227 protein-coding genes, 3 tRNA genes and 1 pseudogene (2 of these 231 only partly in view) are annotated in these 225,471 nt (G+C 63.9%); 113 read left to right on the plus strand and 118 right to left on the minus strand.

Features of this window, described 5'->3' with window-relative positions; all coding sequences use genetic code 11:
• The 5 genes from J7347_RS09925 to J7347_RS09945 all read left to right on the plus strand — a co-directional run.
• A protein-coding gene (locus tag J7347_RS09925) for a peptide MFS transporter (protein ID WP_209161900.1) crosses the window boundary here: on the plus strand, positions 1–1,542 show its 3' portion. 330 nt of this gene lie to the left of the window's left edge; only the last 1,542 of its 1,872 coding nucleotides appear in the window; its start codon lies beyond the left edge, outside the window; the stop codon is at positions 1,540–1,542.
• Positions 1,543–1,664: 122 nt separating this feature from the next.
• The gene (locus tag J7347_RS09930; RefSeq protein WP_209161901.1) at positions 1,665–3,047 is read left to right on the plus strand and encodes an amidohydrolase; all 1,383 of its coding nucleotides are present in this window, start codon (positions 1,665–1,667) and stop codon (positions 3,045–3,047) included.
• Positions 3,044–4,417 carry an amidohydrolase family protein gene (locus J7347_RS09935; protein WP_209161902.1) on the plus strand — a complete coding sequence of 458 codons (1,374 nt, stop codon included), beginning with the start codon at positions 3,044–3,046 and terminating at the stop codon, positions 4,415–4,417. The genes J7347_RS09930 and J7347_RS09935 overlap by 4 nt, the downstream gene beginning before the upstream one ends.
• A gap of 5 nt (positions 4,418–4,422) precedes the next feature.
• Entirely contained in the window at positions 4,423–4,923 is a 501-nt protein-coding gene (locus J7347_RS09940) for an FKBP-type peptidyl-prolyl cis-trans isomerase (RefSeq protein WP_209162091.1), read from the plus strand.
• A gap of 40 nt (positions 4,924–4,963) precedes the next feature.
• Positions 4,964–5,638 carry an NnrU family protein gene (locus J7347_RS09945; RefSeq protein ID WP_209161903.1) on the plus strand — a complete coding sequence of 225 codons (675 nt, stop codon included), beginning with the start codon at positions 4,964–4,966 and terminating at the stop codon, positions 5,636–5,638.
• A gap of 1 nt (position 5,639) precedes the next feature.
• On the opposite strand, the gene J7347_RS09950 is transcribed toward J7347_RS09945, so the two are convergent.
• The 7 genes from J7347_RS09950 to rpe all read right to left on the minus strand — a co-directional run bounded on the left by J7347_RS09950 (position 5,640) and on the right by rpe (position 14,096).
• A complete protein-coding gene (locus J7347_RS09950; protein ID WP_209161904.1) occupies positions 5,640–6,440 on the minus strand; it encodes a crotonase/enoyl-CoA hydratase family protein in 801 nt (266 codons plus the stop codon).
• A complete protein-coding gene (gene dxs / locus J7347_RS09955; protein ID WP_209161905.1) occupies positions 6,437–8,359 on the minus strand; it encodes a 1-deoxy-D-xylulose-5-phosphate synthase in 1,923 nt (640 codons plus the stop codon). The genes J7347_RS09950 and dxs overlap by 4 nt, the downstream gene beginning before the upstream one ends.
• A 104-nt stretch (positions 8,360–8,463) precedes the next feature.
• Positions 8,464–8,931 carry a transcriptional repressor gene (locus tag J7347_RS09960; protein ID WP_067683050.1) on the minus strand — a complete coding sequence of 156 codons (468 nt, stop codon included), beginning with the start codon at positions 8,929–8,931 and terminating at the stop codon, positions 8,464–8,466.
• A 61-nt stretch (positions 8,932–8,992) separates the two neighbouring features.
• A complete protein-coding gene (gene msrA / locus J7347_RS09965) occupies positions 8,993–9,661 on the minus strand; it encodes a peptide-methionine (S)-S-oxide reductase MsrA (RefSeq protein WP_209161906.1) in 669 nt (222 codons plus the stop codon).
• A gap of 241 nt (positions 9,662–9,902) precedes the next feature.
• The gene (purH, locus tag J7347_RS09970; protein ID WP_209161907.1) at positions 9,903–11,492 is read right to left on the minus strand and encodes a bifunctional phosphoribosylaminoimidazolecarboxamide formyltransferase/IMP cyclohydrolase; all 1,590 of its coding nucleotides are present in this window, start codon (positions 11,490–11,492) and stop codon (positions 9,903–9,905) included.
• Between the two features lie 4 nt (positions 11,493–11,496).
• On the minus strand, positions 11,497–13,344 hold the full coding sequence (locus tag J7347_RS09975) for a heparinase II/III family protein (RefSeq protein WP_209162092.1): 1,848 nt from the start codon (positions 13,342–13,344) through the stop codon (positions 11,497–11,499).
• A 77-nt stretch (positions 13,345–13,421) separates the two neighbouring features.
• Positions 13,422–14,096 (minus strand): ribulose-phosphate 3-epimerase, encoded by a 675-nt coding sequence (gene rpe / locus J7347_RS09980; protein WP_067683038.1) that lies wholly within the window; start codon positions 14,094–14,096, stop codon positions 13,422–13,424.
• A gap of 349 nt (positions 14,097–14,445) precedes the next feature.
• Here rpe and J7347_RS09985 point away from each other — a divergent pair, with 349 nt between their 5' ends.
• The gene (locus J7347_RS09985) at positions 14,446–14,889 is read left to right on the plus strand and encodes a DUF2141 domain-containing protein (protein ID WP_245173993.1); all 444 of its coding nucleotides are present in this window, start codon (positions 14,446–14,448) and stop codon (positions 14,887–14,889) included.
• Between the two features lie 9 nt (positions 14,890–14,898).
• Here the strand turns inward: J7347_RS09985 and J7347_RS09990 are convergent, their stop codons facing one another.
• The 3 genes from J7347_RS09990 to J7347_RS10000 all read right to left on the minus strand — a co-directional run bounded on the left by J7347_RS09990 (position 14,899) and on the right by J7347_RS10000 (position 18,131).
• Positions 14,899–15,801, minus strand: a complete 903-nt coding sequence (locus tag J7347_RS09990) for a hypothetical protein (RefSeq protein ID WP_209161908.1) — start codon at positions 15,799–15,801, stop codon at positions 14,899–14,901.
• The gene (locus J7347_RS09995; RefSeq protein ID WP_209161909.1) at positions 15,798–16,847 is read right to left on the minus strand and encodes an acylglycerol kinase family protein; all 1,050 of its coding nucleotides are present in this window, start codon (positions 16,845–16,847) and stop codon (positions 15,798–15,800) included. The genes J7347_RS09990 and J7347_RS09995 overlap by 4 nt, the downstream gene beginning before the upstream one ends.
• Positions 16,848–16,961: 114 nt before the next feature.
• A complete protein-coding gene (locus J7347_RS10000; RefSeq protein WP_209161910.1) occupies positions 16,962–18,131 on the minus strand; it encodes an alpha-hydroxy-acid oxidizing protein in 1,170 nt (389 codons plus the stop codon).
• Between the two features lie 171 nt (positions 18,132–18,302).
• Here J7347_RS10000 and J7347_RS10005 point away from each other — a divergent pair, with 171 nt between their 5' ends.
• The 3 genes from J7347_RS10005 to J7347_RS10015 are packed head-to-tail and all read left to right on the plus strand — an operon-like array spanning position 18,303 to position 22,320.
• Entirely contained in the window at positions 18,303–20,417 is a 2,115-nt protein-coding gene (locus J7347_RS10005; RefSeq protein WP_209161911.1) for a TonB-dependent siderophore receptor, read from the plus strand.
• Positions 20,417–21,010, plus strand: coding sequence for a hypothetical protein (locus J7347_RS10010; RefSeq protein ID WP_209161912.1), 594 nt, complete (start codon positions 20,417–20,419; stop codon positions 21,008–21,010). Before J7347_RS10005 ends, J7347_RS10010 begins: the two co-directional genes overlap by 1 nt.
• Positions 21,007–22,320, plus strand: coding sequence for a PepSY-associated TM helix domain-containing protein (locus J7347_RS10015; RefSeq protein ID WP_209161913.1), 1,314 nt, complete (start codon positions 21,007–21,009; stop codon positions 22,318–22,320). The genes J7347_RS10010 and J7347_RS10015 overlap by 4 nt, the downstream gene beginning before the upstream one ends.
• Before the next feature lie 37 nt (positions 22,321–22,357).
• On the opposite strand, the gene J7347_RS10020 is transcribed toward J7347_RS10015, so the two are convergent.
• Positions 22,358–22,434: transfer RNA gene (locus J7347_RS10020), tRNA-Arg, on the minus strand.
• Positions 22,435–22,559: 125 nt separating this feature from the next.
• Between J7347_RS10020 and J7347_RS10025 the strand changes: the two genes are divergently transcribed.
• From J7347_RS10025 to J7347_RS10100, 16 genes are all read left to right on the plus strand, one after another.
• Positions 22,560–22,979: a hypothetical protein gene (locus J7347_RS10025; RefSeq protein ID WP_209161914.1), complete on the plus strand. Its 420-nt coding sequence runs from the start codon at positions 22,560–22,562 to the stop codon at positions 22,977–22,979.
• 48 nt (positions 22,980–23,027) lie between these two features.
• Positions 23,028–23,561, plus strand: a complete 534-nt coding sequence (locus J7347_RS10030; protein WP_209161915.1) for an MmcB family DNA repair protein — start codon at positions 23,028–23,030, stop codon at positions 23,559–23,561.
• Positions 23,562–23,649: 88 nt separating this feature from the next.
• Complete coding sequence (locus J7347_RS10035; protein WP_209162093.1) at positions 23,650–24,333, plus strand: sterol desaturase family protein; 684 nt, start codon at positions 23,650–23,652, stop codon at positions 24,331–24,333.
• On the plus strand, positions 24,330–24,797 hold the full coding sequence (locus tag J7347_RS10040; RefSeq protein WP_209161916.1) for a DUF2141 domain-containing protein: 468 nt from the start codon (positions 24,330–24,332) through the stop codon (positions 24,795–24,797). Before J7347_RS10035 ends, J7347_RS10040 begins: the two co-directional genes overlap by 4 nt.
• Positions 24,798–24,905: 108 nt before the next feature.
• Positions 24,906–26,717, plus strand: a complete 1,812-nt coding sequence (locus tag J7347_RS10045) for a hypothetical protein (protein ID WP_209161917.1) — start codon at positions 24,906–24,908, stop codon at positions 26,715–26,717.
• 69 nt (positions 26,718–26,786) lie between these two features.
• Entirely contained in the window at positions 26,787–27,932 is a 1,146-nt protein-coding gene (locus J7347_RS10050) for a phosphatase domain-containing protein (RefSeq protein WP_209161918.1), read from the plus strand.
• Between the two features lie 26 nt (positions 27,933–27,958).
• Positions 27,959–28,903, plus strand: a complete 945-nt coding sequence (locus tag J7347_RS10055) for an alpha/beta hydrolase (protein ID WP_209161919.1) — start codon at positions 27,959–27,961, stop codon at positions 28,901–28,903.
• A 10-nt stretch (positions 28,904–28,913) separates the two neighbouring features.
• Complete coding sequence (locus tag J7347_RS10060; RefSeq protein WP_067683010.1) at positions 28,914–30,269, plus strand: M48 family metalloprotease; 1,356 nt, start codon at positions 28,914–28,916, stop codon at positions 30,267–30,269.
• 14 nt (positions 30,270–30,283) lie between these two features.
• Positions 30,284–30,988, plus strand: a complete 705-nt coding sequence (locus J7347_RS10065) for a DsbA family protein (RefSeq protein WP_209161920.1) — start codon at positions 30,284–30,286, stop codon at positions 30,986–30,988.
• Positions 30,988–31,950: a hypothetical protein gene (locus tag J7347_RS10070; protein WP_209161921.1), complete on the plus strand. Its 963-nt coding sequence runs from the start codon at positions 30,988–30,990 to the stop codon at positions 31,948–31,950. Before J7347_RS10065 ends, J7347_RS10070 begins: the two co-directional genes overlap by 1 nt.
• A 179-nt stretch (positions 31,951–32,129) precedes the next feature.
• Positions 32,130–33,365, plus strand: a complete 1,236-nt coding sequence (locus tag J7347_RS10075; RefSeq protein WP_209161922.1) for a histidine kinase — start codon at positions 32,130–32,132, stop codon at positions 33,363–33,365.
• Positions 33,362–34,159, plus strand: coding sequence for a LytTR family DNA-binding domain-containing protein (locus J7347_RS10080; RefSeq protein ID WP_067683002.1), 798 nt, complete (start codon positions 33,362–33,364; stop codon positions 34,157–34,159). The genes J7347_RS10075 and J7347_RS10080 overlap by 4 nt, the downstream gene beginning before the upstream one ends.
• A 28-nt stretch (positions 34,160–34,187) precedes the next feature.
• The gene (locus J7347_RS10085) at positions 34,188–35,303 is read left to right on the plus strand and encodes an AI-2E family transporter (RefSeq protein WP_245173994.1); all 1,116 of its coding nucleotides are present in this window, start codon (positions 34,188–34,190) and stop codon (positions 35,301–35,303) included.
• Entirely contained in the window at positions 35,300–36,169 is an 870-nt protein-coding gene (nadC, locus tag J7347_RS10090) for a carboxylating nicotinate-nucleotide diphosphorylase (RefSeq protein ID WP_209161923.1), read from the plus strand. Before J7347_RS10085 ends, nadC begins: the two co-directional genes overlap by 4 nt.
• Before the next feature lie 41 nt (positions 36,170–36,210).
• On the plus strand, positions 36,211–36,648 hold the full coding sequence (locus J7347_RS10095; protein ID WP_209161924.1) for a hypothetical protein: 438 nt from the start codon (positions 36,211–36,213) through the stop codon (positions 36,646–36,648).
• A gap of 16 nt (positions 36,649–36,664) precedes the next feature.
• Positions 36,665–37,360 (plus strand): ribonuclease T, encoded by a 696-nt coding sequence (locus J7347_RS10100; protein WP_245173995.1) that lies wholly within the window; start codon positions 36,665–36,667, stop codon positions 37,358–37,360.
• A gap of 13 nt (positions 37,361–37,373) precedes the next feature.
• On the opposite strand, the gene tadA is transcribed toward J7347_RS10100, so the two are convergent.
• Entirely contained in the window at positions 37,374–37,829 is a 456-nt protein-coding gene (gene tadA, locus J7347_RS10105) for a tRNA adenosine(34) deaminase TadA (protein ID WP_067682992.1), read from the minus strand.
• Between the two features lie 154 nt (positions 37,830–37,983).
• Between tadA and rpmB the strand changes: the two genes are divergently transcribed.
• Complete coding sequence (rpmB, locus tag J7347_RS10110) at positions 37,984–38,274, plus strand: 50S ribosomal protein L28 (RefSeq protein ID WP_067682990.1); 291 nt, start codon at positions 37,984–37,986, stop codon at positions 38,272–38,274.
• Between the two features lie 21 nt (positions 38,275–38,295).
• Here rpmB and J7347_RS10115 read toward each other — a convergent pair whose 3' ends face one another.
• The 4 genes from J7347_RS10115 to xseA are packed head-to-tail and all read right to left on the minus strand — an operon-like array spanning position 38,296 to position 42,004.
• Positions 38,296–39,333, minus strand: coding sequence for an esterase-like activity of phytase family protein (locus J7347_RS10115; protein ID WP_209161926.1), 1,038 nt, complete (start codon positions 39,331–39,333; stop codon positions 38,296–38,298).
• 9 nt (positions 39,334–39,342) lie between these two features.
• Positions 39,343–40,281 carry a M23 family metallopeptidase gene (locus J7347_RS10120; RefSeq protein WP_348521603.1) on the minus strand — a complete coding sequence of 313 codons (939 nt, stop codon included), beginning with the start codon at positions 40,279–40,281 and terminating at the stop codon, positions 39,343–39,345.
• Between the two features lie 16 nt (positions 40,282–40,297).
• The gene (locus tag J7347_RS10125) at positions 40,298–40,510 is read right to left on the minus strand and encodes a DUF2093 domain-containing protein (protein ID WP_067682986.1); all 213 of its coding nucleotides are present in this window, start codon (positions 40,508–40,510) and stop codon (positions 40,298–40,300) included.
• Between the two features lie 24 nt (positions 40,511–40,534).
• Positions 40,535–42,004, minus strand: coding sequence for an exodeoxyribonuclease VII large subunit (gene xseA, locus J7347_RS10130; RefSeq protein ID WP_209161928.1), 1,470 nt, complete (start codon positions 42,002–42,004; stop codon positions 40,535–40,537).
• Between xseA and purD the strand changes: the two genes are divergently transcribed.
• Positions 42,003–43,301 carry a phosphoribosylamine--glycine ligase gene (purD, locus tag J7347_RS10135; protein ID WP_209161929.1) on the plus strand — a complete coding sequence of 433 codons (1,299 nt, stop codon included), beginning with the start codon at positions 42,003–42,005 and terminating at the stop codon, positions 43,299–43,301. The genes xseA and purD overlap by 2 nt on opposite strands.
• A gap of 15 nt (positions 43,302–43,316) precedes the next feature.
• Here purD and J7347_RS10140 read toward each other — a convergent pair whose 3' ends face one another.
• Together J7347_RS10140 and J7347_RS10145 are read right to left on the minus strand one after the other, a co-directional pair.
• Positions 43,317–44,462 (minus strand): GGDEF domain-containing protein, encoded by a 1,146-nt coding sequence (locus J7347_RS10140; protein ID WP_209161930.1) that lies wholly within the window; start codon positions 44,460–44,462, stop codon positions 43,317–43,319.
• A 37-nt stretch (positions 44,463–44,499) separates the two neighbouring features.
• A complete protein-coding gene (locus J7347_RS10145; protein WP_209161931.1) occupies positions 44,500–45,522 on the minus strand; it encodes an adenosine kinase in 1,023 nt (340 codons plus the stop codon).
• A gap of 124 nt (positions 45,523–45,646) precedes the next feature.
• Here J7347_RS10145 and J7347_RS10150 point away from each other — a divergent pair, with 124 nt between their 5' ends.
• Both J7347_RS10150 and J7347_RS10155 read left to right on the plus strand, forming a co-directional pair.
• The gene (locus J7347_RS10150) at positions 45,647–46,354 is read left to right on the plus strand and encodes an EI24 domain-containing protein (protein ID WP_209161932.1); all 708 of its coding nucleotides are present in this window, start codon (positions 45,647–45,649) and stop codon (positions 46,352–46,354) included.
• Between the two features lie 10 nt (positions 46,355–46,364).
• Positions 46,365–46,802: a hypothetical protein gene (locus J7347_RS10155; RefSeq protein ID WP_067683141.1), complete on the plus strand. Its 438-nt coding sequence runs from the start codon at positions 46,365–46,367 to the stop codon at positions 46,800–46,802.
• A 15-nt stretch (positions 46,803–46,817) separates the two neighbouring features.
• On the opposite strand, the gene J7347_RS10160 is transcribed toward J7347_RS10155, so the two are convergent.
• From J7347_RS10160 to J7347_RS10205, 10 genes are all read right to left on the minus strand, one after another.
• Positions 46,818–47,177 carry an iron-sulfur cluster assembly accessory protein gene (locus tag J7347_RS10160; protein WP_067682978.1) on the minus strand — a complete coding sequence of 120 codons (360 nt, stop codon included), beginning with the start codon at positions 47,175–47,177 and terminating at the stop codon, positions 46,818–46,820.
• Positions 47,174–47,716, minus strand: a complete 543-nt coding sequence (locus J7347_RS10165; protein WP_209161933.1) for an SUF system Fe-S cluster assembly protein — start codon at positions 47,714–47,716, stop codon at positions 47,174–47,176. Before J7347_RS10165 ends, J7347_RS10160 begins: the two co-directional genes overlap by 4 nt.
• Before the next feature lie 8 nt (positions 47,717–47,724).
• Complete coding sequence (locus tag J7347_RS10170; RefSeq protein ID WP_348521611.1) at positions 47,725–48,918, minus strand: cysteine desulfurase; 1,194 nt, start codon at positions 48,916–48,918, stop codon at positions 47,725–47,727.
• An 86-nt stretch (positions 48,919–49,004) separates the two neighbouring features.
• Positions 49,005–49,778: a SufD family Fe-S cluster assembly protein gene (locus tag J7347_RS10175; RefSeq protein WP_209161934.1), complete on the minus strand. Its 774-nt coding sequence runs from the start codon at positions 49,776–49,778 to the stop codon at positions 49,005–49,007.
• Positions 49,775–50,527 carry a Fe-S cluster assembly ATPase SufC gene (sufC, locus tag J7347_RS10180; protein WP_209161935.1) on the minus strand — a complete coding sequence of 251 codons (753 nt, stop codon included), beginning with the start codon at positions 50,525–50,527 and terminating at the stop codon, positions 49,775–49,777. The genes J7347_RS10175 and sufC overlap by 4 nt, the downstream gene beginning before the upstream one ends.
• A gap of 5 nt (positions 50,528–50,532) precedes the next feature.
• Positions 50,533–51,078, minus strand: a complete 546-nt coding sequence (locus J7347_RS10185; protein WP_209161936.1) for a DUF559 domain-containing protein — start codon at positions 51,076–51,078, stop codon at positions 50,533–50,535.
• A complete protein-coding gene (locus tag J7347_RS10190; protein WP_209161937.1) occupies positions 51,078–51,488 on the minus strand; it encodes a hypothetical protein in 411 nt (136 codons plus the stop codon). The genes J7347_RS10185 and J7347_RS10190 overlap by 1 nt, the downstream gene beginning before the upstream one ends.
• On the minus strand, positions 51,485–52,978 hold the full coding sequence (gene sufB, locus J7347_RS10195; RefSeq protein ID WP_209161938.1) for a Fe-S cluster assembly protein SufB: 1,494 nt from the start codon (positions 52,976–52,978) through the stop codon (positions 51,485–51,487). Before sufB ends, J7347_RS10190 begins: the two co-directional genes overlap by 4 nt.
• Positions 52,975–53,418, minus strand: a complete 444-nt coding sequence (locus J7347_RS10200; protein WP_209161939.1) for an SUF system Fe-S cluster assembly regulator — start codon at positions 53,416–53,418, stop codon at positions 52,975–52,977. The genes sufB and J7347_RS10200 overlap by 4 nt, the downstream gene beginning before the upstream one ends.
• Before the next feature lie 342 nt (positions 53,419–53,760).
• Positions 53,761–55,506, minus strand: coding sequence for a DUF885 domain-containing protein (locus J7347_RS10205; RefSeq protein ID WP_209162096.1), 1,746 nt, complete (start codon positions 55,504–55,506; stop codon positions 53,761–53,763).
• A gap of 418 nt (positions 55,507–55,924) precedes the next feature.
• On the opposite strand from J7347_RS10205, the gene J7347_RS10210 reads away from it, so the two are divergent.
• From J7347_RS10210 to J7347_RS10220, 3 genes are all read left to right on the plus strand, one after another.
• Positions 55,925–56,977, plus strand: a complete 1,053-nt coding sequence (locus J7347_RS10210) for a quinone-dependent dihydroorotate dehydrogenase (protein WP_209161940.1) — start codon at positions 55,925–55,927, stop codon at positions 56,975–56,977.
• 10 nt (positions 56,978–56,987) lie between these two features.
• Positions 56,988–58,721: a gamma-glutamyltransferase gene (gene ggt / locus J7347_RS10215; RefSeq protein ID WP_209161941.1), complete on the plus strand. Its 1,734-nt coding sequence runs from the start codon at positions 56,988–56,990 to the stop codon at positions 58,719–58,721.
• Positions 58,722–58,858: 137 nt separating this feature from the next.
• Positions 58,859–60,658 (plus strand): long-chain fatty acid--CoA ligase, encoded by a 1,800-nt coding sequence (locus J7347_RS10220; RefSeq protein WP_209161942.1) that lies wholly within the window; start codon positions 58,859–58,861, stop codon positions 60,656–60,658.
• Positions 60,659–60,688: 30 nt separating this feature from the next.
• On the opposite strand, the gene J7347_RS10225 is transcribed toward J7347_RS10220, so the two are convergent.
• The 6 genes from J7347_RS10225 to J7347_RS10250 form a co-directional block, all read right to left on the minus strand.
• Positions 60,689–61,216: a hypothetical protein gene (locus tag J7347_RS10225; RefSeq protein ID WP_209161943.1), complete on the minus strand. Its 528-nt coding sequence runs from the start codon at positions 61,214–61,216 to the stop codon at positions 60,689–60,691.
• Positions 61,217–61,295: 79 nt separating this feature from the next.
• Positions 61,296–61,703 carry a (2Fe-2S) ferredoxin domain-containing protein gene (locus J7347_RS10230; protein WP_209161944.1) on the minus strand — a complete coding sequence of 136 codons (408 nt, stop codon included), beginning with the start codon at positions 61,701–61,703 and terminating at the stop codon, positions 61,296–61,298.
• Positions 61,700–63,865 carry a S9 family peptidase gene (locus J7347_RS10235; protein WP_245173997.1) on the minus strand — a complete coding sequence of 722 codons (2,166 nt, stop codon included), beginning with the start codon at positions 63,863–63,865 and terminating at the stop codon, positions 61,700–61,702. Before J7347_RS10235 ends, J7347_RS10230 begins: the two co-directional genes overlap by 4 nt.
• A gap of 48 nt (positions 63,866–63,913) precedes the next feature.
• Complete coding sequence (locus J7347_RS10240) at positions 63,914–64,420, minus strand: DUF2497 domain-containing protein (protein ID WP_067682951.1); 507 nt, start codon at positions 64,418–64,420, stop codon at positions 63,914–63,916.
• A gap of 77 nt (positions 64,421–64,497) precedes the next feature.
• Positions 64,498–66,027, minus strand: a complete 1,530-nt coding sequence (locus tag J7347_RS10245; protein WP_209161945.1) for a TolC family outer membrane protein — start codon at positions 66,025–66,027, stop codon at positions 64,498–64,500.
• Between the two features lie 2 nt (positions 66,028–66,029).
• A complete protein-coding gene (locus J7347_RS10250) occupies positions 66,030–66,674 on the minus strand; it encodes a protein-L-isoaspartate O-methyltransferase (protein WP_209161946.1) in 645 nt (214 codons plus the stop codon).
• Positions 66,675–66,880: 206 nt separating this feature from the next.
• Between J7347_RS10250 and J7347_RS10255 the strand changes: the two genes are divergently transcribed.
• The 3 genes from J7347_RS10255 to J7347_RS10265 all read left to right on the plus strand — a co-directional run bounded on the left by J7347_RS10255 (position 66,881) and on the right by J7347_RS10265 (position 70,514).
• On the plus strand, positions 66,881–68,398 hold the full coding sequence (locus J7347_RS10255; protein WP_209162098.1) for a fumarate hydratase: 1,518 nt from the start codon (positions 66,881–66,883) through the stop codon (positions 68,396–68,398).
• Positions 68,399–68,484: 86 nt separating this feature from the next.
• A complete protein-coding gene (locus J7347_RS10260) occupies positions 68,485–69,744 on the plus strand; it encodes a histidine kinase (RefSeq protein ID WP_245173998.1) in 1,260 nt (419 codons plus the stop codon).
• Positions 69,745–69,776: 32 nt separating this feature from the next.
• Positions 69,777–70,514 carry a LytTR family DNA-binding domain-containing protein gene (locus J7347_RS10265; protein ID WP_067685157.1) on the plus strand — a complete coding sequence of 246 codons (738 nt, stop codon included), beginning with the start codon at positions 69,777–69,779 and terminating at the stop codon, positions 70,512–70,514.
• A gap of 59 nt (positions 70,515–70,573) precedes the next feature.
• Here J7347_RS10265 and J7347_RS10270 read toward each other — a convergent pair whose 3' ends face one another.
• From J7347_RS10270 to J7347_RS13320, 4 genes are all read right to left on the minus strand, one after another.
• Positions 70,574–71,524 carry a GDP-L-fucose synthase gene (locus J7347_RS10270; protein WP_067685144.1) on the minus strand — a complete coding sequence of 317 codons (951 nt, stop codon included), beginning with the start codon at positions 71,522–71,524 and terminating at the stop codon, positions 70,574–70,576.
• A complete protein-coding gene (gmd, locus tag J7347_RS10275) occupies positions 71,524–72,585 on the minus strand; it encodes a GDP-mannose 4,6-dehydratase (protein ID WP_209161947.1) in 1,062 nt (353 codons plus the stop codon). Before gmd ends, J7347_RS10270 begins: the two co-directional genes overlap by 1 nt.
• 174 nt (positions 72,586–72,759) lie before the next feature.
• Positions 72,760–73,320, minus strand: coding sequence for a sugar transferase (locus J7347_RS10280; protein WP_209161948.1), 561 nt, complete (start codon positions 73,318–73,320; stop codon positions 72,760–72,762).
• 84 nt (positions 73,321–73,404) lie between these two features.
• Positions 73,405–73,722, minus strand: coding sequence for a hypothetical protein (locus tag J7347_RS13320; protein ID WP_245174049.1), 318 nt, complete (start codon positions 73,720–73,722; stop codon positions 73,405–73,407).
• On the opposite strand from J7347_RS13320, the gene J7347_RS10285 reads away from it, so the two are divergent.
• Together J7347_RS10285 and J7347_RS13490 are read left to right on the plus strand one after the other, a co-directional pair.
• Positions 73,606–74,295 carry an NAD-dependent epimerase/dehydratase family protein gene (locus J7347_RS10285; protein WP_348521612.1) on the plus strand — a complete coding sequence of 230 codons (690 nt, stop codon included), beginning with the start codon at positions 73,606–73,608 and terminating at the stop codon, positions 74,293–74,295. The genes J7347_RS13320 and J7347_RS10285 overlap by 117 nt on opposite strands.
• 49 nt (positions 74,296–74,344) lie before the next feature.
• Positions 74,345–75,556 carry a glycosyltransferase family 4 protein gene (locus J7347_RS13490; RefSeq protein WP_209161950.1) on the plus strand — a complete coding sequence of 404 codons (1,212 nt, stop codon included), beginning with the start codon at positions 74,345–74,347 and terminating at the stop codon, positions 75,554–75,556.
• A 23-nt stretch (positions 75,557–75,579) separates the two neighbouring features.
• Here the strand turns inward: J7347_RS13490 and rfbB are convergent, their stop codons facing one another.
• The gene (gene rfbB / locus J7347_RS10295) at positions 75,580–76,641 is read right to left on the minus strand and encodes a dTDP-glucose 4,6-dehydratase (RefSeq protein WP_209161951.1); all 1,062 of its coding nucleotides are present in this window, start codon (positions 76,639–76,641) and stop codon (positions 75,580–75,582) included.
• 150 nt (positions 76,642–76,791) lie between these two features.
• Here rfbB and J7347_RS10300 point away from each other — a divergent pair, with 150 nt between their 5' ends.
• The 6 genes from J7347_RS10300 to J7347_RS10325 all read left to right on the plus strand — a co-directional run bounded on the left by J7347_RS10300 (position 76,792) and on the right by J7347_RS10325 (position 82,993).
• Positions 76,792–77,826, plus strand: coding sequence for a glycosyltransferase (locus J7347_RS10300; RefSeq protein ID WP_209161952.1), 1,035 nt, complete (start codon positions 76,792–76,794; stop codon positions 77,824–77,826).
• 63 nt (positions 77,827–77,889) lie between these two features.
• On the plus strand, positions 77,890–79,176 hold the full coding sequence (locus J7347_RS10305) for a glycosyltransferase (RefSeq protein WP_209161953.1): 1,287 nt from the start codon (positions 77,890–77,892) through the stop codon (positions 79,174–79,176).
• Positions 79,173–80,093 carry a formyltransferase family protein gene (locus tag J7347_RS10310; RefSeq protein ID WP_209161954.1) on the plus strand — a complete coding sequence of 307 codons (921 nt, stop codon included), beginning with the start codon at positions 79,173–79,175 and terminating at the stop codon, positions 80,091–80,093. The genes J7347_RS10305 and J7347_RS10310 overlap by 4 nt, the downstream gene beginning before the upstream one ends.
• Positions 80,094–80,109: 16 nt before the next feature.
• Positions 80,110–81,234 (plus strand): dTDP-4-amino-4,6-dideoxygalactose transaminase, encoded by a 1,125-nt coding sequence (gene rffA / locus J7347_RS10315; protein WP_209161955.1) that lies wholly within the window; start codon positions 80,110–80,112, stop codon positions 81,232–81,234.
• 16 nt (positions 81,235–81,250) lie between these two features.
• The gene (rfbA, locus tag J7347_RS10320) at positions 81,251–82,126 is read left to right on the plus strand and encodes a glucose-1-phosphate thymidylyltransferase RfbA (protein ID WP_209162100.1); all 876 of its coding nucleotides are present in this window, start codon (positions 81,251–81,253) and stop codon (positions 82,124–82,126) included.
• A 60-nt stretch (positions 82,127–82,186) separates the two neighbouring features.
• Positions 82,187–82,993, plus strand: coding sequence for a hypothetical protein (locus J7347_RS10325; protein ID WP_209161956.1), 807 nt, complete (start codon positions 82,187–82,189; stop codon positions 82,991–82,993).
• A 25-nt stretch (positions 82,994–83,018) separates the two neighbouring features.
• Here J7347_RS10325 and J7347_RS10330 read toward each other — a convergent pair whose 3' ends face one another.
• The 10 genes from J7347_RS10330 to J7347_RS10375 all read right to left on the minus strand — a co-directional run bounded on the left by J7347_RS10330 (position 83,019) and on the right by J7347_RS10375 (position 92,412).
• A complete protein-coding gene (locus J7347_RS10330; protein WP_209161957.1) occupies positions 83,019–84,371 on the minus strand; it encodes a hypothetical protein in 1,353 nt (450 codons plus the stop codon).
• Positions 84,368–85,552, minus strand: a complete 1,185-nt coding sequence (locus tag J7347_RS10335; protein WP_209161958.1) for an N-acetyl sugar amidotransferase — start codon at positions 85,550–85,552, stop codon at positions 84,368–84,370. The genes J7347_RS10330 and J7347_RS10335 overlap by 4 nt, the downstream gene beginning before the upstream one ends.
• The gene (locus J7347_RS10340; protein WP_209161959.1) at positions 85,549–86,304 is read right to left on the minus strand and encodes a HisA/HisF-related TIM barrel protein; all 756 of its coding nucleotides are present in this window, start codon (positions 86,302–86,304) and stop codon (positions 85,549–85,551) included. Before J7347_RS10340 ends, J7347_RS10335 begins: the two co-directional genes overlap by 4 nt.
• The gene (gene hisH, locus J7347_RS10345; protein ID WP_209161960.1) at positions 86,301–86,918 is read right to left on the minus strand and encodes an imidazole glycerol phosphate synthase subunit HisH; all 618 of its coding nucleotides are present in this window, start codon (positions 86,916–86,918) and stop codon (positions 86,301–86,303) included. Before hisH ends, J7347_RS10340 begins: the two co-directional genes overlap by 4 nt.
• Complete coding sequence (locus J7347_RS10350; RefSeq protein WP_209161961.1) at positions 86,915–88,192, minus strand: oligosaccharide flippase family protein; 1,278 nt, start codon at positions 88,190–88,192, stop codon at positions 86,915–86,917. The genes hisH and J7347_RS10350 overlap by 4 nt, the downstream gene beginning before the upstream one ends.
• Entirely contained in the window at positions 88,189–89,118 is a 930-nt protein-coding gene (locus J7347_RS10355; RefSeq protein ID WP_209161962.1) for a hypothetical protein, read from the minus strand. Before J7347_RS10355 ends, J7347_RS10350 begins: the two co-directional genes overlap by 4 nt.
• Positions 89,115–90,227 carry a DegT/DnrJ/EryC1/StrS family aminotransferase gene (locus J7347_RS10360; protein WP_209161963.1) on the minus strand — a complete coding sequence of 371 codons (1,113 nt, stop codon included), beginning with the start codon at positions 90,225–90,227 and terminating at the stop codon, positions 89,115–89,117. Before J7347_RS10360 ends, J7347_RS10355 begins: the two co-directional genes overlap by 4 nt.
• A 23-nt stretch (positions 90,228–90,250) precedes the next feature.
• On the minus strand, positions 90,251–90,718 hold the full coding sequence (locus tag J7347_RS10365) for an acyltransferase (protein WP_209161964.1): 468 nt from the start codon (positions 90,716–90,718) through the stop codon (positions 90,251–90,253).
• Between the two features lie 3 nt (positions 90,719–90,721).
• On the minus strand, positions 90,722–91,777 hold the full coding sequence (locus tag J7347_RS10370) for a Gfo/Idh/MocA family oxidoreductase (protein ID WP_209161965.1): 1,056 nt from the start codon (positions 91,775–91,777) through the stop codon (positions 90,722–90,724).
• Between the two features lie 314 nt (positions 91,778–92,091).
• A complete protein-coding gene (locus J7347_RS10375; protein ID WP_209161966.1) occupies positions 92,092–92,412 on the minus strand; it encodes a UrcA family protein in 321 nt (106 codons plus the stop codon).
• A gap of 189 nt (positions 92,413–92,601) precedes the next feature.
• Between J7347_RS10375 and J7347_RS10380 the strand changes: the two genes are divergently transcribed.
• The 4 genes from J7347_RS10380 to J7347_RS10395 all read left to right on the plus strand — a co-directional run bounded on the left by J7347_RS10380 (position 92,602) and on the right by J7347_RS10395 (position 94,944).
• Positions 92,602–92,868, plus strand: coding sequence for a hypothetical protein (locus J7347_RS10380; protein WP_209161967.1), 267 nt, complete (start codon positions 92,602–92,604; stop codon positions 92,866–92,868).
• 76 nt (positions 92,869–92,944) lie between these two features.
• On the plus strand, positions 92,945–93,799 hold the full coding sequence (locus tag J7347_RS10385; protein WP_209161968.1) for an acylglycerol kinase family protein: 855 nt from the start codon (positions 92,945–92,947) through the stop codon (positions 93,797–93,799).
• Complete coding sequence (locus J7347_RS10390) at positions 93,789–94,673, plus strand: metallophosphoesterase (protein WP_209161969.1); 885 nt, start codon at positions 93,789–93,791, stop codon at positions 94,671–94,673. The genes J7347_RS10385 and J7347_RS10390 overlap by 11 nt, the downstream gene beginning before the upstream one ends.
• A gap of 70 nt (positions 94,674–94,743) precedes the next feature.
• Positions 94,744–94,944, plus strand: a complete 201-nt coding sequence (locus J7347_RS10395) for a hypothetical protein (protein WP_067684946.1) — start codon at positions 94,744–94,746, stop codon at positions 94,942–94,944.
• Positions 94,945–95,045: 101 nt separating this feature from the next.
• Here J7347_RS10395 and rpsI read toward each other — a convergent pair whose 3' ends face one another.
• The 3 genes from rpsI to J7347_RS10410 all read right to left on the minus strand — a co-directional run bounded on the left by rpsI (position 95,046) and on the right by J7347_RS10410 (position 97,351).
• Entirely contained in the window at positions 95,046–95,663 is a 618-nt protein-coding gene (gene rpsI / locus J7347_RS13330; protein WP_245173999.1) for a 30S ribosomal protein S9, read from the minus strand.
• A complete protein-coding gene (gene rplM / locus J7347_RS10405) occupies positions 95,663–96,142 on the minus strand; it encodes a 50S ribosomal protein L13 (RefSeq protein ID WP_067684944.1) in 480 nt (159 codons plus the stop codon). The genes rpsI and rplM overlap by 1 nt, the downstream gene beginning before the upstream one ends.
• A gap of 174 nt (positions 96,143–96,316) precedes the next feature.
• Positions 96,317–97,351: a COX15/CtaA family protein gene (locus tag J7347_RS10410; RefSeq protein ID WP_209161970.1), complete on the minus strand. Its 1,035-nt coding sequence runs from the start codon at positions 97,349–97,351 to the stop codon at positions 96,317–96,319.
• A gap of 147 nt (positions 97,352–97,498) precedes the next feature.
• Between J7347_RS10410 and J7347_RS10415 the strand changes: the two genes are divergently transcribed.
• A complete protein-coding gene (locus tag J7347_RS10415) occupies positions 97,499–97,885 on the plus strand; it encodes a MerC domain-containing protein (RefSeq protein ID WP_209161971.1) in 387 nt (128 codons plus the stop codon).
• A 19-nt stretch (positions 97,886–97,904) separates the two neighbouring features.
• Positions 97,905–98,894, plus strand: coding sequence for a sulfur carrier protein ThiS (gene thiS / locus J7347_RS10420; RefSeq protein WP_209161972.1), 990 nt, complete (start codon positions 97,905–97,907; stop codon positions 98,892–98,894).
• Positions 98,895–98,900: 6 nt separating this feature from the next.
• Here thiS and J7347_RS10425 read toward each other — a convergent pair whose 3' ends face one another.
• Positions 98,901–99,170: a hypothetical protein gene (locus tag J7347_RS10425; RefSeq protein WP_067684938.1), complete on the minus strand. Its 270-nt coding sequence runs from the start codon at positions 99,168–99,170 to the stop codon at positions 98,901–98,903.
• 116 nt (positions 99,171–99,286) lie between these two features.
• On the opposite strand from J7347_RS10425, the gene J7347_RS10430 reads away from it, so the two are divergent.
• Genes J7347_RS10430 through xth form a run of 3 tightly spaced genes read left to right on the plus strand, consistent with a single transcriptional unit; the run spans position 99,287 to position 100,919 of the window.
• Entirely contained in the window at positions 99,287–99,718 is a 432-nt protein-coding gene (locus tag J7347_RS10430; RefSeq protein WP_209161973.1) for a CBS domain-containing protein, read from the plus strand.
• A gap of 42 nt (positions 99,719–99,760) precedes the next feature.
• Positions 99,761–100,090, plus strand: a complete 330-nt coding sequence (locus tag J7347_RS10435; protein WP_209161974.1) for an iron-sulfur cluster assembly accessory protein — start codon at positions 99,761–99,763, stop codon at positions 100,088–100,090.
• 37 nt (positions 100,091–100,127) lie between these two features.
• On the plus strand, positions 100,128–100,919 hold the full coding sequence (gene xth, locus J7347_RS10440; RefSeq protein ID WP_209161975.1) for an exodeoxyribonuclease III: 792 nt from the start codon (positions 100,128–100,130) through the stop codon (positions 100,917–100,919).
• 85 nt (positions 100,920–101,004) lie between these two features.
• On the opposite strand, the gene J7347_RS10445 is transcribed toward xth, so the two are convergent.
• From J7347_RS10445 to J7347_RS10485, 9 genes are all read right to left on the minus strand, one after another.
• A complete protein-coding gene (locus tag J7347_RS10445; protein ID WP_209161976.1) occupies positions 101,005–101,682 on the minus strand; it encodes a cell wall hydrolase in 678 nt (225 codons plus the stop codon).
• A 213-nt stretch (positions 101,683–101,895) separates the two neighbouring features.
• Positions 101,896–102,225 (minus strand): DUF1491 family protein, encoded by a 330-nt coding sequence (locus J7347_RS10450; RefSeq protein ID WP_209161977.1) that lies wholly within the window; start codon positions 102,223–102,225, stop codon positions 101,896–101,898.
• 4 nt (positions 102,226–102,229) lie between these two features.
• The gene (locus J7347_RS10455; protein ID WP_209161978.1) at positions 102,230–102,712 is read right to left on the minus strand and encodes a PaaI family thioesterase; all 483 of its coding nucleotides are present in this window, start codon (positions 102,710–102,712) and stop codon (positions 102,230–102,232) included.
• Between the two features lie 52 nt (positions 102,713–102,764).
• Positions 102,765–103,346 carry a ribosome-associated translation inhibitor RaiA gene (gene raiA, locus J7347_RS10460; protein WP_209161979.1) on the minus strand — a complete coding sequence of 194 codons (582 nt, stop codon included), beginning with the start codon at positions 103,344–103,346 and terminating at the stop codon, positions 102,765–102,767.
• Between the two features lie 96 nt (positions 103,347–103,442).
• Complete coding sequence (gene dnaQ / locus J7347_RS10465; protein WP_209161980.1) at positions 103,443–104,147, minus strand: DNA polymerase III subunit epsilon; 705 nt, start codon at positions 104,145–104,147, stop codon at positions 103,443–103,445.
• Positions 104,148–104,177: 30 nt separating this feature from the next.
• Positions 104,178–104,783: a dephospho-CoA kinase gene (gene coaE, locus J7347_RS10470; RefSeq protein WP_209161981.1), complete on the minus strand. Its 606-nt coding sequence runs from the start codon at positions 104,781–104,783 to the stop codon at positions 104,178–104,180.
• On the minus strand, positions 104,780–105,646 hold the full coding sequence (locus tag J7347_RS10475; RefSeq protein ID WP_209161982.1) for a shikimate dehydrogenase: 867 nt from the start codon (positions 105,644–105,646) through the stop codon (positions 104,780–104,782). Before J7347_RS10475 ends, coaE begins: the two co-directional genes overlap by 4 nt.
• Positions 105,643–106,272: a Maf family nucleotide pyrophosphatase gene (locus J7347_RS10480; RefSeq protein ID WP_209161983.1), complete on the minus strand. Its 630-nt coding sequence runs from the start codon at positions 106,270–106,272 to the stop codon at positions 105,643–105,645. Before J7347_RS10480 ends, J7347_RS10475 begins: the two co-directional genes overlap by 4 nt.
• On the minus strand, positions 106,269–107,117 hold the full coding sequence (locus tag J7347_RS10485; protein ID WP_067684912.1) for a pyruvate, water dikinase regulatory protein: 849 nt from the start codon (positions 107,115–107,117) through the stop codon (positions 106,269–106,271). Before J7347_RS10485 ends, J7347_RS10480 begins: the two co-directional genes overlap by 4 nt.
• A 344-nt stretch (positions 107,118–107,461) precedes the next feature.
• On the opposite strand from J7347_RS10485, the gene hemE reads away from it, so the two are divergent.
• From hemE to J7347_RS10505, 4 genes are all read left to right on the plus strand, one after another.
• Positions 107,462–108,478 carry a uroporphyrinogen decarboxylase gene (gene hemE, locus J7347_RS10490; protein WP_209161984.1) on the plus strand — a complete coding sequence of 339 codons (1,017 nt, stop codon included), beginning with the start codon at positions 107,462–107,464 and terminating at the stop codon, positions 108,476–108,478.
• A 52-nt stretch (positions 108,479–108,530) separates the two neighbouring features.
• Positions 108,531–108,974 carry a CopD family protein gene (locus J7347_RS10495; RefSeq protein WP_209161985.1) on the plus strand — a complete coding sequence of 148 codons (444 nt, stop codon included), beginning with the start codon at positions 108,531–108,533 and terminating at the stop codon, positions 108,972–108,974.
• A gap of 182 nt (positions 108,975–109,156) precedes the next feature.
• Positions 109,157–110,422 carry a transcription termination factor Rho gene (gene rho, locus J7347_RS10500; RefSeq protein WP_067684904.1) on the plus strand — a complete coding sequence of 422 codons (1,266 nt, stop codon included), beginning with the start codon at positions 109,157–109,159 and terminating at the stop codon, positions 110,420–110,422.
• A gap of 45 nt (positions 110,423–110,467) precedes the next feature.
• Entirely contained in the window at positions 110,468–110,902 is a 435-nt protein-coding gene (locus tag J7347_RS10505; RefSeq protein ID WP_348521613.1) for a BLUF domain-containing protein, read from the plus strand.
• Here J7347_RS10505 and J7347_RS10510 read toward each other — a convergent pair whose 3' ends face one another.
• Together J7347_RS10510 and J7347_RS10515 are read right to left on the minus strand one after the other, a co-directional pair.
• Positions 110,903–111,304 carry a nuclear transport factor 2 family protein gene (locus J7347_RS10510; RefSeq protein ID WP_209161987.1) on the minus strand — a complete coding sequence of 134 codons (402 nt, stop codon included), beginning with the start codon at positions 111,302–111,304 and terminating at the stop codon, positions 110,903–110,905.
• A 128-nt stretch (positions 111,305–111,432) separates the two neighbouring features.
• Positions 111,433–112,131, minus strand: coding sequence for a dienelactone hydrolase family protein (locus J7347_RS10515; protein WP_209161988.1), 699 nt, complete (start codon positions 112,129–112,131; stop codon positions 111,433–111,435).
• 106 nt (positions 112,132–112,237) lie between these two features.
• On the opposite strand from J7347_RS10515, the gene J7347_RS10520 reads away from it, so the two are divergent.
• The 6 genes from J7347_RS10520 (at position 112,238) to J7347_RS10545 (ending at position 118,117) form a co-directional block, all read left to right on the plus strand.
• Entirely contained in the window at positions 112,238–112,507 is a 270-nt protein-coding gene (locus J7347_RS10520) for a DUF6489 family protein (protein WP_067684897.1), read from the plus strand.
• Positions 112,508–112,536: 29 nt separating this feature from the next.
• Positions 112,537–113,814, plus strand: coding sequence for a tRNA uridine-5-carboxymethylaminomethyl(34) synthesis GTPase MnmE (mnmE, locus tag J7347_RS10525; RefSeq protein WP_209161989.1), 1,278 nt, complete (start codon positions 112,537–112,539; stop codon positions 113,812–113,814).
• A 70-nt stretch (positions 113,815–113,884) separates the two neighbouring features.
• Complete coding sequence (gene mnmG / locus J7347_RS10530; protein ID WP_209161990.1) at positions 113,885–115,741, plus strand: tRNA uridine-5-carboxymethylaminomethyl(34) synthesis enzyme MnmG; 1,857 nt, start codon at positions 113,885–113,887, stop codon at positions 115,739–115,741.
• On the plus strand, positions 115,738–116,367 hold the full coding sequence (gene rsmG / locus J7347_RS10535) for a 16S rRNA (guanine(527)-N(7))-methyltransferase RsmG (protein WP_209161991.1): 630 nt from the start codon (positions 115,738–115,740) through the stop codon (positions 116,365–116,367). The genes mnmG and rsmG overlap by 4 nt, the downstream gene beginning before the upstream one ends.
• The gene (locus tag J7347_RS10540; RefSeq protein ID WP_209161992.1) at positions 116,364–117,140 is read left to right on the plus strand and encodes an AAA family ATPase; all 777 of its coding nucleotides are present in this window, start codon (positions 116,364–116,366) and stop codon (positions 117,138–117,140) included. Before rsmG ends, J7347_RS10540 begins: the two co-directional genes overlap by 4 nt.
• Complete coding sequence (locus tag J7347_RS10545; protein WP_209161993.1) at positions 117,137–118,117, plus strand: ParB/RepB/Spo0J family partition protein; 981 nt, start codon at positions 117,137–117,139, stop codon at positions 118,115–118,117. The genes J7347_RS10540 and J7347_RS10545 overlap by 4 nt, the downstream gene beginning before the upstream one ends.
• Positions 118,118–118,140: 23 nt before the next feature.
• Here J7347_RS10545 and J7347_RS10550 read toward each other — a convergent pair whose 3' ends face one another.
• The gene (locus J7347_RS10550) at positions 118,141–118,995 is read right to left on the minus strand and encodes a glycine zipper 2TM domain-containing protein (RefSeq protein WP_245174001.1); all 855 of its coding nucleotides are present in this window, start codon (positions 118,993–118,995) and stop codon (positions 118,141–118,143) included.
• Between the two features lie 135 nt (positions 118,996–119,130).
• Positions 119,131–119,625 carry a GAF domain-containing protein gene (locus J7347_RS10555; RefSeq protein ID WP_209161994.1) on the minus strand — a complete coding sequence of 165 codons (495 nt, stop codon included), beginning with the start codon at positions 119,623–119,625 and terminating at the stop codon, positions 119,131–119,133.
• 64 nt (positions 119,626–119,689) lie between these two features.
• Here J7347_RS10555 and J7347_RS10560 point away from each other — a divergent pair, with 64 nt between their 5' ends.
• The gene (locus J7347_RS10560; protein ID WP_209161995.1) at positions 119,690–121,150 is read left to right on the plus strand and encodes a PQQ-dependent sugar dehydrogenase; all 1,461 of its coding nucleotides are present in this window, start codon (positions 119,690–119,692) and stop codon (positions 121,148–121,150) included.
• 1 nt (position 121,151) lies between these two features.
• On the opposite strand, the gene J7347_RS10565 is transcribed toward J7347_RS10560, so the two are convergent.
• The gene (locus tag J7347_RS10565; RefSeq protein ID WP_209161996.1) at positions 121,152–122,891 is read right to left on the minus strand and encodes an acyl-CoA dehydrogenase; all 1,740 of its coding nucleotides are present in this window, start codon (positions 122,889–122,891) and stop codon (positions 121,152–121,154) included.
• 48 nt (positions 122,892–122,939) lie between these two features.
• On the opposite strand from J7347_RS10565, the gene J7347_RS10570 reads away from it, so the two are divergent.
• Positions 122,940–123,905, plus strand: coding sequence for an L-threonylcarbamoyladenylate synthase (locus J7347_RS10570; protein WP_209161997.1), 966 nt, complete (start codon positions 122,940–122,942; stop codon positions 123,903–123,905).
• Here the strand turns inward: J7347_RS10570 and J7347_RS10575 are convergent.
• The 7 genes from J7347_RS10575 to J7347_RS10605 all read right to left on the minus strand — a co-directional run bounded on the left by J7347_RS10575 (position 123,902) and on the right by J7347_RS10605 (position 130,019).
• On the minus strand, positions 123,902–124,240 hold the full coding sequence (locus tag J7347_RS10575; RefSeq protein ID WP_209161998.1) for a hypothetical protein: 339 nt from the start codon (positions 124,238–124,240) through the stop codon (positions 123,902–123,904). The two genes, J7347_RS10570 and J7347_RS10575, sit on opposite strands and share 4 nt — an antisense overlap.
• Positions 124,241–124,289: 49 nt before the next feature.
• Entirely contained in the window at positions 124,290–125,090 is an 801-nt protein-coding gene (locus J7347_RS10580) for a head GIN domain-containing protein (RefSeq protein WP_209161999.1), read from the minus strand.
• Positions 125,091–125,255: 165 nt separating this feature from the next.
• Positions 125,256–125,792 carry a CarD family transcriptional regulator gene (locus tag J7347_RS10585; RefSeq protein ID WP_067684874.1) on the minus strand — a complete coding sequence of 179 codons (537 nt, stop codon included), beginning with the start codon at positions 125,790–125,792 and terminating at the stop codon, positions 125,256–125,258.
• A 207-nt stretch (positions 125,793–125,999) separates the two neighbouring features.
• The gene (locus tag J7347_RS10590) at positions 126,000–126,815 is read right to left on the minus strand and encodes a YihY/virulence factor BrkB family protein (protein WP_348521614.1); all 816 of its coding nucleotides are present in this window, start codon (positions 126,813–126,815) and stop codon (positions 126,000–126,002) included.
• Positions 126,811–127,149 carry a ferredoxin FdxA gene (fdxA, locus tag J7347_RS10595; RefSeq protein ID WP_067684869.1) on the minus strand — a complete coding sequence of 113 codons (339 nt, stop codon included), beginning with the start codon at positions 127,147–127,149 and terminating at the stop codon, positions 126,811–126,813. The genes J7347_RS10590 and fdxA overlap by 5 nt, the downstream gene beginning before the upstream one ends.
• Positions 127,150–127,163: 14 nt before the next feature.
• Positions 127,164–127,466 (minus strand): S4 domain-containing protein, encoded by a 303-nt coding sequence (locus tag J7347_RS10600; protein WP_209162103.1) that lies wholly within the window; start codon positions 127,464–127,466, stop codon positions 127,164–127,166.
• Positions 127,467–127,487: 21 nt separating this feature from the next.
• Positions 127,488–130,019 (minus strand): helicase-related protein, encoded by a 2,532-nt coding sequence (locus J7347_RS10605; RefSeq protein WP_348521606.1) that lies wholly within the window; start codon positions 130,017–130,019, stop codon positions 127,488–127,490.
• A gap of 194 nt (positions 130,020–130,213) precedes the next feature.
• Between J7347_RS10605 and J7347_RS10610 the strand changes: the two genes are divergently transcribed.
• The 5 genes from J7347_RS10610 to J7347_RS10630 all read left to right on the plus strand — a co-directional run bounded on the left by J7347_RS10610 (position 130,214) and on the right by J7347_RS10630 (position 136,258).
• Entirely contained in the window at positions 130,214–131,821 is a 1,608-nt protein-coding gene (locus J7347_RS10610) for a M23 family metallopeptidase (protein WP_348521607.1), read from the plus strand.
• 94 nt (positions 131,822–131,915) lie between these two features.
• Entirely contained in the window at positions 131,916–132,911 is a 996-nt protein-coding gene (gene hemB, locus J7347_RS10615) for a porphobilinogen synthase (protein ID WP_209162001.1), read from the plus strand.
• Positions 132,904–133,470, plus strand: coding sequence for a GNAT family N-acetyltransferase (locus J7347_RS10620; RefSeq protein ID WP_209162002.1), 567 nt, complete (start codon positions 132,904–132,906; stop codon positions 133,468–133,470). The genes hemB and J7347_RS10620 overlap by 8 nt, the downstream gene beginning before the upstream one ends.
• Complete coding sequence (locus J7347_RS10625; protein WP_245174002.1) at positions 133,467–135,692, plus strand: fused MFS/spermidine synthase; 2,226 nt, start codon at positions 133,467–133,469, stop codon at positions 135,690–135,692. Before J7347_RS10620 ends, J7347_RS10625 begins: the two co-directional genes overlap by 4 nt.
• A complete protein-coding gene (locus tag J7347_RS10630; RefSeq protein WP_209162004.1) occupies positions 135,689–136,258 on the plus strand; it encodes a gamma carbonic anhydrase family protein in 570 nt (189 codons plus the stop codon). The genes J7347_RS10625 and J7347_RS10630 overlap by 4 nt, the downstream gene beginning before the upstream one ends.
• 21 nt (positions 136,259–136,279) lie before the next feature.
• Here the strand turns inward: J7347_RS10630 and J7347_RS10635 are convergent, their stop codons facing one another.
• The 7 genes from J7347_RS10635 to J7347_RS10665 form a co-directional block, all read right to left on the minus strand.
• Positions 136,280–136,930 (minus strand): YoaK family protein, encoded by a 651-nt coding sequence (locus J7347_RS10635; RefSeq protein ID WP_209162005.1) that lies wholly within the window; start codon positions 136,928–136,930, stop codon positions 136,280–136,282.
• A gap of 52 nt (positions 136,931–136,982) precedes the next feature.
• Complete coding sequence (locus tag J7347_RS10640) at positions 136,983–138,590, minus strand: cisplatin damage response ATP-dependent DNA ligase (protein ID WP_209162006.1); 1,608 nt, start codon at positions 138,588–138,590, stop codon at positions 136,983–136,985.
• 4 nt (positions 138,591–138,594) lie between these two features.
• Complete coding sequence (locus J7347_RS10645; protein WP_209162007.1) at positions 138,595–139,626, minus strand: ligase-associated DNA damage response exonuclease; 1,032 nt, start codon at positions 139,624–139,626, stop codon at positions 138,595–138,597.
• Positions 139,627–139,704: 78 nt separating this feature from the next.
• Positions 139,705–141,207 (minus strand): ABC transporter permease, encoded by a 1,503-nt coding sequence (locus tag J7347_RS10650; RefSeq protein WP_209162008.1) that lies wholly within the window; start codon positions 141,205–141,207, stop codon positions 139,705–139,707.
• Positions 141,204–142,148, minus strand: a complete 945-nt coding sequence (locus tag J7347_RS10655) for an ATP-binding cassette domain-containing protein (RefSeq protein WP_209162009.1) — start codon at positions 142,146–142,148, stop codon at positions 141,204–141,206. Before J7347_RS10655 ends, J7347_RS10650 begins: the two co-directional genes overlap by 4 nt.
• Positions 142,149–142,320: 172 nt before the next feature.
• A complete protein-coding gene (gene clpA / locus J7347_RS10660) occupies positions 142,321–144,708 on the minus strand; it encodes an ATP-dependent Clp protease ATP-binding subunit ClpA (RefSeq protein ID WP_209162010.1) in 2,388 nt (795 codons plus the stop codon).
• Between the two features lie 136 nt (positions 144,709–144,844).
• Positions 144,845–145,045: a DUF1192 family protein gene (locus J7347_RS10665; protein ID WP_067684839.1), complete on the minus strand. Its 201-nt coding sequence runs from the start codon at positions 145,043–145,045 to the stop codon at positions 144,845–144,847.
• 86 nt (positions 145,046–145,131) lie between these two features.
• Between J7347_RS10665 and J7347_RS10670 the strand changes: the two genes are divergently transcribed.
• The 5 genes from J7347_RS10670 to J7347_RS10690 all read left to right on the plus strand — a co-directional run bounded on the left by J7347_RS10670 (position 145,132) and on the right by J7347_RS10690 (position 150,909).
• Positions 145,132–146,154, plus strand: coding sequence for an NAD(P)H-quinone oxidoreductase (locus tag J7347_RS10670; protein WP_245174003.1), 1,023 nt, complete (start codon positions 145,132–145,134; stop codon positions 146,152–146,154).
• A 152-nt stretch (positions 146,155–146,306) separates the two neighbouring features.
• Positions 146,307–147,182, plus strand: a complete 876-nt coding sequence (locus J7347_RS10675; RefSeq protein ID WP_233999453.1) for a UDP-2,3-diacylglucosamine diphosphatase — start codon at positions 146,307–146,309, stop codon at positions 147,180–147,182.
• 50 nt (positions 147,183–147,232) lie between these two features.
• Complete coding sequence (locus J7347_RS10680) at positions 147,233–148,282, plus strand: glycosyltransferase family 1 protein (RefSeq protein ID WP_209162107.1); 1,050 nt, start codon at positions 147,233–147,235, stop codon at positions 148,280–148,282.
• A gap of 122 nt (positions 148,283–148,404) precedes the next feature.
• On the plus strand, positions 148,405–149,127 hold the full coding sequence (locus J7347_RS10685) for a DUF1013 domain-containing protein (protein ID WP_209162011.1): 723 nt from the start codon (positions 148,405–148,407) through the stop codon (positions 149,125–149,127).
• 96 nt (positions 149,128–149,223) lie between these two features.
• Positions 149,224–150,909, plus strand: a complete 1,686-nt coding sequence (locus J7347_RS10690) for a long-chain fatty acid--CoA ligase (protein ID WP_209162012.1) — start codon at positions 149,224–149,226, stop codon at positions 150,907–150,909.
• Positions 150,910–150,955: 46 nt separating this feature from the next.
• Here the strand turns inward: J7347_RS10690 and J7347_RS10695 are convergent, their stop codons facing one another.
• Both J7347_RS10695 and J7347_RS10700 read right to left on the minus strand, forming a co-directional pair.
• Positions 150,956–151,351, minus strand: a complete 396-nt coding sequence (locus tag J7347_RS10695) for a polymer-forming cytoskeletal protein (protein WP_082851550.1) — start codon at positions 151,349–151,351, stop codon at positions 150,956–150,958.
• A gap of 10 nt (positions 151,352–151,361) precedes the next feature.
• Entirely contained in the window at positions 151,362–152,498 is a 1,137-nt protein-coding gene (locus tag J7347_RS10700; protein WP_209162013.1) for a M23 family metallopeptidase, read from the minus strand.
• A 273-nt stretch (positions 152,499–152,771) separates the two neighbouring features.
• Between J7347_RS10700 and J7347_RS10705 the strand changes: the two genes are divergently transcribed.
• The 9 genes from J7347_RS10705 to wecB all read left to right on the plus strand — a co-directional run bounded on the left by J7347_RS10705 (position 152,772) and on the right by wecB (position 160,354).
• The gene (locus tag J7347_RS10705) at positions 152,772–153,467 is read left to right on the plus strand and encodes a nicotinate-nucleotide adenylyltransferase (protein WP_209162109.1); all 696 of its coding nucleotides are present in this window, start codon (positions 152,772–152,774) and stop codon (positions 153,465–153,467) included.
• A gap of 103 nt (positions 153,468–153,570) precedes the next feature.
• Positions 153,571–153,930 (plus strand): ribosome silencing factor, encoded by a 360-nt coding sequence (gene rsfS / locus J7347_RS10710; protein WP_209162014.1) that lies wholly within the window; start codon positions 153,571–153,573, stop codon positions 153,928–153,930.
• 241 nt (positions 153,931–154,171) lie between these two features.
• The gene (locus J7347_RS10715) at positions 154,172–154,591 is read left to right on the plus strand and encodes a 23S rRNA (pseudouridine(1915)-N(3))-methyltransferase RlmH (RefSeq protein ID WP_209162015.1); all 420 of its coding nucleotides are present in this window, start codon (positions 154,172–154,174) and stop codon (positions 154,589–154,591) included.
• Positions 154,592–154,630: 39 nt separating this feature from the next.
• A complete protein-coding gene (locus J7347_RS10720; RefSeq protein ID WP_245174004.1) occupies positions 154,631–155,890 on the plus strand; it encodes a peptidoglycan DD-metalloendopeptidase family protein in 1,260 nt (419 codons plus the stop codon).
• Positions 155,891–155,990: 100 nt separating this feature from the next.
• Positions 155,991–157,352 (plus strand): S41 family peptidase, encoded by a 1,362-nt coding sequence (locus J7347_RS10725; protein WP_209162016.1) that lies wholly within the window; start codon positions 155,991–155,993, stop codon positions 157,350–157,352.
• Positions 157,353–157,356: 4 nt separating this feature from the next.
• Complete coding sequence (locus tag J7347_RS10730) at positions 157,357–157,869, plus strand: disulfide bond formation protein B (RefSeq protein ID WP_348521608.1); 513 nt, start codon at positions 157,357–157,359, stop codon at positions 157,867–157,869.
• A complete protein-coding gene (locus J7347_RS10735) occupies positions 157,856–158,404 on the plus strand; it encodes a demethoxyubiquinone hydroxylase family protein (RefSeq protein WP_209162018.1) in 549 nt (182 codons plus the stop codon). The genes J7347_RS10730 and J7347_RS10735 overlap by 14 nt, the downstream gene beginning before the upstream one ends.
• A gap of 92 nt (positions 158,405–158,496) precedes the next feature.
• The gene (locus tag J7347_RS10740) at positions 158,497–159,168 is read left to right on the plus strand and encodes a hypothetical protein (RefSeq protein ID WP_245174005.1); all 672 of its coding nucleotides are present in this window, start codon (positions 158,497–158,499) and stop codon (positions 159,166–159,168) included.
• A gap of 70 nt (positions 159,169–159,238) precedes the next feature.
• Entirely contained in the window at positions 159,239–160,354 is a 1,116-nt protein-coding gene (wecB, locus tag J7347_RS10745; protein ID WP_209162019.1) for a UDP-N-acetylglucosamine 2-epimerase (non-hydrolyzing), read from the plus strand.
• Between the two features lie 9 nt (positions 160,355–160,363).
• Here wecB and J7347_RS10750 read toward each other — a convergent pair whose 3' ends face one another.
• Entirely contained in the window at positions 160,364–161,365 is a 1,002-nt protein-coding gene (locus J7347_RS10750) for a GDP-mannose 4,6-dehydratase (RefSeq protein ID WP_209162020.1), read from the minus strand.
• Between the two features lie 110 nt (positions 161,366–161,475).
• Here J7347_RS10750 and wecC point away from each other — a divergent pair, with 110 nt between their 5' ends.
• Positions 161,476–162,735 carry a UDP-N-acetyl-D-mannosamine dehydrogenase gene (gene wecC, locus J7347_RS10755; RefSeq protein ID WP_209162021.1) on the plus strand — a complete coding sequence of 420 codons (1,260 nt, stop codon included), beginning with the start codon at positions 161,476–161,478 and terminating at the stop codon, positions 162,733–162,735.
• Between the two features lie 41 nt (positions 162,736–162,776).
• Here the strand turns inward: wecC and J7347_RS10760 are convergent, their stop codons facing one another.
• From J7347_RS10760 to J7347_RS10775, 4 genes are all read right to left on the minus strand, one after another.
• Positions 162,777–164,534: a nucleoside-diphosphate sugar epimerase/dehydratase gene (locus tag J7347_RS10760; protein ID WP_348521610.1), complete on the minus strand. Its 1,758-nt coding sequence runs from the start codon at positions 164,532–164,534 to the stop codon at positions 162,777–162,779.
• Between the two features lie 282 nt (positions 164,535–164,816).
• Entirely contained in the window at positions 164,817–165,620 is an 804-nt protein-coding gene (gene fabI / locus J7347_RS10765) for an enoyl-ACP reductase FabI (RefSeq protein ID WP_209162023.1), read from the minus strand.
• The gene (locus J7347_RS10770; protein WP_067684813.1) at positions 165,617–166,651 is read right to left on the minus strand and encodes a YihY/virulence factor BrkB family protein; all 1,035 of its coding nucleotides are present in this window, start codon (positions 166,649–166,651) and stop codon (positions 165,617–165,619) included. The genes fabI and J7347_RS10770 overlap by 4 nt, the downstream gene beginning before the upstream one ends.
• A gap of 3 nt (positions 166,652–166,654) precedes the next feature.
• The gene (locus J7347_RS10775) at positions 166,655–167,632 is read right to left on the minus strand and encodes a DnaJ C-terminal domain-containing protein (protein ID WP_209162024.1); all 978 of its coding nucleotides are present in this window, start codon (positions 167,630–167,632) and stop codon (positions 166,655–166,657) included.
• A 105-nt stretch (positions 167,633–167,737) separates the two neighbouring features.
• On the opposite strand from J7347_RS10775, the gene pdxH reads away from it, so the two are divergent.
• The 3 genes from pdxH to J7347_RS10790 are packed head-to-tail and all read left to right on the plus strand — an operon-like array spanning position 167,738 to position 170,081.
• Positions 167,738–168,346 (plus strand): pyridoxamine 5'-phosphate oxidase, encoded by a 609-nt coding sequence (pdxH, locus tag J7347_RS10780; protein WP_209162025.1) that lies wholly within the window; start codon positions 167,738–167,740, stop codon positions 168,344–168,346.
• Entirely contained in the window at positions 168,343–169,290 is a 948-nt protein-coding gene (locus J7347_RS10785; RefSeq protein WP_209162026.1) for a cation diffusion facilitator family transporter, read from the plus strand. Before pdxH ends, J7347_RS10785 begins: the two co-directional genes overlap by 4 nt.
• Positions 169,287–170,081 (plus strand): PhzF family phenazine biosynthesis protein, encoded by a 795-nt coding sequence (locus J7347_RS10790; protein ID WP_209162027.1) that lies wholly within the window; start codon positions 169,287–169,289, stop codon positions 170,079–170,081. Before J7347_RS10785 ends, J7347_RS10790 begins: the two co-directional genes overlap by 4 nt.
• A 10-nt stretch (positions 170,082–170,091) precedes the next feature.
• Here J7347_RS10790 and J7347_RS10795 read toward each other — a convergent pair whose 3' ends face one another.
• Complete coding sequence (locus J7347_RS10795; protein WP_209162028.1) at positions 170,092–171,240, minus strand: serine hydrolase; 1,149 nt, start codon at positions 171,238–171,240, stop codon at positions 170,092–170,094.
• A 29-nt stretch (positions 171,241–171,269) separates the two neighbouring features.
• Here J7347_RS10795 and J7347_RS10800 point away from each other — a divergent pair, with 29 nt between their 5' ends.
• The gene (locus J7347_RS10800; RefSeq protein WP_209162029.1) at positions 171,270–171,617 is read left to right on the plus strand and encodes a hypothetical protein; all 348 of its coding nucleotides are present in this window, start codon (positions 171,270–171,272) and stop codon (positions 171,615–171,617) included.
• On the opposite strand, the gene J7347_RS10805 is transcribed toward J7347_RS10800, so the two are convergent.
• Positions 171,584–172,498, minus strand: coding sequence for a hypothetical protein (locus J7347_RS10805; RefSeq protein WP_209162030.1), 915 nt, complete (start codon positions 172,496–172,498; stop codon positions 171,584–171,586). The genes J7347_RS10800 and J7347_RS10805 overlap by 34 nt on opposite strands.
• Positions 172,495–173,658 (minus strand): tRNA 2-thiouridine(34) synthase MnmA, encoded by a 1,164-nt coding sequence (mnmA, locus tag J7347_RS10810; protein WP_209162031.1) that lies wholly within the window; start codon positions 173,656–173,658, stop codon positions 172,495–172,497. Before mnmA ends, J7347_RS10805 begins: the two co-directional genes overlap by 4 nt.
• A gap of 115 nt (positions 173,659–173,773) precedes the next feature.
• On the opposite strand from mnmA, the gene J7347_RS10815 reads away from it, so the two are divergent.
• The 6 genes from J7347_RS10815 to J7347_RS10840 all read left to right on the plus strand — a co-directional run bounded on the left by J7347_RS10815 (position 173,774) and on the right by J7347_RS10840 (position 181,095).
• A complete protein-coding gene (locus J7347_RS10815) occupies positions 173,774–174,109 on the plus strand; it encodes a hypothetical protein (protein ID WP_209162032.1) in 336 nt (111 codons plus the stop codon).
• Positions 174,106–174,405 carry a DUF1153 domain-containing protein gene (locus J7347_RS10820; protein WP_067684792.1) on the plus strand — a complete coding sequence of 100 codons (300 nt, stop codon included), beginning with the start codon at positions 174,106–174,108 and terminating at the stop codon, positions 174,403–174,405. Before J7347_RS10815 ends, J7347_RS10820 begins: the two co-directional genes overlap by 4 nt.
• Positions 174,406–174,577: 172 nt before the next feature.
• Positions 174,578–174,844, plus strand: a complete 267-nt coding sequence (locus tag J7347_RS10825) for a GlsB/YeaQ/YmgE family stress response membrane protein (RefSeq protein WP_067684790.1) — start codon at positions 174,578–174,580, stop codon at positions 174,842–174,844.
• Between the two features lie 246 nt (positions 174,845–175,090).
• Positions 175,091–176,323: an efflux RND transporter periplasmic adaptor subunit gene (locus J7347_RS10830; protein ID WP_245174007.1), complete on the plus strand. Its 1,233-nt coding sequence runs from the start codon at positions 175,091–175,093 to the stop codon at positions 176,321–176,323.
• A gap of 34 nt (positions 176,324–176,357) precedes the next feature.
• Positions 176,358–179,807: an efflux RND transporter permease subunit gene (locus tag J7347_RS10835; RefSeq protein WP_209162033.1), complete on the plus strand. Its 3,450-nt coding sequence runs from the start codon at positions 176,358–176,360 to the stop codon at positions 179,805–179,807.
• Positions 179,808–179,889: 82 nt separating this feature from the next.
• Positions 179,890–181,095, plus strand: coding sequence for a DUF445 domain-containing protein (locus tag J7347_RS10840; RefSeq protein WP_209162121.1), 1,206 nt, complete (start codon positions 179,890–179,892; stop codon positions 181,093–181,095).
• Positions 181,096–181,113: 18 nt separating this feature from the next.
• Here J7347_RS10840 and J7347_RS10845 read toward each other — a convergent pair whose 3' ends face one another.
• The 6 genes from J7347_RS10845 to sucC all read right to left on the minus strand — a co-directional run bounded on the left by J7347_RS10845 (position 181,114) and on the right by sucC (position 186,261).
• Entirely contained in the window at positions 181,114–182,031 is a 918-nt protein-coding gene (locus tag J7347_RS10845; protein ID WP_209162034.1) for a TonB family protein, read from the minus strand.
• Positions 182,032–182,063: 32 nt separating this feature from the next.
• Entirely contained in the window at positions 182,064–182,759 is a 696-nt protein-coding gene (locus tag J7347_RS10850; RefSeq protein WP_209162035.1) for an energy transducer TonB, read from the minus strand.
• Positions 182,760–182,762: 3 nt separating this feature from the next.
• A complete protein-coding gene (locus J7347_RS10855; protein ID WP_209162036.1) occupies positions 182,763–182,993 on the minus strand; it encodes a hypothetical protein in 231 nt (76 codons plus the stop codon).
• Positions 182,994–183,137: 144 nt separating this feature from the next.
• Positions 183,138–184,067: an electron transfer flavoprotein subunit alpha/FixB family protein gene (locus tag J7347_RS10860; protein ID WP_209162037.1), complete on the minus strand. Its 930-nt coding sequence runs from the start codon at positions 184,065–184,067 to the stop codon at positions 183,138–183,140.
• A gap of 28 nt (positions 184,068–184,095) precedes the next feature.
• Complete coding sequence (locus tag J7347_RS10865; protein ID WP_067683135.1) at positions 184,096–184,842, minus strand: electron transfer flavoprotein subunit beta/FixA family protein; 747 nt, start codon at positions 184,840–184,842, stop codon at positions 184,096–184,098.
• A 219-nt stretch (positions 184,843–185,061) separates the two neighbouring features.
• Complete coding sequence (gene sucC, locus J7347_RS10870; RefSeq protein WP_209162038.1) at positions 185,062–186,261, minus strand: ADP-forming succinate--CoA ligase subunit beta; 1,200 nt, start codon at positions 186,259–186,261, stop codon at positions 185,062–185,064.
• 127 nt (positions 186,262–186,388) lie between these two features.
• Here sucC and J7347_RS10875 point away from each other — a divergent pair, with 127 nt between their 5' ends.
• Positions 186,389–187,180 carry a 3'(2'),5'-bisphosphate nucleotidase CysQ gene (locus tag J7347_RS10875; protein WP_209162039.1) on the plus strand — a complete coding sequence of 264 codons (792 nt, stop codon included), beginning with the start codon at positions 186,389–186,391 and terminating at the stop codon, positions 187,178–187,180.
• Positions 187,181–187,281: 101 nt separating this feature from the next.
• On the opposite strand, the gene J7347_RS10880 is transcribed toward J7347_RS10875, so the two are convergent.
• Positions 187,282–187,977 (minus strand): OmpA family protein, encoded by a 696-nt coding sequence (locus tag J7347_RS10880; protein WP_209162040.1) that lies wholly within the window; start codon positions 187,975–187,977, stop codon positions 187,282–187,284.
• Between the two features lie 190 nt (positions 187,978–188,167).
• Between J7347_RS10880 and J7347_RS10885 the strand changes: the two genes are divergently transcribed.
• Positions 188,168–189,496, plus strand: coding sequence for a hemolysin family protein (locus tag J7347_RS10885; protein WP_209162041.1), 1,329 nt, complete (start codon positions 188,168–188,170; stop codon positions 189,494–189,496).
• A 258-nt stretch (positions 189,497–189,754) separates the two neighbouring features.
• Here J7347_RS10885 and J7347_RS10890 read toward each other — a convergent pair whose 3' ends face one another.
• The 9 genes from J7347_RS10890 to J7347_RS10930 are packed head-to-tail and all read right to left on the minus strand — an operon-like array spanning position 189,755 to position 197,618.
• Complete coding sequence (locus J7347_RS10890; RefSeq protein WP_067683125.1) at positions 189,755–190,165, minus strand: DUF3035 domain-containing protein; 411 nt, start codon at positions 190,163–190,165, stop codon at positions 189,755–189,757.
• Positions 190,162–190,722 carry a signal peptidase II gene (gene lspA, locus J7347_RS10895; protein WP_067683124.1) on the minus strand — a complete coding sequence of 187 codons (561 nt, stop codon included), beginning with the start codon at positions 190,720–190,722 and terminating at the stop codon, positions 190,162–190,164. Before lspA ends, J7347_RS10890 begins: the two co-directional genes overlap by 4 nt.
• Positions 190,719–193,691: an isoleucine--tRNA ligase gene (gene ileS, locus J7347_RS10900; protein WP_209162042.1), complete on the minus strand. Its 2,973-nt coding sequence runs from the start codon at positions 193,689–193,691 to the stop codon at positions 190,719–190,721. The genes lspA and ileS overlap by 4 nt, the downstream gene beginning before the upstream one ends.
• A 55-nt stretch (positions 193,692–193,746) precedes the next feature.
• Positions 193,747–194,673 (minus strand): bifunctional riboflavin kinase/FAD synthetase, encoded by a 927-nt coding sequence (locus tag J7347_RS10905; RefSeq protein WP_209162043.1) that lies wholly within the window; start codon positions 194,671–194,673, stop codon positions 193,747–193,749.
• Entirely contained in the window at positions 194,670–195,170 is a 501-nt protein-coding gene (locus J7347_RS10910; protein ID WP_209162044.1) for a dihydrofolate reductase, read from the minus strand. Before J7347_RS10910 ends, J7347_RS10905 begins: the two co-directional genes overlap by 4 nt.
• A complete protein-coding gene (locus tag J7347_RS10915; RefSeq protein ID WP_209162045.1) occupies positions 195,167–196,225 on the minus strand; it encodes a 5-(carboxyamino)imidazole ribonucleotide synthase in 1,059 nt (352 codons plus the stop codon). Before J7347_RS10915 ends, J7347_RS10910 begins: the two co-directional genes overlap by 4 nt.
• A gap of 4 nt (positions 196,226–196,229) precedes the next feature.
• Positions 196,230–196,718: a 5-(carboxyamino)imidazole ribonucleotide mutase gene (purE, locus tag J7347_RS10920; protein WP_067683114.1), complete on the minus strand. Its 489-nt coding sequence runs from the start codon at positions 196,716–196,718 to the stop codon at positions 196,230–196,232.
• Between the two features lies 1 nt (position 196,719).
• Positions 196,720–197,409, minus strand: a complete 690-nt coding sequence (gene gpmA, locus J7347_RS10925; RefSeq protein ID WP_209162046.1) for a 2,3-diphosphoglycerate-dependent phosphoglycerate mutase — start codon at positions 197,407–197,409, stop codon at positions 196,720–196,722.
• Positions 197,410–197,453: 44 nt separating this feature from the next.
• A complete protein-coding gene (locus J7347_RS10930; RefSeq protein WP_209162047.1) occupies positions 197,454–197,618 on the minus strand; it encodes a hypothetical protein in 165 nt (54 codons plus the stop codon).
• 112 nt (positions 197,619–197,730) lie between these two features.
• Here J7347_RS10930 and J7347_RS10935 point away from each other — a divergent pair.
• A tRNA-Thr gene (locus tag J7347_RS10935) sits at positions 197,731–197,805 on the plus strand.
• A 110-nt stretch (positions 197,806–197,915) separates the two neighbouring features.
• Positions 197,916–198,338: a hypothetical protein gene (locus J7347_RS10940; protein WP_209162048.1), complete on the plus strand. Its 423-nt coding sequence runs from the start codon at positions 197,916–197,918 to the stop codon at positions 198,336–198,338.
• 39 nt (positions 198,339–198,377) lie between these two features.
• Here the strand turns inward: J7347_RS10940 and J7347_RS10945 are convergent, their stop codons facing one another.
• The 6 genes and pseudogenes from J7347_RS10945 to J7347_RS10965 all read right to left on the minus strand — a co-directional run bounded on the left by J7347_RS10945 (position 198,378) and on the right by J7347_RS10965 (position 204,405).
• Entirely contained in the window at positions 198,378–198,746 is a 369-nt protein-coding gene (locus tag J7347_RS10945) for a hypothetical protein (RefSeq protein WP_209162049.1), read from the minus strand.
• Entirely contained in the window at positions 198,743–200,005 is a 1,263-nt protein-coding gene (locus J7347_RS10950; RefSeq protein WP_209162050.1) for a hypothetical protein, read from the minus strand. Before J7347_RS10950 ends, J7347_RS10945 begins: the two co-directional genes overlap by 4 nt.
• The gene (locus J7347_RS13495; protein WP_348521615.1) at positions 200,005–201,414 is read right to left on the minus strand and encodes a polysaccharide biosynthesis tyrosine autokinase; all 1,410 of its coding nucleotides are present in this window, start codon (positions 201,412–201,414) and stop codon (positions 200,005–200,007) included. Before J7347_RS13495 ends, J7347_RS10950 begins: the two co-directional genes overlap by 1 nt.
• A 504-nt stretch (positions 201,415–201,918) precedes the next feature.
• Positions 201,919–202,227 (minus strand): annotated as a pseudogene (locus J7347_RS13500) (Wzz/FepE/Etk N-terminal domain-containing protein); the annotation flags it as partial.
• 13 nt (positions 202,228–202,240) lie between these two features.
• Complete coding sequence (locus tag J7347_RS10960; protein ID WP_233999343.1) at positions 202,241–202,861, minus strand: polysaccharide biosynthesis/export family protein; 621 nt, start codon at positions 202,859–202,861, stop codon at positions 202,241–202,243.
• A 158-nt stretch (positions 202,862–203,019) separates the two neighbouring features.
• Positions 203,020–204,405: an O-antigen ligase family protein gene (locus J7347_RS10965; protein ID WP_209162052.1), complete on the minus strand. Its 1,386-nt coding sequence runs from the start codon at positions 204,403–204,405 to the stop codon at positions 203,020–203,022.
• 178 nt (positions 204,406–204,583) lie between these two features.
• Between J7347_RS10965 and J7347_RS10970 the strand changes: the two genes are divergently transcribed.
• The 3 genes from J7347_RS10970 to J7347_RS10980 are packed head-to-tail and all read left to right on the plus strand — an operon-like array spanning position 204,584 to position 207,779.
• Positions 204,584–205,753 carry an acyl-CoA dehydrogenase family protein gene (locus J7347_RS10970; protein WP_067682376.1) on the plus strand — a complete coding sequence of 390 codons (1,170 nt, stop codon included), beginning with the start codon at positions 204,584–204,586 and terminating at the stop codon, positions 205,751–205,753.
• A 44-nt stretch (positions 205,754–205,797) separates the two neighbouring features.
• Complete coding sequence (locus J7347_RS10975; RefSeq protein ID WP_067682373.1) at positions 205,798–206,280, plus strand: PH domain-containing protein; 483 nt, start codon at positions 205,798–205,800, stop codon at positions 206,278–206,280.
• Positions 206,277–207,779 (plus strand): PH domain-containing protein, encoded by a 1,503-nt coding sequence (locus J7347_RS10980; RefSeq protein ID WP_209162053.1) that lies wholly within the window; start codon positions 206,277–206,279, stop codon positions 207,777–207,779. The genes J7347_RS10975 and J7347_RS10980 overlap by 4 nt, the downstream gene beginning before the upstream one ends.
• A gap of 3 nt (positions 207,780–207,782) precedes the next feature.
• Here J7347_RS10980 and J7347_RS10985 read toward each other — a convergent pair whose 3' ends face one another.
• Entirely contained in the window at positions 207,783–208,088 is a 306-nt protein-coding gene (locus J7347_RS10985; protein WP_209162054.1) for a GNAT family N-acetyltransferase, read from the minus strand.
• A gap of 84 nt (positions 208,089–208,172) precedes the next feature.
• On the opposite strand from J7347_RS10985, the gene J7347_RS10990 reads away from it, so the two are divergent.
• Both J7347_RS10990 and J7347_RS10995 read left to right on the plus strand, forming a co-directional pair.
• Entirely contained in the window at positions 208,173–209,168 is a 996-nt protein-coding gene (locus J7347_RS10990) for a beta-eliminating lyase-related protein (RefSeq protein ID WP_209162055.1), read from the plus strand.
• Complete coding sequence (locus J7347_RS10995; RefSeq protein ID WP_209162056.1) at positions 209,165–210,109, plus strand: EamA family transporter; 945 nt, start codon at positions 209,165–209,167, stop codon at positions 210,107–210,109. The genes J7347_RS10990 and J7347_RS10995 overlap by 4 nt, the downstream gene beginning before the upstream one ends.
• Here J7347_RS10995 and J7347_RS11000 read toward each other — a convergent pair.
• A complete protein-coding gene (locus J7347_RS11000) occupies positions 210,106–210,894 on the minus strand; it encodes an SDR family NAD(P)-dependent oxidoreductase (RefSeq protein WP_209162057.1) in 789 nt (262 codons plus the stop codon). The two genes, J7347_RS10995 and J7347_RS11000, sit on opposite strands and share 4 nt — an antisense overlap.
• Before the next feature lie 66 nt (positions 210,895–210,960).
• Between J7347_RS11000 and pepN the strand changes: the two genes are divergently transcribed.
• The 8 genes from pepN (at position 210,961) to J7347_RS11040 (ending at position 220,532) form a co-directional block, all read left to right on the plus strand.
• On the plus strand, positions 210,961–213,615 hold the full coding sequence (pepN, locus tag J7347_RS11005; protein WP_209162123.1) for an aminopeptidase N: 2,655 nt from the start codon (positions 210,961–210,963) through the stop codon (positions 213,613–213,615).
• Positions 213,608–214,282, plus strand: coding sequence for a peptidoglycan editing factor PgeF (gene pgeF / locus J7347_RS11010; protein ID WP_209162058.1), 675 nt, complete (start codon positions 213,608–213,610; stop codon positions 214,280–214,282). The genes pepN and pgeF overlap by 8 nt, the downstream gene beginning before the upstream one ends.
• Before the next feature lie 246 nt (positions 214,283–214,528).
• Positions 214,529–215,110, plus strand: coding sequence for a ubiquinol-cytochrome c reductase iron-sulfur subunit (gene petA / locus J7347_RS11015; RefSeq protein ID WP_209162059.1), 582 nt, complete (start codon positions 214,529–214,531; stop codon positions 215,108–215,110).
• A gap of 27 nt (positions 215,111–215,137) precedes the next feature.
• Complete coding sequence (locus J7347_RS11020; protein ID WP_067683631.1) at positions 215,138–216,430, plus strand: cytochrome b/b6; 1,293 nt, start codon at positions 215,138–215,140, stop codon at positions 216,428–216,430.
• 34 nt (positions 216,431–216,464) lie between these two features.
• Positions 216,465–217,310 carry a cytochrome c1 gene (locus J7347_RS11025; protein ID WP_067683634.1) on the plus strand — a complete coding sequence of 282 codons (846 nt, stop codon included), beginning with the start codon at positions 216,465–216,467 and terminating at the stop codon, positions 217,308–217,310.
• A gap of 78 nt (positions 217,311–217,388) precedes the next feature.
• Positions 217,389–217,925, plus strand: coding sequence for an adenine phosphoribosyltransferase (locus J7347_RS11030; RefSeq protein ID WP_209162129.1), 537 nt, complete (start codon positions 217,389–217,391; stop codon positions 217,923–217,925).
• A 112-nt stretch (positions 217,926–218,037) separates the two neighbouring features.
• Complete coding sequence (locus J7347_RS11035; protein ID WP_067683637.1) at positions 218,038–219,900, plus strand: sodium:proton antiporter; 1,863 nt, start codon at positions 218,038–218,040, stop codon at positions 219,898–219,900.
• A complete protein-coding gene (locus J7347_RS11040; RefSeq protein ID WP_209162060.1) occupies positions 219,897–220,532 on the plus strand; it encodes an OmpA family protein in 636 nt (211 codons plus the stop codon). Before J7347_RS11035 ends, J7347_RS11040 begins: the two co-directional genes overlap by 4 nt.
• Positions 220,533–220,587: 55 nt before the next feature.
• Here J7347_RS11040 and J7347_RS11045 read toward each other — a convergent pair whose 3' ends face one another.
• From J7347_RS11045 to cysD, 3 genes are read right to left on the minus strand one after another with little or no spacing between them, the layout of a single operon-like run.
• Positions 220,588–221,328, minus strand: coding sequence for a 3'(2'),5'-bisphosphate nucleotidase CysQ (locus J7347_RS11045; RefSeq protein WP_209162061.1), 741 nt, complete (start codon positions 221,326–221,328; stop codon positions 220,588–220,590).
• An 8-nt stretch (positions 221,329–221,336) separates the two neighbouring features.
• Positions 221,337–223,253: a sulfate adenylyltransferase subunit CysN gene (gene cysN / locus J7347_RS11050; protein WP_209162062.1), complete on the minus strand. Its 1,917-nt coding sequence runs from the start codon at positions 223,251–223,253 to the stop codon at positions 221,337–221,339.
• Positions 223,253–224,155, minus strand: coding sequence for a sulfate adenylyltransferase subunit CysD (cysD, locus tag J7347_RS11055; RefSeq protein WP_209162063.1), 903 nt, complete (start codon positions 224,153–224,155; stop codon positions 223,253–223,255). Before cysD ends, cysN begins: the two co-directional genes overlap by 1 nt.
• A 188-nt stretch (positions 224,156–224,343) precedes the next feature.
• Here cysD and J7347_RS11060 point away from each other — a divergent pair.
• Both J7347_RS11060 and J7347_RS11065 read left to right on the plus strand, forming a co-directional pair.
• Positions 224,344–224,417, plus strand: a tRNA-Gly gene (locus J7347_RS11060).
• Between the two features lie 118 nt (positions 224,418–224,535).
• On the plus strand, positions 224,536–225,471 hold the 5' portion of the coding sequence (locus J7347_RS11065) for a mannose-1-phosphate guanylyltransferase (protein WP_067683649.1). 114 nt of this gene lie beyond the right edge of the window; only the first 936 of its 1,050 coding nucleotides appear in the window; the start codon lies at positions 224,536–224,538; the stop codon falls past the right edge of the window.

Here is a 225,471-nt window from a genome sequence, read left to right on the forward strand (position 1 = left end):
TATGTCGGCCAGCGCAAGGCCGTGCTGTTCGGCGCCGTGCTGCTGACTTTCGGCCACTTCTTCATGGCCTTTGAAGGTGATGGAACGTTGGGCCAGGACAACCCGATGCTCAACGTCTTCTGGCTGGCTCTGGCACTGATCATCGTCGGCTCGGGCTTCTTGAAGGCGAATATCTCGGTGCTCGTCGGCCAGCTCTATTCGCGCACCGATATTCGCCGCGACCCGGCTTATACGATCTTCTACATGGGCATTAACGTCGGCGCGGCGACCGCATCGATCATCTGCGGCTATCTCGGTCAGACGGTCGGATGGGAATACGGCTTCGGCCTTGCCGGTTTCGGCATGTTGATCGGCCTCGTCTTCTTCGTGATCGGCAAACCCCTGCTGCTCGGCAAGGGTGAACCGCAGCACCCGGAACGTATCGCTGGCGGCAAGGAATATCTGATCTACGCGGCGGGCCTGGGAATGGTCGCACTCTGCTGGCTGGCCATCCAGTATCAGGAACTCGTCGGCGTCCTTCTCGGCGGCTTCGGCGGCGCGCTGGTGGCTTACGTTCTCGCCATCGTGACCTTCCAGATGGCCTATGGCTCGTGGAAGCAGGCGCCGACGGTGCCGTTCTTCGTCTATATCTCGAGTGCGGTCGGTCTGATCGTTTCGTTGATCGCAGCATCGCAGGGTGGCGCTGCCGCGCCCTACGCCGCTGGCGCTTCGCTTGTGGTTCTGATCGGCGTCCTCATCCAGCAATCGCTGGTGAAGACCTTCCACGAACGCGACCGCATTTTCGCGGCGATGTTCCTGATCCTGACCTCGATCGTGTTCTGGGCGCTGTTCGAACAGGCGGGCTCCAGCCTCAACCTGTTCACCGACCGCCATGTCGATACGCAGGGCGTCAGCGCCTCGATCTTCCAGTCGGTCAACGCAATCTACATCGTGCTGCTGGCCCCGCTGTTCGCCATTCTGTGGCAGAAGCTCGCCGCGAAGGGCGCGGAGCCCAGCACGCCCATGAAGTTCGGCCTCGCCGTCGTCCAGGTCGGTCTCGGCTTCCTGGTCCTGGTTTGGGGCGCGAAGAGTGTCGGCGTGAACGTGCCGACGCCCGTGATCTTCATCTTCCTTATCTACCTGCTGCACACGACCGGCGAATTGTGCCTCAGCCCAGTCGGTCTGTCGGCGATGAACCGATTGAGCCCGGCGCACATCGCGTCGCTTGTTATGGGCACGTGGTTCTTCGCGTCCGCGACGGGTAACTTCGCCGCTGGCCTGATCGCTTCGGCGACCGGCGCGGAAGGCGTCGGGGAAGAGGCGGGCAAGCAATTGGTGCTCGACGTCTACGGGACCGTCGGCTGGTGGGCAGTCGGCATCGGTGTCGGCGTCATGGTCCTCAGCCCGTTCGTCAAGAAGCTGCTGCACCTCGACACGATCCGCGACGACGATGTCGGCGACGATCTCGAAGGTCAGGCGGGCGCCGGTCTCGAAGCGCAGGAAGGTGGCCTTCACCCGTCGACCAATCCGCAGGCGCCGGGCGTTCACGAGCAGAACCGCTGATCCGAGCTGTCGCAATTCGTCGCATATCGGACGAACGGACTTGACCAATATGGGGCCGGGGCGCGATGCTCCGGCCCTATTGATTCAGGCCCCGAGAAAGGGGCTCAGGGGAATGGGGTTTCATGGCCAGATATCTGAAGACGCCGCTCACCGCGCTGGGGCTGATCGCCGCCGCCGCGCTTGCCGGGTGCAGCACGACCGGTGAAGGGGGCGAGACGGCATCGACCCGCGCGCCCACCACTGCGAACGGCGAAGCGCCCTACGCTTCGACCTACAAGCCCTATCCCGGTCGCCCGACCGCGCTGGTCGGCGCGACGATCTATGACGGGCGCGGCCAGCGGATCGACAACGGCACCGTGCTTTTCCGCGATGGCAAGGTGGTCGCCGTGGGCGATGCCTCGCTGGCGACGACAGGCTATGACCGGATCGACGGGGCGGGCAAATTCGTCACTCCCGGCGTGATCGACATCCATTCGCATCTCGGCGACTACCCCACGCCCAGCGTGGACGCGCATTCGGACGGGAACGAGGCGACCAGCCCGATGACGCCCGAAGTCTGGGCCGAACATTCGGTCTGGCCGCAGGATCCGGGTTTCACCCGCGCGCTCGCCAATGGCGGCGTGACGGCGCTCCAGATTCTGCCCGGTTCCGCCAACCTCACCGGCGGGCGCTCGGTCACGCTCAAGAACGTGTCCTCGCGCACCGTGCAGGGCATGAAGTTCCCCGGCGCGCCCTACGGCATGAAGATGGCGTGCGGCGAAAATCCCAAGCGCGTCTATGGCGGCAGGGGCCGGATGCCGTCGACCCGCATGGGTAATTTCGCGGTCAACCGCCAGATGTGGCTCGATGCTCAGGCCTATGACGGCAAGAAGCGCGATCTCGGCAAGGAGACGCTGAAGGGCGTGCTCGACGGCGAGATCCTGATCCACAACCACTGCTACCGCGCCGACGAAATGGCGCTGGTCATGGATATGGCCAAGGAGATGGGCTACAAGGTTACCGCCTTCCACCACGCGGTCGAAGCCTACAAGATCGGCGATCTGCTGCGCGAAAACGACGTGTGCAGCGCGATCTGGGCCGATTGGTACGGCTTCAAGATGGAAGCCTATGACGGCATTCTCGAAAACGCGGCCTTCCTGCGCCAGGCGGGCGCCTGCGTCGTGATCCACTCCGACGATGCGAACGGCATCCAGCGCCTCAATCAGGAAGCCGCCAAGGCACAGGCCGCCGGGCGGCGCGCCGGGATCGATATTCCCGATGCCGAAGTGGTCGGCTGGTTCACCTACAACGCCGCCAAGGCGATGGGGATCGAGGGCATGACCGGCAGCCTAGAGGCGGGCAAGATGGCCGATGTCGTGCTGTGGAACGGCGATCCGCTGTCGGTCTATTCGCGGCCCGAAAAGGTCTGGGTCGACGGCGCACTGTTGTTCGACGCGATGGACAGGAAGCGCAGGCCGGTGAGCGATTTCGAGCTCGGCCAGCCGGGTGAAGGAGACGTGAAATGAAGAAGTTTGCGCTTCTCCTCGCCAGCGCTGCCGCTGCTCTCGCCGGCCCTCTCGCCGCGCAGGATTTCGCCATCACCAATGCCACTGTCGCGACCGGCGACGGCAGCGATCCGGTCGAGAATGCGACCGTCGTCGTGCGCGGCAGCAAGGTGGTCGCGGCAGGCACCGGCGTGGCCGTGCCCGCTGGCGTCCAGACGATCGACGGCGCCGGCAGCTGGGTGACGCCCGGCCTCGTCGCCAGCGTCACCTCGCTCGGCCTGTGGGATGTCGGCGCGGTCAGCGAATCGAACGATACCAGCGCGGGCAATTCGCCTTTCAGCGCCGCGCTCGATGCCGCACCCGCGATCAATCCCAATTCGCAGCACATCCTGGTCCACCGCGCCGCGGGCGTGACCCGCGCGGCGAGCGTGACCATGCCCGCAAGCTCGATCTTCGGCGGGCAGGGATCGATCATCGATCTGGGCGCGGATATGAACCCGATCACGCGGGCGCGCGCCTTTCAGGTCGTGACGCTCGGCGAAAGCGGCGCGCGGCTCGCGGGCGGCAGCCGGGCGAGCACGCATGCCCTGTTCCGCAACGCCCTTCGCGAAGCGAACCAGTTCGGAGAGGACGGACAGATCCCTGGCGTCGCCTCGCGCCCGGCGGAACAGAGCACGGGTGACGATCTGCCGATCGATCCGCGCCTCGCCGACAACCAGACGCAGCGCGGCGACGATTCGCTCCTGACCCGCTTCGATGCCGCTGCGCTGGTCCCGGTGGTGCGGGGCGAGCAGCAGCTTTACGTCATGGTGGAGCGCGCCTCCGATATCCTCGCCACGCTGGCGCTGAAACGCGATTTCCCGCGCCTCGACATGGTGCTGGTGGGCGCAAGCGAAGGCTGGCTGGTCGCGCGCGAGATCGCGGCGGCCAATGTCCCGGTGATCGCCGACGGGCTGGACGATCTGCCCACCAATTTCGAGGAGCTGGCCTCCACTCAGTCAAATATCGGCCGCATGGTCAAAGCGGGCGTGCGCGTGGCGATCAACGCTGCCGCGATGGAGAATCCGCGCAATCTCAACCAGTATGCGGGCAATCTGGTCGCCTTGTCGCGCGTGCCGGGTGCCGATGGCCTCAGCTGGGGCCAGGCCTTTGCCACCATCACATCGGTCCCGGCGCAGATCAGCGGATTGTCCGGCCGAGCCGGGATGCTGACGCCCGGCGGCATGGGCGACGTCGTGATGTGGGACGGCGATCCTCTGGAAGTCGGTTCCATGCCCACGCGGGTCTTCATCGACGGGGTCGAACAGCCGCTCGAAAACCACCAGAGCCGCCTCAAGGATCGCTATCGCGATCTCGACACCAGCGACCTGCCCAAGGGTTACGATTGGTGAGCGAGATGCGATCGACGATCCTGACGCTCGCCGCGGCCTTCGTGGCGGTAGGGGGCTATGCCGCCATCGCCCAGACTGCGCCCGAAGCCGGGCCGGACCGGTCGCAGGACATCGCCTGGATGAACGGCCAGCAGGCCTATCTGGCCGGGCTGGATGCGGCGGATGGCTGGCGCTTCCTCGATGGCGGGCTGCGCTGGCGCCGCACGGAAGGCGACGGCAGTGGCGCGCATCCCAGCGTCGCCGACACGGTGACAGTGCATTACGAAGGCACTTTCACCGATGGCGAAGTGTTCGACAGCTCCTTTGCACGGGGTGAGCCCGCAACCTTTCCGCTCGGTCGCCTGATCCCCGCCTGGCAGAGAACGATCCCGCTGATGGGCGTGGGCGACACGATCGAAATCGCCGTGCCCGCCGATCTCGGCTACGGTCCGACCGGCAAGGGGCCGATCCCCGGCGGCGCGACGCTGTTGTTCAAGGTCCAGCTGATCGACATACCGGGCGACTAGATCGGATCACGGGTCGCGGAAACCTTGGGGAGACCACACCATGGACCCGCTGACCTCGCTCGCCGCCGCCTCGATCGCGTTGGTGGGCACGCATTTCGCCCTCTCGCACTCCTTGCGCGCGCCGCTGGTCGCCATGATGGGCGAAGGCGCGTTTCGCGGGATCTACAGCCTCGTTGCGGCGGGATGCATGGCCTGGATGTATCTGGCTTTCAAGCAAGCGCCCAGCGCCGATTTGGGCGGCAGCGGCACAGTGGGCTGGATCGTCGCCACCATCCTGACTCTGCCGGCGCTGGTGCTCTTCCTCGGCTCGCTAAAAGGCAATCCCGCCCTCCCCGCACCCGGCGCACGTAAAGCGGCGGCGCGCAATCCCGCAGGCGTGTTCGCAGTCACCCGTCATCCCATGATGTGGGGTTTTGCCCTGTGGGCGATATCGCACATCGTGTTGTGGTGGAGCTGGCGCACGGTGATCGTCGCGCTCGCTATCCTGATCCTGGCCCTGATCGGCGCGCGCCTGCAGGATCATAAGAAGGAAGCGCTGATGGGTGCCGATTGGGCGGGGTGGGAGCAGCGGACCAGCTATTGGCCGCGCTGGACGCGCCTTGCCGGAGTGAGTTCGCTCCTGTGGCTGGTGGGGATTGCCGGGTGGCTCGGCGTCACCTGGCTCCACATCGGGGCTGGCGGCATCCCTGCCGGTATCTGGCGCTGGATCGGGTGAGCTAGGCGCCGGTAAAGCGCGGAGGCCGCTTCTCGAGCAGCGCGTCGACCCCTTCCGCATGGTCGGCAGTGGTGTGCATCAGCGCCTGCGCATTCGCGGCCATTTCCAGCGCCGTATCGTAGCTGGTTCCGCGCCCCTGCCGCATCAGATTCTTCGCCTGTCGCAAGGCATGCGGCGGCATGGCGGTGATTTTCGCGGCCAGCGCACGCGCTTCGTCGGTCAGCGTATCGGCTTCGACCACCCGGCTGACGAGGCCCCAGTCGAGCGCCGTATCGGCATCGATCACATCGCCGGTATAGAAAAGCTCCGCCGCCCGCGCCTCGCCGATGATGCGCGGCAGGATCCAGGTGCCGCCATCGCCGGGAATGATGCCCAGTTTGAGGAAAGTGACGCCGAACTTCGCGCGCTCGCTGGCGATGCGCATGTCCGCAAGGCAGGCGAGATCGCATCCCAGCCCGATGGCCGGGCCATTGACCGCCGCAATCAGCGGCACGCGCAATCCGTAGAGCGCGCGCAGGAGCTTGTGGATGTTGTTGCGATAGCCGTCCGCGATTTCCGGCGCAGTGCCGCCGAAATTACCGGTCTTTTCCTTCATCGCCTTGATGTCGCCGCCCGCGCTGAAGGCCCGCCCAGCTCCGGTGAGGATCACGCAGCGCACGTCGATATCGCCGTTGATCGCATCGCAGGCCGCAGCGAAGGCGTCCCCGTCGCCCGATGCTCCGAGCGGGTTCATGTTGTCGGGACGGTTGAGCGTTAGGGTGGTGACGTGCCCTTCGCGCTTGATCCGCAGCAGATCCGTCAAGCCCGCGCTTCCTCGACGCCAGTGCTGTTGTGTCGCAGCGCCGCCAGAACCGTATCGACGATCTGCGGCGCGTTGAGGCCCGCCTCGTCATACTGCTTCATCGGATCGTCCTGATCCTGGAACACGTCCGGCAGGCGCATGGTGCGCACTTTGAGGCCATTGTCCGTCAGCCCGGTATCGCTTGCGAAGGTGAGGACATGCGCGCCCAGACCGCCGACCGCGCCTTCCTCGACCGTGACCACGACCTCGTGGCTGCGCATGAGTTTCTCGATCAGATCGGTGTCGAGCGGCTTGGCGAAGCGCATGTCGGCGACCGTGGTCGACAACCCCTTGGCCTCCAGCTGGTCGGCGGCTTTCTTCGCTTCTTCGAGGCGCGCGCCGAGCGACAGGATCGCGACCTTGGAGCCTTCGCGGATCATCCGCCCCTTGCCGATTTTCAGCTTCTGCGGCGTTTCGGGCATTTCCACGCCCACGCCATTGCCGCGCGGATAGCGGAAGGCGATCGGGCCTTCGTCGTATTCGGCGGCGGTATAGGTCATGTGGACTAATTCCGCTTCGTCCGCTGCGGCCATCACCACGAAGTTGGGCAGGGTTGCCAGATAGGTCACGTCGAACGATCCGGCATGGGTGCTGCCGTCCGCGCCGACCAGCCCTGCGCGGTCGATCGCGAAGCGCACGGGCAGGTTCTGGATCGCCACGTCATGCACCACCTGGTCGTAGGCGCGCTGGAGAAAGGTCGAATAGATCGCGGCGAAGGGGCGCATGCCCTGCGCGGCGAGCCCTGCGGCGAAGGTGACGCCATGCTGTTCGGCAATGCCGACATCGAAGGCGCGGTCCGGATGCGCCTGCGCGAAGCGATCGACGCCCGTTCCCGAAGGCATGGCAGCCGTAATGGCGCAGATGCGATCGTCGGTTTCGGCGAGCTTTGCCAGCGTATCGCCGAACACGTTCTGATAGGCGGGCGGCCCGGCCTTGGATTTGGCCTTCTCGCCCGTGACGACATCGAATTTCGGCACGCCGTGATATTTGTCGGCGCTGTTTTCGGCAGGGGCGTACCCTTTGCCCTTGGTCGTCACGACATGGATCAGCACCGGACCCTGCTCGCTGTCGCGCACGTTTTCGAGCACCGGGATGAGATGTTCGAGATTGTGGCCGTCGATCGGGCCGACATAATAGAAGCCCAGCTCTTCGAACAAAGTGCCGCCCGTCGCCATGCCGCGCGCATATTCCTCGGCCTTTTCGAGCCCGCCCCAGACGCGGCGGCCGAGCTTCTTGGCGATCTTCGAGGCCATGGTGCGCAAGCCCAGATATTCGCTGCTCGACACCATGCGCGCGAGATAGGCGGAGAGGCCGCCCACCGGCGGCGCGATCGACATGTCGTTATCGTTGAGGATCACGACCAGGCGATTGCCCGCCTGTTCGGCATTGTTCATCGCTTCGTAGGCCATGCCCGCGCTCATCGCGCCGTCGCCGATCACCGCGATGCCGCGCCCGGGCTTGTCCTGCATCTTGTTCGCCATGGCGAAGCCCAGAGCCGCGCTGATCGAGGTGCTGGAATGCGCCGCGCCGAAGGGATCATAATCGCTCTCGCTGCGCTTGGTGAAGCCACTGAGGCCCCCGCCCTGGCGGAGGGTGCGGATGCGATCCCGCCGTCCGGTCAGGATCTTGTGCGGATAGCACTGGTGGCCGACATCCCAGACGAGCTTGTCGTTGGGCGTATCGAACACGTAATGGATAGCCACGGTCAATTCGACCACGCCGAGACCCGAGCCGAGATGCCCGCCGCTGGTGCTGACCGCGTCGATCATCTCGCTGCGTAATTCATCGGACAGCTGGCGCAGCTGGTCCTTCTTGAGCTGGCGAAGGTCGGAGGGAAGATCGACAGTGTCGAGCAGGGGGGTCTTGGGCGGTGAATTCATAACACCCACCCTTATACCCGCCATTCGGCCCTGTCGATAAGGGGTGCTAACGGCGCGGCATGAGCATTTCGTGAGCGGGAAATGAAGCGACGCTCAGCCTTTCGTCACGCAGCGCAATTGTCGCATAACCCACGCAATTCCACCACCGGGCGGACATCGGCGAAGCCCGCATCATGGCCTGCCTCGCGCAGAGCCCCGGTGACGCGCCCGTCATCCAGATGCCTGGCGCGCCCGCAATCGTCGCAGATCAGAAAGATGCAGTCGTGGCGGCAACCGGGATGGGTGTTGACGAGATAGGCGTTGGCGCTTTCGATGCGATTGGCGAGATTGGTACGCACGAACAGGTCGAGGATGCGATAGACGCTGTTGGGCGCCACGCGCTTGCCGCGCGTTTTCGAAAGATTGTCCGCGATATCGTATGCGGAGGCAGGAATTTCGTGCCGGGCGAGCTCTTCGAACACGGCCTGGCGCATGCCGGTCCATTGTTCGCCCGCTTCGGTCAGCGAACCGCGCGCGGCTTCGGTCAGCGCTTCGCCGGAGTGCTCTTCATGTCCGTGGTTGTGATGCGTCATGCAGGGAAGGTAGGCCGCGCGGCTCCCGCCTGCAAGCGGGACCGGCGGCTTGCGGCCCGCCTCAGTCGCGCTGGAAGCTGGCGCTGTAGACGCCGGGATAGAGACGCTTGAGCGCCGCGATCTTGGGTGCATCCCAGCGCTGGATATAGCCGTGGTTCGGATTCTTCGCCGCGAAATCCTGATGATAGGTTTCCGCCGGATAGAAGGCTTGTGCGCGTACGACGTCCGTCACGATCGGCTTCGACCATTTCCCGCTTTTTTTCATCTGCGCGAGGTAGGACTTTGCCACGGCAGCCTGCTCGTCGGACATCGGAACCAGCTTGGCATCGTAATGCGCGCCGCGATCGGGGCCCTGGCGGTTCTTCAGCGTCGGATCGGCGATCACCGAGAAGAAGATGCGCAGCAATTGATCGTAGCGGATAACCGAAGGATCGTAGGTGACCTTCACTGCTTCGACATGATCGGTGATGCCCGAAGAGACGAGATCGTAATTCGCCTGACGCTTGGTCCCACCGTGATAGCCGGACACCGCGCTTTTCACGCCCTTCACATGGCTGAACACGCCTTCGACACCCCAGAAGCATCCGCCCGCGAAGATCGCGGTCTTGAGGCCGCTTTCCTTGGCGGTGCGCTCGGCCTGAGGCGCGGCGACCACTTCGGCGGCGTTGGCGGTTCCGCAGGCGGCGAGAGCCAGAGTCGCGGCGGCGAGGAGCGAGGAGCGAATCTTCATGCGAACAGCGTGGTGACGGCCTGGCCGAGGCCGGGATTGGTCAGCGCCACGGCAATCCCGCCGAGCAGGAAGCCGATGCCGAAATTGCGATAGAGGTCGGAGGTGAAGAGGGGCATGATTCTTATCTTTCTTGCGTCTTGCCCATGTGGATACGCGACCGGCGATTTCCACCGGCTTAATAAAATCTGCAAGTTTGATGAACGCGCGGCGAGGCGAGCGTCCGGCCCGCCAAAGCGAGCCGTCAGTGCCGGAAGTGGCGCATCCCGGTGAAGACCATCGCCAGATCGTGCTCGTCGGCAGCGGCGATCACTTCCTCGTCGCGGATCGATCCGCCCGGCTGGATGATCGCGGTCGCGCCCGCTTCCGCTGCCGCCAGCAAGCCATCGGCGAAGGGGAAGAACGCGTCCGAAGCGACCGCGCTGCCCTTGGTGCGCGGTTCGGCCCAGTCGTAGGTCTCGGCGGCTTCCTTCGCCTTCATCGCGGCTATGCGGCTGGAATCGCGGCGGTTCATCTGGCCTGCGCCGATACCGGCGGTCGCGCCGTCCTTGGCATAGACGATGGCGTTCGACTTGACGTGGCGCGCCACGGTCCAGGCGAACAGGCAGTCCTTCAGCTCCTGCTCGCTCGGCTGGCGCTTGGTGACGATCTTGAGATCCTCTTCCGAAATCGCGCCATTGTCACGCGTCTGCACCAGCAGCCCGCCCGCGATCACCACCTGCGTCACACCGGGGCGGCGCGGATCGGGGAGGCCATCGGTGATGAGGAGGCGCAGATTCTTCTTTTTCGCAAAGGCTGCGCGCGCCGCATCGTCCGCGCCGGGCGCGACCACGACTTCGGTGAAGATCTGGCAGATCGCTTCGGCGGTCGGGCCATCCAAAGGCACGTTGGTCGCCACGATCCCGCCGAACGCCGAAACGCTGTCGCAATGGAGCGCGTCGGTCCACGCATCGATCAAATTCTTGCGCTGCGCCACGCCGCAGGGGTTGGCGTGCTTGACGATCACGACGGCCGGATCGCCGCCCGCAAACTCGGCCGCCAGCTCCAGCGCCGCATTGGCGTCGTTGTAATTGTTGTAGCTAAGCTCCTTGCCCTGGACCTGTTCGGCCTGGGGCAGACCCTTGGCGACGACGCGCTGGGGAACATACAGCGCGGCCTTCTGGTGCGGGTTCTCGCCATAACGCAATTCGCCCGCGAGACTGCTCGCCATGGCGCGCCTGGCCGGGAACATCTCGCCCTGATCGGCATAGGCGAACCATTGCGAAATCGCCGCGTCGTAGGCGGCGGTCGCGGCAAAGGCCTTGGCCGCCATGCGCTTGCGGAAATCGGTGCCGGTCGCGCCGTCCTGCGTTTCCAGCTCTTCGATCAGCGTGTCGTAATCGGCGGGATCGGTCAGGATGGTCACATAGCGGTGGTTCTTCGCGGCGGAGCGCACCATGCTCGGCCCGCCGATGTCGATGTTCTCGATCACCTCGTCCCGCTCCGCGCCCTTCGCCACGGTCGCTTCGAAGGGGTAGAGATTGACCACGACGAGATCGATCGCACCGATCCCGTGCTCGTCCATCGCAGCGGCATGATCGGCATCGTCGCGCACGGCGAGGAGGCCGCCATGCACCTTGGGATGCAGCGTCTTCACGCGCCCGTCCATCATCTCGGGAAAGCCGGTGAGTTCGGACACGTCCTTCACCTCGAGCCCCGCATCGCGCAGCGTCTTCGCCGTGCCACCGGTCGACACCAGTTCGACGCCGCGCGCCGCGAGCGCCTTGCCCAGTTCCGCCAATCCGCTCTTGTCGGACACCGAAAGCAGCGCCCGTTTGATCGTCACGTCCGTCACAAAATTATCCCATTTTCTTGAGCAGCCAGGGGAACGACCCCCCGCCGCGCGAGGTCAGACCCTCGATCACCAATTGCTGGATCGGCTGCGGGCGGCCTTCGCCATCGACCCACAGGCTCTCCTCTATGCCCAGCTCGCCTTCGACACCGCCGAGGCGCAATTGCCAATAGCTGCCATCGGGCAGAGCGAGCCCGGCGCCGCGTCGGTCCTCCGCCAGCCGCAATTCGATATGCGGGCCGATATGGAAGCGGATCGCGAAGCCGATCTTGCCCCGCTGGCCGCGTTTCTTCGCGGGTTCGAGTATATCCTCGCCGCGCAATTCGCCGCCATCGCTCGACAGCATCAGGATGCGACGATGGATCAGGCCGAAGCGTGAGGCATAGCCGTCATGGCTCGCCTCCAGCCGTTCGGCCTTGCGCTTGCCGCTTTCGACCATGCTGCGCGTGACATCGACTTCTTCCACGCCCTTGCCGATCTGGCCCTTGATCAGGATCGCGGTACTGTTGGCATCGTCCAGCACCAGCGTCGAATGGGCAGCGGTGGCGCGCAGGCCCTGTTCGATCCGCACCGGCACTTGCCCGCCCGCCAGCTCCGCCCCGCCGCAATTGACCACGATGCGCTGGTCGCCGTGCGAGAATTCGAACGCGAGCGTGGAGGCGCAGCCGAACCGGGCGTGGCGCGGGCGCGGCGGCGGCGCGGCATCGAACTGGAGCACGCTGCGGCCCGCGCTGGCCATCTGATAGCCCCAATGGCTGGTATCCCTGGCGGGTCGGGCGCGCACGCCGCTCGCCGCGAGCAGCGCCTCAATGGTGGCGGCAGGCGTTGCCGCCGCGCCCTGCCACGATCCCAGCCCGCCATCCCCATGCCGCAGCGTGAGGAGCGGCGGCACCAGCAGGCCGAGCATCGTCTCGATAGCGCGCGGCGGCGCACGGCCGACCGCATTATAACAGGCAGCCAAATCGACAAGCAGCGCGATCGCGTCCATCTGCGCCAGCGGGCTGCGCGACAACACGCCGCCATCGTCACTCACCGCCTCGCCCAGTGCGCGCAGCATGCCCGCCTCGCCATAGACGCGCCGCGCCCGCCCATCGGGCAGCAGCAGACCGGCGGCCACGATCGCGCACCAGCCGGTCAGCGCGCCGAAGCGATCCTCCGCCGATTCGACATGACGATCCAGCCAGCGTGCGGTCTGTGCCATCGCTTCGAGCAATCGGGGGCGCAGCGCGGGTCGATCGCCCACCAGCACGTTCGGCGCGTGGATCAGCCACGCCATCAAACGCTGGCCCGCACGCTCCACCGTCCAGGCCGGGCCCTTGGTGCCTTCGGGATTGGCATCGAGCCAGGCGCCGAGCACACGCTCCGCCACGGCAACGCAATGCTCGCGCGGAGCGCAGGTGGACAGGTCGCGCAGCCAGGAAAAGCCGTGAACGCTGCGCGCGAAAGGCGGCGTCAGGCGCGCACCGGGGCCAAAATCCATCTGCGCGATCGGAGCGCGCACGCCGTTGACGAGGAAATGCCCCGCCCTGAGCGCCATACCCGCCCCGCGATCGCCGAGCCCGCCCTCGCCCGAAAGCGGGCTGTCTACTGTCGCCAGGAGGCGCGGCTTCGATGGCTTGCGCAAGGGGGAGGCGAGAAGCGAGGGCGACATGCCCACGCGGTAAGCCCACCGCAGGATCGCATCGAGCGGCCCGGTGCGCGGCACGGAGAAATCAGCCAGCGCAAGCGCCCGGCTCGATTCGAGCGGAGCGGTATCGGCGACGGGTTCGCGCCCCACAGGATCGGCACCGGCCAGCGCATGCGGCTCGTCATCGGCGGCATCGTCGAAGGGAAAGGCGCTCTGTTCGCGCTCCATTGCGGGAGCCTTCTCGCGCAACGAGTCGGATGCCGCATCGTCCGGCCCGGCTCGCCGCATTTTCAGCGAGCCGTCACTCACGCCGCCTCGCCCCCGGCGGCCTTCAGCGCGGCGATATTCTCGGCATAGCACTCGGCCCCGCCCTTGAACGTTGCCGATCCGGCGACGAGCACATCCGCCCCCGCCTCGACGCACAGCCGCGCGGTCTCGGCGTTGACGCCTCCATCGACCTCCAGCCGGATATCCCGCCCGGTCCTGTCGATGCGATCGCGAATCGCGGAAATCTTGGCCAGCTGCGAATGGATGAAGCTTTGCCCGCCGAAGCCGGGATTGACGCTCATCACCAGAACCAGGTCGACGAGGTCCATCAGATTGTCGAGCACTTCGACCGGCGTGCCCGGATTGAGCACGACGCCCGCTTTCTTCCCCAGCCCGCGAATCGCCTGGAGCGTGCGGTGGATATGGGGCCCCGCCTCCGGGTGGACGGTGATGATATCCGCCCCGGCCTCGGCAAACGCTTCCAGATACGGATCGATCGGCGCGATCATCAGATGGACGTCGAACGGCTTGTCGGTGTGCGACCGCAAGGCTTTGACCACTGCCGGGCCGATCGTGATATTGGGGACGTAATGCCCGTCCATCACGTCGACATGGATCCAGTCCGCGCCCGCAGCGTCGATCGCGCGCACCTCCTCGCCCAGCCGTGCGAAATCGGCGGAAAGGATGGAGGGGGAAATGAGCGGCGCGGCCATGGCGAACTCGGACAGACGGTGTTTGATCGATCCGGCGACCCGGCCAAGGGGCCGATTACGCCGGATACGCGGGCGTGCGCGCTCGATAGGGGGGCGAGACGGCAAACGACAAGCGTTAGGCCTCACCTTATCCACCGAACAGCACCCCCCGCAAGAAGGGTGTTCGCGGGCAAATTCAGCCCTAATTCAGCGCCGGAAGACTATTGCCGGGCCATATCCAGCGCATAACCGGTCTCGTACCGCTCTTCCGAGCGACCGGCGCGCGCGACATGAACGGACAGAAAATATCATGGCTTTACCCAAATCGACCAAGCTTTCGGCCCTCTGTGGCGCCGGCGCTGTCGCGCTGATGGCGCTCGGTTCGGCAACGCCCGCGATGGCGCAATACGCGCAGGAATTGCGCCACGATCCGGCGCGCTGCAATGCGGGCTCCGCCGTGTGGGTCAACATAACCGGCATCAAGCCCGGCGGCGGCACGATGCGCATCCAGTCCTATCGCGCGACGAAGGACGACTGGCTCGAATCGGGCCGCTGGCTGAACCGGATCGAATTGCCTGCGCGCGCCGGTTCGATGCGCGTCTGCATGCCGCTGCCCGCATCGGGCCATTACGGCATCGCCGTGCGGCACGACGTCAACAATAACGGCAAGACCGACCTGTCGACCGATGGTGGAGCGATGTCGAACAACCCTTCGCTCAACATCTGGAATCTCGGCAAGCCGAGCTACAAGAAGGTCGGCTTCGATGTAGGGCGCGGTGTCGAATCGATTTCGATCACCATGCGCTACCGCTGAGGCGCGCCGCTATCCGGTGCGTTTTTTGCGCCGCGCACGCCACAATTCGTAAGCCGCGCCGGGCATCGCCAGTAAAGGGTGACGCGCGCGGAAGGGCGTGACTTCGAGCGCGATGCCGGTGTGCCGCTCCAGCTTCCACGCGCCATAGGCCGCCGCATTGTCGAAAGTGGTGGTGGCCTTGGCGAGCCGAAGAATGTTGAGCGGCTTGCCGAGCCGCCTGCGCGTGGTCCACCAGCGGAGAATGCGGCGCCGTTCCCCGGCCTCGACATACGAGACGAGCTCATCGCCCGAACGCTCGAACGCAATGCCCGCAGCCTCCCAGGCGAGCGGCAGAAGTCCGTGGAAATGCGCTTCGTTCGCAGCGAGGATCGAATCCTCCCGGCCCGGCGGCTCGACCCGGAATTCGGCCGCATAGGTCTCGCGGAACAGCGCTCTCCAATAAGTGTTCGCTGGACCTCTTGCTGGACCGAGCGCCGCCGCGAGCGCTCCTGCAGTCACGGCGGCACTCGCTACCGCCTCGACGACTTTCCTGCGCACGCCGTCATCCCTGGCCCAGACCAGCGCGCTCGGCTGGACGAATCGCGCCCAGATCGTGGTGTCGCGGGATCGGCCTGCGGCGGCTTTCGCAAACTGTTCGAGCGACAGCGTCGCCGTCTTCGCGCGCAGAACCATGCCTTCGATCTCGCGCTCGTGATAGCCGACGCGCGGCCAGATCCTTTCCTGCTGTCGACCCGGCAGAAGCAGATAGAAATCGAGCACTCCGTCGAGCGATCCGGTCCGCAGGTTCGACCCGTAGAACAGCACGGCATCGGCCCCGGCTTCGCGGGCGAGCGCTTTGGCGAACGCAGCCACCCCCTCGCGCACTTGCGCCGCAAGGCTCAAAGCGACCCGATCGTGCAGCGTTCCGCTCACGCGCTTACGAAGGTCAGTTCGGGCCCTTGCGCGACTCTGTAGCGCCCAGCGGGAAAGGCCTCTCCGTCGAGAATGAACTGATCGCCGATCTCGAATTCGAACGCCTCGACATCGCGCTGGTGATAGCCGCCGCGCTCCAGCCAGCCGGGCCGCCAGCCCGCCAGGATCAACGGAAGGCTGGCCATCATCCGCCGCCGCGCCCGGTCCAGCACGGCGAGTTTAAGCCCGCTGCGCTTCGTACCGAACATCTTCAGGCCCAGCGGCATGCGGTGCAGAGTCGATGCCATCAGGATCATCCGCCGCGAGGGATCGCCATGGCCCGAATGCGCCAATTTCTCGCCTCCGGGGAATAGCCGGACCGTCATCTCGACGCCGCGCCGCCAGGGATTGTCGTTCGCTCCGAACATCCCCTGCACCACGCCCCAGGCGCTTGTCATGCCGACGGCGAGACTGTCGAACAGGCCCATCGAATGCGCTTCCTGCCCCGCGCGTACGCCCAGCGTGAAGGCGCCTGCGCCCAGAATGAACCCGCGCACCGGCAGGCGCTCGCTCTCACCCGTCAGCGCGCTGATGTCGAGCGGGCGGCGCGTGACCCGGCTGCCGGTCTCGAAGGCGTCGATAGCTTCGGCCAGCGACCAGTTTGCCGGAGCGCCGATATCGACATTGAGCGCATTGGTCTTGCCCTTGGGCAGCACGGCGAGCACCGGCCAATCGTCGCCGAACACTTCCGCACCGCATGTCAGCACGTCGCGGACCGTGCCGTCGCCGCCGCTGATGATCAGGTAATCGATGCCGTTTGTCGCGAAATCTTCGAGGACGGAGGATATCTGGCCGCGCTTTTCCGGCGTCGCCAGCATCACGCGCTCGCGATCGCCCAGCGCCAGATCCTGCCCCTTGTTGCGGTGGCTGCGCGGATTGTAGATCACGCCGACACGCGGGGCGCTCGCGTTCGCCTCGTCCGGTCCACGCGGAGCACGCCCGATCGCAGCCGCGCCTGGCCGATCTGCGTCCGGCCTGTCGCCGAATTCGTGGATGGAGCTGCTCATCGAACCGTTCGTGCCTGAAACCCGCCGCGACAGACCCGATTTCGCGCCCAATTGCAATGCCGCGCCCGCATCCGGCCCCCGAGATCGCCCCCGAGATCGGCTGCCGATGACGATCTACCGGGCTAGGCTCAGAGACGCTCCGGCGGATCGCACCGCTGCAAGATCGGGATAACCGTTCACGGCCATCAGGAGGTCGGCCTCCGCCAGGATGGAATTCAGCACATGCGCCGCGCCCGCATCTCCGCCGATCGCCAGGCCGTATGTGTAGGGGCGACCGATGCCGACCGCCGTCGCTCCAAGCGCGATGGCCTTGACCACATCGGTTCCGGAGCGGATGCCGCTATCGAACAGCACCGGCGTATCGCCTGCGCCCTCGACCACGTCGGGAAGCATGTCGATCGCGGCGATACCGCCATTCGCCTGCCTGCCACCGTGATTGGAGCAATAGATCGCATCGACCCCGTGATCGGCGGCCTTCCTCGCATCCTCCCCATGGCAGATACCCTTCAGCACGATCGGCAGATCGGTCAGGCCTCTGAACCATGCGATGTCGTCCCAGGTCAGCACCTTGCCGAACACCTTCGTCCACATCGCGATGGCGGCCGCAGGATCGTCTTCGGGCGGGCGGTCGAGAAGGCTGCGAAAGACCGGATCGCTGAAATAGTTTTCCAGAACCTTGCCGCGCAGCTGAGGGAAACTGGCCGAATTGAGATCGCGGGGGCGCCAGCCGGTCACCCATGTATCGAGTGTGACGACGATCGCGCGATAGCCTGCGTCCTTCGCACGCGTGAGCAGGCTGGCCGTCAGATCCTCGCTCTTGGGGGTGTAGAGCTGGAAGAAGCCAGGCACGTCGCCGGCTGCTGCGCAAACCTCTTCCATCGGGCTGTTCGAAAGGGTCGAGGCGCAGAATGGCACGCCGGTAGCGGCCGAAGCGCGGGCGGCGGCCAGATCGCCTCTGCGATCCTGCGTCACTTCGCCGTTCAAACCGATCGGAGCCATGAAGATCGGCGATGGCAGCTTCAGGCCGAACAGGTCGATCGACAGATCGCGTTCGGAACAATCGACCAGCATGCGCGGCACCATTCCCCAATGGCGAAACGCCTCCGCATTGCGATCCTGCGTGTATTCGTCGCCGCAGCCGCCCTGCACGTAATTCAGCAACGAAGGGGAAAGCGCCTTTTGCGCGCGAGCCTCCAGCGTAGCGAAATCGACCGGATAATCGGGTAGAACACCTCTGAGGCCGGCATTGTAGATGGCATTTTGCATATCGCCGTAGTGGGCCATGAGCCTCCCCTTCCTCGCTGCAAGCTTTTGTCCGCCCGCCTTTCTTCAAGGCTAGCGGGAACCAGCAGCCTTACCAAGCCCCGACAAAATCGATGGCCGTAGGATCACTGCAGTTGCAAATGAGAATGACTCGCACTAGCAGGCGGTCAGATTTCATTCAGGGAGCTCATTTTGAAACCGCTTTTCCTCGTATCGACGGCAATTTTCGCGCTTGCCTCCGCATCGTCCGTTGCAGCCCAGGATCAATCTGCCCAGACTGGCGATCCCGACGACGGTGCCGATCAGCAAACGATCATCGTTACGGGTAGGCTGACCGACTTCGGGGCCACCAAATCGGATACTCCAATCGTCGAGACGGCCCGGTCCATTTCGATCGAGACGGAACAGGATTTCGAAGAAAAAGGAGCCCAGTCGCTGGACGATGCGCTGACCTATTCGGCCGGGGTAACGGCCGAACCGTTCGGCTTTTCCACCCGTGGCGATTTTGCGCAGGTGCGCGGGCTCGATGCGCCCGAATATCGCGACAATCTGCAATACCTGTTCGGCTTCTACAACACGACCCGGCAGGACATCTACACGCTGGAGCAGGTGGAAGTGCTGAAAGGCCCCGCCTCGGTTCTCTACGGCGCGGGTTCGCCCGGCGGTATCATCAATGTGGTCACCAAGCGCCCGCATGGCGTAACCAAGGGCGAGCTACGCCTCGATTACGGCAGCTTCGATCGCAAGCAGATCGCGACCGATATCAATATTGCGGTGCCCGGCGCTGAGGATCAGGCGCAGTTCCGGTTCGTGGGTATCCTGCGCGATGCCGATACCCAGATCGATGAGGTCAATGACGACAAGCTCGTCATCGCGCCTGCGCTCACCCTGCGCCCCGGATCCGGTACCGAAGTGACGGTACTCGCCAATTATTCCGAACAGCGGTCCGACACCGCGCATCAGTTCCTGCCGGTGACGGGCACGCTTTTCGCCGCTACCAGCGGACGGGAAATCGATCCTTACGAATATCACGGTGCGCCGGGCTTCAACGCCTACGATACGGACAGCTTCGCGCTGACACTTCTTCTCGAACAGCGCCTGAGCGATGCGTTCTCTTTCGAGGCCGTCGGTCGCTTCGTCGATTCGCAGGCGGATTATCGGCAAGCCTGGATAGCCTTCCAGGGCAATGGCGTCCCTCGCATAGACGCGAATGGCGACGGCGCCTGGACCTATTACCTCGCGGACAATCGCAGCGAACAGCTCGCGGTGGATGCCCGCCTGCGCGGCGAGTTCTCCACCGGCCCGATCCGGCATGAAATGCTTGTCGGCGTCCAGCGCCAGGACGTGTTCACCGATTCCGACACTGCCTATATCTTCAATGGCGGCACGCTGAACGCCTTCGACCCGCAGTACCGCAATGTGCTCAGCGTGGACGAGGTCCGCCAATTCCAGCGCAACAGGCCCCGCAATTACGTCGATTCGACCGGTTTCTACATTTCGGATCAGCTGAACTGGGGCTCGCTCGTCGCCAATGCGGGCGTCAGGTTCGACAGCGTCGAAAATCGGGTGGAGAACGGCACCACGCAAGAGGACGACGCCACCAGCCTCAGCTTCGGCCTGCTGTGGCGCGGCCCCGCGGGCATTTCTCCCTATGTGAGCTATGCCGAAAGCTTCGAACCGGTCGTCGGCATCGATACCTTTACGAACCGGCAATTGCTGCCGCAGGAAGGGCGCCAATACGAAGCGGGTATCAAATGGCAGCCCCCCGGCATCAACACCCTCGTCACGCTGTCGGGTTTCGATATCGAAGTGTCCAACCTGCCGAACCCTGCTTCGCTGGTGGGCGGCAACAGCCAGCAGGAAGGGATATCCAAGGTTCGCGGAATCGAGTTCGAAGGCAATGCGCTGATCGGCGGGCTCAGGCTTGATGCCAATGCGAGCTATCTCGACGCAGAGGATCCGAACGGTTTCGCCCTGACTTCGATTGCAGATTGGCAGGCCTCGCTATTCGCCCTTTATAATTTCGATGGCGCGCTGGACGGCCTCAGCCTGGGCGGCGGTATCCGCTATGTCGCCGGAAACGAGAGCAACGGCATTTCGGCGCTCGACGGCACTCTGCTGACGTATCGGACGGATGGGCGGACAGTGGGCGATCTGTCGCTCGGCTACGAATTCGACCGGTTCGCGTTTCGTCTGACTGCGCGCAATGTCACCAATGAAGAGTATTTCGCGGTCTGCCTCGTGCGGGGGGACTGCTTTCCCGGCGAGAAGCGCAGCATAAACGGCTCGCTGAGCGTCAGCTTCTGATGGGAAGCGATGCCCTGCTCTGGATGGCGGCTGCGCTGGCAATCGCCGGCGTAGCCGTCCTGCGCCTGTCCTGGGAACGGCCCGCCCGTTCGAGAGCGTGGAACATCGCCGGTTGGGGCGCACTGTTGGCCGCGGTTCTCGCAGGCGACGCCGTTGCGGGAGAGTGGGGGATCGCCGCCACCGTGCTCGTCATCATGTTCGCCGCATTCGTCGTGCTCGCTTTTGCGGCGGCCAAGCCGGCACGCAAAGGGCGGGCGACAAAGGGGCGGGCGAAAATCGCCAGGACCAGCCCCCGGACTATCGAAGAGACCGCCCCCGAACGGCGATCGGGCTTGGTCACCTTCGCGCTTGCCGGGCCGATTTCATTGGCCGCGAGCGTGCTGCTGGCGCTCGCCGTGAGAGCCATGGTCCTGATGGCCGGAGGCGCGGAGGCGGATGGCAATGTCGCCGTCCTCGCAACCGTTCCGATCGCCTGGCCCATCCTCTCCTTCGCGCTGCTGATGATGTCGCGGCGCATAAGGCAATGCGCCTTGGTGATGGGCGTTGCCGCCGTTTCGGCACCCTTCCTCCTGCTCCAGAACGGTACGGTATGACCATCGCACTATCCAAACAGACCGTTCGCAAGGCGATCTCGGCGCATTCGGCGCTGGGCCTGATCTGCTGCGCACTGCTCTATCTGATCTGCGCCACCGGCACCGCGATCGTCCTGTACGAAGAGTGGCAAAGGCTCGAACAGCACGACGCGCCTGAAATGACCGCCATCGCACCTGCCAGCGTTCAGCGCGGTATCGAGAACGTGCTCGCCGCCGAAAGCGATCGCCCGACCACCACGCATCTCTACGTCCATCTGCCAACCCGGGATCTGCCGCGCGCCACGATCACCACCGATACGCAAGCGGTGCATATCGACCGGAGCGGCGCCATCGCGATGCCGGAAGAAAACGCCTGGGCCGAGTTTCTGTTGGCACTGCATTATCGCCTCAATCTGCCCGCAGTGATCGGAATGTCGCTCGTGGGACTTTTCGGCGCCATGCTGGTCGCGCTCACCATCTCCGGTATTGTCGCCCACCCGCGCATCTTCCGCGACGCCTTCCGGCTTCGTGCGCGCAGGGCGGACGCTGTCGCCACGCTCGACTGGCACAACCGGCTGGCAGTGTGGACCATTCCCTTCGCTCTGGCGATTGCGCTCACAGGAGCGATGATCGGACTGTTCTACATTTCGGGGGTCGGTCTTGCGTCGAGCGGCTATGGTGGCGACAGCGAAGCGGCGCTTGCTCCGGTATTCGGCGCCGAGCCCGAAGGCGATCCTGCGCCCGCGCCGATCGCGGAGGTCACGCCTGCACTCGCCTTCATGGAGCGCGAATTCCCGCAGACCATTCCCTATTACGTGATCCTGCACGATCCGGGCACTGCGGGCCAGCACGTCCAGATTATCGCCGAACATCCCCGGCGCCTGATCTTCGGCGAATACTATGCCTTTTCCGGCAAGGGCGAGTTTCGCGGCACCGTCGGCCTGGCGGATGGGACGGTGGGGCAACAATTGGCCGCGTCCACCTATAATCTCCATTTCGGCAATTACGGCGGGCTGCCGGTCAAGATCGCTTACATTCTCTTCGGCCTGGCGATGACGGTGGTGGTCGCGACCGGCACGTTCATCTGGCTCGACAAGCGAGAACGGGCCGCAAGGCCATCGGAACTTCTTCGCGCGGCATGGTGGGGCTTTATAGTCGGAGTACCCGCCGGAGTCGCTGCGACGCTGTTGGCACGCCTGGCCATGGGAAATGGAGCGCCGTTCGTCGCGATCTTCTGGGCAGTTTGCCTGCTCGCACTTGCGCTGAACCTGCTGCGCTTCAAACGAAGGGGAGGCGTCCTGAAAGGATATATCAGGGTTCCGACTGCATGAACAATCAGCCGCAAACGTCCAAACCATCGAATGAAGCTGGCGCACCCGACAGGATTCGAACCTGTGGCCTCTGCCTTCGGAGGGCAGCGCTCTATCCAGCTGAGCTACGGGTGCCGAGCGGCGGGCCTCTAGCAAAGGCGGGGGCTGGGCGCCAGAGGCTTCGTGCGCTGGCCGCCGATCGGCCCCGGCAGATCGGCTCTTAGGAATTCGGTAAGCCTGTTCGCGCTACTCTTTCGTTCATGTCCGCGATCAATCACGAATTCGATCTGGCCGGAGCGACCATGCTTCCGCCGCTTGGCGCCGCTCCCGATGGCGGAGCCGACACCGCGCGTGCCGAATTGCTCGCCGCGCGGTGGGAAGCGGTGCATGCGGCGGCCGATGCCGTTGCCGAACTCGCGCAGCTTGGCCACGAAAGCTTCGATCCCGCCATCGCGCAATTCCCGGCGCGGGCATCGCAATTGGCGGGATGGCGCGGCGAAGAGATCGCGACCGGGATCGAGGATCTGGGCTACGTCATGCAGACCGGCCTGCGCGCGCTGATCGTGGCGGCAGGAACCGGGGCCGACACAACGCCTGCGGCCCTGACCCTGTGGCGCGAATTCCATGGCGCGCGCGCTGCGATCCTGGCCGTGCTGGAGCCCGAACGGCTGGCGGCATAGCCCCACGCGCGCTTGACCTGGTTCGCATTTTGTTCCAGCCAAAGCGCCATGCCCGAATCAGCCGCCCTCGCCCGATCGCCGGAGCGATCGAACCCCCCGCTCGACGATTCAGCCGATGCTCCGATCGCGCGCGATGTGTGCCGCGGGATCATGCGGCTGTTTGCGCGCAACGGCATCTGGTGCCTGCCGGAAATGCCGCTGCGCAACGGGCGGCGCGCCGATCTGATGGGTGTCGATGCGAAAGGCCGGGTCGTGATCGTGGAGGTCAAGGTGCAGCGCGGCGATCTGCTCGGCGATGGGAAATGGCCCGACTATCTCGACCATTGCGACCGGTTCTTCTGGGGTGTCCCGCCGGGCCTCGATCGCAGCCCGCTCGACAGCGAGGATTATCGACCCGATTGCTGCGGCGTGATCGTGGCGGATGGCTACGATGCGGAAATCCTGCGGCCCGCGCCGCTCAATCCGCTGGCCGCAGCGCGGCGCAAGGTGGAGATCGAGCGCTTGTCGCGCACGGCGCTGCGGCGCCTCACCGTTGCCGCCGATCCCGAATGCGCACCGTGGGGAACCGGCGACATCGCCTGACGAATCGGCGCAAGCCCTTCTCGTTACGGCAGGATTGCGGCATAGCGGCGCCGTGACGTCGCTCGCCATCCTCCTCTCCGTCCTTTCGATGACCGCGATCGTCGCTGTGCGCTATTTCGCGTCGAGCGGCCTGTTCGCCTGGATCAGCGCGCGGCGGGTGCCGGGCATCCACGACCGGCTCGGCCCGCAGATGCGGCGCGAGATCGGCTGGTCGCTGGTATCGGCGGCCGTTTTCGGCATACCAGCGGGCCTGGTCGCCTGGGGCTGGCAGGAGCGGGGATGGACGCGCATCTACGAAGACTGGAGCGCTTATCCGCTTTGGTATGCGCCCGTTTCGGTTCTGCTTTACCTCTTCGCGCACGACACCTGGTTCTATTGGACCCACCGCTGGATGCACCGCCCCAAGGTGTTTCGAAAGATGCACGCGGTCCACCATGCGAGCCGCCCGCCCACCGCCTGGGCGGCGATGAGCTTCCACCCTTACGAGGCGTTGACCGGGGCCGTGGTCATCCCGACGCTGGTCTTCCTCATCCCGATCCACGTCGCGATGCTGGGCGTGGTGCTCGGCGTGATGACGGTGATGGGCGTGACGAACCACATGGGGTGGGAGATGTTTCCGCGCCGTCTGGTTCATTCGAAATTAGGCGGGTGGCTGATAACGGCGAGCCATCACCAGCGTCATCATGAAGAGTATCGATGCAATTACGGACTGTATTTTCGCTTCTGGGATCGCTTGTGCGGGACCGATCGGGGCCTGAGTCCCAACGCATGACGGCGCGGAGCGGCCTTAGACTGGCGGCGCTTCCGCTGGCGGCATGTCTCGTGGCGGGTGCGGCGCCGCAGGCGACACCCGACACGGGCACCACCGTCACGCTTGCGATCAGCGATCTGCGCAATGCGAAGGGCGTGGTGAGAGCCTGCATGACTCGCGATCCGGCGCGCTTTCCCAAATGCCGCGGCGATGCGCATGCCTACAGCGCGATCGTGGACGCGCATGGCGGCACGGTCACCATGCGTTTCGCCGATGTGGCTCCCGGCCGCTACGCCGTGGCGCTACTCCATGACGAGAACGCGAACGGCAAGGCGGATCGGGCGCTGGGCATGATGCCCAAGGAGGGATTCGGCTTCTCGCGCGATGCGAAAGTGCAGATGGGCCCGCCGGTGTTCGACGATGCGGCGGTCCAGATCGATCGCGCGCCGCGCACTCTGCCGATCAAGATGCGGTATATGCTCTGAAGCGAAACGGGCCGGCGGTTTCGCGCCCCGGCATGTTTAATCGTATCTTTACCACGCACGCGCCACAAGCGGACCCTGATTTGCAATGGAATTGGGGCGGTACCGGCGATGGACAGGCTTGGCGGCGAATTCGGCGCGCATGACGGGGGCTTCGAACCCGATCGGCACAGCGATCCGCTCGCCGATCCCTTCGATCTCGACGACGAGAGCGCTTACGAAGACGACGACAGCGACGATTTCGGGCCGCCCAGCCCGGTCGGACAGGACGAGCGCCGCATGCAGGTGCGCGCCTACAATCTCTGGGCGAGCCAGCTTGGCGACAATGCCTTTCCCTCGATCGACACGCTCGACCCCGAATCGATCGAGGATTTCGGCCCCTATTCGGTGCTGCTCGATTTCTCCGACGGGCTGGACGATCCGGTGCTGCGCCATATCGGCGCGGAACTAGCCAAGGAATGTAGCGCAGATGACGCAATGGCGCGCCTGTCGGACGTTCCCAGCCGATCGCTGTTGAGCCGGATTACCGACCATTACATGCAGATCCTCGCCAATCAGGCCCCCATCGGGTTCGAGGCGGAGTTTCTGAACGAGCGTGGCAACACCGCGCTTTATCGCGGTATCCTGCTTCCCTATTCGAGCGAGCCGGACGAAAATAGCGCCACGGGCGAGCCTGCGAAGATCGACTTCATCTATGGCGTCATCAATTGGAAGGAACTCGCCGACCAGGCGATGGCCGACGAATTGCTGCTGGAGATCGGCCAGGCCCTGGAAGGGGTTTCTCTGGCGAGCGAAGCGCAGGAGGACGTGCTCGAACTGGGCACTTTTGCCCCGAGCGAAGACGAGAGCGAAGACGAACCCGACGCCAAGGTGGATATCCTTCCCCGCCCATCGTTCGGCACCGCTTCGCCAGATCGGCCCGCCCGCACCAAGCGCCCTGCTCTGCCCACACCCGATTACGCGGCAGAAGCGGAAAGCGAGCCGGATCCGTCTGGCGAAGAGGCTGAAAGCGACGACAGTGAAAGCTGGGCGATAGGCGAGCGCGCAAGCGATTACGGCTTGGCCGAGGAATGGGACGAGCCCGATTACGAGGATGTGGACGATGTCGTCGATCCGCTGGCCGACGATGGCGTCGGTCTAGGCCTCGCCTCGCTGGTGTCGCGCGGCACGCGGCGCGCGAGCGAAGTGATCATGCCGTCCCAGAACACCATGGGCGACTTCCCCGAGCCTTCCGCGGCGCCGATCCCCCAGGCCTACGAGCCCGAACCGGTGGTCCAGCCGTTCGAAGAGGCGGCGCCCGTCGAGCTGGACCACAGCGAACCTGAAGGCCTTTACGACTGCCTCGCCGAAGCGCGCGACCTGGCCCATGCCGCACAGTCGAGCGAAGACCGCAGCCGGACCGCCCTCTACAACGCTGTCGGGCGCGCCTACGATTTCAGCCTGGAAGCGCAATCGGATCCCGAAGGCTTTGCCGAAATCATCGCCGATAACGGCCTGACCGTGCAGGATCGCGCGCCGATGACTCCGGTGGTCAAACTGGTCTTCGGCGCCGATTACGACAAGACCCGCCTGACCGAATATGCCGCAGTGCTGTCGCATGCCCATCGCACCAAGCTTGCACGCGGCTCGCTCGCCCGATTCCTCATGGAAGCTGAAGGCGGGCTCAAGGGCGTGGTGCGCGAAGAACGCCGCCTGCGCCGCGAAGAAGCGGGCAAGCCCGCGCTGGACGCGCCTGCGGTGCGCGCGGAGCTGGCGGAAATCCTCCGCCGGATGGACCCGATCGATCTGGCCGACCTCGCGCCCGACGGCCCGGAATTCGCGCTCGTCGTGATCCGCAGGGACGAGACCGGGACGCTCGATGTGATCGGGGAAGTGCCCGAGGATATCGCGCTGATCGAGCGCGCTGCGCGCAAGCTCGCCTGACCGCGCTTGCCGCGAAGCGCGAGGGCGCAGAGACTTAACAGCGCGGGCGCAGGCCGCTAGCGCCGCCTCATGCCCATCGCCCCCTTTCGCGCGCCTCCGATCCGCATCCAGCCCTATTTCGGCTTTCGCAATCGCGACCGCCTGACGATTTCATGCCGCGCCCTTCGTTCGGGCAAGCGCGATGCAAGTGCGCGGTTCCGGGCCAGCGGGCGCTGGCAGGCCTTTCGCACCATGATCTCCCAATTCGCCTCGCGCGAGGTGGCGGACGTGACGGTCGAGCTGGAACTGCGCCACGCCGACGGAAGATCACACCGCCATAGCGCCCTCACCGACGATGAGGGCTACGCCCAATTCGACATCGCGCTCGATCCGCCCGCCGACCTCTCTGAAACCACGGTGTGGGAAGTGGTCACTTTCCACTGGGACAATCGCGAGGGCGGACAGGCGGTGGACGGCCATGTCCTCGTCCCCGGACGCGATGCGGCCTTGGGCGTCATCAGCGATATCGACGATACGGTGATCGAAACCGGCATAACCGGCAATCTGCGCGCCATCGCCCGAAATTGGCGGCGAGTCCTGATGCAGATGCCCGACGAGCGCCTGCTCGTGCCGCAAGCGGACGTCTTCTACACCGCGCTGGGCGGCGGCGCGGTTCTGATGGAAGGGGACGGTTCGGCGGGCGAGCGCCTGCCCGCGACGCACCATCCCTTCTTCTATGTCAGCTCCAGCCCCTGGAACCTGTTTTCCTATCTCGTCGCCTTCATGAAGAGCCGCAAATTGCCGCTCGGCCCGCTGATGCTGCGCGATTGGGGGCTGAACCGCGAAACCTTCGGATCGGGCAGCCATGGCGCGCATAAGACGGAAGCGATCCACCGGATCATCGAAACCTATCCCGATATGCGCTTCGCTCTGATCGGTGACGATACGCAGGGCGATCTCGTGGCTTTCGCCAAGGTCGTGGCCGACCATCCCGGTCGCATTCGCGCGGTCTTCATCCGCCGCGCGGGCGATCCCTTCACGCCCGAAGAGCGCGAGGCGAAGGCGACGATCGAATCGGCGAACGTGCCGTTGTGGCTCGGCGACGATTACGAGACCGGCCACCAGTTTCTCGGCTCGATCGGGCTGTCGCAGGACGGCGAGGCGGAAGAGATCGTTCGCATGGTGGACCGGACCGGAAAAGGCGATACGGTCGCGGCGGAAGAGGGGGCGATATGAGCGCAACACGGCGGAGACCGGGAAAGATGGGCTGGACCCTGATCGTGATCGCGCTGCTGGCGCTGGCGGGCTTTGCCCTGTGGCGTTGGGCCTTGGCGGCGGGATCGGCAGGTACGCTCGATTGGATCGACGCGCGCTTTCCTCGCGATCGCAATGTCGAACTGGCGGCACGGGGCAGCTACGGTCCCGCCGAAGCGCAGCGGGCCGAAATCTGGGTGCCGGAAGGCGAAGCGCCCGCGGGCGGCTTCCCACTCGCCGTGTTCATCCATGGCGGCGGCTGGAATTCGGGCGCGCCGGAGGATTATCGCTTCGTCGCGCGCAGTCTGGGAGAGCGGGGAATTGCCACCGCGGTGGTCGGCTATCGGCTGGTGCCGGAAGGGCGCTATCCCGCCATGCTGGAGGACAGCGCGAACGGCCTTGCCTGGGTGCGCAGCCATGCGGGCGAGACGAATGTCGATGCCGGGCGCGCGGTCCTGATCGGCCATTCCGCAGGCGCGTATAATGTCCTTATGCTCGGCCTCGATCCGCAATTCCTGCGCGCGGCGGGCGTCCCGCGCGACAGCGTTGCAGGCATCGTCAGCCTGGCGGGTCCGGCGGATTTCTATCCCTTCGACACCGAATCCTCGAAGAACGCCTTCGGCCATGTCGCCGACGGACGCATCACTCAGCCGATCGCCTATGCCACACGCGAAACGCTCGCCGGTGCGCCCCCGCTCCTGCTGATGCACGGAACCGCCGACGAGACCGTGCGCCCCTATAATGCGCGCAATCTGGCCGCCGCCATCGAAGCGGTTGGCGGCGCGGTCGAGCTGATCGAATTCGACGTGATGAGCCATGCCGGGATCGTGATGGGCCTCTCCAAACCCTTCGCGCAGGGCCACAAGGTGCTCGATCCGATTCTCGCCTTCGTGGCGAACCGCACGGGGCCGCAAGGGCAGGCTTCAGTTCCGGTTCAGGGCAAAACCCGCTAGCACGCTCGCCATGCGCGCTCTCTCCTTCCTGCTCGCCTTCGTCGCGCTCACGCTCGCGAGCGCGCAGCCCGTCGCCGCCCAGTCGATCCTGCGCGATGCGGAGACCGAAGCGTTCCTGCGCGACATTTCGGAACCGCTGGTGGAAGCCGCCGGGCTCGAACCCGGCAATGTCGATATCGTCCTGATCAACGATCCCAGTATCAACGCCTTCGTGGCGGGCGGGCAGGCGGTCTATATCCATTCCGGCCTGATCGATGCGGCGGACACCGCCAATGAAGTCCAGGGCGTTATCGCGCACGAATTGGGCCATATCACCGGCGGCCACATCGTGCGCTACGGCGAGGGCATGAAGGCGGCGAGCGGGATAACCCTGCTCTCCCTTCTCGCCGGGATCGGTGCCGCGCTGGCCGGGGCGGGGGAAGCCGCAATGGCGGCGATGATGATGGGGCAGCGGGCGGCGCTGGGCCAGTTCCTAGCCTTCACTCGCGTGCAGGAAAGCAGCGCCGACATGGCGGGCGCCCAATATCTGTCCGATGCCGGGATTTCCGGGCGCGGATCGCTGAGCTTCTTCGGCAAATTGCAGAACCGCGAATACCGCTATGGCTACAGCCAGTCCGACGATGCGGCGTTCACGCGCACGCACCCGCTTTCGGGCGATCGCATCGCGACTTTGCGCGGCGTGTATGAAAAAGACCCGGCCTGGGATGCGCCGCTCAATTCCGAATGGGAGAGCGAGTTCGCGCGGGTGAAGGCCAAGCTGAAAGGCTATATCGCGGAGCCGCGCTACACCTTGCGCGATTATCCGCAGACCGACCAGACCCTGCCCGCGCGCTATGCCCGCGCCTATGCCTATCATAAGTCCGCGCAGGTCGATCGCGCTCTGTCCGAAACCGAATCGCTGCTCGCAAGTGCGCCGGACGATCCCTATTTCCTCGAACTGAAGGGGCAGGTGCTGCTCGAATCGGGGCGCCCGGAAGAAGCGCTCGAACCGCTGCGCAAGGCGACCGAACTGACGCTGGCCGATCCGCTGATCTCTTCGATGTTCGGCCACGCTTTGATCGCGACCGAGGATAAAGACCATTTCGAAGAGGCGGAGCAGGTGCTGCGCGCTTCGGTGGCGCGGGATCGGTACAATCCGTTCGCCTGGTATCAGCTCGGCATGGTCTATGCGGCGCGCGGCGATCTGCCCCGCGCGCGCCTCGCCAGCGCGGAACAACAGGTGATGAGCCGCCAGTACGCGATGGCGCTGCGCAGCGCGCAGGCGGCGGAGGCGGGCCTGCCGAACGGATCGCCGGACTGGCTGCGCGCGCAGGATGTCGGCATGCAGGCGCGCGCGCTGCTGGAACAGCAGATGGACAAGCGCTGAGGGGCCAAGAATTTATGCGGCAATATTTCCTGACGGCGCTGATCGCGCTGGTGGCCGGTTTTGCCGGGGCGGCGCTCTGGTCCGTTACCGGGCTGGGCCATTCGCAGACGCGCAGCTATCTCGTCGCCAATCCGGACATTCTGCCGGAAATGGCCGAAGCCTTCCAGGCGCAGCAGGCCCAGGATCGGCTGGCTAGCGTGGCGGACGAAGTCACCGAACCCTTCCCCGGCGCAGTGCTCGGCAATCCCGAAGGCACGCGCACGCTGGTCAAGTTCACCGATTACGGCTGCACTTATTGCAAGGCGAGCGAGCCGGACATCGCCCGGCTGATCGCCGAGGATCCACAAGTGAAGGTGGTGGTGCGCGAATGGCCGATCTTCGAGGGCAGCGAAGAGGCCGCGCGCATGGCCCTCGCCGCAGCGATGCAGGGCAAATATCCAGCTTTCTACAAGGCCATGTTCGCGCTCGGCCCACCGACTCCCGAGACGGTAGAGCAGGCCGCGCGACAGGCGGGACTGGACCTGCAACGCGCTCGCACCGACGCTGCAAGCGATGCAGTAACCGCCGAACTCGCCCGCACGATGGGTTTTGCTCGCCAGCTGGGCTTTTCCGGCACGCCGAGCTGGGTCGCGGGCGGGCGCGTGCTGGAAGGCGCGGTGGGGTATGACGCACTGGCCGATGCGCTGGCGCAGGACACCGGCACGGCGGACAAGAGCTGATGCGGTTTGCCGCAGCGATCGTTTTGGCTCTCGGACTGGTCGGGGCGGCACCCGCTCGCGCGCAAGCCGACAAGCTGACCGAGATCGAGGCGTTGCAGGCGCGCGATATCCAGCTCTTCCGCATCGGCTGGAAGCTCGTGACGGCGAACGCCCCTTATTGCGCCGATGCCCGGCCCGCGATCGGCGCGCTGTTCCACGATGCCGCTGCCTACGGAAAGCCCGATCGGGTGCGGGCCGAACTGGATCTGGCCGGCGATATCGCGGTCCAGGCGCTGGCGCCGGAATCGCCCGCAGTCGCAGCGGGCCTTACGCGCAATGCCGGCTTGCTCCATCTGAACGGCGCTCTCCTCGCCGAGACATATCCGCCGAGCGATCCGCGCTGGGAGCGGATGGTGGACATCAACGCCTCGCTGGACGAGGCGCTGGCGCAAGGCCCGATCCGGATCGGCTGGGTCGCCAAGGGCGAGTTGCCGAGAGAAGCGACCGTGACCGGCGTGCCCGCCTGCCCCAGCCGCTTCGAAGTGCTGGACGGAGGCAAGCGCGCCGTCGCGGATGGCAGCCGCGTCATCTTCGGTCGCGGTTTCGCCGGATTCTCCTATCCCGAAGACCAGTTCGCCGCCGCAGTCGCGCACGAACTGGCGCACAATCTTCTCGGCCATCGAAAGATGTTCGACAGGGTTGGACGCAGCCAGGGCCTCGTCCGCCTGACCGAGCGCGATGCCGACCGGATGATGCCGTGGTTGCTTTACAATGCCGGTTACGATCCGCGCGCCGCAGCTCGCTTCATGACGCGCTGGGGTCCGAAATATGGCGGCGGCCTGCTGCGCGATCGCAGCCATGACGGTTGGGACGAACGCGTCGAATTCATCGAAGCGGAGATCGCGACGCTGGAAGCCGCGCTGGCCGAGGATGGCGAGGCGGACTGGTCGCGGCGGTTCGTGCGGATGGCGATACCGGACTAGGGGGAATTCGGCTGTCGCCTTATGCGTCCGGCTGGCCGCCACTGTGTTTCGGATCGGTTCCGGCACGGCAAGAAGCGCCCTTTCGACCGCTTCCGCCGCATCTCTCGCTCGCTCCGGCTGGAAAGGCGCAGGCTTGCGGCTGGTCAGCCTTGCGGCAAATGGTCTAAAGCGAGGGCATAATGGCCGTCCTGCCCATCCAGCCGACCCCGTTCTTCGCGGACAAGAACCGCGCGTTCTGGACGCTCCAGAGCGCGGGCTGGGGCGGTGCGTTTCTCTTGCGCGCGATCACGGGTCTGGTGGGCGGGCAGGATTGGAGCTTCCTGGTCAATGTCGCGATCGAGGCGGTAACGGGCTTTTCGATCAGCCTCGTCCTTTCGGTCATCTACCAGCGGCTGATCTCGGTCCGTCCGCTCGTCACCTGGGCGTCGACCGTGCTGGTCCTGTTCGTGGGCGTGGGCATCTTCACTTTCATCATCGCATGGGTCACCAGCCTTACCCGCGCCAGTTTCGATGGCGATTTCGTCGCGCTCTATATCGGCTTTCTGATCTGGCCGCTGACGCTGCTGGGCGCGTGGTCGGCGCTGTATTTCGCGATCAATTACTTCCTCCAGGTCGAGGAACAGGCCGATCGGCTGGAGCGGCTGGAAATGCAGGCCACCAGCGCGCAGCTCGCCATGCTGCGCTATCAGCTGAACCCCCATTTTCTGTTCAACACGCTGAATTCGATCAGCACACTGGTGCTGCTGAAACAGACCGCGCCCGCCAATGCGATGCTGACGCGCCTGTCCAGCTTCCTGCGTCATACGCTCGTCAGCGAACCGGGCGGCAAGGTGACGGTGGAGCAGGAGGTGGAGATGCTGAAACTCTATCTCGATATCGAACGGATGCGGTTCGAGGATCGGTTGCAGACCGATTTTCGCATCGAACCGGGCGCGAGCGATGCCTGCATCCCGTCGATGCTGCTGCAACCGCTGGTCGAAAACGCAATCAAATACGGCGTATCGCCGCAGGAAGAAGGCGCGACGATATCGCTGGTCGCCCAGATCGCGGGCAGCCGCCTGCGCGTAACGGTCACCGATACAGGGCCGGGCATCCATCACACCGTGCGCCCGGAAACCGGTAGTCCCGGCGGCATTCCCGATGGAATGCTCGAACGCTCGCGCCGCACCACCTCGACCGGAGTGGGCCTTGCCAATATCCGCGACCGGCTGGCCCAGGCCTATGGCGAGGACCATCGCTTCGAAATCCGCTCTCCCGACAGCGGCGGTTTCACCGTCATGATCGAGATTCCCTACGAAGCCGCGGAAGACTCCGCGCCCTCCGCTTCCAAATCCACTTCCACACCGCAGGCGCGGCAACCGATACCCCCCTCATCGGTTTCTGCCCTGCCCCCTGAGAAAGCCTCCCCAGCATGACCATCCGCACGCTCATCGTCGACGACGAGAAACTCGCCATTCAAGGCCTCCAGGTTCGCCTGGAACCGTTCGAGGACGTCGAGGTGATCGACACCTGCCAGAACGGGCGCGAAGCGATCCGCGCGATCAAGACGCAGAAGCCCGATCTCGTCTTCCTCGACATCCAGATGCCCGGTTTCGACGGGTTTTCGGTGGTGCAGGGGGTGATGGAAATCGATCCGCCGCTGTTCGTGTTCGTCACCGCCTTTCAGGAACACGCCATCCGAGCGTTCGAGGCCAATGCGGTCAATTACCTGATGAAGCCGGTGGACGAGGACAAACTGGCCGACACGATCGAGCGCGTCCGCGTGCGCCTGTCGGAGAAGAAATCCTCCGAAGAGGCCGAAAAGCTGATGAACGTGCTATCGGAGGTCGCGCCAGAAGCGGCCGAGGAATTCACCGGCGAGGACGCGGATGCCGCCGGGCGGTATGAAAAGCTTATCAACGTCAAGGATCGCGGCCAGATCTTCCGCGTCGAAGTCGGCACGATCGAGCATATCGAGGCCGCGGGCGATTACATGTGCATCTATACCGGCGACAATTCGCTGATCCTGCGCGAAACGATGAAGGATCTCGAACGCCGCCTCGACCCGCGCAAGTTCCAGCGCGTCCACCGTTCGACCATCGTCAATCTGGACCAGGTCCGGCAGGTGAAGCCGCACACCAATGGCGAATGCTTCCTCGTCCTCGAATCGGGCGCCGAAGTGAAGGTCAGCCGCAGCTATCGCGATGTCGTCGCGCGTTTCGTCCATTGATAACCGCGCGATTCGGGGGGCAGACCGCATGAGCGACGACATGGCGCGGCGCAGTCATGCGCATCGTCCGCGCATAGAGCGCGGCGGATTTATCCTCTTCCTCGCGCTCGTGACCGTCGGCCTGATCTGGGTATCCTGGCCGTTTGCCTCCGCGATCCTGTGGGCCGCGCTCGCCGCGATCATCTTCCAGCCGCTGTTCCTGACCCTGCAGCGCAATCTGGGCGGGAGCAATCGCGCGGCGATCCTTACTCTTCTGATCATCTTTGCCGTGGTGATCGTGCCGGCAATCTGGATCGGCAATATCGTGATCGAGCAGGCGACGCGGCTTTATCTGGCGATACAGAGCCAGCAGATCGACCCCGCCGCCGCCTTCGACCGGGTCCACGATGCGCTCCCCTTCAGCTGGCAGCGCATGATCGACGGCGCCGGTTACGGCGATTTCCGCGTGTTGCAGCAGCGCGTGTCCGAATTCACCGAGGAAGCGCTGGTGATCGCCGGACGATCGGCACTGTCCATCGGGGGCAGCGCGTTCTCGTTCGTGCTGTCGCTCGGCGTCGGGCTCTACGTCCTCTATTTCCTCCTGCGCGACGGGCAGCGGATCGGCCCGGCGATCCGCGATGCGCTCCCCCTCGAACCCAAGACGGCGCATGCGCTGGCAGAGCGGTTCGCAGTCGTCGTGCGCGCCACGATCAAGGGTTCGGTCGTCGTCGGAATGGTCCAAGGCGCGCTCGGCGCGATCACCTTCGCGATCGTCGGCATGCCCGCCGCTGCGCTGTTCGGCGTGCTGATGGCGATCTTCTCGCTGCTGCCTGCGCTCGGTCCGGCCATCGTATGGATTCCGGTCGCCGTCTATCTCGCCGCGATCGGCGAATACTGGCAGACGGCAGTCGTGATCGGATCGGGCGTCGGCGTGATCGGAATGGCGGACAATATCCTTCGTCCGATTCTGGTGGGCCGCGACACGGGCATTCCCGATTGGGTCGTGTTGCTGACCACGCTGGGCGGCATCGCCACGCTGGGCCTCAGCGGGATCGTCGTCGGTCCGCTGCTGGCAGGCCTGTTCCTGACCGGCTGGGCGATCATGAGCGAACAGCGCGGCGTGGTGAAACATCCCGATCCGGTCCCCGAAGGAGAAACCGAATGAGCCTTCCCGACTGGAGCCTGCCCGGTTTCGACCTCGACCGTTTCGTGCGCGAGACGCTGGCGGAAGATCTGGGCGAATGCCTGCCCGATGGCGGGCGCGACGTTACCAGTGAAAGCGTGATTCCCGCCGAGGCGCGCTTTTCGGGCGTGATGGACAGTCGCGATCCGATCCGCGTGGCGGGCTTGCCGGTGGCCGCCGCGTTCTTCCGTGCGCTCGACCCCGAAATGGAGATCGCGATCCTTGTCGAAGAAGGCGCGGCGGTCGCGCCCGGCACCGATCTGATGCGGCTGACCGGCAATGCCCGCGCCATGCTGACGGCGGAGCGCAGCGCTCTCAATACCGTCCAGCACCTTTCCGGCATCGCCACGATGGTGGCCGAATACGTCGCGGCGATGGACAATCCCGACTGCACTCTGCTCGACACGCGCAAGACCATTCCGGGCCTGCGCCTGCTCGAAAAATACGCGGTTCGGATGGGCGGCGGGTCCAATCACCGCATGGGGCTGTGGGATGCGGCCATGATCAAGGACAACCACGTCCTCGTCGCAGGCAGCGTGGGCGAGGCGGTGCGCCGCGCGGTCGATGCGGGCGTTTCCGAGATCATCTGCGAGGTCGACCGGATCGACCAGATCGAACCTGCGCTGGAGGCTGGCGCGACCCGGCTGCTGCTCGACAATATGGAGCCGCCCACGCTGCGCGAAGCGGTCTCGCTCGTGGCGGGTCGCGTTCCCACCGAAGCGAGCGGCGGCATCGCGCTCGACACGATCCGCGCCAAAGCGGCGACGGGCGTCGATTACGTCTCTGTCGGCCGCCTCACCCAAAGCGCACCCGCCGCCGATATCGGTCTCGACTTTACGCCCCTGTAAAATCGCGCCATCACTGCGGTCCGAAGGGGAGGGCAAAACGCATGAAACCGGCAGCAATCAAAAAATTCGACTGGCTTTATCTCGGCTCGGTGGCCGTTGGCCTGCTGGGCTTTGCGCTGAATTACGGAGCGATCGCCGACCAGGCCAATGCGGAGCTTGCCGCGGGCGGACTGGAAGGCGCTGCGAACGGATTGCTGATCGGTAGTATGCTGGTCGGCGTGGCGATCAATGTCGCGTTGTGGTTTCTGGTGTCCGTTTTGCGGATCGGCTTCGTCAAATGGATCATCGTGCTGTTCGTCGCATGGGGCCTGCTGTCGCTGGGGACGGCGCTGGCCAGTGGGGAGATCGCCTCGCTGAATCTGATCTTCGGAATAATCAGCTCCTTGATGGTAATCGCCTCGCTCTATTTCCTGTTTCAGCCCGAGGCGACCGCGTGGCTGGCTGCGAAGAGCGACGATGACGGATCTCGCACGGAGTAGGTCCGGCTCGCGATTCTTGCGCGCTGTCTGCCTCGCCGGTTCGCTGCTGCTTGCCGCGCCGCTATCGGCTCAGGCCTATCAGTGTTCCCTGCCGCGCACGGCGAGCGTTCCCGCGATCGAACGCGACGGGCCGGCACGTAGCGCGCCCGTCACCGGCTATACGCTGGCGCTGAGCTGGTCGCCCGAATTCTGCCGCATGCGCGAGAACGATCGCGGGCAGGCGCGGCAATGTTCGGGCCACGCGGGGCGATTCGGCTTCGTCCTTCACGGCCTGTGGCCCGATGGTGCGCGCAGCTGGCCGCAATGGTGCGCCACACGCGCACGCCCTTCGGCGCAGACCGTCGCACGCCAGCTCTGCCGCAGTCCGTCCACGCGCCTCGTCGCCCGGCAATGGGCCAAGCACGGCGCCTGCATGACGCGCCAGCCGCAAACCTATTACCGCGTCAGCAACATCCTGTTCGATTCGCTGCGCTGGCCCGATTTCGACCGCCTCTCGCGCAAACCCGATCTCAGCGCGGGCGATGTGCGCGACTGGTTCGTCGCCGCCAATCGCGGTTGGCGTACCGATGCGGTGGGCATCAAGCTGAACGAACGCGGATGGCTGGAAGAATTGCGGCTCTGCTACGACCGGCGCTTCTTGCCGACGCCCTGCGATCGCCAGCGGCTCGGCCCGGCGGACGATTCGGAGGTCAAAATTTGGCGCGGGCTCTAGCCGTCGGCGCTGCTCAGCGCCGCGCGCGAAAGAATTCCCGCAACATCGCGCCTGCCTCGCTCTCGCCGATCCCCGCATAGACTTCGGGCCGATGGAGGCATTGCGGCTGGTCGAACACGCGCGCGCCATGTTCGACCGCGCCGCCCTTGGGATCGCTGGCTGCGTAGTAGAGCTTCGCGATCCGGGCATGGGCTATCGCGCCCGCGCACATCGCGCACGGTTCCAGCGTGACCCACAGATCGCAATCGGTGAGCCGCTCGTTGCCGAGCTTCTGCGCCGCCGCGCGGATGGCGACGATCTCCGCATGGGCGGTCGGATCGTGATCGCGGCGCGGCGCATTGCGACCTTCGCCGATCACCTGCCCGCGATGGATCACCACCGCGCCGACCGGGACTTCACCCGCCCGTGCCGCCTCGCGCGCGAGCGCCAGGGCCCTTGCCATCGGTTCGGGGGTCGGCCATTCGCTCATCGTGACCGGTGCCTAGCTCGTCGGCCCGCGCCCGGCAAACGCTTGACGATTCGCCATGCGCTGGCTATGCGCGCGGCTTTCCGGGGATACCGGTGTTATTTGATCGCCTGCGGGCCAGTTTCCGCACGCATCCATTCGAACGAGAGATTTGATCATGTCGCGCATCTGCGAACTGACGGGCAAGGGCCGCCAGGTCGGCCACAATGTGAGCCACGCCAACAACAAGACCAAGAAGGTCTTCCTGCCGAATCTGCAGAACGTCACGCTGATGAGCGAGAAGCTGGATCGCAGCTTCAAGTTCCGCGTTTCGACGCACGGCCTGCGCTCGGTCGAGCACAATGGCGGGCTCGACAACTGGCTGATGAAGACCAGCGACACCAAGCTGTCGGATCGCGCGCTCAAGGTGAAGCGCGAGCTCAAGAAGGCGACCGCCGCGGCCGCCTGAGGCGCCGTTCGCTTTTCTGACTTAGCGACTGCGTAAAGGGCGCTCGGAGCTTCCGGGCGCCTTTTCGCGTGTCTGCGCCGGGCCGGAATAGACAATGCGCACCAGCAGCGAACGCTGGAATGCGGAGAAATTGTCGTCCGAAATCAGCCAGAGGATGGACTCTCCCCCAGCCTTGCCATCAGCCGGTCCGGTCGCTGCAATCCCTTCGAAATTGTCGTTCGGCATACCACGCGGCAGAGACAGCATCTCTTCGGGCCGCCAGACGGTGCCCGGTTCGAGACCTGCCGGATCGAGCCGCACGATAGCGTTGACGAAACGCGGGGGGATGGCCCATTCGATCCGGCGGAGCAGAACCATTACCTCGCCCGACGGCACTTGCGTCATATCGACGGGACGAAACCCTTCGGGCGCAGCGAAGCGGAACTCCTCGCCCTTCGCGCCTGCGGTGGGATCGTCGGGGAAAACGACACCACGATTAAACGTCTCGCCCGCGCGCACGACCTCGGCGATCGCGACGAAGCGCCCGTCCGCCAGCCGCGCAAAGGATTCGGGGCCGGAGTTCGAGCGCCAATCGGCCATGGCTGCGGGTTCGACACGGCTGATCGGCGCCAGATCGGGCGTGAGCGCCTCGATCGCATTGCTGCCCTCATAGGCTGCCCAGATCCGCCCGCTTGCCGGATCGTGGGCCATGGCCTCCGCATCCGCGTCGCGCTTGTCCCTTTCGGCACTGCCGGTAATAGCGAGGAAGCGTGCCTCCATCGCCCGCGTCCCCGGACGCTCGATCGCCAGCAACCCGCCCGCATCGCTGGCCGCCAACAACGAGCCGTCGCTGCGCGCGATCAGCGCCGAATACCCGCCGAGGCCGCGACTCATGCTCGACAGCGCCCACGCCCCGGTCAGCAGCAGAGGCCCCTGCCGCCGTGCGTCCGGTGCGATATCCGCGGGCGTGAACACGATGGCCGCGCCCGGATCGATCGGGCGCACGTCGCTGCGCCACACCGTTCCCGGTGCCAGACCGAGCGCCACGGCCACGGCGAGGAAGGCGCGCAGGGGGCGCAACCGGCTTCCCTAGCGGTCGACGAAGAGCAGCGGATCGAGCCGTGCGCCGTGCCAGGTGAGCCCCCAATGGAGATGCGGCCCGGTGGCGCGCCCGGACGCGCCGACATCGCCGATATGCTGGCCTTGCGTGACCCGCTCGCCCTCACGCACCAGAATGCGCGAACAGTGCAGGAAGGCGCTGTTGAGCCCCTGCCCGTGGTCGATGATGAGCAATTGCCCTTCGAGCGAGTAATCCTCGACCGCCAGCACCACCACGCCATCTGCCGGCGCGACGAAGGGCGTGCCGGTCGGCTGCGCGATGTCGAGGCCGGAATGGTAGCTGCCCGGCTCCCCGCGATAGATGCGCTGCGATCCGAAGCGACCGGAAATCCGCCCCTTGACCGGCCAGACGAAATTCTGTCGCCACCCTTCTGCCCCCGTACGCTTCTGGCGCGAGAGATAGATGGCTTCCAATTCGGGATTGCGCCGCGCCATGAAGGCTTGCGAAGCGCCGCCGGGCGTGCGCGCGACATTCACGCGCTCGATATTCCAGTCGCGCGGGGAGACCGTGACCGGGCTGGCGATCACGCGCCCGTCGGCCAGAGTGGCAGTGAGCTTCGCCTGCGTTCCCGCATCGCGATCGAAAGCGGCGAAGAAGCGCCCCTCCTCGTCGAGGATCAGCTCCTGATCGTCGAGCTTGGCCGACACCGTATTGCCCGGAGCGGTGCCGCGAATCCAGCCGCCTTGCGTCAGTTCGCCGTCGAAGGTGAAGACCGGAGCGCGGGTGGGCTTCGGCGCAGGCGTTGGAGATGGAGGCGGCGAAGGTGTAGGAGACGGCGTGGGCGTGACCCGCACCGGCTGGACCGTTTCCGTAACGGGCGGAGCGTTCTCGCTTGCCACGCACCCGGCCAGCGCAATCGCAGTAACAGCAGCCGCAAGCGACCCGCGCCCACGCCTCGTGATGGTCACGATCCGCACCGCCTTTTCATTCACCCGCCATCCGCTTGGTCGCCATTTCGGCGCTGGCATAGGCTTCCTGGTGGTGGACGCTCCAATAGCGCAGCTCTTCCAGCGGGATCGCCTGTCCGCTGACCGCGCAGAACACGTGGGTGCCCGCGCGCAGGACGCGAAAGCCGTTGGGGCCGTAATGCAGCCGGGCTTCGCCGCCGCCGCTTCGATCTCGGGATGACATCAACATGGACCGCTCCCTAGCAAGCCGCGCTCATCCGAACAAATCCTCCTGCCCGGGCGGAGCGGCGGTTCGGCGCTTGGGACGCCTGGCGGGCGCCGCGGAAGGGGCGGAGGCGGGCGATCCTGCGGGAACGGCCGCCAGATCGCCGTCGCGGAATTTCAGCGTCAGCACGGCTTCCTTCGCCGCATCCGAGCGGTCCGTCAGCGTTTTGCCGTCCGCGCCCGTTACCCGGACATAGCCGCGCGCCAGCACGGCATCGGGATCGAGCGAACGCATCACGCGCACCGTGCCCGCCAGTCTCTCGCGCGAATCGCTTATACGGCGCTCGACCAGCGCGGGCGCCAACCGCGGCGCGGCAAGATCGCGTTCCGCATCGCGCAGGTTTCTCTGCAACACCGACGGAGTCAGCCGCAATTCGCCTAGCCGCTGTCGCCCCGCCGCCGCGCGGTCGAGCAGGCCGCGCCGCAAACGCTCGCCTGCCTCATCCAGCCTTTGCGCCTTGGGCTGCAGCAGCGCTTCCAGCTTCGGCATGCGCTGTACGCGCGCCTCGAGCCGCTCACGTCCCAACGAGACCGGACGCGCAGCGCATTGTCGTTGGCGATGGCCGAGATCGGCGAGCATGGCGGCAAGGTCCGCCTTTACCGGCACGGCGCGTTCCGCAGCCGCGGTCGGCGTCGGCGCGCGGACATCGGCGGCGAAATCGGCGAGCGTGGTGTCGGTCTCGTGCCCGACCGCGCTGATCGTGGGGATTGTCGATTCGGCGATGGCGCGGACCACGATCTCCTCGTTGAAGCTCCACAGATCCTCGATCGAGCCTCCCCCGCGCGCCACGATGACGAGATCGGGCCGGTTCGGATCGCCTGCATCCATGCCGGAAAAGCCCTGCACCGCCCTTGCAACCTGTTCGGCAGCGCCCTGCCCCTGCACCAGCACCGGCCAGACGATCACGCGGCTGGGAAACCGGTCCGCCAGCCGGTGCAGAATGTCGCGAATCACCGCGCCGGTGGGCGATGTCACCACGCCGATCGTGCGCGGGAGGAAGGGAAGCGGGCGCTTGCGTCGCTCGTCGAACAGACCCTCCGCCGCCAATCGCGCGCGCGTTTTTTCGAGCAGCGCCAGCAGCGCACCCTCGCCCGCCAGTTCCATCCGCTCGATCACGATCTGGTATTTCGAGCGTCCGGGATAGGTCGTCAGCTTGCCCGTCGCGACGACTTCCAGCCCGTCTTCCGGCTTGAAGGGGAGGCGCTGGGTATTGCCCCGCCACATCACGCCGTCGATCACGGCTTTCTCGTCCTTCAGCGCGCAATAGAGATGGCCGGAAGCCGCGCGCTTCACGCCCGACAATTCGCCGCGCAGCCGCACGAAGCCGAACCGATCCTCCACGGTCCGCTTCAACAGATTCGATATCTCGCTGATCGAATAGGCCTGGGCGTTGTCGCCGTCCGCCTGCCGCGCTACCAGCCCGCCGTCAGTTTTATCGTCTGAGAGGTAATCGGCCATGAATATCCTGTTGCTTGGCTCGGGCGGGCGCGAACATGCGCTGGCATGGAAGCTGGCGCAATCCCGGCTGCTGGCTGGCGAAGGCGACACGCTGTTCGCCGCGCCGGGCAATCCGGGGATAGCGGATCATGCGCAGCTCGTCGCCCTCGACATAGGCGACCAGGAAGCGGTGAAGACCTTCTGCGCCGAGAATGGGATCGGCCTCGTGGTCGTCGGCCCGGAAGTTCCGCTGGTCGAAGGGCTTGCCGATACCTTGCGCGATGCCGGCGTTCCGGTGTTCGGCCCGTCGAAAGCCGCCGCGCAGCTCGAAGGGAGCAAGGGTTTCACCAAGGATCTGTGCGAGCGGGCCGATATTCCCACCGCGCGCTATATCCGCGCGACCTCGCTGGAGGCGGCCTGGGGCGCGCTCAAACGCTTCGATCCGCCCTTCGTCCTGAAGGCCGACGGGCTGGCCGCGGGCAAGGGCGTGGTGATCGCGGAAACGCGCGAGGATGCGCAGCACGCGCTGTCGGACATGTTCGAGGGCAAGTTCGGCCACAATGCGCTTGGGGCGGGCGCGGAAGTCGTGATCGAACAATTCCTGACGGGCGAGGAAGCGAGCTTCTTCGCGCTGACCGATGGCACTCACATCGTCCCCTTCGGCACCGCGCAGGATCACAAGCGCGTGGGCGAAGGCGATCTGGGGCCGAACACCGGCGGGATGGGCGCGTATTCGCCCGCCCCGGTGCTGAGCGCCGATCTGCAGGAGCAGGCCATGCGCACCATCATCGAGCCGACCGTGACAGCGATGCGCGAGGCGGGCACCCCGTTTTCGGGCGTGCTCTATGCCGGGCTGATGCTGACGAGCGAAGGCCCGCAGCTGATCGAATACAATGTCCGTTTCGGCGATCCCGAATGTCAGGTGCTGATGATGCGGCTGGACAGCGATCTCGGCGAGATCATGCTCGCCTGCGCCGAAGGGCGGCTGGGGGAGATCGAACCGCCGCGCTTCAGCAAGGATTTCGCGCTGACGGTGGTGATGGCGGCCGAAGGCTATCCCGGCACACCCAAAAAGGGCGGCACGATCGACCTTGGCGAATCGGAAGCGCATGAGGCCAAGGTGTTTCACGCAGGCACGGCCCGCGACGGCGAAACCCTGACCGCCAATGGCGGCCGCGTCCTCAACGTGACCGCCCTCGGAGGGACCGCCAGCGAGGCTCAGGCCGCGGCCTATCGCGCGGTCGACGCGGTGGATTTCCCCGAAGGTTTCTGCCGCCGCGATATCGGCCAGCGCGAGGTGCGGCGCGAACGCGGCTGACCGGGCGCCGCAGCGTCAGGCCGCCAACCGTTCCGCCAGTTCGACACGGTTGCGCCCTTTTTCCTTGGCGCGATACAGCGCTTCGTCGGCGCGCTGCATGATCGCGGACAGATCCTCGCCCGCCGCATGTTCGGCGCAGCCCATGCTCGCGCTCAGATCCTCTTCGACCGAAAGGCTTTCGCGGCAGGCTTGGGCGAAGCTCCCGCGCAGCCGCTCTGCGATGTCGGCCGCATCCTGCAGCGTCGCCAGCGGCAGGTGCAGCGCGAATTCTTCTCCGCCGATCCGCCCGCACACGCTGCGCCGCTCGGTCGCCTTTTCCAGCACGTCTGCGAAGACGCAGATCGCCCCATCGCCCATATCGTGGCCGTAGCGGTCGTTGATGCGCTTGAAATGGTCGAGATCGGCGAGGATCAGCACGCCCGGTTCGCGCCGGATCGAATCGAGCGCGAGATATTCGAACGTCCCGCGATTGTAGAGCCCGGTGAGGTAATCGCGCTCAGCCCGGAAGCGGATATCCGCCAGCGCCCAGGCCGCCACGCGCACGATTATCAGCACGATGGCCAGCAGTTCGAGCGCGCCCAATACGACGAGATAGGTGCGATCGACATCCGAAGTGCGCAGCTCGGCAAAGCCCATGTCGAGGCCAAGAATCGACGGGACCACGACAAGTCGGCTCGCTTCCACCGCCACCACGCCCATCAGAACGGCGAGGAGGGCCCAATCCAGCCAACGTTTGCGGCTCACCTTCCATACGCGATAGGCAAGCTCGCATTCGATCATCGCGAAACCGCTCACCATCGCGGCGTAAGCGAGCACATACGGGACTTCGAGAACGGTCCCGGCAAAAGCGGCGATCAGCAGGCCGAAAGCCGCGCTGCGCCAGCGCCAATAGCCGTAGGGCTGGCGATAGACCTGGCGCAGCGCCTGGGCGAAGCCGATCAGCGCCAGCGGGACCAGCAGCGTGGCGCTCGCCATGTCGAACAGGGGCCCGCGCGACAGGCCGATCGTCCAGACCTGGAGCGTCCCGATCGCGATCGACCCGAACAGCCAGGCAAGCGCGCGCTTGCGCCGCATCCCGGCGAGCAGGGCCGCCACGCACATGACAGCCGTCCCGAACAGCACCACGTAGAGGGTGTTTATCGTGACGGTGAAGTCGGTCATGGTGAGGGTGTGCCGGTCAAGGTCTGCGAGCGAGAGCTTACCCGAGCCGCTTCGCCACCAGCGCCTTCAGATCGGCTTCGCTGCGCGCGCCGTAATGCGAGATGATTTCCGCCGCGCAGACCGCGCCCATGGTGAGGCAGGTTTCAAGGCTCTCGCCGCGCGCATGGCCGGTGAGGAAGCCTGCCGCGAAGAGGTCGCCCGCACCCGTGGTGTCGACCACCTTGTCGACCGGTTCGGCAGGGACTTCCGCGCGGGTTTCCCCCTGCACGGCGACTGCGCCTTTGGCGCTGCGCGTCGCGACGACGGTGGGGATCTTGCCGCTGAGACTGGCGAGGCCTGCGTCGAAATCAGCCTCGCCCGTCAGCGTGGCCAGCTCGGTTTCATTGACGAACAGGATGTCGATCTGTCCTTCGTCGATCAGCGCGCGGAAATCGTCGCCGTGGCGATCGATCACGAAGCTTTCGCTGGCCGTGAAGGCGACCTTGCGGCCCGCTTTGCGCGCAACCTCGATGGCGCGGCGCATGGCGCGGCGCGGCTCTTCCGGATCCCAGAGATAACCTTCGAGATAGAGGATGCCCGCGCTGGCGATCAGATCGTCGTCGAGCGCTTCGGCGGGCAGGTACTGAGTCGCGCCCAGAAACGTGTTCATCGTCCGCTCCCCATCGGGCGTCACGAAGATGAGGCAGCGCGCGGTGGGCAGGCTGTCCTCGCTGCCCTCGGCAGGGCGAGAGGGCGTCTCGTAATCGACGCCGATGGCGCGGATGTCGTGCGTGAAGACTTCGCCCAGCTGATCGTCCGCCACCTGGCCCACGAAAGCGCATTTCGCGCCCAAGGCCGCCATGCCCGCCAGCGTGTTCGCCGCCGATCCGCCGGAGATTTCCTTTGCAGGGCCCATCGCGCCATACAATTCGTCGGCCCGTTCGGTATCGACCAGCGTCATCCCGCCCTTGTTGAGGCCGAGTTCGCCGATCAGCGCGTCTTCGCACGGGGCCATTACGTCGACGATGGCGTTGCCAATGGCGATGACGTCGTATTGGGTCGGGGTGGCGGTATCGGTCATGGATGCTCCAGCGAGAAAATTCATCGTATCGCGCGCGGTTAGCGGTTCGGCGGATCGAGGCCAAGGGCGCGATTGACTTGGCGCTACGCCTCTTCCACTCCGCGCCGCTGATGACGAGCCTGCAATGACGAGCCTACCCCGGGCCCTCGCCCTGTCGATCGCCCAGCTCGGCGACCGCGCGATCCTGCGCGTGCTCGCGAAGTCCGCAGGCCTGACGCTGGCGATTTTCGCAGGGCTCGGCGCGGCCCTGTGGTGGGCGCTCGATGCGGTGATCGAGGACTGGATCGTCGCTAATCTCCCTGCCGATTACAGCGATGGATTGGCAGGTTTGGTCGCTCTGGTGCTCGGCCTGCTGGCGGCGTGGTTCCTGTTTCGCGTGGTCGCGCTGGCCGTGATCCAGCTTTTCGCGGACGAGATCGTCCAGGCGGTCGAGGCGCGCCATTATCCGCAAGCCGCGGCAGCCGCGCGGACGCTGCCCTTGCGCGAAGACATCGCCAATGGCGTACGCGGCGCAGGGCGCGCGATCCTGTTCAACCTGATCGCCCTGCCCTTCGCGCTGGTGCTGCTGGTAACGGGCATCGGCACCGCGCTGTTGTTCTGGTTCGTCAACGCGCTGCTTCTGGGACGCGAACTGACCGAAATGGTGGCGCTGCGTCATTCTCCGCGCGGAAGCGATAGCGGCCCGGCCATCGGCGCGATCACGCGCTTTGTCCTGGGCGGTATCGTGGCGGCGCTACTCGCCATTCCGTTTCTCAACCTGCTCGCCCCGGTTGTCGGCGCGGCGAGCGCCACGCATCTGATCCATGGGAGGCCGCGCCATGCGCCGGTTTGAATTTTCTCATATGGCGATGCCCGCCGTCTTTTTGGGCCTCGCCCTTTCGGGCTGCGTCGCGACCCCGCCTGCGGGCACGACCGGAACGCCATCCGAGACACAGCGTCCCCGGCCCACCAGCCCGCCGCCGATGACAGTGCCGCAGCCGACACCTGGCACCCAGCCCGGCGCTTTCATCCCCCCGCGGGTGATGAATATGCCCGGCCTCGAAGGCGTGATCGGAAGCAATGCGAGCGCACTCGCCAATCTGTTCGGTCCGCCCCGCCTGCAAGTGCGCGAAGGCGATGCTGTGAAGCTGCAATTCACCGGACAGGCCTGCGTCCTCGACGTCTATCTCTATCCGCTGACCCAGGGCGCGGAGCCGACCGCCACCTATATCGATGCCCGCCGGGCAAGCGACGGGCTGGACGTGGACCGCGCCGCTTGCGTGACCGCGCTCAGGCGTTGAAGCGCTGTTGCGCGCTTACACCATGAAGCTTTCGCCGCAGCCGCAGGCACCCTTGGCGTTGGGATTTTCGAACACGAAACCGGCGGTGAAATCGTCCTCGCGCCAGTCCATCGTGCTACCGACGAGATAGAGCACGCTCGCCCCGTCGATGTAAAAGGTGCCGCCGGGGGTTTCGATCTTCTCGTCGAACTTCGCTTCCTCGCTGACGTAATCGACCGAATAGGCGAGGCCCGAACAGCCCCGGCGCGGGGTCGACAGCTTGACGCCGATCGCGTCGTCGGGCGCGCGCGCCATCAGATCGGCGACGCGCTGTTCGGCCGCTTCGGTGAGGATGACGGCGGCCTTGGGCATCGGGCGGGTTTTCGTCTCGGTCATAGCATTCCCAGTTCGAGGCGCGCTTCGTCGGTCATCTTTTCCGGGCTCCACGGCGGATCCCAGACCAAATTCACTTCGGCATCGCGCACGCCGGGCACGCTGGCGGCGCGCAGTTCGACTTCGCCCGGCATGCTTTCGGCCACCGGGCAGTGCGGCGTCGTCAGCGTCATGGTGACGATCACGTCGCTTTCGGGCCCCACCTCGACTCCGTAGATCAGGCCGAGATCGTAGATATTGACCGGGATTTCCGGATCGTAGATTTCCTTCAACGCCGCGATCACCTTCTCATACAGCTCGCCGCCCGGTTCGCCCGCATTCGCGCCTTCGGGCTTCTTCTGGAGAAAGCCTTCGAGATAGTCGCGCTTGCGCTCCAGCTTGGCGCCGGCGCTTTCCTCGGGATCTACGGCGTCCGAAACACGTGCGCGCGGCGGTTTCGAAGGCGCGACGACCTGCTCCGTCGGCGAGGGCGCCACAATCTGTTCGGTCGGCGAGGGGGCCGCAATGAAATCCTGGTCCTGATCGGTGTCGGTGGTGCTCATATCTGGTCTCACGCGAAAATCTTGAGAGTGCGATCGATACCGCGAAGAAGTGCGGCAATGTCGCTATCGTCGGAATAGAGGCCGAAACTCGCCCGCGCGGTGGCGGGTACGCCCAGATGCTCCATCAGGGGCTGCGCGCAGTGATGCCCGGCCCGGATCGCGACGTCTTCTTCGTCCAATATGGTGCCGAGATCGTGCGGATGAACCCCTTCGATGGCAAAAGAGACAATTCCCGCGCTTTCCTCAGGCCCGAACAGAGTGACCGAATTGAGTGTGCGCAATTCCTCGCGCAGCGTCTTCGCCAGCGCGGCTTCGTGCGCGAACAGTCTGTCCGGCCCCTGTTCGGCGACATAGTCGATGGCGGCATGCAGCGCGATCGCTTCGGTGATCATCGGCGTGCCCGCCTCGAAACGCTGCGGCGGCGGGGCATAGGTGCTGCGCGCGAATTCGACCTTTTCGATCATCGCGCCGCCACCCTGCCAGGGCGGCATAGCTTCGAGCAGGTCCTTGCGGCCCCACAACACGCCGATCCCGGTCGGCCCGTAAAGCTTGTGGCCGGAGAAAACATAGAAATCGCAGCCCAGCGCTGTCATGTCGAGCGCCATGCGCGGCGCGCTCTGGCACCCGTCGAGCAGCAGTTTCGCACCCACGGAATGCGCCAGATCGGCGGCGGCGCGCGCGTCCAGCACCGATCCGAGCACGTTCGAGACATGCGCCAGCGAGACGATCTTCGTGCGCGGAGTCAGGATATCCTCCAGCGCGCCGAGATCGATCCGCCCATCCTCAGTCAGCGGGCAGACGTCGATGACGGCACCGGTCCGCTCCGCGATCATCTGCCATGGCACGATATTGGAATGATGTTCCAGCATGGAGAGGACGATCCGGTCGCCCTCGCGCAGGTTTGCCATTCCCCAGCTCTGGGCGACAAGGTTGATCCCCTCGGTCGCACCGCGCACGAAGACCACTTCGTCCTCGCTATCCGCGCCGATGAAATCCGCCACGCGCCGCCGCGCCGCTTCGTAACCCAGCGTCATCTGCGCACTGCGGCCATAGACGCCGCGATGCACGGTCGCGTAATCCGCACCTAGCGCGCGCGACATCGCGTCGATCACCTTTTGCGGCTTTTGCGACGACGCGGCGGTATCGAGATAATGCCATGGCTTGCCATTGGCGGTGAAGAGGCCCGGAAAATCGGCCCGCACACCGTTCGCCTCGAGCGCAGTCGAGAGGCCCTTGTCTGGACGTGTCTCGACTTCGCTCGACACGAGCGGAGAAGTTTGGCTGGCGCTCACAGATGCTTGTCCAGCTTGCCCAGCGCGACATCCATCAGGCGCTCGCTCTCTTCCTCATCCTCCAGAGCCACGAAGGCATCGCCGAGAAAGGCGCGGACCAGCAGCTTGCGCGCGGTTTCGGGCGGCAGGCCGCGCGCCGCCATGTAATAGCGCGCCTGTTCGTCCAATTGGCCGACCGTGGCGCCGTGGGCGCATTTCACATCGTCGGCATAAATTTCGAGCTGGGGGACCGAGTTCACGCTCGCGCCCTTCTCCAAGAGCAGGCCCTTGAAGTCCTGCTTGGCATCGACCTTCTGCGCATCGCGCGCGACGTCGATCCGGCCGAGAAAATTGCCGGTGCCTTGCCCCCAATGGACGCCGCGCACCACCTGGTTGCTGGTGGCGTTCGGGTGATCGTGCGCGATGCGGGTGACGAATTCGCGCGTCGTGTCGCGCCCGCCGAGCGTGACGCCGCCGAATTCGAAGTGCCCGCCTTCTTCGACCAACACGACCATTTCGACCCGGCCCAACCGGCCCGAGGCGATCACGCCGAATATCTCGCAGGTGGCATTCTTGCGCACGTTGATGCGCAGGCGGCGCAGTTCGGTGGCGTCGCTGACCGCATCGCCTTCATCGGCGATAACGATGGTGTCGCGAAAGGTCTCGCCTTCGGCCACGTCGATATCGCGCCATTGGTCGAACGTGCCGAGGTCCATGCCTGCAAGCGCGTCCGTGTTCGAATAGCGCCAGGCTTCGTCTTTCCGCGTCGGGAGGATGATCGCTTCGCTCACGCCGCCTCCGCCATCACCGCGTCATAGCCTTCGGCCTCAAGCCGCTGCGACAGGTCGGCATCGCCCGTCTTCACGATCCGCCCCTGCGACAGGATATGGACGAAGTCCGGCTTCACGTAATCGAGCAGGCGCTGGTAATGCGTGATCAGCAGCACGCCCTTGTCGGGCTTGCGCATGATCGCGTTGATCCCGTTCCCCACGGTCTTCAGCGCATCGATGTCGAGCCCGCTATCGGTCTCGTCCAGAACGGCCAGTTTCGGGTCGAGAATGCCCATCTGGACCATTTCGGCGCGCTTCTTCTCGCCGCCCGAAAAGCCGACATTCACCTGCCGCTTGAGCATTTCCATGTCGAGCTTGAGCAGAGCCGCCTGTTCCTTGGCATGCTTCAGGAATTCGCCGCCCGACAGCGGCTCTTCCTCGCGCGCCTGACGCTGGGCGTTGAGCGCCTCGCGCAGGAACTGGACATTGGAGACGCCGGGGATTTCGACCGGATACTGGAAGCCGATGAAGAGTCCCGCCGCCGCGCGCTCGTGCGGATCCAGATCGAGCAGGTCTTCGCCCGCGAATGTCACGCTGCCGCCGGTCACTTCGTATCCCGGCCTTCCGCCGAGCACATAGGCGAGCGTCGACTTGCCCGCGCCATTGGGGCCCATGATGGCATGGACCTCGCCCGCATTCACGCTGAGCGAGAGGCCGTTGAGGATTTGCTTGCCGTCTATTTCGGCGTGGAGGTCTTTGATTTCGAGCATGTCTGTTATCTCGTCTGGTCGCGATGCGGGCCCGGTTTGCGGGGCCGCGAATAATGCTGGTTGGGATTGGCCGCGGCATGGGCGCGCGCGGCCTCTTTCTTGTCGGCAATGCGGCTGCGCATGCCGAGCGTGATGCGCTGGAGCACGCTGTCGATATCCGTCAGGATGTCGGAGGCGGCGATCCGCATGACGCGGATGCCGACCGATTCGAGGCTCTTGTCGCGACGTTTCGCCAGCGCTTCATCCGCGCCCTCCTCGTCGATCATGATCGCCATGCCGAGATTGTGGCAGTTGAAGTCCACGATCGCGCTGCCGACCACGGCGAAGCGCTTGAAGGTATAGCGGCCCATATCCGCCTTGGCGAACTTCTCGGCGAGCGCCTTGTGCGCTTCGGAGGAATGGCGCCGCAGCTCGCGCGCCTGTTCGTGCAGGACGTCGAGCCGCTTGTCCGAAATCTCCCACCCACGGCCCTTCTTCTTGAGCGCGGGAGCGGTGTCGTCGGTTTCCGACGGTTCGCGAAGCTGGAGGGTTTTGCGGTCGGTCTCCGGCATCAGTCCTGTTCCGTCACCGGTTCAGCCATCGGAGCTATGTAAGGAGCCTGGAAATCGTCGAACTCATCCAAAAATGCTAAAACGCGATTCCTTCTGTTCTCTTCATTGTCGCCGACGCCATGCTTTCGATACAAATCGGCTCCGTACTCGACGGCATCGGTCCGCAATTGATCGCAGTTTTCCGGCTGATCAGTAAGATCGACGGGCTCGCCGTCGGATTGTACCGTATCGTACTGCTTGGCAGTGACACACATCATATACGGCATCACCGCGGGCACGATCTCGTCGGGAACGTCCAGCGAGCGCGAGACGGTGACGATGCTGCTCTCCGTCTCTTCTATTTCCTCTACCGTCGAAACGGTGGCGGCTTGGGCCATACCCAGGACACTCATAAGCAAAAGAAACATCACCCCACACTCCCCTCGAGCGAAATCGCCAGCAGCTTCTGCGCTTCCACCGCGAATTCCATCGGCAACTGCTTCATCACTTCCTTGGCGAAGCCGTTGACGATCAGCGCGATCGCCTCTTCCTCGCCCAAGCCGCGTTGCTGGGCGTAGAACAGCTGGTCGTCCGAAATCTTCGACGTGGTCGCCTCGTGCTCGATCTGGGCGCTGGGATTCTTGACCTCGATATAGGGCACGGTGTGCGCGCCGCATTGGTCGCCCAGCAGCAGGCTGTCGCATTCGGTGCGGTTGCGGACATTGTCGGCATTGGCGGCCACGCGCACGAGGCCGCGATAGGTGTTGTTCGACTTGCCCGCCGAAATCCCCTTGGAGATGATGGTCGAGCGCGAACCGCGCCCGTTGTGGATCATCTTGGTGCCGGTGTCGGCCTGCTGGTGATTGTTCGTCACCGCGACCGAGTAGAATTCGCCCACGCTGTCCTCGCCATTGAGGACGCAGCTGGGATATTTCCACGTGACGGCGGAACCGGTTTCGACCTGGGTCCAGCTGATCTTGGACCGCGCACCTTGGCAGAGGCCCCGCTTGGTGACGAAATTGTAGATCCCGCCCTTGCCTTCCGCATTGCCGGGATACCAGTTCTGGACGGTCGAATACTTGATCTCCGCATCGTCCAGCGCGACCAGTTCCACGACGGCGGCGTGCAGCTGGTTCTCGTCGCGCATCGGCGCGGTGCAGCCTTCGAGATAGCTGACATAGCTACCCTTCTCCGCCACGATCAGCGTGCGCTCGAACTGGCCGGTGTTTTCCGCATTGATGCGGAAATAGGTGCTGAGCTCCATCGGGCAGCGCACGCCTTCGGGGATGTAGACGAAGGTGCCGTCCGAAAAGACCGCGCTGTTCAAGGTCGCGAAGTAATTGTCGCGCTGCGGCACCACCTTGCCGAGCCACTTCTTCACCAGCTCGGGATATTCGCGGATCGCTTCGCTGATGGAGCGGAAGATGACGCCTGCCGCTTCCAGCTCCTTGCGGAAGGTGGTGGCGACGCTGACGCTGTCGAAAACGGCGTCCACCGCGACCTTGCGCGCGCCTTCGACGCCCGCCAGCACTTCCTGCTCCGCGATCGGGATGCCGAGCTTGTCGTAGACCGCTTTGATGTCGGGATCGAGCTCGTCGAGCGATTCCAACTTCGGCTTGGCCTTGGGCTCGGCGTAATAATAGGCGTCCTGATAGTCGATCTCGGGATAGCCGAGCTTCGCCCAGTCCGGCTCTTCCATGTCCTTCCACAGCCGGAAGGCCTTAAGCCGCCAGTCGAGCATCCATTCGGGCTCTTTCTTCTTGGCGGAGATATATTTGACGGTGTCTTCGTTCAGGCCCTTGGGCGCGAATTCGGTGTCGATATCCGAATGCCAGCCGAATTCGTATTCGGCGGCGCGCGCCGCGGCATCGCGGGCGTCCTGATCCTGAACGGGTTCCTGAAGGTCTACGGTATCGGTCATGCCAGTTCTTTCGGAGCGTGTGTCTTGGGCGCGTGGGGAGCGGGCGCGTCGGCCAATTGGGTGAGCGGTATTCCGGCGAGCGCGCCGCGCAGGGCGCCGTTGATGACGGGCCAGTGGGGGCGCAGGCTACAATCCTGGCCGATCGTGCAATCCTGCCCTTCGACGCAGGCGGTCAGAGCGATCGGGCCTTCCACCGCCTCGACGATGTCGGCAACACTGATCGCGGCGGCCGGTCGCGCGAGCTGCAATCCGCCACCCGCCCCGCGCACCGAACGCAGCAAACCCGCCGCGCTCAATTTGCTGACGAGCTTCTGCACGGTGGGGACCGGAAGCCCGGTTTCCGTCGCCAATTCCGCCGCACTCGTCCGCCCGCCACCGCAATGACGCGCGGCGGCGTGCATGGTGACGACGGCATAGTCGGCGAGATTGCTGAGGCGCATGCTGGCCAAATCGGAGCAATGCGGTCCGATTTCAACCGAAAACGGTTTGTTGCGAGTCGTTATTATGTTTGTGTTCCGCATCCCCGCCGGGATGCGAAATCCTCGCGCCTATCGGCGCTGCGGACGCGCGGTCGCGCTTGCGGGCCTACGGCCCGTGCTCCGCGACCAAGCCTTTGGGCCTGGAATGGTCCGGTCCGCGACCAGCGGACCGCAAGGGCACGCGCCCGCCCGGCAGGTGCCCGACCGAAGGGAGTAACAGCACCGAGGACGAAGCCACGGAGGTGGCTTCGAAACACAAAAACTCGCCCCAGCGGAGGCGGGTTCGCAAAACAAAGCTTCCGCCTATTTTTCTTCAGCGATCCAGGCGTCGACATTCTCTTCCATGATCGCCAGCGGCACCGGGCCGGTTTTGAGGATCACGTCATGGAAGGCGCGGATGTCGAAATCGTCGCCCAGCGCGGTCTGCGCCCGGTCGCGCAGTTCCATGATCTTGAGCTTGCCGATCATGTAGGCGGTCGCCTGCCCCGGATAGACGATATAGCGTTCGATCGCCTTCTCGATATCGCCGGGCGGGTTGGGCGTGTTGTCCGTGAGGTACTGGATCGCCCGCTCGCGGCTCCAGCGCTTGTGGTGGATGCCGGTATCGACCACCAAGCGCGCCGCCCGCCATAGTTCCATCCCGAGCCGTCCGAAATCGGAATAGGGATCGGTATAGAAGCCCATATCCTTGCCCAATTCCTCCGAATAGAGCCCCCAGCCCTCGCTATAGGCAGTGACTCCGCCGAAGCGGCGGAAGGGCGGCACATCGCCCAATTGGGTCTGGATCGAGAGCTGGAGGTGGTGGCCCGGAAGCCCCTCGTGATAGGCGAGCGCTTCGAGCTCGTTCTTGCTCATGTCCTTGAGATTGTAGAGATTGACGTAATAGGTCCCCGGCCGCGATCCGTCGGGCGCGGGGCGCTGGTAGAAGGCCTTGCCCGCGCTTTTTTCGCGGAACGCTTCGACCGGCTTGATCACCAGCGGATCGCTCGGCAGCGTATTGAAGAAGTCCGGCAGGCGGGCCTCCATCGCGTCCAGCTTGGCCTCCGCATCCGCCAGATAGGCTTCGCGCGTATCGTAGAAGAAGCGATCGTCGGTGCGGGTGTATTCGAAGAAATCCTGGAGATCGCCTTCGAACCCGACCTGATCCATGATCGTGCGCATCTCGTTATGAATGCGCTCGACCTCGCGCAGGCCGATCGCGTGGATCTGGTCGGCGGTGAGATCGGTGGTGGTATAGTTCTTCAGGAGCGCCGAATAATAGGCCGCCCCGTCGTCGAAGCGCCAGATACCGTCATCGGTCGGCGCCATCGTCTGCTGGCGCTGCATTTCGGCGAGCAGGCGCTGGTAGGCGGGGCGAGCGCTCTCGCTCCAGGCCGTTACGGCGCGCGCGATCAGCGCCCCGCTCTGCGCTTCACCCAGCTCGAGCTTTTCCACCTTGCCGCGGAAATCTTCCAGAATGGCGTTCTCGCGTCCGTCTTCCAGCAGGTTCTCGATATCCGAGATGACATAGGGATAGACCCAATCGGGCGGCATAACGCCCGCTTCCGCCCGTTCGCGCGATTCGGCAGTGAGCGTATCGAGCACTGCACCGAGCCCTTCGATCCGGCTGACGTAATCCGCCGCCTGATCCGCATTGGCGATCGAATGGATGTTGATGAGGAAAGCGGGCAGCTGGCTCTGCGCGCCGTTCATCTGGTCGAAGACGTATCCGTTCTCGCGGAAGGGAAACAGCATCGCGCTGTTTTCAGCCTGATAGTCGAACAGGCGATAGGACAGCGTGTCCTGCGGCGAGAGATTTGCAGGCGCGTATTCGGCGCGCATGGTCGCGGCCGTCGTCTGCTGAAGCCGCTCCTCGGCGATCGTCGCAGCATCGGAGAAATCGCCCCAGCGCCCGTAATCCTCGTCGCGAATACCGCGATAGGCCTTAGACAGAGGCGACAGAGCGAGCTGCGCCTCGTCGTAATTTTCGAAAAAGGTTCCGATATCGGCGCTCGCGCTCGGGGCGGCAGGAGAGGCGACCGCGCCGTTTGCGGCGGGCGGTTCGTTCATCGCCGTCGCGCATCCGCCAAGCGCCAGCGCGCACACACCGGCCAGATATCCCTGCAGCGACCGTTTCGTTCCGATGGCCATCGTCAAGCTCTCCCAAAAACTGCGTTGCCAAAGGCGCTAGCGCGTCGGAACGGGTCTTGGCCAGCCGAAAGCGGACGGTAATTGTTTGAGCGAACGGGAAAAAAAGGGCGGCCCTGCCGAAATGGAAAGGCCGCCCCTCAAAAGGTGAGAACCCGCCGCAGAAAGCGCCGAGCCCTTCGGGTCGCATTTCCGGTTTACGCGTAAGTGTGTCGCTCGAATAGGACAGATGCGACAAGTTGCAGCGCGTCAAGGTATCAAATGATATCGTTTGGCGGTTTTTTGATGTTCGAATCGCATCGTCTCGACACGATTCGGTGAACGCGCCATAGCGCCAGAGATGCTGTTCGATCTCCTGCGCCCCGCGATCTTCGCGCTCGATCCAGAGCGTGCCCACACCCTGACGGTGGCGGCGCTGAAACATCTGCCGCCGGGTCGCAAGCCCGCCCCCGGGCCGCTGACGACAAAGGTCGCCGGGCTAACCTTTCCCAATCCGGTTGGTCTGGCTGCCGGTTTCGACAAGAATGGCGAAGTGCCCGACGCCATGCTGGGAATGGGGTTCGGTTTCGTGGAGGTCGGATCGATCACGCCGCGCCCGCAGGAGGGTAATCCGAAGCCCCGCCTGTTTCGCCTGGCCGAAGATCGCGCGGTCATCAACCGGATGGGATTCAACAATCGCGGCGGGGCCGAAGCGGCACAGCGTCTGTCTGCGCGGCGGACACGCGGCGGGATCGTCGGCATCAATGTCGGCGCCAATAAGGACAGCGCCGATCGCGTCGGCGATTACGCGGCGATGACGCGGCTGCTGGCCCCGCTGGCAAGCTATCTGGCGATCAATATCTCCAGCCCCAACACGCCCGGCCTGCGCGCATTGCAGGACGAAAGCGCGCTGACCGGCCTGATCGATGGCGTGATGGATGCTCGGGCGCAGGTCTGCCGCCCCGGATCGGACACGCCGCCCCCGCCGGTCTTCCTGAAAGTCGCGCCGGATCTGGAACCTGCCGATATTGACGCCATCGCGCGAATCGCCATCGACACGGGCCTCGGCGCGCTGATCGTATCGAACACCACCATCTCGCGCCCCGATCTCGCCTCGCGGCACCGCGAAGAAACCGGCGGCCTGTCCGGTGCGCCGTTGCGCAACCTCGCTCTCCAGCGCGTGCGCGATTTCCGAAAGGCGACGGGCGGAGCGATTCCGCTCGTCGGCGTCGGCGGCATTGCAGATGCCGAAGACGCCTGGGCCCGCATCCGCGCAGGTGCGAGCCTGGTGCAGCTCTATTCCGCCCTCGTCTACGAAGGGCCGGGCCTTGCGCGCAAAATGGTACGCGGCCTGGAAAAGCTCATGCGCCGCGACGGATTCGCCTCGATTGCCGAAGCGGTCGGAAGCGAATAGCAAAGCAGACATGATCAAACCCGCCACTCGCAGCCTCGCCGCCATCCTGTTTCTGGTCGGCGCCGCCGCCGTAAACGCACAGGAGGCGGCCAGTCCCGCTGACCTACCCTTCATCGGCAGCGTGAGCGCCGCCGATCCGCGCGCCGAAGCCGCAGGCATGGCGATGCTGAAACGCGGCGGCAGCGCCACCGACGCCGCGATCGCCACCATGCTCGCCCTCACCGTGGTCGAACCGCAAAGCAGCGGGATCGGCGGTGGCGGCTTTCTGGTGCGCGGCGCGGCGGATGGCTCGGTCGAGACCGTGGACGGTCGCGAGACTGCCCCGATGGGGGTGACGCCCGACTGGTTCCTGAACGCCGACGGATCGGTCCCGCCCTTCATGGACAGTGTCCTCAGCGGCCTCAGCGTCGGCGTGCCGGGCAATATCGCGCTCGCCGCCGAAGCGCATGCGCGCCATGGGACACTGCCCTGGGCGGTGCTGTTCGAACCCGCGATCGAACTCGCGCGGGACGGATTTTCGATCAATGTCCGCCTCGCGCAATCGCTGACCCAGTCGCGCGATCGCGCTGCGGCGAGCGAAGGCGGACGAGCTCTGTTCTACGACGATCAGGGCCGCCCGCTCCCGGCGGGAACGCTGGTGCGCAACCCGCAGCTCGCCCGCACCTTCGAAGCGATCGCCAAGGGTGGGCGCGAGGTCTTCTATCGCGGGCCGATCGCACGCACGATCGCCGAGACCGTGGCCAGCGAAACGCCTCGCCCCGATCCGATGACGGAAGCGGACATCGCCGCGTATCAGGCGAAAGTGCGCGACGGCGTATGCGGTTCGTATCGCGGCTATCGAGTCTGCGGGATGGGGCCGCCATCGTCGGGCGGCGTGGCGGTTCTGCAAATCCTCGGCCAGCTCGAACGGTTCGATCTTGCCGCGCTCGGTCTCGGCAATCCGGTGACTTGGCACCTGTTCCTCGAATCCCAGCGCCTCGCTTATGCCGATCGCGAACTGTATATCGCCGACAGCGATTTCGTCTCCGTCCCGGTCGCGGGCCTGCTCGATCGCGCCTATCTGGCCGAGCGCAGCATGCTGATTTCCCCCGACACGACCATGGCCGAAGCGCGGCCCGGCATGCCGCGCGGGGCGCAGAGCGCGCTGGCCGATGGGGACGAGCCCGAAGAACGCGGCACATCGCATATCGCGGCGGTCGATGCGGCAGGCACGATGATCAGCTACACCTCCACCGTTGAAGGCGCGTTCGGTTCGGGGCTGACCGCGAACGGCTTCTATCTCAACAACGAACTCACCGATTTCAGCCGCTCGCCCACCATCGACGGCAAGCCGGTCGCCAATCGTGTCGAGCCGGGCAAGCGCCCGCGCAGCTCGATGGCGCCCACCGTCGTGTTCGATCCCGAAGGACGCCCGGTGCTGGCCGTCGGAGCGGCAGGCGGATCGACCATCCCGGTGACGACCGTGCGCGCCATCATCGGCGTGATCGATTTCGGCCTGTCCTCGCGCCAGGCGCTGGCCCTCCCCTTCACCATGGCATTCGGCGAAAGCGTCCTTGTCGAAGAGGGCAGCTGGCTCGAACGGCGCATTCCCGCACTCCAGGCGCTCGGCCATACCGACATTTCGGTGCGCGAGGCGCCGATCAAGGCCGGCGCCATCAAGCGCGAAGGCACGATCTGGGAAGCGGCGCGCGATCCGCGGCTGGAAGACGTCCTGCTGATACCGCGCGTGTCGCCGCTGCCGTAAGGGCGTGCCCCAGGAACCCTTGCCGTCGCACAGCCTTCTTCGTAAACCCGCCGCCGCTGGGGGGATCGCGCGAACGGGTAACAGGCCCGGGCCGAGCCGCTTCGACACTGTACGCGAGTGAGAGGGACAAGCCTTTGGTGCTGGACGATATCGATGCCGCCAACAATCTGGTCGAGCTGTTTCTGAAACGTGCCGACGAGAAGGGCGATCAACCTTTCCTCGGCGCGAAAAGGCAAGGCACATGGCAGACGATCAGCTGGCGCGAGGCGGCCGAGCGTGTGTGCCTTCTCGCCGAAAACTTGCGGGGACTGGGCCTGGAAAGTGGCGACCGGGTCGCGCTGGTCAGCGAAAACAGGCCCGAATGGTGCATCGCCGATCTCGGCATCATGGCGGCGGGCTGCATCACCGTTCCCGCCTACACCACAAACACCGAACGCGATCACCAGCACATCCTCGACAATTCGGGCGCGAAGGCGGTCATCGTTTCTACCGATAAGCTGGCCCAGCCGCTGATCCCCGCGATCTTCCGCACCGGCATCGCTAACCACATCATCCCGATCGATTCTGTGCGCGGCTATCAAGGCGGCAATCTCGACTGCCACGGATGGAGCACCATGACCGAAGGGGACGCGGCGAAGGCGCGCGCGGCGGTCGATGCGCGGCTCCGGCAGATCGGGCGCGGCGACACGGCCTGCATTATCTACACCAGCGGCACCGGCGGCGCGCCGCGCGGCGTCCTCCAGCATCACGGCGCGATCCTGTGCAATGCGGCTGGCGCAGGCGCGATCCTGCTTGAGGATTTCGGCATTACCGAAGACGAACGTTTCCTCAGCTTCCTGCCTCTCAGCCACGCCTACGAGCATACGGGTGGCCAGTATCTCCCGATCGCGGTCGGCGCGCAGATCTATTACGCCGAAGGTCTCGACAAGCTCGCCAGCAATATCGAGGAGACGCGGCCGACGATCATGGTCGTCGTCCCCCGCCTGTTCGAAGTCTTGCGCACGCGGATCATGAAGCAGATCGCGAAACAGGGGGGCGCGGCGCAGCGTCTGATGGAAGGCGCGCTCGCGCTCGGCCAGCGCCGGGCGGACGGCAAGCGCAAGCTTGGCGATGGCGCGCGCAATCTGGTCTACGAGAAGCTGTTGCGACCCAAGATCCGCCAGAAATTCGGCGGTCGATTGAAAGCGATGGTCTCGGGCGGCGCGCCGCTCAATCCCGAAGTCGGCGTGTTCTTCGATTCCATGGGGCTGACCCTGCTTCAGGGTTACGGCCAGACCGAGGCCGGGCCGGTCATCAGCTGCAATCGCCCGCGTGCCGGAATCGCGATGGAAAGCGTCGGCCCGCCCATGCGCGGCGTCGAAGTCCGCATTGCCGAGGACGGAGAGATTCTGGTGCGCGGCGAGCTGGTGATGCACGGATACTGGCATAACGATGCCGAGACCGAGCGGGCGATCAAGGATGGCTGGCTGCACACCGGCGATATCGGCCATCTCGACGATAAGGGCCGCATCGTCATCACCGATCGCAAGAAGGACATGATCGTCAACGACAAGGGCGACAATGTCGCGCCGCAAAAGGTCGAAGGCATGCTCACGCTCCAGCCCGAGATCGGCCAGGCGATGGTGGTGGGCGACAAGCGGCCCTATATCGTCGGCCTGATCGTTCCCGACGCGGAATGGATGCTCGAATGGTGCCATTCGCAGGGCAAGAAGTTCGACTGCAAGCAGGTGGCCGACCTGCCCGAATTCAAGGCCGCGATCCGCGCGGCGGTGGACCGGGTGAACAAGGATCTCTCGGTGGTCGAAAAGGTTCGCCAGATCGTCTTGGCGGACGAACCCTTCACGATCGAGAACGAGGAAATGACACCCTCGATGAAGATCCGCCGCCACAAGATCAAGGAGCGCTACGGCGAGCGGCTGGACGCCCTTTATCGCTGAGGCGCCGTTCTTAGCTGAGGCGCCCGGCCTTCAGGCGGCAGCCTCCGCGATATATTCGGGGTAGAAACCCGGCGCGCGGTCGGACCAGCCGGGCGCAGTCGCGGCGGCTTCGCTCAACGACTGGAGCAGCAGTTTGCGGCGCTGGGGCTGGATCTGCGGCAGCGCGGCGGCGGCGCAGAAGGCGCTGGGCAGCCAGGGCCGCGCCTCTGCGCCGAGCAGGCGTTCATACAGGAAACGGAAGCTCGAAAAGCAGTCGATCCGCTCCTGCGCCAGGTCGAAGGCGGCGACGCGCGTCAGCTTGCCGATAAAGCCCTCGATCGCATCGAAGCCGGTCTCGCACGGGATTGCGTGCCGCAGCGCTTTCAATTCCTGATAGGCGACGTACTGGCTTCTGATCGCGGCATTCTCGCGCGCATTCCTTCCCCAGACGCGAAAGGCGTCGCACCGTCCCAGCCCGATATCGAGACTGCGGCGGATGTAACGCTGTTCGGCCGCGGTGAAGCTGGCGAATTCGCGCATTTCGGCGATGGTGACGGACGCTGTCTTCGCAATGGCCATATCCCGGCCCTCCCTGTTTGCGAGAAACAGGTTTCGCCCATGATGGTTAATTTCGCGTTAGCCTTGCGAAAGGTTCGAATCAGTCCCGCCCGCGCAGGCGAAATTCCTCCACCGGAACGCCGCCGATCAGATGCTCCTGAATGATCCGTTCGAGCGTGCTGGGCGTGCAGGAGTGATACCAGACCCGGTCCGGCCAGACGACCGCGATCGGCCCCATGGCACAGACCTGGAGGCAGTCCGCCTTGGTGCGCTGGACCCCGCCTTTCGCGTCCGGGCCTTCGCCCTTCTTCGGGCCAGCCAGCTTCAATTGCTTGAGCCGGGTCTTCAGGAAGCTCCAGGCGGCCTTGCCCTCTTCGCGCGAGCAGCATTTCTGCTTTTCGGCGAGTGCGCACAGGAAGATATGGCGTTCCACCGCCTCCCCGCCGATCTTGGACAGGGCGCGCTCCGCCTTGCGCAGCTGCTTGTCGCTTTTGTCGTCGCGACTCATTCGGAAACCGTGGCCTCAGGCTTCAGCCAGCGATCGAGCCAGGCGAACACGGTGTTATGCCATTGCAGCGAGTTCTTCGCGTTCAGCACCCAATGGTTCTCGTTCGGAAAGACGAGGAGCTGGCTGGGAATATTGCGTTCCTGCAAGGCGGTGAAGCTCTGGATCCCTTGCGTATAGGGCACGCGGAAGTCCTTTTCGCCCGTGATCACCAGCATCGGGGTCTGCCACTTGTCGACGTAATTGACCGGATTCCACTTCTCGTAGAGCTCAGCCTGCTGGGCATAGGAACCGCCGAAATCCCAGCGCGGAAACCACAATTCTTCGGTCGCGTAATAGAAGCTGCGCATGTCGAACAACCCGTCATGCTGCACCAGGCAGTCGAACCGGTCGGGCCACTGGCCCGCGATCCAGTTCATCATATAGCCGCCATAGCTCGCCCCCATGGCGCAGGCGCGCGTGCCATCGATCTGCGGGTCCAGTTCCAGCGCGGCGGCGAGGCCTTTCTTGAGGTCTTCCAGCGGCTTTCCACCCCAGTCGCGGCGAATGCTGTCGGTGAACGCCTGGCCGTATCCGGTGGATCCATGGAAATCGACCGAGATCACGGCATAGCCCTGACTGGCGACGACGCGCGGGTTCCAGCGTGTCGACCAGCCATCGTTGAACGATCCCTGCGGCCCGCCATGGACATAGAGGATTGCGGGCATGGGGCCGCTCCGGTCCGCGAGCTTGGTGATCTGGCCCCAGACCGTGTCGCCATTCGCGCCCTTGAAGCTGAATCGTTCGACCTCCACCGGGGCGAGCGCGCCCACGCGCTGGGCGGAGACCTCGGTCAAAGGCTCGGCCTGACCATACCCTTGCGAAAGGAACAGTTCGGCAGGCGCTCCGATCGAATCGCGCGTGAACAGCAGCCGGTCATCGACCAGCGGCGTGACATTGCCGATATGCGCTTCATTGCCCGCCATCAGGTCGAGCCTGTCGATCGCGCCGGTCTGCGGATCGATGCGGAAGGCAGGCGTGTCTAGCACGTCCTGCGCGGTGGCGATCAGATACCGGCTGTCGGGCGTCCAGGCGAGCGTGCCGAAGCTGCGGTCGAAATCCTGCGTCAGCGGAGTGACCACGCCCGTCTTCACATCGCGCAGCATCACCACCATCCGGTCCGCCTCGTAGGTCGGGCGCGCCATGGCGGCATAAGCGAGATACTGGCCGTTGGGCGACGGCGTCGGCAGCGCATCGTAGGCTTCGTTTGCCTCGGTCAGGTTGACCGGTGCCTTGCCGGAAAGGTCCGAGAACCAGATGTCGAGATTGGTCGATAGCGGCTCGGTCCCGTCCGCCTCGCGCGCGACGAAATAGATGCCCGATCCATCGGGCGCCCAGGCGATATCCTCGCCCCCGCCGAACGGTTTGGTCGGAGTATCGCCGCTCGGCCCGCCTGCGCCGACCGGGCCGTCCACAGCCATGCCTGTGCCGGTCGTCCGCCCCTGCGCGAGGTCGAAGACGAAGACGCGGCTGACCGTGCCGGGGGTTTCCCAGCTGTCCCAATGGCGTACGAAGCCTTCGTCGCCCTGATAGAGCCGCCCATCGCCGGGACCGGTCAGATGCACGGTCCCATCGGTCTCGCAGCCGAATTGCGGACAACCGCGCGCGACTTCGGCCCACACTGCGAGCTTGTCTCCTTTGGGAGAGACGGAGAAACCGTCCACTGCGGTGTCGAAACTGCTGACGAGCGTGGGCGTCCCGACCTTCCCCGCAGACGTCACGCTGGCGCGCCAGACGCGCATGCGTTCGTCAGCCGAAGCGGACGGCTTGCGATCGGAAAGGAAATAGAGCTGGTTGTCGGGGCCGAAAGCAAGGCTCGACACCGGGCCGCCGAAATCGAGCCGGACCGGCTGGGCGCCTTCGCGCGTAAGGTCGAGCAGATAGGGAATCCCGGTGCGCGCATAGCTCGCCGGGTCCGTTTCGGTGACGGTATAGACTGCCATGCGCCCATCCGCCGATACGGTCGGTGCGCCGAGGCGCGGCATGGTGATGAGGTCCTGCGCGCTCATCGGAGCGGCGCTGGCCGCGTCTGTCGATTGGGCCAGAACCGGTGCCGCGAGAGCGAGAGTGGCGGTGCCTGCAGCGAAAAGGGCGAAGCGGGTCGCCGACCTGTAAAGGGTGTTCATGCCCGCGATATTAGCCGCGCCGGATGAACGCGGCAAAGACAAATCCGCTCAGCTGCGCTTGCCCGCGATCCGCGTAATCTCGTCCTTGACCAGCTTTTCGACCATCGGGGGCAGATTGGTGTCGAGCCATTGCGCCAGCATCGGACGCAGCATTTCGCGCACGAGCCCTTCGAGCGAGGTTTCGCCCGAGCGCACGATCTGCGGGCTGGCGCCGGGTTCGGCAAGCATGGCGAGAGCGGCGAAATTGGCCTGCATCGAATTGCGCAACGCCTCGGTCGTGAGCGGCGCTTCGCTGTCGCGATCCTGCGCTTGCGTATCCTCGTCCTCGTCGCGCCCGGCGCCCGCAACCATCGCGTCCTCGTCGAGCTCGAGCACTTCTTCCGCCTCTTCGGCATCGACGGGCTCGATCGGTTCGGAGCGCGCTGCGGAGGGCCGCGCGGCGGACTGCGAGCGTTCGCGCCGCTGGGCGATCGCGCCTTCGCGATTGTCGCGCGCGATCACTTTCTTGATCGAATCGAGAATTTCCTCGACCGATGGTTCGCCCGGTTGGTGCACTGCCCTATCCCCTGAAACTGCCCGCTTCGAACCGCGATGGGCTCCGAATCGCTCCGGCTGCCGAATCGCGTTTGACCTTAATACTCTCTTTCGGGCGCCATTTCATCCGTCTCGAACGGCTGCTCCTCGGGCACCTGCGCGTCGGCAGCGGGAATCGCGACGGTCGAAGCACTCATCGCTTCGGGATCGGGATCGCGGCTCCAGTCCCACCAATTGCCGCTAACGCGGTCGTAATTGGCCACGGGATCGTACAGCACGCCTTCGTCGGCAAGGCCCAGATCGCGTGCTTCGGCCCGGCCCATGGCAGCCAGAAGCGAGAACGCCGCGACGTAGGCGTTGCGCCGCGCGGTGACGAGATCGACGCGCGCGTTCAGCAATTCCTGTTCGGCATTCAGCACATCGAGGATCGTGCGGTTGCCGATAGAGTTTTCCGCCCGCACGCCTTCGAGGCTGAGCGAAGCGGCTTCGACCGCCGTCTGCGAGCTTTCGATGATCGCGAGCGAGGCCTGCCAGCTGGAATAGGCGGCGCGCACCTGCGCGATGACGTCCCGTTCGGCAGCAATAACCTGTTCGAGTGCGGCGGATGCGCGGGCCTGGGCCTGGCGCTGCAAGGCGGCGGGACGTCCGCCCTGAAACAGCGGGATCGAAACGGTAACACCCGCCTGCGCCGCCGTGGAGGTCTGCGGGCTGACAATCACCGGGCCGGTGGGATTGTCGGGATCGACCGCGTTCGGCACGCTGCCGAGAAAGTTCTGGTAATCGTAACCGGTGAAGACCGACACGCGCGGCAGGCGCGTCGATCCGGCGACGTCGATATCGTAGCCTGCCGCCTCGGCCCGCTCGCGCGCGGCGATGAGGTCGGGATTGTTGGTCAGCGCCACATCCACTGCCGTTTCCGCGCTGGCGGGCAGGCCGGGCAAAGGCGGCGGCGGAGCGAGATCGGTGGGCGCTTCGCCGACCAGCGCGATATAATCCTCGCGCGCGGCAATCAGATTTGCTTCGGTGCTGCGCAGATCGCCTTGCGCCAGCGCAAGCCGCGATTGGGATTGCGCGACGTCGGTCCGAGTGAGGTCGCCGATCTCGAAGCGGTCGCTGGTCGCCTGCGTGTTGATCGACAGCACTTCGACCTGATTGCGCGCAAGCGACACCAGCGCCTGGCCGCGCAGCACGTCCATATAGGCGGCGACGACCTGGCTGAAGACGGCGCTTTCGGTCCCACGCAGATCGGCGCGGCCCGCCTGGACCCGCTGATCGGCGGCGCGAATCGCGTTCTTGATCGCTCCGCCCGAATAGATCGGCGCGCTCAGGTCCACGCCGACATTGAAGGCACGATCGGGCGTGAAGAAGCTGGTCGAGCTCTGTTCGATGAATTCGGTAAGCGAACCGTTGGCATTGGCCGAGGGGCGTCCATCGGCCCGCTCGATCTCCACCTGCGCGTCGGTGGCGCGCAGGTTGGCGCGCGCGGCCATCAATGTGGGGTTATTGATGTAGGCCTGGGTGAGGGCTTCCTGAAGGGTATCGGCATGGGCAGGCGACGCCATCGCGCTGCTCAACGCAAGCGCGATCAGGCTGGCCTTGAGGCCGCGTGGCGACACCCCTCCCGCCATGGTCAGAACGTCCAGCCGGTGGGCTTGTCGAACTGGCCGAGACGCGGAATGCCGGTTTCGGCGAGAGGAAGAAGGCCGAGAGATCCGGCCACCTTGCGTCCGGTGGCGAGCCGCGTGACGCCCCGATCGACCAGGCCTGTGACTACGCGACCACCATCGGCAAGCGTTCCGGCCAGCATGGCAGGCAGGTGCTCGATCGCGCCGTCGATCAGCAGAAGAGTGGCGTCGCCCGTCTGGACGTCACCCTTGGCCGCCGCTTCCGCCGTAATCGTTTCGACTTCAGCGACCAGCGGCCGGACCAGTTCGGTAAGATATCCGCTGCCACCGTCCACCACGACAACCTTGTCCTCGACCCGCGGAGACGCTTCTTCCAGCAGCATGCCGTGAAAGACTGGCGCAGGCAGGAAACCGCCGTTTTCCAGCCGGATCGCACGATCCATATATGCCGTACCGCGCGCGTTCTCGGGCACGAAATCCTCACGTGGGACGATGAGCATGCGTTCGAGCACGAAACGGGCATTGACGCCGCTGGTGCGCAGCTGGCTGTCCACCATCGCGCGGCGGGCAACAGCATGGTCGATGGAAGTGCGCTGGGCCTGGCTCTGAGCCTGGTTCTGCTTGGGGGGCGGTTCGGCGGTGACGGTCATCGGCGCAATCTCTGTCGTCTCGAGCTGGGAATACGCGCCGCTGTATTACATAAACAACACAGCCGCGCAACGCTCGTTTTCCTTAAGCGCATGGCCGCGCGGGGCCAAGCGCTTTGACCATTCGCGTTTTCGGCGCCAAGGACACCCGCCAATCTGCGAAGAGGAACGAGGCGGCGATGAACGACAAGTCGGGAACCGGTCAAACCATGATCACCATCCGCGAGGACGATCTGATCGACAGCGTGGCCGACGCGCTGCAATTCATCAGCTACTATCACCCCATGGACTATATCCGCGCGCTGGGCGACGCCTACGAAGCGGAGCAGGGCCCGGCGGCCAAGGATGCGATCGCGCAGATCCTGACCAACAGCCGCATGTGCGCCGAAGGGCACCGCCCGATCTGCCAGGACACCGGCATCGTCAATGTCTTCGTCAAATGGGGCCAGAACTGCCGTCTCGAATCGACGCGCGCATTGCAGGACATCGTCGATGAGGGCGTGCGCCGGGCCTACAACCACCCCGACAACACGCTGCGCGCCTCGATCCTGGCCGATCCCGCCTTCACCCGCCGCAATACGCGCGACAACACGCCGTGCGTCCTCTCGGTCGAAATGGTGCCGGGCGACACGGTGGAAATCGACGTCGCCGCCAAGGGCGGGGGCAGCGAGAACAAATCCAAGTTCAAGATGATGAACCCCAGCGACAATATCGTGGACTGGGTGGTCGAGCAAATTCCGAGCATGGGCGCCGGCTGGTGCCCGCCGGGGATGCTGGGGATCGGTATCGGCGGCACGGCGGAACATTGCGTCCGTCTGGCGAAGCAATCGCTGATGGAACCGATCGACATGGCGCAGCTCAAACAGCGCGGGCCCCAGAACGATCTCGAAAAGCTCCGCATCGACATTTTCGACGCGGTGAACGCGCAAGGGATCGGAGCGCAGGGCCTTGGCGGCTTGTCGACCGTGCTCGACGTCAAGATTCTCGACTGGCCATGCCACGCGGCGGGCAAGCCGGTGGCGATGATCCCGAACTGTGCCGCCACCCGGCACGCGCATTTCACGCTGGACGGGTCGGGTCCGAGCTATCTCGAAAAGCCCGATCTGGACCAGTGGCCCAAGGTCAACTGGCAGCCCGATGCCGAGGCCAAGCGCGTCGATCTCGACACTCTGACGAAGGAAGAGGTCGAAAGCTGGGAGCATGGCGACCGCCTGCTCCTGTCGGGCAAGATGCTGACCGGTCGCGACGCGGCGCACAAACGCATTCGCGACATGGTGGCGAAGGGCGAGGAGCTGCCGGTCGAATTCGCGGGCCGCGCGATCTATTATGTCGGCCCGGTCGATCCGGTGATGGGCGAAGTGGTCGGCCCCGCCGGCCCCACCACGGCGACCCGGATGGACCAGTTCACCGAGACGATGCTCGATCTCGGCCTGCTCGCCATGATCGGAAAGGCCGAGCGTGGCGCGGACGCTGTCGAAGTCATCAGCCGGTTCAAGACCGCTTACCTGATGGCGACCGGCGGCGCGGCCTATCTGGTGGCGCGCGCGATCAAGGAAGCGAAGGTCATCGGCTTCGAGGATCTCGGCATGGAAGCGATCTACGAATTCACGGTCGAGAACATGCCGGTGACCGTGGCGGTCGATGCGCGGGGCAACAATGTCCACACGCTCGCCCCGGCGAAATGGCGCGAGAGGATCCGTGAGGAAAAGCTGCTGCCGGTGCCCTGAGGGCCGACCACGCTTCGACCAACGGCCTTCGCGTCTCGACAACCGCGCTGGAGAATCAAGCCCTTTACGCGCAGAAGACTGTCGCTTTGCCTTTTGACACATCTTTCGCCGATCCTGCGTCGGACACCCCATCGCGCCTGTCGGTGCGCACGGTCCTGTGGTCGATCATCGGCCTGTGGGTCGCCTATTTCCTGATCTTCACGGCGCGCGGCATGATCGTGGGGCTCGAAGCGGATACCGAGGTAATTCTCCGCCGTGCGCTGGTGACGCTCGCGGGGATGAGCGCGACGGTCGGGCTGTGGGTGATCCTGCGCCTGTTCGATCACCGGACCCTGGCCGTCCAGATCGGCGCTGCGGTGCTGTTGGCGATCCCCACCTCGCTCGTCATTGCGCAGACGAATATCTGGGTCTTTTCCGGTCTTCAGGAACGGCTCCAGGCGCGCATGGCGGAAGAACGCGGCTTCTCGATCAGTCGCGACGAGTTCGGCAATGTCGTGATCGAAGGCCCGGCGACATCGGCACCGGGCGATGACGGCCTCGGCAGCGCGTCCACGCCGCCGCGCGGACGGATCGTGGTGCCGAATGACGATAGCCGCGAACGCTGGCTGATCCTGATCGAACGCGCGCTCAGCCAGTTCTTTCTCCTGATCGCCTGGGCCGCGCTGTATTTCGCCCTGCTGGCGGGCGTGCGCGCGAAAGATGCGGAGCGACGCGGCGAACGCTTCCGCAGCGCAGCCAAAGCGGCGGAGCTGCGTTCGCTACGCTATCAGGTGAACCCGCATTTCCTGTTCAACGCACTCAATTCGCTCTCCGCGCTGGTGATGACCGATCGGCAGGCCAAGGCCGAAGAGATGATCCAGACCCTGTCCGGCTTCTATCGCCACAGCCTTGCCGAGGATCCGACTGCCGACGTCTCGCTGGAAGACGAGTTCGATCTCCAGCGCCATTATCTCGATATCGAGCAGGTCCGTTTTCCCAAGCGACTCAAGACCGAATTCATCTTGCCAGAGGCGCTGAAGGGTTTTCGCGTACCGGGCATGATCCTGCAGCCGCTGGTCGAAAACTCGGTCAAATACGGCGTGTCGCGCAGCAGCAGTCCGGTGACCATAACCTTGTCCGCACGTGAGGAATACGGGCGTCTGGTGCTGAACGTGGCCGATGACGGGCCGGGCATCGCGGCGAGCCCGGATTTGCCGCAGGCTGCGCAGGGCGGCTTCGGCATCGGCCTTGCCAATGTGCGCGACCGGTTGATGGCGCGCTTTGGAGAATTAGCCACGATCACCTCGGGCGAAACGCTTGACGGATACGAGACCGAATTGCGGCTTCCGCTGGTGACGCATGGCTGAAGCCTGGGCCCGAAACTGAAGGGGTGGGGACGTTGACGGAACCTTCGACCGAGAAACTGCGCACGCTGATTGTGGACGACGAGCCTTTGGCCGTGGAGCGCATGCAGGTGCTGTGCTGCAAGATGGACGATATCGCCGTGGTCGGCACTGCCAGCGACGGTGCCGCGGCGCTGCGGCTGGTCGAAGCGCTGCATCCCGATCTCGTCCTGCTCGACATGACCATGCCCGAAGTCGACGGCCTGTCGGTTGCGCGCAGCCTGGCGAAGAAATCGACTCGCCCCGCCGTGGTGTTCGTGACCGCGCACGACAATTACGCAGTCGAGGCCTTCGATCTCGACGCGGTCGATTACGTGCTGAAACCGGTCAAGAGCGAGCGGCTGGAACGCGCGATCGCCCGCGCATTGTCACGCCGGAATGAGGGCGCGCGCAGCGAAAGCGAATGGCTCGACGAATTGTGGATTCCCCACCGCTCCGAACTCATCCGCATCGAAACGGCGCAGGTCGATCGCATCGATGCGGAGCGCGATTACGTTCGCCTCCATGTCGGCGATCGGTCGTATCTGCTGCTCCAGACCATCGCAGGTCTCGAAGACCGGCTGGACCCTGCGAAATTTATTCGCGTCCACCGCTCCACCATCCTGCGGCGCGACCGCATTACCGGCCTCAAGCACGATGGCCTCGGCGTGTGGTCTGTAGAGCTCGATAGCGAGGAGCCGGTGCGGATCGGGCGGACTTATCTGCCCAAGGTCAAGGCCATGGCCGGTCGTTGAGCCGGAGCAGGCTTCTTCTGAGCTCGGACAGACCGAGATTTTCGATTTAGCCGGTCCGGTCAGGCGGTGAGTTTCGCCTCGCGAAATTGACCTGCTAAAAACGCATCGTAACTCCGCGCAATACCTTCTTCGAGCGGTACGCTAGGCGTCCAGCCGAGCGCGCGGAGCTTGCTACCGTCCATCAGCTTGCGCGGCGTGCCATCAGGCTTGCTCTCGTCATGCACGATGCGGCCATCGTAGTCGAGAACGCGCATGACGGTACGGGTGAGCTCGAGAATGGTAATGTCCTCGCCCGATCCGATGTTGACGTGTTCATCGCCCGAGTAAGCTTTCATCACGGCAACGCATGCGTCGGCACAGTCATCGACATACAGAAATTCGCGGCGCGGGGTCCCCGTGCCCCAGACCACCACATCAGCGCCGGTTTTCTTGGCATCGTGCACCTTGCGAATCAGCGCGGGCATGACGTGGCTGGATGCAAGATCGAAATTGTCGCCGGGACCATATAGGTTGGTCGGCATCGCAGAGATATAATCTCGACCGTACTGTTTCCGGAACGCCTGGGCCAGCTTGATCCCAGCGATTTTCGCGATCGCATACCATTCATTGGTCGCCTCGAGCGGACCGGTGAGCAACGCGTCCTCGGGAATCGGCTGTGGGGCAAACTTCGGATAGATGCAGCTCGATCCCAGAAACAGCATCTTCTCGACTTCCGCAGCGTGGGCCGCAGCAGTCATCGCAGTTTCGATCAGCAGGTTGTCGAGGAGAAAATCGGCCGGATAGTCGTTATTGGCGAGAATGCCGCCGACCTTTGCGGCGGCCATGAATATTGCGTCCGGTCGACGATCGAGCATCCAGCGCCGCACGCCATCCTGGTCGCGCAGATCGACCTCGCCTCGGTCGAGAGTCAGCACTTCGCAATCCTCTTCCGCAAGCCGCCGAACGATCGCCGAGCCCACCATTCCCTTGTGGCCTGCGACGAAAACCTTTTTGCCTGCGAGTGCGTACATTACGCGCCCTTTCCGATCGGCGCGTCGCGCATGACCTTGAGGTCGGCCTGGACCATCTCGCGTGCGAGATCGCGCGGGGAGGTTTCGTGATGCCAGCCGAGCTTTTCTTGAGCCTTGGTCGGATCGCCGATCAAGAGTTCGACCTCGGTCGGACGGAAATAGCGCGGATCGACCTCGACGAGGCAGCGTCCCGAAGTGGTGCAGAAGCCCTTCTCGTCGACGCCTTCTCCTTCCCAGCGCAGAGTAATGCCGACATCTTCGAAAGCCCATTCCACGAACGTGCGCACCGGTGTGGTTACGCCGGTCGCGAGGACGAAATCATCCGGCTCGTCGGCCTGGAGAATGGACCACATGCCGCGGACATATTCACGCGCATGGCCCCAGTCGCGCTGGGCGTCGAGATTGCCGAGGAACAGCTTGTCCTGACGCCCCAGCTTGATCGCCGCCGCCGCGCGCGTGATCTTGCGCGTGACGAAGGTTTCGCCGCGCAAGGGGCTTTCGTGGTTGAAGAGTATGCCGTTCGTGGCGAACATGCCATAGGCTTCGCGGTAGTTCACCGTAATCCAATAGGCATAAAGCTTGGCCGCTGCGTAGGGAGAGCGCGGGTAGAAGGGCGTGGTTTCGCGTTGAGGCACTTCCTGGACCAGGCCGTAAAGCTCGGAGGTCGACGCTTGGTAGAAGCGCGTCTTCTGTTCCATTTTCAGGATGCGAATCGCCTCAAGCAGACGCAGCGTTCCGACCGCATCGGCATTTGCAGTGTATTCGGGCGTTTCAAAGCTTACCGCGACGTGGCTTTGGGCGGCAAGGTTGTAGATTTCGTCAGGCTGCGTCTCCTGCACCAAGCGAATGAGCGCCGTGCTGTCGGTCATATCGCCGTAATGAAGGTGAAATGTGGGATCGGGCGCATGCGGATCCTGATAGATTTCCTCGATCCGGCCCGTGTTGAACGAAGAGGAGCGGCGCTTAAGGCCGTGGACTTCGTAACCTTTGTCGAGCAGAAGCTGCGCCAGATAGGCGCCATCTTGTCCGGTGACGCCGGTGATAAGTGCGGTTTTGGTCATAGTCGTCCCAAATTGGCTAGCGCGATACGCGCTTCAGTGAAATCGCGAAGGCCTTTGCCCGTGGTTCGGCAAAAGGTCCAGCCACGTACGAAATCTCCTAGCGGCGCGACTTTATGGAAGCGCCATGATCGCAGGTCGGCCTTGATCAGGAAGCCACGTTAGCGCCGGTGGGCTTCAGTGCGTGACGGTCCTGTCGCCAAGCAGCTTCGCTGCGGTCAAGACGATGATGCGCAAGTCGAACAGAATGGAGCGACGCTCCAGATACTCCCTATCGAATGCGACCTTCGTGGGAATGGGTAATTCGTCGCGTCCGTTAATCTGCGCCCATCCGGTAATCCCCGGTCGTAGGTGCGCAACGCCTACCTCGCGACGCAGTGCGATCAAATCGTCCTGATTGAACAAGGCGGGACGCGGGCCGACAAAGCTCATCTCTCCCGCCACGACGCTCCATAATTGCGGGATCTCGTCGAGGCTGGTGCGGCGCAGAAATCCCCCGATCGGGGTTAGCGCGCTTTTTGGATCTGCCATTAGATGGGTAGCCACCGCGGGCGTACCGACTTTCATCGTACGAAATTTCGGCATGCGAAAAATCCGCTCATTCGCGCCCACCCGGTCGGACCAATAAAGCGCGGGCCCACGCGAGGTAAGTTTTACAGCCAGCGCGACGACTAGGCCCAGCGGCAGAAGAGGGATCGCAGCTATCAGTGCGAGCAAAAGATCGATTGATCGTTTCACCTGTGTCTTACATCCCTACCGATGGTGCGGCGCATGGCTCGCTAAAGGCTTTGCGAAAAAGGCTTTTGTCGCTGTTCGGGGTGGCTATAGCGCTGCACCATGTCGAGACAAGATACCCCTATACTGGTTGTGGGAGGAGGGAGCCGCATTGCAGGGGCGCTCGTACCCCTTCTCGGCGATGCTGCCGCCTATGTCGTCCGGCGCCCTTCCGGCCATGCGCGCGAGACGATCGTTGGCGACTACCGATCCATTCCCCACTCGGTCTTTATAAATGCAGAATGCGTCATCAATTGCGTCGGCACGCCCACTGGCAGTGTCGAGCATTTGAACAGGATCAATTTCGAAATCCCCTGCCAGCTGGCCGTTGCTGCGCGCGATGCGGGCGTGGGCCACTTCATTCATATTTCCTCCTTCTCCGTCTACTGTAGGGCTGATGAGATTGGCCGAGCCACGCCCACCGCACCGACGGGGGATTATGGCCGTTCCAAACTTGCAGCGGATGAAGCCCTCCTCGCGCTTGCGAACGATCGCTTTGCGGTGACGATCCTGCGCCTCCCGCTGATTTACGGAGACGATGTAGCAGGCAAGCTCGCCCAGCTTTTGCGCTTGTGGGCCAGGACGCGTGTGCTCCCCATCCCGACCGGCGATGTCCGGCGGGCCATGATCGGCGTAGAATTATCGGCGGAGGTGATCGCTCGGATCGCGACGCAGCCGGTAGACGCGTCGAAAATCGTGTTCGCAGCCGACCCGCGGCCTTTCACCTATGCGGACGCTGCGCGCGCACGTAACGGCAAGAACGCGCTTCGTCGCTTTCCCGTACCGCGCGGGTTCGCCGACCTGGTCGAACGCTTGGCGCCCTCGGTCGGTGGCAGGCTGTTTGCGGACAGTCGGCTCGCGGATGACGACAACCTCGCCATCCGCTATGGGCTTGGCTCGCGGCTCTACCATGATATCGCTGCGGCCGACCTTTCCTAAATTACCCCCTCGTTCGGAAAATTTGATGCCAAAACCTCGCTTGTGGGTCGTGTCCGAGCTCTATTACCCGGAGCAGACTTCGACCGGATATTTTCTGACGAGGATAGCGGAAGGGCTGACCGACGCTTTCGACGTGCAAGTGATCTGCGGCAAACCGAGCTACAGCGAGCGCGGTGTCGTTACCCGGCGGCGCGAGGATCGCAATGGCACGACGATCCACCGGATGCGCGCGACTCATTTCAACAAGGACCGCCTCGTGCTCCGGGCGCTCAACGCCCTCACTCTCGCGTTCACCGCGACCGTGTTCGCACTGCGCCACTTCCAGCGGGGCGACAGAATGCTTGTCGTAACGAATCCTCCAACGCTACCGCCGATCCTCGGCCTGATCGCGCGGTTCAAAGGTGTGTCGAGCGTGTTGCTGGTTCACGATGTTTACCCCGAAGTGCTGGTTGCGACCAAGATGATGCGCAGCGACGGCACGGCGTTTTCGCTGGCATCGGCCTTTTTCAACCGGACCCTGGCAGGATTCGACCGTATCGCGGTGCTCGGCCGCGATATGCAAGCGCTGATCAAGCGCAAGCTGCGTGCGATCGGTGCCGATCGCCCGGTGGAGATTATCCCGAACTGGGGTGATATTGACGAGATTGCTTCGATCGATCGGACTGCCAATCCATTTGCGATCGAAAACGGACTGGCCGACAAGGTCGTGATTCAATTCTCCGGAAATATCGGTCGCACCCACGACATCGCGCTTCTGCTGGAAGTCGCGAAACGCGTCGAGGATTTGACGGAGGTCGTTTTCCTGTTCGTGGGATATGGTGGCCAAGCCGCCTCGGTCGTCAAGCATAAGGCTGCGAATATTCTCTATCTGCCGCGTCAGCCGCGCGACCGGCTGAATCAGATGCTGGCCTGTTCGAACCTCACGGTGATCGCCTTCAAGGATGCAATGAAAGGCGTGTCGGTGCCGAGCCGCATGTACAACGTGATGGCCGCCGGTGTGCCGATCGCCGCCGTCGCCGAAGCGGATGCGGAAGTGTCGCTGACAATTACCGAGAATAGAGCGGGATGGCACATCGCGCCCGGCGATGCGGATGCTTTGGAGCGGCTCGTCCGCGACATCGCAACTCCGGCCGGACGAAGCGAGGCTGCCCGGCGAGGACAAAACGCTCGCGCCGCGCTTAGCCGCGGCTACACACTGCCGCATGTACTGGATCAATATCGCGCCTTGTTATCCGACTCGGAGGGGCGCCTCGAACGCTAATTGTAGGCCCCCGCTCCTGGCAATCAGCCCTCCGGTTCGCATACTCCTCGCCGCTCCGCCGCCTTTGCCGCAACCAACGGCCGCCACCATTCTTCATGCTCAAGATACCAGCGAACCGTCTTCTCGATTCCCGTCTCGAAGGTCTCCCGCGGCTTCCAGCCGAGTTCGCGACCGATGCGAGAGGCGTCAATCGCATAGCGCCGGTCGTGGCCGGGCCGATCGACCACGAAGGTGATCTGCTCGGCATAGGGGATCCCATCGGCGCGCGGGGCAAGACGGTCGAGAGTCGCGCACAAAGTACGAACGACCTCGATGTTCTGTTTTTCGTTATGGCCGCCGACATTGTAGCGGCGTCCGGGTTCGCCGCGTTCAAACACCGCTTGCAATGCGCGAACGTGGTCGTCGACATAAAGCCAGTCGCGCACCTGATCGCCTTTGCCGTACACCGGTAGCGCTTCGCCATCGAGCGCCTTGGCGATCATCAGAGGGATTAATTTCTCAGGATAGTGATACGGGCCGTAATTGTTCGAACAATTCGTTACGAGAACCGGCAAGCCGTACGTATGGCCCCATGCCTGGACGAGATGATCGGAGCCCGCCTTGGACGCCGAATAGGGCGATCGCGGATCGTAAGGCGTGCTCTCGGTAAAGAGGCCGGTATCGCCGAGCGATCCGTAGACCTCGTCGGTAGAAATGTGATGGAAGCGGAAAGCGGCTTGCTCTGTGCTTCCTAGCGTCGACCAGTAGCGGCGCGCCTCGGCCAGCATGGTGTAAGTGCCCACGATATTGGTCTGGATGAACGCGCCCGGCTCATCGATCGAGCGATCGACATGGCTTTCGGCTGCGAGGTGGGTCACGATGTCGGGTCGAAAATCGTCGAGCGCCGCTCTCACCGACGCCGCGTCGCAAACGTCGCCTTGCACGAAGCGGTATCGCGATGAGCGAGCCACGCTGTCCAGGGTCGAAAGCAAGCCCGCATAGGTCAGCTTGTCGAAATTGAGGACTTCATGAGCGGTGTTCTCAATCAGATGGCGCACCAGCGCCGAGCCGATGAAACCAGCCCCGCCGGTCACTAAGATACGCATTGTCGTTTATGCCTTGCTTTTTCGGGTCGCGCAGTTCCGATCATCGCTACTGCGATGGTGAGGATGCGGTGACTTTTACCGTAAAAGCGACTAGCAGGCGGAATGCGTTTATTCCAGAACAGTAGTGTCTACCGATCGTATCGCCCTCGATTGAAGGCGCTGACCGCCGATGAAAAAACCTTTGACGAGGCGATAGGGGCGTTCCTGAACGATCGGTTCGGCGCGGTACATATTCTGCGCCCCGTGCTGGAAAGAGATGACGACGCCTTTTTCGCCAATGGCGATTATGGTCCGATGCAACGCCTATGGGCCCGAGAACAAGGCCTCCCTGCAACAACGAGTTTGGAAGACATTCTTCTCGCTCAGATCGAACACCACCGTACGGAGGTGCTGTATAATCTCGATCCGGTTCGCTACGGCAACGCATTCCTAGCGCGGCTGCCCGGCACTGTGCGCCGGACGATTGCGTGGCGTGCCGCACCCTCGCCCAACGCCAATTTTCTGCAGCACGATGTTATCGTCAATAATTTTTCGTCGCTGCTAGCGGGCTATGAGGCGCAAGGAGCCCGCACAGCCTATTTTACGCCAGCGCACGATCCGGTAATGGACGAATATTGCCTCGACGACCGTTCGATCGATGTCTTGTTCGTCGGTACGTATTCTCGCCATCACCGCAAACGAGCGGCGATGCTGGAAGCTATCGCAGGCTTGCGCGATCGCATGAAGATAGTGATGCACCTGGACGTCTCGCGCTTCACGAGGCTGGCAGAAACACCTCTCGGCTTAATGGGGCCTTTGCGCAAAGACCGGCGTCCAAGCGACTTACGCGCGGTGGCCAGGCCGCCTGTCTTCGGCCGCGACTTGTTCGCGGCTTTGGGAAGCGCGAAAATCGTGGTTAACGGTGCGATAGATATGGCGGGCAATGATCGCGGTAACATGCGCGTTTGGGAAGCGCTTGGGTGCGGTGCAGCGTTGGTTGGCGACTGCGGAACTTATCCACCGGGAATAGAAATTGGACGGCATCTACGCGCCTATAGGTCCTCCGCCGACGTGCCAGATTTACTCACCGATATGATCGAAAAACCAACCGAGACCGCCGCTTTGGCTCTGGCGGGACACGACATGATCCGCACGCGCTACAGCAAGGCCGCGCAGTGGGAGCGTTTCGTCGATCTTGCTGGTTGAGCAGAAGTAAAAAAAAGAGCTTTCGGAGTGGACTGCCCCTACCTTTTGTCTAGGGCGGCTATCATGACCAGCAACGATCGCGCCTTTCTTCATTTGACCGCAACCGATCGCGGTGGAGCAGGCATCGCGGCAGTTCGCATCCATCGCGCCCTTTTGGACGAAGGCCATCGCTCACATATGGTCGTGGGGCACGGCGACGGTGGCGAAGGAATTACAGTTCATCGCGCACGGTCTGCCATGATCGCACGCACGGCATCGAAAGCTGTTTTCCGAACTGCAACACGGCCGCGTTTCTATTTTCGCAATCAGCGGCATGATGTGCCCGGCGCATCGCAAACCGTAGCCTCTACCATTAGGCGCAAGAACTGGCGGCCAAATGCGATTATCGCTCACACCCTGACGGATTTCTTGTCATTCCCTGCGATAGCGAGGTTGGCGAAGGACAACAATGCGCATGTAATTTGGTCATTGATGGATATGGGGACCTTTACCGGCGGATGCCACTACGCTTGGGAATGCAGCAACTATGAGGTTTTATGCGGCGGTTGCCCTGCCTTGCGCTTGGGCGCTGGACCAAATGATTGGTCGGTGCGAACTTTACGCGAGAAGCGCGCTGCCCTCGCAGAGATGAACGCTACGGTCGTTGCCCCTTCCACTTGGCTGGCTAATCAAGCCCGCGCGTCGGTACTGTTTCGCGATACCCCGATTGAGATCATACCGCTCAGCGTGTCACCCGAGACGTTCGCGCCACGCGAACGCGCCACGCTTCGCGCGAATTTGGGGATTGAGATGTCGCGTCCGGCTGTTTTCTTCGGTGCGCGTGATCATCGTGACCCGCGCAAGGGGATGGCCTTGTTGGAGGAAGCGTTGATTCGCCTAGCGCAGCGCTCCCCGCCCGATATGCTGCCGTCATTACTCGTCGCTGGCGACGGAGCACCGTTCGAAGCCTTGGTCGGCTATGGTTATTCGGTTCGCCAATTCGGGTTGCTCAAACCGGACACGCTTGCGCAAGTCTACGCCGCTGCCGACGTTTTCGTTAGCCCTTCGATTGAAGATTCGGGACCGATGATGATCAACGAAGCGGTGATGAGCGGGACGCGCGTCGTATCATTTCCGGTCGGGGTCGCACTTGATTTGATTGAGCCCGACATTACGGGAATATTTGCCACACTTGGTGACGCCGGCAGCCTTGCTGCTGCGATAGCTGCGACGCTGGCTTGGGATCGCAGTCGCGCCGAAACCGGCTCACAACGTGCACGCCAAATAGGCCTCGAACATTGCTCGCCTAAGGCACAAGCGGACGCATTTGTAAGAGTTGCCAGCGCGCCGATAACCAGGTCAGTCAAATGAAAATTGTTCTGCTTTGTGCAACAGCACGTGGCTTGGCTTGCTGCAAGCATTTCTTTAAAAAATACCCAAACGCCGAATTTCTTGTTTTCAGTTTTCGGGAAGAAGCATGGGAACCGCCGTTTTTTGAAGATATATCCACGCTTTGCGCTATCTCAGGCGCGCGATTTATCGAAGCGAAGAAGGTCGACAGCGAGAAAAACCTCGCCACTGTTGCCGAATTCCGCCCAGACTTCGGGTTTGGCATTTCGTGGCGCTACATGATTTCGGAATCGTTCTACGATTCGTTTCCAAACGGTTTTTTTATTTTTCACGATTCTCTTCTTCCTCGCTATCGCGGCTTCGCTCCCACAGTATGGGCTATGATTAACGGTGAGAGCGAGGTCGGGGCCACCCTTTTTCGTATTGGAGCGCTAGTCGATGAGGGACCCATCGTTGGTCAGAAGAAAGTGCTCGTCGAAAAAAACGATTATATAAGCGATGTAATAGCTAAGGTAACGAATTGTTACTTGGAACTCATCGAATCTCATGTGGAAGAAATTGCTCAGGGAACAGTCATGGAAACTGAACAGGATCATTCGCAGGCGTCGTATTGTTGCAAGTGGTTGCCGACCGATGCCGTTATAGATTGGGCGCAACCCGCTTTTAAGATCGTCAACCTCATTAAAGCAACCTCATACCCGTACCCTGGCGCGCGGACCACACTCAACGGTAAGCCGCTTATTGTTTGGAAGGCATCGCTAGGCAAAGCCCCGAACTACGTCGGACGTATTCCGGGGCGTGTGATCGCTCTGTCGGAAGGGGGTGTCGAAGTTCTCGCCGGCGAAGGTAGCGTTCTCATCGACTCAGCCTCTTTTGTAGATGAAGTTCCAGCTCCTGCCATCTCGTCGATCCGCCGAATTAGCGACACTTTGATATGACGTATTCGAGACTTGCATGATTCCCTTCAACAAACCCTATCTGACCGGACGCGAGGCGCCCAACATCGCGGAAGCGCTGGCTGCGCGCAAACTGTCGGGCGACGGCCCGTTTACCAAGCGTTGTCAAACGATGCTTGAAGCGCTGCTGGGGTCGGGCAGAGCCTTCCTCACCACTTCCTGCACCGATGCGCTGGAAGCTGCGGCACTGCTCTGCGGCATCCAACCGGGCGACGAGGTGATCGTCCCGAGCTACACCTTCGTCTCGACTGCCAACGCCTTCGCGCTGCGTGGCGCGGTTATCCGCTTCGCCGATAGCTACGCGGACCATCCGAATATGGATCCGGGTTCCGTAGCTTCGCTCATCACTCCCAGGACGAAAGCGATCGTGCCGGTCCACTACGCAGGCGTCGCGTGCGATATGCATGCGCTGGCTGCACTCGCCGATCAGAATGGCCTGTTCGTGGTCGAGGATGCCGCGCAGGGTATCGCGTCGTCTTACAAGGGGCAGCCGCTCGGGACGTTGGGCGATTTCGGAGCCTTCTCGTTCCACGAGACCAAGAACATCATCGCGGGCGAAGGCGGCGCGCTCCATGTCAATCGCGCCGATCGGGTGCTGCAGGCAGAGATCGTTCGCGAAAAAGGCACCGACCGATCGGCTTTCTTCCGGGGCGAAGTGGATAAATACGGCTGGGTGTCGCTCGGTTCATCCTACCTACCTTCGGAGATGATCGCTGCCTTCCTGCTGGCGCAGCTGGAGGATATCGATGCGATTCAGGCACGGCGCCTTGCAGCGTGGCATCGCTATGCTGAGATGCTGGAGCCGTTGGCGCGCGCAGGTGCGTTCGAACTCCCCGCCATTCCCGAATATGCGACCAACAATGCCCACATGTTCTTCCTGCTCTGCCCCGATCTGGAAACACGCAGCGCATTATTGGACCATTTGAAAGCGGACGGCATATACGCTACGTTTCACTATCAGGCTCTTCGATCCAGTCCTTTCTTCATAGATAATGCCGGCCCGGAAACGCCACATGCCGATCGCTTCTCGCACACGCTTGTAAGGCTTCCGCTATTTGCCGAGCTCGGCGAGGACGATGCGGAGCGGATCGCGGCGAGCGTGATTCAGTTCTTCAAATCATAACGTGAGTGCAGCAATCATGACGGATCGCAAAGGAATTGTCCTGGCGGGGGGAAGTGGCACGCGCCTCTATCCCATGACCCGCGTCGCATCGAAGCAGCTCCTGCCGATTTACGACAAGCCGATGATCTACTATCCGCTGACCACTTTGATGTTGGCGGGAATTCGCGAGATTCTGGTCATCTCCACCCCCGACGACACGGCGCTGTATCGCCAATTGCTCGGAACCGGCGAGCAGTGGGGGCTCGATATCCAATACGCGGTGCAGCCGAAGCCCGAGGGGTTGGCACAGGCCTATATCATCGGGGCGGATTTCGTCGCCGATGGGCCGTCGGCCTTGGTATTGGGCGACAATATCTTTTACGGGCACCAGTTCGGCGCGCTATTGGCGCAGGCGGACGCACGCGAGCAAGGGTGTTCGCTTTTCGCTTATCATGTGCCAGATCCCCAGCGCTTCGGCGTGGTCGAGTTCGACACCGACTACAACGCACTGTCGCTTGAGGAAAAGCCGGCCCAGCCGCGCTCCAACTATGCCGTTACCGGCCTTTATTTCTACGACGGTCAGGCACCGATCCTCGCGCGCGATCTGAAGCCGTCGCCGCGTGGCGAGCTCGAGATCACCGATCTCAACCGCGTGTATCTCGAAGCGGAACAAGCCAGCGTAAGCATCATGGGGCGCGGCTACGCGTGGTTGGACACTGGAACGCCCGACAGCCTGCTGAGCGCCGGTCAGTTCATCGCCACAGTGCAACAGACACAGGGACTGATGATCGCATGTCCGGAAGAAATCGCGCTTGGAGCCGGCTGGATCGACACCGCCGAAGTGCGTCGCGAGGCAGCGAAAATGCCGAACAGTGATTACGGAAAATATTTGAAAGAACTCGCGGACAGGTAAAAGAAGACCGTGAAGCAACTTGGCTTCCAATCTTGACCATCTCATTATAGGGTCCAAAGCATGAAGAAAGTTCAGAAAAACCGCAATTACGACAAATTGTTCCAACAGTTTTGGCCACTCTATGTTTCGCGTCCTATTCAAAACAATTCCGGCGGGTGCGAGCTGCCGCAATTGTTTGGGCTATGGTGCTTTCTCCGCGAAAATCGCCCGACCCACATCATCGAGTCAGGTGCGTGGAAAGGACAGACTGCTTGGTTGATGGAACAGACGCTTCCCAACGCTCGCATCATGTCGATCGATCCGGTGCCCGAAAACCGTATTTTCACATCGCCGAACATCGAATATTCGACAATCGATCTTACATATCAGGATCTCTCTGCATTTCCGCCGACGACCACTTGCGTGTTCGAGGACGACCATATCAATCACTTGGCGCGGTTGCATCTGCTCCGATCGTGGGGAATTCGCTGGTGGATCGTGGAAGACAATTATCCAGACGGATGCGGTGATCCTTCGCTGCGCCAGATGCTGGCCGGCGCGCCCGCAGGTGATCATCCCCACACGTGGCGTGCCAAAATGAAAAGCGTCATGCGAAAGTATGCCGCGCGCTTCGATGATTTAGGACAAATTTACGATCCGAAGGAAGCGCAGGCGATCCTTTCAAATGTAGCCGCCTGCTACGAAGAGTTCCCGCCCCTCGCCATAGCCGAAAAGACTCGCTGGGGCACTCAGTGGCAAGAAAGCTATCCGGATCATCGTCCGGTTCTAAATCGCGATTACCTGACCGACCTCCAACGCTCTGCCGTCGAGCGAACCGTGCGCGATTGGAACTCAATCGCTATGATCGATTTCGAAGCGTCAGTTTAGGCCAGCGAAAATCTTGCAGCCTTGGTCAGATGCTTGGTGCGGCCGTACTTCGGAATTGGGTATCTTCTGCTGAACGGTAGAAATAAAGCAGCAGGGCTGCCGCGGCGCCGCCATTGGTAAGGATGGCGGTGAAGAGAGATGCGTCGGCGAGAGATGCGACGAATGGCATAAGCATGGCGCAGACGATCCGACGATTATTCTGCCCCACCATCCGCGACATGAACCATAGCCAAGCTGCGGCGAAGAGGAAGATCACCGGGACGCCCCAGGTACTGAAGCCAGTGATGCCATCCGCGGCAATGAAACTTGCATTGTAATTATTTGCAGCGCCCAGCGTAGGCGTGACGTATCGGCCGATCACCTGCCCGACGGATTCATCTCCGTAAGGATAGGTCGAGAATGCCCGCCCGATCAGCGAGTGCGACAATTTCGTTGTTGGATAGCTTAAAAAGAACTCGCTGTAGATGCCCACAAGTGCTCCCGGCAGCACGAGGATGCGGAAATAGATGAGATCCGACAGGGCGCCCACGAGACCACCCATCAGCACTCTCGGCGCAGTGATCCATGGCCCCATGATCGCGAATGCCAGGATCGCTGCCCTGATGCGCAGAAACACGACACGGCCGTGACGAAACGCCATAAAGGTACCGACAGTAAGCAGCGTTGAGCCCAGAACCACTTTGGCGGCAAGAGTGGAATAGATAAGAAGCTGACCGGCCAGTGCCATGGCCACCAATGACCAGCGCCGTTGCGCCAGGCCGATGACGAGCAGGAACGGATTCACTGCGCCGCTCAAGAACCCCATGACATATACGATGGCGGCGCCACCCAGACCCGACGTCCTGCTGCGTTGATCGTACACCTCTTCGAGGCTCGCGAGGCTCAACGATTGGCCGAAGACTGCGAGAATGGCCACATTGCCGAGTATCCAGCAGGCGATCACTCCCTGCCATAGGGCCTGCCGGGAAATGCGCAGCGGCGGAAACGGCGCTCCATCGCGTAGAAACGCGATGAAGGCAGCCGCTGACACCAGCGTCAGGGTTTCAAGCAGCAGAAGGTCGTCCGTGAGCAAGGTCCCCTGCTGCGGCGGGATCGTTACGGCGGGAATGAACAGGAGGAAGCACAGCACCCATTTAGCAAACCCGACCACTGTCCAGCTGCGCGCCGGCAACAAGGACCCTAATAGCCCCGCCGCTACTACCGATAGTCCTGTGACATTCGGTTCCGGCGGCGTGTACCAGAAGCCGAGATATCCCCAAGTCTTCGACAGCTCGCGATACGTTAGGATTAGGAAGAACCCATAGAAGGCCGCGACGCCTCCGTTCAGCGCGTGGCGCAGCGGAAGGGGGAGACCTCGATCCGAAGTGGTCATTGTCATCGCCGGACCCATCCCGTCACTCGCCGAAGGGCGCTGCGCAGGCGCATCATGCGATCGCTCATCCTTTTGTCGCTGTCGAACGTGTCATGCGGCATAGTCGGCGCGTCGATCAAAGAGGCGAGCTCGCTCGGGTCCATTTCCAGCTTCTTCGCGACGAACCGAGTGTCGCGTTCCGCCTGCCGCGCCGTAGTGATCGGCGTCGACAGTTCTGCGAGGGCCTCGTCGCGCATCATTTGTCCGGCAACGATGAGCGACGAATAGAACAGGCGCCGCTTATCGAAGCGCAGCTTGCGCGGAAGATACACTTCTTGATAAAATTTGGTGAACCGCGACTCGCTATGCTTGGGTCCATAGTCGCGCCAAGCGTAGTGCGCTTCGAGTTCGCGCCGAGCGGCTTCCTTGTCGTAATCGACGAAATCAAGGGGGCGGTAACGGCTGGGCAGGCCGCGGACGCGCGTCGTCCAGAGATATTCGGCCATCGTCATGATTGGATAGGATTTGAGCGGCTGCTCGCCCAAAGCCTTATGGACCGCGCGCACGTGCTTTCCGTCCGTAGAGCTCGGCCCGTCATGCGGAATATGAAGGTTTTCCGATGAGAAATTCACGCCCGACAGGAAACTGCGCACGTCGTATTGCCGCGCGACCCGCAGCAAAGTGGCGAAGAAAGCGTGATCCTGAGGGAAATCCTGATTGAGGACATTAGCCCGCAGAAACGCACGCTGCACGTCGCGCACCTCGCCCCATTCGATGACTTCCGTCACGAGATCGAGATCGAGCGCGCGGACCAGCTTCTCGATATTATGAACCGCAGGTTCGCTGTTCCAACCGGCATCGACGTGTACCGCCAACAGACGCAAGCCGTAGCGGGTCGCCATCAGATGCGCGAGATAAGCGCTGTCGATACCGCCGCTCAGGCCGACCAGCGCGTCGTACCGTTTGCCCTGCCCTTCTTCCTTCAGCTGCGCGACGAGAGCTGCCATGCGCCGTTCGCCCTCGGCCCCCGGCCACCATTCACTCGGCATGCGCGCAAGCGCATCCTTACAGCAATTGCACTGCCCGTCCGGCCCGATGGAAACACCCTCGACACCTTCGGTCATCACGCAAAAGTTGCAGATCGCCGCATTCCCGAGCGGCGTCGTAATGGGGTTCAGATCGACCTTATCGCCTGCCGCTGAAATCATAAGCCGCCGCCTGCACTGTCCGTTAAATCTTCCGGGTAGGTGACGAGCACGGCGCGCAGCCGCCCGATAAAGCTGAAGGTGCTGCCCGAAGCGCCTGCCGCCGCGCCAGCCTCGATGGATTCGGCGAGATGGGCGACCTCGCCTGCACCGCCCAGCGCGATGAGCGGAACCGGAATCTCGTCCGCGACCTTCGCAATCATTGCTAGATCCATCCCTGTTCGCGCGCCGTCGCGCTCGATCGATTGCAGAATAACTTCTCCCGCGCCCGCTGCGACGGCGGCTTGCGCGAGGTCCAGCGGAGAAAGCCCCGTGTCGTGCTGCCCGCCATCCACAAAAGCACGCCCGTCGCGATGATCGACACAGGCCACCACCGAAGACGAACCGTAGACGCTCGCCAGCGCATCAATGAGCGCGGCATCGGTCGCACCGGCACCCACCACGAATTTCTCGACTCCGTTCCGTGCGAGCGGTGCGCATTGGCGCACGTCACGAAGGCCTCCGCCGTAAGCGAGCGGCATGAAGCATTCGCCGGCGAGCTCGGCGACGAAGCCGTGATCGATCTCGTATCCGTCCCGCCCCGCGTCGATGTCGAGAATGCAAAGCTCATCCACCTCCTTCTCATTGAACAGGCGAATGACATTGAAGGGGTCGCCGATATAGGTGCGCTCACCGAACGCGACCGTCTTCACCAGCCGCCTATGACGATCAAGCAGCAGCACGGGGATATAACGGGGGCGGGCGATATCGCTCATAGCCGAGCAAACGCTTCTAGTAGGAGCATACCGTGGCGGTGACTCTTCTCGGGATGGAATTGCACTCCATGAAGTGTATCGCGCGAAACTGCGACCGTCACGTCTTCGCCGCCGCGGGAAATCGTGCCCGCGACATCGTCCGGATCGGCGCAGACCATGCGATAGCTGTGTACGAAATAGAAGCGCCCGGCTCGCGCGGTATCATCGAGTAGCGGCGAAACGCGCGGTTTGTCGACCAGATGCCAACCGATATTCGGAACTGCCAGTTTGCTTCCATCTTGCCCGGTCGCAGGAAGCCGCACGGTTACCGCGTCGATCAGCCCCAATCCAGGCAGGGTGCCCTCCTCGCTCGATCGACCAAGCAGCTGCATACCGAGGCACACCCCCAACATGTTGGCACCGCGCGCGACAGCATCGTGCAAGGGCGCCACCAGATCGCGTGCCGCGAGTTCGCGCATGGCATGATCGAACGCGCCGACTCCGGGAAGGACCAAATGATCCGCGCGAGCAATCGCTGTTGCATCGTCGGTGGGAACCGCGTCGAAGCCCAAATGGCCGAACATGTTGACGAGGCTGGCGATGTTGCCAACCCCGTAATCGACAATACGAATCATTTCGGGTCGCTCTCAACAAGTAGCGGATCGGGCGCGATCGCGGGGGCGCTCAGCGGATGTTTCAGTGCGTGTGCGCATAGAATGAGGAAGACGATGTTGGCAATCACAAGCAGCGCGCTGTGCAACGCCACGGAGACGACCACCGATAGATTCAGGATAGGAACAGCCGCCCACAGGCCGATAAGAGCCGTCAGCCGCGTGACGTCCCAAGCCATTTGGGTCTTTTGTCGCCCCACCACGCTGAGAGTCATGTTCACGCCGCCCGTTACCAGCCCGACGAATGTGGCCGGAGCCAGAACCTGGGCCAACGTCCCGGCGAGCTCCCATTCGCTCCCGAAAAGCAGGACGAACGCCGTCGGAGCGAGCAGGATGACCAGCACGGTCGGGATGATGCCGATGAGCGCCAGCCATCGTATGACACTGAGAAAATGCGTCTTCGCTTCGGTTCCGTTGCGCATCGCGGTAGCGAGCTGTCCCATAAAGGCCTGCGACACCGATGTCGCCACCACGGCGACGGGAAGCGACAAGACACGATCGACCAGCGCGTATTGACCCGCAGCGTTCGCATCGAAGGTCGCATAGATCATGATTGGCGTGATTGTGACGCCAGCGGAGTTTATGATGAACCCGGGTAACGCGACGAGCGGATATTCGCGATATCGAGTGGCTACAGCGCGGATCGACACGCGACCGATCCGGCTCATCGGAGCGCGCTTGCGCATCCAGCGATAAAGCCAAGCGAGGCTTGCAATACGCCCGAGGAAATCGGCGAAGACGAGACCGCTATTGCCGATACGCGCCACGCCAAGTGCGACACCTACTCCAGCATAGCTGACGGCTTGTGCAATCTTACTGTTGGCGTTCACGGAAAAGCGTTCGTCCCGGATCGCGACGTAAAGCAGCACTTGGCCGACGCTGGTCGCTACCATCGCCGCAATCGGTGTCCACAACGGAAAAGGCGACTGCGCCAACCAGCTATCAGGGAACAGGGCCGCTCCGCCATAGGCCACCGCCAGAAGGAATGCCGTTACAACAATATTAGCCCGGAAGCAGAGACTAAGCAGCGAGGAAAGCTCGGTGTCCTCGGCACGCAAAATCGCAATATCGTAACGAAGGCTGGGCAAGACGATCAACATCGTCAGCACGGACAAATAGAGCTGGAGATGACCGAATGCCGCCGGGTCGAACAGACGTGTGAGGACCGGCAGGATCAGGACCGCCACAGCCTGCGCGATGACGGTGCCGCGCATCACTGTGACGATGTTGCGGATCATGTAAGAATAGTTTCTGGCAGGTTTAAGCGCTCCCGCACGTGGTCGACGAATGCAAGTGGTATCTTCGTGCCGTATCCGGCCTCAATGTCGCGTGAACGATCGGTATATATTGGTAGGATCGCCTGCCCAGGATATGAGAGCCGGGGCACATTGCCGAGAAATCCGCCCCAAAGGCTGAAGCCCGAGCCCGATGCGATCAGCGCGACGCCATGACCAATTTGCAGCAGGTCCGTTACGGATTCTTGCGGGGGTACCCTCATTGTCTTTGGACGTTCAAGTAATGGTGCAAGATCAGCACTGGAACCATCCGAAAAAACGAGTGCGCGGACATCGAAGCCAAGCGCATCGCGCAATGCGTCGAGCCGATCACCATACCAATCGATCGGTAGGCGCGTGTTCGTCATTGTTGCGGCAACGTCACCCGACGGTTTTTTGAAATCCCCCATACGGACGTGAATTGCGATGAATGGCGCAGACGGGCGCGAAGGCCGGTATCGAGGCCGTGTCATCGCAAGGAGCTCCTTTCGCAGGAAAGCCCCGTGCCCAATTACCTGTGAGAAGGATTTTCTCTCATTGTCCTTCACCGCATTGTGCACGCAAACGAGGACCGGTTCCTCCCCCAATTGAGTTCGATCGATAACCGATCCCGGCCATTCGGGTCCGATCTTGATCCGGCGTGCTCGTGTCAGCACCATAAGCCGTCGCAGTCCCGCAACCGCATTCCCGCGGCCAAACAATTTGAAATAGGTTCGCTTGTCGCGCTCGCGACGCAAGTAAGGCCCGATCCGTGGCCTTAACCAGAACGGCGCGAGCATCGTCGCTCCGGTCTGTTCGCACCACAATCGGCAACGCGCCCAAGCCAGTAGTCCGTGCGCCAGACCATAGCGGCCCAGAACTGGAATCGCATAAATGGACGGTTTACTCATTTTTCGACGTTCATTGCGTCCCGTACGCCAGCAACAACCTCGTCCTGCTGCGCCTCGCTCAGTTCCGCATAGATCGGCAGCGAAAGTATCCGCTCTTGCAACCGGTGCGCAACGGGGAAATCGTCGGCCGTGTGACCACGATCGGCATAGGCCGGAAGGAATGGCAATGCCCGGCGGTAGTTGATGACCGTGGGCACGCCACGCGCCTTCAGCGCGGATTGAAGGGCATCCCGTTCGTCCGTTTCGATCACGTAGAGGTGGTAGACATGCCCCCGCCCATCTGCCGCCGTCGGCGTCGTGATACTGGGTATATCGGCAAGCAACCTGTCGTAGCGTGCCGCGACCGCGCGCCGACGCTCTGTCCAGTCGGCGAGGTGCGGCAGCTTCACTCTGAGTATGGCCGCCTGAAGCCCGTCGAGACGGCTATTGATACCCTCGATCTCGTGGTCGCCCTTGTTAATCCCGCCATGCCGCGCGAACCGGGCCATCTTTCGCGCCAGGTCGTCGCTGCTCGTCGTCGCCGCACCCGCATCGCCCATCGCGCCAAGATTCTTGCCAGGATAGAAAGACCAAGAAGAAATCTCGCCGAATGTACCGACCTGCTGGCCCCGATAGGTCGCGAGGTGTGCTTGCGCGCAATCCTCGATCACCCACAAGGCACGTCGCTTTGCGATCTCCATAATCGGATCCATGTCGGCTGCTTGGCCATACAGATGAACAGGGATGATGCCGACGGTTCGGTCGGTAATTGCCTCCTCGATCAGATTCGGATCGATCGTCGAAGTAGTGGGATCGATATCGACGAACACCGCTTTGGCGCCGTGCTGTCCGATGGTCTCGCTAGTCGAAATCCAGGTCTGTGCGGGCACGATAACCTCGTCCCCCGGCTTCAAGCCCAACGCATGCATCGCGATGTAGAGAGAATCGGTACCGTTTGCGGCCGACACGCAGTGCTTCGCCTGCATCAGCTCGGCGTATTCGGCCTCGAAGGCCTCGACATCGGGGCCGCGCACGAAGCTGCTGTTGGCGATGGTCCGCGCGATAGCGGCGTCGATCTCATCCTTCAGCGAACTATATTGCGCATAAAGGTCGACGAAAGGCACAGGCATGAAAGGTCTCCGAATCTGAAGGATCAGGCGCGGCGCAAGAGACGCGCTGGGTTGCCGGCATAGCTGCCGGGCACGTCGATCGACTTGGTCACGACGGCACCGGCACCGATGACGACGTCATCGCAGATTGTGACCGGCATGATGGTGGCATTGGAACCGATCGAAACTCTATCGCCGATTACGGTCGCTTCCCATTTGCTCATATCGCCCCGGGCGGGACCACCTCCGGAAAAACGGTCATTAACGAACATCACTCCGTGTCCGATAAAGCAATCGGCGCCGATGGTCACAAGCTCACAAACGAAACTGTGACTTTGAACGCGGGTCCGCGCACCGATGCTAACTCCGCGCTGCACTTCGCAAAAAGGACCGACGAAAACGCCGTCGCCAAGTTCGCATTCGTAGAGATTGCCCGGCTCTACCACGGTCACACCTCTACCAGTGGCAATGTCACGAACGGCAGCTTCGATGAGCCTCACAGTACCGGCCATAATTTAACCGCCCAAACGAGCATGCCGCGAGCGGAACTGAATCGGCACCTCAAGCCCAGTCTCGATTGATTCGTAAAGCGCGGTGATCAACTCAAGACTACGCCGCCCCTCCAGCCCATCAACCAATGCTGCGGCGTCGTTTTTCAGGCAATCGAGGACATGTTCGTAATAGGCCTGATGCCCATATCCGTACACATTCGGTGGATTGACGGAGTACTTGTCCAGCACCTCGGCATCATCCGACTGCGGCTCCACAAAATCCCATGTCACCATCTTGTTGACCGCGAAACCGCCGATCACCACTGTTCCACCCTCTCCCAAAATTGACAATGAGCCCTCTAGATCTCGCGGACGCGCGGCATTGGTCGCTTCGATGACACCCAGCGCGCCATTGGCGAACTGCAAAGTGGCAATCGCGGTGTCTTCCGCTTCGATATCCACAAGTGTCCGACTGGCGCGGGCGTGAACCGAGACGACATTGCCCATAAAATATTCTAACAAATCAACGTGATGGCTCGCCTGATTAGCAAGGACTCCGCCGTCCTGCGCCCAAGTTCCGCGCCAGCTATCCTGATCATAATAACTCTGGTCGCGGCGCCAACGTACCCTGACGGTGCCGAGAACCAGTTTCCCGAAGCGGCCCGCCTCGAGCGCTTCACGCGCCTTTACGACCGGTACGTTCAGTCGATTCTGCTTTACGACAAAAAGCTTCACACGCGCTTGGTCACACGCTGCGATCATCGCATCGGCATCATCCAGCCGCAACGCCATCGGCTTTTCGACAATGACATGCTTGCCAGCCCGGGCAGAGAGGATGGCATGTTCGGCGTGCATTCCGCTGGGAGTAAGCACGACCACCACCTCGACATTCGGGTCACCCAACATTCGTTCTAGGCTGTCATAGGCGGCCACATCGTACTTCGCCTTGGCCTCGGCCAGCCTCTGGCTATCAATATCGCATATGGCGACAAGTTGCGCGCCGTCGATCTCACCGCCCCCAAGCAAATCAAGATGGCGCTTCGAAATGCGGCCACAACCTACGACACCAAACTTAATCATTTTTATTCCCGAAAAAAGCAAGGAGCCAATGCCCAAATGCGGCGGACGCGGACATGCGGAGAAATTTCCGCGCGGCATAAGCGTATAGTAATGACCTGACAAGGGTTCCTTGGCTGCTTGCTTTCTTCCGACTTTGAACCATCGATCACCAACATTACCGAGGGTTAGATCACGGCTGATCGCGTGTCGCCGTCGCTTAAGATAATTCGGCTCTCCCGATCGCGCGAGCAAACTCTTCGCATGAGAAAAAGAAGCGAGATATCCTGTTGCGGTAGGTCTGACTTGGCTGAAAAGGCGATCGGCGCACCGATGAATCAGCCGCCCAATAGCCGCTCCTGCGTGGCGGCGGCGACCTGCTTCGCCGTTTTGGCTTTCACTTCGGCTACGCATGCGCGCATTTTGGAATTCCTGGCGATCCGCGTGCCGCTGCGCTGCTCATCATAGCCGCAGATCTTGCGCGCAGCACCGGCGATCCGCTTATCGAGCGTCGCTTGGCCTTGCGGGCTGGTGAGATCGAGATCGGAATATTGGACACCGATGCTCATGCTCTGCGCCACAACGGGGGTAGAGCTGGCCGTAAGAGCCAAACTGAACGCTGCGATTGCGGATGAGAGAGGGACGAATTGCGTTTTCATACTATCCTCCTGGGTTGCGGCGCGCCCGGAACGTAGGGGGGGAGGCGCGCCGCAGACCGAGTAATGGGCGTTTACGATCGTAGTCGCATCTCGCTATCGACGGGTGCGGCTGTCTTCCGATCGGTTGCGCATGATCGCGGACGAACGACCTCTGGCGATCCGCCAACGACGCGCCTATCCCCTTCGTCGATGCTGTTCGCGCTCGTCTTTCTGTTGGGGATTGCCAATTTCGCCGCCCACAAGGCGGTGCTGGAAAGCGGCCATCCGATCCTGGAGCGAATGGCATGGTTGCGACCGGGGCGGTTCGGACCGCCCTCGCTGATCGTGGAATTCGCGGTCCTGCTGGCGACGCTGCTGCTCTTGGCGGAGGGGTATGGAGGGATCGGTTGGGTCTACGCGATCTATAGCCTGTGCAATATCGGCAGCGCCTGGGCGCTGCTGACAGGCCGGATGTGACCGAGCGTTCGATCTAATTCAGAGGGTTATCGCCTCTGCGCCCGGAACCGGCGCGTGAATGAAGCGCTTGGCTTCTATGGCTCCGATCGACACCATCTGGCTGGTCCTCAACGCACGCAGCGGCAGCAATGAAGACGGCGCGATTGCGGAGCTGCGCGACCACTGCGAGCGTCGCAACCTCTCTCTGGCGCGCGAAATCTGCTTTCCTGACGAGGATCTGCCGACGGCGAGCGAGCTGGACGCGGCTGGGATCAATTGCCTCGCCGTCTTTACCGGAGACGGGACGCTGAATGCGGCGATCACCGGGCTTTATGGTTGGTCGGGATCGATCCTCGTGCTGCCCGGCGGAACGATGAACTTGCTCAGCCGGAGAATGCATGGCGAGGCCGAGTGCGAAGAAATCCTCGACCGGATCGCAAGCGGCGCTTTCCGGAAGGTTCGACCACAAGTCGTCCGGTGCGAAGCAGGCGACGCTCTGGCCGGGCTGTTGAGCGGGCCGGGAACGTCGTGGGCCAGCGTGCGCGAAGCGATGCGCGATTTCGATATCGCCGCTCTCGCCGAGGAAACCGGCGAGGCGCTGGCCGAGACGACGGGCGGGGCGTTCGTGCGTCTGAGGACTCCCGAACTGGGCTCGCGCGAAGGCTATCCGATGATCGAATTCACACCCAGCCATCGCGGCCTGCAACTCGACGCCTATCGGGCTCAGGATCCCGGCGATTTCCTGCGTCAGGGTTGGGCCCTGCTGCGCCGCCGCTTTCGCGAAGGGCCGCATGAACGGCTGGGACTGTTCGACGAGCTGGAGCTGGAGAATTGCGAGAATGCTCCGATCGGAGTTCTGCTGGACGGCGAACCCGCAACCCTTGGATCGCGCGCCACGTTTTCCGTGGCCGCGTGCGAAGTCGATCTGCTAGCAACCGCCCATGGCTACTGATCTCTCGCCCGCCCGAAACCGCCGCGAAACGCTCGTCTTCCATGTCTCCGATGTGCATTTCGGGCTGGAAGACACCGATGCGATCGCCTGGGTCAAGCGGGAGATCGCGGAGAAGCGGCCCGATGCCGTTGCGATCACCGGCGATCTGACCATGCGCGCCCGTCACCGCGAATTCGAAGCGGCCACGCAATGGATCCGCTCGCTCGATGTGCCGATCACGGTTGAGGTCGGCAATCACGACCTGCCCTATTTCAATCTGATCGAGCGCTTCTTCACCCCCTACAAGCGCTTCAAGGGCGTCGAATCGGTGGTCGAAAAGGAGCTCGACCTGCCGGGCCTCGCGATCGTGCCGCTCAAGACCGCTGTCCGCGCCCAACCGCGTTTCAACTGGTCGAAAGGCTGGATCACCGATGCGGCGCTGACGAAGTGCCTCGACGCCATCGATGCCCTTCCCGAGGGCGTGAAGGCCCTGGTCGCCGTCCACCATCCGCTGCGCGAGGTCGGTACGAAGGGCACGGCGCTGACGCATGGCGGGCAGAAGGCTCTGACCGCTCTTGCCCAGCGACCGGTTCTCGGCGTGCTGAGCGGCCATGTCCACGATCCCTTCGATCTGACGCAGGAGACCGTCCACGGTCCGGTGCGGATGATCGGAGCCGGCACGCTGTCGCAACGTGTGCGCTCCACTCCGCCGAGCTTCAACGAATTGCGCTGGGATGGTGAGACATTGACGGTGCGCGCTCGCAATCTGGGCGATGTCAGCACGCGCGACATGCAGATCGACGATGTGCCCGAAGATGCGATGCCGCCGCGCCAGCCGGGCGAGCCGGTCGCTCCGGTCAATCAGGTCCCCCGCACCGATCCGCCGGTGCATTGAAGCCTGTCGGCTCAATCGAATCGTAACCATTCCGCGGCATGGTAGGCGTCCGTATTAATGGAGGCCGGACATGACCGAACTCATCAAGGCATTGCCCTGCGGCGCGCTTCTGGCGTGGATCACCGCCCTGTTCATCGGGCACGGCGGCGGCATGGGCGGAACGCTCGCGATCGAACAGATGCAGATTATGGACCAGTCCTTTTTCTGGTCCTGGCCTATTTTCCTTGGCGGCACCGCGCTCGCCTGGGGCATCATGGCGATCCAGAACTGACGCCGCATAGCGACAGGTTTCACCCCCGACTCTCGATCGCCCACGAAAAAGGGCGGCCCCTTTCGGAACCGCCCTTCCTCGGTGATCGATAGATCGCTGACTTAGCGCTTCGAGAACTGGAAGCTGCGGCGAGCCTTGGCCCGGCCGTACTTCTTGCGTTCCACCACGCGGCTGTCGCGGGTGAGGAAGCCGGCGGCCTTGACGGTGCCACGCAGCGTCGGCTCGTACTTGGTCAGCGCCTGGCTGATGCCGTGCTTCACGGCACCGGCCTGGCCGGACAGACCGCCACCGCGCACGGTAGCGATCACGTCGTACTGGCCTTCACGCTCGGTGATCGAGAAGGGCTGGTTGATGATCAGGCGCAGGGTCGGACGCGCGAAGTAGACTTCCTGGTCCTTGCCGTTGACGATGACCTTGCCGCTGCCCGGCTTCAGCCAGACGCGCGCGGTGGCGTCCTTGCGGCGTCCGGTGGCGTAGGCGCGGCCCTGCTTGTCCAGCTCCTGCTCGCGCAGGGGAACGTCGGCGCGCTGCGCGATCTCGGCGGAATCGCCCTGCGGCGTATCGCCGGCGATGTCCTTGAGATCGGCGAGGTCGGAGACGCTGCTCTTCGCGTCGGCGCCCTCGTTCTCACTCGTCGCGCCCTTGGTCGCGGCGTCTGCGGTCGTGTCGGCGGCGTTTTCGGACGCGGTGGTGTCGGGCGTGGTGTTGTCGTCGGCCATTATGCGGCAGCCTTGTTCTTGCGGTTCAACGAAGCGACGTCGAGCGTCTGCGGCTGCTGGCCGTCATGCGGGTGTTCGGTCCCGGCATAGAGGTGGAGCGCCTTCATTTGCGCCCGGCCAAGCGGCCCGCGCGGAATCATGCGCTGCACGGCCTTTTCCAGCACGCGCTCGGGGAAGCGGCCTTCCAGCACCTTGGCCGGAGTCGTTTCCTTGATGCCGCCCGGGTGGCCGGTGTGCTTGTAATAGATCTTATCGGTCATCTTGCGGCCGGTGAACTTCACCTTGTCCGCGTTGATGACGATGACGTGATCGCCGCAATCGACATGGGGCGTGAAGCTCGGCTTGTGCTTGCCGCGCAGGTGGTTGGCGATGATCGCCGCTAGGCGCCCGACGACGAGCCCTTCGGCGTCGATCAGGTGCCATTTCTTTTCGACCTCTGCCGGCTTGATCGACCGGGTGGCCTTGGTGAGAGCCTTCATGGCGCTGTTCCGTCCTTGATGTTGCTTGGCCCCGGCGCGAAGCCGAGTCCGTGGAGCAGCGAATCCGGACCAGCCGGATATCGCGATGCGGCGCGCAAATGGCTCTGGATTGCGCGCAAGTCAAGCAAATCCGGGGATGCTAGATGGGGTATAATAATACCCCAAGGCTTGAGATCAGGTCTTGCGGCCCAATGCGTGTGCGTTCCATGCGAAGGTTGCAGTCAGCAATGCGCCCACAACCTGGTGCGCCACTGCCAGCCAGAGATCCACTCCGCTGACGACCGTCGCGATACCGAGCAGAATCTGCGTCCCCAGCAGCGCATTCATCGCGATCGAAGCGGGGCGCGCGATCGGCTTCACCCGCCGGGCCATCACGATCAGCGCCACGAACGCAACCCATGCCCACCAGCGGTGGAGGAAATGGATCAGGAACGGATCGTGCGTGATCGCGTGAAACAGGCCCCCTGTCGCGTCGAATTCCGGCACCAGCCGCCCCTGCATCAAGGGCCAGGTGTCGGAAGCGAGCCCGGCGTTAAGGCCGGCGACCCAAGCGCCGAGCAGGAGCTGAACGAACAGGATCGCGCCCACCCAGCTCGCCGTGACAGTCCAGAGCGAGCGCGGCGCGCTGCGGTTGGCCAATTGCCGGAGATCGAGCGCGGTCCACACCAGTCCGCCCAGAGTGAAGAATGCCGTCAGCAAATGGATGGACAGCCAGAAGTGGCTCACATCGGTCATCGTGCCCGCCAGCCCGCTCTTGACCATGAACCAACCGAACACGCCCTGTAGACCGCCCAGCGCAAGCAGCGCGACGAGCCGGTGCTTATACCCTTTCGGAATAGCGCCTTTTATCCAGAACCAAGCGAGCGGCACGGCGAAGGTGATACCTATCACCCGGCCAAGCAGCCGGTGGAACCATTCCCAGAAATAGATGAATTTGAACGCCGCCAGATCCATACCCGCCGGGCCGGTCACATTGATGTATTCCCCGGTGCGGCGATACAGGTCGAACTCGGCCTGCCAGGCCGCCTCGCTCAGCGGTGGGATCGCCCCGGTGATCGGTTTCCACTGGGTGATCGACAGTCCGCTTTCGGTCAGGCGCGTGATGCCGCCGACTGCCACCATCAGAACCACCAAGGCAGCGACCACCAGCAACCAATTGGCGATCGCGATCGGGCGCGCAGGCGAGATGGAACGCGATGAAATCGACATGGGCGCTGTTTGCTGCGCGCGGCGGCGCATCGCAAGTGCATTTGCAGCACCAAGTGCGTTCCTGCGTGCAAGACCCGGCTCGGCAATGCAGCGAAAAAACGTCAGCACCCCTTGCATTATGTTACATTGTCACATACTTGAGCGCTCATGGTGGAACGCCCGATCTCTCCGTTTCGGCGTCGGCTCGATCGCGCCGGCATTGCGCTTTCGGGTCTGTGCGCGCTGCATTGCGTGGTCAGCATCATGATCGTCGCGGGGCTGGGCGCAGGGTTCGGCATTGGGGGCGAATTGTTCCTCAACCCCGATATCCATCGCATCGGCCTCGTCTTTGCCGTGCTGATCGCCGCAGTGGCCATCGGCTGGGGTGCGTTGCGCCATCGCAAGGCCGCGCCCTTCGTGATTGCGATGACCGGGCTGACCTTCATGGGTGGTGCTCTGGCCGTGCCGCATGGTGAGAAAGAGGCGATTTTGACCATCATCGGCGTCGCGCTGGTCTCGCTCGGCCATATCCTCAACTTGCGCCATTCGCATTGAGGCCTATGTCGCGCGGGTGATGACCCAGCCTCTTTCCCTGACCGTCAACGGCGAAACCCGCCGCACCAGTGCAGCCACCGTCGCCGATCTCGTTCGCGAGCTTGAACTCGATCCTGCCAAGGTGGCGGTCGAACGCAACGGCACCATCGCGCCACGCAGCGAACTCGAACAGCATGCCTTGGCAGAAGGCGACACGCTGGAGATCGTCCATTTTGTCGGCGGCGGCGACCATGACGTGCAGGATGACAGCTGGACCGTCGCGGGCCGCACGTTCCGGTCGCGCCTGATCGTCGGAACGGGCAAGTACAAGGATTTCGCCCAGAACGCAGCCGCGCTCGAAGCCTCAGGGGCGGAGATCGTCACCGTGGCGGTGCGGCGCGTCAATGTCAGCGATCCCAAGGCGCCGATGCTGACCGATTTCATCGATCCCAAGAAGGTGACCTACCTCCCCAATACCGCCGGATGCTTCACCGCCGACGATGCGATCCGCACGCTTCGTCTCGCGCGCGAGGCGGGGGGCTGGGATCTCGTCAAACTCGAAGTCTTGGGCGAAGCGCGTACGCTGTATCCCGATATGCGCGAAACGCTGAAAGCGACCGAGGTGCTGGCGAAGGAGGGCTTCCTCCCCATGGTCTATTGCGTCGATGATCCGATTGCGGCGAAGCAGCTGGAAGAGGCGGGCGCCGTTGCAGTCATGCCGCTGGGCGCGCCGATCGGATCGGGCCTCGGCATCCAGAACCGCGTGACCATTCGCCTGATAAAGGAAGGGGCTAGCGTGCCCGTTCTCGTCGATGCGGGCGTCGGCACTGCGAGCGATGCGGCAGTGGCGATGGAGCTGGGCTGCGACGGCGTGCTGATGAACACCGCCATCGCCGAAGCGAAGGATCCGGTCCGCATGGCGCAGGCCATGAAGCTGGCAGTCGAAGCTGGACGGCACGCCTATCTCTCGGGCCGGATGGGGACGCGCAAATACGCCGATCCCTCCAGTCCGCTGGCGGGACTGATCTGACGCGTCTTATTCGTCGATCGAATCGTCGTGGCCGGTTCCGGCCGACAGGAAGACGAGGCCCATCAGCGCGCTCGCCAGCAGCATCGTGAAGCCGATGCCCAGCGCCACCGCGATATAGTAATGCACCGACGCCTCGCTCTCGCCATCGTAGAGAAAGGCGATCGCCACTGCGACCACGCCAATCGTGATCGCAAGCATGAACCACATGATGCGGCGATAGCGCGCCCAGGCGAAGGCGGCGGTTTCGGGGTCTTCGAGGGGAGACTTGCGAGCCATGAGCGCTTCAATGCGCGTTCCTCCGAATGCGCGCAAGACCGGCCGGATGTACCGCGATTCGCGTTTCGTAAACAATCGTGGCATTCTCACGCCCGAAGCGGGTGAGGAGAGCGGCAATGAATATCGCGAATTTGATCGAGGGACGGGCGAGTTCGGAAATCGTGAGCTGCACGGTGGACAGGCCCATGCGCGATGTAGTCGCGCTGTTGGCGGACCGGCGCATCGGGGCTCTGCCGGTGATGGAGGAAGGCCGGGTCGCGGGCATTTTCTCGGAACGCGACGTCTTGTATTGCCTCGCCAAGGAAGGTGCCGCTGCGCTCGACCGGCCGGTGCGCGAAGCCATGACCGCGCCCGCCATCACGGTCGACCGCGCCACGGATGTGGACGAAGCGCTTTCGCTGATGACCAGGCGGCGTATCAGGCATCTTCCCGTCCTCGACGGAGAAACCCTGTGCGGCTTCATTTCCATCGGCGATCTGGTCAAATCGAAGATAGATCAGGTCGAACACGAAGCGGCGCAGATGCGGCAATATATCCAGACCGCCTGAGATGCGCTTGAGGGGAGGGCTTCGGCTCCCTACATCGGGACTATGTCCGAACCGCTCTCCCTGACCCAAGCTGCCGCCGACCGCGTCGCGGCCATCGCCGCCAAGCAGGGCGCGCCCGCGATCCTGCGCCTTTCCGTGGAAGGCGGGGGGTGTTCGGGCTTCCAGTACAAGTTCGGCCTCGCCCCCGAAGCCGAGAGCGATGACAGCGTCAGCGAAACGGGCGACGTGCGGTTGGTCGTCGATCCGGTCAGCCTCGACCTCGTTGCAGGCAGCACGGTGGATTTCGTCGAATCGTTGGGTGGGGCGGCGTTCCGCGTCGAAAATCCGCAAGCGGCTGCCGGCTGTGGTTGCGGGACCAGCTTCGGCATTTGAATTAGACGCGTAGGCCGGTTTCGGGCAGACGGTCCCGATGCGCATTGCCAGCTTCAACATCAACGGGATCAAGGCGCGACTGCCGCGTCTCAAGGAATGGCTCGCGGAGACGCGGCCCACGGTCGCCTGCCTGCAGGAGATCAAGACGCAGGACGAAGGCTTCCCGGCAGCCGAATTTGAAGAGATCGGCTATCACGCGATCTGGCACGGGCAGAAAAGCTTCAATGGCGTGGCGATCCTGGCCGATGGAGTAAAGCCGGTTGAGACCCGGCGCGGCCTGCCCGAACTCTTCCCCGAAGATGCCGAGGACGATCACGCCCGGTATCTCGAAGCCGAGGTAAATGGAATCCGCGTGGGCTGCATCTACCTGCCCAACGGCAATCCGCTTCCCGGCTCCAAATTCGATTACAAATTGCGCTGGATGGAGCGGCTGAGAACGCATGCCGCCTCGCTCTGGAGACAGGAAATTCCCACCGCGCTGGTCGGCGATTACAATGTCATTCCCGAGGACAAGGATGTCTGGTCGCCCAAGGCCATGGCGAGCGATGCGCTGATGCAGCCTGAATCGCGCAATGCCTACGCCCGTATGCTGGCGGACGGGTGGACCGACGCGATCGACACACTCAACCCGCGCGGCGGCGTATGGACCTTCTGGGACTATCAGGCAGGCGCCTGGCAACGCGACCACGGGTTCCGGATCGATCACCTGCTCCTGTCGCCCGAACTCGCCGACAGAATGACGGCGGCGGGTGTCGACAAGGAATATCGCGGGCGCGAGAAATCGAGCGATCACACGCCCGTCTGGGTGGAATTCCAAGACGAACACTGATTGCGGTCGGTCGCATCAGCGACCGCGTGCCGACCGTTAGGCCGTAGCCAAGCGAGCCGGACGGCTCGCGCCCGGGGCTTGAGGGTCACCTGTAGAAAATATGCGAATCGATCGTGGCCCGCGCCACTTTGGTCCGGCTCCAGCTGGGGCGGACGTATTTGGCGTGGAAATAGAGCGCGTCGTCGGCTTCGCTATCCCACAGGTCGCGATGCGCGATCCGGGCGATGGCCTTGGCGCGGGTCCAGGCGGCGCTGGACGTACGCGGCTGCGGCATGCGGCCGTTCTTCACGAAGGAGAATTGCGAGCGCTGATGCACGACCGAGCAGTAGCTTTCGGGAAACTGGCCCGATTCGGCGCGATTGATGATAACCTTGGCCACGGCGAGCTGGCCGTCGAGCGGTTCGCCGCGCGATTCGAAATAGACCGCACCGGCAAGGCATTGCAGCTCTTCGGAAAGCGCACCGTCGGTGGGAGTCTCGGCGACGAGTTCGCGCAAGCTAGCGGCGCGGGGGGCATCGTCGTCGGAGGGAAGTTCGAGCACGGCATCTGTCGGCTGTTCCGGAAGGGGCTGGGCCACTTCCTTCTCGATGAAGACCGGGGCGGTTGCGGGGACGATTTCGTCCGTCACGTCCGGGTTTTCGAGAGTGAGCGCCGGGGCGGAATCCGATTCCTGCGCCACGGCACCGGAACTTTGTATCCCGGCAAAAGTAAGAAGGGCGGCGGCAGTGATACCCGCACCCGCGGTAAGCGATCGTTTGAACATGAAACCGATACATTCGGCGGTGAATACCTGTCGCAGGCTGGGATCCTTCGCGCCTTGATAGCGTCGTTGAGCGATCCGTAACGGGCCTGCCGGCCATTCCCCGACTGCGTGCTAGCTACCGAACCCCATGTCCAACAGCCGCCTACGCAAGCGAAGTCGGCGGCCAACTAGTCACATTCGAAACCGAGTCAACCCGTGCGTTCGATATGGTGCTCAAACAGCGATGAAGCGTTCGGCGTTTTCGATATCCAGTTCGATCTGCCAGGAATCGGGATCCTGGCGGAGGCGCCGCGCCAGATATTCTTCGAAATCAGTTTTATTTTCAGTATCTTGTGTTTTCGTCGCCACGAATTTCCTTGAGCCATCGAGCTGCGGCATACGCTCCCAAAGCGTTGAATTGTGGCCATTATGCGTCGCAATCACGCAAATCGCGCCCGCGTCCCGCTCGCCCTTGTGGAGCACGGTCGCAAAGCCCCCGGCCGCCTGGACCGACCGGATCATGCCCGCGATTTCGACATGGGCGGGCAGGCGATTATCGCTCATCGGATCACTGCGAATAGCCGGGCAGGCCGGACAGCGCGATGCGCGAGCGCATGAAAGTGCCCGTACCGCGTCCCACTTCCTCGCCTTCCGCATCGACCAGACGCGATTCGGCGACGAACACGCGCCGCCGCCCGCTGACCCAGCGCCCCTCCGCCACCACGCGCCCGCCACGCACGGGCTTGGTGAAATGCAGGTTGAACGAGGTCGTCAGCAGGAATCGATCGGTCGCCAGCGTGTTGGCTGCATAAAAGGCCGCATCGTCGAGCATTTTGAAATAGATCGTCCCATGCGCTGCGCCCGCAGCATGGAAAACGTCTTGCGTGATGTCGAACCCGATCCGGGCGCGCCCTTCGCCTTCGATCGTCAGTTCCGAGGCGAACAGGGCGTTGACGGGGGCCGAAGCGTAGAGGCGTTCGAGCGCGCGGTAATGCGATTCGGCGCCTGCAGCGGTTGGCGCATTGGGGGAGGGCGGTGCGGTCTCGTCCATTTCCCTCTCCCCGTGCCCCGGATCGCCTACCGGGTGCAAGCCGCTCTGCGCATCAATCGGCGCGGCGCGGTTCGACCCAGCCGATCGTTCCGTCGCGGCGGCGATAGACCATGTTGTGCCGCCCGGAGCCCGCATTCTTGAAGAACAGCGCGCTCGTATCGCGCAGATCGAGCATCATGACTGCGTCGGCCACGGTGGCTTCGGGAATGTCGGCAGTGGTTTCCGCCACGATGGGGGGCGCGCTATCTTCCTCGCGCTCTTCGGCCTGTTCGGGCTCGGACGCGGCGAAGATCGTGTACGCAGCCTCTTCCTCCGCCAGAGCGTGGGCGGCCTGGCTGTGCCGGTCCTGCACGCGGCGCTTGTAGCGGCGCAGCTGCTTTTCGATCTTGCTCAGCGCCTGATCGAAGCTCTGGTGGACGTCATGCGCTTCGCCATGGCTCTTGAGAATAAGGCCCTTGTTGACGTGCGTGACGATATCGCTGGAATAGGCGCCGGACCCGGCCTTGCCGAATGTGACGTGCGAGCTGAGTGCACGGCTGAAGTATTTTTCCACCATGGCCTGCAGCTTGTCGGACACATAGTCCTGCAAGGCGGCGCCGGTGTCGATCTGATGGCCCGAGACGCGGATATCCATAAAAATCGTTCTCCTTGTTTAACGTCGTCGATGCCGATCCCGGCCTGGCTCGTCCGCCGCGCTCCGCCGTCCCGAAGCGCACCGGCAATTCCTAAATCACTTCAACCACAAGGGTGCCTGCATCCGCCCGACGAATTCGGCATGGCGCGCCAGTTCGGCGGCGGATGGAGCGTGGGGGCGCGGTTCGCGGCGCGCGCCGATGGAAGCCGTGCGCAGCTGGATCGAGGCGGGCATGAGCTCCTCGCGCCCCTGTGCAGGCGCCGAATCCGCCGCCAGTTCCAGCCCGATCTGCCGCCCGCCGCGCAATTCGACATAGACCTGCGCCAGCAATTCCGCATCGAGCAGCGCGCCGTGCTTGACCCGGTGGCTGCGATCGATCCCGTAGCGGCTACACAGCGCATCGAGCGAGAGCTTCGCCCCCGGATGCCGCTTGCGCGCCAGCGCCACGGTATCGACCATCCTGCTGGTGCAGACCGCCGCCAGCCCACACAATTCCAGTTCGGCGTTGAGAAAGCCGAAATCGAAGCCCGCATTATGCGCCACCAGCGGATCTTCGCCGATAAAGTCGAGCAGGCCCTTGGCCCCGTCCCTGAACAACGGCTTGTCCGACAGGAAAGCGGCGGACAGGCCGTGGACCGCTTCGGCCCCTGCGGGCATGTCCCGTTCGGGATTGTAATAGGCGTGGAAGGTGCGGCCCGTGGGCATGAGATTGACGATCTCGACGCACCCGATTTCCACCATGCGATCCCCCGTCTTGGGGTCGAGGCCGGTGGTTTCGGTGTCGAAGACGATTTCGCGCATTGCGATACCTATCGGACGGGGCGAAGCGGATTACAAGGGGTCGGATACCGCCTTCAGACGCTCGATCAGGGCAAGCACCTCCGCCTCGGTCTCCTCGATCGACACGCCCGTATCGACGATGTGATCGGCGCGGGCGCGCTTTTCCGCGTCCGGAGTCTGCAAAGCGAGGATGTCGGCGAATTTCGCTTCGGTCATTCCGGCTCGAGTCAGCACGCGTTCGCGCTGGACCGCTGCCGGGGCGGACACCACCACCACCCGGTCCACTGCGTCCGCACCGCCCTTTTCGAACAGGAGCGGGATGTCGAACACGACCAGTGGTGCTTCCGCATGCCGCTCGAGGAACGATGCCCGCCGCTCCGCCACGGCGGGATGGACGATGGCTTCAAGCCGGGCGAGGGCGTGCTTGTCGCCGAACACCAGCGCGCCGAGCTTTTCCCGCAACACGCCCTCTGGCCCGGTGCTGCCGGGAAAGGCCGCCTCGATCGTGGGCACCAGCGCACCGCCGGGCCCCTGCATCGCGCGCACTTCGTGATCGGCGTCGAACACGGGCACGCCCGCGCCTGCGAACATCGCCGCGACGGTGGACTTGCCCATCCCGATCGACCCGGTGAGCCCGACGATGAGCGGTCTGGTCATCGCGTCAGCAGGTCCCGCAATTCGGCATCGTGCTCGCGCGGCGCGGGCTGGCCGAAAAACAGCGCGAACGCCGCCGCCGCTTGGCCGATCAGCATGGAAAGCCCGTCGATCGTTTTGAACCCGGCTGCGCGGGCGTTCGCCAGAAACTCGGTTTCGACCGGATCGGTGACGATGTCGTAGGCGATCGAGCCGGGTGGGGCATGGCTCCAGTCGAAAAGAAGTGGCGGCTGGCCGCGCATACCCAGCGGGCTGGCATTGACGATCAGATCGAGGCAGCCCTCGCGATCGTCGAAGGCAAAAGCAGTAGCTTGCGCGAAGTGAGCGAGGTCGACGGCGTGGTGTTCGCCTTCGGGGGCCAGCTCGTCCAGCAGAGCGCGCGCCTTGTCGGGATTGCGCCCGGCGAGGACGAGAGTGAACCCTTCCCCCGCCAGCGCCGCCACGATCGCGCGCGCCGCGCCGCCCGTGCCCAAAATGCGCGCCATGCGAAAATAGTGCTGGCGGTTCAGCATGGGTCGCAGAGGCTCGAGGAACCCGCCAGCATCGGTGTTGTGGCCGGTGAACTTCGTTTCGGTCGAGTGAATCGTATTGACCGCACCGATAGCGGCGGCAGGTTCCACCACCGTATCGAGATAGGGCTGTACCGCCTGTTTATGCGGCATGGTCACGTTGCAGCCGCGCCAATCGGGATCGGCGCGCCGTTCCGCCAGATAGGCTTCGAGCCCTGCGGCGTTGACACATGTGGCACGGTAGTCCGCTTCGATACCGAGCTTTTTCAACCAGAAGCCGTGGATGGCGGGCGATTTGGACTGGGCGATCGGATCGCCGATCACTTCTGCATAGGGGCGGGCGTAAGGAACGCTCATGCGATTAGCGCGCCTTCTTCGCGCAGCGCGTCCAGCACCGGCAGCAGCGGCATGCCGAGGATCGTGTACTGATCCCCCATGATCCGTTCGAACAGATGGACGCCCGGCCCCTCGATCCGGAAAACGCCGACGCAGTGCGACACGGCAGGCCATTCGAGGTCGAGATAGGCGGCGATGAAGTCTTCGGACAGATCGCGCACCACCAGCCGCGCGAAATCGCTGCCGATCCACACGATCCGCCCTTCGCGGGCGAGCGCGGCGGCGCTGTGCAAGGTCATCGCTCTGCCGGAAAAGAAGCGCAGATGCTCTTCGGCCTGCTCGCGGCTTGTCGGCTTGTCGAATCGCCGCCCGTCCACCTCGACCAGCGAATCGCTTCCCAGCACCAGCCGATCGGGATGCAGGGCCGAAACCGCCGCTGCCTTCGCTGCAGCCAGAGCCTGCGCGATTTCGGCGGGCTCGGCGTCCTCCATCCCGGCTTCGAGCGCCCGCTCGTCCACATCCGCCGCTATCGCATCGAATTCGACCGCCGCAGCGCTCAGCATCGCCTTGCGCGAGGCGCTGTTCGAGGCGAGCACGATTGTTTCACGTGAAACCGTCCCGCGACCGGAATCAATCGTATCGCTCATATCGGCTTCAACCCTTCGAACTGCCCATCGTCCGCCCGTCGGCTGCGTTCGCCCAAAAGCTTGATGACCGCCGCCGCCGTTTCCTCGATCGAGCGGCGCGTCACGTCGATGATCGGCCAGCCCTTGTCCGCGAACATCCGCCGCGCGAACAGGATTTCCTCCTTCACCCGCTCATGATCGACATAATCGGTCGTGGTGCCTTCGTTGAGGCTCAGCAGCCGGTTGCGCCGGATCTGGACCAGGCGTTCGGGCGCGCTGGTCAGACCGACGACGAGAGGTTTCTTCAATTGGAACAGCGAGGATGGGGGCGGGCTTTCCACGACCAGCGGGATATTCGCCACCTTGTAGCCGCGATTGGCGAGATAGATGCTGGTCGGCGTCTTGGAGCTGCGCGACACGCCCGCCAGCACGATATCGGCTTCCTCCCAATCCTCCCAACCGACTCCGTCATCATGCGCGATCGTGAACTGGATCGCTTCGACCCGGTCGAAATAGGCCTTGTCCATCAGATGCTGGCGGCCGGGTTTGCCGCGCGCTTCCTGGCCCAACGCCGATTCCAGGGCCGCGGTCACCCCATCCAGCACCGGCACAGCCGAAAGCCCCAGTGTACGGCAGCGTTCCTCCAGCCGTTCTCTGGTTTCCGGATTGACGAGCGTGTAAAGGACGAGGCCCGGATCGGCGGAGAGATCGGGCACGATCCGGTCGAGATGCTGGCGCGAGCGGACCATTGGCCAGAAATGGCGGACCACATCGGCGTCCTCAAACTGGGCGAGCGCGGCCTTGGCGATCATCTCCAGCGTCTCTCCCGTGGAGTCCGAAACGAGATGGAGATGGATGCGGTTCACTGCCTTGTCGCCCCTGTTTGGTGTCGGTTTCGTCTCTGCCGCCCTGTGGAGAACCCCGGCATAAACCACGGGACGAAGCTGGCGACAAGTTGGGGAGGGGATTCGCTCCCCGCTACCGGCCGATCCGCCCCGCCACTTGCCGACAGGCAAGCAGGGATGTCGACAGGCTGGGGATAGCGGGGAGAGTTCGCGTTTGACTCAAATCCGACCACGAGTCGCACGCCGCCTCGCTCTGGCATGAGCGGGAGAAATCGGGCAGGGGCGGGATATGCCCGCTTTCCACAGGGCCAACAGACTCCATCAGACTCTATAATAATATTGTATTATTGGATTGGACCTACCCGATGCCTGGTCTCCTGCTCGATACTCTGAACGGAAAACGCGGATCCCGTGCGCCCGTCTGGCTCATGCGCCAGGCGGGGCGCTACCTGCCCGAATATCGCGAGCTGCGCGCTGAGAAGGGCGGCTTCCTCGAACTCGCCTACGATAGCGAGGCGGCCTGCGAAGTGACCTTGCAGCCGATCGAGCGCTTCGGGTTCGACGGGGCGATCCTGTTTTCCGACATCCTGATCGTTCCGCACGCTCTGGGGCAGCATCTGGAGTTTTTGGCAGGTGAGGGGCCCAAACTCTCGCCGACGCTTCTGGAGACCTCTCTCGACGCTCTGGAGCCCCATCCAGAACGCTACGAGCCGATCTACGAGACGGTGCGCCGCTGCCGGGCGAGATTGGGACCGGAAACCACCATGCTGGGCTTCGCCGGATCGCCCTGGACCGTCGCGACCTATATGATCGGGGGCGAGGGCAGCCGGGACCAGCACGATGCCCGCGCGCTGGCCTATCGCGATCCTGCGCGCCTCAAGGCGATTCTCGAACGCATCGTCGATCAGACCGTGACGTATCTGCGCGGGCAAATCGATGCCGGTGCCGAAGCGGTGCAGATCTTCGACAGCTGGGCGGGAAGCCTGGCGCCCGACCAGTTCGAAAAACAGGTGATCGCGCCGAACGCGGCGATCGTGGCGGCGCTCAAGCAGTCGCATCCCGATACGCCGGTGATCGGTTTCCCCAAGGGTTCGGGCGAGAAACTGCCCGGATATGCGCGCGAAACGGGCGTCGATGCGGTCGGCCTCGACGAAACGCTCGATCCCGTCTGGGCGGCGCGCGCTCTGCCCGAAGGGATGCCGGTGCAGGGCAATCTCGATCCGCTTTTGCTGCTGGCCGGAAGCGAGGATCTCGAAAAGCGCGCCCGATTCATCCTCGATGCGCTGGGCGATCGGCCGCACGTGTTCAATCTCGGCCACGGGATCGATCGCCGCACGCCGATAGAGCATGTCGAACGTCTGCTTGCCGCCATTCGCGGTTGATTGCCAAACTCACCCTTGGCGCGGGCCCGGCACGGTCCTAGATGGGCTGGCGATGCAGGATGTGCTTTCCATGACCTATCTCTGGCTCAAGGCCGGCCATATCATTTTCATGGTGTTCTGGATGGCGGGCCTGTTCATCCTGCCGCGCCAGATGCTGTATCTGTATCCCTACGATGCGGATGCGCCCGAAACCGCAGTGTGGAAGGACCGGATCGGCAAATTGCGTCATATCATCCTGACGCCGAGCCTGATTGTGGTCTGGGTGCTCGGTTTCGCGCTGGCCGGGACGATCGGCGCGTTTTCGCAAGGGTGGTTCCACGCCAAGCTGCTGCTGGTGCTGCTGATGACGGGCTATCACATGTATATGGTCGTCCAGGCGAAGAAGATGATCGGGGGCGCACGGCCCTTGAGCGAGAAGCAGCTGAAGCTGTTCGGCGAAGTGCCTGCGATCCTTCTGGCGCTGATCGTGGTGCTGGTGATCGTCAAACCGTTCTGATTTCTCTGTTCCCGATTGACGGGCGGTTGAGCCGCCCGTAATCCGACATCTCCTTTCGGCTGAGGCTTGCGCGACGCGATCGCGCCGGCCGGGTCTGCTTTCCCCAAGCCTGTTCGCGATCCAAACTGCGGACTCACGACCTCCCGGGCCATTCCAAGACTTTTTATAATTCGAGAAAACCAATGCATCTCAAGGACTTGAAAGAAAAAACCCCGGCCGACCTCGTGTCGATGGCCGAAGAACTCGGCGTCGAGGGCGCGAGCACGATGCGGCGGCAGGATCTCATGTTCTGCATCCTGCGCGAACTGGCCGAGGACGAGGAATACGAAGAAAAGATCATGGGGATCGGCACCATCGAGGTGATGCAGGACGGCTTCGGCTTCCTGCGCAGCCCCGAAGCCAATTACCTTGCCGGGCCGGACGATATCTACGTCTCGCCCAATCAGGTCCGCAAATGGGGCCTCCGGACCGGGGACACGGTCGAAGGCGAAATCCGCGCGCCCAAGGAAGGCGAACGCTATTTCGCGCTGACCACGCTCTACAAGGTCAATTTCGACGAGCCCGACGCGGTGCGGATGCGCACCAATTTCGACAATCTCACGCCGCTATATCCCGAACAGAAGCTGTCGCTCGACACGCTCGATCCGACGGTGAAGGACAAGAGCGCGCGGGTGATCGATATCGTTTCTCCGCAGGGCAAGGGCCAGCGCGCGCTGATCGTGGCGCCGCCGCGGACGGGTAAGACGGTGCTGCTGCAGAACATCGCCAAAGCGATCACGGACAATCACCCCGAGGTCTTCCTCCTCGTCCTGCTCGTCGACGAGCGGCCCGAGGAAGTCACCGACATGCAGCGTTCGGTGAAGGGCGAGGTCATCTCCTCCACCTTCGACGAGCCTGCCAATCGCCACGTCCAGGTCGCTGAAATGGTGATCGAAAAGGCCAAGCGCCTGGTCGAGCACAAGCACGACGTCGTGATCCTGTTGGACTCGATCACGCGCCTCGGCCGCGCCTACAACACTGTGGTGCCGAGCTCCGGCAAGGTGCTGACCGGCGGTGTCGATGCCAACGCGCTCCAGCGGCCCAAGCGCTTCTTCGGCGCGGCGCGCAATATCGAGGAAGGCGGCTCGCTCTCCATCATCGCCACCGCGCTGATCGATACCGGCAGCCGCATGGACGAAGTGATCTTCGAAGAGTTCAAGGGCACCGGCAACAGCGAAATCGTGCTCGACCGCAAGGTGGCCGACAAGCGCATCTTCCCGGCCCTGGATGTCGGCAAGTCCGGCACGCGCAAGGAAGAGCTGCTGGTCGAGAAGGACAAGCTGTCGAAGATGTGGGTGCTGCGCCGCATTCTCATGCAGATGGGCACGATCGACGCGATGGAATTCCTCCTCGACAAGATGAAGGATTCCAAGACCAATGAAGACTTCTTCGCGACGATGAATCAATAGGTTAGCAAGTCGTCGTCAGACGACACGCTTAAGCGCTTCGTTACCATTCCGGGCCATGAACGGCTTGGACGGGTAACGAGGTGGGTCGAGGATGATTTCCAGCCTTTCGATTCGAGCGTCGCTTCAACGCATGTCGACAGCGGCGATGTGTTTGCGATCATCGAGGAATCGGCCCGCAACAATCCTCAACGCCAAGTGACCGGCTTCCTGCTTTATAACGGACGCGGCTTCCTGCAGTATGTCGAGGGGCCGGCGCTGGCGCTTGACGGTCTGCTCTGCATGTTGATCGGGGATTATCGCCACCATTCGGTTCGTATCCTGCATCGCGCCCAGCGCGAGGATCGTCTGTTCCCGAAATGGAAGATGCGCCGCGGGGGGTTGGGCGCCGAAGATGAACTCGCGGCGATCTATCATGCGGATCTGCCCAACGAAATGCGCGCCGAGATCGAACGCTTCGGAGCGCAGCGAAAGGCCGCCTGATCAGCTGGCGCGGTCACGCTCGAGCTGTGCGGCCATCATTTCCCAGACCTTGTTCACGGCCTTCAGGGGCCGCACCATCACTTTGAAATCCAGGATCGCGCCGTCCGCATCGAAGCGGATGATATCGACACCGTTGACGTGGATGCCCTCCATCTCGGTCTCGAATTCGAGCATCGCGGTGTCGCCATCCACCAGCTCGCGGACATAGCGAAAGCTGTCATTGGCGAGCGTCTGCCCGGCGGCGGCGAGATAGGCGGTCACGATCGGACGGCCCTTTTGCGGCGTATGGACGACCGGCGAATGGAACACCGCATCCTCGGCGATCATCGGGCCGAGGCTGGCGGCATCGTTTCCATCCGCCATCGCCCGATGCCACCGCTCCACACCCTTTTCTGCCGACATCCCGCTTCTCCGAAAGGTAATCCTGTCCCGACCCATACCGTGGATCATCGGACGCCGCGCGTCCACCGCCAGTGCCGAGACGAGTGCCGAGACTCAAGCGAGCCCCGGCACTGTCGGTGGCGGTGTGATCAGGCGAGATGCGTTTCGAAGAAGTCCGCCGTCCGCTTGTCGGCGAGATCGGCATTCTCCTCGTTGCGGCGCTGGCCGAATTCGGTCGCGAAACCGTGATCCATGCCTTCGTAATCGTAGAGCGTGGACTTGGGGTGGGAATCGAGCCCTTCATGCATTTTCTGCTGCGTTTCCTTGTCGACAAAGCCGTCTTCGGTCGGAATATGCAGGATCAGCGGATTGGCGATGGCGTCCTTCTCGCGCAGCAATTCATCGACGCCGACCGCGTAATAGCCCACCGTCGCATCGGAATCGGTGCGAGCCGCCGTCATATAGGCTAGCCGTCCGCCCAGACAGTATCCGACCGCACCGACCTTTTTACCGCCGGTTTCCTCGCGCGCCCATTTGATCGTGGCTTCGATGTCGCGAACGCCCTCGTCCTGGTCGAACTTGCCCATCCAGTCGAGCGCCTCCTGCATTTCGGGCTCGATATCGGGATCGAGCTCGATGCCGGGCTGCATCCGCCAGAACAGGTCCGGCGCCACGGCGAGATATCCCTGTTCGGCCAGCTTGTCGCATTTGCGGCGAATCCCGGCATTCACACCGAAGATTTCCTGAATGACGACGATTGCCGCTTTCGGCTCATCCGCCGGGCGCGCGACATAAGCTTTGAAGTCTGCGTCGCCGGACAGGGTCGAAATGCTGATATTCTCGCTCATCGTGTGGTATCTCCCGCAAGGTTGAAGGCCGAAACTCCGGTACGCGGCTTGCGCACCGCCGGCTTGCGACCCAAATAGGCCATGTGATGCCAACGGAGGAAGCGCGATGAAGGTCCATGTCGAAATCGATTGCACGCCTGAAGAGGCCCGGAGCTTCATGGGTCTGCCCGACGTGGGCAAGGCGAATGCCGTCTATGTCGACATGATGTCGAAGGCGATGACCGGCGTTTCCGACACCGAAAAGCTTCAGGAATATGCCCGCCAATTGGCGCCCATGGGCCAGGCCGGCTTCAAGCTGTTCCAGAGTTTCATGGAAGGGGCGCAGGCCAATCGCGCTCCCGGCTCGACGAAGCCGGACGATAGCAAGACGGGCTGAGCGCACACCATAATACTGAAGCGGTTGCGATGCCCGACACGATTTTCGCCCTGTCTAGCGGCGCGCCGCCCTGCGCGATTGCCGTGATCCGGATCAGCGGGCCGGATGCGGGCGCGGCGTTGAGTATGCTGGCGGGCGAGTTGCCCGATCCGCGGCGCGCTTCGCTGCGAACCTTGCGAGACGAAGAGGGCAGGGTGCTCGATCGTGCCCTGGTTCTGTGGTTCCCCGGCCCCCGCACTGCGACGGGAGAGGATCTGGTAGAACTCCACTGTCATGGTGGGCGCGCCGTGATTGCGGCTATCGAGAATAGGCTTTCGAATGTTTCCGGGCTGCGCCGTGCCGAGGCGGGAGAATTCACCCGCCGCGCTTTTGCCAATGGTGTGCTCGACCTGGCGGAAGCCGAAGGGCTCGGCGATCTGCTTTCAGCCGAAACCGAATTGCAGCGTCAGGCGGCAACCCGCGCGCTTGGCGGTGCGATCTCGCGCCAGGCGGAGAATTGGCGGGATCGGGTGCTGACACTCGGTGCGCAGGTCGAGGCAGTGCTCGATTTCTCCGACGAGGACGATGTCGAGGAGCTGCCCGGCGAATTCTTCGACGAGATTGCGGCATTGCGAGCGGAGATGGCCGATTGGCTGTCACGGCCCCCGGTCGAGCGCTTGCGCGAAGGCGTGCGCGTGGTTCTCGCAGGACCGCCGAATAGCGGCAAGTCTAGCCTTTTCAACGCTTTGGTAAGGGATGCGGCGGCAATCATCTCGCCCGTGGCAGGCACCACGCGGGACGCCATCGAGCGTCCCGTCGCGCTCGATGGCGTACCTCTCATACTGGTGGACACCGCCGGGCTGCGTGATGACAGCACGGATGCGATCGAGCGGATCGGTATCGAGAGAGCCGGGGCCCAGCTTGAGCGTGCGGATCTCGGTCTGTGGCTCGGCCCGGAAGGCGAAGGGCCGGAGGGCGCTATCGAAGTGGCGGCGCGGGCCGACGCGGAGGATTTCGAAACCAAGCAGGCGGCGCAGCATGTGGTTTCTGTCGTTACCGGTTTGGGTCTTCGCGAACTTGAGGCGGATATCGCCCGGCGAGCGCGATCGATACTTCCGAAACCGGGCGAGGCGGCTTTAAATGCCCGGCAACGCGCGGCGATAGGCGAGGCTGCCGATGCTCTAACTGCAATTGAGCGAGGGCAGGACTTTCTCGTCATGGGTGAGGAATTACGCCTCGCCCGCTGCGCTTTCGATGCCTTGCTTGGTCGCGCATCGACCGAAGATATGCTCGATGCGCTGTTCGGGCGTTTTTGCATCGGCAAATGATGTTCCACGTGAAACGTCAAGGCCGCGAACGGCTTTGACCCTGCGCGTGAGGGGCTCTAATGCGCGACCCATGGCGCAATTCGATATCATCGTCGTCGGTGGAGGGCATGCGGGCGTAGAGGCCGCAGCGATAGGCGCGCGCATGGGATTGCGGGTCGCGCTCGTCACCTTCGATCCGCAAACGGTCGGCGCGATGAGCTGCAATCCGGCGATCGGCGGATTGGGCAAGGGCCACCTCGTGCGCGAAGTCGATGCGCTTGACGGCGTGATCGGCCGCGCGGCGGACGCCGGCGCGATCCATTATCGCATGCTCAATCGCTCGAAGGGCAGTGCCGTTTGGGGGCCGCGCGTTCAGGCCGATCGCCATCTGTTCAAGCGTTCGGTGCAGGCGCAGCTAGCCACGCTTCCGACGCTCGAGATCGTGGCAGGGGAAGTCGCTGCACTCCGCTTCGTTGGCGAACGCGTGGTGGGCGTCGATCTCGGCGATGGAACGTCCGTGGAAGCACCGAAGGTCATTCTGTGCACCGGTACGTTCTTGGGAGGCATTCTCTATCGCGGAGAGGTTCGCCAGGAGGGTGGTCGGGTCGGGGAAAATGCCGCCCACCGCCTTGCCGATCAATTGCGCGGAGCCGACTTGCCGATGGCGCGCCTCAAGACGGGGACGCCCCCGCGCCTCGATGGGCGAACCATTGATTGGGCGCGGCTGGAAGAACAACCTTCGGACGGTGAGAGTTGGACGATGTCGTCGCTCTCCAGCGGGCGAATGAATCCGCAAATCTTCTGCGCGATTACGCGGACAAATCGATCGAGCCACGATATCATCCGTGCAAACCTAGATCGCTCGCCCTTGTTCAGCGGAGCGATCGCTGGGCAGGGGCCGCGCTATTGCCCGTCGATCGAAGACAAGATCCACCGCTTCGGTGATCGCGTAGGCCATCAGGTGTTTCTCGAGCCGGAAGGTTTGGGCACCCATTTGATCTATCCGAACGGGATCAGCACATCTCTGCCCGAAGACGTTCAATTGGCCATGCTGCGGAGCATGGAGGGGCTGCAACGCGTTGAGATGGTCGTGCCGGGTTATGCCGTGGAATATGACCACATCGATCCGCGCGCTTTGACCCGCGATTTGCAGGTCCGCGCGATTCCGGGCCTCTATTGCGCGGGCCAGATCAATGGCACGACCGGATATGAAGAGGCGGCGGCGCAAGGGCTGGTGGCGGGGATGCATGCGGCTGCGGACTGTCTGGACCGCGATCTGCCAGCACTCGATCGGGCAAATTCGTACATTGCAGTGATGGTCGACGATCTGACGCTTCACGGTGTGAGCGAACCTTATCGGATGCTCACATCGCGCGCCGAATACCGATTGCGGCTGCGTGCCGCGAATGCGGACACGCGCCTCACCCCGCTTGGTCAAGCGATCGGCTGCGTCGGCAAGGAGCGTGCGGCATGGTTCGTGCAGAGGCAGGAGCGTCTCGAACAGGCCCGATCGGCGCTGGAGACTTCCTTGGCTCCCAAGGAGCTCGCCGTGGCGGGTAATCCCGTTGAGCCCGTTGGCGCACCGCGAACAATCGCGGAGTGGCTCCAGCATCAATCGGTCGAAGCGGATGACCTGTCATCCTTTATGCCCGAAGACTGGGACTGGTCCGATCCGGTCGTGACCGAAGCGACCGAAGATGCCGCCTACGCGCCCTATCTGGCGCGGCAGGAAGCGGAATTGCGCGACTTGCGAGCCAATGATCATGTCCCGTTGGCACCGGAATTTCCGTATGCGGATGTCGCCGGCCTCTCGAACGAGATGATCGAGCGGCTTACTCGTGCGCGGCCCGACACGCTGGCTGCGGCGGCGCGTGTACCGGGTATCACGCCCGCCGCGCTGGCTGCGCTGCTGGTCCAGGCGCGCAGGCGCGAGAGCCAGGCAGCATGATCGCGACAGAGGAAGAAGCGCGAGCCTTCGTCGCCGCACGTTGCGACGCGAGCGTGCTCGATCGATTCGAGCATTTGATTGCGATGCTGCGTGAGGAAAATGAGCGGCAGAACTTGGTGGCTGCACGCAGCCTCGACGAGGTGTGGCTGCGCCACATTGCGGATTCGATCCAGCTGATGGATTACGTTTCGCATGAAACGCCCCTCTGGCTGGATCTCGGCACCGGTGCCGGATTTCCCGGTCTCGCGCTCGCGATAGCGCGTCCGGAACACCGCTTTCATCTGGTCGAATCGCGCAAGCGGCGTATCGAATGGCTTGCTGAAGCCATCGAGACTATCGGTCTCTCCAATTGCACGCTGCATGGAACGCGCCTCGAGCAGGTCGAGAGCTTCGAAGCCGATGTTATCACGGCGCGCGCCTTTGCCCCGTTGCCGAAGCTGCTGGACTTATCCGCACGCTTCTCCACAAAGGGAACGCGCTGGATCTTGCCCAAGGGGCGGTCGGCGGCGCAGGAAGTCGATGCGCTTCCGAAAAAGCGAAATGCGCTGTTCCACGTGGAACATTCGAAGACGGACGGTGAGGCGGGCATCATCGTGGGATCCGGACAGATAGAGGCACGGCCATGATCACAATCGCGATCGCCAATCAAAAGGGCGGTGTCGGCAAGACGACCACCGCGATCAACATCGCCACTGCGATGGCCGCGACCGGCTGGAAAACTCTGCTCGTCGATCTCGATCCGCAGGGAAACGCTTCGACCGGGCTGGGCATCGCCTCCAATGCACGCGAATTTTCGAGCTATGATTTGCTCTTGCAGGAAGCGACGCTCGCCCAGGCCGCGCAGGGGACGGATGTTCCCGGCCTCGATATCGTACCCGCCACGCAGGATCTGTCGGGCGCGGAAGTCGAGCTTGTGGGCGTGGACGATCGCACCGCTCGCCTCGGTCAGGCGCTGTCGGAACGGAGCGGCTACGATATCTGTTTCATCGACTGCCCGCCTTCGCTGGGCCTTCTGACGCTCAACGCGCTTGGCGCGGCGGATACGCTGCTGGTACCGCTCCAGTGCGAATTCTTTGCTCTCGAAGGGCTCAGCCAGCTACTTCAGACCGTCGAACGGGTGCAGGAGCGTTTTAATCCCGATCTCGGCATCATCGGCGTGGTCCTTACGATGTTCGACCGCCGCAACCGCCTGACGGACCAGGTTGCGGACGATGTGCGCGATTGCCTCGGCAATCTCGTCTTCGAAGCGGTCATCCCGCGCAATGTTCGCCTCTCGGAAGCGCCCAGCCATGGCCTACCGGCACTGATCTACGACCATGCATGCCCCGGCAGCCGCGCCTATATCGCTCTGGCGCGAGAATTGATCGGCCGCCTGCCGCAGGAAAGGAAAGCCGCATGAGTGCCGGGAACGAGGACGATCAGCGGCCCGGATCGCCTGCCGCAATCCGCAAGCGGAAGCTTGGCCGCGGGTTGGGCGCCTTGATGGGCGAGACTCGCCGCGAGGAGCCGGTCGCGGCGCCCGCGCGCAGTTCGAATGCTACACCGACCTCTAGCGAAGCAGATGCCGCTCCGGGCGAATCGCGCGAAGGTTTGCGCTCCATCCCGATCTCGGCGATCTCGCCGCTAGCAAATCAGCCTCGCACGCATTTCGATGAGGACGCACTCGCCGAACTCGCCGCATCGATCGCCGCGCGCGGGGTCATTCAGCCCATCATCGTCACGCCAGAAAGTAACAATCGTTACCGCCTTGTTGCGGGCGAGCGACGCTGGCGTGCCGCGCAAAAGGCGCGCCTGCACGATATTCCCGCCATCGTGCGCGAGCTGGATCCGCGTGAAATCACGGCTCTGGCGCTGATCGAAAATCTCCAACGCGAAGATCTCAACGCCGTCGAGGAAGCGCGCGCCTACAGCCGCCTCTCGGAAGGCGAGGGCATGACGCAGGCCGAGATCGCGGCGATGGTCGAAAAATCGCGCAGCCATGTGGCGAACACCATGCGCCTGCTGGCGCTTCCCTCGCAGGTTCTCGACTTGGTCGAGGTCGGCAAGCTCTCCATGGGCCACGCACGTGCCCTGATCGGCAACGAACAGGCGCTTAGACTCGCGGAGCAGGCGGTGCGGCAGGATCTGTCGGTGCGGGAAGTGGAGCGGATGGCCCGCGGCGATGCGCCCGCGAAGCCGAAGCGCAAGCCCGGTACCAGCGGCTCATCGCCCGTCGATGTCGATTTGGAAGCGGTGCAGACGCATCTGGAGGAGTTTCTGGGCCTGCAGGTCCGTATCAAGCCAGACGAGCCGGGCAAAGGCACGGTGAGCATCCGCTACCGCACACTCGACCAGCTCGATCTCGTCTGCCAGCGCCTGACCGGCGGAGAAATCTGACTTTTCAGGCGCTTGGCGGCAAGTCAGTCGACATAGACAGGCTGCTGCGCCACTTCGACCGTTACCGGTACGAGGAAATATTGCTGGCCCGGTACGGTCGTGGTGGCAGTGCCCGCCGTCTGACTGGCGCGGGCGAGGTAATCGTCCAGATAGGCGGCGCAATAGCCGCCATCTTCGCCGTAGCCTTCCCGATAGCGCCGCGCATCCTCACGATCGTCGATCGCATCGCCGACGACCGATCCGGCTACCGCGCCGGTCCCCGCACCGATCACGGTGCCGCCAACCCGATTCCCGCTTCCCGCAACGCGATTGCCGATAAGGCCTCCTGCTGCTGCGCCCACGACGGTCCCGATCAGACGTGCACGATCGCTTTCCTCGTAGGTTCCGACGCGCGCCCGACATTCGGCGAGCCACGCTTCGCGATCGAAACTGACCAATTGCCCGCCTCCGGGAAGATAGCCCGATTGCGGCGCGTTCTGAAAAGCGTAAGCGCCGCGATAAACCGGATAATTTTGAGCAGGAGCAGGTGCGCCCGCATAGGCAGTGCCGATTTGCGACGTTTCGCGATAGCTCTCGCCCGCCTGGCGAGGAGGAATCGAGCGGACGCCGCCACGCGGCGCGGCGGCCTCGACCACAGTCCCACCGATCGGCTGGACAACCGGATTGTATTCGAAGACCGGCTGCGTAACGTCCTGCGGCGGAAGGACGATCGCGCCGTCCGCCTGCGGTTCGACAGTCTGTGTGACGACGGTTTCCGCCGGCACGGCGTAGAGATAATCGCCGTCTTCATAGTAGATCGTCTGCGCGCCCGCGGCGCTCGCAAGCAAACCCGTTCCGGTCGCGAGTGCGGCGGCGAATGTTCGTACGGACATCATCATCTCCCTCTCGGCAAAGCGAGTCTGCGCCGCTTTGGTGCGGCGTTATATCCGTATGATATCACCATCGTCGAAGGTGCGTAAAACCGGCAGGGATGCGCTGTCCCCCTTTGGGGCGGATCGCGCTGAAAGTACGAATCAAATCCGCGAAGCCAGCATTTGGGCGAGCGCCTCGATCCCGTCACGATCCTGTTCGTCGAACCGCGCCCTGCTCGGGCTGTCGAGATCGATAACCGCGATCACTTTGTCGTCGCGCATTACCGGTACGACCAGTTCCGAAGCGGTTTCCGAATCGCAGGCGATATGGCCCGGAAACGCGTGCACGTCGGGGACAAGCTGAGTCTCCGCGCTTTCAGCCGCCGCGCCGCAGACGCCCTTGCCCTTCGGGATCCGGATACAGGCGGGCCGTCCGGCAAACGGGCCGAGGACCAGCTCCCCGTCGGGCGAGTTCGGATCGGTGCGATAGAAGCCGGTCCAGTTCACATCCGGCAGAAATTCCCACAGCAGTGCCGAGACATTGGCCATGTTCGCGACGCCGTCCGCCTCATCGGCGGTCAGAGCATCGGCAGCCGCGAGCAGGTCGCGATAGAGATCGGGCTTCGGTGTGCCATCGGCGGGTCGGAAATCGTACATGCCCGGCTAGCTAGGATGCACGCGCCATTGCCGCAAGGCGCGCAGCGGCCTAAACCTGTCGGTCATGAGAACTCGCACAAAAGTCCTGATCGGCGTCGTCATCGTTATCCTCCTGATCGCAGCGGCGATCTTCTACGTCACGCGCGGCGACCGGGCCGATCTGAGCGTGGACGAAGTGGCGGGGACCGATCCGACTCTGCAGGAACCCGATCCGGAGACGATCCCGACCGTGAAGATCGCCGAGCCAGTAGGCTGGGGCACGAACGAGGTTCCGGTGGCTGCGGAAGGCCTGACCGTGGGGCGCTTTGCCGAAGGGCTCGATCATCCGCGTGTGATTTATACGCTTCCCAATGGCGACGTGCTCGTCACTCTGACGCGCGCTCCGGCGAGCGAGGGGGGCGGGTTCTCCATTACCAATTTCATCGCCGGACTGTTGTTCGAGCAAGCTGGGGCGGCAGGCGTTTCGCCCGACGAGCTGGTATTGCTGCGCGATGCCGATGGCGACGGGCGGGCCGAACAGCGCGCCACGCTGACCGACGAGCTGGCCTCTCCTTCGGGCATCGCCTGGGGTGACGGGACGCTCTACGTCGCCAATCATGATGCCGTGCTGGCCTTCCCGTACGAGTTGGGAGCGACCAGTCTGGGAAGCCCTCGCAAGGTGATGGATCTGGCGCCCGGCGGCAATCACTGGATGCGTAATCTGATCCTCCATCCCGATGGCGATCGTCTCTATGTCGCAGTCGGATCGGCCTCGAATGTCGGTGAAAAGGGCATGGAGGCCGAAGAAGGCCGCGCTCTGATCTGGGAATACAATCTGGAAACGAACCGGCAGCGCGTGTTCGGTGCGGGGCTGCGCAACGCCAACGGTCTCGATTTCAGCCCCTGGTCGGGCGAGCTGTGGACCACGGTGAACGAGCGCGACATGCTTGGATCGGACCTCGTGCCCGATTACCTCACCAACGTGCCGGTCGGCGCGCAATACGGCTGGCCGTGGGTCTATTGGCGCGACAATATCGACGAGCGCGTCGATGCCCCGATGCCGGCCTACCTCACCGAATACGCCCGCCGTCCCGAATATGCGATGGGCCCGCATGTCGCAGCGCTCGGTTTCGTCTTCAGCGAAGAGGGCGCGCGCATGGGTCCGCAATTCGGCTCGGGCGCTTTCGTGGCGCGGCACGGCTCATGGAATCGCAAGCCTGCGTCGGGGTACGACGTGGTCTATGTCGCCTTCGATGCGCGCGGCAATCCGCAGGGCAAGCCGGTTCCGGTCCTGACCGGGTTCCTGACGGGCGAGGGCACTACGCGCGGCCGCCCCACCTGGGTCGACTGGGCCGAGGACGGGGCGCTTCTGGTGAGCGACGACACGGCCGGGATCATTTGGCGCGTGATCGCTCCGAATGCGCAGCCCGCCGCGGCGATCGAACGGCGGCAGGCGCGCTCGCTTCCGCCGCAGCGCGAACTGACCGGCGATCTGCGCGCCACCTTCGGGGATGACGATTACGCGCGGGAAGAACCCGCGCAGTAAGTCACGCCAGCAGGGCGCTGCTTTCCAGCGAATAGAGCAGGTCCGCGCCCGCAATCGCGCTGGCCTTCAGCCCCGCCGCTTCGGGCACGATCCGTTCGAGGAAGAAGTGCACGGTGACGGGTTTCGTCGCCGCGAGCGCAGGCGCGGCGCCTTGCGCGACTGCATCGCGCTGCTTCACCAGCTGCCATCCGGCGACGAGCACTGCCATCATGGTGCAGAAAGGAACGCTCCCCGCCAAACGATCGTCGAGCGAGGCTTCTTCGCGCATCCAGCGCGCCACGCCCGCGCAATCGCCGGCAAGCGCAAACAGGGTCGGCTCGTCCGAACAATCGCGCGCGATGCCTTCGAGGAAACCGATCAGGGCTTCGCCACCATCCAGGCCCAGCTTGCGCGTCACCAGATCGGCGGCCTGAATCCCGTTCGTGCCTTCGTAGATCGGAGCGATCCGGGAATCGCGCCAGTGCTGGGCGGCACCTGTCTCTTCGACATAGCCCATGCCGCCATGGACCTGGATGCCGAGGCTGGCGACCTCGGTGCCCGCATCGGTGCCCCAAGCCTTGATCAGCGGCACGCAGATATCGCCGCGCGCCTTGGCCGCTTCGTCGCCCAGAGTGCCGCGATCGGTCTGCCCGGCGGTGTAATAGAGCAGCGCCCGCATCCCTTCGGTCAGCGCCTTCATGCGCAGGATCATGCGGCGCACATCGGGATGTTCGAGAATTGCCACGGGTTCCTTATCCCCCGAACCTGCGCGCGCGGACTGGATGCGCTCGGCAGCGTAATCGGTCGCCTGTTGCGTCGCGCGCTCGCCGATCTGGACGCCCTGATTGCCGACATTGATGCGCGCATTGTTCATCATCGTGAACATCGCCGCGAGCCCGCGATTTTCGGCACCCACCAATTCGCCCACGCATTCGCCATTGTCGCCATAGCTCATGACGCAAGTCGGTGAGGCGTTGATGCCGAGCTTATGCTCGATGCTGACGCAGCGCAGATCGTTGCGAGCCCCAAGCGAGCCATCGGGTTTCACGTGGAACTTCGGCACGACGAACAGCGATATGCCGCGGCTGCCTTCAGGCGCATTAGGAGTGCGCGCCAGAACGAGGTGGATGATATTTTCCGCCAGCTCGTGCTCGCCCCAGGTGATATAGATCTTCTGGCCCTTGATCGACCATTTGCCTGCGTGCTCACCGTCCTCGATGGGATGCGCCGTGGTCCGCAGCGCGCCGACATCGGAGCCCGCCTGCGGCTCGGTCAGGTTCATGGTGCCGGACCATGCCCCGCTGACCAGTTGCGGAAGATACTTCTGTTGCAACTCGCTCGACCCGTGATGCTCCAGCGCCTCGATCGCGCCGACGCTCAGCATCGGAAGCAGATTGAAGGCCATATTCGCCGTGCCGAGATTTTCGAGCACGTTGCAGGCGAGCGTGAAGGGCAGGCCCTGACCGCCGAATTCGCCGGGTGATGCAATCGCGTTCCATCCCTGTTCGACGTAATGCTTGTACGCTTCCTCGAACCCGTCGGGCAGGCGCACCACGCCGTTTTCGAGCTTCGCGCCCTCCAGATCGCCCGTACGGTTGAGCGGCGCCCATTCTCCGGCGGCGAACTGGCCGACGCCTTCCACGATCGCTTCGACCATGTCGGGCTCGGCCGCGGCGAAGCGTTCGCTCTGCGCAAGCTCCTCTATTCCGGCGTTGACGCGGATGGCGAGCAGTTGATCCTGAGTGGCGGGCGAATAGGTCACGGGTAAAGTCCTCTTGGCTTGTCGCGAGCACAGATATAGCGCCAACGCATGAGCGGCAAATACGCTACGGAAACGATCCTCGCCAACGCAGGGGGAATCGCGCGCGCGGCGCAGGTGCTGCGCGATGGCGGTCTGGTGGCGGTGCCGACGGAGACCGTATACGGCCTAGCCGCGCGCGCCGACAGCGACGAGGCGGTGGCGCGCATCTACGAAGCGAAGGGGCGGCCGAGCTTCAATCCCCTGATCGTCCATGTGCGCGATGGAGCGCAGGCGCGCGAGTTCGCGGACTTGCGGCACGATGCGGGGATAATCGCCGATCATTACTGGCCCGCGCCGCTTACTCTTGTTGTGCCCCGCAAGCCGGATGCGAGGCTGGCCGCGGCAGTGACGGCGGGGCTCGACACGGTCGCTCTGCGCAGTCCGAACCATCCCGTGATGCAGGCCCTGCTGGCCGAATGCGCGTTTCCGCTGGCCGCGCCCTCCGCCAATCGCAGCGGTTTCGTCAGCCCGACCAGCGCCGCGCATGTCGCAGCCACGCTGGACGGGCGGATCGACCTGATCCTCGACGATGGTCTTCCCTGCGCCGAGGGGCTCGAATCGACGATTCTGGCAATCCGCGCGGATGGCCAATGGGAGGAATTGCGGCCCGGTCCGGTCGATCTCGACCGATTGCACCGCTATTACTGGGACAGCGCTCTACCCATTGGCGGGGGCGCTGGCGGGATCGAAGCGCCCGGCCAGCTCGCCAGCCATTATGCGCCGGGAAAACCGATGCGCCTTAACGTGCGGGAAGTTGCGCCAGACGACTTCGTGATCGGGTTCGGCGCGATCTCCGGGGACTGCACTCTGTCCGCGCGCGGCGATCTGAACGAGGCTGCTGCGCGCCTCTACGCCTGCCTCCACGAAGCGGCCCGCTCGGAAAAGCCGCGCATAGCGGTGGCGCCGGTGCCGGAAGAGGGGATCGGTATCGCGATCAACGACCGCTTGCGCCGGGCAGCGACTCCGCCCGACTAGCTTTCAGGTTCGACCGGGAGAGAGCGGATGAGCAATTGCATCTCCGCATAGATATCGCGCGCTTCGGCACAGGCGCGGCGATCGCCGTCTTGGCAATCCTCCATTCGGTCTTCGTAGCGGCGTTCGAGCTTGCCGAGCCGTTCTTCGCGCTGGCGGATTTCGCGGCCGCGCTTCTCGTCGCGTTCGGACTGGCTTGTCGTGGCAAGGTCGACCCCCTTGCTTACCACCTTCACCGGCGCCGTCGCGACGTCGACCAGCGTACCGACGCAGCCCGACAGAGCGACGGACGCGATCAGAAGGGAAGCGGCAGGAAACAGGACAGAGATTCGGCGCATGGGAGAGATACCTTTCGCGCCATCTTACGGCGATCCTATGAAATGCCGATTAATTGGCGCCAGAGGCCCCTCGGGATGCGTCACCGGCTGTTTCGCCCTCAGCGGCGCGGCCATTGCCGCCGCGACACGTCACGCTGCCGGATCCCATCTTGCTGACATCGCACTGCGCGTTCCCGGTCACGGTGACGGCGCCCGAGCCCATGACGCTGCCTTCGACCGTGCCGTCCGAAGCGAATTCGGCATTGCCCGAACCGACGATCGTCACGTCCGCACGATCCGCCCGAAGATCGGCCATGCGGCCCGATCCCGATCCGGCAATGGTGAGATCGAGCTTGCCGACCGTGCCGCTGCCTTCGAATTCGCCCGATCCGGCGATGGTCAAGTCGAAGGTTTCCGCCGCGATCTCGCGCACACGCGCCGTGCCCGATCCCGCGATCGTGACCTCCGGCTTGCCGGAGAGCCGCTGCGCATCGAGAGTACCCGATCCGGCGAGGACGATGGCGGTGAGGCTTGGCGTGGTCACGCGCACCTGCGCTCTGCCGATATTGCCATCGGCGTCCTTTTTCCGGCTGATCGCGAGCGATCCATCTTCGAGCGAGAAACGCAGGGCTTCGACTGCGCGCGGATCACCCGACACGGCGATATCGAGCGCACCGCCTTCGACCACTTCGACGCCATCGGGGCCGGCCAGGACCAGTTCGGTCGGCGCAGGCCCGCTGCGGTCTAGTTCGGCGAGAGGCACGCCGTTCCTGTCGTCTATGGAGATATTGCCGCCGCACGCGGAAAGCGCCAGTGCGCCAGCGGCGAGGCTGGCGGCGGGAGCCAGTCGTTTGACGAGATCGTACAGCATGGGAGAATCCTTTCGCGCAAAGCGGCGTTCCGTGTTGGTGTAATAATACACCCTACGATGTCGTGCAAGCGCGGGTCCAAACGAAAGGGGCCGTTTCCGGCTTGGAAACGACCCCTTCGTCGAATGTCGTAAGCGGTTCGCCGAAGCGCCCCGTTTTAAATCGGATCAACCCTCTTCGGGGTTGTCGTAATATTGCGGCGCGTGTTCGCGCAGCACGTCGAGGATCTTTTCGAGCGCTGTCGGCTCGTCGGTCTTCTCCATCGCGGCCAGTTCGCGGGCGAGGCGGCTGGAGGCGGCTTCGAAAATCTGGCGCTCGGAATAGCTCTGTTCGGGCTGGTCGTCCGGACGGAACAGGTCGCGCGTCACTTCCGCGATCAGGACGATCTCGCCGGAATTGATCTTGGCTTCGTATTCCTGGGCGCGGCGGCTCCACATGGTGCGCTTGACCTTGGGCTTACCCTTCAGGGTTTCCATCGCCTCTTTCAGAGTCTTGTCGCTCGACAGCTTGCGCATGCCGATCGATTCCACCTTGTTGACCGGAACGCGCAGCGTCATGCGCTCTTTCTCGAACCGGAGAACGTAGAGGTCGAGCTGCATACCGGCGATTTCCTCGCTCTGCAGTTCGATCACACGGCCTACGCCGTGCTTGGGATAGACAACGTAATCGCCAACATCGAAGGCATCATCGGCCTTGCTCGCCATGCGCAAATCCTTTCGTCCCGGGCAGGGTTTGGGAGGGGCAGCATTACGAGAGGTCCGTGCCGCGGGCGCGATGGCCGCGGGCGAAAACCGGATCGGAATGCTTGGAGGGGTACCTGCCCTTTCAATCAAATGCGCCCGTCCGGCGGCAAACCGGCGGGGTTGTTGCATTATATAGCACGTCCTCGCCTTTATTGCGAGTCCGTGTAATCAAGTGTCGGAAGCGGCCGCTTTCGCCCGGACCGCCGCATATTCGGCGCTCAAGAGCAGGAAATATCCGGTGAGGTAAAACCAGGTCAGCAGGATCACCACCGCGCCGAGCGAACCATACGTCGCGCCATAGCTGGCGAAATTGGCGGCATAGATCCCGAAACCGATCGTCGCGACCAGCCAGAGCAGGGAGAACAGCGCTGCGGCGGGCTTGATCGCGGCCCAGGGCAGGGGATGCCCATAGGGGGCGAAGCGCAGCAGCATGGCGCTGCCTCCCATTCCGGCCAGGAAGACGACGAGCGGGCTGACAATGCCCGATACGCTGGCGGGAAGAAGTCCCAGAGCCGCAACGGCACCGGCCATGACCGCCAGGCCGACGACTGCGCCCGCCGTCAGTGCCAGCGCGACGATATTGGCGCGCAGGAACCCGCGCCGGTCTTCGATATTCAGCGCAATGGCGAGGCCCGTCATCAGCGATTTCGCGCCGTTGCGCGCGCTGAACAGCGAAAGCGCGACGGCAAGCAGGAGGCTCAGGATCTTTCCGCCGTTCTCGCCCTCGGTCATCCGCTGCAATTGATCTCCGATCAGCTGGGCGGCGGATTGCGGCAATGTCTGGGCAAGAGCGGAGATGTGCTTGGCCACGGTCGCCGGATCGGCAACGATACCGTAGGCCAGCACCACCGTCGCCAGCAGCGGCACGATTGCCAGGAGCGCATAGAAGGCTATCCCCGCAGCGACGATGCCGATCTCGTCGTCACCGCCGGCTGCGAAGGCCGCCTTACCATCCTGGATAAAACGCTGGAGGATAGGCTTAATCGCCTTCGCCGGGTTCGGGGCTGAAATAGGCTTCGAACTTGTCCTCTTCGCCCTTGTGCTCGTCGGCGTCCTCGGGCGGATCCTTCTTCTGCGTGATGTTGGGCCATTCGGCGCTGAACTTGGTGTTCAGCTCCAGCCACTTTTCCAGATTGTCTTCGGTATCGGGCAGGATCGCTTCGGCCGGGCATTCCGGCTCGCACACGCCGCAATCGATGCATTCGCTGGGATTGATGACGAGCATGTTCTCGCCTTCGTAAAAGCAATCGACCGGACAGACCTCGACGCAGTCGGTGTATTTGCATTTGATACAGGCGTCGGTGACGACGTAGGTCATGGGAATGCCATCCTTCAGGGTGTGTCTGACGTCCGGCCTATGGGGATTTGGGCTTTGCGGTCAAGAGCCGGATCGAGCATCCGGTAACAGGCCTGCGCTTCGCGCGGCGATCCGCGGCGGTCCGGCAGGCTGAGGATTTCGATCAGCGCGACCCGGCTGCCGAGCGGCACGGTCAGCACATCGCCCGGTTCGACCGGCTGGCTGACACGGGCGACACGCGTCCCGTTGCGGCGCAGATGGCCGCTTTCGACGAGGGCGGTGGCGCGACTGCGGGTGCGCACGAACCGCAAGTGACAGAGCAGCCGGTCTATCCGCATCCCGCTCAAACGAGGCGATTCCTAGCGCACCAGATCGGCGAGCGCGGCAAAGGCGCTGCCTTCGCGGGGGCGGATGGGTTCGTTGCGCTGCTGCTTGCGGCGCCCCGCACCCGGTTTCGGGCGCCATTCCCAGCGATCGGGCCGTGGCGGACCGAATGCGCCTTCCTTCAGGGGGCGGGCGCGCTGGACGCGAAAACCGGCTTGGCCAAGCAAGCGGACGGCGTTGTCCCCTTCCAGCCCGATCGAGATCGGCAGCGCCAGATCGAGCACGAATTTCTTGCGCCGGTCCTGCTGCTTGCCGCTCCCTTGCGCCTTGGCGCGCGTTTCGTGCGCGGCGCGGAAAATTTTCTCCGCGAGATCGATGCGGATCGCCTGACTTCCCGCATGGCGATAGCCCGATGGCAGCTTTTTGCGATCCGCGACCACCGGCAACATCGCCTCTTCCAGCGAGCGCCGATCGGTCCCGATAGCGCTTAGCAGGCGGCGCGGCGCGGGCTTCAGCAGCGCAGGCGCAAAGATGTCGAGCGCGCCGAAAGTGACGCCAATGCGCCGCAGAAAGGGGCGCATTTCCTTGGGCAGATGTTCGATCCCCGCCTGTTCGCGCGTGACGAAGCCATGCCCGGCGAGGAGATTGAGCAGCAGCGCGCGTGCCTGCGATCCGGCTTCGGGGTCGCTCGCCGCCCGGTGCAATTTCTCCAGCGGATCGAGCGGGGCGAGAACGGTGTCGAGCCAGGTTTCGAGCGCGGCGAGCAGAGCCTTGCGCGGTGCTTCTGGCAAGGCCGCGACTTCGCGCGAGGGCACCAGAACGGGCCGCGCCTGTCCCTCTTTCGCTTCAAGATTGGCCAAGATCTGACCGTTCCAGCGGATCGCGCCCTTCGCAAGCTCGACGCGATCCGCGACACCGGCTGCGACCAGCGCCTCGACCTGCTGGCCCAGCAGGCGCGGCAGCGCCTTTTCCGCGGCGGCGAGCAGCATGCGCCGATCCTCGTGCCGTGCGCTCGGATCGACAGTGAAGCGCAGGCCCTCGACACGGCCCAGATGCTCTCCGTCGACGCTAACCGCGCCGTCCTCGTCTATTCCGATCGGCAGCGCCGATGCATCCTGTCCCAGCGATTTCATCAGGATCGTAGTCCTCCGATTGACGAAGCGCTCGGTCAGGCGACCGTGCAGCGCGTCCGATAATTTGGCTTCGACGGCGTGGGCGCGCGCGGCCATCTCGTCGCGTGCCAGCACCCAGTCGGGCCGCTGGCAGATATAGGCCCAGGTGCGAATCGCCGCGATGCGGCCCTGCAGCGTATCGATATCGCCCGCCATATTGTCGAGTTCGGATATCCGCGCCGCGGCATAATCCGCGCCGAGATACCCTTCCTGCAAGTCCTGCCACAGCCGCGCGACGAAACGGGCATGGACGTCCGGCCCCCGCGCGCGGAAATCGGGCAGCGAGCACGCTTCCCAGAAGCGCCGCACCTGGCCCGCGCCCCGGATCGATGCGGCGAAGGGCTCTTCCGCCAACCGCTTCAACGTCGCGAGGTCGATCGCTTCGGGCGCGGCGCGCAGCATCGCATGCTGCGGCGGGCTTTCGAGATCGCCGATCAGCGTGGCGATACTGTCGAAGCGCGGCTCCGCCTCGCGCCAGTAGAGATGGGTCAGAGGCGCGAAGCGATGGTCCTCGATCGCGTAGATTTCATCCTCGGTGAATTCGGGCGCGGCCGCGTTCCTGCCGCCCTGTCCGGAAAGCGTGCCGAAGGTTCCGTCGCGCTGGTGGCGACCGGCACGCCCGGCGATCTGGGCCATTTCCGCCGGAAACAGCCGCCGCATCCTTACTCCGTCGAATTTGGTGAGCCCTGCAAAGGCGACGTGGTTGACGTCGAGATTGAGGCCCATGCCGATCGCGTCGGTGGCGACGATGTAATCGACCTCGCCATTCTGGAACAGTTCGACCTGACGGTTGCGGGTTTCCGGGCTCAGCGCGCCCATCACCACCGCCGCGCCGCCGCGAAACCGCCGCAACATTTCGGCCACGGCATAGACCTGCTCGGCACTGAAGGCGACGACCGCGCTTCTGGGCGGAAGGCGCGAGAGTTTGCGCGGGCCGATATGCGACAGCGTCGAAAACCGTGGCCGCTCGCTGACCTCGACCTTCGGGATCAGCGCCTTCACCACCGGTTCCAGCGTGGCCGCGCCCAGCAGCATCGTCTCTTGCCGACCGCGCAGATTGAGCAGGCGATCGGTAAAGACATGGCCACGCTCGCGATCGGCGCCCAATTGCGCCTCGTCCAGCCCAACGAAACTGACGTCGAGACTGCGCGGCATGGCTTCGACCGTGCAGCACAGATAGCGCGCGTTCTTCGGCTCGATCCGCTGTTCGCCGGTGATCAGCGCCACCTGATCGTCACCCTTGATGGCGCGCACCCGGTCGTAGACCTCGCGCGCCAGCAGCCGCAGCGGAAAGCCGATCGCTCCGCTCGAATGGCCGCACATCCGCTCGATGGCGAGATGGGTCTTGCCGGTATTGGTCGGCCCCAGGACCGCCTTGATCGCTTGATCGCTCACGCCGGAGTAGATGGCAGGCGTGCGGGCCGCGCACAACCGTCTGCCGCGTAAGCCCATCCGTTCGTCGCAGGTGCGGCGCCATCCGGCGCGGATTAAACGGGACTTAACTTTAAAAGCGCACAGGCTTTCGCCATTGGCGCCGCGCTTTCGGCCCGGATCGCCGAAATGTGGGCCACCGATGCGGCGGAGGGACTGTGTTCAGAACGCGCGAGGACGATGCGCTGCAAGAGGTGGGCACAGGCTTAGGCCTGCCCGCCGCCGCGCTCGCGCACGATCAGATCGCGCTTTCCCCGACAAAACCCCCGCTTCGCACGGCGCCCGGCTGGCGCGAGCGCCTTTCACGGCGACTTTCCGCGCTGGATCTTGCTCCCGATCTCGGGCGCGGGATCGGGAGCCTGCGCTGGCTGCGCGGCGTGGGCACGTTCATCGGCCTGTCGAGTGCCGCCATCGCTTTCTGGCCCGACTTCGCGCCGCTGGAAGCGGCACCGCCCGCGCGATTGAGCGAGGCAGAGCGGGACGAATTGCGCAGCCAGACGATCGCACCGCTGGCTCTGGGGGCCGATACCGGCCACCGCATGGGCGCGACCGCGCTGGTTCGCCCCTTGGCTGCCGCGCCCGAACGTCCGCGTCTCGAACTGGTGGCCACTCTGGCTGCGGGAGACAGTTTCGAACGCATGCTGCGCCGCTCCGGCGTGGGGGCAGGCGATGCGCAGCGGATCGTGGCGCTGATCGGCGGTGCCATGCCGCTCTCCCAGATCGAACCGGGCACGCAGGTCGATATCGTGCTCGGCCGCCGCACCATTGCAGGTAATCCCCGCCCGCTCGAAGAGCTGCGCTTTCGGGCGCGTTTCGATCTCGAACTGGCGGTGGCACGGTCGGATGATCGCGCTCTCGCGCTCAGCCGCGAGGCGATCCGTGTCGACGACACGCCCCTGCGCATTCGCGGCAAGATCGGATCGAGCCTCTATCGCTCGGCCCGCGCGGCGGGCGCTCCGGCAAGCGCGGTGCAGGCCTATCTCAAGGCACTGGGCGAGCAGGTAGACGTGACGAGCGATCTCAGCGCGGACGACACGTTCGATATCATCCTGTCGCACCGCCGTGCCGCAACGGGCGAACGGCAGGCGGGCCAACTGCTCTATGCCGGGATCGAGCGGGGCGACAAACCGCGCGTCCAGCTGATGCGCTGGGGCACGGAAGGGCGTTTCTTCGAAGCCAGCGGCGTCGGCGAACAGCGCAGCGGGCTCGTCGCGCCTGTTCCCGGCCCGATGAGTTCGCGTTTCGGCATGCGCCGCCATCCGATCCTGGGATACAAGCGGATGCATGCGGGCGTCGATTTCCGTGCCCGCAGCGGCACGCCGATCGTGGCAGTAACCGATGGGCAAGTGATCGGCGCGGGCCGCATGGGCGGCTGCGGCCAAGCGGTGCGCCTGCGCCATGGAGGCGGGACGGACACGCGATACTGCCATATGAGCCGGATCGCGGTGAGCCGCGGGCAAAGCGTCAAGCGCGGCCAGGTGATCGGCTATGTCGGCTCCACCGGCCTGTCGACCGGGCCGCATCTCCATTACGAAATGTATCGCGGCGGGCGTGCGATCGATCCGGCCAGCGTGCGCTTCGTCACGCGGGCGCAATTGACCGGCGCCGAACTGGCGCGCTTCCGCGAAACGCTGGCGAAATTGAAGACCGTCGAACCCGGCGCCGCGCTTGCCGCGATGGAGCCGACCGCGAGCGAACGCGCCGCCGAAGCGCCGCTGCGCGAGATCGACCGGCTGGCCGCTCCCAAACCGGCCGAGGCGCGCTAATACTCTTGAGGCGCGGACGCGATTGCGCCTCCGATCGCTCCCTGATCGCGCGCCCGATTGCGTGAGGGGCGCGATTGCGGCACAGCGCACCGCCATGATCGGCAGCTATCCAAACACCCGCCTGCGCCGCCCCCGCGCCCATGCCTGGAGCAGGGCGATGCACCGCGAAACCATGCTCACGCCAGCAGACCTGATCTGGCCTCTGTTCGTGACGTCTGGGCAGGGCGTGGAAGAGCCGATCGCCAGCCTGCCCGGTGTCTCGCGCTGGTCGGTCGACGGGATCGTGGCGCGCGCCAAAGAAGCCATCGACCTCGGCATTCCCTGTATCGCGCTCTTCCCCAACACGCCGTCCGATCAGCGTAGCGAGGATGGCGCGGCGGCCTACGATCCCGACAATCTGATGTGCCGCGCGATCAGGGCCGTGCGCGATGCCTGCGGGAACGATATCGGCATCCTCACCGACGTGGCGCTCGATCCCTATACGACTCACGGGCAGGACGGCCTGCTCGACGGACGAGGCTATGTGTCGAACGACGACACCGTGGCAGTCCTCGTCGATCAGGCGCTCAATCAGGCCGAAGCGGGTGCCGACATCATCGCTCCGTCCGACATGATGGATGGGCGCGTGCGCGCGATCCGCATGGCGCTGGAAATGGGCGGGCATCCGAACGTCCAGATCATGAGCTACGCCGCCAAATATGCGAGCGCGTTCTACGGCCCGTTCCGCGATGCGGTCGGCTCGGGCGGGCTGCTGAAGGGCGACAAGAAAAGCTACCAGATGGACCCCGCCAATGGCGAGGAAGCGTTACGCGAGGTCGCGCTCGATATCCAAGAAGGGGCGGACAGCGTGATGGTGAAGCCCGGCCTCGCCTATCTCGACATCGTCTGGCGCGTGAAGGAACGGTTCGACGTGCCCGTCTTCGCCTATCAGGTGAGCGGCGAATACGCGCTGATCGAAGCGGGCGCGGCGGCGGGCGTGGGGGATCGCGACGCGCTGGTGATGGAAAAGCTGGTTGCTTTCAAACGCGCGGGCTGCACCGGCGTGCTGACCTATTACGCCGCCGATGCCGCGCGCCTGCTGAATGGCTGACCACTTCCTTTACGAGACCGAGCGGCTGGTTCTGCGCGACTGGCGCGAGGGGGATTGGGCACCGTTCTGGACCGGGACCAACACGCCCGCCGTGATGCGCTGGCTGGGCGGAGTCGCGGACGAGAGCAAGCGCGCGGCAGTGCAGGATCGCCTGCTCGGCTATCGCAAGCATCACGGCCACACCTTCTGGGTAGTCGAACGCAAGGCGGACGGCGCGCTGCTCGGCTTTTGCGGGTTGAAGCGCACCAATCAGAAAGGCGGCCCCCTCGGCGCGATGGAAGTGGGCTGGCGGCTGCGCGAAGATGCCTGGGGGCAGGGCTATGCGAAAGAGGCCGCCAGCGCCTCGCTCGATCTGGCGTTCGACCGCTTCGGGGCAGAGGAGGTCGTGGCGCTGACCGTGACCGGCAACGGGCCGAGCTGGGGCCTGATGAAACGCCTCGGCATGGCGCGGCGCGAGGATCTCGACTTCGACAACAGCGAATTCGATCCCGAGACCGGGCGGATCATCGTCTATTCGATTGCCAGAGACGCATGGAACCCGGGGCGTCTCCCTGCATGAGAGCACGCGCGCTGTTCGTCGCGACGATCCTGACGGGCAGCTTCCTGCTGTTCCTCGTCCAGCCGCTGGTCGCACGGCTTGCCCTGCCGCAATTGGGTGGGGCACCGGCGGTCTGGAACAGCGCGATGCTGGTCTACCAGGCGCTTTTGCTGGCCGGATACGCCTATGCACATGCGATCGCGCGCCTTGCACTGAAACGGCAGGCGATCATCCATCTGATCGTCCTCGTGGTCGCGGGCCTTACGCTGCCCATCGGGCTTGCCGATCTGGCACCGCCCGCATCGCAAGGGCTCGAAGCGCTGTGGGTGCCGCTGCTGTTCGCGCTCACCATCGGGCCGGTCTTCTTCGCCGTGTCCGCGCAGGCGCCGCTGATGCAGCGCTGGTACGCGGCGAACCCGGAGGCGGGCGATCCCTATTGGCTTTATGCCGCCAGCAATCTCGGCAGTTTCGCCGGACTGCTCGCTTATCCGCTCTTTCTCGAACCGAACCTGCCGCTGGGATCGCAGAGCTGGGCGTGGAGCGCGGGCTATGTCCTTCTGATCGCGCTGGTGGCGGCAGCGGCGTGGACGCGCCGGGGCGCTCCAGTCGAAAGCGACGCAGCCCTGTCTGACGAGAATGCCGAGCCGATCGGCTGGCGACGGATAGCCTTGTGGCTGGCTCTGTCCGCCGTGCCGTCTGGCCTGATGCTATCGACCACGACGCATCTCACCACCGACATCGTTGCCATGCCGCTGCTCTGGGTGATCCCGCTGGGGCTTTATCTTTTAAGCTTCGTGTTCGCTTTCAACGAACGCAGCGCCTTGGGCTATACGCTCGCCCGCGTGGCTCCGGTCATCGTGCTTCTGGCGGGCGGCATGGCGATGGTGAGCCAGAACGCGGCCAGCCTGTCGATCGGGCTCGCGACGGTCCTGATGCTGTTCGTCCTAGCGACCGCGCTGCACCGCCGCCTCTATTTCGAGCGGCCGAGCCCGCGCCGCCTGACTCTGTTCTATCTGGTGATGAGCGCGGGTGGCGCGCTGGGCGGCGTGTTCACCGCGCTGGTCGCGCCGCTGCTGTTCGATTGGGTGTGGGAGCATCCGGTCCTCGTCCTCGCTGCTGCGGCCCTTCTGCCCGACCGGCCCCTGATCGCCTGGATGGACCGGCTGGGGCTGACCGGGCGGCAGAAGCGGATCATGGTCGCGACGCTGCTGGCGGCGGCGGCCGGTATCTCTGTGCTCGTCAATCGCTGGGTGATGCTGCAGGACGATACGCTGGTCCTGCTCGGCATGCTGGCGGCGGCGGCCTGCGGCGTGCTGGTGCTGGGACACCGGCGCGCGATGGTGGCGGTGCTGTTCGTCCTGATGCTGGGGCGGGGCGGGTATCAGACGCTGGAGACTTCACTCGAAGGCTCGCGAGACCGCAGCTATTTCGGCGTCTACACCGTCCGCGATCTGCCCGAGGAGGGCAAACGATCGCTCATCAGCGGCACGACGCTGCATGGGCTTCAGTTTACCGAGCCGGATAAACGGCGCGAACCGACGACTTATTACGGGCGCGATTCGGGTGTCGGGGCGGCGCTTTCGCAGCTTCCCGCCATCGCCGGGCCGGGCGCGCGGGTCGGCGTGGTCGGATTGGGCGTGGGGACGGTGGCCTGTTATCGCACGCCCGGCCAGCATTGGGATTTCTTCGAAATCGACCGCACGGTGCTCTCCTACTCGGGCGAAGAGACCTTCACCTTCCTCAGCGACTGCGCGCCCGATGCCGGCATCCATCTGGGCGATGCGCGCATCGTGCTCGACCGGTTCCGCGAACGGATGCGCCCGGAAGACCGCTTCGACGCGCTGGTGATCGATGCCTTCAGTTCGGACGCGATACCCCTGCACCTCGTCACCGACGAAGCATTCGATATCTATCGTCGGACTCTGGCAGACGGTGGTTTGCTGCTGATCCATATCTCGAACCGCTTCATCGATTTGAGTCCGATGATGGCGGCGATGGCCGAACGGCATGGGATGATCGGCGTACTGCGATCGCGTCAGGATCCGCCTTTCGCGGACGGGATTTCGCCTTCGCTCTGGGTGGTCATGGCGCCCGATCCCAAGCCGCTCGCCGCATTGCTTTCGGCGCGGCCCGACCTTGCCTGGCATCGCCTGCCGCCGCCCGCCGAAGCGGTCTGGACCGACGATTTCGCCAGTATCCTGCCTTTCATCCAGTGGCAGAATGTGCTCGGTAGAGGGCCATGAGCATAGCAAGACCCGGCGTTCGCATCATCCCGATCCACGGGAAGACACCGAAAATCCATGACAGCGCCTTCGTCGCGCCCGGCTGTACGCTGATCGGCGATATCGAGATCGGAGCGGACAGCTCGATCTGGTACAATTGCGTGCTGCGCGCCGACGTGTTCACGATCCGTATCGGCGAACGGACCAATGTGCAGGACGGCAGCATCCTCCATTGCGATCCGCCGCGCCCCGGCGATCCGGACGGCAGCCCGCTGGTGATCGGGGACGATGTGCTGATCGGCCACATGGCGATGGTCCATGGCTGCGTGATCCACGATCGCGGCTTCGTGGGGCTGGGCGCGATCGCGATGAACAAGGCCGTGATCGGCAGCGATGCCATGCTGGCGGCGGGCGCCATGCTGACAGAGAACAAGGTGATGGGAGCGCGTGAATTATGGGCGGGCCGCCCGGCAAAGAAGCTGCGCGATCTGGACGATGCGGCGGTCATGGGCATGCGCGCAGGCGTGATGCATTACACGCAGAACGCGAAGGATCACGCAGCGGCGATCGACGCGGCGGAAGATTGACGCGAAGTCGCGCCGCGCGACTTATTCCTGCAAGTCGCCGCGCGCTTCCGTCCGCCAGGCGAGCACCAGCAGCAACGCATTCGCAGTGACCGCGACGATCGGGCCGATCGCGCCATCGAATGTGTGCAGCCACGTCCCCAGCACTGCGCCTGCCAGCAGGCACAACCACAGGGCCCCGTAACCCGGCTTGATCCGGTCCCGCTGCCCCAGCATGCGCGCGGCGAAATTCTGCCCGATCCGCACCAGCGCGCCGGTCATGTAAGTGACGCCCGCGGAAGAGCGATCGTCGCGCAGAAACACATTGTTGACGAGGCCCATGGCGAAGGCGGTCGTAATCAGGAAACCCAGCGTGCTGCCGAGCGCATAGGCCGCCGTCGCCACTGAGACGAGCACAAGCGAAATCGCCAGCAGGATCGTGCGCGGCCATTTCTGGCTCGTCCAGCCCACGGCCGCACCCGTCGTCACCCCGCCGAGGAAACAGGCGATCAGTCCGGCGGGGAGCAGGACCGACCCGATCCCGTCGAGCGCATTGACGCCCAGCTGCGTCGTATTGCCGGACATGAAGCTGACGAAATAGCCGTTGGCGATCAGGAAGCCGGTCGCATCGAGCAGGCCGGCGAGGGCCGAGAGGCCAAGCTGGAGCGTGCGCAGCGGAGGGCGGTTTTGCGGCATGGGTCCGCCAAAGCATCCGGCGGCGCAGCGATCAATCGCTTATCGCGGCAACTCAGTCCCGCACCAGCGCGCGCAATGCTTCCACCCGGTCCGCCTCGTGCACCGGTTTGTCCCAGCGGATGCGGTGGATGCGGGGGAAACGCATGGCGAGGCCGGATTTGTGGCGTTTGCTTTCATGCACGCTGTCGAAGGCGACTTCGAAGACGAGGCTCTTGTCGGTCTCGCGCACCGGGCCGAAGCGGTTGACCGTGTTCTGGCGCACATGGCGGTCGAGCTTCTTCAGCTCCTCGTCGGTGAAACCCGAATAGGCCTTGCCGACGGGCAACAGCTCTCCGCCCTTGTCCGGATCGCCGTCCCAGCAGCCGAAGGTGTAGTCCGAATAGAAGCTCGACCGTTTGCCGCTGCCGCGCTGGGCATACATGAGCACGCAATCGACGAGGAGCGGATCGCGCTTCCACTTGTACCAATATCCCACGCGCCGCCCGGCGATATAGGGGCTGTCCTTGCGCTTGAGCATCAGGCCCTCGATCGCATCGTCGCGGCTGCCTTCGCGGATTTGGGCGAGGTGGTCGAAATCGCGCGCTTCGACCACGCGGCTCAAATCGAAATGCGTGTCGGGCAGGCGCGACATTAGTGCTTCGAGACGTTGGCGGCGCTCGGTCCACGGCAGCGCGCGCAAATCCTCGCCGTCGATCAGCAGTGCATCGTAGAGCCGTACGAAAGCCGGTGCTTCGGCCAGCATCTTCTTCGACACGGTCTTCCGGCCCAAGCGCTGCTGCAAGGCGTTGAAACTCGCCGCGCCCCCCTGCGTGACATCGTTGGCCTCGCCCCCCTGATGCGAGCCGCGCACGAGCAATTCGCCATCGAGCACGGCTGGGAAGGGCAGCACGTCGAGCAGTTCGGGGAAGGTCGCCGAGATATCGTCGCCCGAACGCGAGAACAGTCTCGTTTCGTCCCCCGCGCGGACCAGTTGCACCCGGATTCCATCCCATTTCCACTCCGCGACATAGTCCGCGAGATCGACCACGGTTTCTTCCAGCGGATGGGCCAGCATGAATGGGCGGAAGGTCGGCAGATTCGCCATGTCGGGAGGAGCCTGCCCCTCGGCGGCCCAGGCGAAGAGTTCGGGGTAGGGCGGAGCGAGGCCGTGCCAATATTCCTCGACCTCCTCGACCAACACGTCGAAGGCTTGCGCGAACGCCGTCTTGGCGAGGCGGCTGGAAACGCCGATCCGCATGCCCCCGGTGGCGAGCTTCAGCAGCGCGTAGCGGCCCGAAGGGTCCAGCCGGTCGAGCAGTTTGGGCAATTCGACGAACACGCTCTTGCGATTCATCGCTTCGAGCAGCTCGACAGTCTCGCCGACGCCGGGAGGAGACGGCGGATGATCGGGGGCGGGCCACAACAGGCTCGCCGTTTCCGCCGTATCGCCCACGAAATCGCGGCTCAGCGACCACAGCACCGGATCGACGCGATCCTTCAAAAGATTGCGGATGGTGGAGGATTTGACCGCAGGAAAGTCTAGGCCATCGCTTAGCGCCGCCAAAGCCCAGCCGCGATCGGGATCGGGTGTGGCGCGCAGATATTCCGCGATCAGCCGCAGTTTCTCGTTGCGGCTGCGTGTATAGACCAGCGCGTCGATCAGGGCGGCGAATTCCTCCACCGCCTCAGTCGTCCTCGTCCTCGTAGCCGACCATGGCCAGCGCCCGCGCCCGGCGTTGATGCAATTGACACCACCGCAGCAAGGCATCCTCGCGGCCGTGGGTGATCCAGGTTTCGACCGGATCGACTTCCTCGATGGTGCGCGTCAGCTCGCCCCAATCGGCATGATCGGAGATGACCAGCGGCAGTTCGACATTGCGCTGCCGCGCGCGCTGGCGCACCCGCATCCAGCCGCTTGCCATGGCAGTGATCGGATCGGGCAGGCGACGGCTCCAGCGGTCGTTGAGCGCGCCGGGCGGCGATATCACCACGCTGCCACGCATGTCGTCCTTCGTATGGTCGGACACCAGCCGCAATTCACCCAGATCGACACCGTGTTCCTCGTATAACCGACACATCTTCTCCATCGCGCCGTGAAGATAGATCGGATCGTGGTGCCCGGCGGCGCGCAGTTCGGCGATCACCCGCTGCGCTTTGCCCAGCGCGTAAGCCCCGACGAGGACGCAGCGATCGGGATGGGCGGCCAGCCTGTCGAGCAGTTTCGCCATTTCCTCCGCGATCGGAGGATGCGTGAACAGCGGCAGGCCGAAAGTCGCTTCGGTGATGAAGATGTCGCAGGGGACGACCTGAAATTGTGGGCAGGTCGGATCGGCGCGACGCTTGTAATCGCCGGTGCAGACGATGCGCTCGCCCGCATGTTCCAGAAGGATCTGCGCGCTTCCGAGGACGTGTCCAGCGGGGAAGTACGTCGCCTGAACATCGCCGGGCAGCTTTATCGTCTCGCCATATTCGACCGGCACGGCCTTGTGCGGAATGTCGCCCGCCTCATCCTGCGTTCCGGTGCGATAGCGCAATTCCATGATCGCCAGCGTTTCGGGCGTGGCCACGGTCTGCCCGTGCCCGCCGCGCGCATGGTCGGCATGGCCGTGGGTAACGAGCGCGCGCTCGACGGGGCGCGAAGGATCGACCCAGGCGTCGGCAGGCACGACATGAATGCCCCACGGTTCGGGCCTGATCCACGAGAAAGGGGCGGGCATGCCCAATTCAAGCGCGGGCGGGCACAAGCGTTCCCGTCAGGAGGTTACGCGGACATACAACGCGTTCCCGTCAGGAGGTTACGCAGGCGTCCCTCGAAACCGTTCCACGATCTTCTTGAGGCTCGGCTTCTGGCCCGTCGAGAGCAGGCTGGCGCGGAACAGGCGACCGATCAGCACCAGTTCCAGCACGATCGTCACCGCGAGCAGAATGCCCGATCCGACCATCTCCCACCATTCGATCCCCATGCCCAGCCGCGCCATCACGGTGAAGGGCGTCCATAGCGGCACCCAGGTCAGCACCTGCACCATCCAGCCCGAATTGCCCGCCAGGATCGCCTGGATCAGGAAGGTGATCGGCAGCAGGATCAGGAGCAGGACCGGCATCAGATAGCCCTGCGCCTCGCTCATCGAATCGACCATCGCGCCGATCGCTACGAACAGGGCCGAGATCAGGATATAGCCCGCGATGAAGAAGAACAGGATCGCCGCGATGATGCCGGGGCTGGAGACGGGTTCCAGCGCGGGCCGGATCAGGTCCGCGATCGCGCCCTGTGTGGCATAGGCGGCCACGCCCGCACAGGCGCCCCAGACGAGGATCATCAGCAGGCCGACAGTCAGCGAGCCCAAGAGCTTACCATACATCAGATCCTCGGGCCGAATGCAGGCGAGCAGCGATTCCAGAAGCTTATTCGAACGCTCCTCGACCGAACCCTGCAACATCCAGCTGCCCGACAGCATCAGGCTCATCATCAGGATATAGGCAAGCGCCAGCGGCACGATCGAGCGGACCAGCAGGGTTTCGCGTGCGCCGCCGCCGGGCGGAGGGGTATCGACCGCGATCACGGGCGCCGCGCTCTGCACGGCCGCTGCCTCGGCGGGCGAGACGCCCTGCGCCGCCAGCAGACGCGCGCGCAGGTCTACGGTCAGGACTTCCTGCATGGTCGATACGAAGCTGCCGCGCGGCTGGTCGGCGGAGAACAATTGGATGCGCGGGTCTTCGGGATAGGTTTCGCCGATAAGCACCACGATTTCGGGCGCCGTGTCGTCGTCCGCATCGAACAGAGCGCGCGCTTCGTCGCCGAACGCGTCGCCTTGCGCGGAGGCGAGAGCTGCGGGAGCGGGCGCAAACGCGTAATCGGGCGCGTCGGCTTCGAATTCGGGGACGCCTTCGGGGCGCACTGCCTCGATCTTCGCCAAGGCCGCGTCGAGGCCGCCCGCCGCTTCGAAGGCGGCGATATCGGCGCCGGTATACCAGCGGTCGAACTGTGCCCAGGGCGCTTCGGGTTCCGCGCTTTCGAGATCGTAGCGCTGGACGTAGCGCGAGAGGTCGCGCAGCAGCCATTGCGTGTCTTCCATGGCGAAGCGCGCCTCCAATGCCTCTGCGGCACCGCCGCCCGAGCGGTCCACCACGGCGACCCGTGTCGGTTCGTCATCGTTCAGCGTTTCGGTGAATATCGGACCGAGCGCGAAGGCGACCGGCAGGATCAGCAGCGTCAGCCAAAAGCTCTTCATCTTCAGGATCTGGCGAATCTCGCGCGCGGCGACGAGCAGAATGCCGTTCATCGAAGCCGACCGGTTCATGCCGCGATCTCCTGATTTGCCTTCCCGGCGCCGGCAGGATCCTCGCCCACCATCCGCACGAAGACGTCATGCAGGCTTGGCTTGTGTTCATCCCACCGGCGCAGCGCGATGCCGTTGGCGGTGCAATGTTCCAGCACGTCGGCAGCAGGCACGCCCGGTTCGAGATGGAGCGTCCAGTCGTGCCAGCCATCCTCGATGCCGTCACCCGAAGCCGCCCGGGCGACACCGGGAATGCGGGACAGATCCTCTTTCGCGCTGGCGATGAGGCGCGCGGGTAGAGCGGCTCGCGCTTCTTCCAGCGTACCTTCGAACCGCTTGCTGCCTTTTTTCAGCAGCAGCAGTCGGTCGCACAGCCGCTCGGCATGCTGCATCACATGGGTCGAGAAAATGACGGCCGCGCCGCGTTCGGATGCGCGCAGGATCTCGTTTTCCAGGAGGCCCTGATTGACCGGATCGAGCCCCGAAAACGGCTCGTCCAGCATCAGCAGCTCGGGATCGTTGACCAGCGAGGTGGCGAGCTGGACCTTCTGGGCCATGCCTTTGGACATGTCGCCGATATCGCTTTTCGCCCGGTCCGCCAGATCGAACCGCGTCAGCAAGTCCATCCCGCGACGGCGCGCGTCGGTCGAATCCATGCCTTTCAGGCGGCCGAAATAGACGATCGTGTCGATCGCGCTCATCCCGGCATAAAGACCGCGCTCTTCGGGCAGGAAACCGATCGCCTGCGCGTTGCGGCGGCCGGGCGCGCTGCCGAGCAGCTGGATATTGCCCGAGGTCGGGCGGATGATGTCGAGCACCATGCGCAGGGTCGTGGTCTTTCCTGCGCCATTGCCGCCGAGAAAACCGAAGATCTCCCCCGGCGCGACCGAGAACGACAGATCGTCCACCGCCAGGACGCCATCGAAGCGTTTGACGAGATTCGAGACTTCCAGAACCGACATCGGCGCACCCCCCCTTTGCGTGTCCTATCTGCGTGGCAGAGGCGTAAGACAGTGAAGCGGGCTGCGCAACCGGATGCGCGCGCTAACCCGTTCAAAAGCAAACGGGGGCCGACAAACGTCGACCCCCGCTGTGTTCAGGTTCTGGGCCCGGGTTCGGGCCGCCGATCGCGGATCAGCCTTCGCCGTCCGTATCGGTGCCGCTTTCGCTCGCATCGGCGGCGGGCTTGGCGGAGGAGGCCTTCTTCTTCGCGCCCGTTTTCGACGCCGCCTTCTTCGTCTTGGGCGGCGCGGGCGTCAGCTCGAAACTGGGCTTGCCGTCCTTGATCATGACCTGGACCTCGCCACCGTCGGCCAATTTGCCGAACAGCAATTCCTCCGCCAGCGGCTGCTTGATCTTGTCCTGGATCAGGCGGCCCATCGGGCGCGCGCCATACAGGCGATCATAGCCCTTGTCCGCCAGCCAGTCGCGCGAGTCCTTGTCGAACTGGATATCGACATTCTGTTCCGACAGCTGGAGTTCGAGCTGGAGGATGAACTTGTCGACCACGCGAGCAACGGTGTCCTTGCCGAGATAGGCGAAGGGCACGATCGCATCGAGACGGTTGCGGAATTCGGGCGTGAACATGCGCTTCACCGCTTCCTCGCTCGCGTCCTCCTTGGATACGTCGCCGAAGCCGATGCCGCTGCGCGCCATGTCGGCGGCCCCGGCATTGGTGGTCATGATCAGGACGACATTGCGGAAATCGACCGTCTTGCCGTGATGATCGGTCAGGCGGCCGTTATCCATAACCTGCAGCAGGATATTGAAGAGGTCCGGATGGGCCTTCTCGATTTCGTCCAGCAGCAGCACGCAATGCGGGTTCTGGTCGATCGCATCGGTCAAAAGGCCGCCCTGATCGTATCCGACATAGCCCGGAGGCGCACCGATCAGGCGCGACACGCTGTGCCGCTCCATATATTCGGACATGTCGAAACGCTTCAGTTCGATCCCCATGATCGAGGCGAGCTGACGCGCGACCTCGGTCTTGCCGACGCCGGTGGGGCCGGAGAACAGGAACGAGCCGATCGGCTTGTCCGGATCGCGCAGGCCCGCACGGCTCAGCTTCATGGCCGTCGACAGCCGCTTCACCGCCGCATCCTGCCCGAACACGACATGCTTCAGATCGCGTTCGAGATTTTCGAGCGCCTTCTTGTCGTCCTTCGAAACCGATTTCGGCGGAATGCGCGCCATCGTCGCGATGACCGCCTCGATCTCGCGCGCAGTGATCTTCTTCTTCCGCTTGGACGGCGGCACCAGCATCTGCATCGCACCAACTTCGTCGATCACGTCGATCGCCTTGTCGGGCAGCTTGCGGTCGTTGATGTAGCGCGCGCTCAGCTCCACCGCTGTTTTCAGCGCATCGGAAGTGTAGGTCACCTTGTGGTGATCCTGGAACGCGCTCTTCAGGCCCTTCAGGATCTTGATCGTATCTTCGACCGTGGGTTCGTTCACGTCGATCTTCTGGAACCGGCGCAGCAGCGCGCGATCCTTTTCGAAGTGATTGCGGAATTCCTTGTAAGTGGTCGATCCGATGCAGCGGATCGCGCCGCTGGAAAGCGCCGGCTTCAGCAGGTTCGAAGCGTCCATCGCCCCGCCGCTGGTCGCGCCAGCGCCGATCACGGTGTGGATTTCGTCGATGAAGAGAACCGCGTTCGGCATGTTCTCCAATTCGCTGACGACCTGCTTCAACCGCTCCTCGAAATCGCCGCGATAGCGGGTTCCGGCGAGCAGTGCGCCCATGTCGAGCGAGTAGATCACCGCTTCGGCCAGCACTTCGGGGACTTCGCCTTCCACGATCTTGCGCGCCAGGCCTTCCGCGATCGCGGTCTTCCCCACGCCGGGATCGCCGACATAGAGCGGATTGTTCTTGGACCGGCGGCACAGGATCTGGATCGTGCGATCGACTTCCGGCCCGCGACCGATCAGCGGATCGACCTTGCCGTTTTCCGCCTTCTTGTTGAGATCGACGGTGAACTGGTCGAGCGCGGTTTCCTTCTTCCCGTCCTTGCCCTTGTCGGCTTCCGCTTCGGGTGCCGAATCTTCGGCATTGCCCTGCGGCGTGCGGGAATCGACCTGGCGGCCGCCCTTGCCGATGCCGTGGCTGATGAAGCTGACTGCATCCAGCCGGCTCATATCCTGCTGCTGGAGAAAATAGACCGCGTAGCTGTCGCGTTCGGAAAACAGCGCGACCAGCACGTTGGCGCCGGTCACGGTATCCTTGCCGCTCGATTGGACATGCAGGATCGCGCGCTGAACCACCCGCTGGAAGCCCGCAGTGGGCTGGGGATCCGCATCGTCGTCGCTGCGCAGCGATTGGTATTCCTGTTCCAGATACTGGCGCACCACTGCGGTCAGCTCGCTCAGATCGACGCCGCAGGCATTCAGCACCTGCGCTGCATCTTCATCGTCGATAAGCGCCAGCAGAAGATGTTCGAGCGTGGCGTATTCGTGTCGCCGCTCGGACGCATCGGCGAGCGCCTGGTGGAGGGTCTTTTCGAGGTTCTGGGCGAAACTGGGCATTCGGGGTCTTTCAGTGCGAGTCCGCAAGAAGCGCGGAACGGGGACAGGCTAGACGACCGAGATGAGCCGCCGCTGTATTGGATGGAACCAATATGGGAAGCATTGCGGCGATTGTGAGTCCGCGCCCCATTCCCGATCAATCCTTGGCACCGAACAGGGCGTCGGCGGCGGCGCGGTGCGCTCTGGCACTCTCGCTGTGGCGGCGCACCCGAGCGATCTCGGTTTCGAGCAGCACGATCCGTTCCGCCAGCTCGTCCTGCGAATAGGGCGCCAGATCCTCGCTGGCGAGAAGGGAGGCGGCATCGCCTCTGCGCTTGGGCCGGTCGTCGTCGTCCATCGAGCATCGTTCTCGCAAGCAAGGTCGGTTGCTGTCAAACGAAACGCGCGATAGACGAGGACGCCGGGGGCAGTGGATTGGCAAAAATGGGGATTGAAATGGGTGCGAGCCTACCCGAACGGATGACGGCGATGGGCTTCGACGAGCCCGGCGGGCCGGACGTGCTGCGGGCCGAGGATTGCCCCGTGCCGCAGCCGGGGCCGGATCAGGTGCTGATCCGGGTCAGCCATGCGGGGGTCAACCGGCCCGACGTGATCCAGCGCAAGGGCCTCTATCCGCCGCCTCCCGGCGCTTCGCCGATACCGGGCCTGGAAATTTCCGGCACTGTGGTCGCGATAGGGACCGGCGCGCCGCCCGAACTGCTCAATCAACAGGTCTGCGCGCTGGTATCGGGCGGGGGCTATGCCGAATATTGCCTCGCACACGCGGCGCATTGCCTGCACGTGCCCGACCGCATGTCGATGGCGGAAGCCGCCGCCATTCCCGAAACGCTGTTCACCGTGTGGCACAACGTATTCGAACGCGGCTGGGCCCGGGATGGGGAAACCCTGCTGGTCCATGGCGGGACCAGCGGGATCGGCACGATGGCGATCATGCTGGCCAAGGAATTCGGCCTCACCGTCCTCACCACCGCGGGCAGCGACGAAAAATGCGCCGAAGCGCGCGAAGTCGGCGCGGATCTGGCGATCAATTACAAGACGCAGGATTTCGTCGAGGAGGTGCGCAAGGCCACCGATGGGCGCGGCGCGGACGTGATCCTCGACATGGTGTCGGGCGATTACGTGCAGCGCAATCTCGATTGCCTGGCGGAGGATGGGCGCCACGTCACGATCGCGGTCCTCGGCGGGATGCAGGCCGAAATCAATATGGCCAAGCTGATGAGCCGCCGCCAGACCATGACCGGATCGACCCTCCGCCCGCGATCCGACGAATTCAAGGCGCTGCTGGCCGATGAAATCCACAACCACGCCTGGCCCCTGTTCGAAGACGGAACCATCCGCCCGGTGATGGACGAGACCTTCCCGCTGGACCGAGTGGCGGACGCGCACAGGCGGATGGAAGCGGGCGATCATATCGGCAAGATCGTGCTCAAGGTCGCGGACGACTGAGCCCTGGCGGCGGAGTCCTCGAACCGTCTTACTGTCCCCGTTCGGTCACCGCGCTGTGAATCGCCTGTAACATAACGGCGCTAGGCTTCCTGCCGAATGGTGGGAGAAACGCCGTGACCGAACTGCCGACCGATTTCGAGACCTTCGCGAAGCTGGGAGACAACATCGCCAGCTTCCCAGCGATCAAGCCCGCCGTTCCCGAACGGATCGTGGGCGAACGCCGCAAATTCCGCACCATCTGGATCAGCGACGTCCATCTCGGCACCAAGGGCTGCAATGCCGAGCTGCTGATCGACTTTCTCGACCATACCGACAGCGAGACCCTGTATCTGGTCGGCGATATCATCGATGGCTGGCGGCTGAAGAAGAAGGTTTATTGGCCCGCATCGCACAACGACATCGTCTGGCGCATCCTGAAACGCGCCAAGCGCGGCACGCGGATCGTCTATGTCCCCGGCAATCACGACGAGATGGTGCGACCGTTTTCGGGCATGAATTTCGGCGGGGTAGAGATCGCACGCGCCGCTTTCCACACGACGGCGGACGGACGGCGGCTGATGGTGCTGCATGGCGATGAATTCGACACGATCATGCTCGCGCATCGCTGGCTCGCCTTCTTCGGCGACGCGCTTTACCACGCGGCGATGGGATTGAACCGCTGGGTCAATCTGGTGCGGCGCCGGTTCGGCCTGCCCTACTGGTCGCTGTCGAAGGCGGCCAAGCACAAGGTCAAGAACGCGGTCGAATTCATCTCGAAATACGAGGAAGTGGTGGCGCGGGCTGCGGGCGAGCGGGGCGTGGACGGCGTGGTCTGCGGCCACATCCATACGGCCGACATTCGCACTTTCACGCAGGACGGGCGCACGGTCGAATACTACAATGACGGCGACTGGGTCGAAGGGTGCAACGCGCTGGTCGAACATTTCGACGGGCGGATGGAATTGCTCCACTGGCCAGAAGAAGTGGCGCGGCGCGACTCTGTGCCATCGGTCGCTGCGAAGGGCGATGCTGCGCGGGCGGCTGCGTGACGTCACTGGAGCGCCTCACCATTGCCGATGCGGCCTCACCTCAGTCCCCGATGCTGGCGGATGGCCCCCATCGCATCGCTATCGTGACCGATGCATGGCTGCCGCAGATGAACGGCGTGGTCCGCACCCTGACTACAACCTGCGACATTCTGCGCCAACACGGGCACGAGGTACTGACGATCTCGCCGGATCAGTTCGCGAATTGTCCCTGCCCGACCTATCCGGAAATCCGCCTCGCTTTGTCCGCGCCCGGCGCAGTGGCCGACAGGCTGCGCCGCTTCGCACCGGACGCGATCCATATCGCCACCGAAGGGCCGCTGGGCCTGGCGACGCGGCGATACTGTCTACGCACCGCAACGCCCTTCACCACCGCCTATCACACGCAATTCCCTGATTACGTGGCCCAGCGCACGCATCTGCCCGCCGAATGGTTCTGGCGCTACATCAGCTGGTTTCACGCGCCGGCCTGTCGCATTTTGGTCGCGACCGCGAGCATTGCGGAGGAGCTTCGCAGCCACGGCCTCGATCAATTGCACGGCTGGAGCCGGGGTGTCGATCTTGCGTGCTTTACGCCCGATGCGCCCCCGCCGCCGGAATTTGCCGGATTGGAAGGGCCGATCCAGCTTTATGTCGGGCGGGTCGCGCCGGAAAAGAACCTCGAAGCGTTCCTTCAGGGTTCCTATCCCGGCAGCAAGGTCGTGGTGGGTGACGGGCCCGCGCTCGAAAGCCTGCGCGCTCGCTATCCGCAGACGCTGTTCCTCGGACGGCGCAGCGGGCGGGAGCTGGCTGGCTGTTATGCCGCGGCGGACGTCTTCGTCTTTCCCAGCCGTACCGATACGTTCGGGCTCGTCATGATCGAAGCGCTCGCCTGCGGGACGCCCGTGGCGGCCCATCCCGTGCCCGGCCCGCGCGACATCGTAACCGATCGCGTGGGCGCGCTGGCCGAGGATCTCGACCGGGCGATAGCGGCGGCCCTGTTCTGCGATCGCAGGGTCTGCGCGCGATACGGCGCAAGCTTCAGCTGGGATGCCGCCACCGCGCAATTCCTGAGCGGGCTCGCCCCGCTGGAAGTTTCGGACGAGGCATACGCGCTGGCCTGAACCGCGCGGCACGAACACGCCGCGCTTGCGGACAAAGCCGGTTCAGCCTACAGGATACGGGCAACGGCCGCTCCGCAAGGGGCGGCCCTTACTATTTCAGGTCTTTAGAAAAGGCGCCGAAAATGGCCGACCAACCCAAGCCCCTCATGCCGCATGCGACCGCCACCTGGCTGGTCGACAATACCGGCCTCAGCTTCGAACAGATCGCCGAATTCTGCGGTCTGCACATTCTCGAAGTCCAGGCCATGGCAGACGATCTGGCAGGCGCGAAATACACCGGGCGCGATCCGGTGCATGCCGGCGAATTGACGCAGGAGGAGATCGAGAAGGGGCAGCAGGACAGCACCTATTCGCTCAAGATGCAGCGCGCGCCGGTCGCGGTCAGCCGCACCAAGGGCCCGCGCTACACGCCCGTGTCGAAGCGGCAGGACAAGCCGGACGGCATCGCCTGGCTGCTGCGCAACCACCCGGAAATCTCGGACGCGCAGATCGGCAAGCTGATCGGGACGACGCGCACGACCATCGGCGCGATCCGCGATCGGACCCACTGGAACATCCAGAACATCCAGCCCAAGGATCCGGTGACACTGGGCCTGTGTTCGCAGCGCGAGCTCGACGCGGTCGTCGCCAAGGCGGCCAAGAAGTTCGCGAGCACCGAGGAAGACGACGGCGAAACCGCAGCCCCCGCCATCGGCGAAGGCACCAGCGATCGCGAGCGTCTGATCGAGGAATTGCGCGCCGAACGCGCCGAAGAAAAGAAGGCCGCCGCCGAAGCCGCGCAGGAAGCGGAAGCCGCCGCCTGGCTCGAAAACAAGCGCGCGAGCGAGGCCGAAGCCGAAGGCTGACACTTACGTTTCGAAAATTACCGAAGGGCGGGAAAGTAAGCACTTTTCCGCCCTTTTCTCTTGTCAGCAGGCCCCGGCTTGCGCCATGCAACTGACATGTCTGTCAATAAGCGCTTCCCAATCCCATCCGGCACTTACGGCCACGCGCAACCCTGGAACAGCGCGATCTATGCCGAACCCCTGCCGGCCATTTTCGAACGGCAGGCGAAGGCACGCCCGAACGCGGTGCTGGCCGAGTTCATGGGTCGCGACTTCACCTATTCCGAACTCTACGCCGAGGCGCGCCGCTTCGCCGCCGGGCTTATCGAGCGCGGGATCGGGCCCAAGGACCGCGTCGGCCTGTTCCTGCCCAACGTGCCCGCTTACGTCGCTGCCTATTACGGAGCGATGATGGCGGGTGCGGTGGTCGTCAATTTCTCGCCGCTCTACACGGCGGAAGAACTGGCCGCGCAGGTCGAGGATTCGGGCACGCGCCTGCTGGTCACGCTCGATTCGCCGATGCTGCTGCCGACTGCGGTGGATGTGATCGACCGCTCCTCGCTCGAAACGCTGGTCGTTGCCCGGCTGGCGGACGCGCTGCCGAAAATGAAGAGCCTGGCGCTGCGCACGCTCGGCCGCAAGCAGATCGCCTCAGTGCCCTCGCGGTCCGATGTCGGCCAGTGGAATGACTGGCTGGGCCGCGATACCGGCGGCTTCCCCGATCTCTCCGCAGACGATCTCGCGCTGCTGCAATATACCGGCGGGACCACCGGCACGCCCAAGGGCGCAATGCTGAGCCACGCCAATCTGGCGAGCAATGCGATCCAGGTCGACATGATCGACCCGTTCGATCCGAACGAGCCGGACAGCGTGCTCGGCGCTCTCCCGCTGTTCCACGTCTTCGCCAACACCTGCGTCTTGAACCGCACGGTGGTGAAGGGCGGGCGGATCGTGATGCTGCCGCGCTTCGATGCAGGACAAGTACTCAAGACGATCACGAACAGCCGCCCGCGCGCCTTTCCCGGCGTGCCGACCATGTTTCAGGCGCTGCTCGACCATCCCGATTTCGCGAAGACCGATTTCTCTTCGCTGCAGATCTGCATTTCGGGCGGCGCGCCGCTGCCCGCCCCGGTGCGCGAGAAATTCGAGAAGGGCACCGGCGTGCGGCTGGTCGAAGGCTATGGCCTGACCGAAAGCGCGGGCGTCGTCTCGACCAATCCCTATGAAGGCACGCGCAAGCCCGGCACGATCGGACTGCCGATCCCGGCGACGCAGATCCTGCTGCTCGACAAGGAAGACCCGACGCGTCTCGCGCCCGATGGCGAGCCTGGCGAGCTGGCCGTGCGCGGCCCGCAGGTGATGTGCGGATACTGGAACAAACCGGAGACGCAGGCAGACGCCTTCGCGCGCTTCAACGGCGAGGACTGGCTGCGGACCGGCGATGTCGCCGCGATCGACGAAGACGGCTTCCTCGCCATCGTCGACCGGATCAAGGACATGATCGCAGTTGGCGGCTTCAAGGTCTTCCCGAGCCAGGTCGAGCACGTGCTGTTGCAGCATCCCGCGATCAAGGAAGTGCTCGTGATCGGGGTGCCCGACGAGTATCGCGGCGAAGTGCCGGAAGCCTATGCAGTCCTGAATGAAGGCGAGAGTGCGAGCGGCGAAGAGCTGGCCGCCTGGCTCAACGGTCGTATCGGCAAGCACGAGCGAGTCGCTCGCGTGGTGCTGCGCGACGATCTACCCAAGACCATGATCGGCAAGCTGGACCGCAAGGCGTTGCGGGCCGAAGTCCTCCCGAATTGAGAGAATAGAGCGCGGGTGGAGATCGTCTCCACCCGCATGAATCGGCTCAGTTGGCGACAGCCAGCTTCGGCTCGTCGGCCTTGGAGCCTGCGGCGGGCTTGGCGGATTTGGTCTCGCCACGCGGAGCGAAACGGCCTTCGACCTGCGCGCCCTGTTCGATGGTCAGCGCGTCGTAATGTACGTCGCCGTCGATGCGGGCGGTCTTGAGAATGGTGAGATCGCGCGCCGTGATCGAACCGGTCACGCGGCCCGCCAGACGCGCGGTTTCCGCCGTCACGCCGCCATTGATCGTGCTGCCTTCGCCTTGGACCAGTGCGGAACAGGCGATGTCGCCTTCGACATTGCCGTCGACGTGAAGATCGGCCGAAGCCGTGATATCGCCCTTCACGGAAATATCCGTGCCGAGCACCGAGAAGGTGGAATTGCCGTTGCGGGGGGTCATGGCTCTCTCGTTATTGCTGCGCGCTCGGAGCGTCGCTGCGGGCTTTTTCGAGAACATCGGGGGCTCTCTCCAGAAAGGTGCGGGGATTGACGGCGCGCCCGTTCAGGCGAACCTCGAAATGCAGGTGCGATCCGGTCGAACGCCCGGTGCTGCCCATGGCGGCGATGCGCTCGCCGGAGCGAATTTCGGCGCCGCGCTTGACGTTGAAGGCGGACAGGTGGGCATAGCGCGTGATCAGGCCGTTGCCGTGATCGATTTCGACCACCTTGCCGTAACCCGACTTCACGCCGACGAAGCTGACCCGGCCATTGGCAGCGGCCTGGATCGGCGTGCCGATGGGGCCGGCGAAATCGAGGCCGCTATGCATTGCACCGCCGCCGGTGAAGGGATCGCGGCGAAAGCCGAAGCCGGACGACATGCGCACGACGGAAGCGGGCATGACCTGCGGGACCGAATCAAGCGTCAGTTCCAGCGCGCCCATGCGGGCCAGCGAGAGGCCAAGGCGTTCGAAGCGCGGATCGATCGGACCGCCCGAGGCGCTGACGAATTTCTCCAAGGGACCACCCATCGCCTCGCGTTCGGCTTGGCGCAGCACGGTGGCGGGGTTGAGGCCGAGTTCGCGCAGCGCCGCTTCGGCGCGTTCCGCCCGGGCATCTGCAAAACGCGTCATTCCATCGACGAAGGCGAGCTGACGCGCTTCGATCCGGGCGAGGGCGGCGGCTTCAGGGATGGCGGCGCTGACCTTGCCGACCATCGCCTGCGTTTCGGCGGTGTCCTTGCCATCGGCCTGGCCGTCCTCGGTGTGGAGATCGGAGACTTTCACGTCTTCCGGCAGCGCGGCGACCATGTCTTCGATGAAGTCCTGGCGGCGCTGAAGGTCTTCGGCGACCGTGTCGATATCGTCGCGATAGGTCGCGAGCCGCTCTTCCGAATCGGCGACCTTCGCGGCGCGCGTCATCAAAGCGGCGCGTTCGGCCGAAGCTTCGTATTGCGCGTAGGCCATTGCTCCCATGCTGCCGGTCATGCCGATGACGGCGGCACCGATCAGCGCGGCGGCGCCGATCTGCAAGCGCGATGAAACGGTGACGAAGCGGACCTTGCCGTCCGAGCGCATGAAAAACTCGCGTTCCGGAAACCAGGCGCGCATGCGCTGCGTCCAACCGCGAGCGGTATCGTTCTTTTTCAAAGCGACCCCATCCTGTGTTGTCTTATACGATCCGTCGGGGTGCCTAGCGAGCGATCCGCCGGAATGCGAATCCACGACCCGGAAAATGGCCGAATCGACGGGTTCGCGGGATGAAGCGTTTTGGTTCCCGAAAAAATTGGCAAAAAATCGGGAACGAATCGCGAATTTTGCGTTGTGTCAGGCCCTGCCTATCGTCTCCTGACAGCGATCGGGGCAGGTGATACGATCCGTCCGATGGTTCCGAACTCTCCACTCGTCGCCGGTCTGCCCCGTATCGGTCTCTTGGGCGGCAGCTTCAATCCGGCTCATGGCGGGCACCGCCGCGTCTCTTTGTTCGCGGCGCGCGCGCTCGGTCTCGACGAGGTGTGGTGGCTGGTCTCTCCCGGCAATCCCCTGAAGCCAAAAGAGGGGATGGCACCGCTTGCCGCGCGCTATGCCTCGGCGCTGAGGCAATCTCGCCGCGCACCGATCTGGCCTACGGCGATCGAGCGCGAATTGGGCACGCGCTACACGGTGGATACGCTGAAAAAGCTGGCGCGGCGCTATCCCACGCGCGAATTCGTCTGGCTAATGGGGTCCGACAATCTCGCCCAGTTCCACCGCTGGCGCGACTGGCGCGAAATCGCGCGGACGATGCCGATTGCGGTCATCGCGCGTCCGGGTTATGATGCGTCCGCCTTCGCGAGCCCCGCGATGGCCTGGCTGCGGCGCTACCGCACACCCGCCGCCGGTTTCGCGAACAGGGCCCGATGGAGCGCTCCGGCACTGGTAATCCTGCGTTTCGATCCCGACCATCGCTCGGCAACGGCCATTCGCCGCGCCGATCCCGATTGGGCGGCCCGCATGGCAGACACCGCCGGATACGACCGATTGCGCGACCGCCTGACACATCGCCCCATTCCCGCACACGCATCGCGCGCGGACTCATGAAGCCCATGACGCGCGCCTTTCCATCCTTCGAGGAGCACACCATTCCTTTATGCCCCAAGCCCACACTTCTTCCGCGAGCGAAGCCCGCACCAAGGCACCCCCGATGAGCGGCAGCGAAACCGATTCGCTGCTGGCGCTCGTTCTCGACCATCTCGACGACGATCAGGCGCAGGATATCGTCACGATCGACCTCGAAGGCAAAAGCTCGATCGCCGATCACATGGTGATCGCTTCGGGCCGCTCGACGCGTCAGGTGGCCGCGATCGCCAACAAGCTGGCCGAAAAGGTCAAGCAGGCCGGGTTCGGTCCTGTGAAGCTGGAAGGCCTGCCTGCCGCCGACTGGGTGCTGCTCGATGCGGGCGACGTGGTGGTGCACCTGTTCCGGCCCGAAGTGCGCAGCTTCTATAATCTCGAACGCATGTGGGCCTTCGGCGACGCGCCGCCCGTAGCCGGAATGGCGTAACGTTTGTGTCCGCGCCTCCGCGCGGACCTCCTCGGTGCTGCTCCTCCCTTCGGTCGGGCACCTGCGGGGCGGGCGCGTGCCCTCGCGGTCCGCTGGTCGCAGACCGTTCCCTGCCCATAGCGCTGACTTGGTCGCGGAGGTCAGACCCGATAGGGTCCGCAAGGCCGACCGGCCGCCCGCAGCGCCGTGAGGCGCGAGGATATCGCAGCCGCGGAGGCGGCTGCGCAAACAAGGGTTCTCCATGCTCCTTCACGTCATCGCTCGCGGAAAGATCGCGCGTTCGCCCGAGGCGGAGCTGGTCGCGCGCTACGAGAAGCGGATCGCCTGGCCGGTCAAATTCACCGAACTGCCTGAGACGGGGGGCAAGGTTTCCGATCCGGCAAGTCCCCATCGCACCGTCCTCCTCGACGAGCGCGGCAGGGATCTGACCTCGCGCGAATTCGCCGCCATTCTCGAACGCTGGCGGGACGAGGGCGTGCGGGAAGCGCGCTTCGTCCTGGGCGCGGCGGACGGGCATTCGCGTGAGGAGCGCCAGGACGCCGACCTGCTGCTCGCTTTCGGCAAGGCCACCTGGCCGCATCTGCTGGCGCGCGCCATGCTGGCCGAACAATTATACCGCGCGACCACCATCGTCGCCGGTCATCCCTATCATCGCGACTGAGCCCCTATCATCCGAACGTAGATTGCGGCATCTGGCGTCATGATGCGCCCGGGGCTCGCCTTTGCCGTTACCGTTTTCGGTCTCGCCGGACTGATCGGCACGGCCATCGTGTCGAGCCCGATCACGGCGCAGGCCGCGCTCGACGTGCGCTTTTCCGATGCGCCCGAGGCGCAGCGCGCGCTCGACAGGGCGCAGCGGCGCGGCGCGCAGGCGCAGAACCGGGCCGCTCGCTTCGAGGCGCGCGCGGCAAGCGCCAGCGAGGCTTCCGCCAAGGCGCAGGCCGAGGCCGCAGCGCTCGCCGCGCGGGTCCAGCAGGCCGAAGCCGCGATCGGGGTGGCGGAAGCGAAGCTCGCTCTGGTCCAGTCCGAAAGGCGCCGGATCGACCTGCGGCTTGCCGAGCGGCGCGAACCGATCGTCCGGCTGACCGGCGCCTTGCAGACGCTGGTGCGGCGCCCGCTGTCGTTCAGCGTTCTGGCACCGGGATCCCTGCGCGATACCGTCTATCTCGGCGCGGTGCTCGACAGCACGGTGCCGCTCGTGCGCGAAAGCACGGTCGATCTGCGCGCGGAGCTCGACCGGTCATTGGAATTGCAGAACGAGGCGCGCCAGGCCCTTGCCGGTCGGCGCGGGGCCGAGCGCCGCCTGACCGAACGGCGCACCGAACTGGTCGCCATGGCCCAGCGCGAACGCCTTGCCGCCCGGCGTGCCCGCGGGGCCGCCGATCGCGAGGAATTGCGCGCGCTGGCTCTGGGCGAACAGGCGCGCGATCTCGATGGGCTGGTGGAACGGCTCGAAGCGGTCGGATCGCTGCGCGAACGGCTGGCGGCCTTGCCCGGACCGGTCTTGCGGCCTTCCGAGCCGGGATCTGCGAGAGCGCGCGTGAGTGATCAGGCGGGCGCTACTCCGCCGACGCCGACGCCGTCCGCCACCGCGCCGCCATCCGATTATCGCCTGCCGGTCGACGGGCAATTGGCCGCAGCCTTCGGCGCGCAGGGCGAGGGGGGCGTCCGCGCGACCGGCCTGTCCCTGGTCCCACGCGCCGGGGCGCAGGTCGTGGCACCGGGTGCGGGCCGGGTGGTCTTCGCCGGCGCCTATCGCGGCTATGGACGGATCGTCATCATCGAACATGCCAATGGCTGGACCAGCCTCGTCACCGGGCTCGGCGATCTGGTGGCGCGTGTGGGGCAGGATGTGGTCGTCGGATCGCCGGTCGGCATGGCAGAGAACGGAAATCCCACGGTTACGCTCGAATTGCGGCGCGGCGGCGATCCGGTCAATCCGCTCGACTACATCGACTGAACCGGCGAGCGGACGGGCCGGACCGCGTGGCGATCCTAATCTGGTGTTCATGGCCCGGAAGCGATAATACGGTCAGCAAACAGGATTGGACCGCGCCCAGATGAAATTCGCCGAACTCGCCCGCAGCGCCGCGCTCGTGACCGCGCTTGCGCTAATTCCTGCCACGACGGCGGGCCTCGCCCAGGTCGAAGGGCGCGCGGGACCGGAATTTTCCAAGGTTTTCGCGGTCTATCAGCGGATCAAGGCAAGCTATGTCGAGGAAGTCGATGATCAGACGCTGATCGACGGCATGATCGACGGGATGCTGGCGGCGCTCGATCCGCATTCGGCCTATCTCGACGGGTCCGATCTGGACCGGCTCGAAACCATGATCGACGGCAATTATTCGGGCCTCGGCCTGTCGGTGATCATGGAGGACGGGGCGGTCAAGATCATCTCGCCCTTCCGCGGCAGCCCGGCGGACAAAGCCGGGATCAAGGCGGGCGATTTCATCACGCATTTGGACGGCAAGCTGATCTATGGCGGCGAGCTGGACGATGCGGTGGCGCAGATGCGCGGGCCTGCGGGCACTGCGATCCGGCTGACCGTGTTCCGTCCCGGTCGCGACGAACCCTTCGACGTTACCGTGACGCGCGGCGTGATCGAGCTGGAGCCGGTGACGCACGAATTGATGGACGGGAATATCGGCCACATCATGGTCAACGAATTCTCACGCGATGTCGGCGCCGATGTGCTGGCATCATGGGAAGCGTTGCAGCAGGAGGCCAGCGGGCGGTTGAACGGCCTGGTGCTCGACATGCGCTCCAATCCCGGCGGTTCGCTGGACGAGGCGGTAGCGCTGTCGGACCTGTTCCTCGACGATGGCCGGATCGTGTCGCAACGCGGGCGCATCCGCGGCGAGAATATCGTCTACAACGCCGAAACCGTGTTCCGTGGCGACATTGCCGAAGGGATTCCGATCGTGGTCCTGATCGATGCGGGTTCGGCCTCCGCGTCCGAAATCGTGGCCGGGGCCCTGCAGGATCATCGCCGCGCGGTCGTCATGGGCGATCGCAGCTTCGGCAAGGGCAGCGTCCAGTCGCTTCTCCCGCTCGGCAGCGACGCCGCGCTCAAACTGACGACGGCACGCTATTATACCCCCTCGGGACATTCGGTGCAGGAAGGCGGGATCAAGCCGGACATCGCCGTGCCGCAGCTCTCCGATCCCGATCTGGCGCAGCGTTCGCGCTTCATCATGCGCGAATCGGATTTGCGCGGGCACCTGGTGAACGAATTGGGGCTGGAGGATTCCGCGCTCGAAACCGACAAGCGAGACGATCCGCGCTTCAAGCTCACGGCGGAGGAGTTGAAGGAGCAGGGGATCGAGGATTTCCAGCTCCATTATGCCGTCGACACGCTGCGCCGGGCGAGCCCCAACGCCATGGCGAGTGCTTCGCGCAAATCTGCAGCGAAGCGAAATTAAAGCTGTGGCGCCGATCTCGACAGCGCCGGTCCGCCCCGTGCCCGGCCGGGTGAAGCTGGCCCAATTGTTGGCGCTGGCGATTCCGGCGCTGTTGCTGGGTGGGGCCTATATTTCCGAATTCGTTTTCGGACTGCATCCGTGCGAAATGTGCTGGTGGCAGCGCTGGCCGCATTTCGCTGCCGTCGGACTGGCGCTCCTGTCGTTTGCAGTGCCGTTGCGAGTGCTTTTTACCGGGCTTGCAGCGCTCGCCATTCTGGTGTCGGGCCTGATCGGACTGTTCCATGCCGGCGTCGAATATGGCTGGTGGGAGGGCATCACCGGCTGCGCCACAATCGTGGCGAGCGAGGGCACCAGCGCACTCGATGCGATCATGAACGCGCCGATGATACGCTGCGACGAGGCGCCTTGGGACCTGTTCGGGATCTCGCTCGCCGGATGGAATTTCCTCGTCTCCACCGCGAGTGCGCTCGCGATCCTTTCTCTGCTCGTAAGGAGCCGACCCAATGTCTCGCGATAATTCGAACCCCAAGCCGTTGCGCCCCGAAATCGAACGGATGATCCGCGTCGATCAGGCCGGGGAATTCGGCGCGACGCGCATCTACAAGGGCCAGCTCGCCGTGATGGGCAATCGCGGGCCCCACTCGGCAGAGATCGCCGGAATGGCTGAACAGGAAGAAGGGCATCGCGCGCGTTTCGATGCCATGATGGCCGAACGCGGCGTACGGCCGACCGCGCTCCAACCCTTCTGGTCGATCGCAGGTTATGCGCTCGGCGCGGGCACTGCGCTGCTCGGTCCGGAGGCCGCGATGGCCTGCACCGCTGCAGTCGAGGAAGAGATCGACCGGCATTATTCCCAGCAGCTCGATCGCCTTGCGGAAACCGGTGACGAACCGGAATTGAGCGCGATGATCGAGGAATTCCGCGAAGACGAGCGCGAACATCGCGATGCGGCGCTGGCCGCCGGGGCGGAACGCGCGCCCGCCTATCCGGTGCTGTCCGGACTGATCCGCCTGGGTTGCCGCGCGGCGATCAAGATTTCCGAGCGCGTCTGAGGCCGGAACCGCGCCGCCCCTTCGCGCGCTTCATTCACAGTTCACCGCTCCGCGTCTCTACCGGAGCGAACCTGATTTCGGAGACGACTCTCATGATCCGCCGCCTTACCGCATCCCTGCTGGCCGCCACCGCCGCGCTGACCGCGATCCCCGCCGCCGCGCAGGACGAGGCGGGCGACAAGGTCAACATGGTCATCGTCTATGGAGACGATGCCGCGCCGGAGCCTGTCGCCAACGAGATCGTCGTCGTCGCACGCCTTCCCGAAGCGGACCGATTCCGCATTCCTGAAACGCTCCGTTACAGCGACAACCCCGCGAACAAGTCCTGGGCTTCGCGCGTCGAACGGCTCGATATCGTCGGCGATTTCGGGACTCTGTCCTGCTCCGCCGCCGGAGCGGGCTCGGAAACCGGCTGTACCCAGGCGATGATCGAAGCTGCCTATGCCGACCGCGCCAGCGGATCGACCGTGCGTTTTGCTCAATTGATCGAAGCCGCGCGTCAGGAGCGCCTCGCCACGATCGACGAGGATGCCGCTGCGGAGCAGGAGCGGGTCGAAGCGATCGAGGATGCGTATATGGAGCGTCTGCAGCAGGAACGCGATGCCGAGGTGCCGGAGACGACTGCCGCCGATACCTCGCTTCCAACGCTCGACGGCGCCGATCGCGGCCCGCCGGCCACGCCGTCCAAGGATACGCTGTTCGACGATGACAGCGAATCGGCGCAACCGCTCGGGGCGCAGGTTCCGGCGCGCGATCCGCAGTAATGAGCGGGCGATTGCGACCGCGCTGAGATCCGCTCCGGCTTTTAACCTTTGCGCGCTATAGGCACCGGCCATGGCGCGCAAAATCCTCTCGGTCTTCGGCACGCGGCCCGAAGCCATCAAGCTTTTTCCCCTGATCCATGCGCTGGAGCGTGACGATCGCTTCGTCTCGCGAACCTGCATTTCCGCGCAACATCGCGGCATGCTGGATCAGGTGCTCGCGATCGCGGATATCGCGCCCGATCACGATCTCGACCTGATGACGCCGGGCCAGACGCTCGACGAATTGACCGCGCGCGCCCTGACCGGGATCGGCCGCGTTCTCGATACGGAAAAGCCCGACTGGGTGGTTGTGCAAGGCGATACCACAACCGTTATGGCAGGCGCGCTTGCAGCCTATTACCGCCAGATCCCGGTCTGCCATGTCGAGGCGGGTCTGCGTTCGGGCGATATCCACCACCCCTGGCCCGAAGAGGTCAATCGCAAGGTCGTCGGCAGTTTCGCCGCCTTGCATTGCGCGCCGACCGAGACGGCGGCGGCGGCGCTTCGGCGTGAGAATGTCGATCCGGAGAGCGTGCATGTCACCGGCAACACCGTAATCGACGCGCTTCACTGGGTGACGCAGCGTATCGAGCGCGAGCCCGATCTTGCCTCGGGCCTCGCAGAGCTGGAGCGGCGCTTCGCTGGCAAGCGGATCATCGGCATGACCAGCCATCGGCGGGAAAATTTCGGCGAAGGGATGCGCGGGATTGCAGACGCGGTGAAGCGGATTGCGGCGCGGCCCGATGTAGCGGTGATCTTCCCGGTCCACCTCAACCCGAATGTGCGCGAAGTCATGAATGCAGAGCTTTCCGGGCTCGACAATGTCGCTCTGATCGAACCGCTCGACTATCCCCATTTCGCGCGGCTGCTCGACATATCCTATCTGATGCTCAGCGACAGCGGCGGCGTACAGGAAGAAGCGCCCGCGCTCGGCAAGCCCGTGCTGGTCATGCGCGAGACGACCGAGCGGCCCGAGGGTGTCGAGGCGGGCACCGCCCTGCTTGTCGGGACCGATCCCGATCGCATCGTGGCAGAGACGGTTCGTCTGCTCGACGACGAAGCCGCTTACGCCGCGATGGCCCGCGCGCACAATCCGTTCGGCGACGGCAAGTCTTCAGACCGAATCTCCGACCTTCTGGCGGGCTAGACGCGCGTCTCAATCCAGCGCGTGGTAGCGCTTGAACCAGTCTACGAAACGCGGGAAGCCTTCGGCTGCCGATACCGTCGGCTCGAAGCCGAGATCGTCGCGGATCGGATCGATATCGGCGTAGGTCTGCGGAACGTCCCCCGGCTGCATGGGGAGCATTTCAAGCTCTGCCTTGCGCCCGCATGCCTCCTCGATGATAGCGATGACATCCATCAGCTGTTCGGGCCGGTTGTTGCCGATATTATAGAGCGCGTGGGGGGCCGCGCTGCCGCCCGGCTTGATGGCGCCATCGTCTGCGGGAGGTGAATAGAGGCAGGCGAGAACGCCCGAGACGATATCGTCGATAAAAGTGAAGTCGCGCCGCATTTGCCCTTCGTTGAACACCTTGATCGGGCGGCCCGACAGGATCGCATCGGTGAATAGCCACGGCATCATGTCCGGGCGCCCCCATGGACCATAGACTGTAAAGAATCGCAGCCCGGTCAGTGGGATACGGTAGAGATGCGCGTAGGTCTCGCTCATTAGCTCGTCCGCCTTCTTGGTTGCGGCATAGAGCGAATAAGGATGATCGACGCGGTCCTCGACGCTGAAGGGCACCTTGTCGTTGCCGCCATAGACCGAGCTGGAGCTGGCATAGACCATATGCCCGATTTCGCGATGGCGCGCGATTTCGAGGAGGTTCAAATGCCCCACCACATTCGCCTCGACATAGGCACGCGGATTTTCGAGTGAATAGCGCACGCCCGCCTGCGCGCCGAGATGGACGATCCTGTCGAACTCCTGCCCGCCCAGTTGGCGTTCCAGCGCGGCCGCATCGGCGAAATCGCCTTCGATGGAGGCGAAATTCCCGCCCGCCGCATTCTCGACCCGCGCGATCCGGTCACGCTTAAGCTTCGGCGAGTAATAGGCGTTGAACGAGTCGATCCCGATGACGCTTTCTCCGCGCGCGCAGAGCGTTTCGGCAACCGCCGATCCGATGAAACCCGCCGCCCCAGTAACCAGAACCGTCATATTCGCGCCCTTCGAGCCGATCCGGCCTCGCTATGAAAAATCGCTGCGGTTACTGCAATGTTTACCCGCCCCCGGCTAGGGGCAGCACAAACGAGACGGGACTTTCAACAATGCGCGGCGATTCCAAACCGACTGTGTGTGTAATCGGGCTGGGCTATATCGGCCTGCCCACGGCGGCAATCATCGCGCGGGCAGGCTGTCCCGTCCATGGCGTCGACGTGACGCAAAGCGTGGTCGACACGATCAATCGCGGCGAGATTCATATCGAGGAAGTCGATCTCGACGGTCTGGTTCAAGCCGTGGTCCAGCGCGGTATGCTCAAAGCCTCGACCGAGGTGGCGGAGGCTGATGTATTCGTGGTCGCCGTGCCGACACCCTTCGCCAAGGACGGAGCACACACGCCGGATACGAGCTATGTGATGGATGCCACGCGCAAGCTGGCGCGCGTCCTGAAGAAGGGCGATACGGTCATTCTGGAATCGACCTCGCCGGTCGGCACGACCGAAGAAATGGTGGAAGCGATTGCGCAGGTGCGGCCCGATCTGGCTTTGCCCGGACGCTGCGAGGGAACGCCTGACGTCTCGATCGCCTATTGCCCCGAACGTGTCCTGCCCGGCAGGATTCTCGAAGAACTGACGCATAATGATCGCTCGATCGGCGGGATTACGCCGCGGTGTGCGCGCAAGGCGCTCGCTTTCTACAAGCGTTTCGTGAAGGGCGAATGCGTGGTCACCGATGCGCGCAGCGCGGAAATGACCAAGCTGGTCGAAAACGCCTTCCGCGATGTCAATATCGCCTTTGCCAACGAACTCTCGATGATCGCGGACCGGCAGGGGCTCGACGTGTGGGAAGTGATCCGCCTCGCCAATCGCCACCCGCGCGTGAACATCCTTCAGCCGGGGCCGGGCGTGGGCGGCCACTGCATCGCGGTCGATCCATGGTTCATCGTCCACGGAGCTCCCGAAGAAGCCAAGCTGATTCGCCAGGCGCGCGAGACGAACGATGCCAAGATGCACCACGTGCTCGACCGGGCAAGGGCGCTCATCGCCGAGCATCCGAAAGCAAAGATCGGGTGCCTGGGCCTCGCTTTCAAAGCCAATATCGACGATTTCCGCGAAAGCCCGGCGCGTTTCGTGGCTGCGAACCTGGCGCGCGAATACGGCGAGCGCATCCAGATCGTGGAACCCTATGCCGCCGAATTACCCAAGGAATTCGACGGCAGCGGTGCCAGCCTGGTCGACATAGATGACGCGCTGGAAGAATGCGGCGTGCTCATCGTGCTGGTGGATCACGACGTCTTCAAGGCTATCCCCGCCGAGGAACGCGCAGAGGCCTCGATTTACGATACGCGAGGGATTTGGCCGAGCTAGTTTAACGGTGGCTTGTCGGCTGGACGGGCTACTAGCCTTGTTCAACTCGCCGGGATTTGTGCCGTATTGAGCCCGGATTCCGAGACGTATTCGGGAACTAGGCGGCGCAGGATCGAGAGCGCGGTCTCCCGGTCGCCATCCAGAAAACAGGCATGCAGCCTGTCGAGCATAGGCATCAGCTCGCTTTCTTCCAGGCTGTATTCGTGCGCATGCATGATACGCGGATGACGCGTGGGGCGGCTTTCGCTGTCGATCAGCAATTCTTCGTAAAGCTTCTCCCCGGGGCGCAGCCCGATCTCCACGATCTCGATGTCGCCGTCGGGATTGATCTCGTCTCGCACCGTACGGCCCGACAATTCGATCATGCTACGCGCCAGATCGTAGATGCGGATCGGTGCACCCATATCGAGCAGGAAGACTTCGCCGCCTTCCGCCATCGCGCCAGCCTGGATGACGAGCTGCGCCGCTTCCGGAATGGTCATGAAGAAGCGGGTTATGTCGCGATGGGTGAGCGTGACAGGCCCACCGGCACGGATCTGGCGCTCGAATTGCGGCACGACGGAACCGCTCGATCCGAGCACATTGCCAAAGCGCACCATTGCGAAACGCGTCTCGTCCGGTGTTTTGGCAAGCGCCTGAAGGACGAGTTCGCACACTCGCTTGGACGCACCCATGACGTTGGTGGGGCGTACGGCCTTATCGGTACTGATCAGGACGAAATGCGAGACGCCATTGGCTTTTGCGGCAAGCCCTGCATTGAGTGTGCCATCGATATTGTTGCGAAGTCCGCTGACGACATTGGCTTCCACCAGTGGCACGTGCTTGTAAGCTGCGGCGTGAAATACGGTGTCTGGGCGCCAGCGCGAAAAGAGCCGATCGACCTGGGGGCGGTCGGCCATGTTGATGAGCTGCGGGACGATTTCGGGTCCCGATACCCCATCGAGACCGGCAAACCCGGTCATCTCGCGCTCGATCAGATACAGATTGTGTTCGCTTACTTCGGCGAGGATCAGTCGCTTGGGATGCGCACGGACTATCTGGCGGCACAATTCGCTCCCGATCGAGCCTCCGGCTCCGGTTACGAGGACCGTCTTGTCTCGAATGGTGCGGCTCAGCAGCAAGTCGTTGGGCGCTACCGAGGTCCGTCCAAGCAAGTCTTCGATCCGGATCTCGCGCAGGTCCGAAACCGACACCTTTCCATCGACGAGGTCGGCCACGCTCGGCAACAATTGAACGCTGACGTCCAGCCCGGTGAGTGTCCCGATAATCTCCTTGCGCCGTTCCCGAGAGATGGATGGCATGGCGAGAAAGATTGTGTCGATGGCATGACGTTCGATCAGCGCGGCCAGCCGCTCCGAATGATGGACGGTCAGGCCGTCGAGACGCTGCCGGTCCAAACGAATGTCGTCGTCGGCATAGGCGATCAGAGAGAAGCCCGGATCGTGCCTGATGGAGGAAGCCAACTGCTGTCCGGATGCCCCGGCCCCGTAGATCAGGCACCGCTTGACCTCGATCCCACCATTCGCTCCGAAAAGCTCGACTAATACATATCGCGCCATGATCCGTGAGATCGCGGTCAGGAGAAAAAACAGGATTGGAAACAGGATCGCGATAGTTCGCGGAATTCCGTCGAACTGGAAGAAGGTGAAAATCAGGATCAGTGGGATGGCGAGAATGCCGACCGCATGCGCCAATTGGAGAATGGTGCCGGATCCGGCAAACCGGAAGATGTGGCGATATGCGCCGGTCGCGAAGAAGATGATCGGAAAAAGTAGCAGGGTAACAGCGGTAAAAGTCACCAAAGGCGGCGACCAAGGCATCCATTCGCTAAGCCTTAGCGAAAAGGCGAACCACGCAGAAAGCGCACAGGTCACTGCGTCGGCAGACAAGACGAGCGCACGCTTTTTCCAGCGGTCAAGCGCGAGTAAGTCTCTGACGGCGGAGGAAAACAACCGGCCCGCGTAAGTTTCAACTTTTGATATATTCGACACGACTGCTTTTGACCAAGATCGTTTGGCGGGAAGTGGGGAGGCTTACCTGCAATCTATCGGACGGTAAATGAACGAAAAACACCTCTTGTTTCAAACCAATCCGATATCCGGCGCATCTTCCTGCTTCATGCCCACCACATGATAGCCGGCATCGACATGATGCGTTTCGCCCGTCACGCCGGATGACAGGCGCGAGAGCAGGTACAGACCGGCGCCACCGACGTCCTCGATCGTGACGTTGCGGCGCAGCGGTGAATTCAGCTCGTTCCATTTCAGGATGTAGCGGAAATCGCCGATGCCGCTTGCCGCGAGGGTCTTGATGGGCCCCGCACTGATCGCGTTGACGCGGATGTTCTTGGGGCCCAAATCGTTGGCGAGATACTGGACGCTTGTTTCCAGCGCAGCCTTGGCGACGCCCATCACGTTGTAATGCGGAATGACCTTTTCCGCACCGTAATAGGTCAGGGTCAGGATCGATCCGCCTTCTGGCATCATGTCGGCCGCGCGTTTGGCCACCGCGACGAGGCTGTAGGCCGAGATGTTCATCGTCATCAGGAAATTGTCGAGGCTGGTGTCGACATATTTGCCGCGCAATTCGTTCTTGTCTGAAAAGCCGATCGCGTGGACGACGAAATCGATAGTCTCCCACCGTTTTTTCAGACTGTCGAAGGCCCGGTCGAGCGCATCCATGTCCGACACGTCGCATTCGAAGACGAAATCGCTGCCGAGCTGCGCGGCAAGCGGTTCGACGCGCTTCTTCAGCGCTTCGCCCTGATAGGAGAACGCGATTTCCGCGCCCTGGTCGGCCAATTCCTTGGCAATGCCCCAGGCCAGCGATTTGTCGTTGGCCAGGCCCATGATCAGGCCGCGTTTTCCGGCCATCAATCCGCTCATGCTTCGTCCTTTTCCAATTCGCGTTCCTCCGCCATGTCCCGTTCGAGCGCGGCGCGCCGATCATCGTCGTCATGGCCGAGGGATTTGATCTCTTCCTCGGGCGTTTCCGCCAGCGCGGCGTTCAATTCGGCTCCGATAACCACTCCGAGCCCGACCAGCCAGAAGAAGAATAGCGCCACCATGATTCCGGCAAGGCTTCCATAGGTGAGGTCGTAAGTGAAGAAGCTGCGCAACACCATCGGCAGCAGGGTCGTCACAGCCACCCACCACAAAGTCGTGAACAGGACGCCGGGCCATTTGGGATAGCGGCGATGGCGATAGCGCGACGGAGTGAGCGTGAAGAATATGAGATAGAGCGAACCGAACAGGCCGAACGCAGGCACGATGCGCGAGAGGCGCAGCGCCTGGATCAGATCCACCAGTTCGGGGAAATAGGCGTCGATGACTTGCTGGGCCGCGCCGATCACGAATTGCGCGATCAGCGACAGCATCAAGAGCAGAACTGCCCCGAGAATCACGCCGCTCGAAAACAAGCGGTATTTCCAGAATGCATGGGTCAGTTCGGTGCCATAGGCGCGGCGCAATATATCGCGGATCGTCTCGATCAGGCTGCCCACGGTCCACAGGGCGACGAGGGCGCCGAACCACAGAAGCCAACCGCTGCGCGCCTCGATCACGTCGCGCGCCACCGGCTCGATCACGTTTCCGACCACCGGGGGGAGGGCATAGAGCACCGCGTTGATGCTTGCCGCCCGCTCGCTCTCCTCCCCGATCAGGGAAAACAGCGCAGAGCCGAGAATGAAGAAGGGGAAGATCGAGAACATCGCCAGATAGGCGAGGTTGCCTGCATGGATGAAGCCGTCGTTGAAGGTGCCGATCCCGGCACGCTTGGCGACATTCCAGGCGCGCGTGCCGGGCCCGATTGTGTCGACGACGCGTTCCTGCAGGGTTTCGGCATGCTGGCGACGCGCTTCGGGAGAAAGCGACCGGACCTCGCGGTGCTCGGGGGGCGGAAGTTTTCCGGGCGGCAAGTCCTACGCTCCGAGACCGGCCCGTGGGTCGCCCGTATCCTTCCATCCTTCGAGGCGGTTCGCCAGCTCGCCGAGATCCTCGGGCAGCTGGATTTCGAGCGTGACCAACTGATCGCCGCGCGTGCCGGATTTGTTTGTAAAGCCCTTGCCCTTTAGGCGCAGCTTGGTGCCGCCGCTGGTGCCCGGCTGGATCGTCATCATCACCGGGCCATCCACCGTGGGAACGCGGACCTTGCCGCCGTTCACCGCTTCATCGAGCGTGATCGGCAGGTCGAAGCGCACATCGTCGCCTTCGCGGCGGTAGAGCTTGTGGCTCTCGATCTCGATCGTCACCAATCCATCGCCCGCGCCGCCGGGGCCTTGCTGGCCCTTGCCCTTGAGGCGCATCTGCGTGCCGCTTTCGACGCCCTTCGGCAGCTTCAGGTCGATTGTCTTGCCGTCGGACAGAGTAATCCGCTGCTGCTTCAAGGTTGCGGCATCCACGAAGGGAACGCGCAGGCGATAGGCGATGTCGGCACCCTTCTGCTGCGGCGGCGCGCGGCGTCCTTGCCCGAACGGATTTCCGCCACCCATATTCGGATTGCCCCGCTGGCGGCCACCGCCGAACAGTCCGTCGAAAATGTCGCCGAGATCGACTTCCTCGCCACCGCCGAAGCCCTGGAAGTCTTCCGCGCGGAAGCCGCGCTGGCCGCCGGGGTTGAAGCCGCCCCGGCCTCCTCCCATGCCGCCACCACCCATACCCGCAAACGGATTGGCGGGATTGCCGTCGGCATCGATCTCGCCCCGGTCGAAGCGGGCGCGTTTGTCCTTGTCGGACAGGAGATCGTAGGCATTGGTGACTTCGGAGAATCGCTCCGCCGCTTTCGGATTGTCCTTGTTGCGGTCGGGATGCAGCTCCTTGGCGAGCTTGCGATAGGCGCTCTTGATCTCCGCTTCGGAGGCGGTGCGCGCGACACCGAGGGTGGAATAGGGATCGGCCATGGTGTGTCAGCTAGGTGGGGCGGGGCCCAAGGGCAAGCGTCCAGAGCTTTTCACGGGCGCAAGCTGCCGCTAGGGCGCCGGGCATCGCAGCAAAAGGATCGAGCGATGGATAGAGATCGCAGTGCCATTCCGCAGACCGATCCCTTCGCCCTGTTCGAAGACTGGTTCGCCGAAGCGCACACCGGCGAGCCCAACGATCCCAACGCCATGGCGCTGGCCACCGCGACGCCCGATGGTGCGCCGTCGGTACGCATGGTGCTTTTGAAGGATCGCTCGGAAGACGGCTTCACCTTCTACACCAATGCCGAAAGCCGCAAGGGCCGGGAAATCCGTGCCAATATGCAGGCCGCATTGCTGTTTCACTGGAAGAGCCTGCGTCGCCAGATCCGCATCGAAGGGCCGTTGAGCGAAGTGAGCGCCGACGAGGCCGACGCCTATTTCCATTCGCGCGCGCACGATTCGCAGATCGGTTCGGCGGCGAGCGACCAGTCGCGGCCTCTGCCCGATCGCCAGACCTATCTGGACCGGATCGAGAATCTGGCGGAGCAATACCCGGAAGGCGATGTGCCGCGCCCCGCGCACTGGACGGGCTTCCGCCTCGCCCCGCGCCGCATCGAATTTTGGCTCGACCGGCCCAATCGCCTGCACGATCGTCGCGTGTTCGAGCGCGCGGGAGCAGACGCGGATTGGACCGACACGCTGCTCTATCCGTGAGGCAGAATACGCCACCCGATCGCGCGCTGCTGACGCGTAGCGCCGCGATCGCCTCGATCACGGTTGCGCTGCTTCTGGTGGCGCTCAAGGCGTGGGCGAGCTGGCGGACGGGATCGACCGCGATGCTCGGCAGCCTCGCCGATTCGACTCTCGACCTCCTCGCCAGCGGGATCACGCTGTTCGCGGTCTGGTTCGCCAGCAAGCCCGCCGATCACAATCACCGTTTTGGTCACGGCAAGGCGGAAGCGGTGGCCGCGATGGTTCAGGTTATGCTGATCGCGGTGTCGGCGGCGGGTATCGCGCTGAGAGCGGGCGAACATCTGCTCGGAGGACAGGAGGTCGAGGCGGCGGGGGAAGGCATCGCGGTTTCGGTCATCGCGATTCTGGCGACGTTCGGACTGCTCGCCTGGCAACGTTACGTGATCTCGCGCACCCGGTCTGTCGCGATCCGCGCCGATTTCGCGCATTACCAGTCGGACCTGCTGCTGAACCTCGCCGTGATCGCAGCGTTGGTGCTCGACGATCTTCTGGGCCTCAACGGCGCGGACCCAATATTCGGCCTTCTGATCGCGGTCTGGCTGGTGCGCAGCGCGTGGCGCGCGGGCAGCGAGGCGATCGAGCATCTGATGGACGCCGAATGGCCCGAGGACAAACGCCGCCGCCTGGTCGAGGTGGTCGCGCGCCATGACGGATTCTCGCGCCTCCACGATCTCAGAACGCGCACGGCGGGCGATATCGATATCGCACAATTCCATATCGAAATGGACCCGGACCTGACCGTGCGCGAGGCGCACGACATGCTGGAGCGCGTCGAGAACGATCTGGAACAGACGTTTCCCGGTCTCGAACTGTTCGTCCACATCGATCCGCGCGGCCAAATCGATGCGCCGGGCAACACGCTCGTCGAAGCCAATGAATTCGAGAAACTGGAGAAGCGCCCATGATCCGCCTGCCCTATTGGCATGTCGATGCCTTTGCCGATCGCCCGTTCGCAGGCAATCAGGCGGCGGTGATGCCGCTCGACCAATGGCTCGACGATGCGACCCTGCTGGCGATCGCGGAAGAGAACAATTTCGCCGAGACCGCCTTCCTCGTGAAGGACGAGACGGGTGAGGCGGACTGGGAACTGCGCTGGTTCACGCCGACGATGGAGATCCGCCTGTGCGGCCACGCCACGCTGGCGAGCGGCCATGTGCTGCTGGAACGCGACGGCGGCGAAAGAATCACGTTTCGCACCCGCAAAGCGGGCGTGCTGGAGGTGGCGCGCAGCGATTCGGGCTATGAACTCGGCCTGCCTGCCATCCGCACGGAAAAATCCGCTTGGGACGAGGCGGCGGCGCTTCTGGGTGGCCCGATCGAGGAGGTATGGCGCAATGCCGATGGGTACGAGGTCTTCCTCTATCCCGACGAAGCCGCAATCCGCGCGCTGGATCCCGATTTTCGCGGCCTGAAGGCGCTGGGTACCAATCTATTCATCTGTAGCGCACGGGGCGAGGAGACCGACATAGTCAGCCGCGTCTTCGTGCCCGGCGGCGGGATCGACGAAGATCCCGTAACGGGCGGCGCTCATGCGGTGCTGACGCCATTCTGGGTCGAGCGATTGGGACGCTCCGAATTCACGGCCTTTCAGGCTTCCGCCCGCAGCGGCAGGATGACCTGCCGTCTGGAAGGCGACCGCGCCATTCTGGGCGGCCAGTGCGTGACGGTGGTGGAGGGAACCTTCCGGCTACCCTGACGGGAAACGCTCAGCTTTCCGGATACAGTTCGATCACATCGGCGGCCTGTTGCAGCATCGCTTCGCGCTGGGGCGCGTCGGAATGGCCCAGGCGGACCATCGTCACCTTCTTGCTCGGCGAGATCAGGACATACTGGCCCATATGGCCGATCATCGCGAACAGCGAATGCGGCGCGCGGTCGGGGAAGAGCGGGTGTTCGGCCCCGGTCATGCCTTTTACCGGGCGGTTGAGCCAGGTCTGGAAACCGTATTGCGGACTTTCCGGACTGGGCGTCACCATCTTTTCCACCCAGGCGCGCGGGACCAGTTGGGTCCCGCGATAGGAGCCCTTGTTGCGCAGGAAATCGCCGAACCGGGCATAATCGCGCGCGGTCGCATGCATCAGGCTGCCGCCGATGAGCGTGCCCGCTGCGTCGAATTCGGGCACGATGGATGTCATCGCCAGCGGTTCGAACAGCCGCGCCTGGAGATAGGTCGCCACGGCCCGGCGCCGGATATCGGGATCCTCGCTATCGGTCAGCGCCCGCGCCGCGATATCGGCGAGGATGACGGTGGTGTTGCTCGAATACTCGAACTTGCTGCCCGGCTCGGCCTCAAGCGGCTGTTCCTCCGCCCAGCCGGCCATATCGTCGCGCCCGTCGAGGAACAGCATCCGGACTTCGCTCGATTCGTTCGGAACCGGGCCCGCTTCGGTATGATCGAGGCCCGAACGCATCTGCAGCAAGTGCCGCAGCGTGATCTCGCTGCGCGGATCGCCGGGGCGCTGCCAGCCGGGAACGGGGGCGGGCTCGTCCAATCGCAACCGCCCGTCGGCCACCAGCATGCCGATCATCACCGCCGTAATCGTCTTCGCCATCGACCAGCTGACGAAGCGCGTGTCCGCGTCGTAGCCCGGCGCATAGCGTTCCGCCGCGATCGTGCCGCCATGCATCAGGACGACGGCGCGCGTTTCTCCCAACCCCTCCATCGTGAACAGATCGTCCACCTGACGGGCAAGCTGGCGGGTCGGCGCGCCGGGGTTTTCCTTGATCGCGCCAAGCGCTTCCTCGCTCAACGGCGGCTCGCCCACCGGCTCCGCATCGCCGCACCCGGTGAGGGCGAAGGCGAGGGTTGTGGCAAGGGCGAGGGAGGCGATAAGGGGCTTGGGCCGCACGATCATTGCGGCTCACTCGCACGGAGATTTCCCGCTTGGCAACGCCTAAATCCCGCACGACGCAGAAGCGCCGCGCATGGCCGTGGATCGCTCTGGCAGCGCTCGTGCTGCTGGCGCTGGGGTGGTGGTATGTGCGCGACAGTTTCAGCGGCAATGCCGAGGCCGGCACCGCCTATGCCGCGCGCGTCGCCTGCTCGTGCCGCCAGGTCGCAGGGCGCAGCCTGGAGGATTGCGAGAAGGACAAGCTCGATGGGATGGAAATGGTCTCGCTGAGCGAGGACGAAGACGCGCGCAGCGTCACGGCCAGCGTCCCCCTGATGGCCAGCGCGACCGCACGATATAAAGAAGGCTATGGCTGCGTGCTTGACCCCTGGGAGGACTGAGGCGGTTCGATGCGGCAGTCCGACAGATTCGGCGGCGGAGGTATTGGCGGCATCGGAGGGGGGCAGAGGCGTTCGGGCGTTCTTTGTTCCCGGCAGGCATGCTTTGCGGCTTCATTCAGTTCCGCGGTTAAGCCGCTTTCCCTTCGATATTGCTCGATTTGCGCTCGATCCTCCGCCGAACAGATCGGCCTGCGCTTGATCGTCTGTAAGCGGCGCATCGTATCGACGCCGCAGGCACGGGCCACATCGGGTGGGGCCTGAATGGGTTGGTCCTTTGAGCAGCCGACCGCCAGAAATACGCCTTCCGGCTCGCCGACCCTCATTTCGTACTCCTCGCCACCATTGCGCATCCCCACGGCAAGATAGCCTGCGCGATCGCGGTGGACGCTGGGGATGCCGAGGACCAAAGGGCCGGGCCGATCGGATCTTGCGTCCTGAAAGCGCAGGCAGCCGTCGATCAGCACGATACGGCCGGAATAGGATGGCGGTCCTTCGAGGGTACAGACCGTAATCCGCTTTTCGGGGACATTCTCCCACCGCTCCCGAGGTACGCCGCGCAAGAAGCGCGCGACGTCGGGAGCGATGGTATCGCCTGAGGTCTGTCCGATCATGCTGCCGGGAGGGGCACGTTCCGCCAAGACTCTCGGTGCGTCGGTGACGGTGCCGAATCCCGAAGGCTCCAGGCGCATCCCGACTGTCGGGGGCGCATCCGCCGTCACGCCCGGCGCAAGCATTTCCACAACCAAACGCGGCGGCGGGCCGCCGTACCACCAGCGATTGGGGACGAAATAGAGGACGAAGGGTATCGCGATGAAGGCTGCTAGCAGGATCAGCGCAAGCGGCGGCATGGGTTTGCCGCGCGGCGCGCCGCGTCGGCTCATGCAGGCTCGGTCGAATCGATCCAGCCGCCGCCGACTACGCGCTCACCGTGATAGAGGACGGCGGCCTGGCCCGGTGCAACGCCGTATTCTGGATTGGCGAAGCGGATCGTGACCGCCGCGTCGTCGCCCAGCGGGCCTTCGAGCGTTACCGGAACCGGCTTGGCGAGACTGCGGACCTTGGCGGTCAACTGCCCAGACGGCAGCGGGCCGATGCGATTCGTCTCGACGATCCGTGCGGACCCAACGGCGAGCAGGCGCTTGGGTCCGACGCGAACCTCGCGGGCGTCCGCATCGATACCGACCACGTAGAGCGGTTCGGGCTGACCGCCGATCTCCAGGCCCCGGCGCTGGCCGACCGTGTAATGGACCACGCCCCTGTGCTCGCCGAGCGTCTCTCCGGTTTCCGCATGGACGATCGCGCCCGCCACGCCGCCTTCGGGGCGCATCTTCTTGACGATCTTGGCGTAATCGCCGTCGGGCACGAAGCAGATATCCTGACTGTCGGGCTTGGCCGCGTTGCGCAGGCCTGCCGCTTCGGCCAGTTCACGCACCTCGCTTTTGGGCAAGCCGCCAAGCGGAAAGCGCAAATAGGCGAGCTGATCCTCGGTCGTCGCATAGAGGAAATAGGACTGGTCGCGCGCCGGATCGTGTGCGCGGTGCAGTTCGGGCCCCGCTTCGCCCATCACCCGGCGCACGTAATGGCCGGTGGCGAGGCAATCCGCCCCCAGCTCGCGCGCCATCGCGAACAGATCGGTGAATTTCGGACCCATATTGCAGCGGATGCAGGGCACCGGCGTGCGCCCGGCGAGATATTCGTCGGCAAAGGTTTCGACCACATCCTCGCGAAAGGCGCTTTCATGGTCGTGGACGTAATGGGCGATGCCGAGTCGGTCGGCTACGGCGCGCGCATCGGCGATATCGTCGCCCGCGCAGCATGCGCCCTTGCGACCCGTCGCCGCGCCGTAATCGTAAAGCTGCAAGGTGATGCCGATCACGCGCGCACCGCTCGCGGCGGCAAGCGCAGCGACGACCGAACTGTCGACTCCGCCCGACATCGCAACCACGATCGTACAGTCGGCAGCCGCGCGGGGAAGATCGAACAGGGCGGCTGCGCGCTCGGGCGCGAGGGATGGGGAAGGGAAGGAAACTGGGGCGTTCATGATCCGGCGGCCCTTACACGTCGCAGCCGGTTTGCGAAACCGCCCGCACGCCCGTTCGCCCGAGCCAACTTGGGTTTCACGGATCGTTTACCACGCGGCCCTATAGACTGAGGCCATGTTCGAGGGGCACATCAAACCATCCGGGCTGGACGAAGCCCAGGAATCGTCGGTTCTCCGCCATCTGCGCTGGACCGATCTGGTCGCGCGGCTGGAAGCGACTCGCGAGCTGCGACGCGAATTGTCGCGACCCCGCCCCGCAAACTTTACCGCGTTCAGCGTCCATCTCGGTGAAGCGCCGTGCGGTGAGCCAGTGGCGGGCGAAACCGGGCGAAAGGATCGTGACGACAAACGGGGCGTTAACCACGATGTTTTAAGCCGTGGCAAATTCAGCAGGCGTAGACCGGTTGCAGTCGCAAACGACGCGGCGCTTGGCGATAGAGACGATACATGATGCAGAACCAGGATATCCGCCCCGCACAGGTAATCGGCCCGCTCGGCGAGCCGCTTTCGCTGGCGGATCTTCCCTCGCCCAAGACCAAGCGCTGGGTGGTAAGGCGAAAGGCCGAAGTGGTTGCGGCGGTCAATGGCGGCCTGCTGACGATCGACGAAGTGCTCGAACGCTATGACCTCACGCTGGAAGAATTCGCCTCCTGGCAGCGCGCCGTCGATCGTTCGGGAATGCAGGGCCTCAGAGTAACCCGGATCCAGCACTATCGCGATCTCTACGAACGCCAATTGAAATACTGACCGAAAACCGCCGTTTCGCGGTCCGAGAGGTTTCCGGAGCGAGAGCTCGGGGAACCTTTCGTCGTTTCGAAGCCTGTTCAAGCATGACTTCCGCGCTCCCCCGCGGATCACCGCATGATCGAGACGCACATTGTGGTGCGATCCGGCGGCGGATTTGAACAGGAGGATTGTTATGGGTTGGATTATCGCTCTTATCGTCGGCGGCGTCGCTGGCTGGCTCGCGAGCATGGTGATGAACCGCGATGCTTCGATGGGTATCTTCTGGAATATCGTCGTCGGCTGCATCGGCTCGGTCATCGGCAACGCGATCGCGGGTCCGCTTCTGGGTGTGGGCGGCAGCGTTCAGGAATTCTCGCTGACCGGCCTCATCATCGCCATTGTCGGCGCGATCGTGCTGCTTGCGATCGTCAATCTGATCCAGCGCGGTCGCGTGCGCTAATCGCACCCGCGCCATACGGCTCATGAAAGGGCGGCGGTCTTCGCGGACCGCCGCCCTTTTTCGCGTGCCAGTCGCGTATCGGCCGTTTGTCGTTGGCAGGAAGGAATGGCCCCCCTGTCGAGCATCGCATTGCCCTATCTTCGCGCGAGGAGTACGGCATTGTGCACTAACGCAGCGGCATGCCCGGCTCCCGAAGCCACGGCGATGGCTTGCGGTGGCTGACTTATCCGTATAACACACCCGCCATTGAAGCGAGGCTGGACGAGCGATCCGATGAATTACGAAACCACCGTCAAGGGCTCCGACAGCCGACCGTATGCGACCGCCCAGGCCGGCGAAGCCGATGCGATGGATGTGGACGATACGGCGGAAAGCCGGAGCAGCCGTCGCCGCCTTATCATCGTCCTTCTCATCGTGGCCGTCGCCATTGCGGGCTTTTTCGCCTGGCGCAGCTTCGGTGCGGACAGCGCGCCCCCGTCGGATCCCAATTCGCAATTGCCGACCGTCACTGTCATCGCCCCCGGCCAGACTACCGTTGAAGGGACGATTACCGCCACAGGCACGCTCGCCGCGCGGCGCGAAACGCCGGTCGGCGTGGTTGGCGAAGGGGGTCGGGTGGTTTCGGTCGCGGTCGAAGCGGGCGACTGGGTACGCCAGGGCCAGGTCCTCGCAACCATCGACCGTTCGGTGCAGAATCAGCAGGTCCGCAGCGGCCGCGCGCAGATCGAGGTCGCACGATCCGAAGCCAATCTGGCCCAGGCCAATCTCGACCGCGCGCTTCAGCTGGTGGAGCGCGGCTTCGTCTCGAAAGCGGATGTCGATCGGCTGACTGCGACGCGCGATAGTGCGGTCGCGCGGCTCCGCGTGGCCGAAGCGCAGGTCGGCGAATTGCAGGCGCGCAACGACCGGTTGAACATCGTCGCGCCCGCAGCGGGCCTGGTGCTGGACCGCAATGTCGAACCCGGCGCCGTGGTCGGCGCGGGATCGGGCGCCCTGTTCGTGCTGGCGCGCGGCGGCGAGATGGAAATGCTGGCTTCCGTCGGCGAAACCCAGCTTGCGAGCATCGGTGTCGGTGCACCCGCGACTGTGACACCTACAGGATCGGACCGCTCCTTCACCGGGCGGGTCTGGCAGGTTTCGCCCGTGATCGACCCCCAGAACCGTCAGGGCACGGTTCGCATCGCCCTTTCCTATGCCGAGGGTCTTCGCCCCGGCGGCTTCGCCACCGCCGAATTGCAGAGCGGCACGGTGGTCGCGCCGATCCTCCCCGAAAGCGCGGTCCTGTCCGACGACGAAGGCCCGTATGTCTATGTCGTCGATTCCGACGATACCGCGCAGATTCGCCGGGTGGAAACCGGCATGGTCACGCCGCAGGGAATCGTCATCGATAGCGGCCTGACGGGGCGCGAGCGCATCGTGCTGCGCGCCGGCGGCTTCCTGACCGAGGGCGAGACCGTTCGCCCGCAGCTGGCGCGCTGATGCCCGGCAAGACCGAGCCCGATCGAGTAACGTTATGAACTTTCGCAACATCTCCGCCTGGTCGATCCGCAATCCCGTGATCCCGCTGGTGGCGTTCACCGCGCTGCTGCTCGCAGGCATCCTCAGCTTCGCGCAGATGGACGTCGTGAATAATCCCGACGTCGAATTTCCCGCGGTCAGCGTCTCGATCTCGCAGCCGGGCGCCGCGCCGACGGAAATCGAAAACCAGATCACCCAGCGCGTCGAATCGGCGATCCGCTCGATCAACGGAGTCAAATCGCTCAATTCCACGGCGAGCGAGGGCAATTCCAACACTTTCGTCGAATTCGAAATCGGGACCGATCCCAATGACGCGGCGGTCGAGGTCGCGAATGCGATCGACACGATCCGCGGCAGCCTGCCGGACGGCATTCTGGAACCGCGCGTCACCAAGCAGGAAATTTCCGGCGGCTTCCTGGCGATCTATGCTGTCGAAGCCGACGATATGACGATCGAGCAGTTGAGCTGGTTCATCGACGACACGATCGCGAAACGCCTGCTCTCGGTCGAGGGCATGGCCGAGGTCAATCGCTTCGCAGGCGTTGATCGCGAGATCGAGGTGATTCTCGATCTGCCGCGGATGCAGGCGTATGGAATCACAGCGAGCCAGATCAATCAGGTCCTGCGCCAGACCAATATCGATGCGGCGGGCGGCGCCACCGAGGTCGGCGGCACGCGCCAGTCGGTTCGCGTGCTCGGCAGCACCGAAACAGCCTATGAACTGAGCCAGCGCCAGATTCAGCTCGGCAACGGCACGTCGGTGCGTCTGGCCGATGTCGCCACCGTGCGCGACGGGTATTCGGAGCGGACCTCGATCAGCAAGGTGCGCGATCGCGAAGTCGTCAATTTCGGCATGAGCCGCGCCAAGGGCGCCTCCGACGTCACCGTCTTCGCCGCCGCAGAAGAGGAAATCGCCGCGATCGAAGCGGAAAATCCCGGCATCCGCTTCATCCCGCTGTTCAACACGGTCGAATACACCGAAGAACAATATACCAGCTCGATGCGGGCGATGATCGAAGGCGCGATCCTGGCCGTGGTCGTCGTGTTCTTCTTCCTGCGCGACTGGCGGGCGACGGCGATTTCCGCCGTGGCGATCCCGCTGTCCGCGATCCCGACCTTCTGGTTCATGGATCTGCTCGGATTCAATCTGAACACGCTTTCCTTGCTCGCCCTGGGCCTGGTGGCGGGCGTTCTGGTCGACGATGCCATTGTCGAGATCGAGAACATCGTACGCCACATGCGCATGGGCAAGAGCGCCTATCAGGCCAGTATCGACGCCGCGGACGAGATCGGCCTGCCGGTGGTGGCGACCAGCTTCTGCATCGTGGCGGTCTTCCTCCCCGTCGGCCTGATGCCGGGCATTCCAGGCCAGTTCTTCAAGAATTTCGGCATCACCGTCGTCATCGCGGTGCTGATGTCGCTCGCGGTCGCGCGCATGATCACGCCGATGCTTGCGGCCTATTTCCTGAAAGCGCACGGCCATGCCGAACATGGCGAGGGCGCGATGATGGACCGCTATATGCGCGTGCTCGACTGGTCGCTCGACCATGACAAGGCCAAGCGGATGCGGGCAACCTATGCCGATGTCGCCGCGCAGCCTGCCTATTACGCGCTGTCGATCGTCGCCGCGCTGGCAGCGGCCTGGTTCGTGATCACGACCTTCTTCATGGCGGACGGCGGGGACATGGTGCTGAACTTCATGTTCGGCATGCTGTCGCTGCTGATCGCCGTGCCGCTGGCGTTCTTCGTGGGATTATTGGCGACGGCGGTAATCGGGTCCGTATTGGGATCGCTCAGCAGCGCCAGCACCGGTTTTCTCGCCTGGTCGAAATTCATGATGCGCCGCCTCTGGGCGCGGCTGCACGATCACCGTGTGTGGATGCTGGGCGTGGGCTTCGTAGCGCTTTTGCTGACCGGGCTCTTGTTCGTCATAACGCCATCGCAATTCCAGCCGCTGACCGATAGCGACAACAGCCGGATCGAAATCGAGATGGTGCCCGGCACCACGCTGGAGACGACCGAGCGCGTGGCCGATCGGGTCGCAAAACTGCTTTACGAACAGCCCGAGGTAGAGATCGCGCTGGAACGCGTGCGCGAAGGCCAGGCGACGATTTACATCACGCTGAAGGAAGATCGCGAGAAGAAGTCGGTCGAATTCGAACGCGATCTCGCGCCGACCTTGGCACAGATCCCAGATGCGCGCGTCCGCTTTGCCTCGCAATCGGGCGGTTTCGGCAGCGGGCGCGACATAACGGTGATGCTGGCGGGCTCCGATCCCGAACTGCTCGAACAAACGGCGGCGACGCTGGTCGAGCAGATGAAGGGGATCGACCTCCTAGTCGCGCCGCGTATCAATGCCGATATCAACCGGCCCGAACTGATCATCGAGCCGCGCCCCGATCTCGCCGCCGAGCTGGGCGTTACGACTGCCGCGATCAGCCAGACGATCCGCATCGCGACGCTGGGCGAGATCGAGCAGAACGCCGCGCGCTTCTCCCTGTCCGATCGCCAGATTCCGATCCGCGTCAAACTGCCCGAGCAGTCGCGCGAATCCCTGACCACGATCGAGAATCTGCCCGTCCAGACCCGCAATGGCGGCAGCGTGCCGCTGGCGCGCGTGGCGGATATCAGCTTCGGTTCGGGGCCGACGACGATCCAGCGCTACAACCAGAATCGCCGCGTGCTGGTGGGGGCCGATCTCGGCCAGGGCGTGATCAAGGGCGATGCGCAGAAACTGATCGACGAATTGCCGATCCTTCAGGATCTGCCCCAAGGCGTGATCCGCGACGTGGTGGGCGAGGACCAGTGGCAGCAAGAGATGATCAGCAGCCTCATCGTCGCCATCGTGGCCGGGTTCTTCCTCGTCTTCGCGGTGCTGGTCCTGCTCTACAAGCGCGTGATGAGCCCGCTGGTCAATATGACCTCGCTCTTGCTGGCACCGCTGGGCGGCATCTTCCTCGTCTGGATTACCGGCCAGCCGCAATCCATGCCGGTCTATATCGGCACGCTGCTTTTGCTCGGGATCGTGTCCAAGAACTCGATCCTGCTGATCGATTTCGCCATCGAAGCGATGGCGGCGGGACAGCGCAAGTTCGAGGCGATCATGGATGCGGGCCATAAGCGTGCCCAGCCGATCGTGATGACTACCGTCGCCATGACGGCGGGCATGGTTCCGGTTTCGCTGTCGGGCTATATCGGCTCTGGCGACGGAGCATCGCGCGCGCCGATGGGCACGATGGTGATCGGAGGGCTGATTATGTCGACGCTCCTGACGCTGCTGATCGTGCCCGCAGGCTTCAGCCTCGCCGACGGAATCGAGCGCCGGCTCGGCCCGTGGATGCGCAATCGCTTCCTGACCTATCGTCCCGGTGACGATCAGCGGGACGGCCAGCGGGACGGCCAGCGAGACGGCGGAACCGAGGCGGAGACTGCTCCTGCCGAGTGACCCCAATGGCGGGCGAACGGAGCCTTCAGGCCTGCGACGCGTGGTGCGCGGCGAGATCGTGACGCAGGACCGCGCGCGCCGGATGCGCTGGACCGCGACGGGCCTCCTGGTGTTGATGGCCTTCGTGTTCGTGCTGTCGGGCCGCTATCTCGACGCGCATCCCGCATGGGGCTTCGTCCACGCCTTTTCGGAAGCGGCGATGGTGGGCGGCCTTGCAGACTGGTTCGCCGTGACGGCCCTGTTCCGCCATCCGCTCGGCCTGCCGATCCCGCACACTGCCATCATTCCCGAAAACAAGGATCGCATCGCCGATACGATGGCGGGCTTCCTGCGCGAAAACTTCCTGACTGCGCAGGTCGTGGCGCGCCGCATGGGTGCGATGAATCTGGCGGGCGCAGTGGGCAGCTATCTGTCCGATCCGACATCGAGCCGCGATTCGCGCATCCGGGCGGGCGCGAGCGAACTGTTCGTGGAAGTGCTCGAATCGCTCGATCCCGAACGCCTGGGAACGCAGGTGCGCGCTGGCCTCGCCGCCCAGCTCGAGAAGCTCGACATCGCGCCGCTGATCGGCGGCATGCTCGACGCCATGATCGCCGATGGACGCCACAAGCTCCTGATCGACAAGATCATTCGCTGGGCGGGTCTGGTTCTCGAAGACAATGAGGAATTGGTGCGCGACATGGTGTCGAAACGCGCCAACGCAGTGCTGCGCTTCACCGGCCTCGACGAAAGACTGGCGACCTCGGTGATCGACGGCCTCTACAAGCTCCTGGCCGAAGTGCTGGTCGATCCCGATCATCCGCTGCGCGACAAGATCGAGGAAGGCCTGCAGGATCTGGCCCACGGCCTGCGCCATGATGCCGAAATGCAGGCGCGGGTTGAGCGGATGAAGACCGAGCTGATCAACAATCCGGCGGTGGGCGAATGGTGGCAGGGTGTGTGGGAGCGGGTGCGGGCCCGCCTGATCGACAGCATCCGTTCTTCGGGCGGCAGCGGCGGCTATATCGGGCAGACGCTGGGCGAGCTGGGCGCCGCCCTACGCGACGATCCGCGATTGCAGCAGCAGATCAATCGCTTTGCCCGCAGGACGGCGGTGGGCATCGCCACGCGCTATGGCGATCAGATCGTCCAGCTGGTGTCGGAAACCGTGCGCCGCTGGGACGCGCGCACTCTGACCGATCGCGTCGAAGGCGCCGTCGGCCGCGATCTCCAATTCATCCGCATCAACGGCACGCTGGTCGGCGGGCTGGTGGGCGTGACGATCCATCTGGTGAGCGGGCTGTTCTGACCGCTCTGGCGGAGTGACTTAGCTGGGCCAGGTATACATCGGCCCCGAACGCATCGTGTAGCGCAGCCGGGTCGTGTGAAAAGACGCCATGGGCTGCCCGTCCTCGTCGATCGCCGGTTCGAAGATCGCGCGCTGCCTGATGTCCATACAGGCCGCGTCGCCGAAGCTTTGGGCCACGGTCATGTTGGTAACCACGCACTTCGTGACCGCGCCATTTGCATCCACCATGACGCGCAGATGCAGATCGGCCTGTTCGCCGTTGCGAAGCGCCCGATCCGGATACTGGTCGATCAGGATGCGCTCGATCAGCGGCAGGTTCGTGAGGCGCGGGCCGACGGCCCGTTTCGCATGCCGATCGAGATCGACACCCCAGGAGGTGACGAGATCGTTCATGCACGCATTCATCGACCGGAAAAGCGGAGCGAGCGCGCCGGTCTCAAGCGCGATTGTGCCAACCCGGGGCGCGTCGATTTCGAGCGAGGTGAGGCCGTCCACCCGCTCGGGATCGAGGCTTGGGAGCCCGAGCTTGCGTGCGCGATCTTCCACTGCGGGCTGGGGGCGGTCGGTCCGCTCGTCCGCAATTTCGCCATCGCTGGTCAGCGCGGTGCCATATCCGTCCAGAGACATCCCACGGACCGAAACCTCCGTCCATTCTCCCGTCGAGCCGTAGCGCCACCTGGCTTCGAAATTCTTCCGCAATTTCTTCAGCGGTCTGCCCGCGACGATCCAGCGCAGCTGCGAATCGGGTGCATATTGTTCGAAGAACAGCACCGTCCGCTCATCGCCTTCGCCGAAGAAGCGCCCGATGCGGCACCGTTCCTTCTCGTATTCGAGCACCCACTTGCTCGACGGGGCGAGCGACAAACTTTCCTGCGCCGAAGCGGGCGTGCCGACAAGAGGAGCGACGCAGAGCAGCGTCAGGAAGCATGACCGCATGACATGAGCTTTCGTTTTACGTTGCATCGCCCTCAGCCCGGCATGCGATAGAGGATTCGCGTGACATAATAGCTGGGCACGGCCGTCCCGGTGGCATCGGTGGCGGGGGCGAACCGCGCGCTTCGGCTGAAGATTGTACAGGGATGGCGGCTCATGTCGAAATTGTCCGCTATGGTCTGATTGATCAGGGCGCATTTTTCGACGCTGCCATTCTCGCCAACGGTAAGGCGGAGATGGAAATCGGCTTGCGCACCGCTCCTAAGCGCTTTCAATGGATAGCTGCGCAGGATCTGATCGACGACGTTTTTCGGGTTGAGGAAATTGGGAGGGCGAACGACCTCGCGCTGACGATCCACGTCGAAGCCCCAATGTTCGACCAGATTGGCCATGCAGAGGTTCAACGCTTCGAGCGGTTTCTTCATGTCGCCCAGATTCAGACGAATATCGTCGGGCGAACTGCGGCCGATATCGAGATAGGTGATGCCCTCCGCCTCATCGGCGTACAGGTGCGGCAGTCCGCGCGGATCGGCATCGTAGTCGCGGTCATCCTCCTCGCGCTCGTCTTTTGCGCCCTCTTGGAGCACGACCGATGAGACGGACCGAACCACGGTGCCGAAATCGCCGAAAGTCGATGGCAGGAAGTCGAAGGCTTCGGCATCGCCGCCAGGCCCGAAGGCGAAGGACGCCGAACGCCGCGATCTGTAGCTTTTGACCGCGTCGCCCGCCACCAGTCAGGAGACCTCCGTCGAAGGATCCCACTGTTCAAGCAAGAACAGCGTCTTCTTTTCTTCGGTCCCGAAAGCGCGCGCCAACCGGCAGTTGTTCTCTGCCATGTCCAATTGCCATGGACCCATCGGATCGATGACCGTCGGCCCCCGATCGTCCTGCGCTGCGAAAGCGGGGGCTTCAGGCGCCGCCAGCCCGGCAAGCGCAGCGCACGCAAGAATAGCTCGAATCGTCATATTGCAACCCCCCGGTGTCTCGGCGCAAGGTGCCTTGCTACGGCAGTGATTTGCAACGACAAATCGAGCCGGATCGGGCCGAGATACGAAGAAGGCCGCCGGATCGCTCCGGCGGCCTTTCGGGTTGTTTAGTCTGGAAAGACTTCAGAGCTTCTCGGTGAGCTCCGGCAGGACTTTGTACAGATCGCCGACCAGGCCGATATCCGCGACCTGGAAGATCGGGGCGTCTTCGTCCTTGTTGATGGCGATGATGGTCTTGGAATCCTTCATGCCAGCCAGATGCTGGATCGCGCCGGAGATGCCGATCGCGATGTAGACTTCCGGAGCCACGATCTTGCCGGTCTGGCCGACCTGATAATCGTTCGGCACATATCCGGCATCCACCGCCGCACGGCTCGCGCCCACGCCCGCGCCGAGCTTGTCGGCGAGCGGCATGATGTATTCTTCGAACGTTTCCGCATCCTTGAGGGCGCGGCCGCCCGAAACGATCACCTTGGCGCTGGTCAGTTCGGGGCGCTCGCTCTCGGCGATTTCCTGGCTGACGAAACTCGACAGGCCATCGCCGGTCGGGCCGGAGACGTCTTCGATTTCGGCGGAACCGCTTTCGGCGTCCGCCTTTTCGAAGGCAGTGCCGCGCACGGTGACGACCAGTTTCTCGTCGCTGGATTCTACCGTCGCAATGGCGTTGCCGGCGTAGATCGGGCGCGTGAAGGTCTTGTCGCCTTCCACCGAGAGAATGTCCGAGATCTGCATCACGTCGAGCAGGGCGGCAACGCGCGGAGCGATGTTTTTGCCCGTGGTGGTGGCAGGCGCAACGAACGCGTCATGGTGGCCCATGAGATCGACGATCAGCGGCGCGACGTTTTCGGGAAGGCCGTGCTCGTACGCCGCATCGTCGGCGACATGGACCTTGCCCACTCCCGCGATCTTCGCGGCTTGCTCTGCCACGGCGCGGCAATCCGCGCCTGCGACCAACAGGTGGACTTCGCCCAGCTTGCTCGCGGCGGTAACGGCTGCGAGCGTGGCGTCGGCCAAGCTGGAATTGTCGTGTTCGACCCAAACGAGGGTTTTCATAATCTTATTCCTTCTCGTTTCGCGGGGTTCAGACGAGGTCCATCGCCTTGATCTTGGCGACGAGCGCATCGACATCCTCTACCTTTTCGCCCGCCTGGCGGACAGGCGGTTCGGAGACGTTGGTCGTCTTGAGGCGCGGTGCGATATCGACGCCGTAATCGGACGGGCTCTTGGTATCGAGCGGCTTCTTCTTCGCCTTCATGATATTGGGCAGCGAAGCGTAGCGCGGCTCGTTGAGGCGCAGGTCGGTGGTGACGATCGCGGGGAGCGACAGCTTGACCGTTTCGAGGCCGCCATCGATTTCGCGCTTCACCGTGACGCTGTCGCCTTCGACCTCGACGGTGTTGGCAAAGGTGCCCTGGGGGCGACCCATCAGCGCGGCGAGCATCTGACCAGTCTGGTTCGAATCGTCGTCGATCGCCTGCTTGCCGAGCATGACGAGACCGGGCTGTTCTTCTTCGGCGATGGCCTTGAGGATCTTGGCAACGGCGAGCGGTTCGACTTCGTCGTCCGTCTCGACCAGGATCGCGCGGTCCGCACCCATTGCAAGGGCGGTGCGCAGCGTTTCCTGCGCCTTTGCCGGGCCGATGCTGACAGCGACGATTTCTTCCGCTTTGCCCGCTTCCTTGATGCGGATGGCTTCTTCGACGGCGATTTCGTCGAACGGGTTCATGCTCATCTTGACGTTGGCGAGGTCGACGCCCGACCCGTCCGCCTTGACGCGCGGCTTAACGTTGTAATCGATCACCCGCTTGACGGGGACGAGGATTTTCATGGGACTTCCTTCCTCTCGAATAATCTGCCGCGCTTCTAGCTTGCGTTTACGTAAACGTCAAGTCGCACTCGCGCAGAAAAGCGCGCTCCCGCAAGATACGGACGGGAAGGGGGCGGCGTTCCCGGCTGGGACCGGCCTATCGTGAGCGGACACGAAAAAGGCGGGCTTCCTGTGGAGAAGCCCGCCTTTTGCTTGTCGCTGACTTACCCTCGAGCGAAGTCAGGCCGCCTTCTTGACCTCGGCGACGATCTTCTTCGCTGCATCGCCCAAATCGTCGGCGCTGACGATCGGGAGACCGCTGTTTTCGAGGATGTCCTTGCCCTGCTGCACGTTGGTGCCTTCGAGGCGGACCACCAGCGGAACCGACAGGTTCACGTCCTTCGCCGCCTGGACGATGCCGTTGGCGATGACGTCGCACTTCATGATGCCGCCGAAGATGTTGACGAGGATGCCCTCGACCGCCGGGTCCTTGAGGATGATCTTGAACGCCGCGGTCACCTTCTCGGTCGTCGCGCCGCCGCCGACATCGAGGAAGTTGGCCGGGAAAGCGCCGTTCAGCTTGATGATGTCCATGGTCGCCATGGCGAGGCCGGCACCGTTTACCATGCAGCCGATGTTACCGTCGAGCTTGATGTAGGCGAGGTCGTATTCGCTCGCTTCGACCTCGGCCGGGTCTTCCTCGGTCTCGTCGCGCATCTCTTCCACGTCCTTGTGGCGATAGAGCGCGTTGCCGTCGAAGCTCATCTTGGTGTCGAGGACGGAAAGGTTGCCGTCCTTGTCTTCGACCAGCGGATTGATCTCGAGCATTTCCATGTCGAGTTCCATGAAGGCGGTGTAAAGCTGTTTGGCGAGCTTCTGCGCCTGCTTGTTGCTGTCGCCTTCCAGCTTCAGCGCAAAGGCCACCGCGCGGCCGTGGTGGGGCATGAAGCCCTGCGCCGGATCGATCGTGATGGTGGTGATCTTTTCGGGCGTCTCATGGGCGACGTCCTCGATATCCATGCCGCCCTCGGTCGATGCGATCATGGCGACCTGGCCGGTGGCGCGATCGACCAGCATCGAGAGATAATATTCGTGCGCGATGTCGACACCGTCGGTGACGTAGAGGCGGTTGACTTGCTTGCCTTCGTCGCCGGTCTGGATCGTCACCAGCGTGTTGCCGAGCATGTCCTTGGCGTTCGCTTCGACTTCCTCGACGCTCTTCGACAGGCGCACGCCGCCCTTGCCGTCGGGGCCCAGTTCCTTGAACTTGCCCTTGCCGCGGCCGCCGGCATGGATCTGCGCCTTTACGACATAGAGCGGCCCGGGCAGCTTCTTCGCGCCTTCGACCGCTTCTTCGACCGTCATCGCGGCATAGCCGGTGGGCACGGCGATGCCGTATTTCGCGAGCAGTTCCTTGGCCTGGTATTCGTGGATGTTCATGGGGCTAAAGCGTCCTTCGCGCACAGATACGATGGGATTGGGTTCGAAAGTGGTTTGCCGCGCGCCTAAGCATGTATGGAGGCGCTTGAAAAGTGGCCAATCCGGGTGCACCTGCCTTGCACTCCTGATGATAGACGCCAAACGCCTCGAATCGATCACCGCCGAAGCGGGCCGGATCGCCTACGATCTGTGGCCGGGCGCAGGCCATGATCTCGATTCGTGGGAGAAGGAACCCGGCGCGCCGGTTTGCGAGGCGGACCTTGCGGTCGACAAATTCCTGAAGCGCGAGCTGGGCCAGTTGCTGCCCTCGGCGGGCTGGCTGTCGGAAGAAACAGGGGACGATCATTCGCGGCTCGACCGCTCTCTGATCTGGCTTGTCGACCCGATCGACGGCACGCGCGATTTCATTCGCGGGCGTAGGGGCTGGGCAGTGTCGGTCGCGCTGGTGAGCGCGGGCCGGCCTCTGATCGGCATTTTGAGCGCTCCGGCGCGGGAGGAGACCTGGACCGCGGTCGCGGGCCGAGGAGCGTGGCGCAACGGCACGAAGCTTGCAGCCTCGACGCGCAAGGATTTGCCCGGCGCACGCGTGCCGACCGATTCGCTGCCCAAGGTCGATCGCGACCTCTCCATGGTGGACAAGCCCAATTCGATCGCGCTGCGCATCGCCATGGTCGGTTCGGACGAGGCGGACCTCGTCGCGACCTTGCGCTGGGGGTTCGAATGGGATGTCGGCGCGGCGACGCTGATCGCGCGCGAGGCGGGCGCAGCGGTCAGCGATGCGTTCGGAAACACGCTCGATTTCAACAAGCGCGATCCGCGCGCATTCGGCGTCATCGCCTGCGCGCCCGCGATCCACACCGCCGCGATCGAGCGCCTGGCCGGCCGCGCGGCGAAAATCGGGGGCGACAAGGATCTCTAGCCCGGCGGTGCTTCGACGCCGGCACGCTGTTGAAATTAAACACGAAAAAAGGGCCGATCCGAAGACCGGCCCCTTCCAGTTATCCGCAAGTGCGGGGGAACTTACATGCCCTGCTGACGCGCTTCGTTTACGTCCTGCGCGTCGAAGGGAATGATCTTGATTTCGACCCGACGGTTGAGCGGCTGCGCCACATTGTCGCCGGTCTGCACTTTCAGCTGCGTCTCGCCGAAGCCCATCCAGCGGATGCGCGAGGAAGCCACGCCCTGCGAGGTGAGATAATTGGCGACGGCCTGGGCGCGCTGGTCCGACAGGCGCTGGTTCGCAGCGGACGAGCCCACGGTGTCGGTATAGCCGTACACGTCGATCAGGCTGTTCGGATACTGACGCAGGCTGCTGGCGACATTGTCGAGCAGGTCGCGGAAGGCGGGCGAGATCGTCGCGCTGCCGGTAGCGAAGGTCACGCCGTCGGGCAGGTTGACGAGAATGGCATCGCCGCCATCGACCGAGGTGACGTCCACGCCGGTACCGGCAGTGCCTTCGCGCAGTTCCTTGATCTGTTCGTCCATGCGATAGCCGACATAGCCGCCCGCAGCAGCGCCGCCGACCGCGCCGATGATGCGTCCGGTCTTGCCGCCGATGACGCCGCCGAGAAGCGCGCCCGCGCCAGCGCCCAGCACGCCGCCCACGGCCGTGCGCGAAATCTTCTGTTCGCCCGTATTGGGATCGGTAACGCAGCCCGACACGCCCAGCAGCGAGACCGATGCGAGAGCGGCGACGACGAATTTCGATCGTTTCATGGATACTATCCTTTGTTTTTGCGGGCGCCGGACGGTTCCGGACCTCCCCTGATCACGTAATAATTCGGGACGCGCCCACCATCGCGTCTGGCCCAACAACCTTCGAAGCGGGCGGGCGTTCCATTCTGCCCGCACGGAACGGACATCGCTTGGGCTGGCCTTAAGCCCCAACTGTGCTAGCGCGGATCGGGTGACACCCTTTCCCTGGACCGACCTCGTCATCATCGCCGGGCTCATCGTGCTCAACGGCGTGTTCGCCATGTCCGAACTGGCGATCGTTTCCGCGCGCACCGGCACGCTGCAGACCCGCGCACAGAAGGGCAATGGCGCGGCGCAGACCGCACTGGAGCTGGCGGCTGACCCCGGCAAATTCCTCTCGACCGTCCAGATCGGGATCACATTGATCGGCATCATCGCCGGTGCTTTTTCCGGTGCGAGCCTTGGCGGCCCGGTGGGTGAGCGGCTGGCGGCGGCGGGATTCCCGACCGAATATGCGGACCAGGCGGGCTTCGCGCTGGTGATCGCGCTGACCACCTATGCCAGCCTCGTGATCGGGGAATTGGTGCCCAAGCAGGTCGCGCTAAGGGCGGCCGTGCCGATTTCGATCATCATGGCGCGCCCAATGAAGCTGTTGTCGAAGATTGCCGCGCCGCTGGTCTGGCTGCTCGATGCATCGTCCGGCCTACTGATCCGTTTGCTGGGCGTGCGCCCGGGCGGGCAAAGCTCCGTCACGGCGGAGGAATTGCACATGCTCTTCGCCGAAGCGACCCGCACCGGCGTGATCGAGCACGAACAGCACCAGATGCTTCAGGGGGTGGTCCGCCTCGCCCAGCGGCCGGTGCGCGAAGTGATGACGCCGCGCAACCAGCTCGACTGGATCGACGCCGATTCGGACGCGACCGCGATCCGCGCGGCGATCGAGGAAAGCTCGCATTCGCTGATGCCGATCGCCGAGGGGTCTCCCGACAAGGTGATCGGCGTCGCCAAGGTGCGCGAGATCCTGGCGCTGATGGTGGCGGGCGAAACTGTCGATCTGCGCGCCATCGCCCGCAAGGCTGAAGTGGTTCCCGACCAGCTCGACGCGGTCGATGCGCTGCGCGTGCTGCAACATGCCGATGTCGCGATGGCGATGGTGCACGACGAATACGGTCATCTCGACGGGATCGTGACGCCGGTCGACGTGCTGACGGCGCTGGTCGGCGATTTCGCCAGCGATCAGGAACACGGCGAATCGCCGGGCGTGGTGGAGCGGGAGGACGGATCGCTCCTGATCTCCGGCTCACTTTCGGCCGACGCTTTGGGCGACCGGCTCGGCCTCGATTACGGCGACGACCGCGAATTCGCGACCGCTGCCGGATTCGCGCTGGCCGTGCTCAAGAAGCTGCCGGAGGAAGGCGAGGTCTTCACCGAACAGGGCTGGCGCTTCGAAGTGATCGACATGGACGGCCGCCGGATCGATAAACTGCTGGTGAGCGAGGAAGCACCGCGCGAAACGGTCGAGTCTGACGGGGACGGGTAAGTCTTCGTATTTCGAACCCGCCTCCGCGGGTTCGTCCTCGGCGCTGTTCCCTCCGCTTCGCTTCGGGGCACCTGCGGGGCGGCCGCGTGGCCTCGCGGGCTGCTGGTCGCAGCCCGTTCCAGTTCAAACTCATGGGCTTGGTGGCGGAGCTCGGACCCGCAGGGTCCGCAAGGGCGACCGCCCGCCCGGAGCGCCGTCAGGCGCGAGGAAATCGCGCCCGCGGAGGCGGGTGCGCAAACAAGCAAATAATACCCGGCGTCAGCCGGGAATTACGGCGCTGGCCCCGCGACCTTCGCCTTCGGGGGCGGCGATGATGTCGCGGGTGATCGAGCCCTTGGCGACGGTGTTCGTCTCGGGATCGCCCACTGCGGTGCGGATGCCCGGCGCGGCGGCACCGGCGCGGTCGAGCGCGCTGGTTTCGACGCCGCTGCGCTGGGCAGGGCCGCCGAACAGGGCTTCGAGCGCTTGTTCCTGCGCGGTGCCTTCGGCGGGGCGCGGGGCGCCAGCGGTCGGCGGGACGAGGTTGAAGTCGGGCGGGACCACCAGCGGCGCCTGGCGCTGCACGGCGAATTCGTCGGGCCGCTCGCGTTCGAGGAAGCCGCCGCCGCCGCAAGCGGTCAGCAGGGTGGCCGAGGCGCCCAGCAGGGCGAAGGTGAAGGTCTTGGTCATGGCTTGGTCTCCGCTGAGCGAGCGTGCGTATCGGAATGGGCGGCTGGCGCGCTGTCGGCCATCATCTGGTCGGCAGTGTCGCGCACGAAAAAGGCGCGGGCAAGGATAATCACCACGCCGATGGTAATCGCGGCATCGGCCACGTTGAAGATCAGGAAGGGGCGGAAATCGCCGAAATGAAGGTCGGCATAGTCGATTACGTATCCGTAATCGTAGCGATCCTTGATGTTGCCGAGCGCCCCGCCCAGCACCAGTGCAAGGCCGAGAATATCGCCGAACTTCTCCTCGCGGATCATCCAGACCGTCACGACCAGCGCGATACCTGCCGTCACCGCCACCAGTGCCCAGCGCATTTCCGGGCTGGTCGCTTCGAACATGCCGAGCGATACGCCGAAATTCTGGGTCCATCTGAGGTCGAAGAACGGGACGAGTTCGATCACGCCGCGCTCGCGCAGCATCAGCGGGCCCTTGACCCAGTATTTAATCGCCTGGTCCACAGCGAAGATGGCGAAGGCGATCAGGATGCCGATCGCCTGATTGCGGCGGGCCGGGGTCACGACGAAACTCCTTCGGCGTCCAGCTCGGCGACGACGGCCTCGCAGCGATCGCACAGCGCGCCGTCTTCGGCCACGCTCGGCAGCAGGCGCCAGCAGCGCCCGCATTTGTCCTCGGATGATCGGCTGGCAGTCACGTCGGCGCTATCGCTGCGCGTGACTGACGCGGTGATGAACGCTTCGGCGAGATCGGCGTCCGAGAAGCCTTCGGGGACGCGTTCGGCGGGAACGGTGACGTCGGCTTCGAGGCCGGAGCGCACGATCTTTTCGCGCCGCAATGGCTCGATCGCTTCCATCACATCCTCACGTAAAGTCCGCAGCGCCCCGAAGCGCTCGCTCAGGCCCTTGTCGCGCCAGTCCGGCAGGTCGCGCCAAGTTTCGAGATGTATCGAGCCCGCATCGGGAAAGCGCGTGCCCCAGACCTCTTCGGACGTGAACACCAGCACCGGCGCGGCGTAGCGGACGAGGGCGTGGAACAGCGTGTCGAGCACGGTGCGATAAGCGCGCCGCTCCATCCCGTCCGGCGCATCGCAATAGAGCCGGTCCTTGCGGATATCGAAATAGAAGGCCGACAGGTCCTCGTTGCAGAAATCGACGAGCGTACGGACATAGCGATCGAAATCGTAGCCCGTCGCCGCTTCGCGCAGCGCGCCGTCGACCTGCTTGAGCCGCGCCAGCACGTAGCGTTCGAGCTGCGGCATGTGTTCGGGCGCAACCGCTTCGCTCTCGTCGTAACCGGCCAGCGCGCCGAGCAGATAGCGGAAGGTGTTGCGCAGGCGCCGATACTGGTCGCCGACACCCTTCAGGATCTCGTCGCCGATGCGGTGATCCTCAGTGTAATCGACCGACAGGGCCCAGAGGCGAATGATGTCCGCCCCGTATTGCTCCATCACCTTCAAAGGATCGATCGTGTTGCCGAGCGATTTGGACATCTTGCGCCCGTCGCTCGCCATGGTGAAACCGTGGGTGAGGACGGCGTCGTATGGCGCACGGCCGCGCGTGGCGCAGCTTTCTAAGAGGCTCGACTGGAACCAGCCGCGATGCTGGTCCGACCCTTCGAGATAGAGATCGGCGGGCCAGCGCTGGTCGGGCCAGCGCGTGCCATCGAGCGTGAAGGCGTGGGTGCAGCCCGAATCGAACCAGACGTCGAGAATGTCGGTGACCATCTCGTATTCGTCGGGATCGTGATCGGGTCCGAGGAACTCATTCTTGCGCTCCTCGCGCCAAGCGTCGACGCCTTCTTCGCCCACTGCCGCGACGACGCGCGCGTTCACGTCCGCGTCTTGCAGATACGAGCCGTCCGCGCGCACGAATAAGGTGATCGGCACACCCCAGGCGCGCTGGCGGGACAGCACCCAGTCGGGCCGCCCCTCCACCATGGAGCGGATGCGATTGCGCCCGCGTTCGGGGACGAATTGCGTGTCGCCGATGGCGTTCAGCGCGAGGCTGCGCAGCGTGTGCTCGCTGGTCTGCTCATCGGCGGGATCGACCGCGCCGCCTTCGCCTTCCCACCGCTGCTCCTTGTCCACCTTGCGCGGGGCGAGCCCTTCGAGCGGACGGTCCATCGGCACGAACCATTGCGGCGTGCAGCGATAGATGACTTTCGCCTTGGAGCGCCAGCTATGCGGGTAGGAGTGCTGGTAATCCTGACTTGCGCTCAGCAGAGCGCCCGCGTCGCGAAGGTCCGAACAGATCGGCCCGTCCGGCGCGTTGAAATTCGGATTGATGACCGCGCGGCGGCGCTCCTTGCCGTCCGCATCCACATCGCCCGCGCCCAGCCACGGCCAATCGTCGCGATAGCGCCCGTCGTCCATGACCGCGAAGACGGGTTCGATGCCCACGGTCTTGCAGAGGTCGAAATCGTCCTCGCCGTGATCGGGCGCCATGTGGACGAGGCCGGTGCCGCTATCGGTGGTGACGAAATCGCCGGGCAGCATGGGGCGCAAGGTTTCGTAGAAGCCGCCGAGCTTGTGCATCGGATGGCGAACCTTGGTTCCGGCCAGCTCGGAGCCTTTTACTTGGTGCTCGACGATATCTTTGAGGCCATCGATTACGTCTGAAATGCTCGCATCCGACACCACGCGAAGGGGCTTGCCATACCGATTTCGAAATTCATCGATGAGGTCGAAGGCAACCAAGAAGCGTCGACCATCATCTGGATCGCTCAGCTGCTGGTAGTGGATTTCGTCCCCATACCCGATCGCCTGGTTCACCGGGATCGTCCACGGCGTCGTCGTCCAGATCACGGCGTGCGCGCCGACCAGTTCCTGGATCGGCGATTCCACGATCTCGAACGCCACGTCGATCTGGGTCGAAGTGATGTCCTCGTATTCGACCTCGGCTTCGGCGAGCGCGGTCTTTTCGACGGGGCTCCACATCACCGGCTTCGCGCCGCGATAGAGGTTGCCGGCTTCCACGAACTTCATCAGCTCGGCGACGATGGTCGCTTCGCTTTCGAACTGCATCGTCAGATACGAATTGGCGAAATCCGCCATCAGGCCGAGCCGTTCGAGCTGGCCCTTCTGCACCTCGACCCATTTCGCGGCGTAATCGCGGCATTCCGCACGGAATTCGGCGCGCGGCACGTCGTCCTTGTCGCGCTTTTTCTTGCGGTATTGTTCCTCGACCTTCCACTCGATGGGCAGGCCGTGGCAGTCCCAGCCGGGCACGAAGGGCGCGTCCTTGCCCATCATGCCCTGCGTGCGCACCACCATGTCCTTGAGGATGCGGTTCAGCGCATGGCCGATATGCATATCGCCATTGGCGTAGGGCGGGCCGTCATGGAGAATGAACTTTTCTGCGCCCCGGCGGGTATCGCGCAGCTTTTCGTAGAGGTTCTCGTCCTGCCAGCGGGCCAGAATGCCCGGCTCCTTCTGGGGAAGGCCCGCTTTCATGGGAAAGTCGGTCTTCGGCAGGAAGACGGTGTCGCGATAATCGCGCTGTTCTGATTGCTGGGGATCGGCGTCGGACATAGGCCTGCGCCGCTAACCGAAACGGGGCGTGTAGGGAAGTGTTTCGACGAACCGCCTAGCCGAGCAGGTGCCGTGCCTCGTCGCAATCCCTGGCCATCTGGTCGGTCAGCGCATCGAGCGTGTCGAACTTCGCTTCGCCGCGCAGGAAATGGTGGAAGGCCACTTCGATCTCCTGCCCGTAGAGATCGCCGGAAAAATCGAAGAAATAGGGTTCAAGCAATTCCTTGGGCGGTTCGAATTGCGGCCGCATCCCGACATTGGCCGCGCCTTTCAGCTCCTGCCCCGTGCCGAGGATGCGGCCCGTCACGGCGTAGATCCCGTAATGCGGGCGCAGATATTTCTCGAGCGCGAGGTTGGCGGTGGGATAGCCGATTTCGCGGCCTCTTTTGTCGCCATGCTGGACCACGCCGCGCACGGCGAAGGGGCGGGTGAGGAGTCGTGCGGCCTCCTGCGGATCGCCCTGGCGCAAGGCTTCGCGCACCCGGCTGGACGAGATCGCGCGGCCATCGTCGATCACCGCGCCGACGGTGCGGCTGGCGAGGCCGCGCTCCGCGCCGAACCCCTGCAGCAGCGCGACATTCCCCTTGGCACCCTGGCCGAAAGTGAAATCCTCGCCCGAAACGACACCATGCGCGCCCAGCCTGTCGAGCAGGATTTCGGTGATGAAATCCTCCGCGCTAGTGCCCGCCAGTGCGCCGTCGAAATGGAACACCAGCATCGCGGTCGCCCCGGCGTCGAGATAAAGCTCCTGCCGCTGCTCCAGCGTGGTGAGGCGGAAAGGGGGCACGTCGGGCTTGAAGAAGCGCACGGGATGCGGATCGAAAGTGGCGATGATGGCGGGGCGCCCTTCGCGGCGCGCCCAGTCGATGGCTTCCTTCGCCACCGCCTGATGGCCGAGATGGAACCCGTCGAAATTGCCGAGCGCGATGATCGCACCGCGCAAGGGGGCAGGCACGGTCTCGCGATGGTCGAGCCACCTCATGCCGCGCTATCCTCGTCGCGTTCGTAGCTGACGAAGGAATAGGCCGGGCGATCGCCATCCTCGCCATGATCCTCGCGCGCCACCACGCCCCAGCCTGCAGGGAGGGGGCGCATGAACACGTCGCCGTCGAAATCGGCGTGGATCTCGGTCAGCTCAGCGCGCGTGGCGATGGGCAGGAACACGTCGAAGATCGCCGCGCCCCCGATTACGGAGGCCGGTTCCCCCGCAAGCAGGGCGACCGCCTCGTCGACCGAGCGAACCACGTCGGCGCCTTCGCAATCCCACCGCTCGCGCCGGGTGAGGACGATATGGCGGCGCCCCGGCAACAGGCCCGGCAGGCTCTCGAAGGTCTTGCGCCCCATCACCATCGGCTTGCCCATGGTAAGCGCCTTGAAGCGCTTCAGATCGGCGGGCAGATGCCAGGGCAGGGTACCGTTCTTTCCGATCGCGCCATTGGCCGCGCGGGCATAGACGAGCGTGAATTGCGGATCGCTCACGCGCGGACGATCCGCGTCACATGGCCCATCTTGCGCCCTTCGCGAGCCTTGGCCTTGCCGTAGAGATGCAGATGCGCGTCCGGCTCGCTCAACAGATCGTGCGCCGTGTCCGCTTCCGGGCCGATCAGATTTTCCATCCGGATCTGCGGGGCGATCGTGGCCGTATCGCCCAGCGGCAGGCCCGCCACGGCGCGCATATGGTTGGCGAACTGGCTGGTGGCCGCGCCCTCGATCGTCCAGTGGCCCGAATTGTGCACGCGCGGGGCCATTTCGTTGAAGACGGGGCCATCCTTCGTGGCGAAGAATTCGAGCGTCAGCACGCCCACATATTTGAGCGCATCGGCGACCTGGCGCGACAGGTCGCGCGCTTCCTCGACCTGCGCCTCGACCGCCTCCCCAGCGGGCAGGACGGACGCGCTGAGAATGCCGTCGTGATGGATGTTGCGCGAAGAATCCCAGAAGCGGATCTCGCCATCCTGGCCGCGCACGAGGATGACGGAAAATTCCGCCTCGAAGGTCACGAAGCCTTCGTAGATCGCCGGTTGCGAGATATTTCCAACGCCGTCGGCATCGCGCTCGTCCTTCAGGCGCCACTGGCCCTTGCCGTCATAGCCTTCGCCGCGCGTCTTGAGGATGCCGGGCGTGCCGATCGATTCCATCGCGGCGTCGAGATCGGCGCGGCTGTCGACTGCCGCATGCGGCGCGGGCCGCCCGCCCAGATCGGCGACGAAGCGTTTCTCGATCAATCGATCCTGCGCGACTTCCAGCGCCTTGCGCGGCGGGAACAGGCGATCTTTCGGCAGCGCATCCGCCACGGCGAGCGGCACGTTCTCGAATTCGAGCGTGATCGCATCGCACTGCGCGGCAAAGGCGGCGAGCGCGGGCCTGTCGCTCCAGTCGTTGGTGAAGAAATCGTCGCAGACGGGCGATGCGACATTGTCGCCCTCTGGCGCGAAGCCGACGCAGCGATAGCCCAGCCGCGCGCCCTCGATCGCGAGCATCCGCCCGAGCTGGCCTCCGCCGAGAATGCCGATCGTACTGCCTGGTTTGAGCATCGGATTACCCTTCGGGCCGTTCCGCAACGGCATCGCTGCGTGCCTGGCGCCATGCCTTCAGGCGATCGGCCAGCGCGGCATCGCTCCCGGCCAGGATCGCCGCGGCCAGAAGGCCCGCATTGGTCGCGCCCGCCTCGCCGATGGCCAGCGTGCCGACTGGCACCCCGGCCGGCATCTGGACGATCGAAAGCAGGCTGTCCTGCCCGCTCAACGCCTTGGATTTCACCGGCACGCCCAGCACGGGCAGATGCGTCATCGCCGCGATCATGCCCGGCAGATGCGCGGCGCCGCCTGCGCCCGCGATGATCACCGCGATCCCCTCGCCTTCCGCCGCGCGCGCAAACTCGACCATGCGATCGGGCGTGCGATGGGCCGAGACGATGCGGATATCGGTTTCGACCGCAAGCTCGTCCAGAACTTGGGCGGCGCATCGCATGGTCGGCCAGTCGGACTGGCTGCCCATCACGATAGCGATTTTACCCGCAGCGCTCATTTCAGGCATCCTTGAGATAATAGCGCTCGCCCGAGGGGCGCAGATCGTCGCCGAATTCGTAGACGATCGGCTGGCCAGTCGGGATTTCCAGGCCGGTGATTTCCTCGTCCGAGATGCCCGACAAGTGCTTGACCAGCGCTCGCAGGGAATTGCCGTGAGCGGAAATGATCACCGTCTCGCCCGCCGACAATTGCGGCAGGATCGCGCTCTCCCAATAAGGCAGGACGCGCTCGATGGTGAGCTTCAGGCTCTCGGTCGCGGGCACCGGGATACCGGCGTAGCGCGGATCGCCGGACAGATCGTATTCGCTACCCTTGTCGATCGCGGGCGGCGGCACGTCGAAGCTGCGGCGCCAGATATGGACCTGATCGTCGCCATGCTTCTCGCGCGTTTCCTGTTTGTCGAGCCCGGTGAGGCCACCATAATGGCGTTCGTTAAGGTGCCAGTCCTTGGTCACCGGGATCCACAGCCGGTCGCACGCCTCCAGCGCGAGGTTCAGCGTCTTGATCGCGCGGGTCTGGAGCGAGGTGAAAGAGACCGTCGGCAGCACGCCCTTGTCGCGCAGCAGCTCGCCCGCCGCTTTCGCTTCGGCCACGCCTTTTTCGGTCAGGCCGACATCCCACCAGCCGGTGAAGCGATTGGCGAGATTCCATTCGCTCTGGCCATGGCGCACGAGGATCAGTTTGGTCATCAGCTTGTCCTGGGTATCTGCGAAGAACGCGTGAGCGCCGCTCGTTAGCGTTCGCCCTCGGTTTTGGAAAGCGAAGGGTCCGATTCGCGCGCATCGTCTCCGATCGCGCGTGCCTGCGATTTGCGCCGCCTGAGGTTTTCACGCAGTTTCGCGGCGAGCCGCTCTTCGCGGGTCGCGGAGTCTCCGCCGGTGGTCTTGCCCTTCGTCATTGCGCAACCTTTTGCGGTTAAGCCTCGAAATCGCAAGCGCGGCTTGACTTTGGCGGGCCAACTGCCAATAGCGCGCGCCTCGCCACCGGGTAAATTTCCCGGCGGCCCGGACGCTGCTGTAGCTCAGTGGTAGAGCGCACCCTTGGTAAGGGTGAGGCCGGGAGTTCAATCCTCCCCAGCAGCACCATTCTCGCCGGACAAGAGGTCCGGTTGCTTTTCGGTCTGAGGAGAACGGACCTGTCGATCGCCAGGCTGAATTCGGTTTGGTAAGGTCGCCTGTTTTGCTAAACGGCTGCGATGATAAAAATTGCGCATTTTCCGGTATTGATCGCTTTAAGTATCGTCGGCGCCTGTTCGTCGAGCGAAGGTCCGGAAGAGAAAACGGAAACCTCGCAGCAGCGCACGTTTACAGAAGAGGATAAGCGCATCGCGCGTCTGCTGACGGTTGGCAGTGACGAGATCGACGAGTCCGCGTCTCCGCAATACCGTGCGACCCTTTGCAGCTTGGCCCTCCAAGCGATCGAGGGACGGATGCGTGGGGCCCTGTCCGACGAACAGCTCAAAGCCTTCGCGCAAGCGCAATCCTTGTACGATCAACGCGCGAGGGCTGGCGCATCGGCGGAAGATGCACAGCTTACGCGCGACGAAGTCGAAACGGCGTATCCCGACGAAAGCGACCGTGCGCGCTTTGCCATCGGCTGCCTGCAAGATTTAGCTTAGTCAGTAGAGGCCAGGGACGTGCTTCCCTGGCCAGCAAGTTCATCGCGGACGGCGACCGACCGCAGTGCGCGTTCTTGTCTGTGCGCGTTCGAACGGCGCCGTCGCGTTCGCCGTCGCGTCGTAATTGCGATCAACGCGGTTGCGCAGACGGTTCTGGACGCGATTCTCGATCCGGTTGTCGAGTCTGCCGAGCGGCTCGACGTTCGGCGCGACATCGTCTCGTGTCTGGCGCTGACCGATTTCTCCATTACCCGCATCGGCGGTGCGCGCCGTTTCGCCGAGCCCTTCTCCCTGACTTTTCGCTTCTGACTGGCGCGCACCGGGGTCGATTGGGAATGACTGCGCCAGGCAGGGTGTGGACAGAACGGCGAAAGACATCAGGGCGATCGTGGGCGCGAAAAGTTTCATGACAGGGGAATCAGCCTTGCTTTCTCGATCTGGCCGCTGACACCCATGATGTCGTCGGTCGATCGCGCTACCAACGTAAGGGTCTGGGATACGCATCCTGCGGGAACGTCGAATCGACCGGTAAAGCGGCCTGAATCTTGATCCGAATTAGGAAGCACAATGCGACCGAGTTCGCGTCCGTCCTGACAGGTCAGAGACCAATAAGGTCGTGATCGTTCAGGCTGATCGATCCCGCGGCTTTGCCCTTCGAGACGATACGGACCGGGGGGAAGCAACTGCGCCTGGCTGACAAGTGCGCCCCCGACACTCGGCGGAACCGAAAAATCGAGGATTCCACGATTTCCTTGTTGCAAGATCGCCGCGGAAAGACGCGTGTCGGTTCCCGTCTGCCAGTCGAAGACCGACTTAACCGCTGTATTGAGCGCAAAATTCGGGTCGCGCGATAGATCGCGGCGAGCTCCGGACCGAAAGGTCCGGTAATAGGCCCATGCTTCGCTACGCTTATTCTGTCCGAAAAGCGCGTTGACCAGATTGGCTTGTGCATCTTCGGACGCCTCAAGACCAATGGCGCGGCCCTCCCGAAATAAGGCTATCGCGCCTTCAGGCTCAATGCCGGTCTTCGCGATATAGCCGAGAAAACTATCCTTCCACACGGGATCGGAATCTAGGACGGGGAGCAGAGCAGCACGGATACGCGGTTCGGCCAGCGCAGCGGTCAGGGAAGGAAAGAGCAGGCCGAGCGCATCGTTGGATGTGCGCAGCGCGATATCGTAATTGCGCAAAGCGCCGGCGATATCTCCGCGAGCTATTGATTCTTCGATCGCCCACAGGCGGGGCCGCAATTCGCGCCGCGATATGGCGGTGGAATATGAGAAGATCCGGTCTGCTTGTGCCGTATCTCCGCGCAATTGGGCCTGGAAGCCAAGGACGGTCAGTGCATCGGCGGCCGTAGGCTCAGCGAGCAAAGCCTCTCGAGCCAGATTCGCGGGGGCGGAGTTCGCTTCCTTGACGGGTCTGCGAGTGAAGGAAGTCTGAGCATAATCGGCCAGAATGACGCCGTTGTCAGGCGCCATGAGATGGGCTTGCGCAGGATCGGCCTTGACGACGACATGGGCCAAACTGCTCGCGGTACCGATGTAACTCAGCACCGCAAGGCCGAGCGCCAGCCCGCCACGCGCAATCCATTCGCGGCTCGACCGCTTTGCCGAGCCGCCATCGCGGCTGCGCTTCCCAGAACTTTTGCTACCCCTTAGCGCCATCAGGCAGCCTTCGTGTCCGTATCTCGTCCGTAGCCATAGCCGTATTCGTAGCCATAGCCGTAATGAGCCTTGCGGGCTTCGAATTTGGTGAGCACGGCGCCGAACACACGGGTATGTGCCGCCTGAAGTCTTCCGAGAGCTGTCTTGACCTGTGTGGAACGGATGCCGTGCGACTCCACGGCATAGATCACACCTTCGACATGTCCCGCGATCAGCGGAGCATCGGCGAGTCCCATGACGGGCGGAGAATCGACGACGACGTGATCATACTTTTCGTGCAGACGATCGATCAGGCCCCGCATCCGGTCGCCGGTAAGCAATTCCGCAGCATTCGGAGGGATAGGCCCTGCGCTCATCGCGTCGATACCCAAATCGTCCATACGGAAGATCGAACCCGTGAAGTCTTCATCGCCTGCAAGAAAATTGCTCACTCCACGATCGTGACTGACATTGCCGAGATGATGCACCGAAGGCGAACGCATATCGCCATCCAGCAGGATCACCCGTTTGCCCGAACGTGCAAGCATGGTGGCCAGAGCAAGCGAAGTCGTCGACTTGCCTTCCGCCGGCCTTGTCGAAGTGACGGAGAAGGAGCGCGGAACGCCATGCTCGGTAGTGAAGGCCAGATTGGTCTGCACCGCTATGTAGGCATCGACCATTTCCGATTTGCGATCGAGCAGAGCATCGCGAGGTGTTTCGTCCTCATCCACTTTCGGCACCGTGCCCAGAAGAGGCAGGCCGAGGCGGCGCTGTACTTCCGACGGATCAGCGATCGCTTCGTCGAGCTGTTCGAGCGCGAGGGCGAGCGCGGCACCGATGCCGATGCCAGCGAGAAGCGAAACGAGCAGATTGATAAGCAGGCGGGGGCTCGAAGGGCGCTCCGGAACGTTGGCGGTATCGACGATTGCGATATTGTTGACGCCGACGCCTGCCGCGACGCCAAGCTCTTGGAAACGTTGCAGCAATCCATCGTAGAGTGCGCGGTTAGTATCGACCTCTTGCTGGTAGATATTGTATTGGATCGAACGACGGCGGACGTCGAGATATTCATCGGTGAGCGCGTTGACACGTTGTCGAAGCGCCTGCTCACGCGCTTCTGCCTGCTGGTATTCGGCTCTGACTGAACCTGAAACGCGCGATTCTTCACGAGCGATCGCCTGATCGAGAGCTTCGATCTGAGATTGAATGGCCCGCGCCTGTGGGTAGCCTGGCTCGAAGCGTATCATCAGATCCTGATATTCGGCGTTCAGTTCGGCGCGCCGTTGACGCAAATTGTTGATCGCATTGTTGCTCAGCGCTTCGGCCGAGCTTCCGCCGCCGCCTGCGCGCCGGAACCGCGCCTCCGCCGCGATACGATCGGCCGTGGCTTCATTCAGAGCGGCATTGAGGGATGCGAGATTGTCGACCACGATGGGGCGTTCTTGCGTATTCGTACCATCGTTGCCGCCTTCCGATGGAAGATTCACGATTTCCTGATCGGAAGCGTAAGCGACCAATTGTCGCTGCGATTCGTCCAACCGCTCCTTGTATTCAGTTAATTGGCGCTGCAGCGCATCGCGACCGTAGGATGTTGCCTGAACCTTGCGCTCCAGATTGGTCGTGATGAAATTTTCGGCCCACGAATTGGCGACTTCCGCGGAGAAAGCCGGGTCGGGGCTGGTCATGCTGATATCGACGAGGCGCGAGAGCCGGGTCGGGTTTATAGTCACATTGGTCAGCAGAATATCCGCTGCCTCGCGCTGACGTTCGGCCCTGCCTTCAGCGGAATATCGCTCGTTCGTAATTTCGAATGCGGGATCGCCGGAACCGTCGAAACCGAACATTTCGAAAAATTCCGGGTCGTCCACCAAGTTCAATTCGCTCGCCACGCGCTCGGCAAGAGAGCGTGCGCGCAGCAGGCCGTACTGGGTCTGGTAGAATTCCTGATCGGAAGCGGTCGCTTCGCGCTCGACACCCTCGATATTGGTAACGCGATCGGCTTCGCGGGAAATTTCAACCGTCGAGGTCGCGGTGTATTGTGGGGTCATCAGCAAGGTGACGATCAGACCAAGCAACACGCAGACAGCGATCGCGCCCAGGATCACCCAGCGCCAGCGCCGAGCGATCCGAAGATATTGCTCGAGTATCGACGGCCCAGTCTGCTCGGTGGGATTGGTATATCCTGGGGCCGAACCTTCAGGCGCGTTCCGAAACGGATCGGAATGGGAAGAAAGACTATTCATAAATCCGATCGAACTATTGCAACAATGCTATGACGGGAGAAGCGAGCAACGGCGCCACGCTAACGAAATCGCGGAACAGCCTGCGTTGAGGGCTGTCACCTACCACGACCAAATCATTCGCATAGAGTGCGGGATCTTCGTAAAGCCCGCGTCTGATAGCGCCGATATTGTAGAGCCCGGCAATCCGCTGCCCACCGACCGTGCGCAGAATAACCACATCGTCCTGATCGGCGAATTCGGTTAGGCCGCGAGCGGAGGCGACTGCGCGCAGCAAGGTCATCTGATTGGTGACCGGGTACAGACCTGGTTCGACGACCTGACCGTCGACGGTGACGACTTGGCTGACCGAACTCACGATATTCACTGTCACGTTCGGGTTGCGCACGTACCGGCCGGACAATTGGCTTTCGACGTCCCTGGCGAGTTCGGCCGGCGTCTTTCCGCCTGCATCAATGGTGCCGATGAGAGGCATTGCGATACGCCCACCAGCATCGACCTGCATTTCCCGGCTCAGCTCGGGAACTCCGAAGACATTCACCGTTATCGTATCCAATGGGCCTACCAGTGCGATCCGGTCCTCCGCCGCCAAATCGCCCCGATCGGGCGCTGGCAAAGCAGATTGACCATCGATCACCGTCAATCCCGGTGCCGACTGAATAGGCGGTGTCCCTGCGCAAGCTGTTAGCAGGCAGGCCGCCGCAGCCAAGCCAGTCAAATTTCGCATATAAATAGTCACGTCCGTTAGGAGGATATGGCGCGCTCGCTATAGATCGCACGTTCGGGAAGGTAAAGTTAAGGCCGTGGGCGATCTGCCGGATACGCATCCGATGATGAACCTGAGCCTAAGTGCAGCCATGCCGCCGCGATTACGAGCAGCGCCATTATCATTGGGGTCCGCGCCGGATAATCTGGAACGCTTGCGAGCATGATGAGCACCACGGCGAAAGCGCCCGGCAGCGCCAATCCTGCATTCTGCACTTTCCGTCGCCAAGTCCGGACTGCGGATATGCCTACCCAGATAATGATGGCCGCAAGCAGCACCGCTGAAAGAACTCCGCCGTCCAGAACGACTTCGAGCCAGTCGTTATGCGCATGGTTGAAATATCGCGGTTGCAACAATGCATCGACCTCCCCGATCCTGTAGGCTGGATCGAACGCACCAAACCCCGATCCGGCCGGGAAATAGCGCATAAGGGTCTCGATAACGGAAGGCAGGGCTTGTGCGCGCAGATCTTCCCCAGCGTTCGAAACGAAGACGCGATCGATCGATACGGCCCGGCCCAAGCTAAAGGATAGGGCTGCGGCACCGACGAGGAGGACGATCGCCAAACCCACCGTCGCACCCGCGGCCCATCGCGGCAAAGCTTGCAATTGGCGCTTCACCTCGTCGCGGTTGAAGAAAAGGCCTGCCACAATGGCTAAAGCAGTCAGCAAGACGCCCGCGCGAGAGCCTGTCGCCAGCGCCACAAGTAGAAAGAAAGGTAGGAGGGTAAAGGCGATGATCGCAGTCCACCGTGTAGCCCCTACGCCTCGGAAGCCCCAGAGCGGCGCAAGCAAGCATCCGATCGCCACGAAGAGGGCGAAATGATTGCGGTTAGCGAAGTTTCCGGAAACCGCAGCGTCCTGATAATTGATCAGCGGATTATCGAAATTCGCGCCCGAGAACTGTAACAGCGCCAGCAGGCTGCCCGCGAAGATCAAACCCAGCAGAATAGACGCAATCCGCCGGTGTTGGTCTCGCGTCAATTGCGCGCAGAGAACCAGGACGAGCGCGGGCACTACCAGCGATCCCAGCGCGTTCGCGGTTGCGCTGGGTGAAATCGACAGTGGTCGCCATGGTTGCGGCTGGTCGCTGACTTCGGCGGCACCTTTCAGCAATTCGCGGCCCGGCAGCGCGGTCCACACCTCGGGCGGTAGCGGCACAAGCTGCAGGAAGACGAGCAGGATCGCCAGCCCGAGAAAGATCGCGATCGGCTTGACCCGACGCCAATCGAAACGGGCCGAGAATAGAACGAAGACGATGAGGAAAATCCAGGCAAAGAACCGCACCACGGCCTGGCCTGAAACATCGGCCCGCGACGCACCGCCTGCGATCCAGAGAATCACCAGAAAGGCGCTGAGAAGCCAGAAGGACAGGCGAGCGCTGAAATCGGCCGAAGAGGTGGTGCTGCGGGGCATGCGCGCCGTCTAACGAATAAATTTCGAGCGGCAAAGCGGTGTCTTCCAATCGTTCCCGCCTGTTGGAACCGATTTCGTCTCAATCGCTCTTCAAGTGCGGAACCGGTCATCCGGACTGTCTCAAGCCTTCTCGACTTCGCCCCTCGTGAGCGGCATGGGCAGGGTGAGGGAGAGCATCATGGACTTTCGGCTTACCGAGCAGCAGCGCGAGCTTCAGGATGCGGCGCGCGCCTTTGCCGTTAAAGAATTGCCGGATCTGGCGCGCGAGATGGAGGCCAAGGACTTTCCCGTCCCCGATGCCATGGTGCGGCGCTATGGGGAGATGGGGTTTCTCGGCGTCAATCTTCCCGAGCAATATGGCGGGCTGGGGCTCGGCCATCTCGAAGCGCTTCTGGTGCTCGAACAGTTCGCCATGATCTCGAATGCAGTGGCGTTCCCGGTATTCGAAGCGCTGGTGGGGCCGGTGCGCACGGTCGATCGGTTCGGGTCCGGAGCGCTCAAAGAACGGATCATTCCTCAAGTCGTGAGGGGCGAAGCGACGGTGGCCGTGTCGATGTCCGAACCCGATGCGGGCACCGCGCTGACCGATCTTTCGACCCGTGCGCGCGAGGACGGCGACCATTACATCCTCGACGGAAGCAAGCGCTGGACCAGCGGCGCGGGGCACGCGCGCTATTATGTCGTCTATTGCCGCCTGTCCGACGCACCGGGAGCGAAGGGCGTGGGCGCGCTGCTGGTCGACAAGGACATGCCGGGCGTCGGTTTCGGCAAGCGCGAGGAATTGATGGGCTTTCGCGGCATCGAAACGCGCGACATCGCCTTCGACGCGGTGCGCGTGCCGCAAGACAATCTGATCGTCGGCGCGGGCGGGTTCGGGAAGCTGATGAGCGCCTTCGGCCTCGAACGCTGCGGCAACGCCACGCAGTCGCTCGGCCTCGCCGCCGGTGCGCTGGAGCAGGCGACCGCCTACGTTCAGGAGCGCACGGCGTTCGGCAAGCCGATCGTCGATTTCCAGGCGGTCCAGCTGCGGCTGGCGGATATGGCGATGCGGGTCGAGGCGGCGCGCCTTCTTATCTATCGCGCTGCGGCCAATGCCGAATATCAGGAAAACGGCCTTCCCAGCGTCTACGAAAGCAGCGTCGCCAAATGCTTCGCCAACGAGATTGCGCGTTCGGTGACTGCCGACGGGATGCAGGTGATGGGCGGCTATGGCTATCACAAGGAATACGGGATGGAGCAGCGCGTGCGCGACGGCTTCGCCTGGGGGATCGCGGGCGGGACCACCGATGTGCAGAAGACCAATATCGCCGCTTCGCTGGTCGGTCGGCGTTTCGACCAGAGGCGCTGAGACGCGTGTTGCCTGCGCCGGGTGTATTAGATAGATAGGACGCAATGACCACGCCCCCCGAGTTGACGCCTGCCGACCTCACTCCGCTCGACCCCGCCTATCGCACCGTGCTGCGCATCGTCGCCAGCATCTGGTCCGCGGTCTTCTTGGTCGGGGCGCTGGTGGCGGAATTTGCCGTTCCCGGCTGGAACGGCGTGTTCGTCATTCCGGTTTTGATCTTCGCCGCGCTGCTGATCCTGCGGGTGCCGCAGCGGCGCTGGTCGGCGCGGGGCTATGCGCTGGGCGAGGAGCGGTTGCGCGTGGTGCGCGGGCTGTTGTTCCATTCGGACACGGTGGTGCCGTTCGGGCGGGTGCAGCATATTGACGTCGATCAGGGCCCGCTTGAGCGAGCCTACGATATCGCGACGCTGACCGTGCACACGGCGGGCAGCCACAATGCGTCGGTCCAGCTGCCGGGCCTCAATAACGAAGACGCGCTGGCGATGCGCGAAACGATCCGCGCCGCGATCCGGCGCGACACGCAGTGAACGAGGCTGTTTTGTCCGCCGACGGCGAGGCCCGCCGGACCGATCCGCTCAGTTTCGCGGTGAGCGGTGTGACGCTGCTGGGCCAGCTGGTGATCCCGCTCGGCTTCCTGGCCTTTTCGATCTTTCGCGATGGCGAACTGGATGCGCTCGCTTACTTTCTGCCCATCGTGCTGGCAGTGATCGCGTTCAATTTCGCGCTCGCCTACGCGCAATGGTTGCGGTTTACCTACACGGTGAACCACGCGGATATCCGCGTCGAAAGCGGGCTCCTGTCGCGCACCGCACGCGCGGTTCCCTACGAGCGCATTCAGGATGTCAGCCTCGAACAGAAGCCGATCCCGCGCCTGCTCGGCCTGACGGAAGTGCGGTTCGAAACCGGGGCGGGCGGCAAGGACGAAATCACGCTGCGCTATCTTTCCGAAGCGGAGGGAGAACGTCTGCGAGAATTGGTGCGCAACCAGAAGGCGGGCGGCGCGCCCATCGCGGCGAGCGAAGGGGAGGACGAAGCGCCGGTCCTGTTCGCCATGGGGCCGAAGCGAGTGCTGACCTTCGGACTGTTCGAATTTTCGCTGGCGGTGGTCGCCGTGGTGGCAGGCGCGGTCCAGCAGGTGGATTTCCTGCTCGATTTCGACATCTGGGAATGGCGGGAATGGCAGCGATTGCTGGCAGGGCCGGGCGGCTGGCTGCTGGCGCTGGGCGTGGTCGGCCAGGTGATTGCCGGAGCGATCGCGATTATTGCGCTGCTGCTTCTTGGGCTGGTGACGGGCGTCGTCCGCACGGCCTTGCGCGAATGGAACTTCCGGCTGGAGCGGACGGATAAGGGGCTGCGCCGCCGCCGTGGGCTGCTGACCCGCACCGATGTGGTCATGCCGATCCACCGGGTGCAGGCCTTGCGGCTCGGGACGGGGATCGTGCGGCGCCTGTTCGGCTGGCACCGGTTGGGCGTGGTCAGCCTGGCGCAGGACAGCGGCGGCGCCAATCACGACGCGGCTCCCTTTGCGCAGATGGATGAGATTGCGCCGATCGTGCGCGAAACCGGTTTCCATCTTCCGGCAGGCGATGCGCAATGGCAGATGGCGTCTAAGCGCTACCGCGTGGACAGGGTGGCGATCGCCGCGCTGGTGCTGCTGCCGATCAGCGCGATTGTCGCGTTTCTCTTCGAGGAGCCGTTCTGGATCGCGCCGCTGCTGGTCCTGCTCTGGACGGCGGTGGTGGAAGCGTTCCACTTCCGCCACACGCAGAACGCGCTCGACGCGGATCAGCTCTATTCGCGCCACGGCTGGCTCTCGCCGAAGCTGGCGATATCGTCACGCGTGAAGCTGCAATCGGTAGAGATCGCACGCGGGCCGATCGCGCGGCGGCGCGGCTATGCGACGCTGCATCTGGGCCTTGCCGGCGGTAAACTCGCCCTTCCCGGCCTGCCGATCGCCCGCGCCGAAGAATTGCGCCGCGCCGTGCTGCAATCGATCGGTCGGCGCGATTTCAGCGAATTGCTCTGACCGTCAGTTTGCGGCTTTGAGCTCGCTCCATTCGGGATGGTCGCGAAACGCCTGCGCGACATAGCTGCAGGCGGGGACGATCCTGAAGCCTTCTTTCCGCGCATCGGCGATCAGCGCCTGGACCAGTTCCTTCGCAATGCCGCGTCCGCGCAATTCGGGCGGCGTGAAGGTGTGGTCGGCGACGCGCACATCGGCTCCGCGCGCCTGCCACGTCAGTTCGGCTTCCGCCTCGCTGTCGGCGACCTGGGCGACGTAACGGCCGCGCTGGCCCTGGTTCTCGCGGCTGATGGTGACGGCGGTTTCGGCCATGGATCGGTCTCCGTGTAGGGGTGGCGGGTAAAACGGGGAGGGGTCTCGCTTGCGCTCAACGCGCGCGGCTCTACAGGCGTTCCGATGCTCTTCCTGTCCGACAACGCCGCCTCCGTTCATCCGAAGCTGTGGGAAGCGATGCGCGCCGCCGACGGCCCCGATTCGCCCTATGACGGCGACGGGCACTCGCAGGCGCTGGACGCGAAATTTTCCGAGGTTTTCGGGCGCGATTGCGTCGCGCTGTGGGTGGCGACCGGGACGGCGGCGAATTGCCTGGCGCTTGCCACCCTATGCCAGCCGCATGGCGGAGTGGTGTGCCACGAAGAAGCGCATATCGAGGCCGACGAAGGCGGTGCGCCGGGCTTTTTCCTCCACGGGGCGAAGCTGATTCTGTGCCAGGGCGAAAGCGCGAAGCTGACGCCGCAAGCGGTGCGCGCCGCGATCGATCCGATCCGCGACGATGTCCACCAGGTGCAGCCGCATGCCCTGTCGATCACGCAGGCCAGCGAATACGGCGTTGCCTACCGGCCCGCCGAGGTGAAGGCGCTGGCGACGCTGGCCAGAGAGCGCGGTCTGGGCTTCCACATGGATGGCGCGCGCTTCGCCAATGCGACGGCCTATCTCGGCTGCTCGCCGGGCGAAGCGGCGGGGCCAGTCGATGCTCTGAGCTTCGGCTGCGTCAAGAACGGGGGAATGAGCGCGGAGGCGATCCTGTTCTTCGATCCCGCTCTGGCCGATGTCGCGAAATACCGCCGCAAGCGCGCGGGCCATCTTCAGTCGAAAGGCCGTTTCTTGGCGGCTCAACTCCACGCCATGCTCGACGGCGATCTGTGGCTCGAAAACGCGCGCGCCGCCAATGCTGCGGCGGCCGAGATTGCGACCAGTTGCGGCGAGCGGCTCATGCATCCCGTCGAAGCCAACGAAGTGTTCGTGACATTGTCGCCCGACGAGCGCGAAGCCTTACGCGCGCGCGGCTTCCAGTTCTACGATTGGGGTGCGGACGCCGCGCGCTTCGTAGCTGCCTGGAACACGCGAGAAGAAGATGCCTGCGCACTCGCCGACGCGATCGCCGCTCTATGAGCGCGGGATCGGACGATTCCACTCTCCTGACGCCGCGCAATCTCGGCGCTTTCCTGCTCGTCAGCGTGATCTGGGGCGGGACCTGGCTGGTGATCAAGGACCAGCTCGGCAATGTGCCCGCGCAATGGTCGATCACCTATCGCTTCGTGGTCGCATGTCTGGGAATGTTCGCGCTGGCGAAGCTGCGCGGCGAATCGCTGGCGCTCGCCAAGGGAGGGCAGCGTTGGGCTTTGCTGCTGGGCATCACGCAGTTCACGCTCAACTTCACCTTCGTCTATAATGCCGAACACTTTATCACGTCCGGCCTCGTCGCCGTGATGTTCGCGCTGTTGGTAGTGCCGAATGCGCTGCTGGGACGGCTCTTTCTCGGCCAGCGCATCACGCCTGCCTTCGTGCTGGGATCGGGCATCGCGGCGGTCGGCGTGGCATTGCTGTTCACGCAGGAATATCGCGCCTCGCCCGCGACTCTGGGTGAAGTGCTGCTCGGCGCGGGATTGACGCTTGGCGGCATCCTTTCCGCGAGCGCCGCCAATATCGCGCAGGCGATGGAGGGGGCGAAGCGCCAGCCGCTGCTGACGCTGCTCGCCTGGTCGATGTTGTGGGGCGTGGCGATCAACGCGGCGCTGGCATTCGTCACGGTCGGCCCGCCGAGCTTCGATCCGCGCCCGTCCTACGCCCTCGGCATCCTTTATCTCGGCCTGTTGGGGTCGGTGGTGACCTTCCCACTCTATTACGGTCTCGTCCGAAAGGTCGGGGCGGGGCAGGCGGCCTATACCAGTGTCATCGTGCCGGTCGTGGCGATGATCCTGTCCACGCTGTTCGAAGGATATCGCTGGGGGCTGTTACCCGCCGCCGGTGCCGTTCTGGTGCTGGGGGGCATGGTGGTCGCCTTGAAAGGCCGGGCGGCCGTTCCGCCCAGGCGGGCTACGCCGGAGCCTTAAGCCTTTGCGGCGAGAATCGCGGCCAGGCCTTCGCGATAGGTCGGATAAGCCGGTTCCCAGCCCAATACCCGCTTCGCCTTCCCATTGGCGACTCTACGATTCTCGGCATAGAAGCCGCGCGCCATCGGGCTGAGATCGGCTTCCTCCATCGTCTGGAGCGGCGGCGGCTCGCGGCCCGTCAGGCGGCAGGCTTCCTCCACCACCGCGTTCTGGCTGGTCGGAAGATCGTCGGACAGATTGTAGGCCCCGCTGGGCGCATCGCCTGCGATGGCCGCGATAACGCCGCTGACGATATCTTCGACATGCACACGGCTGAAGACCTGGTCCGGCATGTCGATCCGATGCGCGCGACCTTCTTCAAGCCGCTCGAAAATGCTGCGGCCGGGGCCGTAAATGCCGGGCAGGCGGAAGACCCGCGCGCCGCAATCGAGCCAGCGCGCATCGCATTCGGCCCGCGCGGTGCGCCGCCCTTCGCCCGTCGGAGACTGCTCGTCGACCCACGCTCCGTCGGCATCGCCATAGACGCCGGTCGAGGAGAGATAGGCGAGCCATTTTCCGTCCAGCAGATCGCCATAGCGATCGAGCACCGGGTCGCTATCGTCCGCGGGCGGAACGGAGGAGAGCACATGATCGGCGCGCCCGATTTCCTGCGCGACCGCGTCCGCATCCTCGAACGCGATGTCGCCCGCGCTGCCAGTGGCCGAAATGGTGAAGCCGCGTTCTTTCGCTGCTTGCGCGATCCGCGTGGCGGTGTAGCCGAGACCGAAAATGAACAAATGTGCCATCCTCGCGTTCTACCCGGGACTGCGCACAAGCCAAGATAATCCGAACCTTATGGAAATGCCGATATGATGGACATCGCCCGCACCCCCTCCACCGCCGATGGCAATCCCGAGCTGGCCGATGCCGCCATCCAGCCGCAATCGCCGCCGACGATCCTGCGCGAGGATTACGCGCCGTTCCCATGGCTGGTCCCGACCACGCGGCTGGAATTCGCGCTGGGGCTGGAAAAGACGCGCGTGACCGCCACGCTCGATGTCGAGCGCAATCCGGACGCCGAACCTTCGCCGACGATTCGCCTGAATGGCGATGGGCTAGAGCTGGTCTCGCTCGAATGCGACGGCGGCGAATGCGACGGGCACACGATGGACGGGGACGATCTCGTCGTGACGCTGCCGGGCGACAAGCACACCCTCACCATCGTGACCGAGCTGGACCCGAGCGCCAATTCGCAGCTGATGGGCCTTTACGCATCCGGCGGAATGCTCTGCACCCAATGCGAGGCGGAAGGCTTCCGCCGCATCACCTTCTTCCCCGACCGGCCCGACGTGCTCAGCACTTATACGGTGCGCATGGATGCGTCGGAAGAACAGTTCCCCGTCCTGCTTGCGAACGGCAACCGCACCGGATCGGGCAAGAGCGAGAACGGGATGCACTGGGCCGTCTGGCACGATCCGTGGCCCAAGCCCTCCTACCTCTTCGCGCTGGTCGCGGGCGATCTGGTGGCGCGCAAGGACAGCTTCACGACGAAGAGCGGGAAAGAGGTCGATCTCGCCATCTGGGTCCGCGATGGCGACCTCCAGCGGACCGAGCATGCGATGGAATCGCTGAAACGCTCGATGGAATGGGACGAGAAGGTGTTCGGGCGCGAATACGATCTCGACGTGTTCAACATCGTCGCGGTTTCGGATTTCAACATGGGGGCGATGGAGAACAAGGGCCTCAACGTCTTCAACACCAAATACGTGCTCGCCGATGCGGATACGGCGACGGATGGGGATTTCGACGCGGTTCAGGGCGTGATCGCGCACGAATATTTCCACAATTGGTCGGGCAATCGGGTGACCTGCCGCGACTGGTTCCAATTGTCGCTAAAGGAAGGCTTCACCGTCCTACGCGATCAATTGTTCAGCCAGGATATGGGCAGTGCGCCGGTCAAGCGGATCGAGGATGTGCGGATATTGCGCAGCGTCCAATTCCCCGAGGATTCGGGCCCGCTGGCGCATCCGATCCGCCCCGACAGCTATCGCGAGATCAGCAATTTCTACACCGCGACGGTCTATAACAAGGGCGCCGAAATCATCCGCATGATGCGCAGCATGGCGGGCGAGACGCGCTTTCGCGAAGGCACGGACCTCTATTTCGAACGCCATGACGGCGAAGCCGCGACCTGCGAGGATTTCATCGTGGCGATGGAAGACGGCGCCGGGCTCGACCTCACGCAATTCCGCCTATGGTACAGCCAGGCCGGCACGCCGAAGGTGAGCGTGAAGACCGCGCTCGAAGGCTCGACGGCGGTCGTGGAACTGACGCAGGACGTGCCCGCGACACCGGGGCAGGACGAGAAGCAGCCGATGCCGATCCCGCTGCGCATCGCTCTGTTCGATCGCGAAACCGGGGCGCATCGCGGCGAGAAGCTGATCGTGCTCGACGAAGCCCGTGCGCGTTTCACCTTCGACGGGTTCGACGCCGAACCGGTCCTGTCGATCAATCGCGGCTTCACCGCTCCGGTGCGGATCGAACGGGACATCCCGCGCGAGGATCTCGCCTTCCTCGCCGCGAAGGACGACGATCCCTTCGCGCGTTACGAGGCCTTGCAGGATCTCGTAGTCGGCCATCTGGTCGAGGCGGTGGGCGGCGGCCTGTCCGGAACCGATCGTGATTCGGCGCGGCAGGCAATCGCCGAAGCTGTGCGCGCCATCCTCGCCGACGAGACGCTGGACGATCAGATGCGCGGCGAATTGCTGATGCTGCCGAGCCAGACCTATCTCGCCGAACAGATGCTGGTCGCCGATCCGGGTCGCATCTTCGAAGAGCGCGAAGGGCTGAAGGCGTGGCTGGGCGATAAGCTGGCGAGCGAATTCAACGCCCTCTACGAACGCGCCGCCGCGGCCGATGGCGGGCGCACGGCGCAAGCCAGCGGCGCACGGAAGGTGAAGACGCTGGCCCTGTCCTATCTCGCCGCGTCCGACCCGAAGCGGGCCGAAAAGCTGGCATCGGACCAATACGATTCCGCCGACACCATGACCGATCGCCAAGGCGCGCTGATGGTGCTGAGCGGGCTCGAGGGCGCTGCGCGTACGGACCGGCTCGCGGCGTTCTACGAACGGTATCGCGACAATCCGCTGGCAGTCGACAAGTGGTTCGCGATCCAGGCCTCCTCGCTGCATCCCGACGTTCTGGACCAGGTGAAGGCGCTGGCGGACCATCCGGACTTCACCTTGCGCAATCCCAACCGGGTGCGATCGCTTTACATGGCCTTTGCAGGCACGGCGCAGGGCTTCCACGCGGAATCGGGCGAAGGCTATCGCATGATCGCGGACCTTATCCTGGCCCTCGATCCGATCAATCCGCAGACCGCCGCGCGCTTCGTCCCGCCGCTTGGGCGCTGGCGCCGCATGGAGCCGAAGAGGGCCGCGCTGATGAAGGAACAGCTCGAACGCATCGCCGAGGCGCCGAAATTGTCGCGCGACACCTACGAACAGGTTACCCGTTCGCTTGGCTGATCTGCTGACCAGCGCGGTTTTGGGCGGAGTGCCGCACGGGTTCTCGACCCGCGCGGGCGGCACTGCCGAGGATATCCTTCCCGACGCACCGCTGATCGTGGCGAAGCAGGTCCACTCGCCCGATGTCGCAGTCGTCGAGAAGCCTTGGCCGGGCGATCCGCCCGAAGTGGACGCGCTCGTCACAGCGACGCCCGGCCTCGTGCTCGGGATCGTTACGGCCGACTGTGCTCCGGTCCTTCTTGCCGATGCCGAGGCAGGCGTGGTCGGCGCGGCGCATGCCGGATGGCGCGGTGCCGTGGGTGACGAGAGGGGCGGCGTAATCGCCAACACCGTCGCCGCGATGGTGGAACTGGGCGCGCAGAGAGCTCGCATCGCGGCGGCCATCGGACCTTGCGTCGCGCAGGCAAGCTACGAGGTCGATGCCCCGTTCCGGGCGCATTTCGACGGCGAAGATGCGCGCTTCTTCGCGCCGGGGCGGGAAGGTCACTGGCATTTCGACCTGCCCGGCTATGTCGCGGCGCGATTGCGCGAAGCAGGTGTCGAGCAAGTCGAGGCACTGGGGCGCGACACTTATGGCGAAGAGCGCGACTTTTTCAGCTTCCGCCGCGCCTCGCATCGCGGCGAGCCCACCGGGGGGCGGCAGATTTCGCTCATCGCGCTCGCCTAAGCGTGCCGTAACGGTAGCGCGCACTGCGCCGCAACTTGCCTAAAATGGCGGTTGGCAAGGTGTGACATAGCGTTTACAGGCCGCGCTAACCGGCAATGTCGGGGCGCGGCGCGCCCTTCGCATGTGTGGCGCGAATTGACCTTTTCGAGGGGGTGACCCCGCAGGCGATTGGCGCTTTGGGCCGGAGGGGCAATCCGTCCGGCATCCGCCGGACGCGCGAAACGAGACGAGACAGGCAACGCTCTGATGGCAGATACCGCTGCAACCACCGCTGCAACCACGGACACGCAGGTCGAGACCGCGACGGGCGAATTCCGTCGGCGCGACTTCATCAATGTCGCCGCGATCAGCGCCGCCGGCGTCGGTGGGGCGGTCGTCCTGCTGCCGCTGATCAGCCAGATGGCACCGTCGAAGGACGTGCTCGCCGAAAGCACGACCGAGATCGACGTATCCGCGATCGAGCCGGGCCAGGCGATCAAGGCGGTCTTCCGCAAGCAGCCGCTCTTCGTGCGCCGCCTGACGCCGGAGGAAATCGCCGAGGCGGACGCCGTGCCGATCGGCGATCTGCGCGATGCCGAGACTCTGGCTGAGCGCACCAAGGAAGGGCACACCGACCTTCTCGTTACGATGGGCGTGTGCACCCATCTCGGATGTGTGCCGCTGGGCGCTGCCGAAGGTGAGAACAAGGGCGAGTACGGGGGCTATTTCTGTCCCTGCCACGGCTCGCACTACGACACGGCGGGCCGCATCCGCAAAGGTCCGGCGCCGACCAATCTGCTGGTGCCCGATTACGAGTTTTCCACGGACACGACGATTCTCGTCGGCTGAGGCTGAGGACGGACTGGAAGAGAGATCATGAGCTTTCCCTGGGCGAAACAATACGAGCCGAGCAACGGGCTGACCAAGTTCCTCGACGAGAAGCTGCCTGTGCCGCGTCTGGTCTACAACGCGGTCGGTGCCGGTTATCCGGTGCCGCGCAACCTCAATTATATGTGGAATTTCGGCGTTCTCGCCGGGTTCTTCCTCGTGCTCCAGATCGTCACCGGCGTGGTCCTGGCGATGCACTACGCCGCCAATGCGAGCGTGGCCTTCGCGACGACCGAACATATCATGCGTGATATCAACTGGGGCTGGCTGATGCGCTATGCGCACGCCAACGGCGCCAGCTTCTTCTTCGTGGTCGTCTACATCCACATTTTCCGCGGTTTCTATTACTCCTCCTACAAGGCTCCGCGCGAAATGATCTGGTTGCTGGGCGTCACCATCTTCCTGCTGATGATGGCGACCGCGTTCATGGGCTATGTGCTTCCGTGGGGCCAGATGAGCTTCTGGGGCGCCAAGGTGATCACCGGCCTCTTCAGCGCCATTCCTCTTGTCGGCGAGCCGATCCAGGTCTGGCTGCTGGGCGGGTTCGCGCCCGACAATGCCGCGCTCAATCGCTTCTTCTCGCTGCACTTCCTGCTGCCGTTCGTGATCATGGGCGTCGTGATCATGCATATCTGGGCGCTGCACATTCCCGGTTCGTCCAACCCGACGGGCGTCGAAGTGAAGAGCGAGAGCGACACCGTGCCCTTCCACCCGTATTACACGGCGAAGGATGGTTTCGGCCTGGGCATCATCCTGCTGATCTTCTTCACGTTCGTCTTCTTCCTGCCGAACGTGTTGGGCCATCCGGACAATTATATCGAAGCGAACCCTCTTTCGACGCCCGCACACATCGTGCCGGAATGGTATTTCTATCCGTTCTACGCGATCCTGCGTGCCTTCACCTTCGACTTCATCCTGCCGGCAAAGCTCTGGGGCGTGTTGGCGATGTTCTCGGCCATCCTGCTGTGGTTCTTCCTGCCCTGGCTCGACAAGTCGCCGGTGCGCAGCGGCCACTATCGCCCGCTGTTCCGCAAGTTCTTCTGGTTCGGTCTGATCCCTTGCATGGCGCTGCTGTTCTATCTGGGCGGTGCGCCGGCCGAAGAACCCTATGTCATGCTCAGCCAGATCGCGACGGCTTACTACTTCATCCACTTCCTCGTGATCATCCCGATCGTGAGCCAGATCGAGAAGCCCGAGCCGCTGCCTTATTCCATCACCGAAGCGGTGCTGGGATCCGACAAGAAGGCCGTGCTGGGCGAAAACACCCAGCCCGCGGTCTGACGCGACGCAACGCTACGAGAGAGAAGACTTTCGCATGATCCGCATCATCGCCATCCTCGTCGGCCTGGGTTTCGCCGTCGTCGCGCTCGTCTCCTTCGGCGTCGGGGCCTACACCGCCGCGACCGATGACGCGCCCGACACGCACCTGCCCTACAAGCATCCTCAGGACGTCAACTATTCGTTCGATGGACCTTTCGGCACGTGGGACTACGGGCAGCTTCAGCGCGGCTACAAGGTTTACAAGGAAGTCTGCTCGGCCTGCCACAGCCTCAAATTCGTTGCCTTCCGCAATCTCGGCGAACTTGGCTACACCGAAGCGCAGGTAAAGGCCGAAGCGGCGACCTGGACCGTGCCGGGTATCGATCCGAACACCGGCGAGGCGAGCACGCGCCCGGGCGAACCGACGGATTACTTCCCCAAGCCCTATCCCAATAACGTGGCGGCTGCGGCGGCGAACAATAATGCCATTCCGCCGGACCTTTCGCTGATGACGAAGGCGCGGGAAGATGGCACGAACTACGTGGCTTCGCTGCTGGTCGGCTATCAGCCCCCGTCGGAAGAATTGCTGGAAGAGCATCCCGAAGCGGCGCCGGGACCGGGCCTCTATCACAACGTCTACTTTCCCAACATGAACCTCGCCATGGCGCCCCCGCTGACCAGCAACGGACAGGTGACCTATGACGACGGAACCGAGGCGACCATCGGCCAGATGGCGACCGACGTGGCGGCCTTCCTGACCTGGACTGCCGAACCGACGCTGGTGAAGCGCAAGCAGACGGGTTGGCCGGTGCTGGTCTTCCTCCTGTTCGCGACCATTCTCGCCTGGTTCTCCAAGACCCAGATCTGGTCGGCGGTTAAGCCCAAGAAGACCAAGGCCTAAACCGGTCTCCTACCCTCATTCATCCGGCCTCTCGCGCTTTGCGGCGCGGGAGGCCGTTTTGTATCCGGCGCGCGTATGCTGACACCTTCCGACCTCAAGGCGCTGGTCCGCACCGTTCCGGACTTCCCGGCAGCGGGCGTCCAGTTTCGCGACATCACGACGCTGATTTCCGATGGCGCAGGCCTGAAGGCCAGCGTCCACCACCTCGCCGCCCATGCGCGCGGGGCGGGGGCGCAGGCGATCGCGGGCATGGAAGCGCGCGGCTTCATTTTCGGGGCGGCAGTCGCGATCGAACTCGGCATCGGCTTCGTCCCCGTGCGCAAACCCGGCAAGCTGCCGGTCGAAACGATCGGGATCGATTATGCCCTCGAATACGGGTCCGACCGGCTCGAAATGGATCCGGGCGCGGTTCTCAAGGGCCAGCGGGTCGTCCTGGTCGACGATCTGATCGCTACCGGAGGAACGGCCTGTGCGGCGGCCAGCCTGTTGCGCCAGGCGGGTGCGGTGGTGGACGCCGCGGCATTTGTGATCGACCTGCTGGACCTCGGCGGGGCGGCCCGTCTCGATGCGATGGGCATTGCAGTGTCGGCCCTGATGGACTTCCCCGGGGATTGATGCGCGGGCTCTAAGCCGCGCCGAATAAACCACTTTCTCCTTGCATCCTCTCACCTGTGCGGGTTCAGTCACGCCGAGACGAGCACCAATCGGGGGCAACACGGCTCAGGCCATGGAAGAACAAGCGATCGTCATCGCCCTCGTGGGCATTTTAGGCATCGGTTCGCAATGGATCGCGTGGCGGACCGGTTGGCCTGCCATCGTCCTGATGCTTGCCGCAGGCTTCCTGGCCGGACCGGTTTTTGGCCTGTTCGATCCCGAACACGCGTTCGGCGAACTGCTCGAACCAATGGTGGCGGTGGGCGTCGCGCTGATCCTGTTCGAAGGTGGCTTGAGCCTCGATTTTCGCGAACTGCGCCATTCCGGCCAGGCTGTATGGCGGCTCGCCACGGTGGGCGTTGTCGTGGGTTGGTTCCTCGGGGCGCTCGCCGCGCATGAGATTGCCGGCCTCGTCTGGCCGGTGGCCGTGCTGTTCGGCGGCATCCTCGTGGTGACAGGCCCCACGGTCGTCATCCCGCTCCTGCGCCAGAGCGCGGTCCAGCAGCGTCCTGCGACGATCCTGAAATGGGAAGCCATCGTCAACGATCCGACCGGCGCGCTCTGCGCGGTCATCGCTTACGAATATTTCCGCAAGGTCGCGGAAAGTCCCGGCGCCTCGCTGATCGAGGTGGTTCCACCGCTGATCATCGCCGCCGTCCTCGCCGGGCTGATCGGCTACGTTGCCGCCGTCATAATAGCGTGGTCCTTTCCGCGTGGGGCGGTGCCGGAATATCTCAAGGTTCCGGTGTTGCTGACGGCGGTGATCGCCGTGTTCGTCGTCTCGAACATGATCGAACACGAAGCGGGCCTCGTCGCGGTGACGGTTATGGGCATCGCGCTCGCCAATATGAACGTGTCGAGCCTCAGGAGCATTCATCCCTTCAAGGAGAACATCGCGATCCTGCTCGTCTCGGGCATTTTCATCGTGCTGTCCGCTTCGCTCAAATGGGAAGATCTCTCCTATCTCAACTGGCGCTTCGGCGCGTTTCTCGTGGCGCTGCTGTTCCTGGTCCGTCCGCTGACGATCATCATCAGCCTGCTGGGCAGCTCGATCCCGTGGAACGAGCGGCTGTTCCTCGCCTGGATCGCGCCGCGCGGGATCGTGCTCGTCGCGATATCAGGCCTGTTCGCGCTGCGCCTTGCCGAACTTGGCTTCGGCGACGGCAACGTCCTCATCGGCCTCAGCTTCGCCGTGGTGGTCACGACCATCGTGGCACACGGCTTCACCATCGATCTCGTCGCGCGTCTCCTCAAGGTGAAGGGCCAGACCCGCCCCGGCCTGCTCATCGTCGGCAGCACGCCCTGGACGGTCGCGCTGGCGGAACAGATGCGCGATCTGAAAACGCCGGTGACTGTAGTCGATTCCAGCTGGCAACGCCTCGCGCTCGCCCGCCGCAAGGGCGTTTCCTATTACCACGGAGAGATCCTGAACGAGGCGACCGAGCACAATCTCGATCTGAGCCCTTTCCAGACGCTGGTCGCAGCAACCGATAACGAGGCCTACAACACGCTCGTCTGCAACGAATTCGCGCACGAGGTCGGGCGCGATTCGGTCTATCAGCTGGGCGAGGCGGGCGACGAGGACGACCGCCACGCGTTGCCCGAAGCATTGCGCGGCCGCGCGCTGTTCGAATCGGGTTGGGGCGTGACCGAGGTCAGCGAACGCCAGCAACAGGGCTGGGTCTTCCGCAAGACCAAGCTGTCCGAGGAATTCGATTTCGAGGCCGCCCAGGCGAAGCTGCCCGATGGCGCGCACATGCTGCTGCTGCTGCGCGACAATGGGCGGATGCGGTTCTTTACCCACGCGGCCCGGCCGGAACCGCGTGCAGGCGATGTCATCATCAGCTTCTCGCCACAGGCGCGTACTGCGGAAGACACCGCGGCCAAGAAAGCCCAGAAGAAAGAGAAAGGCGGGCCCAAGCCCGAACCAGCATGATCGACCCGTTCGCGCACGTCCCATCGCATCGTATTCTCACCGGCCTCGCTCTGGCGCTGGCGCTTGCCGCCTGCGGATCGGACGATACGCGCGAACCGGCGCCAGAGCCCAGCTCGACTCAGACGGGCGCGCAGAATTCGATCATTCGTGACGATCTGGAGGATACCGCGCCTCTGCCGCCGCCGCCTCTGGCGCCGCTCGACGCGCGGATCGGCTTCCCCGAAGGCGGAGCGGAGCTGTCCGAATCGGCGACCGCCGATCTCGACACCCTGCTTCAGTCGCCCCAGATCGAAGAGGGCGGTCCGATCGTCCTGCGCGCCCACAGCGATGCGGGCGGGCCGGGCGACGCCAACCAGCGCGCATCGCAATCGCGCGGCGAGGCGGTGCGGGACTATCTGGTCGAAAACGGGATCGACGAAGAGCGGATCACCATTATCGCCTTTGGCGAACAGAACCCGATCGCGCCGAACGCCAATCCGGACGGTACTCCGAACGAGCGGAACCGCGCCGCCAATCGCCGTGTCGAAGTGCATGTCGCGCTTCCCGGTGCGTCGGAAGAAGCCGCCCCCGAAGAGATCGAACAGCCCGAGCCGACGATCGCGGAGAACCTTTCGCGAGCGACTGCGGATTGAGGCTTCGACAGCGAATGGCTTCAGCCGGAAGCCACTCAAACCGACGTTAGCCGGACTAGCTGATAGCGCCGAGAATGCCGTCCGCCAGATCGGGTCGGCAGATCAGCAGATCGGGCAGATAGGTGTCACGCGCGTTGTAGCGCAGCGGGCTCCCGTCGAGACGCGAGCAGTGCAGTCCATATCCGAGCGCCACCGCGACCGGGGCGCAGCTGTCCCATTCGTACTGCCCGCCGGAATGCAGATAGATTTCCGCTGCGCCGCGCACCACGGCCATCGCCTTCGCGCCGGCGGAGCCCATCGGCACGATCTCGGCATCGACTGCCGCCGCCGCCTTTTCGGCTTCTGCCGGAGGGCGCGAGCGGCTGACCACCATGCGGGGGCGACACGTCGTCGGATCGCAGGCGATCGGTTGGTCGGATCGCAACACGCGCTGGCCCGCCATACCCGGTAGCGCAACCGCGCCGAGATGCGCCGCGCCATCAACGGCGAGGCCCACATGGACGGCCCAGTCCGGCCGCCCCTCGCCATATTCGCGTGTCCCGTCGACCGGATCGACGATCCAGACGCGGCTTTTCTCGAGGCGCTCGGGCGTGTCGTGCGTTTCCTCGCTCAGGATGCCATCGTCGGGACGCGCGTCTTTCAGCGCCGCCATCAACAGCGCGTTGGCGCGTCGATCGCCTTCCTGGCCGAGCGCGCGGCCTTCGAATTCGCCCTGTGCGCGCAGATCGAGCAGCAATTCGCCCGCTTCCCGCGCCAGACGGGCGGCCAGATCGCCATCGGTTTCGTGGCTTGCCATTCGCTCGCTCATTTCAGCGGGAGGATGCGCGACACGATATAATCCGCCGCTTCTTCGGCCGTCATATCGACCGTGTTGACGCGGATTTCGGGCGCCTGCGGCTCTTCATACGGGCTGTCGATCCCGGTGAAGTTCTTGAGGCTTCCCTCGCGCGCTTTCTTGTAAAGACCCTTCACATCGCGCTGTTCCGCCACTTCAAGCGGCGTATCGACGAAGATCTCGACGAACTCGCCATCGGGAAGCATATCGCGCACCATCTGCCGTTCGGCCCGGAACGGGCTGATGAAGGCGGTGAGGACGATGAGGCCCGCATCCACCATCAGTTTGGCGACTTCGCCGATGCGCCTGATGTTTTCGATGCGGTCGGTTTCGGTGAAGCCCAGATCCTTGTTCAGGCCATGGCGGATATTGTCACCGTCGAGCAGAAAGGTGTGGCGATTCATCAGCGCCAGCTTCTTTTCGACTTCGTTGGCGATCGTCGATTTGCCCGAGCCTGACAGGCCGGTGAACCACAGCAGCCGCGGGGTCTGGTTCTTGAGACTGGCGTGATCCTCGCGCCCGACGCTCGTCGCCTGCCAATGGACGTTCTGCGCGCGCCGCAGCGCGAAATGCAGCATGCCCGCAGCGACCGTCTGGTTGCTCACCTTGTCGATCAGGACGAAGCCGCCGAGCGTGGGGTTCGTATCGTACGGTTCGAACACGATCCGCCGTTCGGTCGTCACTTCGACCACGCCGATGGCATTGAGGTCCAGGCTGGTCGCCGCCAGCTTCGCCATCGTGTTGACGTTGATCTCGTATTTCGGCTCGGCGATCGTGGCGGTCACGGTCTGCGTGCCGAGCTTGAGCCAGTATCCGCGACCCGGCTTCAGCGATTCGGCGTCCATCCAGACGAGCGTCGCTTCGAACTGGTCGGCCACCTGGGGCGGATCGTCGGCGGATGCGATGACGTCGCCGCGCGAACAATCGACTTCATCGTCGAGAGTGAGCGTGATCGAATCGCCCGCTTCGGCGCTGTCCCTGTCGCCGTCGAAGGAAGGGATCGCGCGCACCGTGGTGGTGGTGCCCGAGGGCAGGATGCGTACTGCATCACCGGGCTTGACCATGCCGCCCGCGACCTGGCCCGCAAAACCGCGGAAGTCCTGGTGGGGGCGATTGACCCACTGGACCGGCAAGCGGAACGGCGCGTCCGCGCTCGACTGGTCGCGTACCGGGATGGTTTCGAGATGCGCGATCAGCGTCGGGCCGTCCCACCAATCCATCGCTTCCGATTTGGTGGCGATATTGTCTCCGGTTACGGCCGCAAGCGGGATCGCGGTGATGCGCTCGATCCCCAGTTCCTCGGCAAAGGCGCGGTATTCGGCCTCGATCGCGTCGAACCGTTCCTGGCTGAAATCGACAAGGTCCATCTTGTTGACCGCCAGCACCATGTTGCGAATGCCGAGCCGGTGGCACAGGAAACTGTGGCGGCGCGTCTGGGTCAGCACGCCCTTGCGCGCATCGATCAGGATGACGGCGGCATCGGCAGTGGACGCGCCGGTTACCATGTTGCGCGTATATTGTTCGTGGCCGGGACAATCGGCGACGATGAATTTGCGCGCCTCGGTCGCGAAGAAACGATAGGCGACGTCGATCGTGATGCCCTGTTCGCGCTCCGCCGCCAACCCATCGACCAGCAGCGCGAAATCGAGCTCCGCCCCGCGCGTGCCCGATGCCTTGCTGTCCGCCTCCAGCGCTTCCAGCTGGTCCGCGAAGACCCGGCGGCTGTCATAGAGCAGGCGCCCGATCAGCGTCGATTTGCCATCGTCCACGCTGCCGCAGGTGATGAAGCGCAGCATGTCCTTGTCGCGATGGCGGTCGAGATATTCGCCAATATTCTCGTCGATCAGGGCATCGGCGCGGTAGGCGGTGTCGTCAGGCCGGTTCATCAGAAATACCCCTCCACCTTCTTGCGTTCCATTCCGGCGCCGGAATCGTCCTTGTCGATCGCGCGGCCCTGGCGTTCGCTGGTGGTGGTCAGCAACATTTCGCGCACCACGCCTTCGAGCGTGTCCGCCTCGCTCTCCACCGCGCCGGTGAGCGGATAGCAACCAAGGGTGCGGAAGCGGATCGAGCGCATCTGCGGCTCTTCCCCGTCACGCAGCGGGAAGCGCTCGTCATCGACCATCAGCAGCATGCCGTCACGCTCCACCGTGGGGCGGGGCTGCGAGAGGTAGAGCGGCACGATCTCGATATTCTCGGCCATGATGTATTGCCAGATATCGAGCTCGGTCCAGTTCGACAGCGGAAAGGCGCGCAGGCTTTCACCCTTGGCCTTGCGAAGATTGTAGAGGTTCCAGAGTTCCGGCCGCTGGGCCTTGGGATCCCAGGCGTGGCTGGCACTGCGGAAGCTGACCACGCGTTCCTTCGCGCGGCTCTTCTCCTCGTCGCGCCGTGCGCCGCCGAACGCCGCATCGAACCCGGAATGGTCGAGCGCCTGCTTCAACCCCTGCGTCTTCCACATATCGGTATGGAGCGGGCCGTGATCGAACGGATTGATACCGCGCTCCTTGGCCTCGGGGTTCTGCCAGACGAGCAATTCCATGCCTGCATCCTTCGCCGCCTTTTCGCGCAGCTCGTACATGGCGCGAAATTTCCAGGTCGTGTCGACATGGAGAAGCGGGAAGGGAGGCGGGGCGGGATGGAAGGCTTTGCGGGCCAGGTGCAGCATCACTGCACTGTCCTTGCCGACCGAGTACAGCATGACGGGCTTGGCCGCCTCGGCGACGACTTCACGCAGAATATGGATGCTTTCGGCCTCAAGCCGGTCGAGATGGGTTCGGCTGGTCATGATGGATGGCGAGGTAAGGTCGGGCCCGACGCGACGGAAGAAACATTTCGTGTCGCACGGACAAGCGCCCGGTGATCGGCCGCCGAAAAAAAGCGCGCGCACGGTATTGCGCAAACCGGCCGATGCAAACCAGTTGACGACGCGCCGCCAGGAGTGGCAAAGGCGGCGCCTGCCGAAACGTGCAGCGGGCGGGTATAGCTTAGTGGTAAAGCCCTAGCCTTCCAAGCTAGTTATGCGGGTTCGATTCCCGCTACCCGCTCCATGATTTTCATCGCTTCGCCGTGTTTCGCACGCTCTTCGCCACAGTAAACATGACACGCATCTGATTTTCCCACCATCTTGGCTTGCCCGCGACGTGGCGGAGCAATAAGCGCCATCGCATGAGCGAGAGTATTTCACCCGTAATTCTTTGCGGCGGTAGCGGCACGCGGTTGTGGCCGCGTAGCCGAATTTCGAGACCCAAGCCCTTCCTGCCGCTTGTGGGCGATGAGACGCTGTTCGGTCAGGCGCTAGCAAGGACGCAGGGCGACAGCGCATTCGCCTCGGCGATGATCGTGACCGGTAAGGGTCATCTCGACCATGTGGAGAGCGAGACTCTCGAGGGCGACGTATCGATCATCGTGGAGCCGAGCGCGCGCAACACTGCCGCGGCGATCGCACTTGCGGCTTTGCGGCTGCCTGCGGATCAGGTCATGCTCGTTTGTCCGAGCGATCATCACATCTCCGATACCGAAGCCTTTATCGAAGCGGCGCGCCGGGGGGCGGAACTGGCGCGCGAAGGACGGCTCGTGGCCTTTGGGATCCGCGCGACCGCGCCCGAGACCGGCTTTGGATATATCAAACGCGGCGATGCCATGGGGGACGGCGCGTACGAGATCGAGCGCTTTGTGGAGAAGCCCGATCGTGACCGCGCCAAAGCTTTTGTCGAAGACGGCGGATACGATTGGAACGGAGGTATCTTCGTTTTCACCGCCGGGCGTTATCTCGAAGAGCTCGCAGCCCACCGACCCGATATCGCTGATGCGGTGGCGAACGCGGTCGCGACCGGTCACGAGAAGGACAATCGCTTCGAACCCGATGCGGAACTGTTCGCCGCCGTGCCCAGCGAATCGATCGACTATGCCGTCATGGAAAAAACCGATCGGGCTGCCGTCGTACCGGTCGATATGGGATGGTCGGATATCGGCAACTGGCATGTGGTGCGCGATAAGCGTCCAGGCGATGCGGACGGCAATCGAGTCATCGGGCGGGCGGAACTGGTCGACTGCCGCAATGTCCTCATCGAAACCGATGGCCCGCGCGTTTCGGCGATCGGT

This window comes from Erythrobacter sp. A6_0 (assembly GCF_017744235.1).
GTDB lineage: Bacteria > Pseudomonadota > Alphaproteobacteria > Sphingomonadales > Sphingomonadaceae > Qipengyuania.

Excerpts from the sequence above, each read along its gene's own strand:
- J7347_RS09930 (WP_209161901.1), top strand. The coding sequence starts at position 1,665 with ATGGCCAGATATCTGAAGACGCCGCTCACCGCGCTGGGGCTGATCGCC.
- J7347_RS09935 (WP_209161902.1), top strand. The coding sequence starts at position 3,044 with ATGAAGAAGTTTGCGCTTCTCCTCGCCAGCGCTGCCGCTGCTCTCGCC.
- J7347_RS09940 (WP_209162091.1), top strand. The coding sequence starts at position 4,423 with ATGCGATCGACGATCCTGACGCTCGCCGCGGCCTTCGTGGCGGTAGGG.
- J7347_RS09945 (WP_209161903.1), top strand. The coding sequence starts at position 4,964 with ATGGACCCGCTGACCTCGCTCGCCGCCGCCTCGATCGCGTTGGTGGGC.
- dxs (WP_209161905.1), bottom strand. The coding sequence starts at position 8,359 with ATGAATTCACCGCCCAAGACCCCCCTGCTCGACACTGTCGATCTTCCC.
- J7347_RS09960 (WP_067683050.1), bottom strand. The coding sequence starts at position 8,931 with ATGACGCATCACAACCACGGACATGAAGAGCACTCCGGCGAAGCGCTG.
- msrA (WP_209161906.1), bottom strand. The coding sequence starts at position 9,661 with ATGAAGATTCGCTCCTCGCTCCTCGCCGCCGCGACTCTGGCTCTCGCC.
- J7347_RS09975 (WP_209162092.1), bottom strand. The coding sequence starts at position 13,344 with ATGGAGCGCGAACAGAGCGCCTTTCCCTTCGACGATGCCGCCGATGAC.
- rpe (WP_067683038.1), bottom strand. The coding sequence starts at position 14,096 with ATGGCCGCGCCGCTCATTTCCCCCTCCATCCTTTCCGCCGATTTCGCA.
- J7347_RS09985 (WP_245173993.1), top strand. The coding sequence starts at position 14,446 with ATGGCGCTCGGTTCGGCAACGCCCGCGATGGCGCAATACGCGCAGGAA.
- J7347_RS09995 (WP_209161909.1), bottom strand. The coding sequence starts at position 16,847 with ATGAGCAGCTCCATCCACGAATTCGGCGACAGGCCGGACGCAGATCGG.
- J7347_RS10000 (WP_209161910.1), bottom strand. The coding sequence starts at position 18,131 with ATGGCCCACTACGGCGATATGCAAAATGCCATCTACAATGCCGGCCTC.
- J7347_RS10010 (WP_209161912.1), top strand. The coding sequence starts at position 20,417 with ATGGGAAGCGATGCCCTGCTCTGGATGGCGGCTGCGCTGGCAATCGCC.
- J7347_RS10015 (WP_209161913.1), top strand. The coding sequence starts at position 21,007 with ATGACCATCGCACTATCCAAACAGACCGTTCGCAAGGCGATCTCGGCG.
- J7347_RS10025 (WP_209161914.1), top strand. The coding sequence starts at position 22,560 with ATGTCCGCGATCAATCACGAATTCGATCTGGCCGGAGCGACCATGCTT.
- J7347_RS10030 (WP_209161915.1), top strand. The coding sequence starts at position 23,028 with ATGCCCGAATCAGCCGCCCTCGCCCGATCGCCGGAGCGATCGAACCCC.
- J7347_RS10035 (WP_209162093.1), top strand. The coding sequence starts at position 23,650 with ATGACCGCGATCGTCGCTGTGCGCTATTTCGCGTCGAGCGGCCTGTTC.
- J7347_RS10040 (WP_209161916.1), top strand. The coding sequence starts at position 24,330 with ATGACGGCGCGGAGCGGCCTTAGACTGGCGGCGCTTCCGCTGGCGGCA.
- J7347_RS10045 (WP_209161917.1), top strand. The coding sequence starts at position 24,906 with ATGGACAGGCTTGGCGGCGAATTCGGCGCGCATGACGGGGGCTTCGAA.
- J7347_RS10050 (WP_209161918.1), top strand. The coding sequence starts at position 26,787 with ATGCCCATCGCCCCCTTTCGCGCGCCTCCGATCCGCATCCAGCCCTAT.
- J7347_RS10055 (WP_209161919.1), top strand. The coding sequence starts at position 27,959 with ATGGGCTGGACCCTGATCGTGATCGCGCTGCTGGCGCTGGCGGGCTTT.
- J7347_RS10060 (WP_067683010.1), top strand. The coding sequence starts at position 28,914 with ATGCGCGCTCTCTCCTTCCTGCTCGCCTTCGTCGCGCTCACGCTCGCG.
- J7347_RS10065 (WP_209161920.1), top strand. The coding sequence starts at position 30,284 with ATGCGGCAATATTTCCTGACGGCGCTGATCGCGCTGGTGGCCGGTTTT.
- J7347_RS10070 (WP_209161921.1), top strand. The coding sequence starts at position 30,988 with ATGCGGTTTGCCGCAGCGATCGTTTTGGCTCTCGGACTGGTCGGGGCG.
- J7347_RS10075 (WP_209161922.1), top strand. The coding sequence starts at position 32,130 with ATGGCCGTCCTGCCCATCCAGCCGACCCCGTTCTTCGCGGACAAGAAC.
- J7347_RS10080 (WP_067683002.1), top strand. The coding sequence starts at position 33,362 with ATGACCATCCGCACGCTCATCGTCGACGACGAGAAACTCGCCATTCAA.
- J7347_RS10085 (WP_245173994.1), top strand. The coding sequence starts at position 34,188 with ATGAGCGACGACATGGCGCGGCGCAGTCATGCGCATCGTCCGCGCATA.
- nadC (WP_209161923.1), top strand. The coding sequence starts at position 35,300 with ATGAGCCTTCCCGACTGGAGCCTGCCCGGTTTCGACCTCGACCGTTTC.
- J7347_RS10095 (WP_209161924.1), top strand. The coding sequence starts at position 36,211 with ATGAAACCGGCAGCAATCAAAAAATTCGACTGGCTTTATCTCGGCTCG.
- tadA (WP_067682992.1), bottom strand. The coding sequence starts at position 37,829 with ATGAGCGAATGGCCGACCCCCGAACCGATGGCAAGGGCCCTGGCGCTC.
- rpmB (WP_067682990.1), top strand. The coding sequence starts at position 37,984 with ATGTCGCGCATCTGCGAACTGACGGGCAAGGGCCGCCAGGTCGGCCAC.
- J7347_RS10125 (WP_067682986.1), bottom strand. The coding sequence starts at position 40,510 with ATGTTGATGTCATCCCGAGATCGAAGCGGCGGCGGCGAAGCCCGGCTG.
- purD (WP_209161929.1), top strand. The coding sequence starts at position 42,003 with ATGAATATCCTGTTGCTTGGCTCGGGCGGGCGCGAACATGCGCTGGCA.
- xseA (WP_209161928.1), bottom strand. The coding sequence starts at position 42,004 with ATGGCCGATTACCTCTCAGACGATAAAACTGACGGCGGGCTGGTAGCG.
- J7347_RS10140 (WP_209161930.1), bottom strand. The coding sequence starts at position 44,462 with ATGACCGACTTCACCGTCACGATAAACACCCTCTACGTGGTGCTGTTC.
- J7347_RS10145 (WP_209161931.1), bottom strand. The coding sequence starts at position 45,522 with ATGACCGATACCGCCACCCCGACCCAATACGACGTCATCGCCATTGGC.
- J7347_RS10150 (WP_209161932.1), top strand. The coding sequence starts at position 45,647 with ATGACGAGCCTACCCCGGGCCCTCGCCCTGTCGATCGCCCAGCTCGGC.
- J7347_RS10155 (WP_067683141.1), top strand. The coding sequence starts at position 46,365 with ATGGCGATGCCCGCCGTCTTTTTGGGCCTCGCCCTTTCGGGCTGCGTC.
- J7347_RS10160 (WP_067682978.1), bottom strand. The coding sequence starts at position 47,177 with ATGACCGAGACGAAAACCCGCCCGATGCCCAAGGCCGCCGTCATCCTC.
- J7347_RS10165 (WP_209161933.1), bottom strand. The coding sequence starts at position 47,716 with ATGAGCACCACCGACACCGATCAGGACCAGGATTTCATTGCGGCCCCC.
- sufC (WP_209161935.1), bottom strand. The coding sequence starts at position 50,527 with ATGCTCGAAATCAAAGACCTCCACGCCGAAATAGACGGCAAGCAAATC.
- J7347_RS10185 (WP_209161936.1), bottom strand. The coding sequence starts at position 51,078 with ATGCCGGAGACCGACCGCAAAACCCTCCAGCTTCGCGAACCGTCGGAA.
- sufB (WP_209161938.1), bottom strand. The coding sequence starts at position 52,978 with ATGACCGATACCGTAGACCTTCAGGAACCCGTTCAGGATCAGGACGCC.
- J7347_RS10200 (WP_209161939.1), bottom strand. The coding sequence starts at position 53,418 with ATGCGCCTCAGCAATCTCGCCGACTATGCCGTCGTCACCATGCACGCC.
- J7347_RS10205 (WP_209162096.1), bottom strand. The coding sequence starts at position 55,506 with ATGAACGAACCGCCCGCCGCAAACGGCGCGGTCGCCTCTCCTGCCGCC.
- J7347_RS10210 (WP_209161940.1), top strand. The coding sequence starts at position 55,925 with ATGCTGTTCGATCTCCTGCGCCCCGCGATCTTCGCGCTCGATCCAGAG.
- ggt (WP_209161941.1), top strand. The coding sequence starts at position 56,988 with ATGATCAAACCCGCCACTCGCAGCCTCGCCGCCATCCTGTTTCTGGTC.
- J7347_RS10225 (WP_209161943.1), bottom strand. The coding sequence starts at position 61,216 with ATGGCCATTGCGAAGACAGCGTCCGTCACCATCGCCGAAATGCGCGAA.
- J7347_RS10230 (WP_209161944.1), bottom strand. The coding sequence starts at position 61,703 with ATGAGTCGCGACGACAAAAGCGACAAGCAGCTGCGCAAGGCGGAGCGC.
- J7347_RS10235 (WP_245173997.1), bottom strand. The coding sequence starts at position 63,865 with ATGAACACCCTTTACAGGTCGGCGACCCGCTTCGCCCTTTTCGCTGCA.
- J7347_RS10245 (WP_209161945.1), bottom strand. The coding sequence starts at position 66,027 with ATGGCGGGAGGGGTGTCGCCACGCGGCCTCAAGGCCAGCCTGATCGCG.
- J7347_RS10250 (WP_209161946.1), bottom strand. The coding sequence starts at position 66,674 with ATGACCGTCACCGCCGAACCGCCCCCCAAGCAGAACCAGGCTCAGAGC.
- J7347_RS10255 (WP_209162098.1), top strand. The coding sequence starts at position 66,881 with ATGATCACCATCCGCGAGGACGATCTGATCGACAGCGTGGCCGACGCG.
- J7347_RS10270 (WP_067685144.1), bottom strand. The coding sequence starts at position 71,524 with ATGTACGCACTCGCAGGCAAAAAGGTTTTCGTCGCAGGCCACAAGGGA.
- gmd (WP_209161947.1), bottom strand. The coding sequence starts at position 72,585 with ATGACCAAAACCGCACTTATCACCGGCGTCACCGGACAAGATGGCGCC.
- J7347_RS13320 (WP_245174049.1), bottom strand. The coding sequence starts at position 73,722 with ATGAATGAAGTGGCCCACGCCCGCATCGCGCGCAGCAACGGCCAGCTG.
- rfbB (WP_209161951.1), bottom strand. The coding sequence starts at position 76,641 with ATGCGTATCTTAGTGACCGGCGGGGCTGGTTTCATCGGCTCGGCGCTG.
- J7347_RS10305 (WP_209161953.1), top strand. The coding sequence starts at position 77,890 with ATGACCAGCAACGATCGCGCCTTTCTTCATTTGACCGCAACCGATCGC.
- J7347_RS10310 (WP_209161954.1), top strand. The coding sequence starts at position 79,173 with ATGAAAATTGTTCTGCTTTGTGCAACAGCACGTGGCTTGGCTTGCTGC.
- rffA (WP_209161955.1), top strand. The coding sequence starts at position 80,110 with ATGATTCCCTTCAACAAACCCTATCTGACCGGACGCGAGGCGCCCAAC.
- rfbA (WP_209162100.1), top strand. The coding sequence starts at position 81,251 with ATGACGGATCGCAAAGGAATTGTCCTGGCGGGGGGAAGTGGCACGCGC.
- J7347_RS10325 (WP_209161956.1), top strand. The coding sequence starts at position 82,187 with ATGAAGAAAGTTCAGAAAAACCGCAATTACGACAAATTGTTCCAACAG.
- J7347_RS10330 (WP_209161957.1), bottom strand. The coding sequence starts at position 84,371 with ATGACAATGACCACTTCGGATCGAGGTCTCCCCCTTCCGCTGCGCCAC.
- J7347_RS10335 (WP_209161958.1), bottom strand. The coding sequence starts at position 85,552 with ATGATTTCAGCGGCAGGCGATAAGGTCGATCTGAACCCCATTACGACG.
- J7347_RS10340 (WP_209161959.1), bottom strand. The coding sequence starts at position 86,304 with ATGAGCGATATCGCCCGCCCCCGTTATATCCCCGTGCTGCTGCTTGAT.
- hisH (WP_209161960.1), bottom strand. The coding sequence starts at position 86,918 with ATGATTCGTATTGTCGATTACGGGGTTGGCAACATCGCCAGCCTCGTC.
- J7347_RS10350 (WP_209161961.1), bottom strand. The coding sequence starts at position 88,192 with ATGATCCGCAACATCGTCACAGTGATGCGCGGCACCGTCATCGCGCAG.
- J7347_RS10355 (WP_209161962.1), bottom strand. The coding sequence starts at position 89,118 with ATGAGTAAACCGTCCATTTATGCGATTCCAGTTCTGGGCCGCTATGGT.
- J7347_RS10360 (WP_209161963.1), bottom strand. The coding sequence starts at position 90,227 with ATGCCTGTGCCTTTCGTCGACCTTTATGCGCAATATAGTTCGCTGAAG.
- J7347_RS10365 (WP_209161964.1), bottom strand. The coding sequence starts at position 90,718 with ATGGCCGGTACTGTGAGGCTCATCGAAGCTGCCGTTCGTGACATTGCC.
- J7347_RS10370 (WP_209161965.1), bottom strand. The coding sequence starts at position 91,777 with ATGATTAAGTTTGGTGTCGTAGGTTGTGGCCGCATTTCGAAGCGCCAT.
- J7347_RS10375 (WP_209161966.1), bottom strand. The coding sequence starts at position 92,412 with ATGAAAACGCAATTCGTCCCTCTCTCATCCGCAATCGCAGCGTTCAGT.
- J7347_RS10380 (WP_209161967.1), top strand. The coding sequence starts at position 92,602 with ATGCTGTTCGCGCTCGTCTTTCTGTTGGGGATTGCCAATTTCGCCGCC.
- J7347_RS10385 (WP_209161968.1), top strand. The coding sequence starts at position 92,945 with ATGGCTCCGATCGACACCATCTGGCTGGTCCTCAACGCACGCAGCGGC.
- J7347_RS10390 (WP_209161969.1), top strand. The coding sequence starts at position 93,789 with ATGGCTACTGATCTCTCGCCCGCCCGAAACCGCCGCGAAACGCTCGTC.
- J7347_RS10395 (WP_067684946.1), top strand. The coding sequence starts at position 94,744 with ATGACCGAACTCATCAAGGCATTGCCCTGCGGCGCGCTTCTGGCGTGG.
- rpsI (WP_245173999.1), bottom strand. The coding sequence starts at position 95,663 with ATGGCCGACGACAACACCACGCCCGACACCACCGCGTCCGAAAACGCC.
- rplM (WP_067684944.1), bottom strand. The coding sequence starts at position 96,142 with ATGAAGGCTCTCACCAAGGCCACCCGGTCGATCAAGCCGGCAGAGGTC.
- J7347_RS10410 (WP_209161970.1), bottom strand. The coding sequence starts at position 97,351 with ATGTCGATTTCATCGCGTTCCATCTCGCCTGCGCGCCCGATCGCGATC.
- J7347_RS10415 (WP_209161971.1), top strand. The coding sequence starts at position 97,499 with ATGGTGGAACGCCCGATCTCTCCGTTTCGGCGTCGGCTCGATCGCGCC.
- thiS (WP_209161972.1), top strand. The coding sequence starts at position 97,905 with ATGACCCAGCCTCTTTCCCTGACCGTCAACGGCGAAACCCGCCGCACC.
- J7347_RS10425 (WP_067684938.1), bottom strand. The coding sequence starts at position 99,170 with ATGGCTCGCAAGTCTCCCCTCGAAGACCCCGAAACCGCCGCCTTCGCC.
- J7347_RS10430 (WP_209161973.1), top strand. The coding sequence starts at position 99,287 with ATGAATATCGCGAATTTGATCGAGGGACGGGCGAGTTCGGAAATCGTG.
- J7347_RS10435 (WP_209161974.1), top strand. The coding sequence starts at position 99,761 with ATGTCCGAACCGCTCTCCCTGACCCAAGCTGCCGCCGACCGCGTCGCG.
- xth (WP_209161975.1), top strand. The coding sequence starts at position 100,128 with ATGCGCATTGCCAGCTTCAACATCAACGGGATCAAGGCGCGACTGCCG.
- J7347_RS10445 (WP_209161976.1), bottom strand. The coding sequence starts at position 101,682 with ATGTTCAAACGATCGCTTACCGCGGGTGCGGGTATCACTGCCGCCGCC.
- J7347_RS10450 (WP_209161977.1), bottom strand. The coding sequence starts at position 102,225 with ATGAGCGATAATCGCCTGCCCGCCCATGTCGAAATCGCGGGCATGATC.
- J7347_RS10455 (WP_209161978.1), bottom strand. The coding sequence starts at position 102,712 with ATGGACGAGACCGCACCGCCCTCCCCCAATGCGCCAACCGCTGCAGGC.
- raiA (WP_209161979.1), bottom strand. The coding sequence starts at position 103,346 with ATGGATATCCGCGTCTCGGGCCATCAGATCGACACCGGCGCCGCCTTG.
- dnaQ (WP_209161980.1), bottom strand. The coding sequence starts at position 104,147 with ATGCGCGAAATCGTCTTCGACACCGAAACCACCGGCCTCGACCCCAAG.
- coaE (WP_209161981.1), bottom strand. The coding sequence starts at position 104,783 with ATGACCAGACCGCTCATCGTCGGGCTCACCGGGTCGATCGGGATGGGC.
- J7347_RS10475 (WP_209161982.1), bottom strand. The coding sequence starts at position 105,646 with ATGAGCGTTCCTTACGCCCGCCCCTATGCAGAAGTGATCGGCGATCCG.
- J7347_RS10480 (WP_209161983.1), bottom strand. The coding sequence starts at position 106,272 with ATGAGCGATACGATTGATTCCGGTCGCGGGACGGTTTCACGTGAAACA.
- hemE (WP_209161984.1), top strand. The coding sequence starts at position 107,462 with ATGCCTGGTCTCCTGCTCGATACTCTGAACGGAAAACGCGGATCCCGT.
- J7347_RS10495 (WP_209161985.1), top strand. The coding sequence starts at position 108,531 with ATGCAGGATGTGCTTTCCATGACCTATCTCTGGCTCAAGGCCGGCCAT.
- rho (WP_067684904.1), top strand. The coding sequence starts at position 109,157 with ATGCATCTCAAGGACTTGAAAGAAAAAACCCCGGCCGACCTCGTGTCG.
- J7347_RS10510 (WP_209161987.1), bottom strand. The coding sequence starts at position 111,304 with ATGTCGGCAGAAAAGGGTGTGGAGCGGTGGCATCGGGCGATGGCGGAT.
- J7347_RS10515 (WP_209161988.1), bottom strand. The coding sequence starts at position 112,131 with ATGAGCGAGAATATCAGCATTTCGACCCTGTCCGGCGACGCAGACTTC.
- J7347_RS10520 (WP_067684897.1), top strand. The coding sequence starts at position 112,238 with ATGAAGGTCCATGTCGAAATCGATTGCACGCCTGAAGAGGCCCGGAGC.
- mnmE (WP_209161989.1), top strand. The coding sequence starts at position 112,537 with ATGCCCGACACGATTTTCGCCCTGTCTAGCGGCGCGCCGCCCTGCGCG.
- mnmG (WP_209161990.1), top strand. The coding sequence starts at position 113,885 with ATGGCGCAATTCGATATCATCGTCGTCGGTGGAGGGCATGCGGGCGTA.
- rsmG (WP_209161991.1), top strand. The coding sequence starts at position 115,738 with ATGATCGCGACAGAGGAAGAAGCGCGAGCCTTCGTCGCCGCACGTTGC.
- J7347_RS10540 (WP_209161992.1), top strand. The coding sequence starts at position 116,364 with ATGATCACAATCGCGATCGCCAATCAAAAGGGCGGTGTCGGCAAGACG.
- J7347_RS10545 (WP_209161993.1), top strand. The coding sequence starts at position 117,137 with ATGAGTGCCGGGAACGAGGACGATCAGCGGCCCGGATCGCCTGCCGCA.
- J7347_RS10550 (WP_245174001.1), bottom strand. The coding sequence starts at position 118,995 with ATGATGATGTCCGTACGAACATTCGCCGCCGCACTCGCGACCGGAACG.
- J7347_RS10555 (WP_209161994.1), bottom strand. The coding sequence starts at position 119,625 with ATGTACGATTTCCGACCCGCCGATGGCACACCGAAGCCCGATCTCTAT.
- J7347_RS10560 (WP_209161995.1), top strand. The coding sequence starts at position 119,690 with ATGAGAACTCGCACAAAAGTCCTGATCGGCGTCGTCATCGTTATCCTC.
- J7347_RS10570 (WP_209161997.1), top strand. The coding sequence starts at position 122,940 with ATGAGCGGCAAATACGCTACGGAAACGATCCTCGCCAACGCAGGGGGA.
- J7347_RS10575 (WP_209161998.1), bottom strand. The coding sequence starts at position 124,240 with ATGCGCCGAATCTCTGTCCTGTTTCCTGCCGCTTCCCTTCTGATCGCG.
- J7347_RS10580 (WP_209161999.1), bottom strand. The coding sequence starts at position 125,090 with ATGCTGTACGATCTCGTCAAACGACTGGCTCCCGCCGCCAGCCTCGCC.
- J7347_RS10585 (WP_067684874.1), bottom strand. The coding sequence starts at position 125,792 with ATGGCGAGCAAGGCCGATGATGCCTTCGATGTTGGCGATTACGTTGTC.
- fdxA (WP_067684869.1), bottom strand. The coding sequence starts at position 127,149 with ATGACCTACGTCGTCACCGACGCCTGTATCAAATGCAAATACACCGAC.
- J7347_RS10600 (WP_209162103.1), bottom strand. The coding sequence starts at position 127,466 with ATGCGGATAGACCGGCTGCTCTGTCACTTGCGGTTCGTGCGCACCCGC.
- hemB (WP_209162001.1), top strand. The coding sequence starts at position 131,916 with ATGATCGGCAGCTATCCAAACACCCGCCTGCGCCGCCCCCGCGCCCAT.
- J7347_RS10620 (WP_209162002.1), top strand. The coding sequence starts at position 132,904 with ATGGCTGACCACTTCCTTTACGAGACCGAGCGGCTGGTTCTGCGCGAC.
- J7347_RS10625 (WP_245174002.1), top strand. The coding sequence starts at position 133,467 with ATGAGAGCACGCGCGCTGTTCGTCGCGACGATCCTGACGGGCAGCTTC.
- J7347_RS10630 (WP_209162004.1), top strand. The coding sequence starts at position 135,689 with ATGAGCATAGCAAGACCCGGCGTTCGCATCATCCCGATCCACGGGAAG.
- J7347_RS10635 (WP_209162005.1), bottom strand. The coding sequence starts at position 136,930 with ATGCCGCAAAACCGCCCTCCGCTGCGCACGCTCCAGCTTGGCCTCTCG.
- J7347_RS10645 (WP_209162007.1), bottom strand. The coding sequence starts at position 139,626 with ATGCCCGCCCCTTTCTCGTGGATCAGGCCCGAACCGTGGGGCATTCAT.
- J7347_RS10650 (WP_209162008.1), bottom strand. The coding sequence starts at position 141,207 with ATGAACCGGTCGGCTTCGATGAACGGCATTCTGCTCGTCGCCGCGCGC.
- J7347_RS10655 (WP_209162009.1), bottom strand. The coding sequence starts at position 142,148 with ATGTCGGTTCTGGAAGTCTCGAATCTCGTCAAACGCTTCGATGGCGTC.
- clpA (WP_209162010.1), bottom strand. The coding sequence starts at position 144,708 with ATGCCCAGTTTCGCCCAGAACCTCGAAAAGACCCTCCACCAGGCGCTC.
- J7347_RS10665 (WP_067684839.1), bottom strand. The coding sequence starts at position 145,045 with ATGGACGACGACGACCGGCCCAAGCGCAGAGGCGATGCCGCCTCCCTT.
- J7347_RS10670 (WP_245174003.1), top strand. The coding sequence starts at position 145,132 with ATGGGGATTGAAATGGGTGCGAGCCTACCCGAACGGATGACGGCGATG.
- J7347_RS10680 (WP_209162107.1), top strand. The coding sequence starts at position 147,233 with ATGCTGGCGGATGGCCCCCATCGCATCGCTATCGTGACCGATGCATGG.
- J7347_RS10685 (WP_209162011.1), top strand. The coding sequence starts at position 148,405 with ATGGCCGACCAACCCAAGCCCCTCATGCCGCATGCGACCGCCACCTGG.
- J7347_RS10690 (WP_209162012.1), top strand. The coding sequence starts at position 149,224 with ATGTCTGTCAATAAGCGCTTCCCAATCCCATCCGGCACTTACGGCCAC.
- J7347_RS10695 (WP_082851550.1), bottom strand. The coding sequence starts at position 151,351 with ATGACCCCCCGCAACGGCAATTCCACCTTCTCGGTGCTCGGCACGGAT.
- J7347_RS10700 (WP_209162013.1), bottom strand. The coding sequence starts at position 152,498 with ATGCGCGCCTGGTTTCCGGAACGCGAGTTTTTCATGCGCTCGGACGGC.
- J7347_RS10705 (WP_209162109.1), top strand. The coding sequence starts at position 152,772 with ATGGTTCCGAACTCTCCACTCGTCGCCGGTCTGCCCCGTATCGGTCTC.
- rsfS (WP_209162014.1), top strand. The coding sequence starts at position 153,571 with ATGAGCGGCAGCGAAACCGATTCGCTGCTGGCGCTCGTTCTCGACCAT.
- J7347_RS10715 (WP_209162015.1), top strand. The coding sequence starts at position 154,172 with ATGCTCCTTCACGTCATCGCTCGCGGAAAGATCGCGCGTTCGCCCGAG.
- J7347_RS10720 (WP_245174004.1), top strand. The coding sequence starts at position 154,631 with ATGATGCGCCCGGGGCTCGCCTTTGCCGTTACCGTTTTCGGTCTCGCC.
- J7347_RS10725 (WP_209162016.1), top strand. The coding sequence starts at position 155,991 with ATGAAATTCGCCGAACTCGCCCGCAGCGCCGCGCTCGTGACCGCGCTT.
- J7347_RS10735 (WP_209162018.1), top strand. The coding sequence starts at position 157,856 with ATGTCTCGCGATAATTCGAACCCCAAGCCGTTGCGCCCCGAAATCGAA.
- J7347_RS10740 (WP_245174005.1), top strand. The coding sequence starts at position 158,497 with ATGATCCGCCGCCTTACCGCATCCCTGCTGGCCGCCACCGCCGCGCTG.
- wecB (WP_209162019.1), top strand. The coding sequence starts at position 159,239 with ATGGCGCGCAAAATCCTCTCGGTCTTCGGCACGCGGCCCGAAGCCATC.
- J7347_RS10750 (WP_209162020.1), bottom strand. The coding sequence starts at position 161,365 with ATGACGGTTCTGGTTACTGGGGCGGCGGGTTTCATCGGATCGGCGGTT.
- wecC (WP_209162021.1), top strand. The coding sequence starts at position 161,476 with ATGCGCGGCGATTCCAAACCGACTGTGTGTGTAATCGGGCTGGGCTAT.
- fabI (WP_209162023.1), bottom strand. The coding sequence starts at position 165,620 with ATGAGCGGATTGATGGCCGGAAAACGCGGCCTGATCATGGGCCTGGCC.
- J7347_RS10775 (WP_209162024.1), bottom strand. The coding sequence starts at position 167,632 with ATGGCCGATCCCTATTCCACCCTCGGTGTCGCGCGCACCGCCTCCGAA.
- pdxH (WP_209162025.1), top strand. The coding sequence starts at position 167,738 with ATGGATAGAGATCGCAGTGCCATTCCGCAGACCGATCCCTTCGCCCTG.
- J7347_RS10790 (WP_209162027.1), top strand. The coding sequence starts at position 169,287 with ATGATCCGCCTGCCCTATTGGCATGTCGATGCCTTTGCCGATCGCCCG.
- J7347_RS10795 (WP_209162028.1), bottom strand. The coding sequence starts at position 171,240 with ATGATCGTGCGGCCCAAGCCCCTTATCGCCTCCCTCGCCCTTGCCACA.
- J7347_RS10805 (WP_209162030.1), bottom strand. The coding sequence starts at position 172,498 with ATGAGCCGACGCGGCGCGCCGCGCGGCAAACCCATGCCGCCGCTTGCG.
- mnmA (WP_209162031.1), bottom strand. The coding sequence starts at position 173,658 with ATGAACGCCCCAGTTTCCTTCCCTTCCCCATCCCTCGCGCCCGAGCGC.
- J7347_RS10815 (WP_209162032.1), top strand. The coding sequence starts at position 173,774 with ATGTTCGAGGGGCACATCAAACCATCCGGGCTGGACGAAGCCCAGGAA.
- J7347_RS10820 (WP_067684792.1), top strand. The coding sequence starts at position 174,106 with ATGATGCAGAACCAGGATATCCGCCCCGCACAGGTAATCGGCCCGCTC.
- J7347_RS10825 (WP_067684790.1), top strand. The coding sequence starts at position 174,578 with ATGGGTTGGATTATCGCTCTTATCGTCGGCGGCGTCGCTGGCTGGCTC.
- J7347_RS10835 (WP_209162033.1), top strand. The coding sequence starts at position 176,358 with ATGAACTTTCGCAACATCTCCGCCTGGTCGATCCGCAATCCCGTGATC.
- J7347_RS10840 (WP_209162121.1), top strand. The coding sequence starts at position 179,890 with ATGCGCTGGACCGCGACGGGCCTCCTGGTGTTGATGGCCTTCGTGTTC.
- J7347_RS10845 (WP_209162034.1), bottom strand. The coding sequence starts at position 182,031 with ATGCGGTCATGCTTCCTGACGCTGCTCTGCGTCGCTCCTCTTGTCGGC.
- J7347_RS10855 (WP_209162036.1), bottom strand. The coding sequence starts at position 182,993 with ATGACGATTCGAGCTATTCTTGCGTGCGCTGCGCTTGCCGGGCTGGCG.
- J7347_RS10860 (WP_209162037.1), bottom strand. The coding sequence starts at position 184,067 with ATGAAAACCCTCGTTTGGGTCGAACACGACAATTCCAGCTTGGCCGAC.
- J7347_RS10865 (WP_067683135.1), bottom strand. The coding sequence starts at position 184,842 with ATGAAAATCCTCGTCCCCGTCAAGCGGGTGATCGATTACAACGTTAAG.
- sucC (WP_209162038.1), bottom strand. The coding sequence starts at position 186,261 with ATGAACATCCACGAATACCAGGCCAAGGAACTGCTCGCGAAATACGGC.
- J7347_RS10875 (WP_209162039.1), top strand. The coding sequence starts at position 186,389 with ATGATAGACGCCAAACGCCTCGAATCGATCACCGCCGAAGCGGGCCGG.
- J7347_RS10880 (WP_209162040.1), bottom strand. The coding sequence starts at position 187,977 with ATGAAACGATCGAAATTCGTCGTCGCCGCTCTCGCATCGGTCTCGCTG.
- J7347_RS10890 (WP_067683125.1), bottom strand. The coding sequence starts at position 190,165 with ATGACCAAGACCTTCACCTTCGCCCTGCTGGGCGCCTCGGCCACCCTG.
- ileS (WP_209162042.1), bottom strand. The coding sequence starts at position 193,691 with ATGTCCGACGCCGATCCCCAGCAATCAGAACAGCGCGATTATCGCGAC.
- J7347_RS10905 (WP_209162043.1), bottom strand. The coding sequence starts at position 194,673 with ATGAGGTGGCTCGACCATCGCGAGACCGTGCCTGCCCCCTTGCGCGGT.
- J7347_RS10915 (WP_209162045.1), bottom strand. The coding sequence starts at position 196,225 with ATGCTCAAACCAGGCAGTACGATCGGCATTCTCGGCGGAGGCCAGCTC.
- purE (WP_067683114.1), bottom strand. The coding sequence starts at position 196,718 with ATGAGCGCTGCGGGTAAAATCGCTATCGTGATGGGCAGCCAGTCCGAC.
- gpmA (WP_209162046.1), bottom strand. The coding sequence starts at position 197,409 with ATGACCAAACTGATCCTCGTGCGCCATGGCCAGAGCGAATGGAATCTC.
- J7347_RS10930 (WP_209162047.1), bottom strand. The coding sequence starts at position 197,618 with ATGACGAAGGGCAAGACCACCGGCGGAGACTCCGCGACCCGCGAAGAG.
- J7347_RS10940 (WP_209162048.1), top strand. The coding sequence starts at position 197,916 with ATGATAAAAATTGCGCATTTTCCGGTATTGATCGCTTTAAGTATCGTC.
- J7347_RS10945 (WP_209162049.1), bottom strand. The coding sequence starts at position 198,746 with ATGAAACTTTTCGCGCCCACGATCGCCCTGATGTCTTTCGCCGTTCTG.
- J7347_RS10950 (WP_209162050.1), bottom strand. The coding sequence starts at position 200,005 with ATGGCGCTAAGGGGTAGCAAAAGTTCTGGGAAGCGCAGCCGCGATGGC.
- J7347_RS10965 (WP_209162052.1), bottom strand. The coding sequence starts at position 204,405 with ATGCCCCGCAGCACCACCTCTTCGGCCGATTTCAGCGCTCGCCTGTCC.
- J7347_RS10970 (WP_067682376.1), top strand. The coding sequence starts at position 204,584 with ATGGACTTTCGGCTTACCGAGCAGCAGCGCGAGCTTCAGGATGCGGCG.
- J7347_RS10975 (WP_067682373.1), top strand. The coding sequence starts at position 205,798 with ATGACCACGCCCCCCGAGTTGACGCCTGCCGACCTCACTCCGCTCGAC.
- J7347_RS10985 (WP_209162054.1), bottom strand. The coding sequence starts at position 208,088 with ATGGCCGAAACCGCCGTCACCATCAGCCGCGAGAACCAGGGCCAGCGC.
- J7347_RS10990 (WP_209162055.1), top strand. The coding sequence starts at position 208,173 with ATGCTCTTCCTGTCCGACAACGCCGCCTCCGTTCATCCGAAGCTGTGG.
- J7347_RS10995 (WP_209162056.1), top strand. The coding sequence starts at position 209,165 with ATGAGCGCGGGATCGGACGATTCCACTCTCCTGACGCCGCGCAATCTC.
- J7347_RS11000 (WP_209162057.1), bottom strand. The coding sequence starts at position 210,894 with ATGGCACATTTGTTCATTTTCGGTCTCGGCTACACCGCCACGCGGATC.
- pepN (WP_209162123.1), top strand. The coding sequence starts at position 210,961 with ATGGACATCGCCCGCACCCCCTCCACCGCCGATGGCAATCCCGAGCTG.
- petA (WP_209162059.1), top strand. The coding sequence starts at position 214,529 with ATGGCAGATACCGCTGCAACCACCGCTGCAACCACGGACACGCAGGTC.
- J7347_RS11020 (WP_067683631.1), top strand. The coding sequence starts at position 215,138 with ATGAGCTTTCCCTGGGCGAAACAATACGAGCCGAGCAACGGGCTGACC.
- J7347_RS11025 (WP_067683634.1), top strand. The coding sequence starts at position 216,465 with ATGATCCGCATCATCGCCATCCTCGTCGGCCTGGGTTTCGCCGTCGTC.
- J7347_RS11035 (WP_067683637.1), top strand. The coding sequence starts at position 218,038 with ATGGAAGAACAAGCGATCGTCATCGCCCTCGTGGGCATTTTAGGCATC.
- J7347_RS11040 (WP_209162060.1), top strand. The coding sequence starts at position 219,897 with ATGATCGACCCGTTCGCGCACGTCCCATCGCATCGTATTCTCACCGGC.
- J7347_RS11045 (WP_209162061.1), bottom strand. The coding sequence starts at position 221,328 with ATGGCAAGCCACGAAACCGATGGCGATCTGGCCGCCCGTCTGGCGCGG.
- cysN (WP_209162062.1), bottom strand. The coding sequence starts at position 223,253 with ATGAACCGGCCTGACGACACCGCCTACCGCGCCGATGCCCTGATCGAC.
- cysD (WP_209162063.1), bottom strand. The coding sequence starts at position 224,155 with ATGACCAGCCGAACCCATCTCGACCGGCTTGAGGCCGAAAGCATCCAT.